This is a genomic window from Nocardia puris (assembly GCF_036051655.1).
Lineage (GTDB): Bacteria > Actinomycetota > Actinomycetes > Mycobacteriales > Mycobacteriaceae > Nocardia > Nocardia puris.
The window spans coordinates 5,441,429-5,671,000 of the sequence record NZ_CP107943.1 but is presented as its reverse complement, the minus strand read 5'-3'; the positions used below and the strand labels follow the sequence as shown (position 1 = coordinate 5,671,000).

General features: G+C 70.2%; 207 protein-coding genes, 3 rRNA genes, 5 pseudogenes and 1 CRISPR repeat array (1 of these 216 running past the window's edge). Of the genes and pseudogenes, 77 read left to right on the top strand and 138 right to left on the bottom strand.

Translation table 11 applies throughout. The annotated features are described in order from the left end of the window. Positions 1–321 carry the beginning of an acyl-[acyl-carrier-protein] thioesterase gene (locus OHB21_RS26120; protein ID WP_067511494.1) on the bottom strand. It extends 438 nt beyond the left edge of the window, so only the first 321 of its 759 coding nucleotides appear in the window; the start codon lies at positions 319–321; its stop codon lies beyond the left edge, outside the window. Positions 322–349: 28 nt separating this feature from the next. Then, positions 350–901, bottom strand: a complete 552-nt coding sequence (locus OHB21_RS26115; protein WP_195126306.1) for a carboxymuconolactone decarboxylase family protein — start codon at positions 899–901, stop codon at positions 350–352. Between the two features lie 363 nt (positions 902–1,264). Between OHB21_RS26115 and OHB21_RS26110 the strand changes: the two genes are divergently transcribed. Both OHB21_RS26110 and OHB21_RS26105 read left to right on the top strand, forming a co-directional pair. Next, the gene (locus OHB21_RS26110; protein WP_198161814.1) at positions 1,265–1,510 is read left to right on the top strand and encodes a hypothetical protein; all 246 of its coding nucleotides are present in this window, start codon (positions 1,265–1,267) and stop codon (positions 1,508–1,510) included. Then, positions 1,489–1,848 (top strand): hypothetical protein, encoded by a 360-nt coding sequence (locus OHB21_RS26105; protein WP_198161815.1) that lies wholly within the window; start codon positions 1,489–1,491, stop codon positions 1,846–1,848. Before OHB21_RS26110 ends, OHB21_RS26105 begins: the two co-directional genes overlap by 22 nt. 197 nt (positions 1,849–2,045) lie before the next feature. Here OHB21_RS26105 and der read toward each other — a convergent pair whose 3' ends face one another. From der to OHB21_RS26055, 10 genes are all read right to left on the bottom strand, one after another. After that, a complete protein-coding gene (gene der, locus OHB21_RS26100; protein ID WP_067511479.1) occupies positions 2,046–3,461 on the bottom strand; it encodes a ribosome biogenesis GTPase Der in 1,416 nt (471 codons plus the stop codon). Continuing rightward, positions 3,458–4,129 (bottom strand): (d)CMP kinase, encoded by a 672-nt coding sequence (gene cmk, locus OHB21_RS26095; RefSeq protein ID WP_195126314.1) that lies wholly within the window; start codon positions 4,127–4,129, stop codon positions 3,458–3,460. The genes der and cmk overlap by 4 nt, the downstream gene beginning before the upstream one ends. Positions 4,130–4,194: 65 nt before the next feature. Beyond that, positions 4,195–5,328 (bottom strand): pseudouridine synthase, encoded by a 1,134-nt coding sequence (locus tag OHB21_RS26090; protein WP_195126307.1) that lies wholly within the window; start codon positions 5,326–5,328, stop codon positions 4,195–4,197. A 9-nt stretch (positions 5,329–5,337) separates the two neighbouring features. After that, positions 5,338–6,006 (bottom strand): SMC-Scp complex subunit ScpB, encoded by a 669-nt coding sequence (scpB, locus tag OHB21_RS26085; RefSeq protein ID WP_067511498.1) that lies wholly within the window; start codon positions 6,004–6,006, stop codon positions 5,338–5,340. 269 nt (positions 6,007–6,275) lie between these two features. After that, positions 6,276–7,199, bottom strand: coding sequence for a segregation and condensation protein A (locus tag OHB21_RS26080; protein WP_324192277.1), 924 nt, complete (start codon positions 7,197–7,199; stop codon positions 6,276–6,278). Continuing rightward, on the bottom strand, positions 7,196–8,140 hold the full coding sequence (locus OHB21_RS26075) for a ParA family protein (protein WP_067511482.1): 945 nt from the start codon (positions 8,138–8,140) through the stop codon (positions 7,196–7,198). The genes OHB21_RS26080 and OHB21_RS26075 overlap by 4 nt, the downstream gene beginning before the upstream one ends. 468 nt (positions 8,141–8,608) lie before the next feature. Then, positions 8,609–9,559, bottom strand: a complete 951-nt coding sequence (gene xerD / locus OHB21_RS26070) for a site-specific tyrosine recombinase XerD (RefSeq protein WP_195126308.1) — start codon at positions 9,557–9,559, stop codon at positions 8,609–8,611. A gap of 13 nt (positions 9,560–9,572) precedes the next feature. Then, a complete protein-coding gene (locus OHB21_RS26065) occupies positions 9,573–10,220 on the bottom strand; it encodes an NUDIX domain-containing protein (protein ID WP_113975381.1) in 648 nt (215 codons plus the stop codon). Continuing rightward, complete coding sequence (locus OHB21_RS26060; RefSeq protein ID WP_067511500.1) at positions 10,221–11,942, bottom strand: CTP synthase; 1,722 nt, start codon at positions 11,940–11,942, stop codon at positions 10,221–10,223. Positions 11,943–12,224: 282 nt separating this feature from the next. Continuing rightward, the gene (locus OHB21_RS26055) at positions 12,225–12,647 is read right to left on the bottom strand and encodes a MarR family winged helix-turn-helix transcriptional regulator (protein WP_170160839.1); all 423 of its coding nucleotides are present in this window, start codon (positions 12,645–12,647) and stop codon (positions 12,225–12,227) included. A 76-nt stretch (positions 12,648–12,723) separates the two neighbouring features. Here OHB21_RS26055 and OHB21_RS26050 point away from each other — a divergent pair, with 76 nt between their 5' ends. Further along, on the top strand, positions 12,724–13,569 hold the full coding sequence (locus tag OHB21_RS26050) for an alpha/beta fold hydrolase (protein WP_067511502.1): 846 nt from the start codon (positions 12,724–12,726) through the stop codon (positions 13,567–13,569). A gap of 151 nt (positions 13,570–13,720) precedes the next feature. On the opposite strand, the gene OHB21_RS26045 is transcribed toward OHB21_RS26050, so the two are convergent. After that, positions 13,721–14,665, bottom strand: coding sequence for a copper transporter (locus OHB21_RS26045; protein WP_067511503.1), 945 nt, complete (start codon positions 14,663–14,665; stop codon positions 13,721–13,723). A gap of 9 nt (positions 14,666–14,674) precedes the next feature. Next, positions 14,675–15,889 carry a putative cytokinetic ring protein SteA gene (gene steA, locus OHB21_RS26040; RefSeq protein ID WP_067511504.1) on the bottom strand — a complete coding sequence of 405 codons (1,215 nt, stop codon included), beginning with the start codon at positions 15,887–15,889 and terminating at the stop codon, positions 14,675–14,677. Between the two features lie 146 nt (positions 15,890–16,035). Here steA and OHB21_RS26035 point away from each other — a divergent pair, with 146 nt between their 5' ends. From OHB21_RS26035 to OHB21_RS26020, 4 genes are all read left to right on the top strand, one after another. Then, entirely contained in the window at positions 16,036–16,704 is a 669-nt protein-coding gene (locus OHB21_RS26035) for a TetR/AcrR family transcriptional regulator (protein ID WP_084537933.1), read from the top strand. 66 nt (positions 16,705–16,770) lie between these two features. After that, entirely contained in the window at positions 16,771–17,166 is a 396-nt protein-coding gene (locus OHB21_RS26030; protein ID WP_195126309.1) for a nuclear transport factor 2 family protein, read from the top strand. Positions 17,167–17,313: 147 nt separating this feature from the next. Next, positions 17,314–17,538, top strand: coding sequence for a lipopolysaccharide assembly protein LapA domain-containing protein (locus OHB21_RS26025; protein ID WP_067511506.1), 225 nt, complete (start codon positions 17,314–17,316; stop codon positions 17,536–17,538). Positions 17,539–17,632: 94 nt separating this feature from the next. Then, a complete protein-coding gene (locus OHB21_RS26020) occupies positions 17,633–18,058 on the top strand; it encodes an SRPBCC family protein (RefSeq protein WP_067511507.1) in 426 nt (141 codons plus the stop codon). Positions 18,059–18,102: 44 nt separating this feature from the next. Here the strand turns inward: OHB21_RS26020 and recN are convergent, their stop codons facing one another. From recN to OHB21_RS25960, 11 genes and pseudogenes are all read right to left on the bottom strand, one after another. Further along, entirely contained in the window at positions 18,103–19,878 is a 1,776-nt protein-coding gene (gene recN, locus OHB21_RS26015) for a DNA repair protein RecN (protein WP_195126310.1), read from the bottom strand. Then, a complete protein-coding gene (locus OHB21_RS26010) occupies positions 19,856–20,833 on the bottom strand; it encodes an NAD kinase (protein ID WP_067511509.1) in 978 nt (325 codons plus the stop codon). The genes recN and OHB21_RS26010 overlap by 23 nt, the downstream gene beginning before the upstream one ends. Continuing rightward, on the bottom strand, positions 20,830–21,651 hold the full coding sequence (locus tag OHB21_RS26005; protein WP_067511510.1) for a TlyA family RNA methyltransferase: 822 nt from the start codon (positions 21,649–21,651) through the stop codon (positions 20,830–20,832). Before OHB21_RS26005 ends, OHB21_RS26010 begins: the two co-directional genes overlap by 4 nt. Position 21,652: 1 nt before the next feature. Next, positions 21,653–21,955: a hypothetical protein gene (locus OHB21_RS26000; RefSeq protein ID WP_195126311.1), complete on the bottom strand. Its 303-nt coding sequence runs from the start codon at positions 21,953–21,955 to the stop codon at positions 21,653–21,655. Positions 21,956–21,968: 13 nt separating this feature from the next. Next, positions 21,969–22,850: an HAD-IIA family hydrolase gene (locus tag OHB21_RS25995; protein ID WP_195126316.1), complete on the bottom strand. Its 882-nt coding sequence runs from the start codon at positions 22,848–22,850 to the stop codon at positions 21,969–21,971. A 717-nt stretch (positions 22,851–23,567) separates the two neighbouring features. Beyond that, a pseudogene (locus tag OHB21_RS25990) lies at positions 23,568–24,545 on the bottom strand (tetratricopeptide repeat protein); the annotation flags it as partial. Positions 24,546–25,414: 869 nt separating this feature from the next. Continuing rightward, positions 25,415–25,531, bottom strand: a 5S ribosomal RNA gene (gene rrf, locus OHB21_RS25980). Between the two features lie 101 nt (positions 25,532–25,632). Continuing rightward, a 23S ribosomal RNA gene (locus tag OHB21_RS25975) occupies positions 25,633–28,744 on the bottom strand. Positions 28,745–29,079: 335 nt separating this feature from the next. After that, a 16S ribosomal RNA gene (locus tag OHB21_RS25970) occupies positions 29,080–30,598 on the bottom strand. Together the 16S, 23S and 5S rRNA genes form the textbook arrangement of a ribosomal RNA operon. A gap of 529 nt (positions 30,599–31,127) precedes the next feature. Further along, positions 31,128–32,420 (bottom strand): tyrosine--tRNA ligase, encoded by a 1,293-nt coding sequence (gene tyrS / locus OHB21_RS25965; RefSeq protein WP_067506462.1) that lies wholly within the window; start codon positions 32,418–32,420, stop codon positions 31,128–31,130. A 398-nt stretch (positions 32,421–32,818) separates the two neighbouring features. Next, positions 32,819–33,445 carry a DNA-3-methyladenine glycosylase gene (locus OHB21_RS25960; RefSeq protein WP_084537445.1) on the bottom strand — a complete coding sequence of 209 codons (627 nt, stop codon included), beginning with the start codon at positions 33,443–33,445 and terminating at the stop codon, positions 32,819–32,821. A 105-nt stretch (positions 33,446–33,550) separates the two neighbouring features. On the opposite strand from OHB21_RS25960, the gene OHB21_RS25955 reads away from it, so the two are divergent. From OHB21_RS25955 to OHB21_RS25945, 3 genes are all read left to right on the top strand, one after another. Beyond that, positions 33,551–34,282 carry an ABC transporter ATP-binding protein gene (locus OHB21_RS25955; RefSeq protein WP_067506465.1) on the top strand — a complete coding sequence of 244 codons (732 nt, stop codon included), beginning with the start codon at positions 33,551–33,553 and terminating at the stop codon, positions 34,280–34,282. Further along, positions 34,279–35,040, top strand: a complete 762-nt coding sequence (locus OHB21_RS25950; protein WP_195125894.1) for an ABC transporter permease — start codon at positions 34,279–34,281, stop codon at positions 35,038–35,040. Before OHB21_RS25955 ends, OHB21_RS25950 begins: the two co-directional genes overlap by 4 nt. Positions 35,041–35,440: 400 nt before the next feature. After that, complete coding sequence (locus OHB21_RS25945; protein WP_067506472.1) at positions 35,441–36,118, top strand: TetR/AcrR family transcriptional regulator; 678 nt, start codon at positions 35,441–35,443, stop codon at positions 36,116–36,118. Here OHB21_RS25945 and OHB21_RS25940 read toward each other — a convergent pair. The 3 genes from OHB21_RS25940 to OHB21_RS25930 form a co-directional block, all read right to left on the bottom strand. Then, on the bottom strand, positions 36,093–36,326 hold the full coding sequence (locus tag OHB21_RS25940) for a Trm112 family protein (protein ID WP_067506478.1): 234 nt from the start codon (positions 36,324–36,326) through the stop codon (positions 36,093–36,095). The two genes, OHB21_RS25945 and OHB21_RS25940, sit on opposite strands and share 26 nt — an antisense overlap. A gap of 10 nt (positions 36,327–36,336) precedes the next feature. Further along, a complete protein-coding gene (locus tag OHB21_RS25935) occupies positions 36,337–36,936 on the bottom strand; it encodes a GtrA family protein (protein WP_195125893.1) in 600 nt (199 codons plus the stop codon). A 79-nt stretch (positions 36,937–37,015) separates the two neighbouring features. Continuing rightward, a complete protein-coding gene (locus OHB21_RS25930; RefSeq protein WP_324192151.1) occupies positions 37,016–39,271 on the bottom strand; it encodes a glycosyltransferase family protein in 2,256 nt (751 codons plus the stop codon). Between the two features lie 247 nt (positions 39,272–39,518). On the opposite strand from OHB21_RS25930, the gene OHB21_RS25925 reads away from it, so the two are divergent. Continuing rightward, the gene (locus OHB21_RS25925; protein WP_228791455.1) at positions 39,519–40,544 is read left to right on the top strand and encodes a glycosyltransferase; all 1,026 of its coding nucleotides are present in this window, start codon (positions 39,519–39,521) and stop codon (positions 40,542–40,544) included. Next, the gene (gene rffA / locus OHB21_RS25920) at positions 40,534–41,673 is read left to right on the top strand and encodes a dTDP-4-amino-4,6-dideoxygalactose transaminase (RefSeq protein ID WP_195125891.1); all 1,140 of its coding nucleotides are present in this window, start codon (positions 40,534–40,536) and stop codon (positions 41,671–41,673) included. The genes OHB21_RS25925 and rffA overlap by 11 nt, the downstream gene beginning before the upstream one ends. 3 nt (positions 41,674–41,676) lie before the next feature. Here the strand turns inward: rffA and OHB21_RS25915 are convergent, their stop codons facing one another. Together OHB21_RS25915 and OHB21_RS25910 are read right to left on the bottom strand one after the other, a co-directional pair. Continuing rightward, a complete protein-coding gene (locus tag OHB21_RS25915; protein WP_195125890.1) occupies positions 41,677–42,276 on the bottom strand; it encodes a methyltransferase domain-containing protein in 600 nt (199 codons plus the stop codon). A 123-nt stretch (positions 42,277–42,399) separates the two neighbouring features. Next, positions 42,400–45,387: an acyl-CoA synthetase gene (locus OHB21_RS25910; protein WP_067506494.1), complete on the bottom strand. Its 2,988-nt coding sequence runs from the start codon at positions 45,385–45,387 to the stop codon at positions 42,400–42,402. 268 nt (positions 45,388–45,655) lie between these two features. On the opposite strand from OHB21_RS25910, the gene idi reads away from it, so the two are divergent. Beyond that, positions 45,656–46,219, top strand: a complete 564-nt coding sequence (idi, locus tag OHB21_RS25905; RefSeq protein ID WP_067506498.1) for an isopentenyl-diphosphate Delta-isomerase — start codon at positions 45,656–45,658, stop codon at positions 46,217–46,219. Between the two features lie 319 nt (positions 46,220–46,538). After that, a complete protein-coding gene (locus OHB21_RS25900) occupies positions 46,539–46,889 on the top strand; it encodes a hypothetical protein (RefSeq protein WP_067506501.1) in 351 nt (116 codons plus the stop codon). Positions 46,890–47,363: 474 nt separating this feature from the next. Here OHB21_RS25900 and crcB read toward each other — a convergent pair whose 3' ends face one another. The 5 genes from crcB to OHB21_RS25875 all read right to left on the bottom strand — a co-directional run bounded on the left by crcB (position 47,364) and on the right by OHB21_RS25875 (position 51,437). Further along, positions 47,364–47,726, bottom strand: a complete 363-nt coding sequence (crcB, locus tag OHB21_RS25895) for a fluoride efflux transporter CrcB (RefSeq protein ID WP_067506504.1) — start codon at positions 47,724–47,726, stop codon at positions 47,364–47,366. Beyond that, positions 47,723–48,199: a fluoride efflux transporter FluC gene (locus OHB21_RS25890; RefSeq protein WP_067506508.1), complete on the bottom strand. Its 477-nt coding sequence runs from the start codon at positions 48,197–48,199 to the stop codon at positions 47,723–47,725. The genes crcB and OHB21_RS25890 overlap by 4 nt, the downstream gene beginning before the upstream one ends. A 215-nt stretch (positions 48,200–48,414) precedes the next feature. After that, positions 48,415–49,146, bottom strand: coding sequence for an aspartate/glutamate racemase family protein (locus OHB21_RS25885; protein WP_067506513.1), 732 nt, complete (start codon positions 49,144–49,146; stop codon positions 48,415–48,417). Continuing rightward, entirely contained in the window at positions 49,146–50,630 is a 1,485-nt protein-coding gene (locus OHB21_RS25880; protein ID WP_195125889.1) for an NCS1 family nucleobase:cation symporter-1, read from the bottom strand. The genes OHB21_RS25885 and OHB21_RS25880 overlap by 1 nt, the downstream gene beginning before the upstream one ends. A gap of 84 nt (positions 50,631–50,714) precedes the next feature. Further along, a complete protein-coding gene (locus OHB21_RS25875) occupies positions 50,715–51,437 on the bottom strand; it encodes a GntR family transcriptional regulator (protein WP_067506785.1) in 723 nt (240 codons plus the stop codon). A 144-nt stretch (positions 51,438–51,581) separates the two neighbouring features. Here OHB21_RS25875 and OHB21_RS25870 point away from each other — a divergent pair, with 144 nt between their 5' ends. Beyond that, a complete protein-coding gene (locus OHB21_RS25870; RefSeq protein WP_195125888.1) occupies positions 51,582–52,754 on the top strand; it encodes a serine hydrolase domain-containing protein in 1,173 nt (390 codons plus the stop codon). 30 nt (positions 52,755–52,784) lie between these two features. On the opposite strand, the gene OHB21_RS25865 is transcribed toward OHB21_RS25870, so the two are convergent. From OHB21_RS25865 to OHB21_RS25855, 3 genes are read right to left on the bottom strand one after another with little or no spacing between them, the layout of a single operon-like run. Then, a complete protein-coding gene (locus OHB21_RS25865) occupies positions 52,785–53,612 on the bottom strand; it encodes an ABC transporter ATP-binding protein (RefSeq protein ID WP_195125887.1) in 828 nt (275 codons plus the stop codon). Then, complete coding sequence (locus OHB21_RS25860) at positions 53,605–54,663, bottom strand: FecCD family ABC transporter permease (protein ID WP_067506523.1); 1,059 nt, start codon at positions 54,661–54,663, stop codon at positions 53,605–53,607. The genes OHB21_RS25865 and OHB21_RS25860 overlap by 8 nt, the downstream gene beginning before the upstream one ends. Further along, the gene (locus OHB21_RS25855) at positions 54,660–55,724 is read right to left on the bottom strand and encodes a FecCD family ABC transporter permease (protein ID WP_324192148.1); all 1,065 of its coding nucleotides are present in this window, start codon (positions 55,722–55,724) and stop codon (positions 54,660–54,662) included. Before OHB21_RS25855 ends, OHB21_RS25860 begins: the two co-directional genes overlap by 4 nt. 67 nt (positions 55,725–55,791) lie before the next feature. Between OHB21_RS25855 and OHB21_RS25850 the strand changes: the two genes are divergently transcribed. The 3 genes from OHB21_RS25850 (at position 55,792) to OHB21_RS25840 (ending at position 59,036) form a co-directional block, all read left to right on the top strand. Beyond that, a complete protein-coding gene (locus OHB21_RS25850; protein ID WP_324192146.1) occupies positions 55,792–56,724 on the top strand; it encodes an ABC transporter substrate-binding protein in 933 nt (310 codons plus the stop codon). A gap of 119 nt (positions 56,725–56,843) precedes the next feature. After that, entirely contained in the window at positions 56,844–58,064 is a 1,221-nt protein-coding gene (gene ilvA, locus OHB21_RS25845; protein WP_067506527.1) for a threonine ammonia-lyase, read from the top strand. 354 nt (positions 58,065–58,418) lie between these two features. Then, positions 58,419–59,036 (top strand): Uma2 family endonuclease, encoded by a 618-nt coding sequence (locus OHB21_RS25840; RefSeq protein ID WP_228791453.1) that lies wholly within the window; start codon positions 58,419–58,421, stop codon positions 59,034–59,036. A gap of 52 nt (positions 59,037–59,088) precedes the next feature. Here the strand turns inward: OHB21_RS25840 and OHB21_RS25835 are convergent, their stop codons facing one another. Further along, a complete protein-coding gene (locus OHB21_RS25835; RefSeq protein WP_067506530.1) occupies positions 59,089–59,412 on the bottom strand; it encodes a DMT family transporter in 324 nt (107 codons plus the stop codon). A gap of 60 nt (positions 59,413–59,472) precedes the next feature. Between OHB21_RS25835 and OHB21_RS25830 the strand changes: the two genes are divergently transcribed. Together OHB21_RS25830 and OHB21_RS25825 are read left to right on the top strand one after the other, a co-directional pair. Further along, entirely contained in the window at positions 59,473–60,144 is a 672-nt protein-coding gene (locus OHB21_RS25830; RefSeq protein ID WP_067506533.1) for a hypothetical protein, read from the top strand. 25 nt (positions 60,145–60,169) lie between these two features. Beyond that, positions 60,170–60,916, top strand: coding sequence for a 2-phosphosulfolactate phosphatase (locus OHB21_RS25825; RefSeq protein ID WP_195125886.1), 747 nt, complete (start codon positions 60,170–60,172; stop codon positions 60,914–60,916). 146 nt (positions 60,917–61,062) lie between these two features. Here the strand turns inward: OHB21_RS25825 and argH are convergent, their stop codons facing one another. Both argH and OHB21_RS25815 read right to left on the bottom strand, forming a co-directional pair. Beyond that, positions 61,063–62,484 carry an argininosuccinate lyase gene (gene argH / locus OHB21_RS25820; protein ID WP_067506540.1) on the bottom strand — a complete coding sequence of 474 codons (1,422 nt, stop codon included), beginning with the start codon at positions 62,482–62,484 and terminating at the stop codon, positions 61,063–61,065. A 151-nt stretch (positions 62,485–62,635) separates the two neighbouring features. Further along, a complete protein-coding gene (locus OHB21_RS25815) occupies positions 62,636–63,838 on the bottom strand; it encodes an argininosuccinate synthase (protein WP_067506543.1) in 1,203 nt (400 codons plus the stop codon). 257 nt (positions 63,839–64,095) lie between these two features. On the opposite strand from OHB21_RS25815, the gene OHB21_RS25810 reads away from it, so the two are divergent. The 4 genes from OHB21_RS25810 to OHB21_RS25795 all read left to right on the top strand — a co-directional run bounded on the left by OHB21_RS25810 (position 64,096) and on the right by OHB21_RS25795 (position 66,878). Then, positions 64,096–65,877 (top strand): hypothetical protein, encoded by a 1,782-nt coding sequence (locus OHB21_RS25810; protein WP_195125885.1) that lies wholly within the window; start codon positions 64,096–64,098, stop codon positions 65,875–65,877. 36 nt (positions 65,878–65,913) lie between these two features. Next, positions 65,914–66,303: a hypothetical protein gene (locus tag OHB21_RS25805; RefSeq protein ID WP_195125884.1), complete on the top strand. Its 390-nt coding sequence runs from the start codon at positions 65,914–65,916 to the stop codon at positions 66,301–66,303. Positions 66,304–66,340: 37 nt separating this feature from the next. Further along, on the top strand, positions 66,341–66,643 hold the full coding sequence (locus OHB21_RS25800; RefSeq protein ID WP_195125883.1) for a hypothetical protein: 303 nt from the start codon (positions 66,341–66,343) through the stop codon (positions 66,641–66,643). 79 nt (positions 66,644–66,722) lie between these two features. Further along, entirely contained in the window at positions 66,723–66,878 is a 156-nt protein-coding gene (locus OHB21_RS25795) for a hypothetical protein (protein WP_157115811.1), read from the top strand. A 12-nt stretch (positions 66,879–66,890) separates the two neighbouring features. Here the strand turns inward: OHB21_RS25795 and OHB21_RS25790 are convergent, their stop codons facing one another. Together OHB21_RS25790 and OHB21_RS25785 are read right to left on the bottom strand one after the other, a co-directional pair. After that, positions 66,891–68,078 carry a TerD family protein gene (locus tag OHB21_RS25790; RefSeq protein ID WP_228791451.1) on the bottom strand — a complete coding sequence of 396 codons (1,188 nt, stop codon included), beginning with the start codon at positions 68,076–68,078 and terminating at the stop codon, positions 66,891–66,893. A 294-nt stretch (positions 68,079–68,372) separates the two neighbouring features. Beyond that, the gene (locus OHB21_RS25785) at positions 68,373–69,227 is read right to left on the bottom strand and encodes a sigma-70 family RNA polymerase sigma factor (RefSeq protein ID WP_067506560.1); all 855 of its coding nucleotides are present in this window, start codon (positions 69,225–69,227) and stop codon (positions 68,373–68,375) included. 272 nt (positions 69,228–69,499) lie between these two features. On the opposite strand from OHB21_RS25785, the gene OHB21_RS25780 reads away from it, so the two are divergent. Continuing rightward, positions 69,500–69,859 carry a DoxX family protein gene (locus OHB21_RS25780; protein WP_067506797.1) on the top strand — a complete coding sequence of 120 codons (360 nt, stop codon included), beginning with the start codon at positions 69,500–69,502 and terminating at the stop codon, positions 69,857–69,859. Positions 69,860–69,908: 49 nt separating this feature from the next. On the opposite strand, the gene OHB21_RS25775 is transcribed toward OHB21_RS25780, so the two are convergent. Then, the gene (locus OHB21_RS25775) at positions 69,909–70,379 is read right to left on the bottom strand and encodes an oxidoreductase family protein (protein WP_267465228.1); all 471 of its coding nucleotides are present in this window, start codon (positions 70,377–70,379) and stop codon (positions 69,909–69,911) included. Positions 70,380–71,073: 694 nt separating this feature from the next. Here OHB21_RS25775 and OHB21_RS25770 point away from each other — a divergent pair. After that, a complete protein-coding gene (locus tag OHB21_RS25770) occupies positions 71,074–71,766 on the top strand; it encodes a YwaF family protein (protein WP_195125882.1) in 693 nt (230 codons plus the stop codon). 357 nt (positions 71,767–72,123) lie between these two features. Here the strand turns inward: OHB21_RS25770 and OHB21_RS25765 are convergent, their stop codons facing one another. The 6 genes from OHB21_RS25765 to argC form a co-directional block, all read right to left on the bottom strand. Continuing rightward, positions 72,124–72,633, bottom strand: coding sequence for an arginine repressor (locus OHB21_RS25765; RefSeq protein ID WP_067506572.1), 510 nt, complete (start codon positions 72,631–72,633; stop codon positions 72,124–72,126). Between the two features lie 150 nt (positions 72,634–72,783). After that, a complete protein-coding gene (gene argF, locus OHB21_RS25760) occupies positions 72,784–73,725 on the bottom strand; it encodes an ornithine carbamoyltransferase (protein ID WP_067506576.1) in 942 nt (313 codons plus the stop codon). Further along, complete coding sequence (locus OHB21_RS25755) at positions 73,722–74,924, bottom strand: acetylornithine transaminase (protein WP_195125881.1); 1,203 nt, start codon at positions 74,922–74,924, stop codon at positions 73,722–73,724. Before OHB21_RS25755 ends, argF begins: the two co-directional genes overlap by 4 nt. Next, complete coding sequence (gene argB / locus OHB21_RS25750) at positions 74,921–75,847, bottom strand: acetylglutamate kinase (protein WP_067506582.1); 927 nt, start codon at positions 75,845–75,847, stop codon at positions 74,921–74,923. The genes OHB21_RS25755 and argB overlap by 4 nt, the downstream gene beginning before the upstream one ends. Beyond that, positions 75,844–77,064 (bottom strand): bifunctional glutamate N-acetyltransferase/amino-acid acetyltransferase ArgJ, encoded by a 1,221-nt coding sequence (gene argJ / locus OHB21_RS25745; protein WP_067506585.1) that lies wholly within the window; start codon positions 77,062–77,064, stop codon positions 75,844–75,846. Before argJ ends, argB begins: the two co-directional genes overlap by 4 nt. Next, positions 77,061–78,116 carry an N-acetyl-gamma-glutamyl-phosphate reductase gene (gene argC / locus OHB21_RS25740; protein ID WP_067506589.1) on the bottom strand — a complete coding sequence of 352 codons (1,056 nt, stop codon included), beginning with the start codon at positions 78,114–78,116 and terminating at the stop codon, positions 77,061–77,063. Before argC ends, argJ begins: the two co-directional genes overlap by 4 nt. 149 nt (positions 78,117–78,265) lie before the next feature. On the opposite strand from argC, the gene OHB21_RS25735 reads away from it, so the two are divergent. From OHB21_RS25735 to OHB21_RS25725, 3 genes and pseudogenes are all read left to right on the top strand, one after another. Beyond that, positions 78,266–78,607, top strand: coding sequence for a YciI family protein (locus OHB21_RS25735; protein ID WP_067506593.1), 342 nt, complete (start codon positions 78,266–78,268; stop codon positions 78,605–78,607). A 12-nt stretch (positions 78,608–78,619) separates the two neighbouring features. Then, entirely contained in the window at positions 78,620–79,837 is a 1,218-nt protein-coding gene (locus tag OHB21_RS25730) for an RNA polymerase sigma factor (RefSeq protein WP_067506596.1), read from the top strand. A gap of 535 nt (positions 79,838–80,372) precedes the next feature. Then, positions 80,373–80,702: pseudogene (locus OHB21_RS25725) on the top strand (transglycosylase family protein); the annotation flags it as partial. A 91-nt stretch (positions 80,703–80,793) separates the two neighbouring features. Here OHB21_RS25725 and OHB21_RS25720 read toward each other — a convergent pair. Continuing rightward, a complete protein-coding gene (locus tag OHB21_RS25720; RefSeq protein WP_067506603.1) occupies positions 80,794–81,285 on the bottom strand; it encodes a pyridoxamine 5'-phosphate oxidase family protein in 492 nt (163 codons plus the stop codon). A 62-nt stretch (positions 81,286–81,347) separates the two neighbouring features. Between OHB21_RS25720 and OHB21_RS25715 the strand changes: the two genes are divergently transcribed. After that, complete coding sequence (locus OHB21_RS25715) at positions 81,348–82,313, top strand: helix-turn-helix transcriptional regulator (RefSeq protein WP_195125880.1); 966 nt, start codon at positions 81,348–81,350, stop codon at positions 82,311–82,313. A 338-nt stretch (positions 82,314–82,651) separates the two neighbouring features. Here the strand turns inward: OHB21_RS25715 and OHB21_RS25710 are convergent, their stop codons facing one another. The 3 genes from OHB21_RS25710 to OHB21_RS25700 all read right to left on the bottom strand — a co-directional run bounded on the left by OHB21_RS25710 (position 82,652) and on the right by OHB21_RS25700 (position 85,810). Beyond that, positions 82,652–83,899: an epoxide hydrolase family protein gene (locus tag OHB21_RS25710; protein ID WP_067506609.1), complete on the bottom strand. Its 1,248-nt coding sequence runs from the start codon at positions 83,897–83,899 to the stop codon at positions 82,652–82,654. A 97-nt stretch (positions 83,900–83,996) separates the two neighbouring features. Continuing rightward, positions 83,997–84,929 carry a serine hydrolase gene (locus tag OHB21_RS25705; RefSeq protein WP_324192142.1) on the bottom strand — a complete coding sequence of 311 codons (933 nt, stop codon included), beginning with the start codon at positions 84,927–84,929 and terminating at the stop codon, positions 83,997–83,999. Further along, a complete protein-coding gene (locus OHB21_RS25700; protein ID WP_195125878.1) occupies positions 84,926–85,810 on the bottom strand; it encodes a LysR family transcriptional regulator in 885 nt (294 codons plus the stop codon). Before OHB21_RS25700 ends, OHB21_RS25705 begins: the two co-directional genes overlap by 4 nt. A gap of 158 nt (positions 85,811–85,968) precedes the next feature. On the opposite strand from OHB21_RS25700, the gene bla reads away from it, so the two are divergent. Next, positions 85,969–86,907 (top strand): class A beta-lactamase, encoded by a 939-nt coding sequence (gene bla / locus OHB21_RS25695; RefSeq protein WP_067506613.1) that lies wholly within the window; start codon positions 85,969–85,971, stop codon positions 86,905–86,907. A gap of 52 nt (positions 86,908–86,959) precedes the next feature. Then, on the top strand, positions 86,960–87,925 hold the full coding sequence (locus OHB21_RS25690) for a helix-turn-helix transcriptional regulator (protein WP_067506616.1): 966 nt from the start codon (positions 86,960–86,962) through the stop codon (positions 87,923–87,925). A gap of 53 nt (positions 87,926–87,978) precedes the next feature. On the opposite strand, the gene OHB21_RS25685 is transcribed toward OHB21_RS25690, so the two are convergent. Then, entirely contained in the window at positions 87,979–88,335 is a 357-nt protein-coding gene (locus OHB21_RS25685) for an FAD-dependent monooxygenase (RefSeq protein WP_067506620.1), read from the bottom strand. A 74-nt stretch (positions 88,336–88,409) separates the two neighbouring features. Here OHB21_RS25685 and OHB21_RS25680 point away from each other — a divergent pair, with 74 nt between their 5' ends. Further along, positions 88,410–88,547, top strand: a complete 138-nt coding sequence (locus OHB21_RS25680) for a hypothetical protein (protein ID WP_157115812.1) — start codon at positions 88,410–88,412, stop codon at positions 88,545–88,547. Between the two features lie 193 nt (positions 88,548–88,740). Here the strand turns inward: OHB21_RS25680 and OHB21_RS25675 are convergent, their stop codons facing one another. From OHB21_RS25675 to OHB21_RS25660, 4 genes are read right to left on the bottom strand one after another with little or no spacing between them, the layout of a single operon-like run. Further along, entirely contained in the window at positions 88,741–90,192 is a 1,452-nt protein-coding gene (locus OHB21_RS25675) for a GntP family permease (RefSeq protein WP_195125877.1), read from the bottom strand. A 10-nt stretch (positions 90,193–90,202) separates the two neighbouring features. Then, positions 90,203–90,823 (bottom strand): bifunctional 4-hydroxy-2-oxoglutarate aldolase/2-dehydro-3-deoxy-phosphogluconate aldolase, encoded by a 621-nt coding sequence (locus OHB21_RS25670; RefSeq protein ID WP_195125876.1) that lies wholly within the window; start codon positions 90,821–90,823, stop codon positions 90,203–90,205. Positions 90,824–90,843: 20 nt separating this feature from the next. Then, positions 90,844–92,487 (bottom strand): N-acyl-D-amino-acid deacylase family protein, encoded by a 1,644-nt coding sequence (locus OHB21_RS25665; RefSeq protein WP_195125875.1) that lies wholly within the window; start codon positions 92,485–92,487, stop codon positions 90,844–90,846. Between the two features lie 13 nt (positions 92,488–92,500). Then, positions 92,501–93,793 carry a type III PLP-dependent enzyme domain-containing protein gene (locus OHB21_RS25660; protein ID WP_067506807.1) on the bottom strand — a complete coding sequence of 431 codons (1,293 nt, stop codon included), beginning with the start codon at positions 93,791–93,793 and terminating at the stop codon, positions 92,501–92,503. 391 nt (positions 93,794–94,184) lie between these two features. On the opposite strand from OHB21_RS25660, the gene OHB21_RS25655 reads away from it, so the two are divergent. The 7 genes from OHB21_RS25655 to OHB21_RS25625 all read left to right on the top strand — a co-directional run bounded on the left by OHB21_RS25655 (position 94,185) and on the right by OHB21_RS25625 (position 99,390). After that, positions 94,185–95,225, top strand: coding sequence for a sugar kinase (locus OHB21_RS25655; protein WP_232331694.1), 1,041 nt, complete (start codon positions 94,185–94,187; stop codon positions 95,223–95,225). Beyond that, complete coding sequence (locus OHB21_RS25650) at positions 95,222–95,986, top strand: IclR family transcriptional regulator (protein ID WP_067506634.1); 765 nt, start codon at positions 95,222–95,224, stop codon at positions 95,984–95,986. Before OHB21_RS25655 ends, OHB21_RS25650 begins: the two co-directional genes overlap by 4 nt. 2 nt (positions 95,987–95,988) lie before the next feature. Continuing rightward, entirely contained in the window at positions 95,989–96,396 is a 408-nt protein-coding gene (locus tag OHB21_RS25645) for a RidA family protein (protein WP_067506637.1), read from the top strand. 173 nt (positions 96,397–96,569) lie between these two features. Continuing rightward, positions 96,570–97,202 (top strand): dihydrofolate reductase family protein, encoded by a 633-nt coding sequence (locus OHB21_RS25640; RefSeq protein WP_067506640.1) that lies wholly within the window; start codon positions 96,570–96,572, stop codon positions 97,200–97,202. Between the two features lie 72 nt (positions 97,203–97,274). Further along, a complete protein-coding gene (locus OHB21_RS25635) occupies positions 97,275–97,610 on the top strand; it encodes a YciI family protein (RefSeq protein WP_067506813.1) in 336 nt (111 codons plus the stop codon). Beyond that, positions 97,607–98,833, top strand: coding sequence for an RNA polymerase sigma factor (locus tag OHB21_RS25630; protein WP_067506643.1), 1,227 nt, complete (start codon positions 97,607–97,609; stop codon positions 98,831–98,833). The genes OHB21_RS25635 and OHB21_RS25630 overlap by 4 nt, the downstream gene beginning before the upstream one ends. Positions 98,834–98,949: 116 nt before the next feature. After that, positions 98,950–99,390 carry an ATP-binding cassette domain-containing protein gene (locus OHB21_RS25625; RefSeq protein ID WP_195125873.1) on the top strand — a complete coding sequence of 147 codons (441 nt, stop codon included), beginning with the start codon at positions 98,950–98,952 and terminating at the stop codon, positions 99,388–99,390. 1 nt (position 99,391) lies between these two features. Here the strand turns inward: OHB21_RS25625 and OHB21_RS25620 are convergent, their stop codons facing one another. Further along, positions 99,392–99,889, bottom strand: coding sequence for a chloramphenicol phosphotransferase CPT family protein (locus tag OHB21_RS25620; protein ID WP_267898912.1), 498 nt, complete (start codon positions 99,887–99,889; stop codon positions 99,392–99,394). A 77-nt stretch (positions 99,890–99,966) separates the two neighbouring features. On the opposite strand from OHB21_RS25620, the gene OHB21_RS25615 reads away from it, so the two are divergent. Beyond that, positions 99,967–100,761, top strand: a complete 795-nt coding sequence (locus OHB21_RS25615; protein WP_195125872.1) for an SDR family NAD(P)-dependent oxidoreductase — start codon at positions 99,967–99,969, stop codon at positions 100,759–100,761. Positions 100,762–100,815: 54 nt separating this feature from the next. Here the strand turns inward: OHB21_RS25615 and OHB21_RS25610 are convergent, their stop codons facing one another. From OHB21_RS25610 to OHB21_RS25600, 3 genes and pseudogenes are all read right to left on the bottom strand, one after another. After that, positions 100,816–101,823 carry a MerR family transcriptional regulator gene (locus OHB21_RS25610; RefSeq protein ID WP_195125871.1) on the bottom strand — a complete coding sequence of 336 codons (1,008 nt, stop codon included), beginning with the start codon at positions 101,821–101,823 and terminating at the stop codon, positions 100,816–100,818. 14 nt (positions 101,824–101,837) lie between these two features. Beyond that, on the bottom strand, positions 101,838–102,518 hold the full coding sequence (locus OHB21_RS25605; protein ID WP_195125870.1) for a HEAT repeat domain-containing protein: 681 nt from the start codon (positions 102,516–102,518) through the stop codon (positions 101,838–101,840). Between the two features lie 51 nt (positions 102,519–102,569). Next, positions 102,570–103,784: pseudogene (locus OHB21_RS25600) on the bottom strand (transcription termination factor Rho, short form); the annotation flags it as partial. Positions 103,785–104,028: 244 nt separating this feature from the next. Here OHB21_RS25600 and OHB21_RS25595 point away from each other — a divergent pair. Further along, a complete protein-coding gene (locus tag OHB21_RS25595; RefSeq protein ID WP_195125869.1) occupies positions 104,029–104,340 on the top strand; it encodes a hypothetical protein in 312 nt (103 codons plus the stop codon). Here the strand turns inward: OHB21_RS25595 and OHB21_RS25590 are convergent. Next, entirely contained in the window at positions 104,301–105,071 is a 771-nt protein-coding gene (locus tag OHB21_RS25590; protein ID WP_195125868.1) for a helix-turn-helix domain-containing protein, read from the bottom strand. The two genes, OHB21_RS25595 and OHB21_RS25590, sit on opposite strands and share 40 nt — an antisense overlap. Before the next feature lie 213 nt (positions 105,072–105,284). On the opposite strand from OHB21_RS25590, the gene cynS reads away from it, so the two are divergent. The 5 genes and pseudogenes from cynS to OHB21_RS25565 all read left to right on the top strand — a co-directional run. Then, a complete protein-coding gene (cynS, locus tag OHB21_RS25585; RefSeq protein ID WP_067506668.1) occupies positions 105,285–105,737 on the top strand; it encodes a cyanase in 453 nt (150 codons plus the stop codon). A 127-nt stretch (positions 105,738–105,864) separates the two neighbouring features. Further along, on the top strand, positions 105,865–107,115 hold the full coding sequence (locus OHB21_RS25580) for an ABC transporter substrate-binding protein (protein ID WP_195125867.1): 1,251 nt from the start codon (positions 105,865–105,867) through the stop codon (positions 107,113–107,115). Next, positions 107,112–108,002: an ABC transporter permease gene (locus OHB21_RS25575; RefSeq protein ID WP_195125866.1), complete on the top strand. Its 891-nt coding sequence runs from the start codon at positions 107,112–107,114 to the stop codon at positions 108,000–108,002. Before OHB21_RS25580 ends, OHB21_RS25575 begins: the two co-directional genes overlap by 4 nt. Positions 108,003–108,029: 27 nt before the next feature. Continuing rightward, the gene (locus OHB21_RS25570; protein ID WP_067506819.1) at positions 108,030–108,848 is read left to right on the top strand and encodes an ABC transporter ATP-binding protein; all 819 of its coding nucleotides are present in this window, start codon (positions 108,030–108,032) and stop codon (positions 108,846–108,848) included. A gap of 162 nt (positions 108,849–109,010) precedes the next feature. Continuing rightward, positions 109,011–109,232: pseudogene (locus tag OHB21_RS25565) on the top strand (dihydrofolate reductase family protein); the annotation flags it as partial. Between the two features lie 54 nt (positions 109,233–109,286). Here OHB21_RS25565 and ppc read toward each other — a convergent pair. The 17 genes from ppc to infC form a co-directional block, all read right to left on the bottom strand. Then, entirely contained in the window at positions 109,287–112,061 is a 2,775-nt protein-coding gene (ppc, locus tag OHB21_RS25560) for a phosphoenolpyruvate carboxylase (RefSeq protein ID WP_067506679.1), read from the bottom strand. A gap of 79 nt (positions 112,062–112,140) precedes the next feature. After that, the gene (locus OHB21_RS25555) at positions 112,141–113,271 is read right to left on the bottom strand and encodes an AAA family ATPase (protein ID WP_195125864.1); all 1,131 of its coding nucleotides are present in this window, start codon (positions 113,269–113,271) and stop codon (positions 112,141–112,143) included. A gap of 22 nt (positions 113,272–113,293) precedes the next feature. Continuing rightward, positions 113,294–113,830, bottom strand: a complete 537-nt coding sequence (locus tag OHB21_RS25550) for a sugar O-acetyltransferase (RefSeq protein ID WP_228791517.1) — start codon at positions 113,828–113,830, stop codon at positions 113,294–113,296. A 44-nt stretch (positions 113,831–113,874) separates the two neighbouring features. Further along, complete coding sequence (locus tag OHB21_RS25545; protein WP_324192153.1) at positions 113,875–114,477, bottom strand: GTP-binding protein; 603 nt, start codon at positions 114,475–114,477, stop codon at positions 113,875–113,877. After that, complete coding sequence (locus OHB21_RS25540) at positions 114,458–114,898, bottom strand: DUF742 domain-containing protein (protein WP_195125861.1); 441 nt, start codon at positions 114,896–114,898, stop codon at positions 114,458–114,460. The genes OHB21_RS25545 and OHB21_RS25540 overlap by 20 nt, the downstream gene beginning before the upstream one ends. Next, positions 114,895–115,278, bottom strand: coding sequence for a roadblock/LC7 domain-containing protein (locus OHB21_RS25535; RefSeq protein WP_113975209.1), 384 nt, complete (start codon positions 115,276–115,278; stop codon positions 114,895–114,897). The genes OHB21_RS25540 and OHB21_RS25535 overlap by 4 nt, the downstream gene beginning before the upstream one ends. Continuing rightward, positions 115,238–116,980, bottom strand: coding sequence for a sensor histidine kinase (locus OHB21_RS25530; RefSeq protein ID WP_195125899.1), 1,743 nt, complete (start codon positions 116,978–116,980; stop codon positions 115,238–115,240). The genes OHB21_RS25535 and OHB21_RS25530 overlap by 41 nt, the downstream gene beginning before the upstream one ends. A 269-nt stretch (positions 116,981–117,249) precedes the next feature. Further along, positions 117,250–118,281, bottom strand: a complete 1,032-nt coding sequence (locus OHB21_RS25525; protein ID WP_195125860.1) for a hypothetical protein — start codon at positions 118,279–118,281, stop codon at positions 117,250–117,252. Positions 118,282–118,328: 47 nt separating this feature from the next. Continuing rightward, the gene (locus OHB21_RS25520; protein WP_195125859.1) at positions 118,329–118,820 is read right to left on the bottom strand and encodes a hypothetical protein; all 492 of its coding nucleotides are present in this window, start codon (positions 118,818–118,820) and stop codon (positions 118,329–118,331) included. 57 nt (positions 118,821–118,877) lie between these two features. Beyond that, complete coding sequence (locus OHB21_RS25515) at positions 118,878–119,660, bottom strand: alpha/beta hydrolase (RefSeq protein WP_067506699.1); 783 nt, start codon at positions 119,658–119,660, stop codon at positions 118,878–118,880. Positions 119,661–119,718: 58 nt separating this feature from the next. Then, positions 119,719–120,516, bottom strand: a complete 798-nt coding sequence (locus OHB21_RS25510; RefSeq protein ID WP_067506702.1) for a crotonase/enoyl-CoA hydratase family protein — start codon at positions 120,514–120,516, stop codon at positions 119,719–119,721. A 142-nt stretch (positions 120,517–120,658) separates the two neighbouring features. Beyond that, a complete protein-coding gene (pheT, locus tag OHB21_RS25505; protein ID WP_067506705.1) occupies positions 120,659–123,175 on the bottom strand; it encodes a phenylalanine--tRNA ligase subunit beta in 2,517 nt (838 codons plus the stop codon). A 33-nt stretch (positions 123,176–123,208) separates the two neighbouring features. Next, a complete protein-coding gene (pheS, locus tag OHB21_RS25500; RefSeq protein WP_195125858.1) occupies positions 123,209–124,273 on the bottom strand; it encodes a phenylalanine--tRNA ligase subunit alpha in 1,065 nt (354 codons plus the stop codon). Positions 124,274–124,380: 107 nt separating this feature from the next. Next, complete coding sequence (locus tag OHB21_RS25495) at positions 124,381–125,208, bottom strand: TrmH family RNA methyltransferase (RefSeq protein ID WP_195125857.1); 828 nt, start codon at positions 125,206–125,208, stop codon at positions 124,381–124,383. 2 nt (positions 125,209–125,210) lie between these two features. After that, positions 125,211–125,591 carry a 50S ribosomal protein L20 gene (gene rplT / locus OHB21_RS25490; RefSeq protein WP_067506715.1) on the bottom strand — a complete coding sequence of 127 codons (381 nt, stop codon included), beginning with the start codon at positions 125,589–125,591 and terminating at the stop codon, positions 125,211–125,213. Between the two features lie 83 nt (positions 125,592–125,674). Beyond that, positions 125,675–125,869: a 50S ribosomal protein L35 gene (rpmI, locus tag OHB21_RS25485; RefSeq protein WP_067506831.1), complete on the bottom strand. Its 195-nt coding sequence runs from the start codon at positions 125,867–125,869 to the stop codon at positions 125,675–125,677. Between the two features lie 74 nt (positions 125,870–125,943). After that, the gene (gene infC, locus OHB21_RS25480; RefSeq protein ID WP_084537460.1) at positions 125,944–126,597 is read right to left on the bottom strand and encodes a translation initiation factor IF-3; all 654 of its coding nucleotides are present in this window, start codon (positions 126,595–126,597) and stop codon (positions 125,944–125,946) included. Between the two features lie 349 nt (positions 126,598–126,946). Here infC and OHB21_RS25475 point away from each other — a divergent pair, with 349 nt between their 5' ends. The 3 genes from OHB21_RS25475 (at position 126,947) to OHB21_RS25465 (ending at position 128,936) form a co-directional block, all read left to right on the top strand. Further along, positions 126,947–127,465 (top strand): DinB family protein, encoded by a 519-nt coding sequence (locus OHB21_RS25475; RefSeq protein ID WP_067506724.1) that lies wholly within the window; start codon positions 126,947–126,949, stop codon positions 127,463–127,465. Positions 127,466–127,469: 4 nt separating this feature from the next. Beyond that, the gene (locus OHB21_RS25470) at positions 127,470–127,811 is read left to right on the top strand and encodes a DUF1844 domain-containing protein (protein WP_067506726.1); all 342 of its coding nucleotides are present in this window, start codon (positions 127,470–127,472) and stop codon (positions 127,809–127,811) included. A 417-nt stretch (positions 127,812–128,228) separates the two neighbouring features. Then, positions 128,229–128,936, top strand: a complete 708-nt coding sequence (locus OHB21_RS25465; protein ID WP_067506731.1) for an alpha/beta fold hydrolase — start codon at positions 128,229–128,231, stop codon at positions 128,934–128,936. A 530-nt stretch (positions 128,937–129,466) separates the two neighbouring features. On the opposite strand, the gene uvrA is transcribed toward OHB21_RS25465, so the two are convergent. Then, complete coding sequence (uvrA, locus tag OHB21_RS25460) at positions 129,467–132,475, bottom strand: excinuclease ABC subunit UvrA (RefSeq protein WP_067506733.1); 3,009 nt, start codon at positions 132,473–132,475, stop codon at positions 129,467–129,469. Positions 132,476–132,593: 118 nt separating this feature from the next. Further along, positions 132,594–134,630: an amylo-alpha-1,6-glucosidase gene (locus OHB21_RS25455; protein ID WP_067506736.1), complete on the bottom strand. Its 2,037-nt coding sequence runs from the start codon at positions 134,628–134,630 to the stop codon at positions 132,594–132,596. A 222-nt stretch (positions 134,631–134,852) separates the two neighbouring features. Here OHB21_RS25455 and OHB21_RS25450 point away from each other — a divergent pair, with 222 nt between their 5' ends. Then, positions 134,853–135,485 (top strand): response regulator, encoded by a 633-nt coding sequence (locus tag OHB21_RS25450; RefSeq protein WP_067506740.1) that lies wholly within the window; start codon positions 134,853–134,855, stop codon positions 135,483–135,485. Between the two features lie 13 nt (positions 135,486–135,498). Here OHB21_RS25450 and OHB21_RS25445 read toward each other — a convergent pair whose 3' ends face one another. After that, complete coding sequence (locus OHB21_RS25445) at positions 135,499–136,293, bottom strand: sigma 54 modulation/S30EA ribosomal C-terminal domain-containing protein (RefSeq protein ID WP_084537456.1); 795 nt, start codon at positions 136,291–136,293, stop codon at positions 135,499–135,501. A gap of 150 nt (positions 136,294–136,443) precedes the next feature. On the opposite strand from OHB21_RS25445, the gene OHB21_RS25440 reads away from it, so the two are divergent. Further along, positions 136,444–138,171, top strand: coding sequence for a sensor histidine kinase (locus OHB21_RS25440; RefSeq protein ID WP_067506743.1), 1,728 nt, complete (start codon positions 136,444–136,446; stop codon positions 138,169–138,171). A gap of 180 nt (positions 138,172–138,351) precedes the next feature. Here OHB21_RS25440 and OHB21_RS25435 read toward each other — a convergent pair whose 3' ends face one another. After that, complete coding sequence (locus OHB21_RS25435) at positions 138,352–139,512, bottom strand: beta-ketoacyl synthase N-terminal-like domain-containing protein (RefSeq protein WP_067506746.1); 1,161 nt, start codon at positions 139,510–139,512, stop codon at positions 138,352–138,354. A gap of 247 nt (positions 139,513–139,759) precedes the next feature. Here OHB21_RS25435 and OHB21_RS25430 point away from each other — a divergent pair, with 247 nt between their 5' ends. The 3 genes from OHB21_RS25430 to OHB21_RS25420 all read left to right on the top strand — a co-directional run bounded on the left by OHB21_RS25430 (position 139,760) and on the right by OHB21_RS25420 (position 143,808). After that, entirely contained in the window at positions 139,760–141,094 is a 1,335-nt protein-coding gene (locus tag OHB21_RS25430; RefSeq protein WP_067506750.1) for a diguanylate cyclase domain-containing protein, read from the top strand. Then, positions 141,091–141,435 (top strand): antibiotic biosynthesis monooxygenase family protein, encoded by a 345-nt coding sequence (locus OHB21_RS25425; protein WP_067506753.1) that lies wholly within the window; start codon positions 141,091–141,093, stop codon positions 141,433–141,435. Before OHB21_RS25430 ends, OHB21_RS25425 begins: the two co-directional genes overlap by 4 nt. Before the next feature lie 75 nt (positions 141,436–141,510). Continuing rightward, complete coding sequence (locus OHB21_RS25420) at positions 141,511–143,808, top strand: HelD family protein (RefSeq protein WP_067506756.1); 2,298 nt, start codon at positions 141,511–141,513, stop codon at positions 143,806–143,808. Between the two features lie 60 nt (positions 143,809–143,868). On the opposite strand, the gene OHB21_RS25415 is transcribed toward OHB21_RS25420, so the two are convergent. Continuing rightward, positions 143,869–144,321, bottom strand: coding sequence for a universal stress protein (locus OHB21_RS25415; RefSeq protein WP_067506759.1), 453 nt, complete (start codon positions 144,319–144,321; stop codon positions 143,869–143,871). A 393-nt stretch (positions 144,322–144,714) separates the two neighbouring features. Beyond that, positions 144,715–145,581 carry an AraC family transcriptional regulator gene (locus OHB21_RS25410; RefSeq protein WP_067506761.1) on the bottom strand — a complete coding sequence of 289 codons (867 nt, stop codon included), beginning with the start codon at positions 145,579–145,581 and terminating at the stop codon, positions 144,715–144,717. A gap of 65 nt (positions 145,582–145,646) precedes the next feature. Between OHB21_RS25410 and OHB21_RS25405 the strand changes: the two genes are divergently transcribed. Then, positions 145,647–146,117, top strand: coding sequence for a VOC family protein (locus tag OHB21_RS25405; RefSeq protein ID WP_067506763.1), 471 nt, complete (start codon positions 145,647–145,649; stop codon positions 146,115–146,117). A 23-nt stretch (positions 146,118–146,140) separates the two neighbouring features. Here the strand turns inward: OHB21_RS25405 and uvrB are convergent, their stop codons facing one another. After that, the gene (gene uvrB, locus OHB21_RS25400; RefSeq protein WP_067506837.1) at positions 146,141–148,312 is read right to left on the bottom strand and encodes an excinuclease ABC subunit UvrB; all 2,172 of its coding nucleotides are present in this window, start codon (positions 148,310–148,312) and stop codon (positions 146,141–146,143) included. A gap of 271 nt (positions 148,313–148,583) precedes the next feature. Between uvrB and OHB21_RS25395 the strand changes: the two genes are divergently transcribed. Next, a complete protein-coding gene (locus OHB21_RS25395; protein ID WP_067506765.1) occupies positions 148,584–149,108 on the top strand; it encodes a DUF402 domain-containing protein in 525 nt (174 codons plus the stop codon). A 75-nt stretch (positions 149,109–149,183) separates the two neighbouring features. On the opposite strand, the gene OHB21_RS25390 is transcribed toward OHB21_RS25395, so the two are convergent. Further along, positions 149,184–149,618, bottom strand: coding sequence for a hypothetical protein (locus tag OHB21_RS25390; RefSeq protein ID WP_228791446.1), 435 nt, complete (start codon positions 149,616–149,618; stop codon positions 149,184–149,186). Between the two features lie 616 nt (positions 149,619–150,234). After that, the gene (coaE, locus tag OHB21_RS25385) at positions 150,235–151,425 is read right to left on the bottom strand and encodes a dephospho-CoA kinase (RefSeq protein ID WP_067506769.1); all 1,191 of its coding nucleotides are present in this window, start codon (positions 151,423–151,425) and stop codon (positions 150,235–150,237) included. Positions 151,426–151,788: 363 nt separating this feature from the next. Between coaE and OHB21_RS25380 the strand changes: the two genes are divergently transcribed. Next, complete coding sequence (locus OHB21_RS25380) at positions 151,789–152,001, top strand: hypothetical protein (RefSeq protein WP_147265856.1); 213 nt, start codon at positions 151,789–151,791, stop codon at positions 151,999–152,001. A gap of 57 nt (positions 152,002–152,058) precedes the next feature. Here OHB21_RS25380 and OHB21_RS25375 read toward each other — a convergent pair whose 3' ends face one another. Then, positions 152,059–152,502: a MarR family winged helix-turn-helix transcriptional regulator gene (locus tag OHB21_RS25375; protein ID WP_067506772.1), complete on the bottom strand. Its 444-nt coding sequence runs from the start codon at positions 152,500–152,502 to the stop codon at positions 152,059–152,061. A gap of 77 nt (positions 152,503–152,579) precedes the next feature. Then, positions 152,580–153,974 (bottom strand): SPFH domain-containing protein, encoded by a 1,395-nt coding sequence (locus tag OHB21_RS25370; protein ID WP_195125856.1) that lies wholly within the window; start codon positions 153,972–153,974, stop codon positions 152,580–152,582. A gap of 496 nt (positions 153,975–154,470) precedes the next feature. On the opposite strand from OHB21_RS25370, the gene OHB21_RS25365 reads away from it, so the two are divergent. Continuing rightward, complete coding sequence (locus OHB21_RS25365) at positions 154,471–156,687, top strand: MMPL family transporter (RefSeq protein WP_195125855.1); 2,217 nt, start codon at positions 154,471–154,473, stop codon at positions 156,685–156,687. Here OHB21_RS25365 and OHB21_RS25360 read toward each other — a convergent pair. From OHB21_RS25360 to rpsA, 4 genes are all read right to left on the bottom strand, one after another. Then, entirely contained in the window at positions 156,677–157,309 is a 633-nt protein-coding gene (locus OHB21_RS25360) for a TetR/AcrR family transcriptional regulator (RefSeq protein WP_195125854.1), read from the bottom strand. The two genes, OHB21_RS25365 and OHB21_RS25360, sit on opposite strands and share 11 nt — an antisense overlap. Beyond that, positions 157,306–158,004 (bottom strand): TetR/AcrR family transcriptional regulator, encoded by a 699-nt coding sequence (locus OHB21_RS25355; protein ID WP_067506847.1) that lies wholly within the window; start codon positions 158,002–158,004, stop codon positions 157,306–157,308. The genes OHB21_RS25360 and OHB21_RS25355 overlap by 4 nt, the downstream gene beginning before the upstream one ends. 162 nt (positions 158,005–158,166) lie before the next feature. Beyond that, a complete protein-coding gene (locus tag OHB21_RS25350; protein ID WP_147265855.1) occupies positions 158,167–158,400 on the bottom strand; it encodes a hypothetical protein in 234 nt (77 codons plus the stop codon). A 102-nt stretch (positions 158,401–158,502) separates the two neighbouring features. Then, a complete protein-coding gene (rpsA, locus tag OHB21_RS25345) occupies positions 158,503–159,972 on the bottom strand; it encodes a 30S ribosomal protein S1 (protein WP_067506850.1) in 1,470 nt (489 codons plus the stop codon). A 332-nt stretch (positions 159,973–160,304) separates the two neighbouring features. Between rpsA and OHB21_RS25340 the strand changes: the two genes are divergently transcribed. Next, positions 160,305–161,159, top strand: a complete 855-nt coding sequence (locus OHB21_RS25340; RefSeq protein ID WP_067506852.1) for a class I SAM-dependent methyltransferase — start codon at positions 160,305–160,307, stop codon at positions 161,157–161,159. On the opposite strand, the gene OHB21_RS25335 is transcribed toward OHB21_RS25340, so the two are convergent. Further along, positions 161,156–161,749 carry a TetR/AcrR family transcriptional regulator gene (locus OHB21_RS25335; RefSeq protein ID WP_067506856.1) on the bottom strand — a complete coding sequence of 198 codons (594 nt, stop codon included), beginning with the start codon at positions 161,747–161,749 and terminating at the stop codon, positions 161,156–161,158. The two genes, OHB21_RS25340 and OHB21_RS25335, sit on opposite strands and share 4 nt — an antisense overlap. Positions 161,750–161,792: 43 nt before the next feature. Between OHB21_RS25335 and OHB21_RS25330 the strand changes: the two genes are divergently transcribed. Then, positions 161,793–162,689 carry an SDR family NAD(P)-dependent oxidoreductase gene (locus OHB21_RS25330; protein ID WP_067506859.1) on the top strand — a complete coding sequence of 299 codons (897 nt, stop codon included), beginning with the start codon at positions 161,793–161,795 and terminating at the stop codon, positions 162,687–162,689. Positions 162,690–162,746: 57 nt separating this feature from the next. On the opposite strand, the gene OHB21_RS25325 is transcribed toward OHB21_RS25330, so the two are convergent. The 3 genes from OHB21_RS25325 to OHB21_RS25315 are packed head-to-tail and all read right to left on the bottom strand — an operon-like array spanning position 162,747 to position 165,205. Then, a complete protein-coding gene (locus OHB21_RS25325) occupies positions 162,747–162,905 on the bottom strand; it encodes a toxin-antitoxin system HicB family antitoxin (RefSeq protein ID WP_113975194.1) in 159 nt (52 codons plus the stop codon). Positions 162,906–162,915: 10 nt separating this feature from the next. Beyond that, positions 162,916–163,800, bottom strand: coding sequence for an SPFH domain-containing protein (locus OHB21_RS25320; RefSeq protein ID WP_067506862.1), 885 nt, complete (start codon positions 163,798–163,800; stop codon positions 162,916–162,918). Positions 163,801–163,834: 34 nt separating this feature from the next. Then, the gene (locus tag OHB21_RS25315) at positions 163,835–165,205 is read right to left on the bottom strand and encodes an FAD-binding oxidoreductase (protein WP_067506864.1); all 1,371 of its coding nucleotides are present in this window, start codon (positions 165,203–165,205) and stop codon (positions 163,835–163,837) included. A gap of 71 nt (positions 165,206–165,276) precedes the next feature. On the opposite strand from OHB21_RS25315, the gene OHB21_RS25310 reads away from it, so the two are divergent. Both OHB21_RS25310 and OHB21_RS25305 read left to right on the top strand, forming a co-directional pair. After that, positions 165,277–166,191, top strand: coding sequence for a LysR family transcriptional regulator (locus tag OHB21_RS25310; RefSeq protein WP_067506866.1), 915 nt, complete (start codon positions 165,277–165,279; stop codon positions 166,189–166,191). A gap of 224 nt (positions 166,192–166,415) precedes the next feature. After that, a complete protein-coding gene (locus OHB21_RS25305) occupies positions 166,416–167,045 on the top strand; it encodes a hypothetical protein (protein WP_324192140.1) in 630 nt (209 codons plus the stop codon). A 93-nt stretch (positions 167,046–167,138) separates the two neighbouring features. Here the strand turns inward: OHB21_RS25305 and OHB21_RS25300 are convergent, their stop codons facing one another. The 3 genes from OHB21_RS25300 to OHB21_RS25290 are packed head-to-tail and all read right to left on the bottom strand — an operon-like array spanning position 167,139 to position 169,738. Further along, positions 167,139–167,891: an amino acid ABC transporter ATP-binding protein gene (locus tag OHB21_RS25300; RefSeq protein ID WP_170160778.1), complete on the bottom strand. Its 753-nt coding sequence runs from the start codon at positions 167,889–167,891 to the stop codon at positions 167,139–167,141. A gap of 29 nt (positions 167,892–167,920) precedes the next feature. Next, complete coding sequence (locus OHB21_RS25295) at positions 167,921–168,874, bottom strand: amino acid ABC transporter permease (protein WP_067506874.1); 954 nt, start codon at positions 168,872–168,874, stop codon at positions 167,921–167,923. 3 nt (positions 168,875–168,877) lie between these two features. Then, entirely contained in the window at positions 168,878–169,738 is an 861-nt protein-coding gene (locus OHB21_RS25290; protein WP_228791500.1) for an ABC transporter substrate-binding protein, read from the bottom strand. A 792-nt stretch (positions 169,739–170,530) separates the two neighbouring features. On the opposite strand from OHB21_RS25290, the gene OHB21_RS25285 reads away from it, so the two are divergent. Together OHB21_RS25285 and OHB21_RS25280 are read left to right on the top strand one after the other, a co-directional pair. Continuing rightward, positions 170,531–170,866, top strand: a complete 336-nt coding sequence (locus OHB21_RS25285; protein ID WP_067506881.1) for a YciI family protein — start codon at positions 170,531–170,533, stop codon at positions 170,864–170,866. A 54-nt stretch (positions 170,867–170,920) separates the two neighbouring features. Further along, on the top strand, positions 170,921–172,093 hold the full coding sequence (locus OHB21_RS25280) for an MFS transporter (protein ID WP_084537463.1): 1,173 nt from the start codon (positions 170,921–170,923) through the stop codon (positions 172,091–172,093). 202 nt (positions 172,094–172,295) lie between these two features. Here the strand turns inward: OHB21_RS25280 and OHB21_RS25275 are convergent, their stop codons facing one another. From OHB21_RS25275 to OHB21_RS25245, 7 genes are all read right to left on the bottom strand, one after another. Next, positions 172,296–172,667 (bottom strand): ArsR/SmtB family transcription factor, encoded by a 372-nt coding sequence (locus OHB21_RS25275; protein ID WP_067506883.1) that lies wholly within the window; start codon positions 172,665–172,667, stop codon positions 172,296–172,298. A 13-nt stretch (positions 172,668–172,680) separates the two neighbouring features. Further along, a complete protein-coding gene (locus tag OHB21_RS25270; protein ID WP_067506885.1) occupies positions 172,681–173,916 on the bottom strand; it encodes an MFS transporter in 1,236 nt (411 codons plus the stop codon). 97 nt (positions 173,917–174,013) lie between these two features. Next, positions 174,014–176,506 carry an ABC transporter permease gene (locus OHB21_RS25265; RefSeq protein ID WP_067506887.1) on the bottom strand — a complete coding sequence of 831 codons (2,493 nt, stop codon included), beginning with the start codon at positions 176,504–176,506 and terminating at the stop codon, positions 174,014–174,016. Continuing rightward, entirely contained in the window at positions 176,503–177,327 is an 825-nt protein-coding gene (locus OHB21_RS25260; RefSeq protein ID WP_084537464.1) for an ABC transporter ATP-binding protein, read from the bottom strand. The genes OHB21_RS25265 and OHB21_RS25260 overlap by 4 nt, the downstream gene beginning before the upstream one ends. After that, entirely contained in the window at positions 177,324–178,721 is a 1,398-nt protein-coding gene (locus OHB21_RS25255) for a condensation domain-containing protein (RefSeq protein ID WP_067506889.1), read from the bottom strand. The genes OHB21_RS25260 and OHB21_RS25255 overlap by 4 nt, the downstream gene beginning before the upstream one ends. A 49-nt stretch (positions 178,722–178,770) precedes the next feature. Beyond that, positions 178,771–180,180 (bottom strand): MFS transporter, encoded by a 1,410-nt coding sequence (locus tag OHB21_RS25250; RefSeq protein WP_067506892.1) that lies wholly within the window; start codon positions 180,178–180,180, stop codon positions 178,771–178,773. A 3-nt stretch (positions 180,181–180,183) separates the two neighbouring features. Continuing rightward, on the bottom strand, positions 180,184–186,576 hold the full coding sequence (locus OHB21_RS25245) for a type I polyketide synthase (protein ID WP_067506895.1): 6,393 nt from the start codon (positions 186,574–186,576) through the stop codon (positions 180,184–180,186). Between the two features lie 534 nt (positions 186,577–187,110). Between OHB21_RS25245 and OHB21_RS25240 the strand changes: the two genes are divergently transcribed. The 4 genes from OHB21_RS25240 (at position 187,111) to OHB21_RS25225 (ending at position 190,428) form a co-directional block, all read left to right on the top strand. Continuing rightward, positions 187,111–187,236: a hypothetical protein gene (locus OHB21_RS25240; RefSeq protein WP_267465216.1), complete on the top strand. Its 126-nt coding sequence runs from the start codon at positions 187,111–187,113 to the stop codon at positions 187,234–187,236. After that, on the top strand, positions 187,214–188,503 hold the full coding sequence (locus tag OHB21_RS25235) for an MFS transporter (protein ID WP_195125853.1): 1,290 nt from the start codon (positions 187,214–187,216) through the stop codon (positions 188,501–188,503). The genes OHB21_RS25240 and OHB21_RS25235 overlap by 23 nt, the downstream gene beginning before the upstream one ends. Positions 188,504–188,676: 173 nt before the next feature. Next, positions 188,677–189,591 carry a LysR family transcriptional regulator gene (locus tag OHB21_RS25230; RefSeq protein WP_195125852.1) on the top strand — a complete coding sequence of 305 codons (915 nt, stop codon included), beginning with the start codon at positions 188,677–188,679 and terminating at the stop codon, positions 189,589–189,591. Between the two features lie 84 nt (positions 189,592–189,675). After that, positions 189,676–190,428 carry an SDR family oxidoreductase gene (locus OHB21_RS25225; RefSeq protein WP_067506914.1) on the top strand — a complete coding sequence of 251 codons (753 nt, stop codon included), beginning with the start codon at positions 189,676–189,678 and terminating at the stop codon, positions 190,426–190,428. Between the two features lie 286 nt (positions 190,429–190,714). Next, positions 190,715–191,291: direct repeats of the CRISPR family, unit length 28 nt; unit sequence GGACCATCCCCACGTGCGTGGGGAGCAC. A 196-nt stretch (positions 191,292–191,487) separates the two neighbouring features. Here the strand turns inward: OHB21_RS25225 and OHB21_RS25220 are convergent. From OHB21_RS25220 to OHB21_RS25200, 5 genes are read right to left on the bottom strand one after another with little or no spacing between them, the layout of a single operon-like run. Continuing rightward, the gene (locus OHB21_RS25220; RefSeq protein ID WP_195125851.1) at positions 191,488–192,114 is read right to left on the bottom strand and encodes an ABC transporter ATP-binding protein; all 627 of its coding nucleotides are present in this window, start codon (positions 192,112–192,114) and stop codon (positions 191,488–191,490) included. Further along, entirely contained in the window at positions 192,108–193,034 is a 927-nt protein-coding gene (locus OHB21_RS25215) for an ATP-binding cassette domain-containing protein (RefSeq protein WP_067506927.1), read from the bottom strand. Before OHB21_RS25215 ends, OHB21_RS25220 begins: the two co-directional genes overlap by 7 nt. Continuing rightward, on the bottom strand, positions 193,031–193,855 hold the full coding sequence (locus OHB21_RS25210) for an ABC transporter permease (RefSeq protein ID WP_067506930.1): 825 nt from the start codon (positions 193,853–193,855) through the stop codon (positions 193,031–193,033). Before OHB21_RS25210 ends, OHB21_RS25215 begins: the two co-directional genes overlap by 4 nt. Then, positions 193,848–194,885 carry an ABC transporter permease gene (locus OHB21_RS25205; RefSeq protein WP_407675018.1) on the bottom strand — a complete coding sequence of 346 codons (1,038 nt, stop codon included), beginning with the start codon at positions 194,883–194,885 and terminating at the stop codon, positions 193,848–193,850. Before OHB21_RS25205 ends, OHB21_RS25210 begins: the two co-directional genes overlap by 8 nt. Further along, positions 194,882–196,495 (bottom strand): ABC transporter substrate-binding protein, encoded by a 1,614-nt coding sequence (locus OHB21_RS25200; RefSeq protein WP_407675259.1) that lies wholly within the window; start codon positions 196,493–196,495, stop codon positions 194,882–194,884. Before OHB21_RS25200 ends, OHB21_RS25205 begins: the two co-directional genes overlap by 4 nt. 74 nt (positions 196,496–196,569) lie before the next feature. Between OHB21_RS25200 and OHB21_RS25195 the strand changes: the two genes are divergently transcribed. Further along, the gene (locus OHB21_RS25195) at positions 196,570–196,905 is read left to right on the top strand and encodes an ArsR/SmtB family transcription factor (protein ID WP_067506936.1); all 336 of its coding nucleotides are present in this window, start codon (positions 196,570–196,572) and stop codon (positions 196,903–196,905) included. An 84-nt stretch (positions 196,906–196,989) separates the two neighbouring features. Here the strand turns inward: OHB21_RS25195 and OHB21_RS25190 are convergent, their stop codons facing one another. The 16 genes and pseudogenes from OHB21_RS25190 to OHB21_RS25120 all read right to left on the bottom strand — a co-directional run bounded on the left by OHB21_RS25190 (position 196,990) and on the right by OHB21_RS25120 (position 211,904). Then, complete coding sequence (locus OHB21_RS25190) at positions 196,990–197,748, bottom strand: DUF6390 family protein (RefSeq protein WP_267898911.1); 759 nt, start codon at positions 197,746–197,748, stop codon at positions 196,990–196,992. 32 nt (positions 197,749–197,780) lie between these two features. Further along, on the bottom strand, positions 197,781–198,854 hold the full coding sequence (gene hypE, locus OHB21_RS25185) for a hydrogenase expression/formation protein HypE (protein WP_067506939.1): 1,074 nt from the start codon (positions 198,852–198,854) through the stop codon (positions 197,781–197,783). After that, a complete protein-coding gene (gene hypD / locus OHB21_RS25180) occupies positions 198,847–199,959 on the bottom strand; it encodes a hydrogenase formation protein HypD (protein ID WP_067506942.1) in 1,113 nt (370 codons plus the stop codon). Before hypD ends, hypE begins: the two co-directional genes overlap by 8 nt. Before the next feature lie 98 nt (positions 199,960–200,057). Beyond that, positions 200,058–200,342, bottom strand: a pseudogene (locus OHB21_RS25175) (HypC/HybG/HupF family hydrogenase formation chaperone); the annotation flags it as partial. A 16-nt stretch (positions 200,343–200,358) separates the two neighbouring features. Further along, positions 200,359–202,635 carry a carbamoyltransferase HypF gene (gene hypF / locus OHB21_RS25170; RefSeq protein WP_067506953.1) on the bottom strand — a complete coding sequence of 759 codons (2,277 nt, stop codon included), beginning with the start codon at positions 202,633–202,635 and terminating at the stop codon, positions 200,359–200,361. After that, positions 202,632–202,874, bottom strand: coding sequence for a HypC/HybG/HupF family hydrogenase formation chaperone (locus tag OHB21_RS25165; protein ID WP_067506956.1), 243 nt, complete (start codon positions 202,872–202,874; stop codon positions 202,632–202,634). The genes hypF and OHB21_RS25165 overlap by 4 nt, the downstream gene beginning before the upstream one ends. Further along, a complete protein-coding gene (locus tag OHB21_RS25160; RefSeq protein ID WP_067506960.1) occupies positions 202,874–203,344 on the bottom strand; it encodes a hydrogenase maturation protease in 471 nt (156 codons plus the stop codon). The genes OHB21_RS25165 and OHB21_RS25160 overlap by 1 nt, the downstream gene beginning before the upstream one ends. A gap of 1 nt (position 203,345) precedes the next feature. After that, positions 203,346–203,465, bottom strand: coding sequence for a DUF6893 family small protein (locus OHB21_RS37615; RefSeq protein WP_407675017.1), 120 nt, complete (start codon positions 203,463–203,465; stop codon positions 203,346–203,348). 12 nt (positions 203,466–203,477) lie between these two features. Then, positions 203,478–204,974, bottom strand: coding sequence for a hypothetical protein (locus tag OHB21_RS25155; RefSeq protein WP_228791444.1), 1,497 nt, complete (start codon positions 204,972–204,974; stop codon positions 203,478–203,480). Further along, positions 204,971–205,612 carry a DUF6084 family protein gene (locus tag OHB21_RS25150; protein ID WP_067506975.1) on the bottom strand — a complete coding sequence of 214 codons (642 nt, stop codon included), beginning with the start codon at positions 205,610–205,612 and terminating at the stop codon, positions 204,971–204,973. Before OHB21_RS25150 ends, OHB21_RS25155 begins: the two co-directional genes overlap by 4 nt. Continuing rightward, on the bottom strand, positions 205,612–206,241 hold the full coding sequence (locus OHB21_RS25145; RefSeq protein ID WP_067506978.1) for a DUF5947 family protein: 630 nt from the start codon (positions 206,239–206,241) through the stop codon (positions 205,612–205,614). The genes OHB21_RS25150 and OHB21_RS25145 overlap by 1 nt, the downstream gene beginning before the upstream one ends. After that, entirely contained in the window at positions 206,238–207,146 is a 909-nt protein-coding gene (locus OHB21_RS25140) for a NifU family protein (RefSeq protein WP_195125850.1), read from the bottom strand. Before OHB21_RS25140 ends, OHB21_RS25145 begins: the two co-directional genes overlap by 4 nt. Positions 207,147–207,163: 17 nt before the next feature. Continuing rightward, complete coding sequence (locus OHB21_RS25135) at positions 207,164–208,960, bottom strand: nickel-dependent hydrogenase large subunit (RefSeq protein ID WP_067506988.1); 1,797 nt, start codon at positions 208,958–208,960, stop codon at positions 207,164–207,166. Positions 208,961–208,972: 12 nt separating this feature from the next. Further along, complete coding sequence (locus OHB21_RS25130; protein ID WP_067506991.1) at positions 208,973–210,028, bottom strand: NADH-quinone oxidoreductase subunit B family protein; 1,056 nt, start codon at positions 210,026–210,028, stop codon at positions 208,973–208,975. Between the two features lie 104 nt (positions 210,029–210,132). Beyond that, a complete protein-coding gene (hypB, locus tag OHB21_RS25125; protein WP_407675258.1) occupies positions 210,133–211,059 on the bottom strand; it encodes a hydrogenase nickel incorporation protein HypB in 927 nt (308 codons plus the stop codon). 470 nt (positions 211,060–211,529) lie between these two features. Further along, the gene (locus OHB21_RS25120) at positions 211,530–211,904 is read right to left on the bottom strand and encodes a hydrogenase maturation nickel metallochaperone HypA/HybF (RefSeq protein ID WP_195125848.1); all 375 of its coding nucleotides are present in this window, start codon (positions 211,902–211,904) and stop codon (positions 211,530–211,532) included. Between the two features lie 290 nt (positions 211,905–212,194). Between OHB21_RS25120 and OHB21_RS25115 the strand changes: the two genes are divergently transcribed. The 5 genes from OHB21_RS25115 (at position 212,195) to OHB21_RS25095 (ending at position 220,869) form a co-directional block, all read left to right on the top strand. Further along, entirely contained in the window at positions 212,195–212,824 is a 630-nt protein-coding gene (locus tag OHB21_RS25115) for a hypothetical protein (protein WP_067506998.1), read from the top strand. Continuing rightward, on the top strand, positions 212,825–214,729 hold the full coding sequence (locus tag OHB21_RS25110; RefSeq protein WP_198161710.1) for a flotillin family protein: 1,905 nt from the start codon (positions 212,825–212,827) through the stop codon (positions 214,727–214,729). Further along, positions 214,726–219,726 (top strand): DNA repair ATPase, encoded by a 5,001-nt coding sequence (locus OHB21_RS25105; RefSeq protein WP_195125847.1) that lies wholly within the window; start codon positions 214,726–214,728, stop codon positions 219,724–219,726. The genes OHB21_RS25110 and OHB21_RS25105 overlap by 4 nt, the downstream gene beginning before the upstream one ends. A gap of 94 nt (positions 219,727–219,820) precedes the next feature. Continuing rightward, a complete protein-coding gene (locus OHB21_RS25100; protein WP_067507009.1) occupies positions 219,821–220,477 on the top strand; it encodes an SRPBCC family protein in 657 nt (218 codons plus the stop codon). Continuing rightward, the gene (locus OHB21_RS25095) at positions 220,477–220,869 is read left to right on the top strand and encodes an ArsR/SmtB family transcription factor (protein ID WP_067507011.1); all 393 of its coding nucleotides are present in this window, start codon (positions 220,477–220,479) and stop codon (positions 220,867–220,869) included. The genes OHB21_RS25100 and OHB21_RS25095 overlap by 1 nt, the downstream gene beginning before the upstream one ends. 81 nt (positions 220,870–220,950) lie before the next feature. Here OHB21_RS25095 and OHB21_RS25090 read toward each other — a convergent pair whose 3' ends face one another. Next, positions 220,951–221,691 carry an SCO6745 family protein gene (locus tag OHB21_RS25090; protein ID WP_084537467.1) on the bottom strand — a complete coding sequence of 247 codons (741 nt, stop codon included), beginning with the start codon at positions 221,689–221,691 and terminating at the stop codon, positions 220,951–220,953. A gap of 303 nt (positions 221,692–221,994) precedes the next feature. On the opposite strand from OHB21_RS25090, the gene OHB21_RS25085 reads away from it, so the two are divergent. Both OHB21_RS25085 and OHB21_RS25080 read left to right on the top strand, forming a co-directional pair. Next, positions 221,995–223,329 carry a lipase family protein gene (locus OHB21_RS25085; protein WP_067507014.1) on the top strand — a complete coding sequence of 445 codons (1,335 nt, stop codon included), beginning with the start codon at positions 221,995–221,997 and terminating at the stop codon, positions 223,327–223,329. 80 nt (positions 223,330–223,409) lie between these two features. Beyond that, positions 223,410–223,745, top strand: a complete 336-nt coding sequence (locus OHB21_RS25080; protein WP_067507017.1) for a hypothetical protein — start codon at positions 223,410–223,412, stop codon at positions 223,743–223,745. Positions 223,746–223,813: 68 nt separating this feature from the next. Here the strand turns inward: OHB21_RS25080 and OHB21_RS25075 are convergent, their stop codons facing one another. From OHB21_RS25075 to OHB21_RS25050, 6 genes are read right to left on the bottom strand one after another with little or no spacing between them, the layout of a single operon-like run. Beyond that, the gene (locus tag OHB21_RS25075) at positions 223,814–224,557 is read right to left on the bottom strand and encodes a GntR family transcriptional regulator (protein WP_067507019.1); all 744 of its coding nucleotides are present in this window, start codon (positions 224,555–224,557) and stop codon (positions 223,814–223,816) included. Between the two features lie 20 nt (positions 224,558–224,577). Then, the gene (locus OHB21_RS25070) at positions 224,578–225,786 is read right to left on the bottom strand and encodes a M20 family metallopeptidase (RefSeq protein WP_067507021.1); all 1,209 of its coding nucleotides are present in this window, start codon (positions 225,784–225,786) and stop codon (positions 224,578–224,580) included. Then, on the bottom strand, positions 225,783–226,754 hold the full coding sequence (locus tag OHB21_RS25065; protein ID WP_195125846.1) for an asparaginase: 972 nt from the start codon (positions 226,752–226,754) through the stop codon (positions 225,783–225,785). Before OHB21_RS25065 ends, OHB21_RS25070 begins: the two co-directional genes overlap by 4 nt. Further along, a complete protein-coding gene (locus OHB21_RS25060) occupies positions 226,751–227,716 on the bottom strand; it encodes an ABC transporter substrate-binding protein (RefSeq protein WP_067507026.1) in 966 nt (321 codons plus the stop codon). The genes OHB21_RS25065 and OHB21_RS25060 overlap by 4 nt, the downstream gene beginning before the upstream one ends. A 34-nt stretch (positions 227,717–227,750) precedes the next feature. Then, on the bottom strand, positions 227,751–228,512 hold the full coding sequence (locus OHB21_RS25055; RefSeq protein WP_195125845.1) for an ABC transporter ATP-binding protein: 762 nt from the start codon (positions 228,510–228,512) through the stop codon (positions 227,751–227,753). After that, positions 228,509–229,360 (bottom strand): ABC transporter permease, encoded by an 852-nt coding sequence (locus tag OHB21_RS25050; protein WP_324192138.1) that lies wholly within the window; start codon positions 229,358–229,360, stop codon positions 228,509–228,511. Before OHB21_RS25050 ends, OHB21_RS25055 begins: the two co-directional genes overlap by 4 nt. Positions 229,361–229,572: the final 212 nt, after the last annotated feature.

Sequence of the window (229,572 nt, the reverse complement as noted above, 5' to 3'; positions counted from 1 at the left end):
GCCGGCGCTGCCGCTGATCCGCACGCGCATGTTGCACCAGCGCGAGGAGAGCGCCGAGCACCAGCGCTCCAGTTCGACGCGTTCGCCCCACACCACCGGCTTGAGCACGTCGATCACGGTGCGGCGCACCACCCAGCCGCGGTGGTTCTCGCCGTCGGGCACAGCGTCGAGATGGTCGAAGCCGATGTCCTGGAGGTAGCGGGCCACCGCGTCGAGGCGCAGCCGACGCTCCCGGTCGGTGTCGGCCATCCGCACCGGCCATCCGGTGCGGAACGGGGTGCCTTCGAGCGGGCCTTCCGGCAAGGCGCTGGGAATCACCATGACGGCGATCATGCCAGCCCGCGGCCGATCAGGCCGGACGCGGCTCCGGGAGCGCGCACGCCAGGCCGTCGGCGATGCCGGTGGGGCGCACGCCGAGCGCCTGGTTGAGCCGGGCGCGCTGGTTCTCCCACGCGATCGTGGCGGCCAGTTCGGCGACCTGGGTCTTGGTCAGATATTTCAGCAGCTCTTCGCGTCGCTCGGCGAGATCCTCGCCGACCGCGGGGGTGGCGGTGGCGGCCTCCGCGAACGCGAGCACGGCCTTCTCGACCTCGCTGTAGGCGTCGCTGGTGCGGTAGCGGGGCAGATCGGCGAGCTGATGCTCGGTGAGCCCGCCGTAGAGGGCCAGCGCCGAGCCGATATCGAGGCAGAATTCGCAGCTCACCATGCCCGCGACCTTGAGTTCGGCCAGTTCCTTGAGATTCGGCTCGAGCCGGTTGGAGAACAGCAGCGCGGTCTCGTGCGTCACGGTGCTCGCGAGCACCAGCGGCCTGCGCCCCAGCCACCCGAACAAGTCCGATCGATTCTTCCGCGCCCGCCGCAGCGCCTTGCCGTAGGTCCGAATCCGCTTCACAGCCCGCATGATCACCCTCCCTGACGTCGTCGTCGGCTTTATGCTACGCCTCACAACGACCCCCTGTAGTAGAGAAACGTCACAGCGGCGAGGACACCACGGACACACACCGCTACAGCAACTCGCTCGCGAGGGTGGTCGGCGACACCGCCCCCGGTCGGGGTGTTGGAGACGCTGACCGGTTCGTCGTTCGGCGCGCAGATCGAAAGCGCAGCCGTCCTTCGATCCGGTCGGCTGACTTCCGGAGATCGGCACACCGCGGTCGCCTCGCTCGGGCGGCGTCGCGCGCACCGAAGGCGGCACCGCCGAGGACGCGCTGGCGCGATTGCGGGATGCCACCGCGCACGGCCCCGCGCTGTGGGCCCGGTCGACATGAGCCTGCTGACCTACCGGCCCGGTCGCCCCGCACCGATCGGCGCGGACCACTACGTCGTGGTGCTCGAAGCCGGGCCGCGCACGGTCCTGCTCCACGACCCGCAGGGGCACCCGTTCGCCACGATCCCGGCCGAGGATTTCCTGACGGCGTGGCGCGCCGACGACATCGCCTACTCCCCGCCCCTTTCGTCCTGCGCACCGCGTTCGAGCGCGTCCGCGACGTGCCGATCGACGCCGCGCTGACCGACACGCTGCCGCGCGCGGTGGACCACCTGGCCACGTCGGCGGATTCGGCGGACCACATCGCCGAGCTGGTCGAATCCGGCTTGTCCGAGGACGCCCGAGACCTCTTGGGGGCGTTCGGCATTCGTGTCGGCGCGCGCCGCCTCGCGGACGCGTCGACCAGCCTGGCCCGCCTCGGACTCGAGCGCGCCGCCGCTGTCGCGCTGGCTCAGGCCCGCATCGTGGGCGGTCTCCAGCATCCCCTGGCGCGAGGCGACGACGCGACCCTGGCGCGCGAAATCCGCCGCCTGGGCCCCGGTTACGCGCGACTGCGCGAAGCGCTGGTCCGCGACCTCTGAACGGGCCCGGCGCAACCGGCTGGGTGCGGCATCAACACCGCTCGACGCCCCGGGACGCACCCCGCAGGTCGTTGCGCGACCCCGGACCGCCCCGGCGATCGACCTCTCCGATCGGGCCGCCGACCGCGACGCCTTGCTTCGATGAACGAGAACGGGCCGGATCGGTCTACTCCGATCCGGCCCGCACCGATCCCGTTCTACTTCTTGCGATCCCGCTTCTCGCGCACGCGCACGGAGATGCGCACCGGCGATCCGTCGAAGCCGAACTCCTCGCGGAGGCGGCGTTCGAGGAAGCGGCGGTAGCCCGCCTCGAGGAAGCCCGTCGTGAAAAGGACGAACGTCGGGGGGCGGGTGGAGGCCTGAGTGGCGAACAGGACCCGGGGCAGGCGGCCGCCGCGCATCGGGGGCGGGGTGGCGGCGATGACCTCCTTGAGCCAGTTGTTCAGCCGGCCCGTGGGGATGCGCTTGTCCCACGACTCGAGCGCGGTCTCCATGGCGGGCACCAGCTTCTGCACGGCGCGCCCGGTGTGGGCGGAGATGTTCACCCGCTGCGCCCACGGCACCCGCACCAGATCCCGGTCGACCTCCTTCTCCAACTGGTACCGGCGATCCTCGTCGACCAGGTCCCATTTGTTGAACGCCAGCACCAGCGCGCGACCGGAATCGGCCACCAGGCTGATGACGCGCAGATCCTGTTCGGTGATCGGCTGGGAGGCGTCGATCAGCATGATCGCCACCTCCGACGCCTCCAGCGCCGATTTCGTGCGCAGCGAGGCATAGAACTCGGTGCCGCTGGCGTTGGACACCTTGCGGCGCAGGCCCGCGGTGTCCACGAACTTCCACACCTTGCCGCCGAGCTCCACGAGCGAGTCCACCGGATCCACTGTGGTGCCCGCGACATCGTGCACGACCGACCGCTCGTCGCCCGAAAGCTTGTTGAGCAGACTGGATTTGCCGACGTTCGGCTTGCCGACCAGCGCGACGCGGCGCGGTCCGGCGCCGCCGGTGTCCATGCGCGGGGTCTCCGGCAGCGCCGCGAGCACGTCGTCGAGCAGATCACCGGTGCCGCGGCCGTGCGCGGCGCTCACCATGCGCGGCTCGCCCAGGCCCAGCGACCACAGCGTCGCCGCCTCGGACTCCACGCGCGGATCGTCGACCTTGTTGGCGACCAGGATCACCGGAATCTTGGAGCGGCGCAACAACTTCACCGCCGCCTCGTCGGTCGCGGTGGCGCCGACCGTCGCGTCCACCACCAGCAGGATCGCGTCGGCGGTGCGCATGGCCAGCTCGGCCTGGCGCGCGACGTGCTGCTGCAATCCCTTGGCGTCGGGCTCCCAGCCGCCGGTGTCCTGCACCAGGAATCGGCGTCCGGACCAGTTCGCCTCGTAGGAGACCCGGTCGCGGGTGACGCCGGGGATGTCCTCCACCACGGCTTCCCGACGGCCCAGGATGCGGTTCACCAGCGTGGACTTGCCCACGTTCGGGCGGCCGACCACGGCGAGCGTCGGCATGGCGAGCACTTCCTCACCCTCGTGCTCACCCTCGAAATCGACGATCTCCCAGTCGGATTCGTCGCTCCACACGCCGTCGCCGGCGAGTACGTCCTCGCTCACTTGACCCTTCCCGTCGTCGAGATCTGCTGCGCGACAACGCGGTACAGCTCGTCGATGACCTCGTCCATGCCCAGCTCGCTGGTGTCGACCAGCACCGCGTCCGCGGCGGGACGCAGCGGCGAGACCGCGCGGGTGGAATCGAGGGTGTCGCGGCGCTGGACGTCGGCGAGCACGGCCGCGTAGTCGTCACCGCGGCCTTCGGAGATGTTCTGCTGATTGCGCCGCTGGGCGCGCGCCTGCGCCGAGGCGGTCAGGTAGATCTTGGCGTCGGCGGTCGGCAGCACCACGGTGCCGATGTCGCGGCCCTCCACCACGATCCGGCCGGCCGAGGCGGTCAGCTCCCGCTGGCGCGCCACGAGCAGTTCGCGGACCTCGGCGACCGCCGACACGGCCGACACGGCCTTGGTGACGGCGTCGCCGCGGATCTCGGCGGACACGTCCTCCCCGTCGAGTTCGATGACCTCGCGCCCGGGATCGGTGCCGATGGTCAGCGGCAGCTCACGCACGGCGGCCGAGATCGCCTCGGGATCGGTCAGGTCCACGCCCGCGCGCAGCACGCGCAGGGTCGCGACCCGGTACATGGCGCCGGTGTCGAGGTAGCGCGCGCCCAGGCGCGTCGCCAGGTGGCGCGAGACACTGGACTTGCCGGTGCCCGACGGCCCGTCCATGGCGACGACCAGCGGCCCGTCGCCCGACAGCGCCGCGGGCACCTCGACCGGAATCTCCACACCGTTCACAACGACACCGCCTCGTAGAGTTTGCCGATTTCGTCGCGGCCGAGCACGCGCAGCGTGCCGGGCCGCTGATCGCCCAGGGCCACCGGGCCGATATGGGTGCGCACCAGCCGGATCACCGGGTGGCCGACCTCGGCCAGCAGCCTGCGCACGATGTGCTTGCGGCCCTCGTGCAGCACGATCTTCACCAGCGAGCGGCCCTCGCCCAGGTCGAGCACCTGGAAGCGGTCCACCTTCGCCGGACCGTCGTCGAGCTCCACGCCGTCGCGCAGCTGCTTGCCGATGAACTTGTTGTTGACCTCGCCGTTGACGGTGGCGAGGTAGGTCTTGGACACCTCGAAGGAGGGGTGCATGAGCCGGTGCGCGAGGTCGCCGTCGTTGGTGAGCAGCAGCAGGCCCTCGGTGTCGGCGTCCAGACGCCCCACGTGGAACAGGCGCTGACCGGCGGCGATCCGCTCGGCGACGATATCGCCGACGCAGGGGCGGCCCAGATCGTCGGACATGGTGGACTGCCAGCCCTTCGGCTTGTTCAGCGCCACGTGCACCAGTTCCTCGCGCACCACGACGCGGGTGCCGTCCACGCGCACCACGGCGGTCGCGGGGTCGATGCGCAGGCCCTGTTCGCGCACGATCGACCCGTCGACCTCCACGCGGCCCTGCGCGATCAGTTCCTCGGCGGCGCGGCGCGAGGCCACACCGGCCTTGGCCAGCACCTTCTGCAACCGCTCGCCCTCGCCCCAGGGGAGCTTCTTGGGGCCGTCGGTCGTGACCGGCTCCACGTGCTGGCGGCGCGCCGGTTTGGCGTTGCTCAGTACGGGCGTGACGGGCGTCTGGCGCTGCGGACGGGGGTTCTTCGCCTTGCGGGCGGTGGGCACCGGGGTCGTGCCGCGCGACGGCTGGACCCGGGCGGGCCTGCCGCGTTCGGGCTGGTCACCGCGGCGGGGCTGGTCACGGCGGGTGGCGCCACCCTGGCCGCGCCGGGGTTCGTCCTCCCAGGCGCCGCGGGCTTGGCCGCCACGCTGGGCGCCGCGGCCGCCGCGGACTCCCGCGGTGCGGTGGGCGACGCCCCTGGTGTGGGGTGCGCCGTGTTTCCTACGATCCGGTGTGCCATCTCGGCGAGCGGGCGTATTCATATGTCCTTGTCAATCCTCGGAGCCGAGGTCCAGGTCGGACTCGGCGGGTTTCCTCAGCCTGGTGTACCGGGGATCGGTCTCCAGGCTCTCGTTGATCTCATCGATCAGGTCGACGCCCGGGAGCAGGGGCGCCAGCGGTGGCAGATCGGACAGTGACGCGAGCCCGATCCGTTCCAGGAACAGTTCGGTCGTGCGGTACAACGTGCCGTTCGTCTCCGGGTCGACCCCGGCCTCGGCGATCAGGCCGCGGGCGAGCAGTGTGCGCATCACACCGTCGACGTTCACGCCGCGGACGGCGCTCACCCTGGTCCTGGTCACCGGTTGGCGGTAGGCCACCACCGCCAATGTCTCCAACGCCGCCCTGGTCAGTTTCGTCCTGGCGCCGTCGAGCAGCACACGCTCCACATAGGGCGCGTACTCGGTCCGAGTATAGAAGCGCCACCCGTCGCCGACGAAACGCAGGTCGATGCCGCTGCGGCGCGCGGTGAGCTCGGCCGACAGCGTGCGCAGCACCTCCGCCACCCGCTCGGTGGTGTCGTCCAGCGCCGCCGCCAGTTGCTCTACCGGGGCGGGAGCGTCCACCACGAGCAACATCGCCTCGAGCGCGGAGCGGAACTCGTCGTCGTCGAGGGTGGCGGGCGGCTCGGTCGCGGCGGTGCCGGATGTGTCCACCGACACGCCGGGGGGCGGGGGTGTCTCGTTCGCGGTGTCCGGATCTGCCCCGGGGTCCGCCGGCGCGGGATCGTCCGTGTCGCCCGGTGTCGCGGTCTCCTCGGCGGGTGTCGGGTTCGCGGGCCGGTCGCCCGACTCCGCGCGCGTTTCCGGCGAGTCGCCGGTGTCCTCGGGCGAGTCGGCGGACACGTGGCCGAGCTCGGCGGACGCTCCGCCCGGGTCTGCACCGGACTCCCGGGTGTCGTCGCTGTCGTCGGTGGGGTTCGGTGGTTCCGTCACCCGTAGTCCTCCTCGATGGTCACCGGCTGGGCGGCGGTCCCGTCCCCGGGGTCGCCGATCCAGCTGATGGCGAGCGGCCCGAGCGGGTCGGGCTGGTCGAATTCGATGGTCTTGCCGCGGTAGAGCTCGAGCAGCGCCAAGAAGCGCGCGACGATCTGCACCGGCACCTCGCAGTCGGCGACCACCTCCGCGAACGTGGTCCAGCCGCCGGGCCCCTTGGCCTTGAGCAGCTCCAGCACCAGCGCCGCTTGTTCGGCGACGGAGATGGCGTGCGCGTGCAGGTGGTCCAGCCCGACGGTCGGGGTGGGCCGCGGGCGGAACGCGGCGGCGGCGATCTCGGCGAACGCGGCCGCGTCGACGCCGAGCGTCACCTCCGGCAGCAGACCCGCGAAACGCTCCTCGAGACCCACCGCGCGCGGGTAGCGCCGCAGCGCGACGGCTTCGAGCTCACCGAGCAGCTCGGCGACCTGCTTGAACGCCCGGTACTGCAACAGCCGCGCGAACAGCAGGTCGCGTGCCTCCAGCAGTTCCAGATCGTCGGGGTCGGTGACCTCACCGGAGGGCAGCAGCCGCGCGGCCTTCAGGTCGAGCAAGGTGGCGGCCACGACGAGGAATTCGGTGGTCTGGTCCAGGATCTTGTCCGCGCGCAACCCGCTCTGTTCGTTCATGCTCGCGGTGAGCGCCTTGGTGTAGGCGATGAACTCGTCGGTGACCTGATGCAGCGCGACCTCGGTGACGTCGAGTTTGCGCGAGCTGATCAGGGTGAGCAGCAGATCGAACGGACCCTCGAAATTGCTGAGCTTGAGCCGGAATCCGGCCTCCGACTGTTCCCGCGTGGCGGAATCCCCGGGCGCCGTGGCGGAATCCGGGCCGTCGGGCGTGAGCGTGGTCTCTGGCGCGGGGTGGTCGGTCCCGCTCACCGGCCGGACCGGTGGATGACTTCCCGTGCCATCGCCCGATACGCTTCCGCGCCACCGGATTTCGGCGCCCAAGTGGTGATCGGTTCACCGGCGACGCTGGCGTCGGGGAACCGGACGGTCCGCGCGATGGCGGTGTCGTACACCAGGTCGCCGAATACTTCGACGACGCGCGCCATCACCTGGCGCGAATGCAGGAGCCGGGCATCGAACATGGTGACCACGATGCCGTACAGGCTCAGCCGCGGGTTCAGCCGGTCGCGCACCTTCTCCACGGTGTCGTTGAGCAGGGCCAGGCCGCGCAGCGAGAAGTACTCGCATTCCATCGGGATGATCACGCCGTCGGAGCAGGCCAGCGCGTTGACGGTGAGCAGGCCCAGCGAGGGCTGGCAGTCGATGAGGATGTAGTCGTAGCGGTCGCGCACCGGTTCCAGCGCGCGCCCGAGGGTCTGTTCGCGCCCGACCTCGTTGACGAGCTGGATCTCCGCCGCCGACAGGTCGATATTGCTGGGCAGCAGGTCCATGTTCTCGACCTTGGTGCGCATCAGCACGTCGTCGATCGAGGTGCGCCCGCCGACCAGCAGGTTGTGCACGGTCTGGTCGAGGTCGTGGTGGGCCACGCCGAGGCCGGCCGACAGCGCGCCCTGCGGGTCCAGATCGACCAGCAGCACCCGCCTGCCGTATTCGGCGAGCGCGGCGCCCAGGTTGATGGTGGACGTGGTCTTGCCGACGCCGCCCTTCTGGTTGCACATGGCGACGATCAGCGCGTCACCGTGTTCGGCGACCGGCGGCGGGTCGGGGACCAGGCGCAACGGCCGTCCGGTCGGTCCCAGTTCGGTGTTGTCGGGTAGGGGTTCGCCGCCCTCGCCCCACAGCGTCTCCGCCGCGGCGTCCGAGAACGGTCCCTGTCCGGGGCCCGAAAGCGGCTGCGCCCCAGCACCCATCGGCGGCTCCGCCGCTCCGGCTGTCGTCACGATCCGCTGCTCCTTATACGTGTGCGCCCGTTGCCTCGCCGAGCCTAGGCGAGGCCGATCAGGCCCGACCTCGCTTTCGTACGGTCCAGCACTCGATTAGACGCTACCGCCTCGCGGCACGAGACCGGTGTTCGGACACGCGACGGCGAGTTCGCGCCCCGTTCCGGCGTCGGACCGCGTCCCTCGCCGGCACCGGACGCCGACTCGGCCGTGGAGCCCTTCCGCCCCGTCCCATCTCGCCTCGCGGCGCGATCCGCCCGAGTCGCCGGAAGTACTCGAACCGGCCACAATGCCCGGTGCGCGCGGTGCGGAACTCCTCGCGCGCGGCGGTGGATACCTCGGGGTTGGCCGTCGCGAGCGGTGTTTCGGGGTCGTCGACCGAGCGATCGCCGGCTGCTGCGCGCGGATGGGCGTCGATCCCGGCGAGCGACGAACTCGCTAGTGCGCGCGCGGATGGGCCGTCGCCCACACCTCGCGCAGCGTGTTCACCGTGACCAGCGTGTAGATCTGCGTGGTAGTCACCGACGCGTGCCCCAGCAGTTCCTGCACCACACGCACGTCCGCGCCCCCGTCCAGCAGGTGGGTGGCGAACGAGTGCCGCAGCGTGTGCGGCGACACGGTCGCGGTGATGCCCGCGCGTTCGGCCGCGTCCTGCAACACCTGCCACGCGCTCTGGCGCGACAGCCTGCCGCCGCGATTGTTGAGGAACAGCGCGCCACCGGTGGCCTTCCCGCTCGCGGCCAGCACCGGCCTGCCACGCACGAGGTAGGCGTCCACGGCGGCCATGGCCGGGCGTCCGATGGGGACCATGCGCTGTTTACCGCCCTTGCCGCGCAACACGACCGCGCGGTCCTCGGCGTCGATGTCGTCCACGTCGAGCCCGACCACCTCGGAGATGCGCGCGCCCGTCGAGTACAGCAGTTCCAGCAGCGCGCGGTCCCGCAAGCCGCGCGGTCCCCCGTCGGTCGCCGCCGTGGCGTCGTCTGCGACCGGTCCACCGCCCGCGGCTTCCAGCACCCGCAACACCTGGTCGTAGGGCAGCGCCTTGGGCAATCGGCGACCGGGCGCGGGCGGTTTCACGGCGTGCGCGACGTCGGTGGCGGTGATGCCCTCGGCGGCGGCGAAGCGGTGCAGGCCGCGCACCGCGATCAGCGCTCGCGCGACCGAACTCGCCGCCAGCGGCGGATGGTCGGGACCGCCCGCGCGCAGCGCGACCATGAACTCGGCGACGTCGGTCTCGCGGACGCCGTCGAGCCCCGCCACCCCGCGACCGGTCAGGAAATCCCGATACCGGTGCAGGTCGCGGCGGTAGGCGCCGAGGGTGTTGCGCGCCGCGCCGCGCTCGACCGCGAGATGGTCGAGGTAGGCGTCGATCTCGCGCGCCAGCACCCGCGGCCCGCCGTCAGTCCCCGGACCGCTGCCGCGCCTGGCGTTCCAGCAGCGCGGTGGGCTGGCCCGGCCAGGGCGCGTCGGCCGGGCGCAGCGGCTGGTCACCGGCCCGCGCGGCGGCCAGCGCCAGCACTCCGGCCACCGCCGTCGCGTTGACGATGCGGCCTTCCAGCGCCGCCCGCACCGCCTCGGCGACGGGCATCCGGACCAGCCGGATATCGGCTTCCTCGTGTTCGGGTTCGGGTCGCTCGGTCTGGCTCAACCCGCTCGCGAGGTAGACGCGCAGCGCCTCGTCGGTGAATCCCGGCGAGAGCGCCACGTCCACCAGCACCGACCACTCCCGCGCGGCCAGTCCCGTCTCCTCGGCCAGTTCCCGCTTGGCCGCCTCGAGCGGGTCCTCGCCCTGCACGTCCAGCAGGCCCGCGGGCAGTTCCAGCAGCCGCGTGCCCAGCGGATGCCGGTACTGGTCGATGAGCACCACCTCGCCCGCCTCGTCGAGCGCGACGATCGCGACCGCGCCGTGGTGCTCGATCACCTCGCGTTCGGCGATCCGCCCACCGGGCATCGCCACCTTGTCCAGCCGCAGCGCGAGGATGGCCCCGCTGTACACGACGCGGCTGCCGACCGTCTCGAACTCGTGCCGTCCCCCGTCGGTGCTCATCTACGCGTCCTGCTCCGCGCCCGCCAGTTCCTCGCCGGGAATGTCGACCGGAAGTCGTTCGGCCAGCTTGTATTTCAGCGCCGCCGAGATCAGCGCCGCGAACAGCGGGTGCGGGCGGGTGGGCCGGGACTTGAGTTCCGGATGGGCCTGCGTGGCGACGAAGAACGGGTGCACGTCGGCGGGCAGCTCCACGAACTCGACCAGGTGGCCGTCCGGGGAGACGCCGCTGAACCGCAGACCGCTGCCCGCGATCTTGTCGCGGTAGGCGTTATTGACCTCGTAGCGGTGCCGGTGCCGCTCGGACACCTGCTCCTCGCCGTAGGCCTGCGCGACGACCGAGCCCTTGGTGAGCACAGCCGGGTACGCGCCCAGGCGCATGGTGCCGCCGAGGTCGGCCTCACCGGCCACGGCCTGTTCCTGGTCGGCCATGGTCGAGATGACCGGGTGCGGGGTGTCGGGCTCGAACTCGGCCGAATTGGCCTCGGTGAGGCCGACCGAGCGCGCCGCCTCGATCACCACGCACTGCAATCCGAGGCACAGCCCGAGCAGCGGGATCTTGCGGGTCCGCGCGTACCGGATGGCGCCGACCTTGCCTTCGATGCCGCGGATGCCGAAGCCGCCGGGGATGAGCACCGCGTCCACGTCGCGCAGCGCGGCCGCCGCGCCCGCCTCGGTCTCGCACTCGTCCGAGGGCACCCAGCGGATCTGCACCTTCGCCCGCGAGGCGAACCCGCCCGCGCGCAGCGCCTCGGTGACCGACAGGTACGCGTCGGGCAGGTCGACGTACTTGCCGACGAGCGCGACCTCGACCACCTCGCGCGGCGAGTGCACGCGGTCGAGCAGATCGCCCCACACGGTCCAGTCCACGTCGCGGAACGGCAGGCCGAGGCGGCGCACCACATAGGCGTCGAGCCCTTCGCGGTGCAGCACCTTCGGGATGTCGTAGATGGAGGGCGCGTCGGGGGTGGAGATGCAGGCGTCCACCTCGACGTCGCACATGAGCGCGATCTTGCTCTTGAGGCCCTGGGGCACCTCGCGGTCGCAGCGCAGGATCAGCGCGTCGGGCTGGATGCCGATATTGCGCAGCGCGGCCACCGAGTGCTGGGTGGGCTTGGTCTTGAGCTCGCCCGAGGGCGCCAGGTACGGCACCAGCGAGACGTGCAGGAAGAAGACGTTGTCGCGGCCCACGTCGTGGCGGATCTGGCGGGCCGCCTCGAGGAACGGCTGCGATTCGATGTCGCCGACAGTGCCGCCGATCTCGGTGATCACCACGTCGGGTTCCTGGCCCTGCAGGTCGGGGCCGCGCATGGCGAGGATGCGGTTCTTGATCTCGTCGGTGATGTGCGGGATCACCTGGACGGTGTCGCCCAGGTACTCGCCGCGCCGTTCCTTGGCGATGACCGACGAATAGATTTGCCCCGTGGTCACATTCGCGTCCCGGGAGAGGTCGCGGTCGAGGAACCGCTCGTAGTGGCCGACGTCGAGATCGGTCTCGGCGCCGTCCTCGGTCACGAACACCTCACCGTGCTGGAACGGGTTCATGGTGCCCGGATCGACATTCAAGTACGGGTCGAGCTTCTGCATGGTGACGCGCAGACCCCGCGCCGTCAGCAGCTGACCGAGGCTGGAAGCGGTCAGTCCCTTGCCCAATGAGGAGGCGACACCACCGCTCACGAAGATATGTTTCGTATCGGTTCGCGCCTGAATCCGTGTTTGACCCACGGGTCTTCACGGTAACACGAACCCACCCCCGCGAACGAACGCCACGCACGTTTGCCACCCGATCGCTGAACACCGATCAGAGCACGCGCCGGGCCGATGTGAACGGGGCCGCTACCGGGCCGCGACGAACGGGACCCCTCGCCGCCGCGCATCCGATGGACATCCACATCCGGAACCAGGTCCACGAAGGCATTCGGCGACAGCCAGCAGTACGACGCGCCGGCCCTGCCCGGCTGCGGAATCGCGCGCCTGGTGCGCTGATCCGTGGCCGTCGCCGCGCGTTCACTCCAGCCGGGAGCCCAGTGCGATCAGAGTCGCCAGGTCCTCGTGTGCGAGGCGGTCGCCGAAGTGGCGGGTGACGGCGGTGGCGTGGACGGGTTCGGCGGCGTCGTAGGCGGAGCGGCCCTCGGGGCCTAGGACGACGTCGTCGCCGCGGCCGTCGCGCTCGCACGGCACCCGGTCGATGAGTCCGCGGGTCTCCATCCGGCCGAGTTGCCGGGAGAGCCTGCTGTGCGACCAGCCCAGGTGCCCGGCCAGCGCGGCGACTCGCAGGCACGGCTCGTCCAGCTCGACCACGGCGGCGAGCACTTCGAAGTCGGGCATCGACAGCGCGGTGCTCCGCTCCAGGTCACGCGCCACTTCCGCGTCGACGACGAGACGCAGGCGGCGGTAGGCCGTCCACGCTCGGCTCACATCGAGGTCCACGAATGCGAGCATACCGTTGACATGTAACCAACTTCCGGGCTAGCTTTTTCGTTACATGTAACGAAAGGTGGTTCCCATGACCGAGCGCCTGCTGCCGATCAACGGTGTCGAGCTCTGTGTCCGGACCGAGGGCGACCCCGCCCTGCCCGCGCTGCTCCTCCTGCACGCGGCGGGCCACTCGCTGATCTCCTGGCCGGACGAGCTGTGCGCCGCGCTCGCCGACACCTTCCACGTCATCCGCTACGACAGCCGCGACGCGGGCCGCTCCACCGCCTCCCCCGCCGGCGCCCCGCCGCACACCCTGCGCGATCTTGTCGCCGATGCCGCCGCCCTGCTCGACGGCAGGCGGGCGCACATTCTCGGCATGTCCGGGGGCGCCGCCGTCGCCCAGCTCCTCGCACTCGACCACCCGGTCGCCTCGCTGACGCTCTTCGCGTCCACGCCCGGCGGCCCCGGTCATGACACCCCCGACCTGCCCGACCCGCTCCCGCTGGCCGAGCCCGCGCCCCCGGACTGGAACGACCCCGAATCCGCCATCGACTACATCGTCGAGGCCGAACGCCCGTACTCGGCCGACTTCGACGAGGCCGCCATGCGCGACATCGCCACCCGGGTCCTCGCGCGCTCCGGGAACCCCGAGGCCCAGTTCACCAACCCGTTCCTGATCGACCCGGGCACGCCCTGGCGCGACCGCCTCCCCGAAATCACCGCTCCCACAGTGGTTTTCCACGGCGAACAGGACCCGTTCCTCCCGCTGCCCCACGGCCGGGCCCTGGCCACCGAACTCGACGCCCGCTTCATCCCGCTACCGAACACCGGCCACGAAGTCTTCCCCCGCCACACCTGGCCGACAGTGCTCCCCGCCCTACGTGCGTTGGCCCGACCCCCGCGGGCGTTCGAGCTCGGCGCAACGACCCGATGACGATCGCCCACTGACCCCGACCGCGAGCCGCACGATCCGGCTCCAGCTCACCGTCGACCGGGCCCACGGCCGAGATCGAGTGGAGCGACTGGTCGGCGGCTCTCGGGGCGGCCGCGAACCGGACGATCCGGATCGACAGCGGCGACTACCCTCAGCTGGGCAGCGCGGCCAGCGTCAACGAGGTGGCCTTGTCCCCGGTCCCGTACCGCCCTGCTCCACCGTTGAGCTGCTCGGTCAGCCCGAGGACCGCGGTGACGCGCCCGATCGCGCGGTCCAGGTTGTCCACCGTGGTGACCGTGGTCGCCAGCTGCGCGTCCGACCGCAGCTCGGCGATCGGCCCCGACCCCTCCGACGCACCTGTTCGTCCGGCGAGCACGATGCCCGCACCGCGCCCGCGCAGCGCACCGGCGAAGTGCGCGAGGTTCGCGCCCTGACCGTCCTCGGCCGCCTTCGCCCCGTTGCCGGTGACGATGACGCCGAGCTGGGCGGGCTGCACCGGCGTGTCCCCGTAGGCGAGGAAACCGCCGCCGCGCAGGGTCTCCAACACCAGCGCGCGCTCCTGATCGGTGCCGCGCGGTTGCGCGTTCGCGGGATCGAGCAGCAACACCATGCCGAGCAGATCCCCCGCGATACTCCCCTGATCCACGCCGCCCGTGCGCAATTGGGCGCCCGCCGGGATCACGTTGGTGATCGCCGTGCGCAGCCGGTCGCCCTCGGTGGCGTCGGTGAACGCGTCGGTCAGTGCGATGCGACCGGTCACCGTCGCGCCGGAGGTCGCCAACCCCTGGCTCACGGCCTCGACGTCGGCGGGGTCGGCGTCGGGGGTGGTGAACACCACGACCGAACGCTGCGCCAGCGCACCACCGAGGATCCGCCCGCCCGCGCCCTCGATGAAGCGGTCGGCGGCGTTCAATTCGTCGGTGAGACGGCGATTCTGGTCGCCGAGGGTGTCCACCTGCTGACGCAGATCGGTCTTGTCCGCACGCAATCCCGAGAGCAGATCGGCCGCGAGCGTCTGCGAGCCGAGCACCACTCCGATCGCGAGCGCGAGGAAGATCGCCACGATCGAGATCGCGTGCTGACGTAGTGAGATCATCGAGTCCCCTCAGTTGGTGCGCGCGTCGACCTGGGCCTGCACCCAGTGCGTCCCGCGATTCCAGGTGTCGACCGCCCAATCCATCACGTCCCCACCGGAATTGGAGGCGAGCAGCACCACGATCACGGCGATCAGCGCGGCCAGCACCACCATCGCCACCGCCACGCCCGACACCCGGTTGCGGTAGAGGGTGGCCACGGCCTTGGCGTCCATCAGTTTGGTGCCGAGCTTGAGCCGGGTGAGGAAGGTGGCCGGGTTGGAGTCGCGGCGGCCGCGGTCGAAGAAGTCGTCCAGCGAGGCGGCCGCGCCCGCGGTGACGATCAGGGCGGCGCCGTGGTGGTGGGCGAGCAGCAACGCCAGGTCGGCGGGCGAACCCGAGGACGGGAAGGTGGTGGCGCCGATGCCCAGATCCTGAATGCGCTCCAGGCCTTTCGCGTGCCCGTCGGTGTCGGCGGGCAGGATGACCTCGGCGCCGCACTTCATCGTCGAGGTGGTGATCTCCTCGGGATCGCCGACGATCACGTCGGGCCGGTAGCCGCGCTTCATGAGCGTGTCCGCGCCGCGCCCGACGCCGATCATGATCGGCGCGTATTCCTTGATGAACGGCTTGAGCCGGTCCAGATCCTCGGCGTGATCGGGCCCGTCGGCCACCACCACCACGTGCCGGTTCTTCATCTCGAGTTCCAGCTCGGGCACGCCGATCCCGTCGATGAGCAGCGCGCTCTCGGTGCGCACGAACTCGATGGTGTTGCCCGCGAACGCCTCCAGATGATCGGCCAGCCCGTTGCGCGCCTCGATCATCCGGTCCGCGACGGCCGACTCGGTGAGCTCGATGCCCTCGACCAGCGCCTCGGGTTCCTTCTTGGTGAGCCGGTCGGCGTAGACGACGCCCTGGCTGATCCGGATCTTGCTGCCGTCCTTGATCTTGCTGAACGCGTCGGAGCTGACGGTGTCGAGCAGCAGGATGTCGTTGGCCACCAGCACTTCCGGCCCCAGGTTGGGGTAGCGGCCGGAGATGGACGGCGAGGTGTTGATCACCCCCACCACGCCCGCCTCGATCAGCCGGTCGGCGGTCATGCGGTCCAGGTCCATCTCGTCGAGCACGACGATATCGCCGGGACCCACCCGCTTGAGCAGACGCCGGGTGTTGCGATCCACCCGGGCTATCCCGGTCAGACCAGGCAGCGTTTCGGTGTTCTTCGACAACAACGCCAGCATCTTCATGGGCCGATGATGAGCCCAAACTCTCAACCAATGGTGGAGGCGCGCCGAACCACGGGCCACATTCGTCACTGTGATACCAGCATTCCCAGGACCGAACCGACCGGACGGCACCGGGACGCCGATCGCGCTCGAGGCATGATTTCGGGGTGAGCATCGAGAAGAAGGCGGCGGGCGTGTGGCACATCTCGCCCGCCACCGGCCGCCCGCGCCGGCGCAACACCCCGCGCCTGCCGCCCGCGCAGCGGCGCGAACAACTGCTCGACGCGGCACTGCGCGTGATCGGTCGCGACGGGCTGGGCCAGCTCACCATGCAGGAGGTCGCCAAACAGGCCGGCGTCGCCAAACCCGTGCTCTACGCGATGTATCCGACGGCGCCGGAGCTGGTCGGCGCGCTGCTGCACCGCGAGCACGCGCGCGGGATGGCGCAGGTCTTCGCCGCGATGCCCGAGATCACGCCCGACACCGATCCCGACGAGCAGTTCGTCGCCGCCGTCATGGCCTTCCTCGACGCGGTCGCCGCCACCCCGGAGCGCTGGCGGCTCATCCTCTGGCCGACCGAAGGCGCCTCCGGCGAACACCGCGAAGTCCTCACCACCGCCCGCGACGACCTGCTCGCCCGCTATATCGACATGCTGCGCACCGGTTTCCGCGTGCGCGGCGGCCCCGCAAACGCCGATGTCGAACTCATCGGCCACGTCATGATCGGCTTCACCGAATCCCTCGGCCGCCTCGTCCTCTCCGACCCCGACCGCTTCCCACCCGCCCGCCTCCGCCCCACCGTCCGCTCCCTCCTCCGCACCCTCCCCCGCCACTGACCGAACGCGGCCGTGCGGTTCCATTTCTCCAAGCGCGGTCGTGCGCGTCCGGCCTAGCGTCGGGGTATGACGACGACGAGTGATGTGCGGGACGAGGCGGTGGAGCGCGAGCTGATCCAGGTCTATGACGAATGGCTGGTCGCGCTGCGGGACAACGATGCCGAGCGGATCGGGGCGTTCGCGGCGCCCGACTGGGTGTTCGTGGGGCAGAACGGGATCGACGAGGGCACCCGGTTCCTCGACAATGTCCGGTCCGGTGTGCTGAGCCATTCGATGATGGACCGGGTCGGCGAGCCGAGGGTGCGCGTGTACGGCGACATGGCGGTGCTCAGCGTGCGGGTGCGCAACACCGCGCACTGGCAGGACCAGCGGTTCGACCTCGACGAGTGGACCACGGATGTCTTCGTCCGCCGCGCGGGCCGCTGGCTGTGCGTGCTCACGCACCTGACGAACACCGCCTGAGCATTGCGTTCGGATCTCGGCGCGGGCGATCCGCCCGTGCCGCCGTGCGCGGTCGGCTAGATTCGCAAGAACTCCGCGACGGCCCTGTCGCCGGGATCAGCCCGACGACGGTGTGTCGTCACGGCAGCCGGCAGAGAGGACGCACCGATGAGCACCACCGAATCCCGCTCGTTCCTGTCGCGCATCTCCCCCACCCAGTGGGCCGCCCTGGCCATCACCGTGCTGGCCATCGTGTTCGTCATCGAGAACCGCACCAAGGTCACCATTGAGTTCCTGCTGATCAGCGTGCAGTCACCGATGTGGCTGATCCTGCTCGCGATGTTCGCCGTCGGCTGGCTCGCGGGCGTGCTCACCATGCGCAAGCGCCGCTGACCGGCGGCGCGGTGACCGAGGCGACGTAGCGCGCGTCGGTGGAACCCGATACCTATACACTTCCTGTCACAGACAGCTGAACAGGAGACCACGCATGGCCACCAGCACCGTCGACGTCGTCATCGCCGCACCGCGCGAGGCCGTCTACAAGTTCTTCATCGAACGCGACGGGATCAATCCGTACCTGCCCGTCGTCAACTTCACGCTGAAGAAGCCGGGCGCCACCGCTCCGACGGGCGTCGGCGCCCAGTACCTGGTCGGTGTGAAGGGCGTCGGTTTCGTGGAGGAGACCACCGAGCTGGTGCCCGGCGAGAAGCTGGAGTACCAGATCATCAAGGGCGCGCCGGTCAAGCGCCACGTCGGCACCGTCACCTTCCGCGACACCGAGGGCGGCACGCACGTCTCCTACACGATGGAGTCGGAGCCCAGCCTGCCGGTGCCGGGCAAGGCGCTCGAGATCGGCCTGCGCACCCTGATCAACCAGTTCCTCAAGGGCGCGCAGAAGGCGCTCACCAACTGAGCCGAATGCCCGAAAGCCCCCGCGCGACGGGGGCTTTCGCGTGTTCAGGCTCGGACGGCGGCGCGTTCGGAGCGCGCCGTCTCCAGCAGTTCCTCGGCGTGCGCGCGGCCGGTCTCGGTGTCGTCCAACCCCGCCAGCATGCGCGCCAGCTCCACCACCCGCTCCTCGTCGGTGAGGGCCCGCACGCCGCTGTTGACCTTGCCCTTGCCGTCGTCGGACTTGTTCACCACCAAGTGCGTGTCCGCGAACGCCGCCACCTGCGGCAGGTGGGTCACCACGATCACCTGGTGGGTGCGCGCCAGCCGGGCCAGCCTGCGCCCGATCTCCACCGCCGCGCGGCCGCCGACGCCGGCGTCGACCTCGTCGAACACCATGGTCGCGCCGTGGTCGGAACTGGCCAGCACCACTTCCAGCGCCAGCATCACCCGGGAGAGTTCACCGCCGGACGCGCTCTTGCTCAACGGCAGCGACTGCGCGCCGGAATGCGCCGACAGCCGGAACTCGACCTCGTCGACTCCCGAGGACCCGGCGTGCAGTTCGACACCGTCGACGGTGAGCGGCGCGCTGTCCTGCGCGCCGGCGGGCACCGGCCGCACCTGAACCTCCAAGCGCGCCTTGCCCATCGCGAGACCGCCCAGTTCGGCGCTGACCGCCGCCGCCAGCTTCCCGGCCGCCTTGGTGCGGGCCGCGGTGAGCTTGCGGGCCGCGCCGCGCACACGTTCGGCGGCGACCTCGACCTCGGCCGCGAGCTTGGTGAGCGCCTCCTCGGACACGTCGAGCGAGTCCAGCCGGGAGCGCGCCTCCTCGGCCCAGGCGATCACGCCGTCGATATCGGGCGCGTACTTGCGGGTGAGGCTCTTGAGTTCGGCCTGCCGGGTGAGTAGCGAATCCAGCGCACCGGGATCGGACGGCAGGTCCGACAGGTAGCCGCTGAGCTCGGTGGTGAGGTCCACGACCACGGCGATCGCCTCGCCGAGCCGGGGCGCCAGCGCGGCCAGCGCCGGATCCTCCGCCGAATCCAGGCGCGCCCGCGCCGCGCCGAGCATTTCCAGCGCACCCGCACCGTCCTCCGGGGTGTCGGCCGGACCGGACAGCGCGTCGTGGGCGGTGGCGGCGGCCTCGCGCAACGAGTCCAGATCGCTGAGCCTGCGCACCTCGGCGACGATCCGCGCGTCTTCGCCGGGTTCCGGTGCGATGGCGTCGATTTCGAGGAGCGAATGCTTGAGCCGGTCGGCTTCGAGGGCCAGTTCGCGGCTGCGCGCGGTGCGCTCCAGCAGTTCGTTGCGTGCGTCGAGCCAGGCGTGGCGCTGCACCTGGTACTTGCGCAGCAGCGGGCCGACGGTGTCGGCCGCGAACTGGTCGAGCGCGTTCAACTGTTGTTCGGGGCGTTGCAGGCGCAGCTGATCGTTCTGGCCGTGCACGGTGAGCAGCGGCGCGGTGAACTCCGCCAGCACCGACGCGGGCACACCCCGCCCGCCCAGGTGCGCGCGGGAACGCCCGTCGCCGCCGACGGTGCGGATCGCGATGACGCTGCCGTCGTCGTCGGCTTCGGCCGCCGACGATTCCAGCACCCGCGCCACCTCGCCGCGCGCCGCCTCGTTCAGTTCGTCGACGGTGAACCGCCCCTCCACCACCGCGCGCGACGCACCGAGCCGCACCCGGCCCGCGTCGGCGCGCGCACCGCTGAGCAGGTGCAGGCTCGTCACGACCATCGTCTTGCCCGCGCCGGTCTCCCCGGTGAGGACGGTCAGTCCCTCGTGGAACTGCGCGGTGGCCGCGGATATGACACCGAGACTGTCAATCCTGATCTCTGTCAGCACGTGTGCTCTCCGTTCGCCGTCGGCCTCGCCAGCCGGTCACGGGCAGCTGGAACTTGCGCACCATCCGGTCCGCGAACGGCGCGGAATCCAGCCGCACCCAGCGCACCGGCTCGGCGCCGCGCACGGCCTCCACGCGGCCGCCGCTGGGCAGCGCCATGGTGCGCCTGCCGTCCAGGAAAACTATCGCATCGTGGCCCGTGGCCACCGATTCCACCGCGATCCGGGATTCGGGGCTGGTCACCAGCGGCCGCGCGAACAGCGCGTGCGCGTTGCTCGGAATCACCAGCAGCGCCTCGAGTTCCGGCCATACCACCGGCCCGCCCGCCGAGAACGCGTACGCCGTCGACCCGGTCGGGGTGGCGATGAGGATGCCGTCGCAGCCGAACGCCGACACCGGCCGCCCGTCCACCTCGAGCACCACCTCCAGAACGCCCATGCGCGAAGCGTTCTCGATGCTGGCCTCGTTCAACGCCCAGCCGGTCTCCACCACCTCGTCGTCCACCCGGACCGACAGGTCGATCGTCATGCGGGTTTCGAGGCTGTAGTCGCCGCGCACCACCTGGCCCAGCGCCTCGTCCAGGTGCTCGGCCTCGGCCTCGGTGAGAAAACCGATGCGCCCCAAGTTGATTCCGAGCACCGGCACCGACGCGGGCCGCGCCAATTCGGCGGCGCGCAGGAAGGTGCCGTCGCCGCCGAGGACCAGCACCATCTCGCAGCCGACCGCCGCGCGGTCGTCGTGGGCCACCACCCGCACCGGGTAGCCGCCCTGTTCGGACACGTCGGCGTCCTGTTCGGGATCGAACCGCGTGCTGCCCGCCTCGTCGGCGAGCACGCGCAACCCGATACCGGCCTCCGCGAAGATCTTCGCCACCCGGTGGGCGGTCTCGATGATCTCGGCCCGGCCCGGGTGCGAGACGAGCAGGATCTCCCTGCCACCGGAAACCGGCGCGTTCACCGTGGACCCTCCTCAACCGCCCGGTCGACGAGGGCCGCGACCTGCTCGTCGTCGTATTCGCTCTGCCCGGTCTTGCGCAGCCACAAGAAGTATTCGACATTGCCCGAGGGCCCCGGCAGCGGGCTGGCGACCGCGCCCAGCGCGCGCAGGCCGTGCTCGGCCGCGACCCGGGCCACGGTGCGCACCGCCTCGGCGCGCAGCGCCGGATCACGCACCACGCCACCGGAACCCACGCGCTCCTTGCCGACCTCGAACTGCGGTTTCACCATCGGCAGCAGATCGGCGCCGTCGGCGGCGCAGGCCGCGAGCGCGGGCAGCACCAGGGTGAGGGAGATGAACGACAGATCGCCGACCACGAGATCGACGGTGCCGCCGATGAGTTCGGGCGTGAGAGTGCGGACGTTGGTGCGGTCGAATACGCGCACCCGCTCGTCGCTCTGCAACCGCCACACCAGCTGGCCGTAGCCGACGTCGACCGCCACCACCTCGCGCGCGCCCTCGCTGAGCAGCACGTCGGTGAACCCGCCGGTCGAGGCGCCCGCGTCCAGGCAGCGTTTCCCGTCGGCCGAGACGCCCTCCGGCCCGAACTTCGCCAGCGCGCCCAGCAGCTTGTGGGCGCCGCGCGAGGCCCAGCGGACCTCGTCGGGCTCGGTGCGCACCACCAACGGCGTGCCCGCCTCGACGGCGGTCGCGGGTTTGGTGGCGACGGTTCCAGATATCAGGACCCGACCCGCGCCGATCAGCTCGACCGCGTGTTCGCGCGATCGCGCCAACCCGCGGCGTACGAGTTCGGCGTCCACTCGCGCGCGCCTGGCCACCTCAGATCTTGTCCACCGTGGCGAGGGCGCGGACCAGCACGTCGTGCGCCTGCTCCAGGATGTGAGCGCGGCGCGTGATGTCGGTGCCCGCTTCGGCGCTCTCCGGCGATGCGCTCGTGCGGCCCGCGTTCAGCTCGGCCAGCAGCTCGTCGATCTCGGCGCGCACGCGGTCTGGGTCGGCGGGCTCCGGGCGGCCCTGCGCACCCGGCAGGTGCTGACCGGGCAGCGGTGCGCCCGGGCGGGGCGCGTGCGGGCCGGACCCGGGTGTTCCCGGGCCGTGCGGGCGGGGCGTCGGAGTAGTCATCGTGGTGTCAACGCTATCCGATGTCGGAACGGGACGCCCGCACCGTCACCGCCCGGCCGGGGTTGCGGCGCAAGCGGTCGGCGAGCGCGCCCTCGGCGTCGTCGGCGGGCGGGTGGTTGAGCGCGTCGAGGGATTCGGCGACGTAGGTGGGAATCCGCTCGTCGGGGGCGGTGGCGAGCTCCTCGAGGGTGCTCACGCCCGTGAGGACGAGCAGGGAGTCCAGGCCGACGCGCCAGGCCCCTTCGATATCGGTGTCGAGGCGGTCGCCCACCACCAGCGCCGCGCGGGTGCCGGCGCGGGTGAGCGCGTCCTCGAGCAGCGGCGCGTACGGCTTGCCCGCGACGAGGGGTTCCCGGTCGGAGGCGGCGCGCAGCGCGGCGACCATCGAACCGTTGCCGGGGGCGAGGCCGCGTTCGTTGGGCAGGGTGCGGTCGGTGTTGGCGGCGACCCACAGGGCGTCGGCGCGCAAGGCGTAGGCGGCTTCGGCCAGGTCGGGCCACGCCGTCTGCGGGGAGTGGCCCTGCACCACGGCGGCGGGGACGACGCCGTTGAAGCGCCGCACGGGCCGCAGGCCGACGGCGTCCACCTCGGCCACCAGGTCGTCGGTACCGACGACCAGAACGTCCGCGCCGGGCGCGAGCCGTTCGGCGAGCAGTCGGGCGGCGGCCTGCGCGCTGGTCACGACATCGTCGGTCGTGGCCGGGTAGCCCAGTTCCGCCAGGTGCGCGGCGACCGCGCCGGGACCGCGGCTGGCGTTATTGGTGACGTAGACGAGCCGCTGCCCGTCCCCGCCCGCCAGCGCCTCCGGCGCACCGTCGACCACCACCGGACCCCGGTACAGCGTGCCGTCCAGGTCCAGCAGCAGGGCTCCGTATCGATCCCGTAGCCGATCCACCACTCTCCCACCTCGCGTAGTCCCGCATCCGCCGGCCGCGACGCCCATGCGCCGCCCACCCGAACCGCGCGGATGCCACCCCGGCACACCGCCGAGGACTAGACCCTACGTCAGCGCACCGACACAACCCACCCCTGCGCGCGAAACCGCGTCTTCCGGTCCGCGAAAACCCTTCGCCACGTGAGCAATTCCATAGGGCGAGCAGACGAAGACCGCCTTTGCCGAGAGCGTCACGTCGCGCTCACGCTTCGACCACACGGGCGTAAGCGACGCACCGGGCGGGCAGGCCGATTCGCCAAGACGAGCGAACAGCGGCCCGCCGACGTCGAGAGCTTCAGCAGCCCGGCCGTCCGGTGCTCACGCTCGATCACTCGAGGCAGCGTGACGACTCGGACGATCAGGTGTCCGATTCGCCAGGCCAGCGGACAGCGACCCACCCACGCCGAGAGCCTCATGTCGTCCCGCTCACACCTCGACCACGCGGGCGAAAGGACGCAGCTGGCGGGCCGGCCGGTTCGCCAGGGCAACCACCGACGTCGAGAAGGTACCGCAGCCCAGACGCCGCGCACTCACTTCGCCCACGCGGCGAGCGCCTACGCGGGCGATCGGCGCCGATTCGCCCGGGCAGACACCGACCCGCCGACCTCGAGAGTACGGCGGACCGGACGCCGCGCACTCACGCCCCGACCACGCGGGAGCGAGTGACGGCGCAGGCGGTCAGGCGTCCGATTCGCCGGTGAGTTCGGCGGCGCGTTCTTCGGCGTCGGTCTCGCCGTCGAGGTCGGCGGAGGCCGCGTTGAGGAACCATTGCAGGCCCTCGTCGGTGCGGCCCGCGGCGACCAGGGCGTCGGCGTAGGCGTAGAAGAGGCGGGCGGCCGAGGAGCCGGTGCGCGCGGGGTCGAGATCGGAGGTCTGCAAGGTGACGACGGCCTGGTCGTACTGGCCGAGGTCCATGCGGGCGCCCGCGACCACGATGCGCAGTTCGGTGGCCTCGTCGCCCTTCAAGGCGCGGGCCTCGTCGCTACGGCCGAGTTCGATGGCGCGTTCGGGGCGGCCGAGGCCGCGTTCGCAGTCGGCCATCACGGCGAGCAGGCCGGAGCCGCCGGACATCCGGCGCGCGGTGCGCAGTTCGGACAGCGCTTCTGCCCACTCTCCCGCGTGGTACGCCACCACACCGGCGGTCTCACGGACCACGGCGATGCGTCCGGCGCGCTGCCGGGCGGCACGCGCGTGCGCCAGCGCGAGTCGCGGGTCGTCGTCGACCAGGTCCACCGCCATCACCAGGTGGCGAGCGACGGTCTCGGCGTTGCCCTTGTCCAGGCTCAGCAGGTCGCGGCGGACGGCCGGGTCCAGATCGGAGGCTTGCACGTCGTCCGGCAGATCCGGTTCCTCGGGGCGCGGCGGCTTGCGGTCCATCGACCGGCCACCACCCGCGCGGGCGCCTTCGCCGCCACGCCTGCGGTCCGGACCGGCGTGGTCGCGGCGCTCGCCGGACTCACCGCGCTGGAAGTCTCGTCCTTCACCGGAACGCGCGGGCCGGTCGCCGCCGCGACGGAAACCACCGCGATCACCCGAGTCGTCGCGGCCTTGGTAGCCGCGCCGCTCCCCGGAATCACCCCGGTCGTCTCCGCGCCGCTCACGGGAATCGCCGCCACGATCGAAGTCACGGCGCTCGCGCGAGTCGCCGCGATCGGAATCACGCCGGTCACGAGACTCACCGCGATCGGCGTCGCGTCGAGCGCCGGAGTCGCCGCCTCGGTCGAAGTCACGACGCTGTCCGCCGCGCTCGAAGTCGTCGCGGCGTTTGAATCCGCCACGCTCCCCCGAGCCCTCACGACGCTGGTAGCCGCCACCCGAGCCTTCACCGGCCCCGTATCCGCGTGAGCCGGAGTCGCCACCGCGACCCTTGAAACCACCACGGTCATCGGAGCCGCTACGGCCCTTGAAACCACCGGAATCACCGCGGCCCTTGAAACCACCACGATCATCCGATCCGCGGCCCTTGAAGCCGCGGTCACCGGAATCGCTGCGGCCCTTGAAGCTTCGATCGCCGGAGTCGTCGCGCCCGCGGTAGCCACGGTCGCCGGAATCACTCCGACCTTTGAATCCCCCGCGGTCGCCCGAGTCGCTGCGGCCGCGGTACCCACCGCGGTCACTCGAATCGTCTCGACCACGGAAACCACCACGATCACCGGATTCGCGGCCCTTGAAACCACCACGGTCGCCGGATTCGCTCCGGCCGCGGAATCCACCCCGGTCGTCGGAGTCACCGCGGCGCTGGAAGCCGCCGCGCGGGTTGTCACCGGTGCCGCGTGACGGTCGATCGGCTCCGGCGTCGCGCCGGCCGGGGGCGGAAGCGCTCCGCCGGAATGGCTTCCGGCCGTCGTTGTGTTCCGACACGGTGGTCCCTTTCTGAGTCCCCGCAGGGTGTTCGATGGTGTTCGACTTGCACAGATTGTGGCACGCGCGGGGTGGCGGAGCACGGACGCGGCCTGGTTCGGACACCGCAAGGTGCCCAAACGACGATAGGGGACCCATCTCTGGGTCCCCTATCGTGAACAATTGTCCGGCGGTGTCCTACTCTCCCACACCCTGTCGAGTGCAGTACCATCGGCGCTGGTGGCCTTAGCTTCCGGGTTCGGAATGGGTCCGGGCGTTTCCCCACCGCTATAACCGCCGTAACACTATGAAACTATCCACACCCACCACTCGAACCCTCACGGGTCGAGAACGGGGGTTGTGTGTTGTTTCAGATACCGCACAGTGGACGCGTAACACCTTCGTCAGTAAGCCCTCGGCCTATTAGTACCAGTCACCTACACACATTACTGCGCTTCCAGTTCTGGCCTATCAACCCCATGGTCTGTAGGGGGCCTTAACCCATCGAGTGGGTGAGAAACCTCATCTTGGAACAGGCTTCCCGCTTAGATGCTTTCAGCGGTTATCCCTTCCGAACGTAGCCAACCAGCAGTGCCCTTGGCAGGACAACTGGCACACCAGAGGTTCGTCCGTCCCGGTCCTCTCGTACTAGGGACAGCCTTCCACAAGTTTCTGACGCGCGCGGCGGATAGAGACCGAACTGTCTCACGACGTTCTAAACCCAGCTCGCGTGCCGCTTTAATGGGCGAACAGCCCAACCCTTGGGACCTACTCCAGCCCCAGGATGCGACGAGCCGACATCGAGGTGCCAAACCATCCCGTCGATATGGACTCTTGGGGAAGATCAGCCTGTTATCCCCGGGGTACCTTTTATCCGTTGAGCGACACCGCTTCCACATGCCGGTGCCGGATCACTAGTCCCGACTTTCGTCCCTGCTCGACCCGTCAGTCTCACAGTCAAGCTCCCTTGTGCACTTACACTCAACACCTGATTGCCAACCAGGCTGAGGGAACCTTTGGGCGCCTCCGTTACACTTTAGGAGGCAACCGCCCCAGTTAAACTACCCACCAGGCACTGTCCCTGAACCAGATCATGGCCCGAGGTTAGAAGTCCAATACGACCAGAGTGGTATTTCAACGACGACTCCACGAACACTGGCGTGCCCGCTTCACAGTCTCCCACCTATCCTACACAAACCGTACCGAACACCAATACCAAGCTATAGTGAAGGTCCCGGGGTCTTTTCGTCCTGCCGCGCGTAACGAGCATCTTTACTCGTAATGCAATTTCGCCGAGTCTGTGGTTGAGACAGCAGAGAAGTCGTTACGCCATTCGTGCAGGTCGGAACTTACCCGACAAGGAATTTCGCTACCTTAGGATGGTTATAGTTACCACCGCCGTTTACCGGGGCTTAAATTCTCAGCTTCGCACCCCGAAGGGCGCTAACCGGTCCTCTTAACCTTCCGGCACCGGGCAGGCGTCAGTCCGTATACATCGTCTTACGACTTCGCACGGACCTGTGTTTTTAGTAAACAGTCGCTTCTCTCTGGTCTCTGCGACCACCCCCAGCTCCGAGTGCAAGACTCATCACCAGGCGTGGTCCCCCTTCTCCCGAAGTTACGGGGGCATTTTGCCGAGTTCCTTAACCACAGTTCTCTCGATCGCCTCGGTATTCTCTACCTGACCACCTGTGTCGGTTTGGGGTACGGGCCGTGTACCAACTCACTAGAGGCTTTTCTCGGCAGCATAGGATCACTGAATTCACCTCAATCGGCTACGCATCACCTCTCAGGCACATGCTGTGCGGATTTGCCTACACAACGCCCTACAGGCTTACACCCGGTAATCCACCACCGGGCCCAGCTACCTTCCTGCGTCACCCCATCGCTTGACTACTACCACAGGGGTCCCGCGCAGCCCCCGCCAGCCACCCGAAGGTGGTCTATTGGGATTTGGGCGGTTAGCACCATGGATTCACCATTGGGCGCGGATACACGGGTACGGGAATATCAACCCGTTGTCCATCGACTACGCCTGTCGGCCTCGCCTTAGGTCCCGACTCACCCTGGGCGGATTAACCTGGCCCAGGAACCCTTGGTCATTCGGCGGACGAGTTTCTCACTCGTCTTTCGCTACTCATGCCTGCATTCTCACTCGCGCAGCCTCCACAACTAGGTCACCCCGTCGCTTCCCTGGCTACACGACGCTCCCCTACCCACCCAGACCACTGCCCCAAAAAGGGGAATGTACATGTCTGAGTGCCGCGGCTTCGGCGGTGTACTTGAGCCCCGCTACATTGTCGGCGCAGGATCACTTGACCAGTGAGCTATTACGCACTCTTTCAAGGGTGGCTGCTTCTAAGCCAACCTCCTGGTTGTCTTCGCGACCCCACATCCTTTTCCACTTAGTACACGCTTAGGGGCCTTAGCCGGCGATCTGGGCTGTTTCCCTCTCGACTACGAAGCTTATCCCCCGCAGTCTCACTGCCACGCTCTCACACACCGGCATTCGGAGTTTGGCTGACTTCGGTAAGCTTGTAGGCCCCCTAGGCCATCCAGTAGCTCTACCTCCGGCGTGAAACACGTGACGCTGCACCTAAATGCATTTCGGGGAGAACCAGCTATCACGGAGTTTGATTGGCCTTTCACCCCTACCCACAGCTCATCCCCTCAGTTTTCAACCTAAGTGGGTTCGGGCCTCCACGACGTCTTACCGTCGCTTCACCCTGGCCATGGGTAGATCACTCCGCTTCGGGTCCATGACATGCGACTCAAACGCCCTATTCGGACTCGCTTTCGCTACGGCTACCCCACACGGGTTAACCTCGCCACACACCAATGACTCGCAGGCTCATTCTTCAAAAGGCACGCCATCACCCCACAAAGAGGCTCTGACGGATTGTAAGCGCACGGTTTCAGGTACTATTTCACTCCCCTCCCGGGGTACTTTTCACCTTTCCCTCACGGTACTAGTCCGCTATCGGTCACCAGGTAGTATTCAGGCTTACCGGGTGGTCCCGGCAGATTCACAGCAGATTTCACGGGCCCGCTGCTACTCGGGTATTCACCACATGAGCCGTCGAGTTTTCGCTTACCGGACTCTCACCGTCTACGGTCGGCCGTCCCAGACCACTTCAGCTAACACAACGGTTTCTCACTCATGCTCCTCACGGCAGTGAGAAGAAGATGAACCCCACAACCCCACACGCGCAACGACTGCCGTCTATCACACACGCATGGTTTAGCCTCATCCGCTTTCGCTCGCCACTACTCACGGAATCACTATTGTTTTCTCTTCCTGTGGGTACTGAGATGTTTCACTTCCCCACGTTCCCTCCACACACCCTATATATTCAGATGCGGGTGACACGACATCACTCGTGCCGGGTTTCCCCATTCGGAAATCCTCGGATCTCAGCTCGGTTGACAGCTCCCCGAGGCTTATCGCAGCCTCCTACGTCCTTCATCGGCTCCTGGTGCCAAGGCATCCACCGAACGCTCTTAAACACTTACAAACAAAGATGCTCGCGTCCACTGTGCAGTTCTCAAACAACACACAAAACCAAACCCTGACCAGCACCAGCACCCCAACCCCCGAAAGAGTCGAAGCCGGTATGAACTGAAGATTCAGCCTCGTCGTTATCTTGCCTGGAAAGAACGCCTGTTCTTTCAGGACCCAACAGTGTGTCGACTACATCCCCGAACCCACAGCACACAGGCTGCCGGCCACACCGGGGCGCATGTCAGCGTTCCACCCATGAGCAACCACCGAGAAACATTCGCTCTCGAAATGGCCTCTGCCACAACCCTCTTCGACTCTTCGAAGAGACCATGGAGAAGTGCTCCTTAGAAAGGAGGTGATCCAGCCGCACCTTCCGGTACGGCTACCTTGTTACGACTTCGTCCCAATCGCCGATCCCACCTTCGACGGCTCCCTCCCACAAGGGGTTGGGCCACCGGCTTCGGGTGTTACCGACTTTCATGACGTGACGGGCGGTGTGTACAAGGCCCGGGAACGTATTCACCGCAGCGTTGCTGATCTGCGATTACTAGCGACTCCAACTTCACGGGGTCGAGTTGCAGACCCCGATCCGAACTGAGACCGGCTTTAAGGGATTCGCTCCACCTCACGGTATCGCAGCCCTCTGTACCGGCCATTGTAGCATGTGTGAAGCCCTGGACATAAGGGGCATGATGACTTGACGTCGTCCCCACCTTCCTCCGAGTTGACCCCGGCAGTCTCCTGCGAGTCCCCAACATCACTTGCTGGCAACACAGGACAAGGGTTGCGCTCGTTGCGGGACTTAACCCAACATCTCACGACACGAGCTGACGACAGCCATGCACCACCTGTACACCGACCACAAGGGGGCCTACATCTCTGCAGGTTTCCGGTGTATGTCAAACCCAGGTAAGGTTCTTCGCGTTGCATCGAATTAATCCACATGCTCCGCCGCTTGTGCGGGCCCCCGTCAATTCCTTTGAGTTTTAGCCTTGCGGCCGTACTCCCCAGGCGGGGCGCTTAATGCGTTAGCTACGGCACGGATCCCGTGGAAGGAAACCCACACCTAGCGCCCACCGTTTACGGCGTGGACTACCAGGGTATCTAATCCTGTTCGCTACCCACGCTTTCGCTTCTCAGCGTCAGTTACTGCCCAGAGACCCGCCTTCGCCACCGGTGTTCCTCCTGATATCTGCGCATTTCACCGCTACACCAGGAATTCCAGTCTCCCCTGCAGTACTCAAGCCTGCCCGTATCGACCGCAAGCTTGGGGTTGAGCCCCAAGTTTTCACGATCGACGCGACAAGCCGCCTACAAGCTCTTTACGCCCAGTAATTCCGGACAACGCTCGCACCCTACGTATTACCGCGGCTGCTGGCACGTAGTTGGCCGGTGCTTCTTCTACAGGTACCGTCACTTGCGCTTCGTCCCTGTCGAAAGAGGTTTACAACCCGAAGGCCGTCATCCCTCACGCGGCGTCGCTGCATCAGGCTTCCGCCCATTGTGCAATATTCCCCACTGCTGCCTCCCGTAGGAGTCTGGGCCGTGTCTCAGTCCCAGTGTGGCCGGTCGCCCTCTCAGGCCGGCTACCCGTCGTCGCCTTGGTAGGCCATTACCCCACCAACAAGCTGATAGGCCGCGGGCCCATCCTGCACCGATAAATCTTTCCACCCCCGGTCATGCAACCAGAGGTCATATCCGGTATTAGACCCAGTTTCCCAGGCTTATCCCAGAGTGCAGGGCAGATCACCCACGTGTTACTCACCCGTTCGCCGCTCGTGTACCCCGAAGGGCCTTACCGCTCGACTTGCATGTGTTAAGCACGCCGCCAGCGTTCGTCCTGAGCCAGGATCAAACTCTCCGTTGAAGACTCACAACCACACCCCAAAGGGTGCAATCAGATCTAAACTAGAGTCCGAAAACCTAGCAAAACAATCGCCAGCCGGAAAATAGCTGACTTCAAATGTCCGACCCACCCCACGGGGGTGGAAGCAGGCCGGCAACCAAAAAAATTTGGCACTGACATTCATCGACACACTATTGAGTTCTCAAAGAACACACGCACACCCATCCACACCAGAATCACCCGGTACTTCAGAGAGGCAACTTTTCCAGCCTAACCACAGCCCCTGGCGAAGTCAAGCCGCTCGATCGTGTGATCCCGCTGACGATCAGGCGCTCCCCGTCCTACCTCGTTTCCCGCTACCCCGCCCAGCCTCTCGGCTCGGCGTCTCGGCTCCGGGTCGGTGTCCGTGTCGCTCTGACGTTGAATAAGTTACGCGGCGGGGAACGCGACGTCAAATCCGCACTACACGCATGTGATTCCGCAGGTCAGAGGCTTGGGCCGGGGCCAGAAACGGGCTTGGGCCACACGAATGTGACCCAAGACACCAAGATCAACTTCTCCCGGACCGCAGCACGCCCGCGATATTGCGCTTGCCGCGCCGCACCACCAGCCACTGTCCGTGCAGGTAGTCGCCGTCGCCGGGGGTCCATTCGAGGTCGGAAACCTTCTGGTTGTTCACCGACGCCCCGCCCTCGTTCACCGTGCGGCGGGCCGCGCCGCGGCTCTCGCACAGGCCCGTCTCCACGAGCAGGTCCACGATCGTGGCCGGCGAGCCCGGCCCGACCTCGGCGACCTTGCCGTCCACGGCGGCTTCGCGCAGGGCCGCGCCGAGGGTGGCTTCGTCCAGGTCGCGGAGTTCGCCGCGCCCGAACAGCGCCTGGCTGGCGAGCTGCACCGCGTGGGTGTTCGCTTCGCCGTGGACCAAGGTGGTCATCTCGGCCGCGAGCTTGCGCTGCGCTTCCCGCGCGTGCGGGCGTTCGGCGGTGGCGCGCTCGAGTTCGTCGAGTTCCTCGCGGTCCAGGAAGGTGAACCACCGCAGGTAGCGCACCACGTCGGCGTCGGCGGTGTTCACGAAGTACTGGTACCAGGCGTAGGGACTGGTGAGCTCGGGATCGAGCCAGAGGCTGCCGCCGCCGGTGGACTTGCCGAACTTCTTGCCGTCGGCGGAGGTCACCAGCGGCACCGTGAGCGCGTGCACGGATTCACCGTCGACCCGCCGGTTCAGTTCGACGCCGGCGATGATGTTGCCCCACTGATCGGAGCCGCCGACCTGCAGCCGGCAGCCGTACTCGCGGCGCAGCTGCAGGTAGTCGTTGGCCTGCAACAGCATGTAGCTGAACTCGGTGTAGGAGATGCCGTCGCCGTCCAGCCGCCGCTTCACCGTGTCGCGGGCCAGCATCACGTTCACCGAGAAGTGCTTGCCGATGTCGCGCAGGAAGTCGACCACGCCGAGCGGACCCGTCCAGTCCATGTTGTTCACGATCACCGCGCCGGTGGGCGAATCGTCGATGTCGACGAAGCGCTCCAGCTGCGAACGGATGCGGCCCGCCCATTCGGCGACCGTGTCGGTGGAGTTCATGGTGCGTTCGCCCACGTCGCGGGGGTCACCGATGAGTCCGGTGGCGCCGCCCGCCAGGACGATGGGCCGGTGCCCCGCGCGCTGGAAGCGCTTGAGCGCGAGCAGCGGCACGAGGTGCCCGGCGTGCAGACTGGCCGCAGTGGGGTCGAAGCCCGCGTACAGGGTCAGCGGTCCCTCGGCCGCCGCCGCCCGCAGGGCGTCGAGGTCGGTGGACTGCGCGATGAGTCCGCGCCAGGTCAGTTCATCGATGATGTCGCCGCTCACGTCGGTCCATCTTTCCGCATCCCGCCAAACCCTTTTTCGCAGGCCACCCGCCGCGGGGTGATCGGCAGTCGGATACCGGCGAGTCGGCCCTCCCCCGCGGCCTGAGATTCACCACGGGCATGAAAGGTGGAACTCGAGGCCGGGGGATCACGCGGGTCACCAGACAGAACACCTGAATGACAGCCGGGTGAGCGGGCTGGACAGCGGCCGACCTACGACATGGTCGGGCAAGCGCGCGCACCGCGTGCGCTCGACCGAATGGGGCAGCGCGCAGCGGCCGAGCACACGGACTCGAACGCGACCGGCTAGGACCACAGGGCCGCGCTGGGCGCACATGAGCGCGGGCGATACCCCGAAAGGAACCGCTGAGCAGCGGCCGAGCGAGCGAACGCGACCGGCTACGACGCGGCCGCGCTCGGCGCGCGCGGGCTGCGACGGTAGGCCGACACCGCCGGCGAGGCCGGCAACCAGAATCGCCAGGGCCGGTCGGCCGCCGTGCTGACGCCGACCCGGGGGCCGCTCGCGACGAGCGCCGGGTCGAGGGCACCGTTGAGCTCCAGGCGGATGGGTGCGTGCGGATCGAACAGCGGGGTGCCGTAGTCGTCGAGTGTGATGCCCATGGCGGTGCCGAGATTGCCTGGTCCCCTTGCCAAGTCGGCGTCGGAGCGGGCAGCCGGACGGCGGGCGCGCACCACGTCGAGACCTTCCACCACCTCCCCCGCGCGCAGCAGCACCGCGCTCGCGGTGCCGTCGGGACCGCTGGTGACGTTCAGGCAGGTGTGCATTCCGTAGCTGAGATACACGTAGAGGAATCCGGCCGGGCCGAACATCACGGCGTTGCGTTTGGTGCGACCGCGCCCGGAGTGCGACGCCGGATCGGGCCACGGTCCCGCCGGATCACCGCCGTACGCCTCGACCTCCACGATCCGCAGCGCTACGGGTCCCGCGCGCAAGACCGACCCGAGCAGGCGGCGCGCGGCGGCGGGTGGTTCCACCACGAGTTCCTCGACCGACACGGTGGACATTCTTCCCGAGCGGGTTCCGGACACGGGCGGCGCCCTTGTCCCGCGCGGCCGCACGCGCTAAATTCATCACACAGTGAATTCAACACTCGATGAATTGAGGCGGCCATGTCGCTACCAGGGGATTCCCCGGCGGTCGAGGTCCGGAACCTGACGGTCCGGCGCGGGAGACGCGAAGTACTCACCGATATCTCGCTGACCATCCCGCGCGGTTCGATCACCGGACTGCTCGGGCCGTCCGGATGCGGGAAGACCACGTTCATGCGGGCCGTCGTGGGGACCCAGATCGTGGCGTCCGGCGAGGTCGTCGCGCTCGGTCTGCCCGCGGGCGCGGCCGCGCTGCGCAGGCGGATCGGCTACGTCACGCAGTCGCCGAGCATCTACTCCGACATCAGCGTGCGCGAGAACGTCGCCTACTACGCCGCGCTCTACGGGCGTGACCGGTCCGCCACCGACCGCGCCATCGACGCGGTCGGGCTCCGGGAGCACGCGGGCAATCGCGGCGACGCGCTGTCCGGCGGGCAGAAGACGCGGGTGTCGCTGGCGTGCGCGCTGGTCGCCGAGCCCGAGGTGCTCATTCTGGACGAGCCGACCGTCGGGCTGGACCCGGTGCTGCGGGTCGACCTGTGGAAGCAGTTCCGCGAGCTCGCCGCGGGCGGCACCACACTGCTGGTCTCGAGCCACGTCATGGACGAGGCCGAGCACTGCGACCGGCTGCTGCTGATGCGTGAGGGCCGCCTGCTCGCCCAGCTCAGCCCCGCCGAACTGCGGGCGCGCACCGGCGAGGACAACTTGGAACGCGCGTTCCTCACCTTGATCACGATGGGAGAGGCGGCATGACGACGCTGCGGCCCTACACGGCCACCACCGGACGCATCCTGCGCCAGCTGCGCAACGACCATCGCACCGTCGCCATGATTCTCGTGGTCCCGGCCCTGCTCATGGTGCTGTTGTATTTCATCTACTCGGAGGCGCCGGACTACCCGCACGCCCCGCTGAGCCTGTTCGACCGGGTGGGCATCAGCATGCTCGGCATCCTGCCGTTCATCGTCATGTTCCTCATCACGGCGATCGCCATGCAGCGCGAACGTACCTCGGGCACGTTGGAGCGGCTGCTCACCACCCCGCTGTCCAAGCTGGATCTGCTCGGCGGGTACGGCACGGCGTTCTCGCTGGCCGCGGCGGCGCAGGCGATCGTGGCCTGTCTGGTGTCGTTCGGACTGCTGGGGCTCGAGGCGGCGGGCAGCCCGGTGTGGGTGGTGCTCATCGCGGTGGTCGACGCCATCTGCGGTGTCGCGCTCGGCCTGCTGGCGAGCGCGTTCGCGCGCACCGAATTCCAGGCGGTGCAGTTCATGCCGCTGGTGGTCGCGCCGCAGATCTTCCTGTGCGGCTTGCTCGTTCCCCGCGACGAGCTGCCGGGCTGGTTGCAGCCGGTGAGCGATGTGATGCCGCTCAGCTACGCGGTCGACGCGCTGTACGAGGTGTCGGTGAACAGTGAGCCGACCGGGCGGATGTGGCGCGATATCGCGATCGTTGCGGCGTTCGCGGTGGTCGCGCTGGTGCTGGGAGCGGCAACTCTGCGTCGGAGAACCACATGAAAAGAGTTGGGCAAGTGCGAGTTTCGCCGGACCGCACCCCAGCCGCGCGCGAGCCGCACAGCAGGTGGAACTCGATGTGCGGCCCCCGCGCCGGTGCCCCGCTCGCCCGTACGGTGACGGGCAGAAACGCGGACACCTGCGCCCCTACGTGTCGCATGTCGGCGCTGCGCACCGTGCACCGCAACGGACCGTCGGTGAGATCGGCGTCCGATGGTGGCGGATGACGGCCATGAAGAGGCGGCGAGGAAATCACGTGCGTCGCGCGGGCCGGCGCCCGCCTCGATCAGCGGCGCGGGTGACATCCGCGATCGCGTCCGAGGGACGCGCCCCCGATCAGGACGGTCGGCTCGGGGCCGGCGCCGCGCGGGGCGAGGCCGGAAATCAGCGGTAGGGTCCGGGTGTGAGCGCGGCGGAGCGGAAAGGGCGGTCGGGGCGGCGGCCCGGCCGGTCCGACGCGCGCGAGTCGATTCTCGCGGCGGCGCGGGAACGGTTCTCGGAGACGGGTTTCGACAAGACCTCGATCCGCGCGATCGCCGCGGACGCGGGCGTGGACCCAGCGCTGGTGCACCACTATTTCGGCACCAAGCAGCAGCTGTTCACGGCGGTGGTGGAGCTGCCGTTCGATCCCGAGGCGACGCTGCGGATCATCGACGACGTGCCGATCGACCGGCTCGGCGATACGATCGTGAGTTCCATTGTCGGCGTGTGGGATTCTCCCCTGGGTCCCGGCGTGGTCGCGCTGGTGCGCAGCATCCTGACCGGTGACGAACTCGCGCTGGGGCGCACGTTCGTCCTGGAAGTGATCCTGGAACGGGTGCGCAAGCGGATCGCGACCCCCGACGACGACGGACGCGCCCGCGTCGCGCTGGCGGCCTCGCAGATGATGGGAATCCTGGTGGCGCGCAAGATCATGGGCATCGAGCCGGTGGCGTCGATGCCGTTACCCGAGCTGGCCGCGGCCGTCGGGCCGACGCTGCAGCGCTACCTGACCGGCGACATCACCGGCGAGGCGGCGGTCACTCCGAGCGGCAACCTCCCCGGCGACCCGCCGGTCACTCCCCCGGGTGCTGCGCCGTGAACGCGGTGTGCTCGGCGTCGGTGACGTCGCGCGCCTCGTCGGTGAGCAGCACCGGGATGCCGTTCTCGATCGGGTAGGCGCGGCGCAGGCGCGGGTTGTAGAGCAGCGCGGCGCCCGCGTCGTCGCGGACCAGCAGCAGCGGGCCCTTGTCCTGTGGGCAGGCCAGCAGGTCGAGCAGGGTCGCGTCCAGTGCGGTTTCCTCCGGCATGATCGAGAACCTACCGGAGGCCGGACCCGGCTTCGACGGCCGGGCGACGGCGGAACGAGATGTGCCGGTGCCCGAAGAAACTCGCCACCGCCACCACACCCATCACCACGACCGCCGAGGGGCGCGCGGGCAACCCGAACACCGAGACGGCCAGGTACAGCAGCCCGGTGTTCAGCACCAGCCCGCCGGAGTTGACGGCCACGAACCCGGCGAAATCGCGCAGCACGTGCCCGCGCACTCGGAACACCAGGGTGCGGTGCAGCACGAACGCGGTGGTCACCCCGATCGCGTAGGCCAGCGGCACGGCGACCAGCGGCGTCCAGGAGTGTTCGGGCAGCACCGTCAGCCACAGGATCGCCAGCGCCATCCCGAACACCGTGTTGAACGCGCCGACCAGCGCGAACGCCACCTCCTGGCGGCGGAACAGGCGTACGAGCGGGCCGGGCTGGGCGGACTCGGTGGCGGATTCTCCCGTCGCGGCGAATGTTTGTGCCGCAGCCGACGTCCCGGCCGCGCGAACATCGTCGCCGGTGCGGAGCCGGACGTCCGCACCACCGGCGGTTTCCACGCCGGACCTGCCTGGCTCGTCGTGGCCGGACGGACTGCTCATCACGCCGACGTCCGTGGCAGACGCGGCCCGCGCACGTATCCGTCCCGTGGGCCCGACGACGCGGCGGCGATCCTGTCCGTCATGCGTCCGCCTTCGCCAACTCGCGCTCCGGCGCGGGCGGCGTCTCGTCGTCGCGCCGACGCGTCCGGATGTACATCCACTGGAGCACGCCGAGCCCCGCGACGCCCGCGCCCATGGCGGCCAGGCCGATCTTCCAGCCGGGCGGGCGCCAGGTCAGGACGAGTTCGGCGTCGGTGCCGGGCGGGATGTCCACGGCCACGAACGTTTTGGCGACGGTCGTGATCGGCACGGGTGCGCCGTTCAACGTCGCGCGGTAGCCGGGCCAGCCGAGGCGGGAGAACACCACCTGGCCGCCGCGCTCGGAGGTGACCCGCACGCGGCTGGTGCTGTCGCTCTCCGACAGGGACGTGGCGGTGACATCGTCGGTGTGGGAGATGCGGCCGTTCGTCATCGACACCGGGCCCCCGACGCGTTCGAGCACCGCGATGAACCGCTCGTGGCCCGGGTAGTCCACCCACTTCCAGCCCTCGGGGGCGGGCTGTTCGCGGACGCCGGGGAACAACGCCGTGTGCAGGACGACGCGGTCGATGTTCATCAGATCGACCGGCGGCCTGCCGGTGGCGGGTTCGGGGGCGAACACGCGGCGGTAGGCGTCGGGGCAGACGCTGCTGTCCCAGCGCATGCACAGCATCTCGCCGAAGTAGTAGTAGCCCGTCGGTGTGTAGCCGTTGACGTAGTTCAGCTCGAGGCTCTCGGCGTAGTTGCCGAAGACCAGCGAGCCGTACGCGCCGTCGAGACTGCGGTCGTTCTGGATGAGCCCGCGCTCGGCGAGTTGCAGTGTGGTGCCCGGGAAGTCGGGGAACTTCGCCCTCGCCTCGGCCCGATTCGCGGGCAGCTCCCACGACATCGGCGTGGGCTGGGCGGCCCGTACCTGGAAAAACGCGATCGGAAACATCGCGGCGATGGTCAGCGCGCAGGCCGCCGCGACACCACGCTCGCGCCACAGCCACACCACGCCCGCCCCGAGCGCCGCGACGGCGACCGCCGACACCACGTGCCCGGCGCTGGCGTGCGGATCGGCCGACATCGACCGCACCAGCAACGCCAGGATCAACAGCCCGGCCGCGAGGCCGCGCCGCCGCGTGTCACCGAACGTGCCGAAACGCCCGAGCGACACGCACACCAGCACCAGCAGCGCGATCGCCAGCATCGGCAGCAACCGCACCGGCCAGCGCAGCGGACCGATCGTGCCGGGCCCGGCCGACCACATGAGGATGATCGCGGTGAACACCGCCGCCGAACTCAGCTCCCGCCACGCGGTGCGCGCCCGGCTCCAGTCCACGAACGCCAGCGCCGGGATCAGGAACCACGCGATATAGACCACCGGCATCGGCTGCACGTACCCCCACCAGGAGGTGAACGCGGGCATGGTGCTCGGCAGGCTCGCGTTGAGCGATTCCGACCAGGGCACGGTGAGGAACTGGTCGTTCACGATATCGGAGGTGCCGCGCCAGGTGACGTGCGCCGACAGGATGCTGGGCAGGAAGGTCAGCAGACCGGCCAGGCCCGCGCACACCGCCACCGCGGTCAGCCGCGCCACCGGCAACCACGCGCGACGGTAGATGATCTCGCCGATCGCGACCGCGACCAGCATCAGCGCCGCCTCCACGGCCGGGAAGATGTACTGCGTCGAGATCGTCAGATACAGGAACACGAAGACCGGGATCGGGCCGCCCGCCACGAAAAGCTTCCCGGTGCGCGCACCGCCCCGCACATAGGCCAGCGCCGAGGCCCACGCGTGCACGAACCAGGCGGTGCCGGTGAGCGCGGTCATCCAGCTGGCCTCGTCGAAGAACAGGAAGAACCCCGAGAGCGGGAACGCCACACCGGCGACCGCCGCCCAGGCCGGGCGGCCGCCGTAGGCCAGGCAGATCCGGTACACGCCGAGCGCGGCGATGATCGAGAAGACCAGCTTCACCAGCGTCGCGTAGAGCGCGAGGTTGTCCATCGACGGCGCGAGCAGGTCGATCAGCAGCTGCGGCGGGTTGAACAGGCCCGCGTCGTCCATGGTGTTGTTGCCCGACTGCCACCCCTCGGGCACCATCGCCGGGAACCGTCCCTCGCGCAGCGCGCGGCCGAGCCCCACCCACAGACCCGTGTACTGGGATTCGGTGTCGTCGGTGAAGTAGTGCCGCGGATTCGCCAAGAGCACGGCGAGATACCCGGCGACCACACCGAAAGCCGTGATGACACCCCACCGGTAGACGTCCCGCCGCGCGGGCGTGCGCGCGGCGAGCACTGCACTGTCGCTCACGAGAGCGAGACACTACCGCCCGCCGAGACGCTCGACTTCGACCCCTACGCGCGCATGCTGTGGGGATGCTGGCAGCGATAGCAGCCTGGACGGTTCGTGATACAGTTCACGCCTTCTCGGGTTCCGCCGTTCTCCGGACGGCACAGGCAAGCACCATCTTCGAAAGTCGATCCAGCTGATGCCGATTCACCCAGCACGTCCCCCGCGGTCGGAGTCCGTCGCGCGCACCGATCGGTCCGTCGCGGGGATGGACCGCCCGCACGGCATCTCCGTCGTGGTGCCGGTGTACCGGGGCGAGCACACGATCCGCGGCCTCGTCGCCGAACTGGTGCGGTTCACCGAACCCGCGCGGACGCCGGGCGGGGCGCTGTTCGTGGTCGAGGAGATCATCCTGGTCCACGACCACGGCCCGGATCGCTCCGATGTGGTGATGCAGGAGCTGGCGCGCGAGTACGACGTGGTCCGCCCGCTGTGGCTGAGCCGCAATTTCGGCCAGGACGCGGCAACGATCGCGGGCATGTCGGCGGCGCGCGCCGACTGGATCGTCACCATGGACGAGGACGGTCAGCACGATCCGCGGTTCCTCGCCGCCTTCCTCGACACCGCGCTCGCCGAACGCGCCGACCTGGTGTACTCGCGCCCGACCAACACCCGCCCGCACGGCTTCCTGCGCAACCTCACCTCGCGGGGCGCGAAGGTGGTGCTGGCCACCGTGTTCGCCTTCCCCGATTCGACCCGCTTCGAGTCCTACCGGTTGATCCGCGGCGATATCGGCCGTCAGCTCGCCGATGTGGCGTCGAACGGCGTGTACCTCGATGTCGCGCTGACCTGGGTGGTGGACTCGGTCGCGCAGGCGCCGGTGAAGTTGCGGGCCGAGGGCCGCGAGGAGTCGGGGTACAACTACCGCCGGTTGTTCTCGCTGTTCTGGAAGATGGTGCTGTGCACCGGCACTCGCGGACTGCGGCTGGTCAGCATGCTCGGCGTGACTCTCGCCGCGATCGGCGCGATCATCGCCGGTGTGGTCATCTACTCGGCACTCACCACCGACGATTGGGCGCCGGAGGGCTGGGCTTCGATCATCGTGGTGCTGTTGCTGTGCTCGGGCGCGATCCTTTTCTCGCTCGGACTCATCGCGGAATACCTGGGGGTGGCATTGCACATCCTCGTCGGCAAACCGTTGTACCTGACTGTGGATTCGCCGCGCCCACGCCCGGTGTCGCAGGAGGATCTGACCACTTCCGTCGCCGGGGGGACCGAGAACCGTGACAGATGACCGTGTGCTGTTCAGTCGTCCGTATCGCGCGCGCGACGAACTCGCCAACCTCGAGGCCGTGCTGGCGAGCGACCACAGCCACGGCGACGGCCGGTTCACGGCGGCGGCCACGGCGAAGCTCAAAGCGATCACCGAGGCGCCGCACGCGCTGCTCACCACCTCGTGCACGGCCGCGCTCGAGATGGCGGGGCTGCTGCTGGAGATCGGCCCCGACGACGAGGTGATCGTCCCGAGCTTCACGTTCACCTCCGCGGCCATCTCGATGGCGGTGCGCGGGGCGACGGTGGTGTTCGCGGACATCGACCTCGACACCGGCAATGTGGACTCGGAGTCGGTCGCGCAGGTGCTCACGGACAAGACCAAGGCCGTGGTGGTCATGCACTACGGCGGTGTCGCCGCCGATATGGACGCGCTGCTCGCGCTCGCGGCCCAGCACGGCTTCGCGATCATCGAGGACAACGCGCACGGACTCGGCGGCCGCTGGCGGGGACGGCCGCTCGGCACGCTCGGCACCATGGGCACGCTCAGCTTCCACGACACGAAGAATGTGCACTGCGGCGAGGGCGGCGCGCTGCTGCTCACCGACGAGATCCTGATGGCGCGCGCGGAGATCATCCGGGAGAAGGGCACCGACCGCGCCCGTTTCCTGCGCGGCGCGGTGGACAAATATTCCTGGCAGGACATCGGTTCGAGCTATCTGCCGAGCGAACTCAACGCCGCCGTCCTGGACGCGCAGCTCACCGAGTTCGCCGCCATCCAGTCCGGCAGGCACCGGGTGTGGGAGGCCTACGCGGCCGGACTGGCCGACTGGGCGGCCCGCAACGACGTGCGGCTCATGACGATCCTCGACGGCGCCGAGCACACCGCGCACCTGTTCTACCTGCGCACGCCCACCGAATCCCGCCGCGACGACCTCATCGCGCACCTGCGCGAGCGCGGGGTGTCGGCGCCGTTCCACTACGTGCCGCTGGACTCCAGCCCGGCCGGGTTGAAACTGGGCCGCACGCCGTATCCGTGCGTGCGCAGCGCTGAGTTCTCCGCCACCGTCGTGCGGCTCCCCCTGTGGCCGGCTCTGCGCGACGACCAGGTCGCCCGGGTGGTCGAGGCGGTCACCGCGTTCACGGTGTAGGGGTCAGGGCTCGAGCACGTACAGGCGCTCGCGCCCGCCCGCGATGGGTTCGTCACGCACGACGTGGCCGGCGTAGCCCGCGAAGAACTCGGCCAGGGTCGATTCGGTGAAGCGACGGGTCTGCGGGCCGTCGCCGGCGTCGGTGAAGCGACGGCCGAGGGCGGCGACGACGCGGTTGCGGCTGGTGGCCATGTTGCGGACCGGTTCGGCGACGATCACCCGGTCCCGCGCGGCGGCCAGCATCCGATCGACTACGGGCGCCGCGTCGGGCAGGAAGTGATACAGGCTCGCCTGCATGACCACGACATCGGCGGCGGGCAGCGGCCGATCCTCGTGCACGTTCCACAGCAGCCCGCGCCCGCCCGCACGGTTCACGTTCGCGACGAACCGCTCGTTGAGATCCAGCCCGGTGTAGTTCACCGACCGCGCGCGCAGATAGCGCGTGTACAAGGTTGCCGGGCCGGAACATACGTCGACCACCTCGGCGCCGCCCGGCACCAAAGCGGCGATCGCACCGTACCGGTCGGCGTAATGCCGGCCGTAGAGCCCGCGCATCAACAGCTCGTACACGGCGCGGTTGCGATAAACGAGGCTCGTGCTCACCCGTCTGACCCTTGGCTCGTCGGACACCGGGCGCGGAGGACGCCCGCGTCCAACCTAGGCCGCGTTCCGGCAGCGCGCGAATCCGCCGGACCGGCAACACGATCCGGCCCGGCGCGCGGCGCGTCAGGCGCCGAGCAGCGTGCGCGCGTGCTCGTCGGTCAGCACCTCGTAGGCGTCGGTCTCGCGGTTGTACCACCAGGTGTCCGGTCCGGGGCCGGGCCGCCCCGCCGCCTGCACCGCCCGCGTCGACGGCCGGTAGGTGGCGCTGCGCGGGATCTCGTCCACCACGTACACCAGGTCGGGGCGCTGGTCGGGGTCCAGCGCCCGCAGGCCTTCGGTCACGTCGTTGGGCTCCAGCCGGAATCCGTCGCGCACCGACACCGCCGCGACCGCGATCTGGTGATCGTTCACGGTGAGGCCGTAGGCGACCTCGAGATCGACGGCGGTGATGTCGTTGAGCGCGTCCACGATCGGCTGGGTGAACACCGCGCCGCGCGGCGTCACGATGACGGTGTCCTTGCGGCTCACCAGCCAGTAGTCGCCGTCGGAGTCGCGGCGGAACAGATTCTCCGTCGGCATCCACGCGTCATTGGGGGCGAACACCCCGCGCATGCCGCCCGCCGAGATGTCGACGCCCTCGGAGGCCTTGCCGATCAGCAAGCCCACCTCGTTGTCGGCGCAGCGGCGCGCGAACCCGGAGTCGTCGGTGCGGATGCGCCGCGCGATCGGGTCGTAGGAGACCAGCTCCACGCGCGCCGTCCCCGGCACCGGCCTGCCCTTGCTGCCCGCCTTCGTGCCGGGCACGTTCGCCAGCACCACATCGCCCTCGATCGAGGCGTAGAACTCGAGCACGCGCGCCGGTTCGAACTGGTCCATCGTGCGCCGCCACAGGCCGGCGGGCATGCCGGAGCCGATGAACAGCCGGATCGGGTGGCGGTGCCCGGCGGGGAACACCTCGGCGTCGAGGATGTCGCGCAGCATCGTCCAGGTGTAGGTCACCACGGTCACTCCATAGCGGTGCACCTCCTCGGCGAACCGCGCCGGGTCCAGCGAGCGCGCCAGCGCGATCCGGCTCCCGCCCGCGACCGCGCCGCCGAGGCTCACCAGCAGGCCCGACGAATGGTGCAGCGGCGCAAGGCAATACACGGTGTCGCGGCGGTCCAGATCGGCCGCCGAGGCGGTGCCGAACGCCGAGAGCGCCCACCGGTGGTTGGTGATGTACTTGGTCTCCAGGCGGTCTCCCGTGCCGGTGACCAGCACGAACGCCAGCTCCCGCGCCTTGCCCGGATTCGGGCGGTACCACGCGGGCAACCGCACCTGTGCGGGATCGATCTGCTCGAGGTCGATCACGTCGCCGCCGACCGGCATGTCCAGGCCCCGCGCGTCACCGCCGCCGAGCACCAGCACCCGCGCGCCGGTGGCCGCCGCGTGGCGCAGGTTCTCCGGATCGGTGATGACGGTCTCGGCGCCGGTGAGCTCGATCGCCTTGGTCAGCTCGCTGCCCGGCGCGAGCAGCACGCCCACGGCGCCCAGCCGCGAGAGCGCCGCCACCGTCACCAGCGCGCTCGGCCGGGTCTCCATGACGACGCCGACCCGCGTCGCGGGCCGGATTCCCACCGAGATGAGCCCGCGCACCACGTTGTCGATGCGCACGTTCACCGCCGCGTTGGTGTGCACGCGGTCGTCGAACAGGAAGCATTCGCGCAGCGGCGCCCGCTTGGACTGTTCGGCCAGCAGCTTGCCCAGCGAGATGCGGGTGTTCGGCTGGATCATGCCCAGGCGGGCCAACCGGGGCAGCGCCCGCGCCGCCTCACCCGCGAGTTCCACCGACCCCTTCACGGTGTTGCTGGCGATGCCTTCCAGCGCCTTGCCGACGCCCGCGCCCGCCTCGGCGAGCGTCGCTGCGGTGTGCACCACGCGGGTGGCGGCCGTGCGCGGGCGTTTGCCGGGCACATGCTCGCTCATCCGCACGATCTCCTCCGGCAGCGGCTTCTCGCCGACCATCCAGTCCACCCACTGCCGCACGATCGGCCAGGTGTGGTTCGTCGCCATGCTGCCCGCGACCAGCCCGAAGTGGCCCGCCACCAGGCTCGCCTCGTAGACCTCGGCGTTCGGCGCGGCGCGCACGATGCCGCGCACGGCGGCGGGCTGGCCGATGTCGTCGACCTCGCCGACGAACGCCAGGATCGGGCATTTCAATTCCGCCAGCGAGACCGGCTGGTCGCGAATCACGAAGCCGCCCAGCATCATCCGGTTGTGCGCCACGAACTGCTTGAGCAGATCGGCGGCCGCGGGGCCGGCGTAGGCGACCCAGCCGTCGCTGTTGAGGAAGCGGCGCTGCCGCTCCTTGGGCAGCAGCGCCTCGCGGTCGTGCAACTGGCGCAGGAAGTCGATGCGGGACTTCGCGGTCTTCACCGGGTCCAGCATCTGGAAGCCGACGCGGACCATCGAGTCGGTGATCGGCAGGCGGGTCACCACGTGGTCGGCGAGGAAGTCGGCGACATCGGACACCAGGCCGTAGGGCAGGCCGAACGGCATTCCCGCCACGATGTCGACGGGGCTGCCGAAGGTGACGATGCTGGCGACGCCCTTGCCGTAGCGATAGGCGGTGGTCTGGTAGGCGAACATGCCGCCCTGCGAGTAGCCCATCAGGTGCACGTCGGATCCGGTGGCCTCGATCACGGTGTCGAGCGCGCTGTTCACCGCGAGCACGTGGTCGGCGAGGTCGCGCTGCCAGCCGCCCTCCTCGCTGGCCGGGGAGCCGAAATCGACCACCCAGCAATCGATCCCGCCCGCGTGCAGGATGCCGACCGCGCCGCCGTCGGCGTTGACGTCCCAGATGTCGGCGTTCACCATCAGCGGTGGCACCAGCACCGCGACCGGACGGCCGGGCGTGGCGTCGTCGGGGAAGTAGTGGCGCAGCCGATACATGCGGCGCCGCTCCACCACCTCGTAGGGCGACGATTCGACGTCATGGGTCAGCCCGCCGAAACGGATCACTTCCAGGCCGTTCTGGGCGGTCGCCATCAACCGCTGTACCGACCCCACCAAGTCTTTGCCCAAATTCACGATCGCTCCTGGCCCTACCCTGCATTGTGACACGCACCACATTGCCCCGACGCGTTGCGATGAGCTTTCCACATCGCCTGTCAATTATGTGACGGCTGTGATGGGATGCATGCTGCGGTGTTGCCGATCACCGGGTGCATGACGTTCACATACCTGCTCTCGAAGGGTGCCGAACTCACACTCAGGGCGCCGCGGAGGGGCCGGTCCACAGCCGCGATCAGGAAGGTCGCCGCATCGTAGCCGCGCCGCACCGAGTGTGTTCTCCGCCGCGCCACCGTGCGCGGCACCCGGCCGCCGATATGGTGGGGAGGTGACCGAGACCCTCACCGCGCCGCTGACCGATCGCGAGGCTCTGCCCGTCGAGCTGGTCGACGCGGCGGGGCGCGCGGTCGGCGCGTGCCCGGTGGCCGAGGCGCACCGAGCTCCCGGCCTGCTGCATCGCGCGTTCTCGGTGTTGCTGTTCGACGACGAAGGCCGGGTGCTGCTCCAGCAGCGGGCGGCGGTGAAGACGCGATTTCCGTTGCTGTGGGCCAACACCTGCTGCGGGCATCCCGCGCCCGGTGAGCCGGTCGACGTGGCGGCCGGCGTGCGGCTCGACGAAGAGCTCGGACTGGCCACCGCCCTCACCGAGGTGGGCGTGTTCCGGTACCAGGCGACCGATCCCGCGACCGGGCGGGTGGAGCACGAGTGGGATCACGTGCTGGTCGGGATGCTGAACGGGGAACGGCCGAGGCTCGATCCCGCCGAGGTGGCGACGGTCGCCTGGGTTGCGCCGGATCAGCTGCGGGCGCGGATGGAGTCGGTTCCCGGGGACTACACGCCGTGGTTGGGCGACGTGTTGCGGATCGCGTTGGTCGGGCGGGCGGTTCAGTAGGCCGGTCGCGCCGAGGATCGGTCGGGCGACGACACCGAGCGATCATTCGAGCGTCGCCCTCCCCTGCGGGCCGATCACCTTTGGTCTCGTCGTCTTGCCGACGATTCGGCGTTTCCGCCGTCTGCGTTGTTTTGGAACGGAGCTGGTGTTGATCAGGTCGACCCCCAGAGCTGGCATATTACATGCGTTGATGCGTATATCTATGTATCAGAATCTCTCTCGATGCTTGGGGAAATCACAGGATCGGCACAGCCTCTCACCAGGGGCGCCACCGAAGCTGGAAGGCGTACGGAATCCGGGGGCGATTGCGAGGTGCGTCATGGTGGATATCGAAGTCACGGGAACGACGGTGACGGTCCGGGTGCGCGGTGGACACAAACTGCTGGCGCTGCGCGACGAACTCACCTTCGACCTGCGTGACATCACCGCCGTCGTCCCCGCCGAAGTGGATCTGCGCCCGCCGTGGGTTCGCGCTCCCGGCACCTTCTTCCCCGGCGTGATCGCCGCGGGCACCTTCCGCGGCAAGGGCCGAAAAGAGTTCTGGGACACCCGCTTCGACGGCTCCGGCATCCGCATCGAACTCTCCGGCACCGAATTCACCCGCCTGGTGGTGGATGTGCCCGAGCCCGACACCACCCTGCACCTCCTCCGCCGAGCGGTCGCCGCCTGACCGGAATCAGTTGGGGCGCGACAGTTCGCACCGGCCGATCCGGGCCGACTCTGTTGGCCAGGCACTCGACACGACACCGCCCACGGACTCACCTCTTCGAGTCCGTGGGCGTCGTCGTTGCGAGCACGCCACTCCCCTCCCCCGGGCTGCCATCCTGAGAAAACCCGTTTCGCCCACGTAACCCATCCAGCCGCAAAGGCACTGCCGCTCTCAGTCGGCGAACCTCGGTTGTCCCCGAACCCGATCCCGGAATCGCAGGCCGCATACCGCACAACCCTGGTCGGACCGCCACCGAACCCACAGGCACGGGCGATCCGGTACGACCCGCCGGACGGCACGACGACCTGTGAGGGAGTGCGGACGCTCGGCTGATCGGCGTGTCCGGATGACCGGTGTGCCCAGCCGAGCGGTGTGTCCCGCCGAGTGATGTGCCCGGCTGAGCAGCGTGCCCGGCCAATCAGCGCCTCGACGCGGTCACCCGGACAACACACCCGCCGCGTACGCTCCCAGCGCGACCGCACCCAATCCCGCCACCACCGACGCGCTCACGTTCAGCACGGCGTACCGGTACGCGCGCACCTCCATGAGGCGGATCGTCTCGTAGCCGAAGGTGCTGTAGGTGGTGAGTGCGCCGCAGAACCCGGTGCCCAGCACCGCCGTCCACGTGTGGGAGAGCGCGGCACCGGCGACGGCGCCCATCACGAAGCACCCGACCACGTTGACCACCATTGTCCCCCAAGGGAATAGGCCGCTGTGCCGCGCTTGTACGGCCCGGTCGGTGAGGTAGCGCAGGGGCGCGCCGACCATCGCGCCGAGCAACACCGCCAGGACGGTCATGCCACCCTCCTCCGGAGCAGGGCCCGCCGGTGGGCGAATCGCGTCAGCGCGACAGCGCTCGCTGTGGCGGGGAGCGCGCACAGCAAGGTCGCCGCCAGATACAGCATCCCCAGCGGAAGGTGGCCGGATTCGATCAGCACGCGAATGTCCGCGGCATAGGCCGAGAACGTGGTGAACCCGCCGAGCACGCCGACGCCGAGGAACGGCCGCACCAGCGGGTGTGCCATCCGGACTTCGGTGATGACGATCATCAGCACGCCGATGAGGAAGCAGCCCACCACATTCACGGTGAACGTGGACCACGGGAACCCGCCCACCCCGGTCGGCCACCAGGTCGCCAACCCGAACCGCGCCAGCGAGCCGAGCCCAGCGCCCACCGCCACCACGGCGAGCACCGCGCCGTGCGTGCGGAGGAGTTCCCGCCGTTGCGCGGGTTCGTGAAGGTCGACATCGGGATCGATCGGACCGGTCATACACGTCTCCTACTCCACATACCGCGAGGTCATGGTGTAGGGACCGTTGGCGGCGACGGCGCCGCGGTTGTTCCGGACCGGTGTCCGAAGCGGCGAGCCCCACCGCCGCATACGCGACACCATACCGGCCCGGCACGCGACACCGGCAGAACCCGTGTGCGGGATCACGGCGTGGAGGGCGGCCGGGCGCAACCTACCCGACCAGTCCGGCTCACCTATCCGGTGCCGAAATCCCGCAGCAACCCCACATACTCCTTCGGCGGCGGCGACGCGAACTCCCCGCGCCCGCTCTTGCGCAACCCCTGCGCCACCAAGGACTGCACGGTGAGCGTCGCCGCCGCGACCCCGTCGACCACCGGGACGCCGATCTCCTCGCGCAGGTGCGCGCACAGATCCGCCATGCCGGCGCAGCCGAGCACGACGGCGTCGGAGCCGTCGGTCTCGACGGCGGTGCGGCAGGCTTCGGTGATGATCTTGCGGGCGTCGGGGTCGGTGTGCAGCGACAGGACCGGCAGTTCGCAGGCGTGCACGCCGAGGCAGAACCGCCGCATCCCGTACCGGTCGGCCAGGTCGGCGGCGCGGCCCGCGGTACGTCCGAGGGTGGTGACGACGCTGAAGCCGCGCCCCAGATGGGCGGCGGTGCGCATGGCCGCTTCCGCGATCCCGACCACGGGACCGGCCGCCAATTCCCTGGCCGCGTCCAATCCCGGGTCGCCGAAACACGCCAGCACGTATCCGTCGACGCCGTCGGCCTCCCCGCGCCGGATGGCGTCGAGCACGCCGGGCACGCTCAGCGCCTCGTCGTAGTGGCTCTCGATGGAGGGCGGGCCCATCGTGGCGGTCACCGCGTCGAGCCGGGTGCCGGGGCCCGCGACGGCCCCGGCACACCGCTCGATCAGGTCGGTCATCGCCCGCGTGGTGTTCGGGTTGACGACCCGGATGCGCATCAGGCGACCGCCTCCTTCGCGGCCGTGCGGCGGGTGGCGATCAGGTAGTAGGCGACGAATCCGACGCCGCAGCCGATGAACCAGCTGTACTGCGCCGTGGTCGCCATGCCCGGCAGCTTGTTGGCCAGCACCGGGATCACCGCCAGCGCCGCGCCCAGCGCCGTCGCGGCGATCGCGGCCGGGTTGTATCCCTTGGTGTACCAGTAGGTTCCGGTCGGCGACATGGTGAACAGGTCGTCGACGTGCACGCGCTGCTTCTTGATCAGGTAGTAGTCGGCGATGAGCACACCGAACAGCGGGCCGATGAACGCGCCGAGTACCTCGAGGGTGTAGTGGATGACGTCGGGGTTGTTGTAGAGGTTCCACGGTGTGATGAGCACCGAGCCCACCGCCGCGATCATGCCGCCGGCGCGCCAGCTGATGCGCTGCGGGCTCACGTTGGAGAAGTCGAACGCCGGCGAGATGAAGTTGGCGACGATATTGATGCCGATGGTGGCGATGGCGAATGTCAACGCGCCCAACACGATCGCGAACGTGTTGTCGATGCGCGCCACCGTCTCCACCGGATCGGTGATCAGTTCGCCGTAGACCGGCAGTGTCAGCGAGGCGGTCACCACCACCAGCACCGAGAACAGCAGGAAGTTGATCGGCAGGCCGAGGAAGTTGCCGCGCTTCACCGCCGCGAAAGTCCGTCCGTAGCGGGAGAAGTCGCCGAAGTTCAGCATCGGACCGGAGAAGTACGACACCACCAGCGCGATCGCGCCGAGCATCACCGGCACCGAGGACCAGCCCGTGTGCTCCACCGCGCCGAGGCTGAGATCGATGGCGCCCCAACCGGCCTGGGAGATCAGGTATCCGCACAGGATGAACATCACGACATACACCGCGGGGCCGCAGAAGTCGATGAACTTGCGGATCGACTCCATCCCACGCCAGAACACGCACGCCTGGAGCACCCACAGGATCATGAAGCTGCCCCAGCCGAGCAGCGACAGCCCGAGGAATCCGTAGTCCTCGACCACGGCGTAGGGCGCGAGTCCCGGAAACAGTTTCACCAGAACCACATCCAGCGCGGCCGAGGCGAGGAATGTCTGAATTCCGTACCAGGCCACCGCGATCAATCCGCGGATGATCGCGGGAATGTTCGCGCCGAGCACACCGAACGCGCTGCGGCAGATCACCGGGTACGGCACACCCGTCACCTGACTCGGCTTGGCGACCAGATTGCAGAAGAAATAGACGATCGTGATGCCGATCAGCAGCGCGGCCAGCACCTGCCAGCTGGCCAGGCCGAGGGCGAACAGGCTGCCCGCCGTGACATAGCCGCCGACGCTGTGCACATCGGACATCCAGAACGCGAAGATGTTGTAGGAGCCCCATTTCTGGGTGCGCAGTGGCGCGAGATCCGCATTCGTCAGCCGCGGATCGTAGTCGGCCTCCGCCGTGGTCGCCGGTGCGGCGGGCGGGGTGATCGTGTCGGTCATGGTGTTTCCCATCCGAGGTGAAACGTGGAACGCATCGACGGTAGGAAGCACCCATTGCCCGGTAATTGCGCGATCGTTGCCCGGTTATTGCGCGACCGATATATCTTCCGGGGCCAGCAGCCCGGTGTCGGTGGGCAGGGTCGCGATGACGGATTCGAGCCTGCGGTGGTGCGCCTCGGCGACCAGCAGCAGGCGGTCGATATCGCCGGCCAGGAAGGCGTCGAGCATGAGCACGTGATCGGTGTGCAGGCGCTCCCGGTCGGCGCGCTCGACGTGCACCATACTCTGTACCGGTTCGGTGACGTTCCACGCGGATTCGAGCATGTGCAGCAGGCGGAACATCCGCGACGGCCTGGTCAGCGCCACGTGGAACTTCCGTGACATGCGCTGGTAGGCCACCGGATCGTCGTCGCGCAGCGCCTCTTCCAGCTTGGCGTTCACCGCGAGCAGTTCGGCGCGGTCGGCCTCGGTGGCCTGGCGCAGGGCGGCGGCGAGCGAGGCCGTCTCCAATGTCTCGCGCACGATATACATTTCGCGCAGTTCCGCGGCGGTGAGCTGGGCGACTTCGTATCCGCCGTTCGGTTCGTGGGTCACCAGCCCTTCTCCCAGCAGCGTTTTCAGCGCCTCGCGCACGGGAATGTGGCTGACGCCGAACAATTCGGCGACTTCGCGCAGCGGAATCGGCGTACGGGGTGGCACCGCGCCGTCGAGAATCACCCGGCGCAGCTCACCGAGAATGATCTGCGGCCTGCCCGGCTCGTCGACGACCAATCGAGCCAGCAAAGCCGAACGTCTGCGTGGCGGCATGGCGATCACGCTAGAGCAGCCGTGTTGCGATCGCGGGGCGCTGTGTGACGCTCACGAAAACGCACCGTCAACCGAAACCGACTGTGAGGTCCGCCACGCCGCCGTTTCTCGTACGCTGTCCAGTGGAACGGAGAAAGGACGACGATGACCACAACTCCGACGGCACAGCTGGTCGACCGCCGATTCGTGCGCCTGGTGGCCGAATTCGACCGCCTCTTCCGCAGGCCGGGCGACGGCGGCGGCGCGCTCACGGTCTACCTGCACGGCGAACCGGTGGTGGACGTGTGGGCCGGCTACGCGGCGCCGGGCGAACCGTGGCGCCAGGACACGGTCGCCGTGGCCTATTCGACCGGCAAGGGCGTGGCCGCCACCCTGCTGCACCGGCTGGCCGAACGCGGCCTCCTCGACTACGACAAGGCGGTCGCCGAGTACTGGCCCGAATTCGCCGCCGCGGGCAAGGACCGCATCACGGTGCGGGAACTGCTCAGCCATCGCGCCGGACTGCACCGCCTGCGCGGCCTGCTGCCCGGCCCGGTGGACGCCTTCTTCGACGACGCGGCGGTCACGGCCGCCCTCGCCGCCGCCGCGCCCGACCCCCGCCACACGGTCACCAGCGGCTACCACGGCATCAGCTTCGGGCACCTGGTCGCCGAGCTGGTGCGCCGGGTGGGCGGCGACTTCACCGAGCTGCTGCGCACCGAGATCGCCGAACCCCTTGGCGCGGAAGAACTCTGGTTCCGGGTGCCGGAGTCGCAGCGGTCCAGGATCGCGCCCAACTTCCCCGCGCTCACGGTGGCGGGGCTGAGCTGGGAGACCGGTGCGCGCCTGATGGGCCGCACCCGGCTGGCGGCGGCCGTCGACACCACCCCGCGCGGGTTCGCGGAGATGATGGCCGATCCGCGCCTGCACGATTCGGTGATGCCGGGCGTCAACGGCGTGTTCTCGGCCCGCGCGCTGGCCCGCCTCTACGGCGCGCTGGCCAACGGCGGCAGCCTCGGCGGCTACCAGCTGCTGCGGCCGGAGACGATCGAGGCGATGCGCACCCGGCAGGTGTTCACGCCCGACTACGTGCTGGCGTTCCGCATCCCGTGGGGACTCGGATTCCACGGTGTGCCGATGAAACCGTCCAAGGCCGAACCGATTTCGGCGTTCGGCCACTTCGGTCTCGGCGGTTCGGGCGCGTTCGCCGACCCGGCCACGGGCATGTCGCTGGGCTTCGTGACCAACCGGCTCGGCGGCAAGCTCACACCGCTCGGTGACGCGCGCCTGGCCAGATTGGGCGCGATCGCGCATCACCTGGCTCGCGACGCGGGGTAGCTCGCACCGGTTCGCCTGCCCGCGCCGGACCTACCGCGCCGCCCGGCGTCCCGGGACGATCATCGGGGCGCCGGTCAGCGGGTCGTCGATCACCACGCAGTCGAGGTCGAACACCTCACGGACCAGTTCGGGCGTGACGAGTTCGCGCGGACTGCCCCGGCCGACGACGCGCCCGTCGCGCATGGCGATGAGGTCGGTGGCGTAGCGGGCGGCCAGGTTGAGGTCGTGCAGCACCGCCACCACCGTGCGGCCGTGCTCGACGTACAGCCGCTCGCACAGGTCGAGCACGTCGATCTGGTGGCTGATGTCGAGATAGGTGGTCGGCTCGTCCAGCAGCACGATCGAGGTGGTCTGGGCGAGCACCATCGCGATCCACACGCGCTGGCGCTGCCCGCCGGACAGTTCGTCCACGCGACGATGCCGCAGCTCGGTCGTCCCGGTCGCCGCCAGCGCCTCGGCGACGGCGGCGGCGTCCTCGTCGGACCACTGGCGCAGCAGCCCTTGGTGCGGGTAGCGGCCGCGGGAGACGAGATCGCCGACCAGGATGCCGTCCGGCGCGCCGGGCGCCTGCGGCAACAGGCTGAGGCGGCGCGCGGTCTCCTTGGTCGAGTAGGAGTGAATCGCCTTGCCGTCCAGCACGACCGAACCCGAGCCGGGGCGCAGCAAGCGGCCCAGGGCGGCCAGCATCGTCGACTTCCCGCACGCGTTGGGCCCGATGATGACGGTGAACCGTCCGTCGGGGACGGCGATGTCCACGTCGTGCAGGACGGCGCGGTCGCCGTAGGAGACGCGCACCGCCTCGCCGCGCAGGCGTGCCGCGCCGCCCACGACCGGGGCGGTGGCGCTCGATTCAGACACGATGACGTAGACCTTCCCGTACCAGCAGCCAGAGCAGGAACACCCCGCCGATGCTCACCGTCACGACGCCGACGGGAACCGGTGCGGGGAAGGCGTGTTCGGCGACCAGGTCGCTCACGCCGAGCAGGAGCGCGCCGGTGCAGGCGGCGGCCACGATGCCCGCGCCGGGTGTGCGGGTGAGTCCGCGCGCGATATGCGGTGCGGCCAGTGCGATGAACGCGATCGGGCCCGCGGCGGCCACGGCCAGCCCGACCAGCACGGTCGCTGCGAGCATGAGGCCCATACGCGCCCGCCCGCCGCGCACGCCGAGCGTGGCCGCCACGGTGTCGCCCAGATCCAGGGCACGAAAAGCGCGCTCGAACACGATGAGCAGCGGCGTCACCAGCGCGATGCCCGCCGCGACGGTCGCGACGTGCCCCCAGCCGCGCCCGCTGAGCGAGCCGATCAGCCAGGTGTGGGCGACGGCGGCCGACGGCAGATACGTCTGGCTCAGCAGATACGACGTCGCCGAGGTGGCCAGCGCGCCGAGCGCGATGCCGACCAGGACCAGTCGCGCGCCGCGCAGTCGGCCGAGCACCGTGAGCACGCCGATGATCGCCAGCGTGGTGAGCGCGCCCACCGCCGCGCCGATCGCGCCCATGGTGAGACTGCCGCCGAGCGACAGCAGGACGAAGACCGCACCGAACGACGCGCCGCTGGTGAACCCGATGAGGTCGGGGCTGGCCAGCGGATTGTTGTGCAGCCGTTGGAAGATCGCGCCCGCGGCGGCCAGGCTGCCACCCACGCCCACCGCGACCAAGGCCCGTGGCAGCCGCCGGTCGAAGACGAAGAAGCGGTCGAGGCGGCGCGGCGGGTCGCCGGTGAGGGTGTCCCAGAGGGCGGCGGGCCCGATGGCGTACTCGCCCACCATGAGGGAGACCAGGACCAGCAGCACCACCAGAACCGCGAGGACGGCGGTGACCGCGGTCGCGCGGCGATCGAAGCGCACCGTGTAGGGGCCAGCGGTGACCGCGAGGTCGGTGGGCGTGATCCCGGTCGCCGTGACGGTCATGATCCGGCTCCCATCCGGGTGCTCCAGACGATGAGTGCGATGAGCGCGGGACAGCCGACGAACGCGGTCATCACGCCGACGGGCACCGGTCCCCCGTCGGCGATCACCCGTCCCAGCACATCCGCGCCCAGTAGCAGCGTGGGCGCGAGGAGCATCGACAGCGGGACCAGCAGGCGGTAGTCCGAACCCACCAGGTACTGCGCGATGTGGACCACGAGCAGGCCGACGAACGCGATCGGGCCCGCGAGCGCCGTCGCCGCGCCGCACAGCACGGTGACCACGACGAAGCCCAGGAACCGGATCAGGCCGAGATTCACCCCCAGCGCGGCGGCGGTCCGGTCGCCGAGGCTCAGGGCGTTGAACGCGCGGCACAGCGCCAGCGCCAGCAGGGCCGCTCCGAGCACGTACGGGATCAGCGGAAGCGTGTCGTCGAGATCGCGGGCGGCCAGCGAGCCGATCCGCCAGAACCGGTACGAGTCGAGCACGCTCTCGTCCACGAAGACCAGCAACTGCGTGACGCCCGACAGCACCGCGGCCAGCGCCACACCCGACAGCGCGAGCCGCAGGGGCGAGGCCGTCGACCGTCCGATCATCGACAGCAGATACACGAGCACCGCCGCCACACCCGCACCCGCGAACGCGAACCAGGTGTACCCGGTCACGCCCATCCCGCCGGACACGGTGAGACCCACGACCACGCCCAGCGCCGCGCCCGCGTTGACGCCGAGCAATCCCGGATCGGCGATGGGGTTGCGGGTGAGCGCCCCGATCACCACGCCGGCCGCGCCCAGCGCGACACCGCAGACCAATCCGACGACCGTGCGGCTCAGTCGCCAGTCGCCGATGATGACGCGCACGCTCTGCTCGCCCCGGCCGAACAGCGCGGCCACCACGTCGCCCATCGGGATCGACTTCGCGCCGAGGGCGAGGCTGGCGACGCAGACCGCGAACAGTACCGCCGCCGAGATCAGCAGCGCCGCACCGCCGCGCGCGAGACGCAGGGTGGCGTCCTCCGGCGGGGAGTCGTGTGGCGCGGACAGGGCGTCACGACTCGTAGGCACCGGCGGAATGTACCGGCCGGGGCACAGTAAGGGCAACCTTAGTGAGTCTGGGCTAAGGTCACCCCTCGTGAAGATCGGGAGCAGAAGCGGGAAGCGATGGGTCACGGGGGTCGGCGTGCTGCTGGCCACCGTGGGGTTGATGGTATCGGCGTGCGGGTCGTCCGGCACCGAGACCGACGAGGGTCGTCTCGTGCGGCACGCGATGGGTGAGACGACGGTGCCGGAGAAACCCGAGCGCATCGTCGTGCTCGATTCGCCGCACCTCGACGCGCTGGTGGCGCTGGGCGTGCGGCCGATCGCGATCACCGAGCGCGCGATGGGCTACGGCTCGCCGAAATACCTGAGCGGTGAGCTCGAGGGCGTCGGCACGGTGGGCACCATCCAGGAGCCGGATCTGGACGCCATCGCCAACCTCGAACCCGATCTCATCATCGGCACCAAGGTCCGCCACGAGGCGCTGTACACCCAGCTCGACGGGATCGCGCCGACGGTGTTCTCGGAGAGCTCGGGCACCAACTGGCACGAGCAGGCGCGGCTCACCGCCGAGGCCGTGGGCAAGTCGGCGGAGATGGAAGACCTGCTGGCGCAACTCGATTCGCGCGCGAAGACCGTGGGGCAGCAGATCGGCGCGGCCGGGCGGACGGTGTCGATGGTGCGGTTCACCGAGGACCGCTTCCGCCTCTACGGACCCGCGACGTTCTCCGGATCGATCCTCGCGCAGGTCGGCTTCACCCACCCCGACCGCGAGTGGAACCAGTACTCCATGGTCGAACTCGACCCCGAACAGTACGAGCAGATCAACGGCGATGTGGTGTTCCACGCCAACTACACCGGCACCACCGCCACCACCAAGGACCGCGTGGTCGCCCTCTGGGGCGCCCTGCCCGCCGTGCGCGAGGGACGCGCGTACGAGGTGGAGGACGACACGTGGATGCTCGGCATCGGCGTGGTCGGGGCGAACAAGATTATCGACGAGATCGAATTGCTGAGCGCGCGATAGGGTTTCGGCCACGCGGTCGCCCCTGATTCACGGGGATACCCCGATCCCGCGCTGCCCGTTCCATCTGCCGTCGGCCGCATTTCCCCGGCAGGGTGGGCGCGCGGTGGCAGCATGGGCGCATGGAGTTGATCGGGCTCGGGCGGATCGAGGCGGCGGCGGAGTTGCTGGCGCCGGTGATCCGGCGGACTCCCGTGGTGGCGTCGCGGGTGCTGTCGCAGCGGTGCGGGGCGCAGGTGTGGTTGAAATGCGAGAACCTCCAGCGCACCGGGTCGTTCAAACCGCGCGGCGCCTACAACCGCATCGCGCACCTGCCGCCCGAGGAGCGGGGGCGCGGGGTGGTCGCGGCCAGCGCGGGTAATCACGCGCAGGGCGTGGCGTGGGCGGCGGCGACGCTGGGCATCGACTCCACCGTCTTCATGCCGGTGGGCGCGTCGCTGCCGAAGCTGGCCGCCACCAAGGCCTACGGCGCGCAGGTGCGCCAGGTCGGCGCGACGATCGATGAAGCGCTCGACGCCGCACTGGATTTCGCCGCCCACACCGGCGCCACGCTGATCCACCCGTTCGACCACCCCGACATCGTGTCCGGGCAGGCGACCGTCGGACTGGAGATCCTCGAGCAATTGCCGGACGTCGGGACGGTGCTCGTGCCGACCGGCGGCGGCGGTCTGCTCGCCGGGGTCGCGCTAGCCTTGGCGGAACTGGCGCCGGACGTGCGGGTGATCGGGGTGCAGGCCGCCGAGGCCGCCGCCTGGCCGGTGTCGCTCACCGAGGGCAAGCCCGTTCGCGCGCAACGGTTGTCGACCATGGCCGACGGCATCGCGGTAGGTCTGCCCGGCGAGGTGCCGTTCGCGCACGTCACCGCCCACCGGCCCACCATCGTCACGGTGGACGAGGAGGCGCTGTCCACGGCGCTGCTGCTCTGCCTGGAGCGCGCGAAGCTGATCGTGGAGCCGGCGGGTGCCGCGGCCGTCGCCGCGCTGATGAGCCTGCCGCCCGGCGAACTGGACCTGCGCGAGCCGGTGTGCGCGATCCTGTCCGGCGGCAATATCGACCCGCTGCTGCTCACCCGCCTGATCGGGCACGGCCTCAGCGTCGCGGGCCGCTACCTCGCCCTGCGCGTGACCATCTCGGACCGCCCCGGCGCCCTCGGCGGCCTGCTCTCCGTCGTCGGCGCCACCGGCGCCAGCGTGGTCGACGTCGTCCACTCCCGCACCGGAACCTGGCTCGCGGTCGACGAAGTGGAGGTCGGCCTCACCCTCGAAACCCGCGGGCCCGACCACCGCGACACCGTCTCGGATGCGCTCGAGCGCGCGGGATACGCGGTGCGCGCACAGGATTGAAGGACCCTGCGCCGCTCAGCCTGCCGGTGTGATCCGACAGTGGTTCGTCGAGACATCGCGGCTCCGGTGCGCATCCGGCGACCGACCTACGGACATCACGGTCGACACGATGATTCGACCTGTGCCTGTGCCTGCGAAGAACGTGACGCGGGGGAATCAACCGTCACCGGCGGTGACCAGCCCTCGACTCGCCGGCGAATCTGCCGGGCTCCGACGCGGATGCTTCCGGGGAACCCGACGCGATCCGGCGAGTCGCGGGACGCGCCGCCACTCTCGCGTGTCGTGGAACCGAATGGCGAACCCGCACGTCGATCACGGTGAACAGCATCGTTTCGTGATCGAGGAGGAGACAGTATGGCGATCATCATCGGGCCCGAGTCCCGGTCGGATCACCCGCCGCCGGGCTACCCTGAGGGCATGGGCATCCAGGACACCGACGTGAGCCTCGCGGAGTTCGAGGTGCTGGAACGCGCGTCGACGGAAGAGGTATCACTCGAGCTGATCAACGGGAGGATCTACGTGGTACCCGTCCCCGACGGCGAGCACGACGAGTTCGCGGCGACTATTCGCAATCAGGTTCTGTCCGGCTCGGAGGCGGAGTTCTTCCACGGACGAGGACTGCGCATCCCCGCGTACCGCGAAGGCCGCTCCCGGGTCGACGGCGCGGTCGCGCGCCGCGGTTACTTCCGCGGCGAACCGTCCTGGGCCGATCCGTCCGGCGTGCAGATGATCGTGGAGATCACCTCGGGTCGCGACCGTGACGCCGAGGTGGACCGCGTCGAGAAGCGCGACGCCTACGCCCAGGCGGCGATTCCGGTGTATCTGCTGGTGGACCGGCATCGCGGCGAGGTCACCGTCTTCTGGGAACCGTCCAACGGCGCCTACGCGCAACTCGCCACCGCGAAGTTCGGCGCCCGGCTGGCACTGCCCGACCCGTTCGGCTTCGAGCTCGACACCGCCGAATTCCTCTGAGCCGCCCCTGATCCCGGGCCGCCGGGCCGTCTCGACGCCCGGCTGTCCGCCATCAGTGCGCGCCGCCGAGTTCCAGGGCGAGCACGCCCACGATCACCAACCCGATACCGCCGACCTGCACGAGGGTGAGGCGTTCCTCCAGGAACAGCACCCCGATGATCGCGATGGCCGCCACGCCGACGGCGGACCAGATGCCGTACGCCACACCCACCGGCATGCCACGCTTGAGCGCTTGCGCGAGGAAGAAGAAGGCCGTGCCGTAGCCGATCACGACCACGATCGAGGGGATCAGCTTGGTGAAGCCCTCCGACAGCTTGAGCGAGACGGTCGCGGTGACTTCGGAGGCGATCGCCACGGCGAGAAACAGCAAGGTCATGACCGAAGCGTAGTGAGTGCCCGACAATGGGAGCAGCGCCGCACGAGGAGGTGGTAGACCGTGGAAGAAGCGTTCCGGATCGGTTTTCCGGTGTTCGTGGCGGTGCTGGTAGTGGCTGGCCTCGCCGCGCTGGTGTCGCTGACGGCGCGAAATCGCCGCGTCGACACCTCGACTCCGCAGGAGTGGGGGCGGCGGCGCGGCTGGCGGATCGCACCCCACTCGCGCGCCGCGTGGATGGCGCGCCTGCCCGGCCACGCGGCCGAGGGCGTGCTGGGTCTCACACTCGACGGCGAGTTCGAGGGCCGCCGCGTCACGGTGGCCGAGCACGAATACCGGCTCCGCACCGGGTCCGGGTCGACGCTCACCACGGTGACGTATCACTGTGTGGCGGTGGTGGTCGCGATGCCGCACCCGTATCCACCTGTCGCGGTCACCGACCGCACCGAGTTCATGCGGTTGGGCACGGCCCCGTTCGGGGACGACCCGGTGCCCACCGGCCACGACAGTTTCGACGGCCGGTTCGTGGTCACGGCGGTCGATCCGCACTCCGCACGCCTGCTGCTGAGTCCGGAATTGATCGAAGCGCACCTGGCCGGGGAAGTACCCCGGTGGAGCGTCGCGGGCCGCGAACTCATCACCTACCGTCCGGGCCGGCTCGACACCGGCGGTGACATCCCCGATCTGGTCACCCCGATCCTGCGCGTCGCGAAGCTGCTCGGGCAACGCGCCTGACGATCCCTGTGCTACAAAAACTCCGGTGTCGGTAGACCCGTGGTTCGCGCAGGATTCGTATGGTGTCCGCTTCGAGTGGGGGCCGTCGGGCGCCCGTGCGCTGGCCGCGCGCAGTGCGTGTCTCGTCGTCGTGGACGTGCTGTCGTTCACCACGGCGGTCGGCGTCGCCGTGGCGAAGGGCACCCGCGTCTACCCGTTCCCCGTGCGGGACAACCGCGCCGCGGGCTTCGCCGCCGACCACGATGCGGTTCTCGCCGTCCGCCGCCGCGACATCACCGACGATCACCCGTGGTCGCTCTCCCCCGCCGCCCTGCGCCGCGCCCCGGCCGTGCCGCGCCTGGTTCTCCCCTCCCCCAACGGTTCTGCCATCGCCGCCGCCGTGCCCGGCACCCCGGTCCTGGCCTGCTCCCTCCGCAACGCCACCGCCGTCGCCCGCTGGATCCGCGAACAAGGCTGGGGCACACCGGATCACCCGGTCACGGTGATCGCCGCGGGTGAACGCTGGCCCGACGACACCCTCCGCCCCGCGATCGAAGACCTCCTCGGCGCGGGCGCCCTCCTCGCCGCCCTCACCGACCACCTCTCCCCTGAATCCACCCTGGCCGCAACCACTTTCACCCACACCCCCGACCTCACCACAACCCTCACCACCTGCGCCTCCGGCCGCGAACTGATCGAGGGCGGATTCGCCGACGACGTCGCGATCGCCGCGGAACTCGATTCGAGCACGGCGGTCCCGTTACTCACCGACGGAGCGTTCACCGCCGTCTGAGCTCTGGCGACCCGACCTACCGAATCGGCACCACCGCCGACCCGTGTCCCACACGGTTCGAACTAGCGGAAACGCACCAACACCCACACGGCAAGCGGTCCGCAGTAACGGTCCGCATGCTCCCGTCCGTGCTCCGGGCTGATCTGTCAGGAGAGCCAGGTGCGGGCCGCGGTGGCGGCGTCGCGGACCTCGGCCAGCTGGATCGCGACCTGGGCGCCTGCGGTGCCGCCGCGGGCGTTGCGGGAGGCGATGGAGCCCTGGACGGTGAGCACGTCGCGGACCTGGGGGGTGAGGGCCGGATCGAGTGCGGCGAACTCCTCGTCGGTGAGTTCGTCGAGGCCCACGCCGCGCGCTTCGGCCGCCCGCACGCACGCGCCCGCCGCCTCGTGCGCGACGCGGAACGGGACACCTTGGCGCACAAGCCATTCGGCGATGTCGGTGGCGAGGGTGAAACCGGCGGGCGCGAGTTCAGCCATGCGATCGGTGTGGAAGGTCAGGGTGGCGACCAGACCGGCGATGGCGGGCAGCAGGAGTTCGAGCTGCGCGACGGAATCGAAGAGGGGTTCCTTGTCCTCTTGCAGGTCACGGTTGTAGGCGAGCGGCTGCGCCTTCAGCGTCGCCAGCAGTCCGGTGAGGTTGCCGATGAGCCGGCCCGCCTTGCCGCGCGTCAGCTCCGACACGTCGGGGTTCTTCTTCTGCGGCATGATCGACGACCCGGTCGACCAGGCGTCGGCCAGCGTCACGTACCCGAATTCCGGTGTGCTCCAGATGATCACCTCTTCGGCCATCCGGCTCAGGTCCACGCCGATCATGGCGAGCACGAACGCGGCCTCCGCCGCGAAATCCCGCGACGAGGTCGCGTCGATCGAATTGCCCGCCGCCGCATCGAAATCCAGGTCCGCCGCGATCACCTCGGGGTCGAGCCCGAGCGAGGACCCGGCCAGCGCGCCCGACCCGTACGGCGAGACCGCCGCGCGGCGGTCGAAATCGCGCAGCCGGTCGATATCGCGCAGCAGGGGGTGGGCGTGCGCGAGCAGGTGGTGGGCGAGCAGCACGGGCTGGGCCGCCTGCAGGTGGGTCTTGCCGGGCATCACCGCGTCGGGGTGCGCGGCGGCCTGGGCGACGAGCGCGTCCACCACGTCCAGCACACCGGCCGCGACGCGGCGCACGCCGTCGCGCAACCACATCCGGAACAGCGTCGCCACCTGGTCGTTGCGGGACCGTCCGGCGCGCAGCCTGCCGCCCAGCTCGGCGCCGACCCGCTCGATGAGCCCGCGCTCGAGCGCGCCGTGCACGTCCTCGTCGGAGTCGGCGGGCCCGAACGCGCCCGAGGCCACGTCCTCGGCGAGCCGGTCCAGTCCCGCGAGCATCCCGGCCAGGTCGCTCTCCGACAGCAGACCGGCCTTGTGCAGCACGCGCGCGTGCGCCTTCGACGCGCGGATGTCGTAGGGCGCGAGCGCCCAGTCGAAGTGGGTCGACTTGCTCAGCGCGGCCATCGCCTCGGCCGGGCCGGACGCGAACCGCCCGCCCCAGAGGGCGCCGGTGTTCGTGCTGCCGCTCTGCGTCATCGTGTGCTGTCTCCTCGGATGTGTGGTGTCGGGCTCGCGTCGCACCTACCGTAGCCGGGGTCCGAGCGCGCACCGCAGCCTGGACACGCGCCGAACGGAGGGCCGATGCGCTCGCGCACCGGCCCTCCAGGAAGCGAGTGAACCCTCGGGCCTACTTCTGGTTCAGGTCCCGCTTGGCCGCGACCTTCGACGACAGGCCGTGGATCTGCACGAAGCCCTTGGCCAGCGACTGGTCGAAGGTGTCGCCCTCGTCGTAGGTGGCGAGGTTGAAGTCGTAGAGCGACTGCTCGGAGCGGCGGCCGTTGACGACGGCGCTGCCGCCGTGCAGCACCATCCGGATGTCGCCCGAGACGTGCTGCTGGGTGTCCTGCACGAAGGCGTCCAGCGCGCGCTTGAGCGGGGAGAACCACAGGCCGTCGTAGGCCAGCTCGCCCCAGCGCTGCTCGACCTGCCGCTTGTAGCGGCCCAGCTCGCGCTCGATGGTGACGTGCTCGAGCGCCTGGTGCGCGGCGATCAGGGTGATCGCGCCCGGCGCCTCGTAGATCTCGCGGCTCTTGATGCCGACCAGCCGGTCCTCGACCATGTCGAGGCGGCCGACGCCCTGACGGCCCGCGCGGTGATTGAGTTCCACGATGGCCTCGAGCACGCTCACCTGGCGGCCGTCGATGGCGACCGGCACGCCCTTGTCGAAGGTGATGATGAGCTCGTCGGGGGCCTCGAAGTTCACCGTCGGGTCGGCGGTGTAGTCGTAGACGTCCTTGGTCGGCGCGTTCCACAGGTCCTCGAGGAACCCGGTCTCGACGGCGCGGCCCCACACGTTCTGGTCGATGGAGAACGGCGACTTCTTGGTGACGTTGATGGGGAGGCTGTTCTCCTCCGCGAAGGCGATGGCCTTCTCGCGGGTCCAGGCGTAGTCGCGGACCGGCGCGATGACGTTCAGGTCGGGCGCCAGCGCGCCGATGCCGACCTCGAAACGCACCTGGTCGTTGCCCTTGCCGGTGCAGCCGTGCGCGACGGTGGTGGCGCCGTGGAACTTGGCGGCCTCCACCAGGTGCTTGACGATGAGCGGGCGGCTGATCGCGGAGACCAGCGGGTATTCGCCCATGTAGAGGGCGTTGGCCTGGATGGTGGGCAGGCAGTACTCGTCGGCGAACTCGTCGCGGGCGTCGACCACCACGGCCTCGACGGCGCCGCAGTCCAGGGCGCGCTGGCGCACCACGTTCATGTCCTCGCCGCCCTGGCCCAGGTCGATGGCGACCGCCACCACCTCGGCGCCGGTCTCCTTGCCGATCCAGCTGATGGCGACGGAGGTGTCCAGCCCACCGGAGTAGGCGAGTACGACGCGCTCGGACATATCTGCGATGCTCCTCGGTTTCGTGCGTGTGTGAAGGGTGCCCGGTCTGCGCGCCGGGGCGGCACGGGCCGGTCGGCATCCGCCGGCCGAACCCACAACCAATGCTGCAAATGATTATGCACGACGATGCAATCCCATTCACAACGGGGGGTGGTCCGGCGGGTCCCGGCCGGGCCGCGCAAACCCGCACGACACGCCCACTCCGGCTGGTAATCTCTGGGCTACAACGGAATTCGCTTCGCAGGGGATGGATCGAAGTGACCGCGAACCCCGACGACGCCCACGTCGCACCCGCGCTGATCGACCCCGGAGACGAGGCCACCCGCTACCTCGCGGCGGCGGCCCACCTGGACGCCGAACTGGCCGACGAACTGGTCGAGGAGTGTCTCGCCGAGCCCTGCCGGATGGTGCTGCACTCCCCCGGCGTGCGCGCGTCGGTGGTGCTGCGCGAGGCGGTCGCCGCCCAGGCCGCGCGCCGGATCGGGTCGGCCGCGCTGCTGGTCCTGCTGCTGATCACCTTCGTGCTCAGCCCGGGGCTGGTGCTGCTGTGGCTGGCCTCGGGACTGGCGTGGCGCACCGGCGGCTGGCTCGTCGCGCGGATCCGCCGCAACCGTCAGGCGAACCGGCCGCAGGCCCCACCGGACCGCGGCGCGACGTGGGGCCCGACGGCCGCGCTGTGGCTGCCGGTCTTCACCGTCTACTCGTTCCTGATCGTGATGCCCGTCGTGTACGTGGGCGCGGCGGTGCGGATCAATCTGGGGATCGAAACCCCGGTGGTCGACACCCCCATCGGCTACGTCTACATCGGCCGGCTCGGCTTCCCCGTGGTCGCCCTCGCGCTCGCCATGCTCTGCGTGCTGTTCGTCCTGCGCTATCTGCCGTGGGTGCTCGCCGACCGGCGCTTCCGTTTCGGGCGTTTCGATCCGGACGCCCCGCCACGGGAATTCGTCACGCTGGCCTGCAGGCCGTTCGAGGCGCGACTGCGGCGCATCGACGCCGAGGAGGAACGGAATCGGGAAGCGCTGCCCCGCAACCTGATCATCTATCGCGGGCACGACCCGTTCGTCGGTGCGGGCGCGCGGGTCCGGACCTGGTCGCAGGCGATCGAACTGCACCCGGCCGCGGCGACACCGGGCGCGCCGATGCCGGAGTTCACGGCGGGCGATCTGCACCGCGCGATCGCCGACGACGTGGACGCCCTGCGCAAGGCACCCGACCTCTCGCCCGGCGGCCGGTTCGCCGGGCTCGAGATCCGGGACACAGCGCTGCTCTCGGCCGGGCACATCCTGCACTATCCCGACGCGCGCTACTTCTTCCGCGAACTCGAGGCACGCCGCGATCCCACACTGGCGGAACGGTATTGGCACGGGCTCTACGACCGGTCCCCGGAATGGTTGCGGTTCTACCGGTGCTTCCGCGTGGAGTCGTGGGAGCGTGAGGTCGCGTGTTCGGGGTACCTGCACGTCGGATACGAGCGCCGCACGCTCTACCTGGAGTGGAACGGTTTCGTGCTCCCGCCGATCTGGTCGCGGTACCGCACGGTGGACACGCCGCCCACCCTGCCCGCCCTCTACGCGCTGTGGCGGGCGCTCGGCGATCTGGCGCTCGCCCCGGCCTCGATCCGGCGGCGGGTGGCCGATCTGTGGCGGTGGGGCCGCGATCTGCGGGGCGCCGGGCGCGGCCGGTTGGACACCCCGGAGCGGGTGGCGCATTCGCTCGGCGTCGCCGCCACGGTGCGCGAGATCGGCACGGGCATGGAGTTCCCGAACTTCTTCCAGGAGACCGATGCCGACCGGTACCTGAAGATCCTCGAACAACGGGTGCTCGACGCCATCCAGCGGTTCCTCACCGCGCAAGGCGTTGCCACCGACGCGTTCAGCTCCATGGTCACCCAGATCAATAACGCGACCGTCATGAACGGTTGCACGGTCATCGCGGGCAGCGTGGGCGGTAGCGGGAATCAGGGAGCGGTCACCACCGGCGCCGCGCCGACCACCGGCACCTCCGGGTTTTCCGCCAATTCCACTCCAGGCCAGTGAATTTCGTTCATGCGTACTCCGGAAAGGATTCGACAGATGCCAGAGGAACCGTCCGACAACACCGTCCGGATCGACGGCGGGCAGGTGGTCGCGGGAAACATCGGCGGCTCCGGCAACACCGGCACCATCCACGGCGGCGTGACGACCACCGGCGGCGACCAAGCGGCCCTGCGTGACGCGCTCACCGAGCTGCGCGCCGAACTCGCCGCGCTGCGTGGGCATCTCACCGAGACGGAGGGCGCCGACGCCGAGCCCGCCGATGTGGACGACGTGCTGGACGCGCTCGAGGATCCCGAACCCGATCTGGACCGCGCCCGCGGCCGCTGGGACCGCCTGCGCAGGCGGATTCCGGCCGCGCTGCTGAACCTCGACACGCTCACCAAGATCGCGGACCTGTTCGAGAGGGTGCGCGGGTTCACGCAGTGAGCATGCCTGCCGCGCAGACCAGTCCGAGGATTTCGCGGTGATCGAGATTTCGGAACCCTTCGCGCGCAAGGGGATCGAGGACGAGTCCCGGCGGGCGTGGATCGCCGCACTCAACGCGCTGCGCAGCACCCGCTTCACCGAGCTCATGCTCGGTCCCGACCCGAAACGGCGGGCCCGCCGCCTGCTCACCCTCTACAGCGACGCCGCCGGGCTGGACGTCGACCACGTCCGCCGCTGGATGCAGGCGGGCCTGGTCGGCGAATCCTTCTGGGGCCGCCGCCACGGCGACCCCGCCTGGCTCGTCGACGCCACCGACCGGCTCGCCGTGGCGCTCACCTGATGCCGATCCCGGCACGCCGTCGCCGACTTTGTGTCACGCTGGTAGATGTACCGACCTAGCGTACGAAGGGGTGGCCGACATGCTGCAAGGCTTGGCACAGGACTTCAGCGTCATCGGGCACGGGGTGCTCTCCGTGGGACAGGCCGTCATCGACCTGATCGCCGATATCCTCCGCGTCGCCGACCCGGGTCAGGGCGGGCGCGGCGGAGGCGGCGGGCAGTACCCGTTCGCCTGATCTCCGAGCGACTCACCGAGTCGACAGCACGAACCGCTTGCCCGGGTCGACCATCTTCCGGACGGTCGCGCCCTTCGAGTACTCCCCGAGCGCCGTCATGTTCCAGCCGTGCGGGCCGCGGGTGATCATGCACATGAACACGCCCGTGGTCGGCTCGCCCTTGGACAGTTCGAAACGCACGAGTTCGGCGCCGGTGTGGTCGTCCACGAGGCGGCAGTGGGCGCGGGCGACCTGGTCGAACTTGTGGCCCGCGAACGAGTTCACGGTGAACACCAGGGTGTAGACCTCGGGCGGCAGCGCCGGGAGGTCGACCGTGATCACCTCGTCGTCGCCGTCGCCGCGACCGGTGAGGTTGTCGCCGGAGTGTTTGATCACGCCCTCGAAGGCCTCGCGGCGCAGGAACCAGACGTTTATCAGCTTCTTGCCCTGGGCGTTGTAGGCGATGACGGAGGCGTCGAGGTCGACGCTGCGCCCGTGTGTGGCGGGGTCCCAGCCCAGGCCCATCCGCACGCGGGTGAGCGGTGGTTCGCCCTGTTTGGTGAGCGAAACCGTCTCGTTCTTGCGCAGGGTGACACGGCCTTTGGTGAGGTCGATGGTCGGTGCGCCGAAGCGTGGGGGTGCGGTGGGAGTCGGAGGTTCTTGCGGTGCAACGGGTTGCGGCGTGCCCTGCGCGGGAGCGGGCGGCTGCGGCGCGTCCAGCGTTTCCGGCTCGTCGTCCACGGTGATGCCGAAATCCGTGGCGATCCCGGCCAATCCCTGCGCGTACCCCTGCCCGACGGCGCGCACCTTCCAGGCGCCGTTGCGCCGATACAGCTCGCAGGCGATCAACGCCGTCTCCGCCCCCAACCCGGACGGCGCGAAACTCGCCAGCAGCGCGCCGCTCGCGGCGTCGGTCAGCGCGATCCGCAGCGGCCCCGCCTGCCCCCAGTTCGCGGGACCGGAACCGTCGAGACTCGCTGTCACCACGATCTTCTCGATATCGGCGGGCACCTCGCCCGGCACCACCCGGATCGCGTCGGGCGGGCGCACCTCCACACCGGGCGCCACCGGCTGGTTGTAGAACACGAAGTCGCTGTCGGAGCGCACCTTCCCGGCCCCGGTCAGCAGCAGCGCGGCGATATCCACCGGTGTGGTGGCGTCCACCGCCACCAGCACCTCCCCCGCGGCGATCGGCGCGTTCGCACCCTTGACCAACTCCATCGCAACCCCTTCTCTCGGCCGCGTCCACCATACGGCGCGCAACGGAGGCGACGACGGTGCGATGCCGTGACAACCGGACCGGGACCGATCGCGCGCGAGCACGCCAGCCGTGTCGGGTGGCAGGCCGGTGACTCCGGGGCACTACCGGACCGTTCATGTGCCGGACGTGTCGGCCGCCCCGCGCCTGAGCCGCCCCAGGCTTGACGACGGTGGTCGCTCGGCGCGAGCAAGTGACACCACCGAACCGTGTGGCCCCCTGCACATCTCGCGGGCGACCGTTCGCCGGAGAGCTGTTCACCAGCTGACCGACTCGGTCTTCGGTGCCAGTTCGATCGGAGTGCGCGCGGAGGCTCGAGCGATGTCGATCCGGCTGACCAGACCGCCGATGATCTCGATGTCGATGACGGCAAGCAGGTGCCCGCCCGGAGCGATGACGTGCACGCGACGACCATCGACGATCATCGGTGTGCTGGCGCGGATCCGGGCGGCGAACAACGTCGTCTCCTCGGCGACCGCGCGGGCGCCGGTGACCACGGGCCGGATCCCCGGCGGGACCAGGGTGGTGTCGGCGGTGCGCACGCAATCGCTGGTCATCAGAGCGACCATCCGGTCGATGTCGCCTCCCGCCGCCGCGGCGAGAAACGCGTCCACGACCGCGCTGTCGGGCGCGGCGGGGGCGGGTTCGGCGTGTTCGATTCGCCGGCGGGCGCGGCTGGCGTGCTTCTTCGCGTTGTCGGGGGTGGTGCCCAGCGTGTCGGCCACGTCCCGGAACGGGATGTCGAAGAGATCGTGGAGAACGTAGGCAACGCGCTGGGCGGGGGTCAGCCGGTCGAGGACCACCATCAGCGCCCGGGAGATGTTCTCGCGCCGCAGATAGTGCTCGTCTGCGGTGAGTTCCTCGGACGGCAGGTCGTCGGCGAGCAGCGGCTCCCGGCCTCCCCGTCGCCGCGTCCGCAGTTGGTCGAGGCACAGGCGGGTGAGGACGGTGGTGAGCCATGCCGCCGGATTGCGCAGATCACCGGTGGTGGTCGAGGCCTTGATCCACGTGCTCTGCACGACGTCCTCGGCGTCGTGCAGGGAGCCGAGAAACCGAAAGGCCAGCGCCGTCAGCTGCGGCCGGGCTGCTTCGAACTCCGCACTGGTTACCACGGGGTGTCACCTTTCCGAGGTGAGAAACGTCGGGGCAGATGAGACGACCGATCTCGCACCCGAAAGTTCACATCCCGAGGAAGGGACCTGCCGATGAGCCTACAAGCTGTCCGATTCCGATCCGGACACCCCGCTGCCGAACAGGTCGACGCGCCGAACACACGGATCGAGAACGACGGGCCGCACTCATCAGCACCAGCGTGCCGCGCAGCCGCGCGAGCGAGGGCCGGTCGACCAGCGAATCCGGTCACCGGTTCGAGGAGGTGCCGGGCATGACCCCGCTGCTGATTGCCACCGTGCTGTGTATCGCGGCCAACGTGTTCATCGCCGCCGCGGACTACGCGCGGGCGGGTTTCGTGTTGCGGAACTCCGCCGAGGTGCACGTTCCCGCCCGCTCCCTGCCGTACCTCGCGACTTTGAAACTGGCCGGAGCGGTCGGACTCGCGGCCGGGCTCGCCACCGCGCCCTGGCTCGGCGTCGCCGCCGGGATCGGCCTGGTCTTGTTCTTCGTCGGCGCTGTCGGCGCCCATGTCCGGGCGCGAGTGTTCTACAACATCGCGTTCCCCGGGGTGTATCTGGTTCTCGCGGCGGCATCGACGGCCTATATGGCCCACGCGGCCAACGGGTCATGACCAGGTCCGCGCGTCCTCGAGCCGGTGCGTAGCCGCATGGGGGCTCGAATCAGTCCAAGACAGCCAGTGCGTCCCAATCGCGTGCGGCGTCCAGGCAGCGGGTGAGGATCGGGAACTTCTCCGGCCACGGCCTGCCCTGCATCATGACGCGCCTGACGTGCAGGGACAACGGCATGGCGATATTCCACAGCAGGCCCGCCCGCAGCGCGGTGAGTTCGGCGTCCGGCTCGTCTTCCGGCGCGCCCAACGCCGCGCGGCGAAGGTGGTAGCGGCGCAACAGATCACGCTCCTCGGCGCGCCGAACCTCGGTGGTGAGGCTGGTGGCGAGGAAACGCGCCACGACGAGCACGGCGGCGCCGCGTTGGACGAACTGGAAATCGATCAGTCGCGCGGCGCCGGACTCGTCGAAAGAGATGTTCTGGCAATGGAAGTCACCGTGCACGACGGTTGCCGGTGCGCGGCCGAGAATGTCCGTCAGCGCATCCATGTGGTCGACCAGCAATCGCGCGACTTCGGCCAGCTCCGCCGGCCACTCGCCGCGCTAGGCGTGCAGCCGGCGCCGGCAGAACCGCGTCGGCGCCGACCCATCCGGTGCGCGTATCCATCCGGGCAGGTCGTCCGCGGCCTCCGTGCGTGCAGCACCGCGATCTCCTCGAGCGCCGCCCCGGCCTGCGCGACACCGCATCCGGTGAGTTGACGCACGAATCCCCGGTCGCCGAGGTCCTCCAACAAGAACCAACCGTCACGGTGCTCGGCCAGCAATCGCGGTGTGCGAATTCCCGACCGCTCCGCGAGACGCTCCCGATACCACTGTGCCTCGACCTCGCCGAACTCACCCGCAACACCCCCGGCCAACTTCACCACCACCGTTTCCGGCCCCGCCCGCCCCGCGTACCGGACCCCACCCTGCGCACCGCCCCCACCGACCCGAACCCGCCTACCTCGACGGGCTCGACCCCCACCACCTCGGTCCCCGCCCCGATCAACCCCGAAACACGCAGAGCCGCACCAACTTCCCCGGGTGCGACCCCGGGAAGACCAGAATCCTGCGAACGCGGCGCCATCCCCTCGAATCTACCGAGGGGATTCCCCCAACACTCGAACGCGCTCATGGCCCCCTCACCCCGCCGTGGGTACGGCGCTTGTCAACGCATCGTGCCACTCCGCGAACAGATGGCCTGCGTTCGCACCCGCGAACCCTAGAATCGGACACTATGAACACCCTCGCGGTGCAGCGGGAGTTCGCCGCCTACGGACTGTCGCACTGGGTTGCCCTGGTGGTGTTCGTCGTGGGGGCGGTTGTCGTGGTGTGGGTGGGGCGGACGCAGGGGAGCCCGGAGGCCGGGCGGCGGTTCAGCCGGGTGTTCGGGGCCGCGACGCTGCTGACCTACGCGGTGATCTATCTGGTGGCGATGGTGCCGTTCGCCGTCGAGCGGTCGGTGCCGTTGCGGCTGACCGACCTCGCCACGCTGGTGGCCGGGTACGCGCTGTGGTCGCATCGGCGGTGGGCGTACGCGGTGACGTACTACTGGTGTCTCACGCTGAGTACGCAGGCGCTCATCTCGCCGGCGCTGGAGGGCCCGGACTTCCCGAGCAAAGAGTTCCTCGGGTTCTGGGCGATCCATCTCGCCGTGGTTTGGGCGGCGATCTACCTGACCTGGGGCATCGGGATGGGCCCGGACTGGCGCAGCTACCGCTTCGCCGTGGGCGTCACCGTGGTGTGGGTGGCGGTGACGTACGTGTTCAACACCGCGGCCGGAACCAACTACGGGTTCGTCAACGGAAAGCCCTCGACGCCATCCCTTCTCGACGTGCTCGGCCCCTGGCCCTGGTACCTGGGCACGGTGGCGCTCGTGCTGATGACCGTGTGGGCCTTGATGACGTGGCCGTGGGTGCGTCACAAGTGAATTCATGCACCTGGCGGCCTCGACAACCTGCAACTACAGTCCGGGACCCACATCTGACGACCGCCGAACAGATCGAAGCACGCGGCCGCGACACAGGCCGGGCCGAGGGTCGAGCCGAGGCATTGATCGATCTGCTCACCGCCCGGTTCGGGCCCTTGCCCACCACGACCGCCAACACGATCCGCACCGCGCAGCCCGAACAGCTGCGCGCCTGGACCACCCGGGTTCTCACCGCCACCGATATCCAGGAAGTCTTCGCCCGACTCGGCACGGCGATCCGCCCACCACACGAAACTCAGTGGCCCGGACGATCGACAACGATCGTCGGTCAGCGGCGCGCCTGCGGGCGACCCAACCTCAGGCGAGTTCTTCGATCTTCGCGGCCAGTTCCGCGCCGCTGAGGGGTTCGCGGGCGATCACGGCGATGGTGTCGTCGCCCGCGATGGTGCCCACCACGTAGGGGAGGGCGGCGCGGTCGAGGGCGCTGGCCAGGTAGTGGGCCGCGCCGGGTGGCGTGCGCAGGACGGCGATATTGCCGCTGGCGTCGGTGGAGACGAGCAGGTCGCCCAGCAGTTTGGAGAGGCGGTCGGTGCCGCCGATGACGCCGCGGACGGGGCTGCCGTCCTCGGGGACGACGTAGACGCCCGCGCCGCCGTCGGCCGCGCGCAGTTTCACCGCGCCGAGTTCGTCGAGGTCACGCGACAGGGTGGCCTGGGTGGCGTCGATGCCCTCGGCGGCCAGCAGGGCTTGCAGTTCGGACTGGCTGCGGACCGCGTGGGCGGCGAGGAGCTCGATGATGCGGGACTGGCGGCCGGCGCGGGTCCGCGCGATGGCGGGACCCTTGCCGTCGGCGGGCGGGGCGTTCATCGGTGCGCCCCCGGCGTCCGGCGGTCCGATGTTCCCCGACCCGCTCGGGTCAAGGCGCGCCCGGCCGCAGACGACACGGCCGAACGCGCCGATCGTCGCCCGCTCACGCTCTCACCTCGCCGACCACACACCACCACGCGTTCGCCCCGCTCACGACGCACCCCCGCGTCTGGCCAGCAACCACACCAGCAACGCCTTCTGCGCGTGCAGCCGATTCTCCGCCTCGTCCCACACCGCACTGTGCGGCCCGTCGATCACCTCGTCGGTGATCTCCTCCCCACGGTGCGCCGGAAGGCAGTGCAGCACAACGGAATCCGCCGACGCGAGCGACAGCAGCTCGGCGTTCAACCGGAACGGCACGAAGGGCCCCACCCGGTCCTTGCCGTCGTTCTCCTGCCCCATCGACGTCCACGTGTCGGTCACCAACGCGTCCGCCCCCGTCGCGGCGGCGACCGGATCGGTGGTCACGGTGATCGACGCCCCGGTCTCGGCCGCCCGCTTGCGCGACGCCTCGAGAATCCAGGGCAGCGGCTCGAAACCCTCCGGCGCGGCGACGATCACGTTCATCCCGGCCGTCACGCCGCCGAGCAGCAGCGAGTGCGCCATGTTGTTCGCGCCGTCGCCGAAGTAGGCCAGTGTGCGGCCGGTGAGGTCGCCGAACCGCTCACGCAGGGTCAGCAGGTCCGCGAGCACCTGGCAGGGGTGGAACTCGTTGGACAGCGCGTTCACCATCGGAACCGTTGCGGCCGAGGCCATCTCGTCCAGCCGCGACTGCTCGAAGGTGCGCCACACGATGACGTCCACGTACCGGGAGAGCACCCGCCCGGTGTCGGCGAGGGTCTCCTCGCGCCCGAGCTGGGTGTCGCGTCCGTCCACCACCACCGCGTGCCCGCCGAGCTGGGCGATGCCCATCTCGAAGGAGAAGCGGGTGCGCGTCGAGTTCTTCTCGAAGATCACCCCGACCCCGCGCGGGCCTTCGAGCGGCCGGTGCGCGAACGGACTCTTCTTCAACTCCTCGGCGAGAGCGAGGATTTCGGCCTGTTCGGCGGGCGAGACGTCGTCGTCCCGCAGGAAGTGCCGCAGCTCGGTCACGGGTTCTCCCCCTTCGCGTCCTCGATCGCCCCGTCCAGGATGGCGGGCAGATCGGCGACGAAATTGTCGGACTGGGTCGCGGTGAGCACCAGCGGCGGCGCCAACCGGATGACGTTCGGCTTGGCGGGGTTCACCAGGTAGCCCGCCGCCCGCGCCCGGCTCTCCACCTGCGCCGAAAGATCTTGCGTCAGCACGACTCCCAGCAGCAACCCGGCGCCGCGCACGTGATCGATCAACGGGTGCTCGAGCAGTTCGATACCGTCGCTGAGCCGCTTGCCGACGGACTCGACGTGGGCGAGCAGGTCCTCCTGGTCCAGCGTGCGCAGCACGGCCAGCGCCGCCGCCGCGCAGACCGGATTCCCGCCGAACGTGGTACCGTGCAGGCCGGGGGTGAGCAGTTCGGCGGCTCGGCCGTTGGCGAGTACCGCACCGATGGGCAGTCCGCCGCCGAGTCCCTTCGCGAGGGTGATCACGTCGGGCACGATGCCGGCGGCCTGGTGCGCGTAGAACTTTCCGGTGCGGCCGATGCCGGTCTGCACCTCGTCCAGGATCAGCAGCGCGCCGTGCCGGGCGGTGATCTGACGCGCCTTGGCCAGGTAGTCGATCGGCGGCACCACGACGCCGCTCTCCCCCATCATCGGCTCCAGGAACACCGCGGCCGTCTCGTCGTCGACGGCGGCGGCCAGCGCCTCGGCGTCACCGTAGGGGACGTGCACCACGCCGGGCGGCATCGGCTCGAACGGCGCCCGCTTGGACGGCTGCCCGGTGAGCGCCAGCGCGCCCATGGTGCGGCCGTGGAACGCCTCCTCGCACGCGACGATCTTGGTGCGGCCGGTGAGCCGGGCGATCTTGAACGCCGCCTCGTTGGCCTCGGTGCCCGAGTTGCAGAAGAACGCGCGGCCCTCGCCGTCGCCGAAATACGCGAGCAGCTTCTCGGCCAGCTCGATGACCGGTTCGCTCGCATACAGATTCGAGACGTGCCCGAGGGTGCCGAGCTGCTGGGTGACCGCCTCCAGGATGGCCGGGTGGGCGTGCCCGAGGCTGTTCACCGCAATGCCGCCGAGGAAGTCGACGTAACGGTTGCCGTCCGCGTCGTAGACCACCGCGCCCGCGCCGCGCACCAGCGCGACCTTCGGAGTGCCGTAGTTGTTCATCATCGCGGCGGACCACCGCTGCTGCAATTCTTCGACAGTGCTCATGATTTCGTTCCGTCCGGCGCGCCCGGCCCGGCGGGGGCGGGGGTCACCATCGTTCCGATTCCTTCTCCGGTGAACAGTTCCAGCAGTACCGAATGCGGTACCCGTCCGTCGATGACGTGCGCCGTGGGCACCCCGCCGACGACGGCGCGCAGGCACGCCTCCATCTTGGGCACCATGCCCGCGTCCAGGCTCGGTAACAAGGCGGCGAGTTCGGCGGCGTCGATGCGACTGGTCAGCGACGACCGGTCGGGCCAGTTCGTATACAGCCCTTCGACATCGGTGAGGACCACCAGTTTCTCCGCGCCGATGCCCTCGGCCAGCGCGGCGGCCGCGGTGTCGGCGTTGATGTTGTGCACCACGCCGTCGGCGTCGGGCGCGATGGTGGACACCACCGGAATGCGCCCGGCGGCAATGAGATCCAGTACCGCGTCGGGGTTCACCGAGGTGACGTCGCCGACCAGGCCGATGTCGGTGGCCTCGCCGTCCACGTCGACGGTGCGGCGGGTCGCGGTGAACAGGTGCGCGTCCTCACCGGAGATGCCGACGGCGTAGGGGCCGTGCGCGTTGATCAGCCCGACGAGTTCGCGCCCGACCTGACCGAACAGCACCATCCGCACCACCTCCATCACCTCGGGTGTGGTCACACGGAAGCCGCCGCGGAATTCCCCCTGCAAGCCGAGCTTTTTCAGCATCGCGCTGATCTGCGGGCCGCCGCCGTGCACCACCACCGGGTGCACGCCGACCGTGCGCAGGAACGCCATGTCAGCGGCGAAGGCGCGCTTGAGTTCGTCGTCGATCATGGCGTTGCCGCCGTACTTGACCACGACGATCCTGTCGCGGAACTTCTGCAACCAGGGCAGCGCGTCGGCCAGCACGTGCGCCTTGTCCAGCGCGCTGAGTTCGTGGATCGCGGGCGTGGTCATGAGCTGTAGGCCGAGTTCTCTTCGACGTAGCCGTGCGACAGGTCGGTGGTGCGCACCGTCGCCTCGCCGGAGCCGACATTCAGCTCGACGCGCACCGCGATGTCCGCGCCCGACAGGTCGACCTCGCGCGCGCCCGGCACGCCGACGCTGTCGACGCACACCGGATTCCCGTTGAACGACACCGTGATCCGGTCGGGATCGAGGGTGATCGGGGCGATACCGACGGCGGCGAGCACCCGGCCCCAGTTGGGGTCGGAACCGAACAGTGCCGTCTTGACCAGGCTGTCGCGGGCGATGGCGCGCGCCGCGACGAGCGCCTCGTCTTCCGACGCCGCGCCGGCGACAGTGACGTGCACGCGCTTGGTGACGCCCTCGGCGTCGGCCATCAGCTGCTCGGCCAGGTCGTCGCAGACGGCGAGCACGGCCGCGTCCAGGTCCTCCTGGCTCGGGGTCACCTCGCTGGCGCCGTTGGCCAGCAGCAGCACGGTGTCGTTGGTGGAGCAGGAACCGTCGACGTCGAGGCGGTCGAAGGTGAGCCGGGTGGCCTTGCGCAGCGCGCTGTCGAGCTGCTCGGGCGTGGCGACGGCGTCGGTGGTGAGCACCACGAGCATGGTCGCCAGCGAGGGCGCGAGCATGCCCGCGCCCTTGGCCATCCCGCCCACATTCCACTTGTCGCGGTGGTGGAAGGCGGCTTCCTTGGGCACGGTGTCGGTGGTCATGATGGCGTGCGCGGCGTCCAGTCCACCGGAGAGGCCGCCGCCCATCTCGTGCACGATCTCGGTGACGGCGGGGATGAGCTTGTCCATCGGCAGCCGGTCGCCGATGAGACCGGTGGAGCAGACGGCGACCTCGCCCGCGCCGGTCTCGGTGCCCCAGTTGCTCAACGCTTTCGCCAGTTCCTCGGCGGTGCGGTGGGTGTCCTGGAAACCGCCCGGACCCGTACAGGCGTTGGCCCCACCGGAATTCAGGATCACAGCGCGCAGCCGGCCGCTCTTCAGCACCTGCTGCGACCACAGCACCGGCGCGGCCTTCACCTTGTTGCCGGTGAACACGCCCGCGGCCGAGTACTCCGGGCCCTCGCTGAAAACCAGTGCCAGATCCAGCTTTCCGCTGGCCTTGATGCCCGCGGCGATACCCGCGGCGCGGAAGCCCAGCGGGGCGGTGACGCCCTGGGTGCGGACCAGCTTGCCGCTCGCGGTGTCGGCGGAAGTCGTCACGGTGCCACTCCTACGGTGGAAAGTCCGTCGGTCTCGTCGAATCCGACGGCCAGGTTCATGGATTGCACCGCGGCGCCCGCGGTGCCCTTGGTCAGGTTGTCGATCGCGCCGATCACCACGAGCTGTCCCGCGTCGGCGTCCACCGCGACCTGGAGGGTGACGGCGTTGGAGCCGAGCACCGAACCGGTCTGCGGGAGCACGCCTTCGGGCAGCAGGTGCACGAAAGGTTCGTCGGCGTAGGCCTTCTCGTAGACGGCGCGGGCCTGCGCGGCGTCTACGGTGACCGGCGCGGTGCAGGTGGCCAGGATGCCGCGCGGCATCGGCGCCAGCACAGGCGTGAAGGACACCGAAACATCCGTTCCGCCCGCGGCTTTCAGGTTCTGCGCGATCTCTGGGGTGTGGCGGTGCGCGCCGGCGATGCCGTAGGCGCGGGCCGACCCCATCACCTCGGAGCCGAGCAGCGCGACGTCGAGTTTGCGGCCCGCGCCCGACGTGCCGCTCACCGCGACGACGTGCACCGAGGGCGCCACGATCCCGGCCGCGACGGCGGGGGCCAGCGCGAGGCTGGCCACCGTCGGGTAGCAGCCGGGGACCGCGATCCTGGTCGCGCCGCGCAGGGCGTCGCGACCGCCGGGCAGTTCGGGCAGACCGTAGGGCCAGGTGCCCGCGTGGTCGGTGCCGTAGTACTTCTGCCAGGCGCCGGCGTCACGGAGCCGGAAGTCGGCGCCGCAGTCGATGATGACGGTCGACTCGGGCAGCGCGTTCGCGATGACGGCGGACTGGCCGTGCGGCAGGCCGAGGAAGACCACGTCGTGCCCGGCCAGCTCCTCGGCGGTGGTGGGCGCGAGCACCCGGTCGGCCAGCGGAAGCAGATGCGGCTGATGCTCGCCCAGGGTCGAGCCGGCATTGGCGCCCGCGGTCAGCGCCCCGATCTCGAGGCGCCCGGATCGGTATCGCGGGTGCCCGAGCAGCAGGCGCAGCACTTCGCCGCCCGCGTACCCGCTCGCACCGGCAACAGCTACCCGCAACGGGGGCGCATCCGTATCAGCCATGAAATGATTATGCATGACCGTGCAATCCCATTCATGAACGGGGTGCGACGGCGGCGGAAAGAAGTTCGCGGGTTCTGTCGATCTCCGGGGAACCCGTTCGTACAGGAGGTGAGAGCCGGCGACGGGCCGGCGCGACCGAGGAGGACACCGTGACGCAGTACCTGTTGAGCATCTACCAGCCGGCCGACGAGGCGCCGCCGGAGAACCTCGACGAGATCATGCGCGATCTGGAAGCCGTGAACGACGAGATCCGCGCGGCGGGCGCCTGGGTGTTCGCGGCCGGGCTGCATCCGCCGAGCACGGCGACGGTAGTGCGGGTGCGCGGCGGCGAGCCGCTCACCACCGACGGGCCGTACCTGGAGAGCAAGGAGCAGATCGGCGGGTTCACCCTCATCGAGGCCGCGGATCTGGACGAGGCGCTGGCCTGGGCGGGCAAGGTCGCGGCGGTGCTCACCCCGCTGGCGATCGAGGTGCGGCCGGTGGCCGGATAGCGGGCGCGAGCGGTGCAGACGCGGGTGATCGAGGACGTGTTCCGCGCGCAGCACGGACGCGCGGTGGCGAGTCTGATTCGCGCGTTCGGCGATATCGACCTGGCGGAGGACGCGGTGCAGGACGCGTTCGTCGCGGCGGTGCGGCGCTGGCCCGACGACGGACTGCCGCCGAGTCCGCCCGCGTGGATCATCACCACCGCGCGCAACGCCGCCGTGGACCGGCTGCGCAAGGAGGCCGCGCGCGCCGACAAGTACGCGGCGGCCGCGCTGCTCCACGTCCCCGAATCACCCGCGACCGAGACGGGGCCGGTGCCCGACGACCGGCTCCGCCTCCTCTTCACCTGCTGCCACCCCGCGCTGGCGCCCGATGCCAGGGTGGCGTTGACCCTGCGGCTGCTCGGCGGGCTGAGCACCGCGGACATCGCCCGCGCCTTCCTGGTGCCGGAGGCGACGATGGCGCAGCGGCTGGTGCGCGCGAAGAACAAGATCAAGGCGGCGCGCATCCCGTATCGGGTGCCGAGCGCCGCCGAGTTGCCCGAGCGGCTGCCCGCCGTGCTGGCCGTGCTGTATCTGATCTGCACCGCGGGACACGACGCACCCTCGGGCGCGGAGCTGGTGCGCGCGGACCTCGGCGCGGAGTCGGTGCGCCTCGCCCGGGTGACGGCCGAGCTGATGCCGGACGAGCCCGAAGTCTGGGGACTGCTCGCCCTCACGCTGCTGACCGAGGCCCGCCGTCCGGCCCGCACCGGCCCGGACGGCGGGCTGATCCCGCTGCCGGATCAGGACCGCTCCCGGTGGGATCGCGACCTCCTCGCGGAGGGGCACGCGCTGGTGCGAAAGTGCTTGCGGCACAACAGACCCGGCCAGTACCAGATCCAGGCCGCCATCGCCGCCGTGCACACCGACGCGCCCTCGTCCGCGGCGACCGACTGGTGGCAGATCCTCGCGCTGTACGACCAGTTGTACGCGCTCACCCCGACGCCGGTGGTCGCGCTGAATCGCGCCGTGGCGCGGGCCGAAATCGACGGTCCCGCAGCGGGTCTGGCCGACCTCGCCGATATCGAATTGCCGAATTTCCATCTGTACCACGCGATTCGGGGTGATTTCCTGGCCCGGCTGGGCCGCACGGAAGAAGCGCGAACCGCGTTCGACGCGGCGATCGAGCGAGCCGGTAACGAATCGGAACGGCAATTCCTGACCGCCCGCCGCGACGCGCTTCGAGGCCCCTGATCCGGCGCGATACCGGCCGGGAAGCGTCCGGAATATTGACGCAGTACAAACCTGCAAACAATGGTGTGCCACGCCACAGAAAATCGACTCGAGAATCCCCGAAACCGCTCGATTGACGCTCAGTTACGCCCATCTAGCTGGGAAAATATCGCAATCAGGCATTGCGGTTCGCCAATCCTCCCGCGCGCGAATCCTCGCGAATCGCCCACGAACACCGTTCGTTACACCCGCATTTTCGTGATCTGAACCACATCTACGTTTGGTAATCACACGCCCGCAATTCCAGATTTCGCCGCGCTCAACTGCGCGAAGTCCGGAATTCTCGACCGCACTGGCACGCCATTGCCCCGTTATCGCGACGTGATTCGGCGAGATCTTTTCGTTATCGTCGGCAACCGGCCCGGTCGAACGACGGGCACGAGCTCGAGCCGCCGAACACCGGCAACCCTGTCCCGCGGTTCGAGACCCCCGACATCGCACTGGGGACAGGGACTCGGCCCGCGGGCCGGGCCGGCGGGCGCAGCAAGGAACCCTCATGACTCAGACCCGCAAGTTCAGCATCCGCGCCGCCGCCTTCACCGCCGTCGCCGGCGCCCTCGTGGCCGCGCCGTTCGGTCTGTCCACCGCCACCGCGTCCGCCGCGAGCGGCAACTGGGACGCCGTCGCGCAGTGCGAGAGCGGTGGCAACTGGGGCATCAACACCGGCAACGGCTACTACGGCGGTCTGCAGTTCTCGCACAGCACCTGGACCGCCAACGGTGGCACCGGCTACGCGCACAACGCCAGCCGCGAGGAGCAGATCCGCGTCGCGGAGAACGTGCTGCGCACCCAGGGCATCGGCGCCTGGCCGACCTGCGGCGCGTACTTCTGACGCACCCCGCTTCCGGTACACCGGAATCTCGGCGGCCCCCGCACCTCTCCTTCTCGGGTGACGGGGGCCGTCGGCGTTCGCGCGGTCAGCCCTTGTAGACGACCCGCTCCCCTTCGCCCGGCTTCCAGATGGTGATGGTCAGCCGGTCCTCGCCCGCCTCGATACACGACGCGCCGGTGAGCCGGCCCACGTAGAAGTGGTCGAACTCCTGCCCGCGCAGATCCATACCACTCAGGTCGAACAGATACTGCGCGAACCGCGCGTGCAGTTCGGTGTCGGTGTCGTCGACGACCGTGCCGAACAGCTTGGCGTCACCGTCGCCGACCGTGGTGTCGACGGTGGCGGTGTGGATGCAGAATCGTGGGTCCCTGGCCAGATCCTTGAACTTCGTGGTGTCCGGCATGCCGATGATGACCAGCCTGCCCTCGAAGATCATCGGCTCGACCGGGCTGATGCGGGGCGACCCGTCGGCGCGCAGGGTGCCCAGCATGCACAGGTTGCCGGTGGCCCGATGCCTGCGGAGGAACACCTCCGCGATCTTCGGCGCTTCCTCGGTGAACGTGCTCCATTCGGTCATGGCGGGGACGCTACGCCGCAAACTTGACACCTGACGTCAAGTTTCGCCGATAGGCTCGGCGGGTGCGCGCGAGTCGACTGGTCCAGCTGCTGTTGCTGCTCCAGACCCGCGGCCGGATCTCCGCGCCGGAGCTGGCCGAGGAGCTGGAGGTGTCGGTGCGGACGGTCTACCGGGACGTGGAGGCGCTGTCGGCGGCCGGCGTGCCGGTGTACAGCGAGCCGGGCCGGGGCGGCGGCGTCCGCCTGGTGGACGGGTACCGCACCCGGCTGACCGGGCTCACCTCCGAGGAGGCCGACGCGGTGCTGCTCGCCGGGCTGCCCACGGCCGCGGCCGACCTGGGGCTGGGCACGGTGCTGGCGACCGCGCAGCTCAAGGTGCTGGCCGCGCTGCCGCCCGAGTTGCGTGGCCGCGCCACCCGGATCGCCGAGCGCGTGCACCTGGACGCGCCCGGCTGGTTCCACCAGCCCGAGGAGACCCCCACCTTGGCCGTCGTCGCCGACGCGCTGTGGCACGACCGGCGGCTCGACCTCCGCTACGGCCGCGAGCGGGAGGTGCGCCGCCTCGTGGACCCGCTCGGGCTGGTGTCCAAGGCCGGCACCTGGTACCTCGTGGCCCGCGTCGACGGCGCGATCCGCTCGTACCGGGTGAGCCGGATCCGTTCGGCCGCGCCGACGGGCGAATCCTTCGTCCGGCCGGACGATTTCGATCTCGCGACGCACTGGGCCGCCGCACAGGAGGAGTTCGCGCGCTCCATGCTGCGGGTGCGCGCCCGCTGCCGCATCCACGCCGACCACGTCCGCTATCTGCGCCTGGGATTCGAGCCCGCGGCGGTCGCCGAGGCGAAAGAGTCCATGGGCGAACCGGATTCGGACGGCTGGGTGACGGTCACGCTGGCCTCGGAATCCTATGACGTGCTCGCCCACGGCATCCTGCCGCTCGGCCAGTACGCCGAAATCCTGGACCCACCCCCTCTGCGCGAGCGATTGGCGCGCACCGCGCGGGAGATGGCGGCGCGGTACGGCGGCTGAACCGGCGTGATCGAGCGCCGTACACTCCCTGGCGACATTCGCCGCGCGATCGGCCGGCTCGGCCGGACAGGTGATCGCAACCGGCGCCGGCCGGGCTCGGCGGCGGATCCGGTCCGCCGGTCGTCTCGATGCCCGACGTCATGTGACAGCGAGAACCTCTGCGGTGCGACAGCTTCGGCGCACTGTGCGGGATCTCGCGCACGTCGCCCGTGGGCAGGTCAGGCGACCGCATGGTCACCGCGGCCGTGCTCGGTCCAGCGAACGGTGGTTGCCGGTGGTGCCTCATCCGGGACGCGAGACGGTCCCGCACTCTCGTCCGGGACCGTCGGCGCGCCGGCTCAGCGCAGCGTTCGGAAGAACTCGCGCACATCGTCGGTGAACAGATCCGGCGCTTCGGTGGCGGCGAAATGACCGCCGCGGTCGTACTCGGTCCAACGCACCAGGTTGTGTTCCTTCTCCGCGATCGCGCGATCGGTGCTGTCGCCCGGGAACACCGCGGCGGCGGTCGGGACCCCGGAACTCGGGCGGCCCGCGCCCCATGATTCGCTCTCCCCGTAGATCCGGATGGACGACGCGAAACAGCGGGTGAACCAGTACAGGCTCACGTGGGTGAGCAGGATGTCGCGGCCGATCGCATCGTCGGGAGATTCGATCGCCGGATCACTGAAGCGCTGGAACATATCGGTGATCCACGACAGCAGCGCGACCGGAGAATCGTGCATGGCGATGGCCAGGGTCTGCGGCCGGCCCGCCTGCACCATGGCGTATCCGAGCGCCGTAGGATCGTAGCCGCCGGTTTCCGCCGACCATTCACCGCTACCCGATTCCGTTCCCGCCCAGGATGATTCGCCGGATGCTCCCTGCCACGCCGAGTCGCCGCCGACCGATTCCGCACCATCCCGACCGGCTTCGCCACCGGACGACTGATCGTTCCAGGAGTTCTCGTCCCACGACGGCATGGTGATCAGGCCGTTGGCGTGGATGCCGATCAGGTGCTCGGCGTCCACGCGCCCGAGTTCGGCATTGAGGAAGAACCCGGCGTCCCCGCCCTGTGCGCCGTAGCGGTCGTAGCCGAGCTCGGCCATCAACCGGGCCAGCGTCCGGGCGTACTCGTCGGTGGAACCCTTGCCGTCCGCGGGATCCACCCCGGAGAAGGTGAAACCGGGCAAGGACGGAATCACGAGGTGGAAGGCGTCGGCGGGGTCACCGCCGTGCGCGCGCGGATCACTGAGCGGACCGACGGCGTCGAGGAACTCCACGAACGAGGACGGCCAGCCGTGGCACAGCAGCAGTGGTACGGCGTCCGGCTCCGGCGAGCGGACGTGTACGAAGTGCAGCGGCTGACCGTCGATCTCGGTGACGAAGTGCGGCAGCTCGTTCAGCCGCTTCTCGATGGCGTGCCAGTCGAATTCGGTGCGCCAGTACTCGGCCAACTCCTTCAGATACGAGATCGGCGTGCCCTTGGTCCACCCCACCTCGGGCCGGTCGTCGGGCCAGAGAGCGTCGGCGAGCCGTGCGCGCAGCCCGTCGATCCTCTCCTGCGGGATCTCGATACGGAAAGGCCGGATGTTCGGTGTGGTCGTCATGAATACCACGCTAGTCGCCAGTTAGGACAATTGCGTTCCTAAGATTCAGAGTCTCGAGCAACCCGCGGGCCTGTCTGCCACCGCCCGCCCGAGAACGTCAGTCCCGAGCGCGGGGACAACGTAGTTCGGTGACGGCGATGCGCGCGGACTCGGCGATGGCGGCGTCGACGGCGGACAGTTGCGGGTCGGCGCGGGCGGCGCGGGTGAACACCGCGACCGCCACCGGATACTCGCCCGGGAATTCCACCACCGCCACCTCGTTGCGGATCACGCCGATGGTGCCGGTCTTTCCCGCCACGAGCACACCTCGATGCGGGAACGCCGCGGCGATGCGATGCGGCCACACCTGTTTGCGCATCACCGAACGCACGAAATCGGTCTGCTCGGCGGAGAGCACGCCGCCGCCCCAGACGAGATCCAGCAGGCGGGTCATCTCCTCCGGGGTGGTCGCGCTGGTGTAGGAGGGGTCGTACGCCGACACCGACCACGCCTCGTCGTTGTCGGCCAACGCCGCGAAGGCCTCGGCGGTGGTGTGGGTGTCGGTGTCGCGCACCAGACTCCGGTGGACATCGGCGGTGCCGCCCACGATCCGGGTCTCGGTGAGCCCGAGTTCGGTCAGCAGTTCCTCGATGGCGCCCAGGCCGATCTCGCCGAGCAGGATGTCGGCCGCCGCGTTGTCGGAGACCGTCATCATGGAGGTCGCCAGATCGCGGCGACTCACGGTCACCGAGTCGTGCAGGGCGGCGATTCCGGTCGGCCCCGGCGTGCAGTCGGCGGGATGCACGGTCAGCCGGGCCCGCGGATCGATCAGCCCGGCATCGACCCGCCGGCAGAACGCGAGGAGCAGCACCAGTTTGTACACCGACGCGGTGACCACCCGGTCCAGGCCGCCGACCGAGATGTCCGCCGCCGTCCCGCAGCGGCGGGCGTGCAACCAGCCCGTGCAGCCCGCGTCGGCGAACACGGCGCGAATCCGATCGACGGTCTCGCTTCCGGCCGCACCGCCCGCCGAGGCGCGCGACAGGCTCACCGCAACCGCTCCCGGTACAGCACCCGATCCAGTGCGGCCATATGCGACCGGGCCTCCGGCCGACCGGCCACGCGCACCCGCAAAGCGAGGGCCTGCGGGGCCATCTTCAGCCATGCCACCCCCGGCGTCGGCGACGGTGTCACGGCGGTGAGACCGAAGCTGGTCCCGGCGGCGACCGCGGCCAGAACCGCGCGATCGTCGCGCGCCGTGTGGACCCGCACATCGAGACCACGCTCGCGTAGCAGGTCGAGCACGGTGTCGTAGGCGGGTGGGTTGGCGGCGCGCGGCGGATGAGCGAACGTCAGATCCGCGAGCATGCGGAAGGTGGGGCGTTCGGCGGTGGCGCTGCGATGATCCGACGGCACGACCAGCCGACGCGGAATCTTGACCACCGGCCCGGCCTCGACGCCGTCCACGAGCGCCGGATGCTCGATCACCGCCACATCGCACAGGCCCGCACGCAGACTGCCGAGCAGGTCGACGGTCGATCCCACCGTCGTGGACACCGTGGCGCCCGCGCCCGCCGAGCTGCGCAGCGCGGTGACGCACGCCGTGACCAGCGGATCCGGCACCGGGCCCGCCGCACCCCAGTGCACATCACCGCGCGCCTGGGCGATGCGCTGTGATTCCGCGAGCAGCTGTCCGGCGTCGTCGACCAGCAGCCGTGAGCGCGGCAGCAGTTGCCTACCCGCCGAGGTGAGGACCGCGCCGTGGGGCGTGCGATGCACGAGTTCGACGCCGAGGAATCGTTCCAGCCGCCGCAGACCCTGCGACAGCGGCGGCTGGGTCATATCGAGCGCTGTCGCCGCCCGCCCGAAATGCCCCTCGTCCGCGACGGCGACGAAGAAGCGGAGGTGGCGGATCAGGTCCATGGCGGTCATTGAACCAGCCGGGCGCACCGCCGCGGTCGCACCGCCTGCGAGCACCCTGTCTCCGCGGCCGAACAAGCACTCCTACCTGCGACGATATCGAGGCCGACTCGCGAATGCCGGTGCCCGCTATTGGCCGGAGACGCCGCGGCGGTGATGTTGTTCCGGTCATGAAGATCTCTGTGCGCCACCACGTTCCCGCCGACCGAAGGCGGGCATTCGCCGCCGCTCTGCTGGTGTCGGCACTGGCATGGACCGCGGCCTGCGGTTCCGACTCCGGCGTCACCGCGACCTCGGGCACCACCGCCGCGACCACCTCGGCGGTCGCGGCACCCGAGTTCGCCGACCTGGAAGCGCGACACGACGCCCGGCTGGGCGTTTTCGCCGTGGACACCGGCTCGGGACGCTCGGTCGCCCACCGCGCCGACGAGCGATTCCCCATGGCCTCCACCTTCAAGGGACTCGCCTGCGGCACATTGTTGGTTCGGCATCCGCTCGCGACGGGCTACTTCGACCAGGTGGTCCGTTTCTCCGCCGACGAACTCGTCGAATACTCACCGGTGACCGAGACACGAGTCGACACGGGGATGACGGTCGCGGAGCTGTGTCACGCCGCCATCACCGTCTCCGACAACACGGCGGGCAACCAGTTGCTGAAACTGCTCGGCGGCCCCGAGGGCTTCACCGCGTCGTTGCGCGCCCTCGGCGACGACACCTCGCGCCTGGACCGCTGGGAGACCGAGCTGAACACCGCCATCCCCGGCGACGAGCGCGACACCACCACACCGGCCGCCCTCGTCGCCGGTTACCGCGCCCTCGTGGTGGACGACGCGCTCGCCGAACCCGAACGCGCCCAGCTGACCGCGTGGCTGGTCGCGAACACCACCGGCGACACCCGCATCCGCGCGGGGGTGCCCGACGACTGGAAGGTCGGCGACAAGACGGGCACGCCCGCCTACGGTTCGGCACTCGATGTAGCGGTCGCGTGGCCGCCCGGCCGCGCGCCGATCGTCATCGCGGTCCTGTCCACGAAATCCGAACAGGATGCGGAGGCCGACAGCGCACTCCTCGCCGAGGCGACCCGCGCCGCCGTCCACGCCCTGGGGTGACACGGCGCGATTAGGACAGTCTCATTCCTAAGTGCGTGGCATTCTCGACACCATGCTGGAAACCTCGGCGCGGCTGCTCAAACTGCTCGCACTGCTCCAGACCCATCGGGACTGGACCGGGAGCGAGCTGGCCGATCGGCTCGCGGTCACCACCCGCACGGTGCGGCGCGATGTGGATCGCCTGCGCGAACTCGGCTATCCCGTGCACGCCACGCAGGGCACGGCCGGCTACCGGCTGGGCGCGGGCGCGTCGCTGCCGCCCCTGCTCCTCGACGACGAGGAGGCGGTGGCGGTCGCGGTGGGTTTGCGCAACGCCTCCGACGGCACGGTCGCGGGCATCGAAGAACCGGCGCTGCGCGCGCTCACCAAACTCGAACAGGTGCTGCCGCCCCGCCTGCGCCACCGGGTGCGCACGTTGCGCGCGGCCACCGTGCGGGTGAGCGCGCCCGCCGCGACCGTGGAGCCGGACACGCTGATGGCCGTGGCCGACGCCTGCCAGCGGCGCGAAGGTTTGCGCTTCGATTACCGCTCGCATCACGGCTCATCCACGATCCGCAAGGTGGAGCCGCACAGCCTGGTGCATTTCAGCCGGTACTGGTACCTGATCGCCTGGGATGTGGAGCGCGCCGACTGGCGCACGTTCCGCGTGGACCGCCTCACCCCGCGCATTCCGACCGGCCCCCGCTTCACCCCGCGCGAGCTGCCCGGCGGCGACCCCGCGGCGTACCTGTCCATGCAGTTGTCCTCGCGCGCGTGGCCGTTCCGGGCGGCGGTGCTGGTGCACGCGCCGATCGAGGAGGCGCGGACGCGGTTGTGGCCGGGGATGGGCGTGGTCGAAGCCGTCGACGACCGCACCTGCCGGCTGCACGTCGGAGCGGACACCCCCGAGGCGCTGAGCTGGATGGTGACCTCGCTCGATCTGGATTTCACCGTGGAGAGTGGTCCGCCGGAGTTCACCACGGCGATCCGGGCCATCGGCGAGCGGTGCACGGCCGCGGTGCGGGGGCGGACCGCGTGAGGTTCGCGGTCGCGTCCCGCCAGGAACGGCGAGGCCGGATCAGGCGCGCGGGCTCACGGCGCCCAGTCGAGAACTGTCGCGAGGGATTTCAGCTGCACGGAGGACGGGCTCGAGCGGAGCAACGCGTCACGGGCGGCAGCGAGCGGGCGCGCGCGGAATTGCAGGACCGTGCCCAGTCGCGCGGAACGGTTGGTGATCATGCGCGTGCGCGGCCTGCGCACCCGGTCGTACTCGGCGAGATCGCGACCAGCCTCGGCCACCCGCGCCAGCACCACGGCGTCCTCGATCGCCTGGCACGCGCCCTGGCCGAGGGTCGGCGTCATCGCGTGCGCGGCGTCGCCGAGCAGCGCGATCCGGTCCGCCACGAAGGTCTGCAACGGCGGCAGTTCCTCGATGTCGTGGCGCAGCACCGCGGCGGGATCGGCGGCGGCCAGCAGGCCCGCCTGCCGCCGAACTCCTGCGCGAGCTGGACCCCGATCCCACCTTGCCGAAGATCCTCGTCGACCACCTCGACGGACTGATCCTGCACCAATTGATCAGTCCCGCCGAGGATTTCGATCCGGAACCGGCTCTGCGAAGGATGGTCCGCGCCCTGCTCGGGCACCCGCCCGCGCCGACGTGATGTCGTGGACAGGCCCGTGGGGCACTCGGCTACGACCGAGCGCCCCACGGTGAAACCTCGCGGGACATACTGCGACGAGGGAGGGGGTTGCGGAGCTGCTCCGGAGGGCTCCGCACCCACCCCTTTCGCCGCCGGGAGCGGGAACGGTCCGCCGCGAGCCGATCCCGCCGCCGCGGTGTGTGGCCGCGGACGCTCAGACCACGATCGCGAACAACGCCGCCGCGACCGCGAAACTCACCACGGAGAGCACGGTTTCGAGCACGGTCCAGGTTTGCAGGGTCTGCTTCACGGTCATGTTGAAGTACTTGGCGATGATCCAGAACCCGCCGTCGTTGACGTGACTGAGGATGATGGAGCCCGCCGCGATCGCCATCGCGATGAGCGCGATCGCCATCTGCGAATAGCCGTTGCCCGCGACGAGCGGGGCGACGATGCCACCGGTGGTGACGATGGCGACGGTGGCCGAACCCTGCGCGATGCGCAGACCGCAGCTGATCAGGTAGGCCAGCACGATCACCGGCAGTCCGGCCGCCGACATGGTGTCGGCCAGCGCCGCGCCGATTCCGGTGGCGGAGATGACCTTTCCGAAGAAGGCGCCCGCGCCGACGACGAGCAGCACCATGCCGACCGGTCGCAGCGATTCGGCGGTGATCGCGCCGAGTTCCTGCACGGTCGCCCCGCGCCGCACGCCGAGCACGTAGAACGCGACAAGCACGGCGATGAGCAGCGCCACGGCCGGTGTGCCGAGGAAGGTGAGCACGGCCAGCGCACTCGTGCCCTCGTCCAGGATCTGGCTGCCGAAGGTCGCGCCGAGGATCAGCACGAGCGGAATCGCGATGATCGCCGCGATCGTCCACGTCGAGGGCGGAGCGAGGGGCTCCGCCTCGGTCTCGCCGCCCTCCTGCAACGTGCCCGGTCCATCACCGGTGCCCGCGCCTACCTTGGGGCGCACCAGGAATTCGTCGGGCACCTCCACGTGCACGCGCTTGCCGATGTAGGTGCCCCACACCAGGCCCGCAGCGATGAAACCCGGTATGCCGCAGACGAATCCCATGACGATCAGCCAGCCGAGGCTCACGCCGAGCAGGCCGCCGAGTGCGACGGGCCCGGGGTGCGGCGGCAGGAACGCGTGCGTCATGGACAGGCCGGCCAGCATCGGCATGGCGTAGAGCACGAGGGACCGGCCGCCGCGCTTGGCCGCGACGTAGATCAGCGGTGCGAGCACGAAGATGCCGATATCGAAGAACACCGGGATGCCGAAGATCAGCCCCAGCACGCCCATGGCGATGGGCGCGCCCTTCTCCCCGAACGCGCCCAGCAGTTTCCCGGTGAGCACGTCGGCCCCACCCGAACGTTCCAGGATCGCGCCGAGCACCGTGCCGAGGCCGATGATCACCGCGATATGCCCGAGTATGCCGCCGAACCCGGTCTCCAGCAGGGATTCTCCCGCTTTGAGCGGGGTGCCGACGATCTCCTCGACGGGCAGTCCCGCGGCCAGGGCGAGGGCGAGTCCGGTGAGCAGCAGCGCGACGAACGGCTCCAGCTTCACCTTGATGATGGCGATCAGCAGCACGGCGATCGCGAGTCCGCAGAGCACCAGCAGCCCGGGGGTGGTGGTGCGCAGCCAGTCGACGGTGGCGCCCATGGGGGACCTCTCAGTTCACGGATCGAAGGAATGTCGCGGCGCGGGCGGCGATCTCGGACCACCGCCCGGCGGCGACGTCGGCGGGGGCGACGACATCGGTGCCCGCGGTGACCGCGACGGCACCGTGGGCGAGGAATTCGGCGGCGTTGCCCGCGTGCACACCGCCGGACGGGATGAGTTCGGCATCGGGGAACGGACCGTGCAGGTCCTTCAGATAGCCGGGGCCGAGTGCCTTGGCGGGGAAGATCTTCACCGCCACCGCGCCCAGATCGCGCACGGCCATCACCTCGGTCGGGGTGAACGCCCCCATGATCACCGGGATATCTTGGCGGGCAGCGACTTCGGCGACATCGGCGCGCACACCCGGCGTCACCAGGAAGCGCGCGCCGTGATCTATGGCGGCGCGGGCCTGTTCGCCGGTGGTGACGGTGCCGACGCCGACCACCGCGCCCTCGACGGTGGCGGCGACCCGCAGATGCTCGAGCACGCCGGGCGTGGTGAAGGTGAGTTCGACCGTGCGGATTCCGCTGTCGGCCAAGGTCTTCACCAGCGTGGCGGCGTCCGGGATCTCCGGTGCGCGCACGACGGTGAGGACGCGGTCGGCGCGGAGGACGTCCAAGGGGGTGGTCATCGGTTCTCTTTCTGTCGGGGTCATGGCCGCACCTCGAGGCGACCGACACCGGAAACCGGTGCGGTCCCGGTGTCTGCGCGTCGCAACGCCCGTCCCGCGAGCCGCCCGGTGGGAGCGCCGTCGCGAATCGCGAACTCCCCGTTGACGATCACGTGCTGGATGCCGCGCGCCTGCTGTTTCGGGTTCTCGAACGTGGCGGTGTCGAGGACGGTTTCGGGGTCGAACACCACCAGGTCGGCGGCGTACCCCGCGCGCACGAGTCCGCGGTCGCGCAGCCGGAGCCGCTGGGCGGGGCGGCCGGTGAGATGGTGCACGCACTCGGCCGGCTCGAGCACGCCGAGGTCGCGCGCGTACCGGCCGAGGTAGCGCGGGAACGTACCCCACGCCCGCGGGTGCGGACGCGCGCCCACGAGGAGCGCGTCGCTGCCGCCCATGTGCCCGGGGTGCGCCATGATCGCGCGCACGTTCTCCTCGTGCCCGACGTGCTGGAGGATGGTGGTGGCGAGCTGGTCGCGGCGCAGCAGGTCGAAGAACACCTCCACCGGCGCGACACCCGCCGCCGCGGCCAGATCGGCGACCGTGCTGCCCACGCGGTCGGCCAGGTCGGGATCGCCGACGCCGCTGATCTGGATGGTCTCCCATTCGACGGTCACGCCGTGGCAGCCGTCCGAGCCTGCCACATCCACGTCGTGGGCGATGCGGGCGCGTTCGGCCGGATCGTCCAGGCGGGCCAGCGCCGCGTCCGGGCCGCCCGACATCGCCCAGCTCGGCAGCAGCGCCGACAGCGTCGTGGAGCCGGGCAGGTACGGGTAGGTGTCGAGGGTGATGTCGCACCCGTCGGCGCGGGCCGCGTCGACCAGCGCGAGGAATTCGCCCGCGCGCCCGCGATTCACGCCGAAGTTCATCGTGGCGTGGGTGAGGTGCAGCGCGCAGCCGGTGCGGCGGGACAGCTCGATCATCTCGGCGTACGCTTCCAGCGCGCCCGCGCCGTAGGACCTGGTGTGCGGGGCGTAGAACCCGTCGAAGTCGGCGACCACCTCGCACAGCGCGGCCAATTCCGCAGTGTCGGCGTACATTCCGGGTGTGTAGGTGAGCCCGCTCGACATGCCCACCGCGCCCTCACGCAGGCCCTGCGCCAAAAGCTCACGCATCCGGTCGATTTCGGCGCGCGTCGCGTCCCGCTTCTCGCTGCCCACCACCATCAGCCGCAGGGTGCCCTGCGGGACCAGATACGCGGCGTTGGGCGTGATCCCCTGGTCCAGCCGGTCGAGGTATTCCGCGACGGTCCGCCAGGCGAAGTCGAGGTCGGTGGGATTGCCGTTCCACCCCGCGATCTGGCGGCGCAGCACGGCGAGCGTGGGTTCGTCGATCGGCGCGTAGGACAGTCCGTCCTGGCCGATCACCTCGGTGGTGACACCCTGGCTGACCTTGGGAAAGTGGCCGGGTTCGGTGAGCAGGTGCAGATCGGAGTGCGCGTGCATATCGATGAAACCCGGGGCGAGCACACTGCCGGGTGCGACGGCCACGGCGGGCACCTCCGTGCGCAGTGCGCCGGGCCCGGTCAGCTGGGCGATGCGCCCGTCCGAGACCAGGACGTCCGCGCGCACGCGGGGCGCGCCGGTGCCATCGAGGACGTCGATATCGCGAAACAGCAAGTCGGTCATGGGATCACGTCCGTCAGAAGAAGGTGTGCACGAGGTCGACCACGCGCGGGTCGGCGGCGTCGGCGCTGTCGATCACGGGGATGAGCCGCCATTTGTCGAAGGCGGTGCAGGGGTGGGAGAGGCCGAGACGCACCACGGTGCCGATCTGCAGGTCGCCCGCCGCCGCGCCGGGCAGGCGCAGGAAAGTGTGCTGATCATTGAGCGCGGTCACCTGGGCGGCCGGGTTCACGTCCGAGAATCGTTGTCCGCCCGCGTATTGCGGCACGGGCAGTCCCTCGTCGAACGGGAAGTCGCGCTTGCCCGCGTCGAGCAGGGCGAGTTCGGGTTCCGGACGGGAGATCACGCGCGCCCAGCCGTGCATGGCCGAACGGAGCGGACGGTCGGCGCGGCCGGCGGCCAAGGGCGAGATGCCCGCGTAGAAGCCGTCGTCGTGCACGACATACGCGCCGCTGCGCAGCACCACCGCCGTCGGCGCACCGGCGCTTCCGGTCTCGTCCGCGAGCGGGGCCAGGCGTTCGACCACGAGATCCTGGAACGCGCTGCCGCCCGCCGTCACCACGGCGAAGTCCTCGTAGAGGTCGGTGAGATCGCGGTGCAGGCGCGCCATTTCGTCCAGGTAACCGCGCACCGCCGCGACACCGTCCGCGCCGCGATCGTGCGCCAGCGCGCCTTCGTATCCGGCGACACCCCCCAGGATCAACCTCCGGGAGCTCCGCACAGCCTCGGCCAGCGCCCGAGCGTCTTCGACACGACGAACCCCCGTACGCCCGTGCGCGCCACCGAGTTCCACGAGCACGCGCACGCGCACACCACCCGGCGTATCGGCGAGCGCGGCGTCCATCAGCGCGACACTCGCGAGATCGTCCACCCAGCAGCAGAATTCGAACTCCGGATCGCGGGCCAGTTCGCCGGCGAGCCAGCGCAGCGCCACCGGGTCCACCAGCGAGTTGGCGAGCACGATCCGCGAGACGCCGAACGCCCGCGCCGCCTGCACCTGCCACGGCGTCGCGAGAGTGATGCCCCAGCAGCCCGCCGCGACCTGCTCCGCCCACAGTTGGGGAGCCATCGTCGTCTTGCCGTGCGGGGCGAGTCGCACCCCGGCCCGGCGCGCCCACTCCCCCATCACCGCGAGGTTGGCGTCCAGGGTGGCGCGGTCGAGCGTGAGCAGTGGGGTCTGGAAGTCGTCGAGGCAGGGGTTGGTCGCGAGGAATTCGCGCACCGTGGCGCCCCACGCCGCGGGCGGCAGACTCTTGTGCTCAGGGCCCAGGGTGCGGTGGGCGAAGTCCTCGACGGCGGCGCGGCCGATCCGAACCGGACGATCCGGCACACGCGCCGCAGCACCGCCGGTGCCGTTCCCCGCCTGCCCCGCGCTGTCGCCGGTGCGCCGATCCGGCGACACCACGCCGCGGTGCGAGGTGACCCCACCCCGTGGTGCGTCGACATCGTGCGGGTGTTCGATGCCGTCGACGTGCACCGGGCCGCCGCCTTCGCTCGCGGTCGCCTCACGCGTGGGCTTCTCGTCTGTGGGCACGGCATTCCTTCCGGTGCGGAGCCGCCTCATCGCGACCCCTATCGGCTAGTGCTCTCTTCACATCAGTCATGCATTGCACATTTTGCAACGCATGTTGCGTATTGTGTTCGGTCTGGTTATTGTGCACAGACGTGAGCTGTGCCGCAAGAGCCGAAGGGAGTTCGCTGTGACGCGTCCCACGACGAACCGTCCGCGCGCCGTCACCGTCGGCGAGGGGCTGGCCGTGCTCGTCGCGCGTCCCGGCCCCCTCGAGGACTCGCCCGTCTTCGACCGGACGGCGGGCGGCGCGGAGGCGAACGTCGCCGCGGTGCTCGCCCGGCTGGGCGTGGACGCGGCGTGGCTGTCGCGGGTCGGCGACGACGGGTTCGGCCGCTACCTCACCGCGCAGCTCGGCGCGCGCGGCGTGGACGTGTCGGCCGTGGTCGTCGACCCGTCGCGCCCCACCGGGCTCTACGTCAAGGAACGCGGCGCCGGGTCCGGCTCCCCCACCGACCTGGCGGCGGGCACGAGCCGAATGCTGTACTACCGCAACGGTTCCGCCGCCAGCGCCCTCTCCGCCGCCGACCTCGAGACTCCCGGCGCACGGGGCTTGCTGGACAGCGCCGCGCTCGTGCACTACACGGGAATCACGGCTGCCCTGTCGGAGTCGGCCACCGCGCTCACCGAGGCGCTGACTCGGTTGTCGCGAGCGGACCGCTTGATCAGCTTCGATCTGAATTACCGTCCCGCCCTGTGGAGTTCGCGTCCGGCGGCCGACGTGCTCGCGCGGCTGGTCCGCGGCGGCGATGTGGTGTTCCTCGGGGCCGACGAGGCGCAGGAGGTGTTCGGCGTCGGCGACCCCGACGCATTGCGCGCCCTGTTCCCGGAGCCCCGGCAGTTGATCGTGAAGAACGACGGCAACTCCGTCACCGGCTTCGACGGCGGCGAACGCGTCGAGGTTCCCGCGCTGCGCCTCACCGTGACCGAGCGCATCGGCGCGGGCGACGCCTTCGCCGGCGGCTATCTCGCGGCGCTGCTGCACGGCGCTCCGCTGGTGCGGCGCCTGCGTTTCGGGCACCTGTGCGCGGCGGCCGCGCTCACCGGCACGGGCGATATCGCGGAGCTGCCGCCGCCCCCGGTGCTCGCCCTCGCGGCGGAACTGGACGAGTCCGATTGGGCCCGAACGGAATACCCGTCGGTGGTCATGGCCGAGAATGGACCGTCATGAGTCAGAGTTTGTCGCGCGCCCTCACGATTCTCGTTCTGCTGGGCGAGGATTCGCACTCCTTGGACCAGCTGGCGGCCCATCTCGGCGTGCACAAGTCGACGGTGCTGCGGCTGTTGCAGACGATGGAGGCGCAGCGCTTCGTCACCCACGACAGCCACCACCGGTACGTGCTGGGTTCGCGGCTGTTCGAACTGGCCAACCACGCGCTCGAGCAGCGGGACGTGCGCACCCTGGCGCGCCCGCACCTGAGCGCTCTCAACGCCGCCACCGGGCAGACCGTGCACCTGGCGGTCTACGAATCCGGCGAGGCCCTCTACATCGACAAGATCGACGCCACCCAGAGCGTGCGCATGTACTCGCGGGTGGGGCGGCCCGCGCCGCTGCACTGCACGGCCGTCGGCAAGGTACTGGTGAGCGGGCTGCCGCGCGCCGAATGGCGTGCCGTCGCCGAACGCCTCGACTACCACCCGTTCACCGACCGCACCATCACCACTCCGGAGCGCTACCTCGAGGAGTTGGAAAAGGTTGCGGCGCAAGGGTATGCGGAGGATCACGAGGAGCATGAGAGCTTCGTGAACTGCGTGGGCGTGCCGGTGCGCGACGGCACCGGAGCCGTGGTGGCCGCGCTGTCGATGTCGGTCCCCGATCTACTGCTCGACCACGAGCAGGTGCTGGCCGAACTGCCGCGCGTGCGCGCGGCGGCCGAGGCCGTTTCCGCCGAGCTCGGCTGGCACCCCGGCCGATCCGCAACGAAAGGTTGACGATGAGCGAGAAGACCGCGATCCGCACCACCGGCGCGCCCGCGCCCGCCCACACGTTCTCCCAAGGCGTGCGCAAGGGCCCGATTCTGCAGGTGTCGGGTCAGGGCCCGGTCGACCCCGCCACCAACGAGTACCTGTACCCCGGCGATGTGGCGGCCCAGACCCGCCGCACGCTGGAGAACGTGAAGGCGATCGTCGAGGCGGGCGGCGCGACGTTCGACGACGTGGTGATGCTGCGCGTCTACCTCACCACCCGCGACGATTTCGCCACCATGAACGAGGCGTACGGGGAGTTCGTCACGGCGCACTCGCCCGGCGGCGTGCTGCCCAGCCGCACCACGGTGTTCACCGGGTTGCCGCGCGAGGAGATGCTGGTCGAGATCGACGCCCTCGCCGTCCTCGGGGACTGACGCCAGCCGCGACAGGGTCGCGGCTGCGGCGCGCAGGGCTCGACTCGGAAAAAATCTCGAGAAAGTTCGTCCGCCGGTGTCCGATCGGGGCGGTCCCGTTCGTGGAGTCGGTGAGAGGCCGCCCACGCAGGGCCGCCACCGAAGGGCCCACGGCCCGGTGAGGACGCACGATCATGAAACTGACCACCGTCACGAACATCTCCCTCGACGGCGTGATGCAGGGACTCGGCCGCTCCGACGAGGACACCAGGGGCGGGTTCACGCGCGGCGGCTGGGCGCTGCCGCTGTTCGACGGCGACGCCGAGGCGCGCCTCGGCGCGATCTACCAGCGCGCCGACGCGTTCCTGTTCGGCCGCCGGACCTACGAGATCTTCGCCGACTCCTGGGGCGTGCTGCCGGATCCCGGCGACAACCCGATCGCGGGCCCCTTGAACAGCCGCCCGAAGTACGTCGTGTCGACCACCCTCACCGATCCGCGGTGGGCGCACACGACCGTCCTCTCCGGCGACGTCGCGGAGGCGGTCCGCGCGCTGAAGGCCGAGCGGGACGGTGAGATCCAGGTGCACGGCGGCGGTGCGACGATCCGCTGGCTGCTGGCCAACGACCTCGTGGACGAGATCACCCTGCTCACCTACCCCGTGATCGTCGGGCAGGGCACGCGGCTGTTCCCCGCCGACGGGCCGGACGTGGCGCTCGACCTGGTCGAATCCGGGACCTTCGCCCGCGGTATCACGCTCCAGACCTACCGGCCGCACGGCCGCCCCCGGTACGCCACCCTCACCGACGAAACGAACCGCGTGTCCTGAGGGGCGCTGGAAGACTCGAGACCGTCGCCGTCCGGCGGTGTTCTGCCGGAGGCCCCGACCACAGGAGTGGACATGCAATATCTGGTTTCCGTGATCGACGACAAGACCGGCTCCGCTACCCCCGACGAGATGACCGACATCCGCGCCTACAACGACCGGCTCCGGGCGCAGGGCAACTGGGTCTTCGCGGGCGGTCTCGCCGCGCCCGCCACGGCCACCGTCGTGGACAACCGGGACGGCACGCCGCTGTTCACCGACGGCCCGTTCGTGGAGTCGAAGGAATACATGGCGGGTTTCTGGATCCTCGAGGCGCCCGATCTCGACGCCGCGCTCGCCCTCGCCGCCGAAGGATCGAAGGTCTGCCGGCGGCCGGTGGAGGTCCGGCCGTTCCTGAGCGACCCGGAGTGACCGACGCGCGGGAGGCGATCACCCGGGCGCACCACGCCGAGTGGGCCCGGGTGGTGGCCGCGCTCACCAAGCGTTTCGGGGATCTCGACATCGCCGAGGAGGCGGCGGCCGAGGCGTTCGCGACCGCCGTCGAACGCTGGCCGTCCGACGGCGTGCCGCCCAATCCCGGCGCCTGGCTCACCACCACCGCCACCCGCAAGGCCCTCGATCGGATCCGGCGCGAGCACAAGCGCGACGACAAACACCGGGAGGCCCGGATCGTGTCCGACGACGACCCGCCCGCATCGCCCGGCGCCATCGACGACGACCGGCTCCGGCTGATCTTCACGTGCTGTCATCCCGCACTCGCGCCGGAGGCACGCGTGGCGCTGACGCTGCGCATGGTCGGCGGGTTGACCGTGCCCGAGATCGCCCGCGCGTTCCTGGTGCGGGAGAGCGCGATGGCGCGGCGGATCACCCGCGCGAAGGACAAGATAGCGGCCGCGCGCATCCCGTATCGGGTGCCGTCGGCCGAGGATCTGCCCGCGCGGGTCTCGGGGGTGCTGGCCGTGCTGTATCTGGTCTTCAACGAGGGGTATCTGGCGACCGGCCCCGGGACCGATCCGGTCCGCCACGACCTGACCGCCGAGGCGATCCGGCTCACCCGCCTCGTCCGCACCCTGCTGCCCGACGACGGCGAGGTGGCCGGGCTGCTCGCGCTGATGCTGCTCACCGACGCTCGCCGTACCGCCCGGGTGTCGGCGAACGGCGAACTGGTGCCGATCCACGAACAGGACCGCGCGGCGTGGGATCCGGAACTGATCGCGGAGGGACATCGGCTGGTGCGCGAGCGGCTGGCTTCGGGCGTCGCGCCGGGCCGCTACCAGATCCTCGCCGCCGTCAACGCCGTCCACACCTCCGCCCGCGCGATGCGCGACACCGACTGGTCGCAGATCGTCGCCCTCTACGACCAACTCACCCACCTCGACCCGTCGCCCCTCATCGCCCTCAACCGCGCCATCGCGGTCTCCGAACTAGACGGGCCGGAGGTGGGTTTGGCCGCCCTCGACCGCCTCGCGGAACCGCTCAGCGCGTATCACGCTTACCACGCGACCCGCGCGGATCTGCTGCGCCGCGTGGGTCGCGGCGGGGAATCGCGCGCGGCCTACGACCGGGCCATCGAGTTGGCGGGGAATTCCGCCGAGATCGCCTACCTGCGACGGCGGCGCGACGAGTCGGGGTAATTCGCCTGCCCGAATCCGCTGAAACGACCGGCGAAGTCCTGCTCGACGGCACCCGTCGGCGACGTCCCCCAGACGGCATCGATGCGTTCACGCGGGACCGAACGGTCGGCGCGCAATTGCGCGACATAGAACGCCGACACGGATCATGGACCGTCGAACAAGCTTGCGCCGCAGCCTTTTACCCCGCCGAGGCGCGGAACCTGCTGCCGCGGCACAACTCCGCGGGCCAGATCCAACGCGCCGCCCTCGCCGCCGCCCTGCTCACCGCCCCCACCATCCTCGTCGCCGACAGCCCGACCGCCTCCCTGGACCAGGGCACCGCCTACGGCGTATGGAAATCCCTCCGCGAATACGCCGACTCCGGTGCCGCCGTCCTCACCCTCACCCACGACATCCCCCTCCTCACCACCATCGGCTACGCCGACCGCCTGGTGATCATGAGCAAGGGCGAATCGTCGCCGACGGAACCTTGGAGGAACTCTCGGCGTCCGAGGATCCGTTGGTGCAGATGTATTTTCGAAGTTCCTGAACGGGGGCGAGGAGATTCGCGGCGGTGAGTCAATGTCTCGCGGCCGCGCGGAGCCGGTCGAATGCGCGGGGAGATGGATCGCCCTCGACGTACGCCTTGATCCGGGCAGAGCAAGCTTCGATGCTGCCGGTGCCGGTGTCGACCTCGAGGTCGTACATCGCCTGTGCGTGCACCTGGCCGATTTGCCCGGCGGCGGTACCGAGCGGGCGATCGCCACGCTGTTGTTCACGACGTTGCAATTCTTCGAGGGAGCAGTGAACCCCGACGAAAACCACGTCGATGCCGGCCATGACGGTGAGGCAGTCGCGAAGCCGCCAGGGTTCGCTGAGCACGTGATCCACGATGACGTCGTTGCCTGCCGAGGCCATCGCGGCGACCGCTCGATGGAATCCCGCGCGAGTTCGCCGAAGGACTGCGGCGAGGGTGGTGTCATCGAGTTCGTGCGTGCGAGTTGGCGAACGCATCGCCCCGATCATGTCCGCGCTCATGTGGAAGAAGGGCCGGTCGAGGTCGGGAACGACGGGAATCGACAGCCGCGCGGATTCCTATCGCGGCGTGACCGAGAAGGGCGCGGCCCGGCTCTACGATGAGTGCGGAGCTCGCCATGGAGGTCAACGATGCGAAAGCGGTGGTGACGGGCGCTTCCGGTGGACTCGGTGGCGCGATCGCCCGCGCCCTGCACGGCCGGGGAGCCGAACTCGTCCTCACCGATCGGCGGGAGGGGGCGCTCGCGCCGCTGGCCGCGCAGTTGGGCGGGGCCGAAGTCGTGATCTGCGATCTCGCCGATCGCCGACAGGTCGACGAACTCCTGGACCGATCGGCCGGCGCCGATATCGTGGTCGCCAACGCGGCGCTGCCCGCCACAGGGAGACTCGAGGACTTCACGCAGGAAGAATTGGACCGGGCGCTCGACGTGAATCTGCGGGTGCCGATGCTGATGACGCTGCGATTGCTACCGGCAATGGTGGGCCGGGGGCGCGGCCATTTCGTGTATATCGCGTCGATCGCGGGCAAGATCCCCAGCGCCCGGCTGCCCGTGTACTCGGCGACGAAGTACGGGCTGCGCGGGTTCTGCGCGTCGCTGCGCCAGGATCTGCGCGGCACCGGTGTCAGCGCGTCGGTGGTGTTTCCCGAGTCGGTCGTGGACGCCGGAATGCTGGCCGACGCGCGGCTGGGCGCGTCACCGGGGGCGAAGGGAACGACGTCCGACGCCGTCGGACGCGCCGTGGTCACGGCCGTCGACAAGGACCGCGCGGAAATAGATGTCGCCGACCTGCCGGTCCGCATCGCGGCCAAATCCGCTGGTCTGGCACCGGGACTCATGGCCCGGCTGACGCAGCGGAGGGACGCGATCGCCTATGCCGAACAGTTGAGCGAGGGGTTGGGGCGTATTCGCTGAGGGCACCGACCGCGATCACCTGGAGCCCAACACCTTCCACTACGGACGTTTCGTTCAGCTCGTTGAGCTGTCCCGCGTCCGCAGGATCGCCTCCGCCGTGGCGGCAACCGTCCGATCCCCATCCCCGGACAACGCGACGAGCACCTCCCGCGCCTCCGCCCCCGGAATCTCCGCCAGCGCCTGGGTGATTCGCGAGCGGGCCGGTGCGTAGGTGGTCTTCCGAAGCTTGTCCCACATGGTCCGGACCAGGTCGGCGGCGGGGATCGATCCATCGGCCAGCGCACCGAGGGTTTCGGCGGCTTCGACGTCGGATCTTCCGTCGGTGACCATTTCGAGCAGAGCGGGCACCACGTCGACCACGCCGCGCACGCCCAGGGCCAACGCCGCGCGGTCGCGGACCGTCACCGCACCATCGTCGAAAGCCTTGCGCAGCAACGCCGTAGCCTCCGGGGTGCGCAGTTCGGCGATGGCGGCGACGGCGCGGCGGCGGACCCGGACCGTCGGCGAGTCCAGGCCGGCGGCCAGTTCCGCCAACCCCTCCCCCTCGGCCCGCGCCAGCGACCACCGCAGTGCCCCGGCCACGTTCGGGTCGTCTTCGGCGAGCGCCGCCTCGACCAGTGATTCGACCGGCAGCGACGCGCCGCCGTGCTGCGCGAGCACCGCTTGCTGGCGGCGGGCCCCGGATTCGGATTCGAGCGCGCGCAGCAACGTCACCACGCCGATCACGTCACCCCACTGCGCGGGCGCGGCCGCCTCCACGCGCTCGAGTTTCCTGAGCAGTTCCTCCTGCGCGGCGATGCGGGCCCGCGTGTGCCGGATGAGTTCGCCCACCAGGGCGCCGGGTGTGGCGCCCGGCTCGTCCAAGGCCCGGCCGACCTCGCTCGAGGAGAGTCCGAGGCTGCGCAGGCATTCGACGCGGAACAGGCGGCGGATGTCGTCGGCGGAGTACTCGCGATACCCGCCGGAGGTGCGCAGCGTGGGCTGCACCAACCCCAGCCGGTCGTAGTGGCGCAGCATCCTGGTGCTGACGCCCGACTGCCGCGACACCTCACCGATCAACATCCGAACGCCCTTCCCTAAGTGTCCGAACCGATTGTGTTCGAGCCGATTACGGCGACACGCTTGGCCGCCTCGACCGCGAGGGTGAACCCGCTCTCGGGGTCGAGCCGGAGTCGTTCGGTGGCTTCGGCGTGGGCGCGCACGCGCGGATCCGGGCTCGCCATGGCGGCGGCGAGCACGGGCGCGGCGGCCTCGTCGAGCGCCGCCAGCGCGCGACTCAGACTCAGGTGCATCTCCCGATCGCCCCGGCCGAGGGCGGCGGCCAAATCGGCGGCAAGCCCTTCCGCCGCGCCGTGCGGCACGAGCACCACCGCGGCCCGCCACGCGCTGAGCGCGACCTCGTCGTGCTCGTCGTGCAGCAGGCCCGACACCGCAGGCCAGGCGCCGCGGTCCCCGATCTTCGACAGGGTGTGCAGCGCTTGGCTGCGCGCCTGCGCCCGCTCCGACCGGAGTTCGGCCAGCAGCCTGGGCACGGTGATGTCCGCGGGCAGCCGGCACAACGCCCAGGTCAGCATGTCCCGGACGAAGAAGTCCGGCTCCACGGCGCAGCGCGCCACCAGGGTTTCGGCGAAGCGCGGATCGCCCAGCGTGCCCACCTCGAGCGCCGCCCGCAGCCGGGCCGACGCATCCGGGGCGGCCAGAGCGGTGGCGAGGCGGGCGTCCGGCCCGCCGCGATGGGTTGTGTTCACGACAACCACCTCCTTCGCCCACCACTCAAGACCTTGTCACAGTGTCAAGGTCAAGCGGAACTATCCGGCGCGGATGATCTGGGCGAGGAATTCGGCGTTCGTCTCGGTCTGACGCAGACCCGTGAGCAGCAGTTCGAGGGCCTGTTGCGGCTCGCGGCCGGAGAGAGTCTTGCGCAGGGAATGCGTGGCGGCGAGTTCGTCGACGGTGAGCAGCAGTTCCTCCTTGCGGGTGCTGGAACGGCTGAGGTCGATCGCCGGGAAGAGGCGGCGATCCGCGAGCTGGCGGTCGAGCTTCAGTTCGGCATTGCCGGTGCCCTTGTACTCCTCGAAGATCACGGTGTCGGCGAGGGAGCCGGTCTCCACCAGCGCGGTCGCGATGATGGTGAGCGAGCCGCCGTGCTCGATATTGCGGGCGGCGCCGAGGAACTTCTTCGGCGGGGCCAGCGCGCCGGCGTCGACGCCGCCGGAGAGGATGCGACCGGAGCCGGTGGCGGCCAGGTTGTAGGCGCGGGCCAGGCGGGTGAGCGAGTCCAGCAGCACCACCACGTCGCGGCCCATCTCGACCAGTCGCTTGGCGTGTTCGATGGCGAGTTCGGCCAGGGCGATGTGGTCCGGGGCGGGGAGGTCGAAGGTGGCGGCGGCGACGTCGGCGGGCACCGCGCGGGACAGGTCGGTGACCTCCTCCGGGCGTTCGCCGACGAGCACCAGCATCAGGTGGCATTCGGGGTGGTTCTTGGCGATGCCGTGCGCGATCGATTGCAGCACCGTGGTTTTGCCCGCCTTGGGCGGCGCGACGACAAGGGCGCGCTGCCCCTTGCCGATCGGCATGGCCAGATCTGTTGCCCGCGTGATCATCTCGTGCGATTCGGTTTCCAGCCGCAGGCGGTCGCGCGGGTAGATCGGCACCAGATCGCCGAAATGCGGCCGGTTGCGGGCCTTCTCGGGCGGCAGGCCGTTGACGCTGTCGACGCGGGCCAGCGGCGGGAGTTTCGCGTTGTCGCGCCGGGGCCCGAGGGTGCCGACGACGGTGTCGCCCCGGCGCAGCCCGTGCTCGCGGATCAACCGCGTCGGCACGTGCGCGTCGCCGGGTCCGGGCAGGTAGCCCTCCACACGCAGCGCGGGGGTGTTGCCCGTGATGTCGAGGATGCCGGTGACCGTTTCCCGGTCGTCGGCGTCCCGATTCTGAATAGTGTTGTCCTGCATGATTTCTCCTGAAGTGAGTGAGGTGCGGCGGATCGCCGCGAACACCGCCCGTCGAGAGGGGCGGCGACTGCCGAGCTACGCCGGCGATGTGCGGATACCGCGACGGATGAGACCGCCGGGGCGAACATGGATTCTCGTGGGAGGTATCACCTGCGACCACGAGCTGCAGACCGCATCAACGGTAGCGGCATTCGGCACAACGCGCAACAGTCCCGCTTTTGTTCCCCCGGTAGTGATGCCGCTCGCACATCGACCCCGGGCGGGTCCCGCCGGAATAGACTCCGACCAGGATCTTTCCGGCGACAAGGTGGTCACCATGAGCACGAGGGCAGGTGCGCGGCGCTCCTCCGTGCGGTGGCTCAAAGCCGCGAGTCACCTGCTGGCGGGGCTGGCCGCCGGGTTCGTGCTGTGGGTGCTGTGTGTCGTCGCGTGCTGGCCGTTCGCGTGGTTCGCGATCGCCCTGGGATCGGTTCTGACACTGGCGATCTGGACCCTCGCGAGTGCGATCTACGCGATCCGCACGAGGGGTCGGAGCCGCGCCCTCGATCACCTGCTGTTCTTGGCAGGTTCCGGGGTCGTGCCGATTCTCTACGGCAGCATCATGTCGTTCGGCTTGGCGACGCTCTGACGCCCGGCACCCGGCGTGGTGCCGAAGTGCCTGCGATACGCCCGACGGAACGTGGACGGGTCGGAGAATCCGGACTGTTCCACCACGTCCGACACGGTCAGCCCGGATTCGAGCAGGCTCGCCGCCCGGGTCAGTCGCGCCACGCGGATGCCGCGGGCGGGGGAACTGCCCGACTCGGCGAACGCGGCCTGGAGGTAGCGCAGGGAGACGTGCAATTCGCGGGCGAGCGTCACCGGGGTGAGGTCCGGGTCCCCCGCGCGGATGGCGATCAGATCGCGCGCCTTCTCGAACAGCGCGCGCCGCTCCAGCACCGAGGTGCGTTCGCGGGCGAGGCGGAGTTCGTCCTCGACCGCCAACCGGTCCAGCACGGTCAGCGTGATCAGCTGCATGCGCGCGGCGTCGAGGCGCAGCTCCGACGCCGACCACGACACCGGCAGCGCGACGCCGGTGCGCCGGATCATCCACTCGGTGCCGCCCCGCGACGGCAGCGTGCCCCCGGCGGCGCGCAGGATCGGGCAGGTCGAGCGGTCGTAGGGCGCGCCGTCGATGTGGTGATGATGGAAGGCGGCGTGACTACAGCAGCCCACCACGTCGTCGTCGCCGCGATAGCCGAGGACCGACAGCGCCGAGCGGTTGATCATCACGATCCGCCCGGTCTGGTCCACGACCCACGCGGCCTGATCCATCGAATGGACCACCTGCCGCGCCACGGCGATTGCGGCTGTACTCATCGTTGTTCGCGCTTCCGTACCGAAAAGGCCAGTGTAGGTCCGCGATTGTTACGTCTCCGGCGCATTCCGTTACGCCGCCGTTAATCGATTCCGCCATCCGGAACCGTGCGCGAATTGCCCATTCCCGTGCGCCCTTTTCGCTTCTGCGCGACCCGCGCGAAATGGTCGACTGAACGCAGCGCACCGACGGTGGTGCGGGTGAGAGGAGTGCCGATGGACGCCATCATGGACAAAGCCGAAGCCACGAAACACGTCGTGTCGCAACGCATCAGGAAGAAGGTCACCTGGCGCGAGATCGCGGCGGAAATCGGCAGGCCCGCGGCGTGGACGATCGCCGCCCTGCACGGGCAGCATCCGATGCCCGAACCCGAGGCCCGCGCGGTGGGCGCGCTGCTCGATCTCGACGACGCCGTGGTCGAGGCGCTGCGCACCCAGCCCTACCGCGGCACGTTCGACAATCCGGTGCCCAGCGACCCGACGATCTATCGCTTCTACGAGGCGCTCAACGTCTACGGGCCCGCGATCAAGGAATTGATTCACGAGGAGTTCGGCGACGGCATCATGAGCGCCATCAATTTCACCCTCACGGTCGAACGCCGCCCCGATCCCGACGGCGATCGCGTGGTGGTGACCCTCGACGGGAAATTCCTCGACTACAAGTTCTGACCGCTCTCGCGATCCGAGAACACCCGTTCTCGCGACGCACACCGTATCGGAGATGAATGATGCCGACCGCCAGCCAACCATTCGCACGGGGCCGCAACACATCCCGCGCGCCGAGAGAGGCGTGAGGATGCCGGGCCCGCTGCCCCGCAGGCGGTTCCTGGGTATCGGCGCCGCGGTCGCCGGCGCGTACGCCACCGCGGCGTGCGCGCCCATCGCGCCCCCGCCGCCCGCCGCCGCACCGGCGTCCGGCACCACCGTGCCCGGCGTCGCCCTCGAGCCGTTGCCGGGTATCGAAAAGCCGAAGATCACCGTCGGATTCATTCCGATCACCTGTTCCTCGCCGATCGTGAACGCCAAGGCGCTCGGGATATACGCCAAGCACGGCCTGGACGTGACGCTGAAGAAGTTCTCCGGCTGGGCCGAGGTGTGGGCGGCCTACGCCACGGGCGAGATCGACGCGACGCACATGCTCGCCCCGATGCCGCTGGCCATCGACCAGGGGCTGGCCTCCGGACGGATGCGCACCCGGTTGCCGCTGATCACCAACACCAACGGTCAGGCGATCACCTTGCACCGCAAGCACTTCGGACGGGTGCGCGGCCCGGAGGACTTCGCGGGGATGCGGCTGGGCGTGCCGTTCGACTACTCGGTGCACAACCTGCTGATCCGCGACTTCCTCAGCCGGGGCGGACTCGATCCCGACACCGATGTGGAGCTGCGGGTGCTGCGGCCGCCGGATATGGTCGCCAACCTCATGACCGGCGGCGTCGACGGCTATCTCGGGCCCGATCCGTTCAACCAGCGCGCCGTCGCGACCGGCGCCGGGTACCTGTTCACGCTCACGCGTGACCTGTGGGCGGGGCACCCGTGCTGCGGGTTCGGCGTGAACGACGAGTTCGCGCAAGCGAATCCGGTGACCTACCAGGCGCTCACCCGCGCCGTCCACGACGCCGCGCTGTGGAGCGACAAGGCCGAGAACCGCGCCGCCGCAGCACGTTCCATGGCACCGGAGCAGTTCCTGAACCAGCAACCGCAACTGCTCGAGGCCATCCTCACCGGCGAGTTCCAGGACGGCACCGGGATCGCCCGCCGGGTGCCCGACCGGGTCCGGTTCGAGCCGTATCCGCAGGAGGCGTTCGGGATCTGGATGCTGACGCAGTTCCAGCGGTGGGGGCTGGCCGGCGCCGGCCGCTGGACGACGGCGCAAGAGTATCGCGACACGGTTCGCTCGGTGTTCGACGCCGACGCCTCGCGCGCCGCGTTCACCGCGCTGGGCGTCCCGCCGCCCGCCCCGGCGACCGAATTGCTCATCAACGGCCGCCGATTCGACCCCGACCATCCCTCGCACTGGACCGTGAAGCAGGTATCGACGACATGACCCGAGACCTCACCCTGGACAAGACCATCGCTTCGCCCGCCGAAAAGGCGAGCCCCCCACCGGACACCGCGCCGAGCGTGCTCGCGAAGATCGCCGCCGACCGGGCGGCACTGCGCGCCCAGGTGGCCGGTGCGGTGCTGCTCTTCCTGGCGATCTCGGTGGTGGGCATCGGGATCTGGTCGGTGGCGACCGCCGACCAAGGCGCCGACGGTCTCGCGCCGACCCCGGGCGGCACCTGGGACCAAGTGGTGTCCATCCTGAAAGATCCGTTCTACGTGACCGGCCCGGCCAGTGTCGGCATCTTCTGGCACTTGGTCGCCAGCTTGCAGCGGGTGCTCACCGGCTTCCTCCTCGCCGCGGTGATCGCCATTCCGCTCGGATTCCTGCTCGGGAACTCGGCCCGGATCCGGTGGGCCACCGAACCTTTCGTGCAGGTGCTGCGCCCGGTCTCGCCGCTCGCCTGGCTGCCGCTGGGTTTGGCGCTGCTGCGGGATTCGGAGAACACGGCGATCTTCGTGATCGTGATGGCCTCGCTGTGGCCGATCCTGCTCAACACCATCGACGGCGTGCAGAAGGTGAACCCGCTCTACATGCAGTTGGCGCGCACGCTGGAAGCCTCACGCGCCCAGGTGATCCGGAGTATCCAGCTGCCCGCCGCACTGCCCTCGATTCTCACCGGGCTGCGCCTGTCGCTGTCGACGGGGTGGCTGGTGATCATCGCGGCGGAAATGCTCGTCGGCAGCCGCGGGATGGGCTATTTCGTCTGGAACCAATGGAATCGGCTGTCCGTCCCGGCCATCGTGGTCGCGATTCTGCTCATCGGCGCGGTCGGGTTCGTCCTCGACCGGCTCGTGGTGTGGGGCGCGAAACAGATCCCGCACGGCTGACCGTTCTTCGACCAGGAAGTGAATATCATGACCACCCACCAGGATTCGGACGATCCGCGCGCCGGTTCTCTCGCTCTGGAGAACGTCGAGAAGTGGTATCCGGCCAAACCTCACTGGAATCAGGTGCTCGCGCCCACCTCGCTCACCGTCGACGAAGGACAGTTCGTCACGCTGATCGGCCCCTCGGGGTGCGGGAAGTCGACGGTGCTGTCGATGATCGCGGGGCTCACCGAGCCCGACGGCGGTCTGCTCTGGCTCGACCGGCGCCCCATCACCGGCCCCGGCCACGACCGGGGCGTGGTATTCCAGCAACATGTGCTGCTGCCGTGGCTGACCGCGCGCGAGAACGTGCTGTTCGCGCTGAACTGCGCCCGCGCCGAGTTGCCGAAGCGGGAGCGCGCCGACCTCGCCGATCACTACCTCGATATGGTGAAACTGGCCGCGCACAAGGACAAGAAGCCGGCACAACTGTCGGGCGGCATGCAGCAGCGGGTGGGCATCGCGCGGGCGTTCGCGTTGCAGCCCGAGGTGTTGCTGCTCGATGAACCGTTCGGCGCGCTCGACGCCCTCACCCGCGTGGACCTCCAGGGCGAACTGCTGCGGCTGTGGGAGTCCGAGCGCCGCACCGTCGTCATGGTGACCCACGACGTCGACGAGGCCATCGTGCTGTCCGATCGCATCCTGGTGATGTCGCACGGGCCCGCCGCCACCATCACCCAGGACATCCGCGTGCCGTTCGCCCGCCCCCGCAACCAGTCCGACCTCAACCGCGACCAGACCTTCTACGAACTCCGCAGCACCCTGCTCGACTCCCTCACCGCGCCCCGGCCCGACGTGGCCGCCTGAGGGTGATTGTCTCGCGCGTACGGCTCGGTTAGCGTCCCCTGTCCGTACCTCGCGATCAGAAGGGTTATTCCGATGGCGCCGTTGGCCCGCGTTCAGAACTTCACCGTCTCCCGGGACGGGTACGGCTCCGGGGAGGGACAGAGCGCGGAGCGTCCCTTCGGGCATGCCGACGGCAAGGACGTGCGGATCGGCGGCGGTGTCGCCACCGTGCGCGAATTCCTCGACGCCGACCTGGTCGACACGCTGCACGTCGCGGTGGCGCCGATCGAACTCGGGCGCGGCGAACGCCTGTGGACCAGCCCCGACGATCTCACCGACCGGTTCCATCCGGAGCGGGTCCCTAGCCCGAGCGGCGTCGTCCACCACTTCTTCTGGCGCACGTGACGGTCGGGATCTCGCGGGCTCGCCCTGTCCCGAGTTGCCCTGTCCCGAGTTGCCCTATCCCGAGTTGCGCAGCGCGGTGGCCAAGCCGTTCATGGTGAGGAGGATGCCGCGTTTGACGAGTTCGGAGTCGTCGCCGGAGCGCAGGCGGCGCAGCAGCTCCACCTGCATCTGGTTGAGGGGCTCCAGGTAGGGGAAGCGGTTGTGGATGGACTCGGCGAGGGAGGGGTTGTCGGCCAGCAGTTCGGGGTTGCCGGTGATGGCGGCGTGCATGCGCAGGGTGCGGGCGTGCTCGTCGCGGATCATGCCGAAGATGTTGTCGCGCAACGCCTGATCGGTGACGAGGTCGGCGTAGCGGGCGGCGATGTCGAGGTCGCTCTTGGCGAGCACCTGCGCCATGTTCGACAGCACCGTCCGGAAGAACGGCCACCGGTGATACAGGTCGGTGAGGGTGGCGAGGCGGCCGGGATCGCCGCCCACCCACTCCTCGAGGGCGGTGCCGGTGCCGTACCAGCCGGGGAGCATGACGCGGGCCTGGCTCCACGACATCACCCACGGGATGGCGCGCAGGTCGGCGACCGAGTTGGTCGGTTTCCGCGAGGCGGGCCTGCTGCCGATATTGAGATCGCCCACCTCCGCGACCGGGGTGGACTGGCGGAAATACGCGACGAATCCGGGTGTTTCGTGCACGAGCCGCGCGTAGGCGGCGCGGGCGCGGGCCGCGAGATCGTCCATGAGTTCGTAGGAGGGCTCGGCGTCGGGGCCGAGACCTTCCACGTCCAGCAGCGTCGATTCCAGGGTGCCCGCGATCAAGGATTCCAGATTGCGGTGCGCCGCACGGGATTCGGCGTACTTCGCGGCGATCACCTCGCCCTGTTCGGTGAGGCGCAGCGACCCGCGCACCGCCCCGGCCGGTTGGGCGAGGATGGCGTCGTAGCTGCGGCCGCCGCCGCGGCCCACGGTGCCGCCGCGACCGTGGAAGAGCCGCAACCGGATTCCGGTCTTGCGCGCGACTTCGACCAGATCGAGTTCGGCCCGGTACAGCGCCCAGTTGGCGGCGAGGTAGCCGCCGTCCTTGTTGGAGTCGGAGTAGCCGAGCATGACCTCCTGGCGCATACCGTTGGCGGACACCAGATCCCGGTACACCGGCACCTCCAGCGCGGCCGACAGCGTGGCCGCACCCGCGCCGAGGTCTTCGATGGTCTCGAACAGCGGGACGATGTTCACCGGGCAGCGCGCCGCCCCCTCCGGCGCGCCGGGATCCAGCAGCCCGCCCTCCTTCAGCAGCAGCGCCGCCTCCAGCATGTCGCTCACCGACGTGCACATGCTGATGATGTAGTTCGGCACCGCCTCCTCGCCGAAGGTGTCCACGACTTCCTTCGCCGCGCGGACGATGCCGACCTCCTTGGCGGCGAGCTCGCTGAGCCGGGCGTTCGCGCCCAACAGCGGACGGCGGGTGCGCAATTCGGCGGCGAGCAGCTCCACCCGCTCGGCCTCGGACAGGTTCGCGTAGTCGGCGTGCACGCCCGCCCAGGCCAGCAGTTCGGCGACGACCTGTTCGTGCACCTCCGAGTTCTGCCGCATGTCGAGGCCTTGGAGGTGGAAGCCGAAGGTCTCGAGGGCGTGGCGCAGCGCGGCGAGGCGGTCGTCGGCGATCAAGCCGTCACCGGTGGCGCGCAGGGAGGCGTCGATCGCGTCGAGATCGTCGAGCACCGATTGCGGCGTCGGATAGGGCTCGGCCGCGATATCGGTGACACCGTCGGCGGGCGGGGCGCCCAGCGCCGCCGTGGCGGTCGCGGTGAGCCGGGCCCGGATGCGGTGCAGCGCACGGCGATACGGTTCGTCGGCGAAGGTGGCGGGGTCGGGATACCCGGCCTCGGCCAGTGCCGCGACCTCGGGCGTCACCGTCACCAGGCGCGCCGACTGCGCGAGCGACTTCTCCAGCTCCACCAGCTCGCGCAGGTAGCGGCCGAAGGCCACGGCGGCGGCCTGGCGCGCCGCGTGCCGCACGACATCGGCGGTGACGTAAGGGTTTCCGTCGCGGTCGCCGCCGATCCACGAGCCGGGCCGCAGGATCGGGCGCGGCAGCAGGCCGGCGTCGGGCCAGCGCGCGCGCAGCGCCGCCCGTACCTCGGCGTTGATCGCGGGGATCACGTCGAACAGGGTGAGTTCGTAGTAGCGCAGGCCGACGGCGATCTCGTCCTGAATCCGCAAGCGCGCCAACCGGATCAGCGCCGTCCGCCACAGCGACAGCACCTGGCGGCGGATATCGAGGTCGATCGCGGCGCGCTCGGGTTCGGCGTCGGTGTAGCGCTGGCGGCGGCGCATCAGATCGGTGATGGCGGTCTGGCCGTCGAAGACGGTGCGCCGCCGGGTCTCGGTGGGGTGCGCGGTGATGACCGGCGAGACGAGCGCGTCGGTGAGCAGATCGGCCACGCGGTCGGCGTCGAGCGCGGCGGCGTCGAGTTTGCCGTAGGTGGCGGCCAGCGACGAATCCTGCGGCGGCTCCCCCGCGCCCACGTGCACGGCGCGGCGGCGGTCGCGCTGGATGTCCTCGGCGAGGTTGGCCAGCAGCACGAAATAGCTGAACGCCCGGATCAGCGGCAGCGCGACGGCGATGTCGACGTCTTCGAGCATCTCCGCGACCGCGCTGCGCTCCACCTCCTCGCGCCGCACCCGGAACGCCTCCACCCGCACCCGCTCGATGAGGTCGAACACCTCAGGGCCCTCGTGATCGCGAATCGTGTCGCCGAGCACGCCACCCAGGAACCGGATGTCGTCGCGCAGCGGCCGCGTCGCGTCCTGTGCCGTCTCGATCCGCGCCTCAGTCATGCGTCCGACCCTACTGCCGGCACCCCGTGCCGCGCGCCCGACACGATCGGGGTCACAACCGCGCGGTGGTTCGTCGGGCTCAACGTTCCGGCCAGTACCAGGCGGGTTCGTCCAGCAATCCCTGCCCGCGCAGGGTGGTCGCGCCGGATTCCTTGACCAGTTCGAGGGTGTGGGCGGCGGGGTCGTGCGCGGTGATGGCGTGGCGCAGGGCGTCGGCGTGGGTGACGACCACGACCTGGGTGGATTCGGCGGCGGTGGCGACGAGTTCGCCGAGCGGGGCGAGCAGGTCGGGGTGCAGGCTGGTCTCGGGCTCGTTGAGGACCAGCAGCTCCGGCGGCCGGGGCGTGAGCAGCGCGGCGACCAGCAGCAGGTAGCGCAGGGTGCCGTCGGACACCTCCGCCGCGCCGAGCGGGCGCAGCAGGCCCGGCTGGTGCAGCAGCAGTTCGAACCGCCCATCCCTGGCGACGATGTCGACCCGGCTACCGGGGAACGCGTGATCGACGGCCTCGCTCAACTTCTCGTCGTCGCCGATCTCGCGAATGGTCTGCCACGCGGCGGCCAGATCCGCGCCGTCGTGGGCCAGCGCCATGGTCCTGGTGCCCAGGCGCGGGGTGCGGGCGGGTGCGTCGGCGTCGGTGCGCAGGTGGTCGTAGAAGCGCCAGGAGCGGATGCGTTCGCGCAGCACCAGCAGGTCGGGCGCGCGCTGCGGGTCGGCGAGTTCGGTGAGCATGGTCTCGTAGGGCCGCAGGGTGTGCGGCACCAGCGACCAGTCGCCGTCGTCGGCGCGCAGCCGCACCACCGGACCACCGCGTTCGGCGAGCGTGGTGACCGGGCGCAGCACCGGCCCCGCCCACACCGCCTCCGCCTTGATCTCCGGATCGCGGCCGAACAGCGTTCCCGCGCCGCCGGGAATCGGAATGCCCAGGTCGGCGGCGTAACCGAAATCCTCGCCCGCGAAACCCAGTCGCAGCGCCAGCGATTCGTCGCGCGCCGTGCGCCCCGGACCGGCCCACAGCGTCGAGTCGAGCCCGCCCTCGGCCGCGAGCGCCGCCACCGCGCCCTCGCGCGCGAACCCCGCCAGCAACCGCAGCACCCGGTACAGGCTGGACTTGCCGCTGCCGTTCGCGCCCGTGATCACGGTCAGCCGGCCCAGCGGCAACACCAGCCTGCGCAGCGAGCGGTAGTTCTCGACGGCGAGGGTGGTCAGCATGGCCCCAGGCTAGCCAGGCGGCTCAGAGCGCGCGGATCACCCGGGCCGGGTTGCCCGCGGCGAACACGCGCTCGGGCAGGTCGCGGGTCACCACGCTGCCCGCGCCGACCACCGTGTTCGACCCCACCGTCACGCCCGGACACACGATGACGCCGCCGCCGAACCAGACGTTATCGCCGATCGCGATCGGCGCGGCCGACTCCCAGCGCTGCCGCCGGGCCTCGTGGTCCGCCATCGGATGCAGCGCGGTGAGCAGCTGGCAGCGTGGGCCGATCGACACGTCGTCACCGATCGTGATCGGCGCGCAGTCCAGCAGGATGGCGTCGTAGTTGAGGAAGCTGTTCGCGCCGATCTCGATGAGATGGCCGTAGTCGCACTGGAATCGCGGCATGATCCACGACCCCTCGCCCAGTTTGCCGAGCAACTGCCGCAGCAGGACCTCGCGGCGGCCGGTCTCGTCCGGTCCCGTCCGATTGAATTCGTCGCACAGCGCCTGCGCCCGCCGTCGTTCGGCCACCAGTTCCGGGTCGCTGTCCTTGTAGAGCTCCCCGCTCAGCATTCGCCGCTTCTGTTCTCCCACCGGGCCAACAGTAGCTGTGGGCGTCAGCCCGCCCGGTGCGCGGCGGGTGGGGCGACGCGGTGCGCCAGCACCTGTTCGAGCAGCGCGACCAGCACCTCCTTCACCGAATCACGCTGGCGCGCATCGCATTCGAGCAGCGGGATCCACTCGTCGAGATCGAGGGCTTCGCGGACTTCGTCGAGGGCGAAGTGCGCACCGCCTTCGAAGCGGTTCACCACCACCACGAACGGGATGGCGCGCTCCTCGAAGTAGTCGAGCACCGGGTAGCAGTCCTCCACCCGGTCGGTGTCGACCACGATCACCGCGCCGAGCGCGCCATCGGACAGATCGTCCCAGAGGAAGACGAACCGATCCTGGCCCGGTGTGCCGAACAGATAGAGCAGCAGCGAGCTGTCCAGCGTGATCCGGCCGAAATCCAGCGCGACGGTGGTCTGAGTCTTGTCGGCGCGGTGGCCCGCGTCGTCCACCCCCACCGAGAACTCGGTCATGGCGGCCTCGGTGACGAGCGGTTCGATCTCGGAGATGGCGCCGATGAACGTGGTCTTGCCGACGCCGAATCCGCCGCTCACGACGATCTTCACCGACGACTGGGGCGATGCTGGGGTGTCAGAGTGCGCGGACAAGATCCCTGATCCTCTCGATGGCGGCGGTGGAGAGCTCCTCGGCGGCGCGCACCGTCACGTGTCCTGCGGCGGCCAGATCGCTCACCACGACCCTCGCGACGCCCACCGGGACGCGCAGCGCCGCGCCGATCTCGGCGATGGAATGCGGCCGCTGACACAGCAGGACGACCGTGCGTTCCTCGAAGCGCAACGGCGCCGACAGCGCGGCGGGCGTGGCGTGCACGAGTGTTTCGATGCGCAGATCGTCGCGCAGCGGCAGGGTGCGGCCCGCCGTCACGACGAACGGCCGGACCACGGAATCCGCACCGTCGGTGGGCTTTTCGGCAGTGTCGTGGCTCGGATTCGCCGGGTCGAACCACCCGCCGGGACGGGTCACCGGGATCATGCGCGGGTCCGGCAGTCGCGGCAGGTCCGGATCGCTCATCTGCGCAACGACTCTCGCAGCCGGGAGATGAGCGCCGGGTCGAGCAGCGCGCCCGCGCGGTCGGCGAGCACCGCCATCTCGTAGCCGACCAGGCCCACATCGCAGCCGCCGTCGGCGATCACGCCCAGGCAGCTGCCGTCGCCGAGCGCCGACACCAGCAGAAACCCGCGGCGCATCTCGATCATGATGAGCTTCAGCCCGTCGAAGGCGTAGCTGCGCGAGGCGCTCCTGGCCAGGCCGGACAGTCCGGACACGATGGCGGCCAACCGGTCGGCACCGGCCCGGTCCAGCCCGTCGGACATGGCGATGAGCAGGCCGTCGGAGGACACCGCGACGGTGTCACGCACCCCGTCGGTGTCGCGGACGAAATTGGCCAGCATCCAGTTGAAGGTGTGCGGGTCGGCGGTCGGTCGCAGATCGGTCCGGCGGGGAGAACGCGAGCCCGTTCTCGATGAGTTCGGCGAGGATGTGCGCCAGTTCGCTCACCGCCGCGCCCGCGATGGCGACCTCGTCCACCCGGCGCAGCACCACGCGACGGTAGTCGTCCACTTCGGACAGGCCCGCGCGGATCACATCGGTGAGGGCGATCGGTGCGGCCCAGCTCCGGGGGCTGCCCTCGCCGACGAGCACGAGCAGGCTCTCGGCGTTGCGGCGCATGCGGGTGGCGAGGTGATCCAGCTCGAACAGGTTCGACAATGCCTTCGGGTCGAGTTCCTCGCGCTCGAACTCGCTGATCAGGCCGAGCTGCCTGCGCACGAGATTCTGGTTGCGGCGGGCCAGGTTCGCCATCGACTCGGTCGAATTGCGCCGCAGCAGCGCCTGTTCCGAGGCCAGCGCGTACGCGGTGTCCTGGACGCGGTCCAAAGCGCCTGCCACGGCCTCGATCTCGACCGACGCGCCGGGCGGGGTGCGGACCGGCGCCGGTCGATCCGGCGTCGTCTCGGGGTCGGCGTGCCAGGCGGCGATCACCTCGGGCAGGCGGCGGCTCGCCACGTCGTCGGCCACGTCGGCCAGCTCGGCCAAGGGACGCACGATCGCGCGCATGCTCGCCACCACCAGCGCGACCTCCGCCGCGACGGCGGCCAGCGCGGCGAGCGCGAAGATCAGCAGCACCAGGGCGGCGCGGTCACGCAGGTCGTCGGCGCGGTCGCGCACGGCGTCGCCGACCGCCTGCTGCACGACGCGCTGCTCGTCGATCACCGCCGTCATCCGGGCCCACCAGTCGCCGGGATCGACCGGGCGCACCAGCGGCCCCGCCGCCGAGTCCACCGCGACCCGCTCGGATTCCGCCGCGCGCGTGGCGTTCTCGCCGGCCAGCGCGGCGGCGAGCAGGTCCCGGTGCGCGGGGGTGGCATCGCGGGTGAAGGCGGCGAGCGCGATCGTCTTCGCGGCGCGGATGTCGAGGAACTGCACGTACTCGCCGGGCCCGAATCCGCCCGCCGCGAAGACGCCGTTGAGGAACCCGCGTTCCCGGGCGGTCTGTTCCTTCGCCTCACCCAGCGTGGACAGGGCGAGCAGCCCGCGGCGCACGGCGGCGTCGTCGGCGTGGTCCAGGCCGAGGCGCAGGTGGTTCAGGGTGTCGATGGCGTCGGTGTAGAACTGGAACGCGGCCTGCCTGCCGAGGCGGCGCTCGTCGATCTGGGCGCGCACCGCGGGCAACGCGGCCAAACGCCCGACGGCCGCCCGCACCTGATCCGAACCCGGTGCGCCGGAGGATGATTCGCCGTCCAGCGCGCGCAGGGCTCGATCCGTGGCGCTCCGCTGGTCGGCCACCGCGCCCGCCAGCCCGGCGTCCCCGCCGAGCATGCCGTTGCTCAAACCGCGTTCGCGCTGCGCCTCGTGCAGGACGTCCTGGACCGCCAGGGCGAGCGACACCGACTCGGCGGCCGCGCCGGCGCGCTGGTACGCCCGCACCTGCGCGGCGGCGGTGACCGCCAGCAGCGCGAAAACCACCGCGAGCGACACGGCGAGAATCCGGGCGAGCCGCCCGCGAATGGTGCGCGGACGCACGAGACCGCCGACAAAGCCGGCGCGCCCGGACGGACCGGTCGCCACGCCGGACGGCCGGGGTCCGGACCGCATTCGCACCACGGAAGCTCCTCGCGCGTTCGCCGCGACGGCCCGAACCGGCCCCCACGGGATTCACGAGCAAACTGCCACAGGGCCTCGGGAGCGTCAACGCGAAAAAGCGACAATCCGGACATCTCGCGGGTTGTCAACACGCTGGTAATCAACAATTTTCGAGATTTCGTTCCGCTCACCGCGCGGCGCGGGACGCGGTGCACCGCGCGACCGGCGCGGCGCACTCCCCCGAGGCGAGACCGGCCTTCGGTTCGGCCGGGCCGATCCGCCTACCCCTTCGCCGCCTCGCCCAGGATCGACAGCACCGGCTCGGACAGGTAGAACGGCTCCAGGCGCTCGCGAATCAGCTTGGCCAGCACGCCGTTTCGCTTGGCGCCCTCGACCACGGCCGGGCCGTAGCGCAGGATCTCGGCGGCGATGTCCTCGCCCGTGAGCCCGAGTTCGGGGAGCATCGCGGCCAGCGTGTAGTCGCCGTACTTGGCGTAGAACACCTCGACGCACTCCTCGACCAGCAGGCCGAGGTACTCCTTCTCGCGGGTGGTGACCGCGATCTCGTAGCAGAGCACCACGAGTTCGTTCAGGTCGGCTTTGGTGAGGTAGTCGCGCAGACCGCTGACGGGCTCGTCGGCGTGCAGGTCCCAGAACTCCATGGCGGCCGAGTGGACCGGGGCGTCGCGCAGCATCTCGCGGATCGCGTTATTGGTGCGCTTGAGCGCGAACAGCGCGCCCTTGCCCGCCAGATCCCCGACGAAGGTACCGTCGGCGGCCTTCTTCGCCCGGTTCGCCGCGGACTGGCCCAGCGACATCAGCGAGGAGACGCCCGGGATCTTCTCGGCGCGCTCCAGATTGGCCTGCATGAAGTCGCCGACCAGCTTGTCGACGAACCGCGAGGCGACGGTCGCCACCAGTGGGCTCTCGGTGAGCCGGTCCAGGATGCGTTCCTGGGCCTGGTGCATGCCGAGGATCTTCTCCAGCAGCGCCTCCACCGGCTCGCGGTCCACCACCTGGCCGAGGGTGTAGCTCTCGTTCTCGGCGATGTGGTCGTAGATGGTGTCGGAGAAGACGCCGACGGTGTCGGCCAGCACCGGACTGCCGCCGATCAGGTCGACGACGGTGGCGACGGTCTGTTTGGCCTGATCCAGCTCGACCACGTCGCGGAAGATCAACGTGTCGGCGACGCCGAGCACGGTGTCGACGTCGCGGGCGACCACTTCGGCGAAGCGGTCGCCGGTCACCTCCGCGAGCAGGAATTCGACCTGCGCGTCGAGTAGCCGTTCGGCGATCTCACGCGGCTCGCTCATACCACTGCACCCCATCCACTGGCTCCGGCACGCCGGACCGGGGTACGTCAGTCGGTGTCGCGCAACGATTTCCGTATCCGGTCCAGGCGTTCCCGCGCGGCCTTCTCACGCGCGGCGAACTGTTCCTCGACGCCGCGGCCCGCCGGGGTCTGCCGGTCCAGCTCACCCATGCCCTGCGCGACGCCGAAGCGCTGCTCGACCTTATCGCGAACCGAATCGAAAGTCGGCACCCCCGAGGGCGAATATCCGGGGTCGGCGGCGGGCGTCGGGATACCGGTCGGCGGTACCGGTACCGCCGGTACCGGAAAAATGCCCCCGACCTGCCCGGATGCGGGATCCGCCTGCGCGGCCTCCGAACCGGACGTGTCGGGACTCACATTCTTCTCGGAGTCGGCATGACCGACACCGGCCAGTTCGTCGAGCGCGGTGCGCACCGCCCAGAGCGCGGCACGCCCCTCGACCGCGCCCCGCAGCACCGCCACCAGCTCCTGGTCCGTCAGCGCCCGCAACCGCGCCTCGATCTCGGCAGCCTCACTCATCTCCGCGCCTCCCTGACTGTGGGCCGACCCGCACCGAACCGGCCTCCGGAATCCAGGCTACGCACCGCGGCGGTCCGGCAGGATCTCCTCGGTCCAGGTGCGTAGGAGGGTGGTCCAGTCCGCGCCGAGCAGGGGGATGACGTCGTTGTGGCCGGCGCCGGGGACGATGTGGAGGCGTTTGGGGTGGTGGGCGGCGGCGTGCAGGCGTTGGGCGTGGCGGAGCGGAAGGAGTTCGTCCTGGTCGCCGTGGACGATGAGGACCGGGGTGGTCAGGGTGGGGATGCGGCGCAGGGTGGGGTAGGCGTCGGGGACGAGGGGCCGGGGCAGGAAGGGGTAGATCGAGGTGGCGGCGTCGCGCAGGCCGGTGAAGGTGGACATGAGGATCAGCCCGGCCGGCGGGTGGACGGTGGCCAGTTCGGTGAGCACTCCCCCGCCGAGCGATTTGCCCAGGTAGAGAACGCGCTCCGGGTCGACGCCGGGTTGCGCGAGGAGAGCCTTGCGGGCGGCGCGGGCGTCGAGGTAGGTGCCGAGTTCGGTGGGACGGCCGGTGCTGCGGCCGTAGCCGCGGTAGTCGAAGGCGAGCACATCGAAGCCCGCCTCGGCGAGCAGCGCGAAGATCGCGACCCGGTCGCCGATATTGCCCGCGTTGCCGTGCGCGAACAGCACGTGCCCGATCGGCTCGCGCGCCCGCACCCACCAGCCGTGCAGCGTTTCCCCGTCCTCGGTGCGCGGTGTGACCTCGGTGAAGTCCAGCCCCAGCACGGCGGGTGTCTGAAGGAGTTCCCGGTGCTGCGGCAGGTAGGTCAACGCGTGCAGGATCGGGGTGGCCGGGTGTCGCATAGTCCCTTCTTACCCCGGTGTGAGAGGTCTGTCGGTGGCCGCTCCCCTGTCGGCGCGCTCAGCCGCGTGGTTCGATGATCGAGTGTTCCGTGAACGAACCGTGCCGCCCCGCGCCTTCCGCGAAACGGGTTGCGCCCGTGAGGGTATCGGCCGCGATCGACGAAAGGCCGTGCTGGAACTCGTTGGCCAGCGCGTCCCCTTCGCCGAGCCCTTCCTGTTCGAGCAGCGACAGCCGGTCGTGGCGCAGACAGGTCTGCGGGAAGGCGGCCAGTTCGTGCGCGAGTTGCCGCGCGGCGCTGAGACTTTCGCCGGTGGGGACGGTCCGGTTGACGAGCCCGATGCGCAGCGCCTCGTCGGCGGGCACCGCGCGGCCGGTGAGCACGAGGTCCATGGCGTGGCTCGCGCCGATGAGCCGGGGCAGGCGCACGGTGCCGCCGTCGATGAGGGGCACGCCCCAGCGGCGGCAGAAGACCCCGAGCACGGCGTCGTCCTCGGCCACCCGCAGATCGGCCCACAGCGCGAGTTCGAGCCCGCCCGCGACGGCGTGGCCTGCGATCGCCGCGATCACCGGTTTGGACAGCCGCATCCGGGAGACGCCCATGGGCGCGTCGCCCTCGGGGTCCAGGCGGTTCGGCTCACCCGACGCGACGGCCTTGAGGTCGGCGCCGGCGCAGAACGTGCCGCCGACGCCGTAGAGGACGGCCACCGAGGCGGTGTCGTCGGCGTCGAAGGCGCGGAACGCGTCGGCCAGCGCCTCGGCGGTGGCCCGGTTCACCGCGTTGCGCACCTCGGGCCGGTTGATGCCGATGGTCGTCACGGGCCCGTCCCGCTCGACGAGCACCAGAGTGTCCGACATATCCGCTCCTGCCTGGATCGCGACCGCCGTGGGCGCGAGGGTTCGTCTCGCCGACGATAACAGGATCCTCCGCGCCCGGGCCGGACGGCAACGAGTCCGGGCGGCGCGATCGCCACCCGGACCCGTTGGAGCGCAGGAACTCTCAGCTACGCAGCACCGCGCCGACGGCGTCGGCAGCCGAGGCGACGGCCGCGTCGCGCGCCGCGCTGGCCTCGTCCTCGGTGAGCGTGCGGTCGGTCGCGCGGAAGCGCAGGGCGTAGGTGAGCGACTTGCGCCCCTCCCCCGCCTGCGCGCCCTCGTACACGTCGAACAGGGCGACGTCCTCGAGCAGCTCGCCGCCGCCCGAGCGCAGCGCGGTCTCGACGGCGGCGGCGGGTACGCCCTTCTCGACGCTCACCGACACGTCCTGGAGGACGGCGGGGAACGGCGACACCACCGGCACCGGCCGGGATTCGCGCAGCGGCAGTGCGTCGAGGTCCAGCTCCAGCGCGCAGGTGCGCGGCGGCAGGCCCGCCCGCTCCAGCACGGCCGGGTGCAGTTCGCCCGCGTGACCCACGACCTCGCCCTCCACCACCAGTTCGGCGCAGCGGCCCGGATGCCAGGGCAGGTACGCGGCGGCACGGCGCTCGATCGTGACGCCGGCGGCGTCGGCGATCTCGTCGGCGAGCGCGAACGCGTCGGCGGCCTCGGCCTGGCGGCCCCCACCCCACGGACCGCGCGGCTCGCGGCGACCGGTCAGCACCGCGCCGATGTGCACCGGCTGCGCGGGCAGCGAGTCGAGGAGCTCGGCGATCTGCTCGTCGGTGGGACGGCGATCCACCGGCAGCGCCTCGACCGCCCTGGTGCCGGGGCCGGGCAGCACCACCTGCGCGATGCCGTACAGGGTGAGGTCGCGCGCGCCGCGAGAGATGTTGCGGGCGGCCACTTCCAGCAGACCGGGCAGCAGCGTGGTGGCCAGCTCGGCGCGTTCCACGTCCAGCGGGTTGAGCACGCGGGTGGTGACGCGTCGCGGATCGTCGGCGTCCAGACCCCACACATCGAATACGCCGGCGGGCAGGAACACCGGCGGCGGCACTTCCACGCCGCCGGCGAAGGCCAGCGCGCGGCTCACCGCGCGACGGCGCCGCTGGGTGGCGGTGAGCCCGCGCCCGGCCGGGGCGGTCGGCACGACCGACGGGATCTGCTCCAGGCCCTCCAGCCGCAGCACCTCCTCCACCAGGTCGGCGGGCTGCGTGAGGTCCGGCCGCCAGCTCGGCGGGGTGACCACGAGCTGGCCGTGCCCGGTCGCCTCGTCCACCGACACCTCGACGGTGCACCCGATCTGGGCGAGCCGCCGCGCGCTGGTGCCGGTCGGGTAGGTCACGCCCGCGACGCGATCGGCCAGGTCGATGTCGATGCGGATCGGTTCGGTCGGCGGCAGCGGCACGCGCACGTCGGTGAGCACTGGTTCGACGGTGCCGCCGGCGATCTCGGCGAGCAGGGTGGCGGCGCGGTCCAGCGCGACGATATTGATCTCGGGATCGACCACGCGCTCGTAGCGCTTACCGGCCTCCGACACCAGCTTGTGCCTGCGCGCCGTGCGGTAGACCAGCAGCGGATTCCAGACGGCCGCCTCCAGCACCACGTCGGTGGTCTCGGGACCCACCTCGGTGCTGGCGCCGCCCATCACGCCGGCCAGCGAGATCACGCCGGAATCGTCGGCGATCACCACATCCTCGGCGTCGAGCACCCGCTCGGTCTCGTCCAGGGTGCGCAGGGTCTCGCCCTTGTTGGCGGTGCGCACCACCAGGCCGCCGGTCAGCTTCGCCTCGTCGAAGGCGTGCAGCGGCTGGCCCAGCTCCAGCATGACGTAGTTGGTGACGTCGACCGCGGGCGAGATCGGGCGCACACCCGCGAGCAGCAGCCTGCGCTGCAACCACCACGGGCTCACCGCGTCCGGGTCGATGCCGGTGACGCGGCGCACGCCGAAACGGGTGCACAGCGAGGACGGCTCCACCTTCACCGGCCAGGCGTCGGGCTCGTCGTCGGGCAGCGAGCGCACCGCCGGATCGGCGTACTCGAGATCGAAACCGCAGGCCAGCTCGCGCGCGAGGCCGCGCACCGAGAAGCAGTAGCCGCGGTCGGGCGTGATGTTCAGCTCGATGATCGTGTCATCGAGACCGAGCACCTCGTTGGCGTCGGTGCCCGGTTCGGCGGTGCCCGGCTCCAGCACCAGGATGCCGGAGTGGTCCTTGCCGATGCCGAGTTCGGCCACCGAGCAGATCATGCCGTGCGACACGTGCCCGTAGGTCTTGCGCGAGGAGATCGCGAACCCGCCCGGCAGCACACCGCCGGGCAGCACCACGACGACCAGATCGCCGACGGCGAAATTCGTGGCGCCGCAGACGATCTCCTGCGGGTCGGGGTTGCCGACGTCGACCTTGCAGAAGCGGATCGGCTTCTTGAACTCGGTGAGTTCGGTGATCTCGAGGACGCGGCCGACGACCAGCGGCTTGTCCACCTCCGCCCCGGGCGCGACGGTCACCCGCTCCAGCCGGTCGACCTCCTCGACCTCGAGGCCGACGCGGACGAAACCGGCGTCCAGCTCCTCCGGCGTCACCGACCACTCGGGCGTGGTCCGCCGGATGATCTCGGTCAGCCAGGACTGCGCTACTCGCACTTGACGTTTCGCTCTCTCGATCGAAGGGTGAGGTCAGGACCGGACGCCGAAGGGCAGCGTGAAACGCACGTCGCCCTCGACGATGTCGCGCATATCGGGAATGCCGTTGCGGAACTGCAGCGTCCGCTCGAGCCCCATGCCGAACGCGAAGCCGCTGTACACCTCGGGGTCGATGCCGCTGGCGATCAGCACCTTCGGGTTGACCATGCCGCAGCCGCCCCACTCGACCCAGCCCGCGCCGCCCTTCTTGTCCGGGAACCACACGTCCACCTCGGCGGACGGCTCGGTGAAGGGGAAGTAGTTGGGCCGCATGCGGGTGCGGGTGTCGGGGCCGAACAGCGCCCGCGCGAACGCGTCCAGCGTGCCGCGCAGATGCGCCATGGTGAGGCCCTTGTCGACGGCCAGACCTTCGACCTGCGAGAACACCGGCGTGTGCGTGGCATCCAGCTCGTCGGTGCGGAACGTGCGGCCGGGGCACACCACGTAGATCGGCAGCTCGCGCTCCAGCATCGACCGCACCTGCACGGGCGAGGTGTGGGTGCGCAGCACCTGGCGCGACCCCTCCGGCGCGATGTGGAAGGTGTCCTGCATGGTGCGGGCCGGGTGGTCGGGCAGGAAGTTGAGCGCGTCGAAGTTGAAGTGCTCGGTCTCCACCTCGGGACCCTCGGCGACCTCCCAGCCCATCGCGACGAACACGTCGGCGACCTGCTCGGAGATCACGGTGATCGGGTGCCGGGCGCCCACCGCCGTGCGCCGCGCGGGCAGCGTGACGTCGATGGCCTCGGCGACCAGCACGGCGGCGTCGCGTTCGGCGAGCAGCACGGCGCGGCGGGCCTCGAACACCTCCGACACCCGGGTGCGGGCCACATTCACGCGCTTGCCCGCGTCGGCCTTCTCCGACTTGGGCAGGCCGCCCAGGGCGCGCTGGGCGAGCGCGATCGGGGATTTGCCGCCGATGTGCTCGGTCTTGGCCGCCGCGAGGGCGTCCAGATCGGCGGCCGCGGCGAACGCCTTCTCGGCCTCGGCCGCGGCGGCGGCCAGCGCCTCCTCGGTCAGCGCCGTGTCTTGCTGCTCGACTCCCGTACTGTCGTCGGCCACGATCGTTCGTCTCTCCCCTGGGGATCGGTGCGCGGGTCCGGCTCATGGCCTACCCACATTGCTGCTGGTGGAATCCTATGGGATCGCCTTCGCCCGTTTCACGCGGATTACCCCGCGTGCCGGACCCTGGCCCCCGCGTACAGGCAGATCGCGGCCGCCGCGGCCAGGTTGAGGCTCTCGGCGCGGCCGTGGATGGGGATGCGGACGCGGTGGTCGGCGCGGGCGGCGACGGCCGGGTCCAGCCCGTGCGCCTCGTTGCCGAACAGCCAGGCCACGGGGCCCGCGAACACCTCGTCGGCGTCGTCGAGATCCAGTTCGCCGGTGGCGGTGGTGGCCAGCAGGGTGACCCCGGCCGCGGCGAGCGCGTCGAGGGCGGCGGTGACGTCGCGCTCGCGGGCGATCGGGACGTGGAACAGGCTGCCCGCGCTGGCGCGGACGCATTTGCCGTTGTGCGGGTCGACGGTGTCGCCCGCGAGCAGCACGCCGTCGGCGCCGACCGCGTCGGCGACCCGGATGAGGGTGCCCGCGTTGCCGGGTTCGGCGATCTCGACGGGCACCGCGAGCATGCGCGGACCGGTGCCCAGGATGTCGGCGAGCGGCACGTCGACCACGTCGCAGACCGCGACCAGGCCCGGCGCGGTGACGGTCTCGCCGAGATGCTCGGCGGCGCGGTCGCTCACCAGCGTGGTGCGCACGCCCGACGCCGCCGCGCTCGCGACCAATTCGTGCTCGCGCGCGGCGGCGGCCGCGGAGTAGAACAGCTCGCGCACCCGCCCGGTCTCCAGCGCGGCGGTGACGGCGTTCGCGCCCTCGGCCAGGAACTGTCCGGTCTTGCGGCGCTGCGCGGCGCGATGCAGCTTGACAGCCGAAACGACCCGCGGATTGCGCTCGGAGAGCGCGTCCGCGGGTCGTTCCGGGAGATGCCTCGTGGTCAAGCTCAGGCGGCGGGCGCGTTGACGTCGGCGGGCAGCGCGGCCTTGGCCACGGCGACCAGGCCGGCGAACGCCTCGGCGTCGGAGACGGCCAGCTCGGCCAGGATCTTGCGGTCCACCTCGACACCCGCGGCCTTCAGGCCCTGGATGAAGCGGTTGTAGGTGATGTCGTTGAGGCGCGCCGCGGCGTTGATGCGGGCGATCCACAGCTTGCGGAAGTCACCCTTGCGCGCCCGGCGGTCCCGGTAGGCGTAGGTGAGCGAGTGCAGCTGCTGTTCCTTGGCCTTGCGGTACAGGCGCGAGCGCTGGCCCCGGTAGCCCTTGGAGGCCTCGAGGATGGAACGGCGCTTCTTCTGAGCGTTGACGGCCCTTTTGACGCGTGCCACTGGTCAGTCCTTGATCGAATAGGGGGCGCGTGCGGCGCCCGGGTGGGTCGGGGAGGCGGACCGGAGATCCGGTCGCGGCACCGTCAGATGCCGAGCAGCTTCTTCACGCGGCGGACGTCGGCGGCCGCGACGACCTCCGTGCCGTCCAGGCGGCGCGTCCGGCGGGAGGGCTTGTGCTCGAACAGGTGGCGACGGTTCGCCTGCTGACGCAGCAGCTTGCCCCGGCCCGAAACCTTGAAACGCTTCGAGGCGCCGCTGTGGCTCTTCTGCTTCGGCATGGATTCCTCAGTTCTGTCGTACCGGCCGCCGGGATCGGCGGCCGGTGTCTTCGTCATGGCTACGCGAGCGCGACCTATTCGGCCGGGCCCGCGGCCGGGGTCTCACCGGCCGGTGCGGCGTTCGCGGGCGCCGGGCGGCCCGACTCCTGCTGCGCCTTCACGCGGGTCTTCGCGCCCTTGTGGGGGGCGAGGACCATGGTCATGTTGCGGCCGTCCTGCTTGGCCGAGGTCTCCACGAAACCCAGATCCGCGACGTCGGAGGCCAGGCGCTGCAGCAACCGGAAACCCAGTTCGGGTCTGGACTGCTCGCGGCCGCGGAACATGATCGTCACCTTGACCTTGGACCCGGCCTCGAGGAAGCGAACGACGTTGCGCTTCTTGGTCTCGTAGTCGTGGTCGTCGATCTTGGGACGGAGCTTCTGCTCCTTGATCACGGTCTGCTGCTGGTTCTTCCGGGACTCGCGCGCCTTCTGCGCCGTCTCGTATTTGAACTTGCCGTAGTCCATGATCTTGCAGACCGGCGGACGGGCATCGGGGGCCACCTCGACCAAGTCGAGATCGGCCTCGAGGGCGACGCGTAACGCATCTTCAACACGCACGATCCCAACCTGCTCACCGCCAGGTCCGATGAGTCGGACCTCGGGAACGCGGATGCGATCGTTGATGCGGGTCTCAGTGCTGATGGGGCCTCCTAGGTCAAGCGGTGTCGTCGTGACGACCCCCGCAATAACTGCAACCCCTTGTTCAACACAGAAGCCCCGCCACGGTATTTCGCCGTGACGGGGCCCGAGTCGACCGATCACCGATGCGCCGCATCGGTTCGCCCGCGCGAGATGCGTCCCGCGGGGGAAATCCGGCCCCGGAGGGCGGATGACCGGACCGTTGTCCCTGTGCGATCGCTCGCCGGGTAACGGTGGGAGTCGGGCTCCACTTATCGGCCCCGTGGTCGTTCGATGTCAAGTTCCATCAGACGCCCCGGGGCGGTCGTCGGCGAAAAGTTTAGCATTGCCGACCGCTATAGCCGAATCGGGTCGAAATCCCGTTGCCCACGGTCGGCTGCGGTGCCAGGATCGCCCGGTGCCCACTCCCCCGCGCGACCTGTTGACCTGGCAATTCGAGCTGACCTGGGCGCTGGCGCGCTATCACCTCGACGTATTGACCGAGGACGACGTCCTATGGGAACCGGCCGGTCTCGTCTGGACGGTACACCGTGGCGCGGACGGCCGCTGGCGGCCGGATTGGGCCGAGGTGGAGCCCGACCCGATCCCCGTGCCCACGATCGCCTGGCTCACCTGGCACATCGACTGGTGGTGGAGCACGGCGCTCGCGCACCTGCGCGGCGAGACGCCACCCGAGCGCGAAGACGTGTACTGGGCCGGGAGCGGCGCGGCGGCTGTCGCCCGGCTCGACGCGTTGCGCGACGCGTGGGTCGCCGCGCTGGCGGAGGCGGATCCGGACCGGCCGTCCGCCTACCCGTGGCCGGCCGACGCCGGGCTTACCGGCACCCACCTCGCCGGATGGGTGAACGCCGAACTGATGAAGAACGTCGCCGAGATCGGGCAGCTCCGGCTGCTGCGAACGGCCTCGCTAGCCTGAGGGCATGACTGACGAGCCCGACACCTCCGTGCGCGAACTGGCCGACATCCCCTCCGTCGAGGTGATCAGCCGCGCGGCCGTGATGCTGATGAGTTCCGCGGCGGAGAAGCTGGGGCTCGGCGACGCCGATCCCGACAACAGCCCCTACCGCGACCTGGACGAGGCGCGCCGCGTCATCACCGCGCTCGCCGGGCTGGTCACCGCGTCCGTGGAGTACCTGGGGCCGCACGCCGGTCCGATCCGGGAAGGGTTGCAGTCGTTGCAGCGCGCGTTCCGGGAGGCGTCGGCGCATCCGGACGCGCCGGGGCAGGGACCGGGTGAGAAGTACACCGGGCCGGTGTACTGAGGGACTGTCGGGCCATTCCGCGATTTGGTGGGCCGACACCGCGGCCACTGCGACTTCGGACGTTGTGGTCGGCGGCACCCCAAGGGATGCCGGCTCGGTGAGACCGGCTCGAGGTCGGGACAGCCCCGAATCCCCTGGCGCACCGCGCCGTCCGAGACGACGGCACCGCGCTGACGGTCGGCCCAGGATCGCGCCGCCGAGACCCACGGCGGATGCGCATTCGAGCGGCGAGGGCAGCGGCGGAGCGTCTGCGCGCCGGAGGTGTCCGCGACCGCACTGTGCGGGCGGCCCGCTGCGGCCGCCCCTTCGGTCCGTCGGCCCACACTCGGCTCGCGACGACGGCGGGAACTGAGCCCGTCACCTCGAGGGCCGTGTCCTCGGTCGCCCGGGCGGTAGATCCTCCGGCATGCTGTAGGGATGGCGCGGATCGTTCTGGTACCCGGATTCTGGCTCGGCGCGTGGGCGTGGGACGAGGTCGCGGCCGACCTGCGCGGGCGCGGGCACGACGTGGTCGCGCTGACCCCGCCCGGCCGGGACCCGGCCGACCCCGATCGCTTCACGGCGACCTTCGAGCAGCAGGCCCGCGCGATCCTGGACGCCGCCGGCGACGCGGAAGACGTTGTGGTGGTGGCGCATTCGGGTGGAGCATCCGCCGCCTACCTCGCCACCGACTACGCGCCGGACCGGTTCCGCCGCGCGGTGTACGTGGACGCCGCGCCGGTGCGTGACGGGTTCGTCATCAAGGGCGACCTCGGCGACGCCACGGAATACCCGCTGCCGGACTGGGAGCTGTTCGAGTCCGAGGGCACCAGCCTCGACGGCTTGGACGAGGCCGCGCTGGCGCGGTTCCGCGAGCGGGCCGTGTCGGAGCCGGCGAGCATCGCGGGAGCCCCACTGCGCCTGAGTGATTCACCCGCCCGCCTCCGGGTGCCGACGACCGTCGTGTGCACCAGCATCACGGCCGAGTTGGTCCGCCAGCTCAGCGCGAGCGGCGAAGCGCCTGCCTTCGAGGAGATCGACCGCCTCGCCGACGTCACCCTCCTCGACCTCCCCACCGGCCACTGGCCGATGTGGTCGGAGGCGAAGAAGCTGGCCGACCTCATCGACGCCGCCACGGTGGAGTGAGCCGACGACAAGGGCGGGGTGGGCCGTTCGGCCGCACCCCGCCCCCGGGTCGGTGACCCGCTCAGAGTCCCGGGGTGACCGAGATCGATGAGCCGGTGGCGATGGCTTGGGCCAGCGCCTGGAAAAGGCTGGTCAGGCCGGAGCTACCGGTGTCCATGGTGGTGGTTCCTTTCGCTGGGCGCTCAGGCGCCGGGGGTGTAGTTGAGGGACGAGCCGCCGCTCAGAAATGCCAAGATCTGCGCGACCAGCGCGGCGATATCCACGCCTTCCATGGGGGTGTTCCTTTCCTTCCCAACGGCTTTCGGGCATGACGACAACCCGGGCCGTGTTCACTTACCGCAACTGTCCGGGACGCAACCCGACACGGTGAGCCGATCTTACACACGCTTGTTTCACTTCTGTCCAGCTTTTCGGCAACCCGGTCCGGCCGCCCCGTCCAGCACCACCCCGCCACCCAACCGCGCGCCACGAAAAGCACTGTGCCGCACCGGTGATCCGATGCGGCACAGTCACAGTCGACGCGGCGAACCTCAGCGCAAGGCGGCGGCCTTCCGCGCGAGCTTCTTCGCCACCGCCGTCTCGGCGGGCGCCTTGGCCACCGCCTTCTTGGCCGGGGCCTTCTTCGCCGCCGTCTTCTTGGCGGGCGCCTTCTTCGCCGGCGCCTTCGCGGGGACGGCGCGGGCGCCCTCGGCGAGCGCTTCCTTCAGGAACTGCCCCGTGTAGCTGTCCGCGACGGCGGCGACGTCTTCCGGTGTGCCCTCGGCGACGACGGTGCCACCGCCCGAACCGCCCTCGGGCCCCATGTCCACCACCCAGTCGGCGGTCTTGATGACGTCGAGGTTGTGCTCGATGACGATCACCGTGTTGCCCTTGTCGACCAGGCCGTTGATCACGCCCAGCAGCTTGCGGATGTCCTCGAAGTGCAGGCCGGTGGTGGGCTCGTCCAGGATGTAGACGGTGCGGCCGGTGGAGCGCTTCTGCAACTCCGCCGCCAGCTTCACGCGCTGCGCCTCGCCGCCGGACAGGGTGGGCGCGCTCTGGCCGAGGCGCACGTACCCGAGACCGACGTCGACCAGGGTCTTGAGGTAGCGGTGGATCGAGGTGACCGGCTCGAAGAACTCGGCCGCCACCTCGATGGGCATGTCCAGCACCTCGGCGATGGTCTTGCCCTTGTAGTGCACCTCGAGGGTTTCCCGGTTGTAGCGCGCGCCCTGGCACACCTCGCACGGGACGTACACGTCGGGCAGGAAGTTCATCTCGATCTTGAGGGTGCCGTCGCCGGAGCACGCCTCGCAGCGCCCGCCCTTGACGTTGAACGAGAACCGGCCCGGCTGGTAGCCGCGCACCTTCGCCTCGGTGGTGGCCGCGAACAGGGTGCGGATCTTGTCGAACACGCCGGTGTAGGTGGCCGGGTTGGAGCGCGGCGTGCGCCCGATGGGCGACTGGTCGACCTGCACCAGCTTGTCCAGGTGGTCGAGCCCGTTGACGCGGGTGTGGCGGCCGGGCACCTGGCGCGCGCCGTTGAGCTTGTTGGCCAGCACGGTGGCGAGGATGTCGTTGACGAGCGTGGACTTGCCCGATCCGGAGACGCCGGTGACGGCGGTGAGCACGCCCAGCGGGAAGGACACGTCGATGCCCTTCAGGTTGTGCTCGGTGGCGCCGACGACGGTGAGCTTGCGCTTCTTGTCGACCGGGCGGCGCACCATCGGCACCTCGATGCGCTCGCGGCCCGCGAGGTAGGCGCCGGTGAGCGAGTCCGGGTCGGTGAGCAGTTCCTGGTACGGACCGCTGTGCACCACCCGGCCGCCGTGTTCGCCGGCGAGCGGGCCGATGTCGACCACCCAGTCCGAGGCGCGGATGGTGTCCTCGTCGTGTTCGACCACGATCAGGGTGTTGCCGAGATTCTTCAGGCGCGTGAGGGTTTCGATGAGGCGGCGGTTGTCGCGCTGGTGCAGGCCGATGGAGGGCTCGTCCAGCACGTAGAGCACGCCGACCAGACCGGACCCGATCTGGGTGGCCAAGCGGATGCGCTGCGCCTCACCGCCGGACAGCGTGGCCGCCGCCCGCGACAGGGTGAGGTACTCGAGGCCGACGTCGAGCAGGAAGCCGAGCCGCGCCTGCACCTCCTTGAGCACCTGGCCCGCGATCGCGGCCTCCCGCTCCCCCAGTGTGAGCGCGTTCAGGAACGCCGAGCAGTCGCCGATGGAGAGATCGCTCACGTCGGCGATGGACTTGCGCTCCCCGCCCGAGGCGATGGTGACGGCCAGGATCTCCGGGCGCAGCCGCGCGCCGTTGCAGACGGGGCACGGGATATCGCGCATGTACCCGTCGTAGTGCTCCTTCATCTGCTCGGACTCGGTGTTCTCCATGCGCCGCTGCAGGAACGGCATCACGCCTTCGAAATCGGCGTAGTACGACCGCTTGCGGCCGTAGCGGTTGGTGTAGGAGACGTGCACCTGGTCGGCGCTGCCCTCGAGCACGGCCTTGCGCGCCTTGAGCGGCAGGTCCCGCCACGGGGTGTCCATGGAGAACCCGACCGCCTCCGCCAGGCCGGCGAGCAGGCGGTTGAAGTACTCGGCGGTCTGCCCGCGCGACCACGGCGCGATGGCGCCCTCGGCCAGGCTCAGGTCGGGGTCGGGGACCACCAGGTCGGGGTCGACCTCCTTGCGGATGCCGAGTCCGGTGCAGTCGGGGCAGGCGCCGTAGGGCGAGTTGAAGGAGAACGAGCGCGGTTCGAGATCCTCGATGTCGAGGGGGTGGCCGTTGGGGCAGGCCAGCTTCTCGGAGAAGCGGCGCTCCCGGTCGTGGGCGTGCTCGTCGCGGTCCACGAAGTCCAGCACGACGATGCCGTCGGCCAGGCGCAGCGCCGTCTCGATCGAGTCGGTGAGGCGCTGTTTGGAGGTGGGCTTGACGGTGAGGCGGTCCACGACCACCTCGACGTCGTGCTTCTCCTGCTTCTTCAGCTTCGGCGGATCGGTGAGGGGGTAGACCACGCCGTCGACCCGCACGCGCGAGTAGCCCTGGGTGTTGAGCTGGTCGAACAGGTCCACGAACTCGCCCTTGCGGGTGCGCACCACCGGCGCGAGCACCTGGAATTTGGTGCCCTCGGGCATGGCCAGCACCTGGTCGACGATCTGCTGCGGGGTCTGCTTGGCGATGAGCTCGCCGCAGACCGGGCAGTGCGGGGTGCCCGCGCGCGCGTAGAGCAGGCGCAGGTAGTCGTACACCTCGGTGATGGTGCCGACGGTGGACCGCGGGTTGCGGTTGGTGGACTTCTGGTCGATGGACACCGCGGGCGAGAGCCCCTCGATGAAGTCGACGTCGGGTTTGTCCATCTGGCCGAGGAACTGGCGGGCGTAGGCCGACAGCGATTCGACGTAGCGGCGCTGGCCCTCGGCGAAGATGGTGTCGAAGGCGAGGCTGGATTTGCCGGAGCCGGAGAGTCCGGTGAACACGATCAGGCTGTCGCGGGGCAGATCGAGGTCGACCCCCTTGAGGTTGTGCTCCCGAGCTCCGCGCACAGTGAGGCGTTCCGCCACCTGGTCAGTCCCTTCTCGATCGTGTGTCGAACGTGCAGATACACCCCCGCTGGCCATGCTAGGCCCGACCACCGACAAGTTTCGCGGCGCGAGGCGAAGCGCACGATCCGGCGCCGGTTCACCCGGCCCGGCGGACCCCGTCGGCGGTGCCGCGCACCCGGGTGCCGCGCTCGTCCACGGTGACGTGCACCGTGCCCGCCCCCACCCGCACGCCGCGGATGCGCAGCGGCAGGTACCGGTCGGGCACGGCCGGAGCGACGCGCACCCCGTCGGCCTCGGGTTCCAGCCGCAGCAGCGCGCGCAGGAACAGCAGGGGCGCGGCGGCCGCCCACGCCTGCGGCGAACAGGAGGTGGGATACGGCACGGGTGCGTCGAATTCCGAACGATCGAAACCGCAGAACAGTTCCGGCAACCGGTGGTCGAAGTGGGCGGCCGCGTCGAGAACGGCCTCGGCGACGCGGGCCGCGTGCGCGGTGAATCCGTAGCGGGCCAGCCCGGCGGCGCACAGGGCGTTGTCGTGCGGCCACACCGATCCGTTGTGGTAGCTGACGGGGTTGTAGGCGCCCATCTCCGCGGACAGGGTGCGGATGCCCCAGCCGCTGAACATGTCCGGGGCGAGCAGCCGGTCGGCGACGAGCGCGGCCTTGTCCTCGTCGGCGATGCCGGTCCACAGGCAGTGGCCGATATTCGAGGTGAGAGCGTCGATGGGACGCTTGTCGCGATCCAGGCCCAGGGCGTACCAGCCGCGGTCGGGCAGCCAGAACGCCGCGTCGAACGCCTCCTTCAGGCGCGCGGCGGCGGCGCGCAGGCGGGTGGCGGTCGCGGTGTCGCCGGTGTCGTCGGCGAGCGCGGCCCTGGCGAGGTAGGCGGCGTAGGCGTAGCCCTGCACCTCGGCGAGCGCGATGGGCGCCTCGGGCAGGGAGCCGTCGGCGAAGGTGACGCCGTCCCACGAGTCCTTCCAGCCCTGGTTGCCGAGCCCGGTGTCGCCGGTGCGGCGATATTCGACGAAGCCGTCGCCGTCCGCGTCGCCGTAGCGTTCGATCCAATCGATCGCGCGGTCGGCGTGCGGGAGCAGCGCGTCGCGGTCGGCCGGGTCCAGGCCCCAGCGGTTCAGTTCGCCGAGGAGCATCACGAACAGCGGCGTGGCGTCGGCGGTGCCGTAGTAGACCGGCGCGCCCCCGGGCAGCCGGGCCGCGGCGCGCCCGACGCGCACCTCGTGCGGGATGCGTCCGGGCTGTTCCTCGGTGACGGGGTCCGCGCGGGTGCCCTGGAGATCGGCGAGGGTGCGCAGGGTGCCGAGCGCGGGCGCGGTGTCCAGGGGCAGTGACATCCACGAGGTGAGCAGCGAGTCGCGGCCGAACAGCGCCATGTACCAGGGCGCGCCGGCCGCGACGGCGGTGCGGTCGCCGTCGGCGAGGCGCAGCGCGCCGAGATCGGCGAGGGTGCGGTGCAGCACGGCCGACAGCGTGTGGTCGGCGGTGCCGACGACCGGGGCGGATGCGTACCAGTCGCGCAACCGGCGCGCCGGCGCGCTGTCGGCCACGGCGACGCCGCACGGGTGGCCGGGGGTGATCTCCTCGTCACCGAGGTGCGGCAGGTACTGGACGCAGCCGGTCCAGGTGCCGCGCGGCGGGAGCCGCAACCGCCAGCGCAGCGCGCGGCCCACGGCGGTGGCGCCGGCCGCGCGGACGGTGACGGCGAGCCCCGGTGCGGCCGCGATGTCGAGTGCGCCTTCGCCGCAACGGATCTCGGTGGCGCAGGCGGCGTCGCGCCCGTCCTTGACAGCGAAGAGGTCGGCGAAGTCGGCGTCCACTTCTAGGGCGAGGACGCAGTCGAACGCGGTGCCCGCGAGGTTGCGGACGGTGAGGTCCTCGCGCATGCCGTCGCCGACGTGTCGCGCGACGGTGACCAGGGCGGCGCTGTCGGCCCGGCCCTCGGGCGGCGGGGTGCGCAGCAGCAGGGTGGCGCTGAACGGTTCGGCGGGGCGCACGCCGAGCGGTTGCGGGGCGTGGCCGTTCACCGTGAGCCGCCAGCCCGACAGCACGCGGGTGTCACGGACGAACAGTCCCTCGGCACGGTCGGCGGCGATCGTGCCACCGCCGCGGCTGAGGCAGAATGTGGACCCCTCGACCAGCATCACCGACGGCGCGCTCATGCCGGTACCTCATGTGATCGCGCCCCGCGCACGCCACCCGACCCCGTGGAACCCCCTGCCGCCGAGTGGACCATCGGCTACAACTTCCGTGCGTGCGATACCGGATGTCCAGCATACTCGGAAAGATCAACAAGCCCACCGGCTTTCGCGCGGCCGTTCACGGGACGCGGTGCGCGCGCACGCGCTAGGTTGGCTCGGGGGATGACGGCGAGGAGGGCCGGGGTGCTCAGGGTATTCCTGGTGGACGACCACGAGATCGTGCGACGCGGCCTGATCGATCTACTCGAGAGCGATCCCGAACTCACCGTCATCGGCGAGGCGGGCGATGTGGCACAGGCGATGTCGGGCATCCGGTCGCTGCGCCCCGACGTGGCGGTGCTCGATGTGCGCCTGCCCGACGGTAACGGCATCGAGCTGTGCCGGGACCTGCTCGCCGAGATCGACGGCCTGCGCTGCCTGATCCTCACCTCCTACACCGACGAGCACGCCATGCTGGACGCGATCCTGGCCGGTGCGGGCGGCTACGTGGTGAAGAACATCAAGGGCATGGAGCTGGCCGAGGCGATCAAGGCGGTGGGCGCGGGCCGCTCGCTGCTGGACACCCGCGCCGCGACCGCGCTCAAGGCGCGCCTGCGCGGCGGCGTCACCGAGGACGGGCCGCTGGCCGGTCTCACCGAACAGGAGCGCAGGCTGCTCGCGCTGCTCGGCGAGGGGCTGACCAATCGGCAGATCGCGGCGCGCATGTTCCTGGCGGAGAAGACCGTCAAGAACTACGTGTCCCGGCTGCTGGCGAAGCTGGGGATGGAGCGGCGCACGCAGGCGGCGGTGCTCGCGTCGAAGCTGCGCGAGCGCTGAGACCGCCTGCCGCTCAGGCGTTCTCGGCGGGCGTGACGAGCGTGAGATCGCCGTCGTAACGGCGGTAGAGCAGGTTTCCGCGCTGGGTGGCGCGTTCGGTGAAGAACAGGAACGGCAATCCGTTGCGGCACAGGCGCAGCGCGGCCTCGTCCTCGGTGAGCTGCGGCGCGGGCGCCGAATCCACGGTCAGCGGAAGGGAACTCACGGTGAGCGGCCGGTCGGCGGCCGCCAGCGGGTGCACCGCACTGCGCTGGCGCACCAGGTGCACGCCGAGCGGTTCGGACCAGTGCACGACGGCGTCCTCGCCGGTCTGCGCGTCGGTGAACAGGTAGGCATCGTAGTCCATCGCGTCCATCACCGACGTGGCCTCCGACGGGGTGCCGGTGAGCAGCTCGCACTCCTTGCGCCGGATGATCGGGCGCTCCTCGGTGACCTCGGCCAGCGGCGGGCGCGCCGGATCGGGCCAGTCCCGGCTCTGCCTGGCCAGTAGGCGAGTGAGCTGGCGGTCCAGCCGCTCCACCGCGAAGGTCACCGCGAAACCGCGCGGCCCGGTGACCTGCACGCGCGCCGGGGTGTCGTGCAGGCGCACGTTGGCCTGCACCACGGTGGGCGCGTCCGGCTCGGGCGGCGCGGTCACCCGGACGCGGGCGGGCACGTCGAGGTGGTGGCGGCGCAGGACGCGGCCGATCGCGCGCACCGCCCTCGTCACATCGGCGGGCGGCACCGCACCGCGGGTGGTCACCGCCAGATCGGGGTCGGCGGCGCTGGACCAGTGTTCCGAGGAGTACAGCGAGCGCGATGAATACATAGGACACCTCTACTCTCAAATCACCCAGTGCGCATATCCCACCTCCGTGACGCCGTCGCGAACAGGGCCGAAAGTCCTCTGATCGGGAACAGACTCGCGAATTAGACTGGTGGGCGCGCCGATCACGCGCCCACGGACAGGACACACCGGATGACCGAAGACAGCGGTAACGGGCTGTACTCGGTGCGTGACACGCTCTCGCAACTGCGCCTGCGCGAGTTGCTGAGCGAGGTCAAGGAGCGGGTCGAGCTGATCATCGACTCCCGCGACCGGATGGACGGCCTGGTCGAGGCCATGCTCACCGTCACCTCCGGACTGGACCTGGACGACACGCTGCGCGCCATCGTGCGCACCGCGACCAGCCTGGTCGACGCCCGCTACGGCGCGCTGGCGGTGCGCGGCCACGACGGACAGGTCGTGCAGTTCCTCGACGAGGGCATGGACGAGATCACCCGGGAGCGCATCGGGAAGCTGCCCGCCGGGCACGGCGTGCTCGGCGCGGTGTTCAGCCGCGCGAAACCCCTTCGCCTGGACGATCTCACGCGTCATCCGGAGTCGGTCGGCTTCCCCGAGGGGCATCCGCCGATGCACACGTTCCTCGGCGTGCCGGTGCGCATCCGCGACGAGGTGTTCGGCAGCCTGTACCTCACCGAGAAGGCGGGCGGGCACCCGTTCACCGAGGACGACGACGTGCTGGTGCAGGCGCTGGCCGCCGCCGCGGGCATCGCGGTGGACAACGCGCGCCTCTACGAGTCGGCGCGCACCAGGCAGGCGTGGATCGAGGCCACCCGCGATATCGCCACCGAGTTCCTGGCGGGCACCGCCTCCGACCGGGTGCTCACCCACGTGGTGGACCACGCCCGCGCGCTGACCGGCTCGCACCGCTGCTTCCTGGCCGGCTGCGACGCCGACGAGGACACCGACGAACTGGTGCTCACGCACTGGTCGGGGCCCGGTTCCGGACACGAGGGCTGGTTGATCGCCACCGAGGCCACCGCGCTCGGCGAGGCGTTCACCCGCCGCACGCCGCTGCGGTTCGACGACGCGGCGCGCATCGACCTCGGCGTCCCGCTCGCCGACGTGGGTCCGGTGCTGATCCTGCCGCTGTGCACGCCCGACGCCACGCTGGGCGTGCTCGTCGCGGTGCGCCCGGCCGACTCGGCGCCCTATCCGGACGAACTGGTGGAGCTGACGGCCGCGTTCACCGATCAGGCCGCGCTGGCCATGCAGCTCGCCGACACCCAGCGCCGGATGCGGGAGCTGGACCTGTTCGCCGATCGCGACCGCATCGCCCGCGACCTGCACGACCACGTCATCCAGCGGTTGTTCGCCATCGGCCTGACCTTGCAGGGCGCGCTGCCCAAGGCGATGGTTCCCGAAGTGCGCCAGCGCCTTTCGGGTTCGATCAACGAGTTGCAGGAGGTGGTGGAGGAGATCCGCAGCTCCATCTTCGACCTGCACAGCGGCGGCGACGGGCCGACCTTGCAGCAGCGCATCGAACATGCCGTGCGTCAGCAGACCGCCGACACCTCGCTGCGCGCGACCGTGCAGGTGAGCGGCCCGCTGTCGGTGGTGGAGGCCGAACTCGCCGACCACGCCGAGGCGGTGGTGCGCGAGGCGGTGAGCAACGCGGTGCGCCATTCCGGGGCCGATATCGTCGGGGTGGAGATCACCGTCGCCGACGACCTCACCATCGTGGTCACCGACAACGGCTGGGGCGTGCCGCACCACGTGGTTCGCAGCGGGCTGCGCAATCTGGAACAGCGCGCGCAGAAGGCCGGCGGGCAGTTCACCCTCACGGCCGCCGACCGTCCCGCCGAGGGCACCGGGCTGCCCGGGACACGGCTGTGCTGGACGGTGCCGCTGCCCGCGGACTGAGCGCGGGGGTCGAGCGAGAGTCGGGGGTCCGAGGCGCCGTCGCCCGCGCCGACAGCCCGACAGACCGAGCACCGTCAACCGCGCGAGTAGCCCAACAGACCGAAGCACGGTCAGCCGCGCCGGTAGCCGAACGGACCAAGCGCCATCAGCCGCCCGACTGGCCGAACGGACCGAGCACCATCAGCCCCGCGAGTAGCCGGACGGCCCGAGCACCAGCATCGAGTTGTGCCCGCCCATACCAAGCGAGGACTTCAGCGTCAAGCCCCCCTCGAGCGGCGTCGGCCCATCCAGGAGCAGCGGGTGGTGCACCGGGGAGACGATCGGCGGGGCCGGTAGTACGCCCCGTTCGTAGGCCATCGCCGCGACCGCGACCTCGACGGCGGCGGCCGCGCCCTGGCTGTGGCCGGTGAGCGGCTTGAGCGCGTACGGGCGCGCGCGGTCGCCGAGCACCCCGGTGAGCAGGGCTCGTTCGGCCGCTTCGCATTGCGCGGTACCGGTGCCGTGCGCGTTCAGATAGGCGATGTCGTCGGCGGTGACGCCGGCCGCGGCCAGCGCCCGCGCGGCGCAGTCGAGGATGTGCGTGTGGCCGGGGTCCACCGAGACCACGTGATAAGCGTCGTTGGTCATGCCGCCGCCGAGCACGGCGGCGTACGGTCTCTCGGCGCGCCGGGTGAGCACGAACGCCACCGACGCCTCCGCGAAGCCGAACCCGCGGCTGCCCTCTTGGAAGGGACGGCACGCCTCCAGCGGATCGCTGTCGGTGACGGCCGCGCCGAGGCGCACGAAGTGCTCGACCATGTCGGGGGTGGCCGACATATCGGTGGCCACGCAGATCACGTCGTCGGCGATGCCGCTGTCCAGCCACAGTTTCGCGGTGATGAGCGCGACGTTGGCCGAGCTGCACGCCGCCGACACGTTCATCGACGGTCCGTGGAATCCGTACTCCTGCATCACCACCGAGATCGGCGTGGACGGCAGCAGCCGCATGTAATCGCGGGAGCGGCGGTGCCCCTCGTCGATCAGGTAGAAATCGCGCCAATTCACCACGTCGCCCAGCACGATGGCGTGCAGCAGGCCGACGGTGCGGCCCGGCCGCCAGCCGCGGTCGTGGGCGTCGGCGATCGCCTCGCGCGCGGCCTCGTGCACGGCGCGCCCGTACCGGCTGGTGCTGATCGCGGGATCGCCGCCGTCGGAGACCAGGGCGACCCACGCTTGTTCGTCGCGTCCCGGCCCGTAACCGGGTTCCAATTGCGCCGCGGCCTTCCCGCTCAGCAAACCATCCCACAGGGACTCGCGCCCCCACCCGTACCCGGTGACCACGCCGACACCGGCGATCGACATAGAATCCTGCTGCGGCGGATGAGCGCCCGGCATATCATCGCTCCTTCGGCGGCTCCCGGGCCGGACCCCCTCGGTCCGACCTGCTCCCCGGGGAACCCGGTCTGTAATGATCACCGGACCGGACCCGATGAAGTGCCCGAACCGTGATCCGAGCAAACGCGTCGACGATGTGATTTCTCGCGCGTCGACACAACAATAGACCCGTGTTGAGATAGCAGTAGGACTGTCGACGATCGGGGGTTGACGAGTGGGTGAGAGGACCGACGGCATCGCGGACGCCGAGCAACTCGCTCAGCGCTACCGCTCCCTGGTCGAACACACCCCCGACGGGATCTGCGTGCACGAGCACGGCATCGTCGTCTACGTCAACCAGGCCACCGTCCGCCTGCTCGCCGCCGAGCGCGCGGAGCAGATCGTCGGCAAACCCCTCACCCGGTTCGTGCACCCCGACTCGGTGCCCGCCATGCTCGACCGCATCGCCAAACTCACCACCTCGGGCGCGGCCTCGGCGCCCACCGAGATGCGGCTGCTGCGCCTGGACGGCGAATCGGTGCCGGTGGAGACGGTGTCGGTGCTCACCCCGTGGCACGACCACCACGCCTACCAGGTCGTCATCCACGATCTGACCGCGCAGCGCGCCGCCGAGGACGCCCAGCGCCGCGCCGAACAGCACTTCACCACCGTGGTGTCGCAGCTGGAGGAGGGCGTGGTCGTGATCGACCGGTCCGGGCGCATCGAGTCGGCCAACCCGGCGGCGCGCCGGATCTTCGGCGGCGAGCACGAGCGCGACGACGTCATCGTCGGGCGTTCCATCGAGGATCTGCCGCTCACCCTGCTCGACGCCAACGCCCAGCCGCTGCCGCCGGCCCGCCACCCGATGGCGCGCACGCTGGCTACCGGCGAGACCGTCTCGGGATACATTTTCGGCATAGATCGCCTGGACGGGCAGCGGCGCTGGCTCTCGGGCAGCAGCCGCCTGCTCAACCCGGGCGATCCGCACTCCCCCGCGGTGTCGTCGTTCGCCGACATCACCGAATTCCGCGCCAGCAGGCGGCAACTCGAATACCAGGCCACCCACGATTCGCTCACCGGGCTGGCGAACCGGTCGCTGGTGCTGTCGCGGCTGGCGGCGACCCTGGCCACCGATTCGGACCTGCCCTACTCGACGGTGCTGTTCATCGACCTGGACGGATTCAAGGCGATCAACGACACCCTCGGCCACGCCATCGGCGACACCGTCCTGCAGATCGTGGCGCAGCGGCTCCAGCGCGCGCTGCGCGGCGACGACCTGGTCGGCAGGCTGGGCGGCGACGAGTTCCTGGTGCTGCTGGCCGGGCGCGGGCGACGCGTCGACGTGGACACCCTGGTCACGCGTCTGCGCACCACCATGTCCGAGCCGATCGTGGCGCGCGGCCATCGCATCGCCGTGGACGCCTCCATCGGCGTGACCGAACTCACCCCCGGCGACCGCCGCACGCCCGAGGCCGTCCTGCACGACGCCGATCAGGCCATGTACCAGGCCAAACCGCCCGGCCACCGGGAGAGCGGCGTGGCCAAAGCGCGCACCGGCTCGACCGGATGATCATCGAACAGGCGCTGCTGCCGGTCCGGCCGGAGCTCGCCGACGCCTTCGAAACCGCGTTCGCCGAGGCGCGCCCGATCATCGCGGGCATGCCCGGATTCCGGTCGCTCTCGCTGTCGCGGTGCGTGGAGGAACCCGGCCACTACCTGCTGCTCGTCGAATGGGACACGCTCGCCGATCACGTGGTCGGCTTCCGCGGCTCCCCGCAGTACCGGCGCTGGAAGGAACTGCTGCACCACTTCTACGATCCGTTCCCCGACGTCCGCCACTACGCCCCGGTGCGTCTCGCCGACGCACCCACCGGACCTGCGACGACGGCGCACCCGCCCGCGGCGCAGTAGACTCGACAGTTCTGTTTTCGCGCGTGCGCAAGGATCGGCGCACGCCCGGCTCATCGCGGTGACAAGGAGTTCAGTTTGCCCGACCGCTTCACCAGGGACCGTGCCGCGACCGAGGGCACCGCCGAGCGGAACCGCGAGATCGACGCCGAGCAGGACTACCTGACGGTGCTCTACGACCGCCTCGACGGGATGCGCAGCTACGCCGAGAACCGGCTGCGCACCGTGCTGCTGGAGAACGGTGGCACCCCGCAGGCCCGCAGCGAACGCGAATCGTTCACCCAGCTCTACACCGAGGACCTGGCCAAATACGACGCCGCCGAACACGGCCTGTGTTTCGGCCGCATCGACCTCGACGGCGACGACGAACCCCGCTACATCGGCAGGCTCGGCATTCTCGACGAGCAGGACGACTACGCCACCCTGCTGCTGGACTGGCGCGCGCCGCTGGCCCGCCCGTTCTACCTGGCCACCACCGCCGCGCCCGACGGCGTCACCCGGCGCCGTCACCTGCGCACCCGCAACCGCAAGGTCACCGCCGTCAACGACGAGTACCTGGACCTGGACGCGGCGCGCCGGGCCGGGATCGCCGACGGCGCGGCCGGCGTCGGCAGCGAGAGCGCGCTGCTCACGGCGCTCAACGCGGCGCGCACCGGTCACATGAACGACATCGTGGAGACCATCCAGAGCGAGCAGGACGCCATCATCCGCTCCGAGCACAAGAGCGTGCTCGTCGTGCAGGGCGGGCCAGGCACCGGCAAGACCGCCGTCGCGCTGCACCGCGCCGCCTACCTGCTCTACACGTTCCGCCAGCAGCTGGCCAAGAGCGGCGTGCTGATCATCGGCCCCAACGCCACCTTCCTCGACTACATCGGCCAGGTGCTGCCCTCGCTCGGCGAGACCGGTGTACTGCTGTCCACCATCGGTGATCTGTATCCGGGGGTGAAGGCGACCCGCGAGGATTCGCTGCGGGCCGGCGAGATCAAGGGCTCACTGGCCATCGTGGACGTGCTCAAACAGGCGGTGCGCGACCGTCAGGAAGTGCCCGCCCAGCCGATCCGGCTCAGTTTCGACGGCTACCCGGTGACGCTGGACAAGAAGATCGCCACCAAGGCGCGCGGCCGGGCCCGCTCCTCGCGCCGCCCGCACAACCTGGCCCGCCCGATCTTCGCGAGTTCGGTGATCGACGCGCTCACCGACCAGCTCGCCCAGACCATGGGCGCCGACCTCTCCGGCGGCCCGAGTTTGCTCAGCCGCACCGATCTGGCCGAGATCCGCGACGAGATGAAGTCCGATCCCGAGGTGCAGGCCGCGATCGGGCGGCTCTGGCCGATCCTGTCGCCCCAGCAGGTGCTCAGCGACCTGTTCGCCGATCCCGAGCGCCTGACCCGGGTCGCCGGGTCGATGCCGGAGCAGGACCGCGCGGAACTCGTGCGCCCCGCCAGCGGCGAGTTCAGCGCCGCCGACGCGCCGCTGCTGGACGAACTGGCCGAACTGCTCGGCGTGGACGACACCGAGGAGCGCGAGCGCGCCCGCCGCCGCTGGCGCGCGCAGCTGGCCGAGGCGCAGGACGCCCTGGACATCCTCACCGGTTCCGCACCGCAGGATCTCGAGGACGAACTCGACCCCGAGATCCTGATGGCCTACGACCTCATCGACGCGAGCCAGCTCGCCGAGCGCCAGGACGTGCGCGCCCGCCAGACCACCGCCGAACGCGCCGCGGGCGACCGCACCTGGACCTACGGGCACGTCATCGTGGACGAGGCGCAGGAGCTGTCGGAGATGGCGTGGCGCATGGTGATGCGCCGCATCCCGAACCGGTGGATCACCGTGGTGGGCGATGTCGCGCAGACGGGCGATCCGGCGGGCGCGTCGTCGTGGCAGCGGATGCTGGAACCCTATGTGGCGCAACGCTGGAAGCTCACCGAACTCACGGTGAACTACCGCACGCCCGCCGAGATCATGGCGGTCGCGGCCGACGTGCTCGCCGCGATCGACCCCGGCGCGTCGGCACCGCGGTCGGTGCGCGAGACCGGCAATCCGCCGCGCGCGCACCGGGTCCCGGCCGAGCGGGTGCGCGAGACGGTCACGCGCCTGGTCGCGCAGGAGCGCGGGCCGGGCACCACGGCGGTCATCGCGCCGCACCCGCTGGTGGCCGAACTGGGCGACGTGGCGGGCGAATCGGTGCGCGTGCTCACCGTGCACGACGTCAAGGGCCTGGAGTTCGACGCGGTGTACCTGGTGGAGCCGGGGCAGATCCTGGCGGAGTCGCCGCGCGGGCTCAACGACCTGTACGTCGCGCTGACCCGCGCCACCCAGCGGCTCGCGGTGGTGCACTCCGAGGAGTTGCCGGAGGTGCTGGCCGCGCTGCGGTGAGAACGCACGAAGGCCCCGCGTCGCACTCGGCGTGCGGCGCGGGGCCTTCGGCGGTGACGGTTAGCGGACCGTGTGAACGATCAGCACGTCCGAGCGCGACTTGCGCGCCACGTCGGACGGGACCGAGCCGAGCAGGCGGCCGGCCAGGGTGTTCAGGCCGCGGTTACCGACGACCAGGAGGTCGGCCTCGGTTTCCTTGACCAGGTTCAGCAGCGATTCGACCGGCTCGCCGACGATGGAGCGCTCCACGATGTTCTTCGCGCCCACGGCGGTGGCCTTGTCGCGCGCGGTGCGCAGGATCTCGTTGGTGGGCGCGGAGCCGCGCACCTGGTACGCCTCGTCCTTGAGCACGTCGGCCGCGGCGGCGACGTCACGGTCGTCGGTCGGGTAGTAGGCGCAGGCCACGATCAGGGTGGCGTCCGCGTCGGCTGCCAGCGCCCCGGCCTTCTCGACGGCTACGTACGACGAATCCGAGCCATCGGTGCCGACGACAATCGTCCGGTAGGCGGTCATCTCTCCTCCAACTGTGCGGGTCGGGTGCCTGCGTCCGGCGTCGAGCGAAGTCGGGCACCGGCGCGGCGACTGGTCCGACCATAGCGGCAAACGGACCGGAAACAGCAGAAATCGCAACACATCACACTCCGCGATGTCGGGCATTCGCCGCGCCCGGGGTGGGCCGCATTGGCGCGTGGCCACGACTACCTGCGCCGATTCCAATTCCGGCGCCGATTCCTGTGATATTTCACAAGCGAGGCGAACGTTCTTGCGCCCCTGGGATATTCATCACACGAAGGGTCGCAGGGCCTTGACGAACGGGGCTCCTGGGCCCTTGACCAGTCGCGTTGCCGCGGGCTTTACCGAGTCGGCGCGGGGAACGGAATTCGCCCGGCCCCTTTATCGCGGGATTCAGGACACCGCCTCGGCGCGCACCGGCAAATCCCGCGCGGCCGCCAGGGAATGCCGCGCGTACTCCAGCGGCGGCATTCCGATCTCCGCGGTGAACTCGCGCGAGAAATGGGCCTGATCGAAATAGCCGAGCTCCACGGCGAGCGCGGCGAGATCGGCGACCCGGCCGCGCGCGAGCAGCTGCGCCCCGTCCTGCAATCGGTAGCGGCGCAGCACCCACTTGGGCCCCGCGCCCACGTAGCGGCGGAACATGCGCTGCACCGTGCGCACCGGGACGCCGAACCGCTCGGTGACCTGGTCGACGCGGGTGAGGGCGCGATCGTGCTCCATCGCGTACACGATGCGCCGCACCAGGCGATAGGTGTCGTCCTCGGCGCGCCCGATGCGCCCGCCCAGGTACGCCTCCACCAGCGCGCGTTTACGCTCGTCGGACTCCGCGCACAGCACCTCTCCGACCAGGTCACCCGCGTCGGGGAACACCTCGCCCAGCGGCACCGCCCGGTCGCGCAGCGACCCCACGTCCACGCCGGTGAACGCCCCGAACCCGCCCGCGCGGAACCGCACGCCGAACGTGGTGCCCAGTCCGGTCAGCTCCCGCGTGAACTTGGTGGTGTAGACGCCGTTCACGAAGCCGCCGGTGCGCTGCTCGGAACTCTCGAAACTCACGTTGACGCACGGGAACGGCAGTACCTCGGCCCTATAGAGCGGTTGCCCGCGCAGATCCCAGCGCACCACCCAGTACCACTCGACGAACTCGCCCACGACCGGGCCGGGCGCCAGCCGGTGCAGGCTGCGGTGCCGGGCCTGCTCGCCCGGATGCAGGATGCCCTTGTCGCTCTCGCGCGCGGTGCGGTCGTCGGCCGTCACGGGCGCCGCCCCGGTTGTCGCGTTCTTACAAGATCGGCGGCGGGCATCCTGCGAGAGTCGATCCCATGACAGCAAGTGTGAATCCGATCCCCGAGGGCTACCACTCGATCACGTGTTTCCTGGCGGTCGCCGAGGCCGCGAAGGCGATCGAGTTCTACGCCGAGGTGTTCGGCGCGGAGGTGATCAGCCGCTTCGACCTGCCCGACGGCCAGCCCGCCCACGCCGAGCTGAAGCTCGGCGACTCGACGCTCCAGCTCGGAGTGCCGATGCCCGACAACGGTGTTCGCGCGCCGCAGGACGGCTGGGTGCACACCTCGATCGTGCACTACTGCCCCGACGTGGACGCCGCGGTGCAGCGCGCCGTGGAACGCGGGGCGCGACTGGCCGAAGAGGTGCAGACCTTCGTGACCGGTGACCGCTACGGCGTGATCATCGACCCGTTCGGCCACCGCTGGGCCGTGATGACCCGCGTCGAGGACGTCTCCCGCGAGGAGGCCGACCGGCGGGTCACCGAGTGGATGGCCGGCCAGGGCTGAGCACCCGGCCGGTCCCCCGGCGCTCATTTCAGTCCGGCGGCGTCCATGCCGCGCAGTTCCTTCTTCAGGTCGGCGATCTCGTCGCGCAGGCGCCCCGCGAGCTCGAACTGGAGTTCGCGGGCCGCGTTCATCATCTGCGCGGTGAGTTCGGTGACCAGGTCGGCGAGTTCGGCGCGCGGCATCGACTTGATGTCGCGGCCCTCGTACACGCCCGCGCTCACCGCGCGGCCCGGCTCGCCCTGGGCGCGCCTGCCGCGGCTGGCGTTGCGGCCCGAGCCGCCGACCTCCACCTCGGTCTCCTCGGCCTCCCGGTACACCTGGTCGAGGATGTCTGCGATCTTCTTGCGCAACGGCTTCGGGTCGATGCCGCGCTCCTCGTTGTAGGCGATCTGCTTGGCGCGGCGGCGCTCGGTCTCCTCGATGGCGTGACGCATGGAGTCGGTGACGGTGTCGGCGTACATGTGCACCTCACCCGACACGTTGCGCGCCGCGCGGCCGATCGTCTGGATGAGGCTGGTGCTGCTGCGCAGGAAGCCCTCCTTGTCGGCGTCCAGGATCGCGACCAGCGAGACCTCCGGCAGGTCGAGACCCTCACGCAGCAGGTTGATGCCGACCAGCACGTCGTACTCGCCCAGCCGCAGTTGGCGCAGCAGTTCGACGCGGCGCAGCGTGTCGATCTCGGAGTGCAGGTACCGCACCCGCACGCCCAGGCCGAGCAGGTAGTCGGTGAGGTCCTCGGCCATCTTCTTGGTGAGCGTGGTGACGAGTACGCGTTCGTCGCGCTCGGTGCGCTGCCGGATCTCGTGCAGCAGATCGTCGATCTGCCCCTTGGTCGGCTTGACCACCACCTGCGGGTCGACCAGGCCGGTCGGGCGGATGACCTGCTCGACCACCTCGCCGCCGGTCTGCCCCAGCTCGTACGGGCCGGGCGTGGCCGACAGGTACACCGTTTGCCCGATGCGGTCGGCGAACTCCTCCCAGGTGAGCGGGCGGTTGTCCACCGCCGAGGGCAGCCGGAACCCGTATTCGACCAGGTTGCGCTTGCGCGACATATCGCCCTCGTACATGCCGCCGATCTGCGGCACCGTGACGTGCGACTCGTCGATGACGAGCAGGAAGTCCTCGGGGAAATAGTCCAGCAGCGTCGCGGGCGCCGAGCCCGCCGGGCGGCCGTCGATGTGGCGCGAGTAGTTCTCGATGCCGGAGCAGAAGCCGACCTGGCGGATCATCTCCAGGTCGTACTGGGTGCGCATGCGCAACCGCTGCGCCTCGAGCAGTTTGCCCTGGCGCTCCAGTTCGGCCAGCCGCTCCTCGAGTTCGGCCTCGATATCGCCCACCGCGCGCGCCATGCGCTCCGGGCCCGCCACGTAGTGGGTGGCCGGGAAGATGCGCACCATGTCGACCTTGCGCACCACGTCGCCGGTCAGCGGGTGCAGGTAGTACAGCGCCTCGATCTCGTCGCCGAAGAACTCGATGCGGACCGCGAGCTCCTCGTAGGACGGGATGATCTCCACCGTGTCGCCGCGCACCCGGAACGAGCCGCGGGTGAACGCCATGTCGTTGCGGGTGTACTGCACGTCGACCAGCAGGCGCAGCAGGGCGTCGCGATCCACCTCGGTGCCGACCTCGAGCTGCACCGACCGGTCCAGGTAGGACTGCGGCGTGCCGAGGCCGTAGATGCACGACACCGACGCGACCACCACCACGTCGCGCCGCGACAGCAGGCTCGAGGTGGCCGAGTGGCGCAGGCGCTCGACGTCGTCGTTGATCGAGCTGTCCTTCTCGATGTAGGTGTCGGTCTGGGCGATGTAGGCCTCGGGCTGGTAGTAGTCGTAGTACGAGACGAAGTACTCGACGGCGTTGTGCGGCAACATCTCCCGCAGTTCGTTGGCCAGCTGCGCGGCCAGCGTCTTGTTCGGCGCCATCACCAGCGTGGGGCGCTGCAACCGTTCGATGAGCCAGGCGGTGGTGGCGGATTTGCCGGTGCCGGTGGCGCCGAGCAGCACCACGTCGCGCTCGCCCGCGGTGATCCGGCGCTCGAGTTCGGCAATGGCGGCGGGCTGGTCGCCGGCGGGCTCGTGTTCGCTGACCACGCGGAACTGCCCGTCGGCGCGCTCCACGTCGCCGACGGGGCGGAACTCGGAGTGCGCGAGCGGTGTCTGCCCACCAGCGGGCATCTCGGTAGCGAAAGCCATGTCGTCCAGGGTAGGCGCGGGCACCGACAGATTCCTCGTGACCACGGGACACACCCGGCGAGTGGGGCCGAACTCCCCTCCCGCCCGGCCCCACTCGCGGCGGAGCGGATACCGATGAGGAACACGCGTGCCTGGGCCGCGCACAGACTATCGACATCAGCTATCAATTGGCAAATCAAGAAATTGCAATTTTCAATTACCGGGCGCACGCGGCGGGGATCCGATCCGCGCACCGCTCGACGCGGCGGGCGCGACGGTAGATTCTGATGACATGACACAGGCACCCGCACCGGACGTCCACCGGCCCAAAGTCGAATACTTCGATGTCGCAAGCCTGACCAACACCGACCCCAAGGGCTTCGTGCGGGAGGTCGAGCGCTATCACGTCGAGCCGTGGGGCCTGTACATGGCACGGACCGCCGATCATCCGCAGTTCCACTACATGGAGTCCTGGTTGCTGCCCGAACTCTCGCTGCGCGCCACGGTCTTCCACTACAACCCGATCCACCACCGTGATCAGGATTACTACCTCGACATCGGCGAGTTCACCGAGATCGAGCCGAAACGCTGGCGCTCGATCGACCATTACCTCGACATCGTGGTGCGCTCCGAACGCGAGACCGAACTGCTCGACGTGGACGAGTTGCTGGCCGCGCACGCCCAGGGCCTGCTCGGCGCTGCCGAGGCGCAGGCGGCGATCGAGCACGCCACCGCGGCCATCGACGGGATCGCCGCCCACGGCCACTCCTTCGACCGCTGGACCGAATCGCTGGGCCTGACGCTGACCTGGCGCTGACCTGGCGCTGACACGCCGATCGCCCGGCGGCAAGGGGTTCCGCCGGGCGATCGCCCTCGACTGCGCGCGGTGCCGCTACGACGACCCGGGGATCAGCCCGCCGAGCAGGCCACCGCAGCCGCCCGCGCTGCCGGAACTGGCGCCCTCGGCCACCTGGACGGTGATCGAGTCGCTGATCAGGATCTGCCTGGCCTCGAGCTTGTGGGCGCCCGGGGTCGACGGGGTCCACTTGATGCTCACCTTGTTGCTGAGCAGCGACGGGGCGACGGGGCTGCCGGGGATCTCCTTGCCGTTGTCGGTGAACTTCACCGTGGAGACCCGGTCCACCTCGACCGACGCGGTCAGCGTGTAGGTGCAACCCACGGTGTGATCCTTGCCGGACACCTCGAGGTTGCCGACCCACGCCGAGGCGTGCGGTGCGGTGAGGACCGCGACGGCGGTCATCGCGCCGAAGGCGGTGAGGCCGAAACCGGCGCGGCGCAACGGGCGGTGTGGTGCTGTCATGCTCATCGAACTTCCTGTGCTCCCTACCCACTTTCACCGTGGGTGGGCGCAACGGTACACAGTCGAACGCAACCGCACGGCAATTTCTGAAATATCCGCGTTTCACGGCGCTGATCAGGGGGTATGGGGAGCGCGGTGCGGCCGAGATCGCAGACCACGCGGTCTGGCGACACGGAGACGGGCGAGCGCGGCGCAACCCCCGGGCGGGCAGGCCACGACGCCGGCAGGGCTCCCGGGGCCGAGATGGCGACGAGCGCGCGGCCGTCCGCGGTGTCGCGCTCGCCTTCGGCCCGCTGTCCCCGGGCGGGATCACTCTGCAACCTCGGCAGCGGCGCGCGCGAGTGGCGGCCACAGCACGCAGGAGCCGAGACCCGGGCCGACGCACCGGCCGCGCCACTCCCCGTCCGCGCCGACGAATTCCACCCGCCGACAGATTCCGCGCCACTCACCGGACACCCGCGGAATTGATCATGCGTCCACGACCGCGATCGTGATCGGGACCACCCGCGCGCACCGAATCCATTCCACTGAAACAACTGTCGCCGGTGCGCATCCGGGAGCGGGCCGCCGCCAAGGAATTACGCGCAAGCCGCGCGCAATTCCCCGGCGCGCCACCGGATTCTCAGCCGAGCAAACGCCGGTATACCTCGTCGAACCACGGCTCCTTCACGGCGTAATACGCGTCGCCCGCGGCCTCGCCCGTGAGTCCGCTCGCCTTCGCCTCGGCGTCCCGCTTCACCGCCAGGTACTCCTCGCGCAGGTCGGCGTCGGCGCGCAAGCGGTCGCGGAAGGCCAGGGCGAAGCGCTGCCCCGGCGTGCCGTCGACGCGAATGTGCACGTTGGCGGGACGGCCCGGGTCGGCGTTGCCGTGCAGGCGCTTGGCCCACAGCGCGCGGTCGGTGCCGTCGGGGTCGTCCGCGGTCGGCTTCGGGTTGTCGTGGGTGACATCCGGTTTCAGCGGGAAGCCAGCGGCCCCGAGCGCGTCGCGCACCCCGTCGGCGGCGTCGAGATCGGCCACGGTGATCTGGATGTCGAGCATGTCCTTGGCGGGCAACCCGGGCACCGCGGTGGAACCGATGTGCTCGATGCCGCGCGCGGCGGGCCCGCACGCCACCCACAGCCGCGCGATCAGCCGGCGCGCCTGCGCCTCCCACTCCGGGTCGTGCGGCACCAGCCGGTACCCGCCGCTCGCCGCGACCGTCCCGGAGCGCAGGTTGCGTTCGAACGGCACCAGGCGCCGCTCCCACAGCTCCCGCACCGCCGCGTCCACCGCGCCGGGCTCGCCGCTGTTGTCGAGCAATACGTCGGCCACCTCGCGCCGCTGTTCGTCGGTGGCCTGCGCGGCAATTCGCGCGCGCGCATCGGCTTCGGCGACTCCGCGGAATTCCACGAGCCGCCGAATTCGCGTTTCCGCGGGCACGTCGACGATCACGGTGAGATTCATCAACGGCGCCAACCCGTTTTCCACCAGCAGCGGAATATCCTGCACCACCACGGCATCCGCGGGCGCCGCCGAAATCAATTCCGCCGTGCGTTTTCCGACGCGCGGATGGGTGATGGAATTCAGTGTGGCGCGGGCCTCGTCGTCGGCGAACGCCACGGCGGCCAGCGCGGGCCGGTCCAGGCTGCCGTCGGCGGCCAGGATGCCCCGGCCGAACGCCTCCACGAGCGCGGCGAGGCCGTCGGTGCCCGGCGCGACGACCTCCCTGGCGATCACATCCGAGTCGATGAGCACCGCACCGCATTCGGCGAGAACACGTGCCACCGTCGACTTGCCCGCTCCCATGCCTCCCGTGAGGCCGATCCGCAACATCGGCCCAGTCTCGCATCCATCGCCGCGCCCCCGCCGCGCACCCGTCGGCCGACGCTCGCCGGGCGGCCGGGCGCGCCCCCGACCGGGGCCACCGCGCCCGGCCGCCCGGCGCGAATTGCACCGCGACGGCTACAACCGGGCGGATTACCCAGTCGCACCGGCAAATTCACCTCCGCTGCCCCTGTTTGCCCGATCCGTGACGCGGCCGAGACCGATTCGCAACATTTCCGGCGCGGCACCCCTCGCGCACGGTAACTTTCCGACACGCCGAGGCAATTACTTCCGCAAAATACACGGCACAGCACTTTCGTTCGGCTAATCTTCGCCGTGGCGAGGCCAGAACCAGCAAGCAAAGGAACACCATTGGGCACCAGAATCAACCAGACGGGTCGCCACCGCCTGGGTATGGCGGGCGGTGTGCACTGCATCGAGATCCCCGCCGTCGCGGCCGCGCTCGCCGAGCACCGCCGCTCGTGGTTCACCGCGCTGATCAGTCCGGCCCGGCACAGCTTCGCGGCCATGCGCAAACGGTCCGCCGTGGCCGCGACCTCGTGGGTACCGGCAGCCGCCAACTGAGCTGTCCGCACGCAGTGGCCCAGCCGCCCCGGCTGGGCCATTCTCGTGCGTCCCGGCTCAGTGGCGGGCGCCGCCGACCGTGTCGGCCAGTCCGCGCAACCGCGCCCGCAGATCGGCCAGCTCGTCCCGCTCGAGGCCGGTGGCCTCGGCCAGCCGCCTCGGCACGTGCTGGGCCCGGTCGCGCAACGCCACACCGTCCTCGGTGAGCTGCACGATGACCGACCTCTCGTCCTCCGAGGACCGCACGCGGGTGATCAATCCGGTCGATTCGAGGCGCTTCAATAACGGGGAGAGCGTGCCGGAGTCGAGGTCCAGCGCCTCCCCCAGCCCCTTCACCGTCACCGTGTCCCGCTCCCAGAGCACGAGCATCACCAAGTACTGCGGATAGGTGAGGCCCAAGTCGTCCAGCAACGGACGATAGAGCCGCGTGAGGGCGCGCGAGGCGGCGTACAGCGCGAAGCACACCTGGTTGTCGAGCTGCAGTTCCTCGAGCCCCGACACGACACCACCTCCTACTCGACGGTAACCACCCATTCCATTGTGCGCAATCAACCTGGTGGCCGTCACCCCCGCCCCGCTCAGCCGGCGCGTTCTTCGCCCTTCCCGGGCTCCGACCACGATTCCAGCAGCGCCGTGAACTGCGCCAGCAGCGCGCCGAGGCCGGACAGGTCACCACCCAGCTGGTAGGTCTTCAGTTCCGCGGGCGCGGGCAGCTTGGACACGATCTCCGGCAGATTCGCCACCAGCGCCGCCCGCACATTGGCCTCGTTCTGCGCGTTGTCGTTGTCGACGCGGCGCCGGGCGCGGTCCAGCGCCAGCATCTTGCCCTCGTGCTCGGAACGCTGCCGCGCCTCGTCGAGCGCCAGTTCGGCGTCGAGTTCGAGCCTGCGCAGTTCCTCGCGCAACCGCAGGTTCTCGACCTGCTCGGCGTGCTTCTCGCGTTCCAGGCGCAGGGCGTGCAGCGCGGTCTGGTTGGCGAGTTCGGCGACGGCGCGTTCGTCGTCGTGTTCGCGGGTGGTGCGTCGCATCCGTTCGGCGGTCTCGCGGTCGAAGCGCGCGGACTCGTGCCGGGCACGCAGCTCGGCCAGTTCCCGTTCGTTCTCGATGCGGCGTTCCTCGGCGGCCCGGTGCGCCTGCGTCTCGCGCGCCGAAATGACTTCCTGCGCTTGCAGTTCCGCGAGCCGGGCGAGCTGGTTCTGTTCGGTGCGGTAGGGCTTCTGGAGGTTCTCCCACAGTGTGCCGGAGCTGACCACGGCCTCCTTGATCTGCACGGTGACGATGCGCAGCCCGAGCCCGCGGTCGCCCTCCGCGCTGCCCTCGGCGACCTCGCGCAGCCGCGCCGTGAGCTCCTCGATGATGGGCTGTTTGTCGCTGAGCACATCGCGCACGCCCATCGTGGACACCTTGTCCTTGATGGCGGCCTCGGCCTGTTCGCGCAGCTGGATATTGACCAGCCGCATGGGCTCCTCGGCGTCGGAGAAGTCGAGTTTGCGGTAGGCGGTGGCGAAATCCTCGATGATCCACTGCACGTAGCCCTGGACCAGCACGCCTTGCAGTTCGCGGCAGATGCAGTAGGCGTTGATCAGGATGGTCTGCATCGCACCCGGCACCACCAGGTACGCGTCGGTGGACGGGTTGTAGCGGAACGAGACGCCGAGCCCGATGTGCAGCGGCTCCTTGCGGCCGCGCCGGGTGTGCACCACGAAAGCGTTGGGCGGCACCAGGACCGTGCGCCGGCGCCAGTATCCCGTCACCCGTACCTCGACGGGCCCCGCCCCGATCCGCTCGGCGCGCTTGCCCAGCGCGCCCCGCGGTCGCGGCGGCGGCGCACCGGCGGGCGTGGGAGCCGCCGCCGGCGCCGCGACCGCCACCGACGTGCCGCTCGGCGACCGACGCGCCCGCAAGTCGTCCTCCAACGCCGACTGCTGCGCGACGACCTGGTCGAGATAGGTGTTCTTACCCGGATTCCCCATGAGCGCACACTACCGGCAAACCTACGCGCTCCCAACAGATTTCACGGCCGGGCAACCCGTGGTCCATACGGTTTCGCTACCACGCTCCACCCGCGCGCGGACCGTGCCCGACCCCCGGTCGCGATCCCGACCGTCACCCCACGCTCCCTCCGCGCGCGGACCGTGCGCGAGCCGACAGGCCGCGATCCCGACGACCGGTTCGGCTCTGCGCACCCGAGCGCCCTCCGGCACTGACCATGCATGCCCGGCGAACATCCGGCGCTCGCCGACTCCGAACCCACCCGATCCGATGGACCGGCAGGCGGTCATCTCGACTTCCTCACCACCGAGGACCCCCGCCCGCCTCGCGCCACGGACCCCACGTGCGGTGATGCCCCACCTGGCATCAAGTGCTGCCCGTCACAACGCCCACGCTCTTGCCTGTTGTTACTCGACACACATACTCTGACCAATGACCTGATAGTCACTATCAGAAATGCCTTACCGGAGGGGAATCATGTCGCAGCCGACCTTGATCGAAGAACCGACGCGGTCGGAGCCGCACCCTCTCGGCGCCCTCGGTCGGTGGGGCCAGATGATGGCGCGGCACCGGCGGATCGTCGTCGCGGTGTGGTTGCTGCTGGTGGTGCTCGGCGGCGCGGCCTATCCCCTGCTGCACGACCGGCTCGGCGCACCCGATTACGCGGTGCCCGGATCGGTCTCCGACCAAGCCGATCAGCTTGTGGCGCAACACTTCTCGCAGTACGGCGTCGAGCAGGACGTGATCGTGGTCCACTCCCCGACCCACACCGCCGACGCGCCGGAGTTCCGCGCGGCGGTGGACCGCGCCCTCGACGCCGCCCGCGCGACCCCGGGCGTGGTCGCCACCCTCGGCCCGTTCCAGGGCGACGCCGCCCGCCAGATCTCCGAGGACCGGCACACCGCGCTCGCCCTGCTCGGCCTCGAGGGCGATATCGCCGCGCGGGTCGCGACCGCGACCGAACTACAGTCCGCCGTCACCGCGCTCTCCGGCGGCGATATCACCCTGGCCGTCACCGGTTACGGCCCCATCCAGGCCGATCTGATGGCCACCGAGACCGCCGATATGAGCCGCGCCGAAGCCATCGGCCTGCCCGTCGCGGCCGTCGTGCTGGTGCTCGCGCTCGGCGCGGTCGCCGCGGCCACCCTGCCCATCACGGTCACCGCCGCCGGTATCGCGGCAGCGATCGGCGCGCTGTTCGGACTGTCGACGTTCCTGGCGTTCGACACGCTGACGCTCTCGGTCGCGGTCATGATCGCGACCGGCACGGCCATCGACTACGCCATGTTCATCGTCAGCCGGTTCGCCGAGGAGATGGCCGCGCTCGGCGTGCGGAACCGCGCCGACCGCGCGCAGATCGACCGCGCCGTGGGCCTGGCCCTCGACACCACCGGCCGCACCGTGCTCGCGTCGGGCCTGATCATCATGATCTCGCTGAGTTCACTGGCGGTGGTGGGCCTGACGATGCTCAACGGCATCGCGATCGGCGTGATCACCGCCGTCAGCGGGACGCTCGCCGCCGCCGTCACGCTGCTGCCCGCGCTGCTCGCGATGTTCGGCCCCGCCGTGCACAAGGGCGCGCTGCCCGCCCGCCTGCGCCCGGCCCTCACCCAGTCGGCGGCGGCCGCCAGTTCCTGGGCCCGCTGGACGCGCACCGTGATGGGCAAGCCGGTCCTGTTCGGCACGCTCGGCGTCGCGCTGCTCGCCGCGGCCGCGCTGCCGCTCACGGGGATCAAGTACGGCATCGATATGGGCATCGGGGCGCTGGCGGAGCGCCCCAGCGGCCAGGCGACCGAACTCGTACGCGAGGAATTCGGGCCCGGGTTGCTCGCCCCGATCACCGTCGTCGCGACGGGTCCCGGCGACACGGCCCTCACCGCCGAAGCCCAGCCGCACGTCCAGGCGTTCACCCGGGAACTGTCCGACCACCCGCGCGTCGAGACCGTCATCTCGCTGCCGTCGGCGGGCCGCTGGATGCTCACGGTCGTGCCCACCGAATCGTTCGACTCGCCGTCGGTCTCGCAGCTGGTCGACGACATCCGTTCGCGCGCCACCGAAGTCGAGGGCGCCGAGATCCTCCTGGGCGGCACGCCCGCGGTGTTCGCCGACGTGTCCGACCGCATCACCGAACGGTTCCCGCTGCTCATCGCGCTGGTGCTCGCGGTGTCGCTGGCCTTCCTGATCGTCGCGTTCCGCAGTATCGTGCTCGCGGTCAAGGCGATCGCGCTGAACCTGCTGGCCACCGGCGCGGCCCTGGGCATCACGGTCGCGGTGTTCCAGAACGGCATCGGCGAATCCGTCCTCGGGTTCCAGAGCACGGGTTTCGTGCAGGTATTCCTCCCGATGCTGGTGTTCGCGGTGCTGTTCGGGCTGTCGATGGACTACGAGGTGTTCCTCATCCGCCGCATGAAGGAGGCGTGGGACCGCGAGCCCGACAACACCGCCGCCGTCGCCGAGGGCATGCAGCGCACCGCCCGCCCCATCACCGCGGCGGCCGCGATCATGGTGGCGGTGTTCGCCAGCTTCGTCACCGCGGATGTGCTGGAGCTCAAGCAGATCGGGTTCGCGCTGGCGGTGGCCATCACCATCGACGCGGTGGTGGTGCGCATGGTGCTGGTACCCGCGTTCATGCGACTGTTCGGCCGCTGGAACTGGTGGCTGCCCACCCTGCGCACACCCGCCGTCAGCCGATGACGGCTTCGATCGCCCGGATGATCGAAGCCACCGCCTCGGCGTAGACATCGCTGAGCCGGCCGTCGAAATCCTTTGCGGCCCAATGCTCCAGCGCCGAGACGCCGCCCCACACGACGATCGAGGCGATCATCCGGACCTGGAGATCGTTGGCCTCGCGCCCGCTGCGTTCGGCGAACAGCGCGCGGAACTGCTCTTCGAGTTCGCGCATCTGCTTGGCCTGCCCGTCCTTCACCTCCGGGAAGGCGCGCATCAGCCGCAGGCGGCGCGCGATGCGACGCTCGGCGTCGGGGGTGAGCAGCGCGGCCAGCATCGGGGCCACGAGAGGCTTGGCGAGCGCGATCATCTCGTCGACGGGAAGGACTTCGCCGTCACCGGTGGTGCGCAGCACCTCGAGCACCCGAGGATCGGATTCGTCGTAGAGGACGAGCATTTCCTTGGTGCCGAAGTAGCGGTAGATCGAGCTGGGCGACACCTCCGCGGCGGCGGCCACCCGCTCCACCGTGACCTCGCGATAGCCGTGCTCCTCGAACAAGTCCAGCGCCACCCGCTGGATGCGGCTCATCGCCTCGATCTTGCGGCGCTCCCACAGCGTCGCCGGCATCTGACGGTGCACGGTCGTCACAGTCCCATCCCCCGGACCAGGTCGAGCATCTCCGCGCGGAAAAGCTTCGCCGGATCCTGCGATTGCGGCGTCAAGTGTCCGTACACCTCCAGTGCGACCAGTCCGTGCATCCGTCCCCACATGCGCAACGCCAGCGCCAGCCCGGCCGGGGGCAGGCCGGGAAAGGCCTCGCGCACGTGCTCGGCCAAGCTCTCGTCGAAATCGGTCCACCGCGGGTCGCCGAGGGTCTGCGTGGCGGCGGCCGTGGGCCACGCGGCGGCCGCGAGTCCCACCAGACCTTCGCACGCGCGCAGTTCGGCCTCGCGCGCGGGCCCGCCCGGCGGCGGATGGTAGCCCGGCACCGGATCGCCATAGATCAACCGGAACTCGGCCGGGTGCGCGACCGCCCACACCCGCACCTGTTCACCCCACGCCACGATGCGCCCGGCGGGATCTGCTTCGGGCACCGCGTCGCGTGCGGCCTCCAGCCGGTCCACCAGGCCGGCGTAGACGTCGGCGATGAGGGTGGTGATCAGGTCGTCGCGGGTGGCGAAGTAGCCGTAGAGCGCCCCGGCCGTCATGCCCATCTCGCGGGCGATGGCGCGCAGTGTGATGGCGTCCGGCCCGCCCTCGGCCAGCAGGCGCAGGCCGATGTCCTTGATCTCGCGCGTCGCCTCGGCGCGCAACCGCTCCCTGCGGTTCTTCACTTCGACCACCCTTGACACTCTACAGTGTGCGACTACTACCACCGGTGCAGTTACTGAACGGCGTGTAGTTTATGCACTGGGTTCAGAGATGAACTCGGAGTGGTCGGCGTCGTCGGCAGGCTCATCGCTGCGGACCGAGCTTCACGGGCCGGGCGCGCGGATCGTGACGGATCAGCCGCGTCCGAATGGCGCGGCCAGCACCGCGGCGACCACGCCCACCCCGGCGAGCAGCACCAACACCAGCGGAATCACGATGAGCGCCAATGTCTTTCCCGTCGACCCCCGCCGCGGCGGATACGGTGCACCGCCCGGCATCCGTGGCGCGCCCGGATAACCCGGCTGCTGTGGATACGCCCCCGGCGGGTATCCCGGTTGCGCTCCCCACTGCGGACCCGCGTAGTTCACGACGACCCTCCCCTTCACTCGATCCCCGGAGCACCCTACCCGAGAAAGCCCGAAGGCCCCGGTCCGCGTGGGACCGGGGCCTTCGGTGATGCTTTGCCCGAATCAGGCGTTGCCGGAGAGCTTCTCCCGCAGGGCGGCCAGCTGGGCGTCGCTCGCGAGCGACCCGCCGGCGGGCTCGGCCTGGGAGGAGGAGCTGGTCTGCGCGCCGCTCTCGGAGGAGTAGTTCGACGCGCCGCCGCCGTTCGCGGCCTCGGCCGCGGCGTCGGCCGCCATCTTCTCCATCTGCGCGGTGTGCATCTTGTGGCGACGCTCCGCCTCGGCGTAGCGGTTCTCCCACTCCTCGCGCTGCTTGTCGTAGCCCTCGAGCCATTCGTTGGTCTCGGGGTCGAAGCCCTCGGGGAAGATGTAGTTGCCCTGCTCGTCGTAGCTGTCGGCCATGCCGTACTTCGACGGGTCGAACTCGGCGTGGTAGTCCTCGTTGGCCTGCTTCAGCGACAGCGAGATCCGGCGACGCTCCAGGTCGATGTCGATGACCTTGACCATCGCGTCGTCGCCGACGGCCACGACCTGGTCCGGCACCTCGACGTGGCGCTCGGCCAGCTCGGAGATGTGCACCAGGCCCTCGATGCCCTCCTCGACGCGGACGAACGCGCCGAACGGAACGAGCTTGGTGACCTTGCCCGGCACGATCTGGCCGATCGCGTGGGTGCGGGCGAACTGGCGCCACGGGTCTTCCTGGGTGGCCTTGAGCGACAGCGACACGCGCTCGCGGTCCAGGTCGACGTCGAGGACCTCGACGGTGACCTCGTTGCCCACCTCGACGACCTCGGACGGGTGGTCGATGTGCTTCCAGGACAGCTCGGAGACGTGCACCAGGCCGTCGACACCGCCGAGATCGACGAATGCGCCGAAGTTGACGATGGAGGAGACCACACCCTTGCGGACCTGGCCCTTCTGCAGCTGGTGCAGGAACTCGCTGCGGACCTCGGACTGGGTCTGCTCGAGCCAGGCGCGGCGGGACAGGACCACGTTATTGCGGTTCTTGTCCAGCTCGATGATCTTGGCCTCGATCTCCTTGCCCACGTAGGGCTGGAGATCGCGGACGCGGCGCATCTCGACGAGCGAGGCGGGCAGGAAGCCGCGCAGGCCGATGTCGAGGATCAGGCCGCCCTTGACGACCTCGATGACGGTGCCCTTGACGGCCTCGTCCTTCTCCTTGAGCTCCTCGATGGTGCCCCACGCACGCTCGTACTGCGCCCGCTTCTTCGACAGGATCAGGCGGCCTTCCTTGTCCTCCTTGGTGAGAACGAGGGCCTCGACCTCATCACCCACGGAAACGACCTCGTTCGGGTCGACATCGTGTTTGATGGAGAGTTCGCGAGAGGGGATGACGCCTTCGGTCTTGTAACCGATGTCGAGCAGGACCTCGTCGCGGTCGACCTTGACGATGGTTCCTTCGACGATGTCGCCGTCGTTGAAGTACTTGATCGTGGCGTCGATGGCGGCGAGGAAGTCCTCGGCGGAGCCGATGTCGTTGACGGCTACCTGCGGCGAGGTGACGGTGGTGGGCATGTGTCGGTTTGCTCCGGACGGATTGTGGTCGGTTGCGGACATTGGAACTTTCGGTACGCTGCGAGATCACCGCGACGATGCGACGACGGACACATAGGAACGTACCGCACTCGCCTGCCGGTGAAACCCAGCACGGGCGCCTTGTTGTTTCAGTACGCTGAACGTCGGTAGATCGATACTTCGGCACGGCGTGACGTGGCACAGCAGACACTCGCGCGTTCAGCGTACGCGACCTTGGTCCGCGCGGGCAAACCGGTCCGCACGCCACGCCGGGGGATTCGCGCGCCACGCCGGAGGACCCGCGCACCCGCGCCGCCGATAAGCTCTCGGCCGTGTCCGAAGATCGTCACGCGCAGGCATATGAAGTGCTGGGCGCCTCCCGTCCGGCCCGCGTACGGGTGGATTCGGCGGCCAGCGAGTCGGCCAGCCGTCGCTGGTGGGACGCCGACGCGGACCAGTACCACCAGACCCACGCCGACTTCCTCGGCGTCGACTCCCCCGAGGGCGAGTTCATCTGGTGCCCGGAGGGACTGCACGAGGGCGATATGCGTCTGCTCGGCGAGGACCTGGCGGGCAAGCGGATTCTCGAGGTGGGTTGCGGATCGGCGCCGTGCGCGCGCTGGCTCGCCGGGCAGGGCGCGCACCCGGTCGGGCTGGATCTGTCGCGGGCCATGCTCGAGCGCGGTCGCGCCGCGATGGCGGCGGGCGGGCCGCGGGTGCCGCTGGTGCAGGCGGGCGCGGAGTCGCTGCCCTTCGCCGACGCCTCGTTCGACCTGGCCTGCTCGGCGTTCGGCGGGGTGCCGTTCGTCGCGGATTCGGCGCTGGTCATGCGGGAGGTGGCGCGCGTGCTGCGGCCGGGCGGGCGCTGGGTCTTCTCGGTCAATCACCCGATGCGCTGGATCTTCCTCGACGACCCGGGCCCCGAAGGGTTGGTCGCGACCAACTCCTACTTCGACCGTTCCCCTTATGTAGAGGTGGACGCCGACGGCGTGCCGACCTACGTCGAGCACCATCGCACGATCGGCGACCGGGTCCGCGAGATCGTCGCGGCCGGCCTCACGCTGCTCGACATCGTCGAACCCGACTGGCCGGAATGGCTCGACCGCGAGTGGGGCCAGTGGAGCCCGCTGCGCGGCGAGATCTTCCCCGGCACCGCCATCTTCGTCACGGAGAAGCCGGCCGGTTAACCCGCCGCCAACCCGTCCAGCAACGCCGTGCGGGCCTCGAGCACCCGCGCGGCGAGGTCCCCGCCTCGCTCCAGCCAGGTCTCATAGCCCGCGAAGAACACGGCCAGGCCGACCTTCGCCCACAGCCGCGCGCCCACATCGCGCCGGTCCCCGCCGGTCCGGCTCGCGAGGTGCGCGGCCAGCAGTTCCTCGATCGCGGCGCGCTTGGCCAGGTCGCGGGCCCGCAGCGCGGGATGGGCGGCGATGATCGCGTCGCGCACGCGCAGGGCGTCGAGGTGGTCGGCGAACCGGGCGGTCAGCGGGCCGACGACCGCGCCGAGCGTGGCCTCCACGGTCTCGTCGCGCGGGCGCGCGGCCAGCAACTCGGCGAGTTCGGCGCGCAGCTCGTCGTCCTCGGCGAAGAGCAGTTCCTCTTTGGCGCTGTAGTACCGGTGCAGCGTGCGGGTGCCGACCTCGGCCGCGGCGGCGACGTCGGCGACGGTCACCGCGTCGTAGCCGCGCTCGGCGAACAACCGCAGCGCCGCGTCCGCGATCGCCCGGCGCGTGCGCTGCTTCTTGCGGTCCCGCAGGGACAGGGGTGCCGTCGACATGCCAGCATTGTCACGCATGGCATAAAATGGCAGACTATGCCATATGACACCTGATGCCAGAACTGTCGTGATCGTCGGCGGCACAAGCGGTCTCGGCCGCGCCTGCGCCACCGCCTTGGCCGCCGACCCCGGATGGACGGTCGTGATCACCGGCCGCGATCCGGAGCACGTCGCACGGGAGGCGACCGCGATCGGCGTGCGCGGACTGCCACTCGACCTGGGTTCACTCGCCTCGATCGCGGAGTTCGCCACCGCCCTGCGCACAGCGGACCTCCCACCGCTGCGCGCGCTCGTGTGCAACGCGGGCGTGCAGTTCACGCGCCGCGTCCACACGGCCGACGGCGTGGAGGCCACGTTCGGAGTGAATCACCTCGGGCACTTCGCGCTCGTCCAGGCGTTGCTGCCCGACCTGGTGGCGCCGGCCCGCGTCGTATTCGTCACCTCGGGAACGCACGATCCCGGCCGGTTCACCGGAATGCCGCACCCGCTGCCGGTGTCGGCCCGCGACCTGGCCCGGCCGCCCGCCCCGACCGAGCCCGCGCACGTCGACGGCCGCCGCCGCTACAGCACCTCGAAACTGGCCAACCTGCTGACCACCTACGAACTGGCGCGCCGCCTGGCCGACGAGGGCGTGACGGTCAACGCGTTCGACCCCGGCCTGATGCCCGGCACCGGCTTGGCCAGGGACGCGAGCCCGATCACGCGCGCCCTGTGGCGCACCGTCGCCCGCGCGCTGGTCGCACTCCCCGGCGTCCGCACTCCCGCGCGCTCGGGCGCGGACCTCGCCCGGCTGGTGACCGATCCGGCCCTTGCCGGCACCACCGGCCGCCACTTCGTCGGCCGCGCCGAGCGCCCTTCCTCGACGGCGTCCTACGACCGCGACACCCAGCGCGCGCTCTACGAGGACAGCGTCGCGCTGGTCGCCGAACTCGCGCGCTGAGGACATCGAAAGGGCCGCACCACTCGAAAGTGATGCGGCCCAGGGGTTTCGACGCGGTCAGTCCTTCGTCGGCTTTCGGCCCGCCTGTTCGAGCGCCTGGCGGAGGGCGTACTCGATCTGCGCGTTGATGCTGCGCAGATCGTCGGCGGCCCACCGCGCCATGGCCTCGTGCACGGCCGGGTCGAGGCGCAGCAGCAGCTTCTTGCGTTCGACCATGATCAGCGGCTCAGTGGTAGAGCGTGCCGGTGTTCACGACGGGCTGGGTGGCTCGGTCGCTGCACAACACCACCAGCAGGTTCGACACCATCGCGGCCCGGCGTTCCTCGTCGAGTTCCACCATGCCCTGTTCGGCGAGCCGGTCCAGCGCGTGCCCGACCATGCCGATCGCGCCGTCCACGATCTGCTCGCGCGCGGCCACCACCTGCGCCGCCTGCTGGCGCACCAGCATGGCCTGGGCGATCTCCGGCGAGTAGGCGAGGTGGGTGATCCTGGCCTCGATCACCTCGATACCCGCCGTCTCCGTGCGGTCACGCAGCTCGACGGTGAGTTCCTCGGCCACTTCGGCGCCGTCGCGCAGGCTGGTGCGGCCTTTGTCGTGCGCGTCGTAGGGGTGCGTGGTGGCCAGGTGCCGGACCGCGGCCTCGGACTGGGTCTCCACGTACTCCTCGTAGTCGTCCACGGCGAAGGCGGCCTTGAAGCTGTCGACCACCCGGTAGACGACGACGGCGGCGATCTCCACCGGGTTGCCGTCGGCGTCGTTGACCTTGAGCTTCTGCGTTTCGAAGTTGCGCACCCGCAGCGAGATGCTCTTGCGGTCGGTGAGCGGCACGACCGAGAAGAATCCCGGTTCGCTCACCGAGCCGATGTAGCGGCCGAAGAACTGGATGACCTTGGCCTCGTTGGGATTCACGATGATCAGGCCCGTCGCCAGCAGGGCAAGCACGACGACGATCACCGTCGCCGCGATCGCCGCGATCAGCGCGGAGACGTTGCCGTCCCTGGCCATGGCGACGAATCCGAGCGCGGCGACCGCGCCGAAGAACAGGGTGAGCACCAGCCAGGCCAACAGGACGAGAAAGCCGTTGACGTGACGAGCGGGCCTGAGTTGCATGACATCCTCCCGGTATCAGAGTGATATCACTACGCTAGCACACGCTCCGGGCCCCGGCCAGGGGCGCGACATTGCGATTGCAGCGGAAGACATTGCGCGGGTCGCATTCCGCCTTCAGCGCCGCCAACCGGGCGTAAGTCGCGGCGCGGTATCCGGCTCGGGTCTGCGCCTCGCCGGCCGACGCGCCCGCGCCGTAGAGGAACGCGAGACTGTGCCCGATCGTCCACGGCGCCAACGCTTCCCGGATCAGGGCGTGCCCCTCGGGTGCGGTGTCGTCACCGGGTGCGGCCATGGTGATCGCGCGCACCACATACGCCGCGTCGCGATGGTCCACGGCACTGCCCGCCGACCCGGGCGCACCGAGCGCACCGCCGAGATGCCGGATGTCGAGCACGGCGGGCACCGCGCCCTCGGGTCCGGCCACCCGCCACAGCGCCGCGATCGCGTCCTCGCTCAGGTCGTCGAGCAGCGCGTTGGTGGCCGAGTAGGCGTGCGGGTCGGGCGGGTCGGCGTGGATCGTGTGCGTCTCGGTGTAAGGCATCTCGCGTAGGTCGTCGCGCACGCCGTCCCCCACCGCGCGCAGGGGTGCGACGAGCCGGTCGCCCTCCTGCGCCGACCCGAGGAACGCGACGCGGATCGACAGTGCGAAGCGGCCGCGCAGCGCGGGCGGGAGTTGCGGGATGTCGGGGTAGGTCAGCATCGCGACGGTGGAGGTCACCTCGTCGGGCACCGTCCGGGTCCAGTGCCGCCACGCTTCCAGCGCGGCCGCGGCCCGGGACGCGTCGAATACGAGTTGCCCTCCATAGACCGCGCGGACCGGGACGAGTCCGGTCGTCAACGCGGTCACCACGCCGAAGTTGCCGCCGCCGCCGAGCGCCGCGCCGAACAGCACGTCACCGGGGCGCAGCGTGCGCACCCGGCCATCCGCTGTGACCATCTCGAGTTCCCGCACATGGTCGGCGGCGTATCCGAATTTCCTTGCGAGCAAGCCGATTCCGCCGCCCAGCGTGTAACCGACGAAGCCCACCGAGGGGGAGGAACCGTTCAGCGGAGCCAATCCGTACTCGGCGGCCGCGGCCACCAACGCGCCCGCCCGCACGCCCGCACCGATTCGCGCGGTGCGCGCGTCGGGGTCGATGGCGATGGCGTCCATCCGCGCGGTGCTGATGAGCACGCCGCCGTCGGCCGCCACCGACAGTCCGTGCCCCGTCGCCTGCACGGCCACCGGAAGCCCTCGACGCGCGGCGTATTCCACGGCGGCGCGCACGTCCTCGGTGCGCCGCGCGCCGACCACGACGTCGGGGCGGTGGGTGTAAGCGGTCTGGAATCCGGCGATCTCGTCGTCGTAGCCGGGGTCGCCCGGACGGAACACCGGGCCGTCGAATGCGGGAAGTTCGTTCGTCATGGCTTCGACGATTCCCGCGCCGAAGCCAGAAGTACAACAGATAGTTTTTCTCGGATCTAGAATCATTGGTTATGGAACTGCGGCAGCTGCGCTACTTCGTCACCGTCGCGGAGGAGGGGAACTTCACCCGCGCCGCCGCCCGCCTGCACCTGGCCCAGCCGGGGTTGAGCGCCCAGATCCGGCAGCTCGAACGCGAACTCGGCCAGCCGCTGCTCGATCGCGGCGGCCGGACGGTGACGCTCACCGAGGTCGGCGCGGCGGTGCTGCCGCACGCGTGGGCGGCGCTGGCCGCCACCGACCGCGTCGCGGGCGTGGTCGCCGAGTTCACCGGACTGCTGCGCGGCCACGTGCGCGTCGGCCTGATCTCCGGTGCGGCCGGCGAGGAGTTCGACGTGGCCGCCGTGCTCGCCGCCTTCCACACCGACCATCCCGCCGTCGCGATCAGCCTCGTCGAGGACACGTCCGAACGGATGCTGGCCGCGCTCGATCGCGGCGAGCTCGACATCGCGGTCGTCGGCCTGACCGGCGCGGAGTCCGGCGCCGGGCTGGGCGCGCAGATCGTCCTGGACACGCCGGTCGTCGCCGCCGTCGCCGCGGGCGACCCCGAGCTCGGTGATTCCGTCGCGCTCGCCGAGTTGCGCGATCGCCCGCTGATCTGCCTGCCGCGCGGCTCCGGGGTGCGCGGCGTGCTCGAACTCGCCTGTGCCGCCGCCGGTTTCGAGCCTCAGGTGGCGTTCGAGGCGGCCGCGCCCCCGCTGCTGCTGCGGCTGGCCGCCCACGGCCTCGGCGTCGCCGTGGTGCCCGGCCTCACCGGTTCGGAGGCGGCCGCGCACGGCGTGCGGGTGGTGCCCATCGAGCGGCCGGCGCTGCGCGGCAGGCTCGCGCTGGTGTGGCGCACCGACCGCACACCGGCGCCCGCCACGAAGGTCCTTCTCGGGCAATTGCGGCTCGCCCTCGGAAACGGATCGAGCGACTCGGAACAATAGATCAAAAGACCAGAACAACCCCTCTCCGAATATACTGCGGAGTAACGAACTCCACTTACCGGAAATGTCGCGCCCGGCGGAAACAACCGGTATCGTTTTCACGAAATATGCGGCCCGATTCACCAGCAAAGACACTGTTCAGTACACTTGTCAGCGCACTCTCCATCCCCTGGTTGGGGGCTTCAACCAACCTCCGGTCGGTATTGCAGAATTCCCTCCCATCGGTGTGGACATCCACCATTCCCGAGGAGCATCATAATTCTTATCCGGTGCCGTTCGTCGGGGGAACGTCATGGAATTCGGCAAGGATTGGAAGTGCAATGTTCATCAGGAAATTGGTAGCGGCCGCCTTCATAGCGGTAGCCGCCACCGGCATCGCCGCGGCCACCGGCCACGGCCAAGGGACGCTCGCGGGCTTCAGCGGCCAGGACGGCCCCGTCGCCTACACCACCAGCTTCGCGGCGGACCACTCGAGCATGGAAGTGACGCTCGCCTCCGGCAAGTTCGTGCCCGCACCCGACGCGGTCGCGGTCGTCGCCGAAGACGGCACCTTCATCGGCGCCATCCCGCTGCGCATCGACGCACACGCGGTAGCGCCCAGGATCGACGCCTCCGGCACCGTCCTGACCCTCACCCCGGTCGGTGGGCCCAGCCCCGCGGCCGTGATGTCGCAGGATATGCCCGGCGTGCACGAGGCGGGCGGACCCGTCACCATCGGTGTGGCCGCCGGTATCGGCTGCGTCATCGGCGCCGCGATCGGCATTTGGTTCTTCATCGTCGGCGCGTTCGTCGGCTGCGCTGTCGGTGCGGCCATCGGTGCGACGGTCGGTTTCTTCTTCATCCCCGGCCCGTGATCGACGGCGACAGTTCCGGTGACGGCGCGACCGTCACCCACCCCAGAACGAAGGCCGGGCACCCCTCGGGTCGCCCGGCCTTCGCCTGCGCGCTCAGAGCAGTCGCGACAGGAACGCTTTCGTGCGTTCGTGTTTCGGGTCCGCCAGCACCTCGCGCGGGACACCCGCCTCCACGACGACGCCGCCGTCCATGAACACCAGCTGGTCGGCCACCTCGCGCGCGAAACCCATCTCGTGGGTCACCACGACCATCGTCATGCCGGTGCCCGCCAGCTCCCGCATGACCGCCAGCACCTCGCCGACGAGTTCGGGGTCCAGCGCCGAGGTGGGCTCGTCGAACAGCATCAGCTTGGGGTCCATGGCCAGCGCCCGCGCGATCGCCACCCGCTGCTGCTGCCCGCCGGACAGCTGCGCCGGATAGGCGTTCGCCTTGTCGCCCATGCCTACCCGGTCGAGCAGTTCCTTGGCGCGCGCGACCGCGTCGGCCTTGCGCACCTTCTTCACCTGGGTGGGCGCCTCGATGATGTTCTCCAGCGCCGTGCGGTGCGGGAACAGGTTGAAGTGCTGGAACACCATGCCGATGTCGCGGCGCTGTTTGGCCGCGTCGCGCGGGTGCAGCTCGTAGAGCTTGTCGCCCTTCTGGCGGTAGCCGACCAGGTCGCCGTCCACGTAGAGCCGGCCCGCGTTGACCTGCTCGAGGTGGTTGATGCAGCGCAGGAATGTCGACTTGCCCGACCCGGACGGGCCGATCAGGCACAGCACCTCCCCGCGCGCCACCTCCAGCGAGATGCCCTTGAGCACTTGCAGCGCACCGAAGTTCTTGCATACCCGGTCCGCGACGATCATCGGCGGCGCGGCTTCGTCCTTCGCCACGGTCATTTCGCCTTCACCACACTCTGCGCGTCGGCCAGCTCCTGCAACTGTTTCGCGGTGAGCTGGCGGGAGACGCCGCGCGAGTAGTGCCGCTCCAGGTAGTACTGGCCCACCATGAGCACGCTGGTGATGGCCAGGTACCAGGTGGCGGTGACCAGCAGCAGCGGGATCGGCTGGAAGTTCACGCCGTAGATGTCGCGGGCGCGGCCGTAGAGGTCGGTGCTCAGCGGGATCGCCGTCACCAGCGACGTGGTCTTCAGCATGCCGATCAGCTCGTTGCCGGTGGGCGGGATGATCACCCGCATGGCCTGCGGCAGCACGGTGCGGCGCATGGTCTGCGACCAGGACATGCCCAGCGCGACCGACGCCTCCCGCTGCCCCTCACCCACGGAATTGATGCCGGCGCGCACGATTTCGGCCATGTACGCGGCCTCGTTGAGGCCCAGGCCGATCACGGCGAACGTGAACGCCGCCTGCAAACCCTGCACGTCGAGTTCGAAGAACTGGGGTCCGAACGGCACGCCCAGCTGGATCTGCCGGTAGATCGACGGGAACAGTCCCCAGAACACCAACTGCACGAACACCGGTGTGCCGCGGAAGATCCACAGATACACCCACGCGGTGGCGCGCAGCACCGGGTTCGGCGACAGGCGCATCACCGCCAGCACCGTGCCCAGCGCGATGGCGATCGCCATGGCGAGCACGGTCAGCTCGAGGGTGACCACCGCGCCGGACAGGATGCGGCTGTCGAACAGGTAGCGGGCGTAGGTGTCCCACTGGTAGGCCGGGTTGGTGGCGGCGCCGTAGATGAACAGGCCCAGCAGGACGAGGATGGCGGCCGCCGCGATCCAGCGGCCCGGTTTGCGCAGCGGGACCGCCTTGATGGGTTCCGGCTCGCTCGGCGCGGCGCCGCGCCCGGGATCACCGGGCGCGGCGGACTTCTCCAGATCGGGCATGTGTCAGCTCACGGCTCCGTTGATGACGGATTCGGTGATGCCACCTTCCTGCACGCCCCACGCCTCGGTGATCTCGCGGTACTGGCCGTTCTGGATGAGGTGGTTCACCGCGGCCTGCAGGGCGGCGGACAGCGGGCTGCCCTTGGCGACGGCCCAGCCGTAGGGGGCGGAATCGAAGACCGGGCCTGCGGGCTCGATCTTGCCGTCGCTCTGCTTGATGGCGTAGGCGGTCACCGGGGAGTCGGCGGACATGGCGTCCACCTGGCCGAGCACCAGCGCGTTGGTGGCGGCGGACTGCTCCTCGAACGCCTTGATGTCGATCGGCGGCTTGCCCTGCGCGACGCATTCGGCGCTCTTGGCGGGCACCTCGTCGGTGTGCTCGATGGTGGTGGCCTGGACGGCGACCTTCTTGCCGCAGGCGTCGTTCGGGTCGATCGGCTTGCCGACCGGCTGCGCCCACTGGATACCGGCGCTGAAGTAGGTGGTGAAGTCGACCTGCTCCTCGCGCTCCTTGGTGTCGGTGATCGACGACATGCCCACGTCGTAGGTCCCGGCCTGCACGGCGGGGATGATCTTCTCGAACGCCGACTCGACGTACTCGGCCTCGATACCGAGGACATCGGCCACGGCGTCCATCAGGTCCACGTCGAACCCGACGATCTTGCCGCTCGCATCCTTGTACTCGTTCGGCTGGTAGGGCACATTCACGCCGACCACCAGCTTGCCGGCCTGCGCGATCTTGTCCGGCAACTGCGCGGCGATGGTGTCGACCTTGTCGACCTGAACCTTCTCCGCTTCCGTCCCGGTTTCCTCGGTATTGGTACACCCCGTCAGGACGAGTGCGCCACCGGCGAGCGCACACATCGCCTGCAGGGCACGCCTGCCAAGCACGGATCGAACAGACACAGCAGCCCTCCACATTTCGGATAAGGGAAACCCGGGTGTCACCACCCGTTTGGCAATCTAAGCGACCACGCCACCCGGCGCTGGACAGTAACCGAAGATTAATCCGATCCGTAATCCCGCCACCGCGCACAGCAACCCGACCACCGGCGCGACACCCTAGCACACGGGGGGTGGGTATATTCGCTGGTCACGTTGGGTGTGGGGTGGGTGGAGGCGGTGCGGGGCACGTGGGGCGCAGCAGGTCGGAGACGGTCGGCGCGACGACTCCCCCACTGCCGCAGCAACATTCCAGCACGGGCGCGTTCGGACAGTGGCGTCCGCGTGGACGGGAGGTCGGGCGTGGCCGAGTGGACTGCGATGACAGCGCCGTCCCCGAGTTGTTTGTCGTCGGCTCGGAAGTCCCGGGTACGGCATGCCCTCGCGGACATGGCGATCCAGGGCTCACCGAACTGTCCTGCCAAACGGTAATCACACGCCGACGTAGTCGGCGACGGAACCATCCCCGCATGCGCGGGGAGCACGGCAGGGCCTTGTAGGCGGAGACCAAGTCCACGGGCTCATCCCCGCGAGAGCGGGGAGCCCCTGATCTACCTGTGGTTTCGAGCCGGACCACCACTCTACCTGCACTTTCGACGATCACCTCACCTCCGCTCGGGTGCCGAAAGGCAACGGACCCAGCTGATGACTCGCTGTACCCCTTCATGTTCACAACGCCCTCATCCCTCCCCCCGTCAGGCGCATAGTGGGTCCATGAAATATGTCTTGCTGATCTGTGACGACGAGACCGCGTCGCCGAGTATGGAGGAGATCACGGCGGACCCGGCGTTCAAGGCGTACGACGACGAGGTGGATCGCCGGGGGACCAGTCTGGCGGGCGCACGGTTGCGTCCGGTGGCGGAGGCCAGGACGGTCCGGGTCCGGGACGGGGAAACGCTGGTGTCCGACGGGCCGTTCGCGGAGACCAAGGATTTCGTCGGCGGCGTCGACATCATCGAGTGCGCGAATCTGGACGAGGCGCTCGCCATCGCGGCCCGCCATCCCTACGCGCAACGCGGGTGCGTCGAGGTCCGTCCCGTGTGGGAGTGAGACCGAACGCCGGAACCTGACCGAGGCTGTCGGCCGAAGATTCTTCTCGGATCGATGTCGATCCGGTGCGACTTCGTTCGTAGGTGGGGCAGAACCGCCCGCGCACTTCAGGGCCTGGGTGGCGCGCTCACGGCACCGGCCGCGCTGTCACTGCTGGCCGTGACCTTCCCCGAAGGCAAGCACCGCATCCGCGCACTCGGCATCTTCGGAGCCGTGGGCGGCGTGGCGGGCACGGTCGGCGTGGTCGCCGGCGGTCTGATCGCCGACGGTCCCGGCTGGCGCTGGGCGTTCCTCATCAATATCCCCGTGGGCCTGTTGCTCATCACGCTCGCCGCGATCCACGTGGTCGCCGATCGGCCCCGCGAAGGTCCAGCGCGTCTCGATGTCGCGGGCGCGACGACTGTCACCGGTGGACTCCTGATGTCCGTCTACGCGCTGCACCACGCCGCCACCCACGGCTGGCTCGCCGTCTCCACGCTGGGGTGGTTCCTCACGGCCGCCGGCCTGCTGGTGGCGTTCGTGCGGATCGAAGCGCGCTCACCGGCACCGCTCGTCCCCCTCGCGACCGTGCGACACCGCCCCCTGGTCACGGCGAACCTGACGAACTTCCTGGCGTTCGGCGCGTTCTTTGCCTTCATCTTCCTCGGGTCGTTGCTCATGCAGCAGCAGCTCGGCTACACACCGAGCCAGGCCGGACTGGCCTGGTTGGCCACTACCACAACAGAATTCGCGGCCGCCGCCACTGCGGGCCGCCTCGCCACCCGCCTGGGCATCCGCCCCCTGCTGATCACCGGCCTGTCTCTTCTGGCGACCGGCATGCTCTGGCTGACCCAACTCCCCGCCGACGCCTCCTACACCACCCATCTCCTGCCGGCGTTCCTTCTCGCGGGCCTCGGCTTCGGATTGTGCGTCCCCTCCCTGCAAATCGTCGCCCTCTCCGGCGTCTCCGCCTCGGAGTCGGGACTGGCCTCGGGCCTTGTCGAAACCGTGCGCGAGATCGGCGCGGCAGCCGGCGTCGCCGCCGTATCCACCGTGCTCGTGTCCGGAACCGGCCTCCCCGGGTTCCACACCGCCTTCACCGCCATCGCCGTGCTCGCTATCGCCGGAATGATCACCACCGCAATGGGATTCCGGCGCGCGGAGTTGGAGCAGTTGGTATCCGCCGACTCCGCCGACAACCCACCGACCGTTGCCGACTCGACGTTGTCCAGGACGCCCACGGCATGAGGGCTTCTCGCGACACGGTCTGGAAGAGCGCCGACTGCGCAGGCCAGATGAAGTCAGCCGGTGAGGTGGAGTCAGACTTGGGCACTTGCGGGGATGCTCATCCCCGCGTGCGCGGGGAGCACCACTGATTGACCTGGGTGTTTCCGGGCCGAAGCGGCGAATTTCCTTCACTTTTCGTCGAAACGATCACCCCCGATCCGGTTCACTCGTGGGGTGGTTCGCCGGTGACAATGTGGTCGGCGTGGCTCAGTCCTTCGCGGACCAGGCGGGTTACGTGGCCGCCGCGGAGGCGGTAGATCACGTGGCGGCCCTCTTTGCGGGCGTCGACCAGGCCGGTGAAGCGGAGTTTGGCCAGATGTTGGCTGACGGCGGTGCGGGAGGCGCCGCAGGCTTCGGTGAGAGCGGTGACGTCGGATTCGCCGTGGGTGAGCAGCCAGAGGAGGTGGAGGCGGGTGGGGTCGGAGAGCATCTGGAAGATGCTGGTGGCGACGGCCAGGCGGGCGTCGTCGGGGGTGTGGACGTGGGCGAGGCTCGCGGGGGCGCCTGCGGGGTCGGAGGCTGCGCGCTCGGGCATCGCCCGTCACCTCTCATCCGGTCGTCGCGGCCTGGGTGGCGGGTAGGCGCGCCGGCCACAGGCGGGTGGCTGTGATCCATGCCAGTGTAGCCAGGAGGGTGAGCGCGACCGCCGCCGCGACGTGCCCGAGTCGCGCGCCCGCCCATCCCGCGAGGGGGTAGGTGAGCAGGTAGCAGGCGTGCGACAGGGAGAACTGGGTGGTGAACACCGAAGAGCGCTCCGATTCGTCGGTCCGGTAGCGCAGCAATCGCGCCGTCGGCGTGTTGACCAGGGATGTCCCGGCCCCCAGCACCAACCACGTCACGCCGAGCACCAGCCAACCGTTGCCGCGCCCGGGATCGGCGAACAACAGCACACTCAACGCCGCCAGTCCGAGGGAGGCGACCGCGCAGCCGCCGAGCATCAGCACGCGATCGGGGACCTGGGTGAGCAGGCGCGGGAGGGTCAGTGCCACCGCCATCGAACCCGCGCCGAAGCAGCCGAGGGCTATGGCGACGCCGATATCGTTGCTCCCCAACAGGTCTCGCACATACACCACGGTGTTGACGACCACCGCGCCGGTCGCCGCCGCGACTGCGAGATTCATTGCGAGCAAAGAACGCAGCACCGGCCGCTCCCACATCACCTTGGCGCCCTGCATAACTCGCGTGAGGAACGGTCGCGACCGATCCGGTGGTGGCAGCGCGGGCAGCGAGGTGCCCAGCACCAGCAGTGCCGACCCGACGAATCCGGCGACGGTGCCCGCGAACAACGCCGAGTAGCTGACGAACAGCAGCGCCACCGCCGCCAGCAGGGGCGAGAGCACCGCCTCCAGGTCGTAGGCGAGGCGCGAGAGTGACAGGCCGCGCGTGTACTGGTGCTCGTCGGTCAGCACCGACGGGATCAACGACTGGAAAGCGGGCGTGAAGGTGGCCGAGGCCGACTGCAGGATCAACACCAGCACGTAGATCTGCCAAACCTCCGAGACCCACGGGAGCAGGAGCGCCACGGTCGCTCGCGCCACATCGGCCCCCACCAGCACCGCCCGCTTCGGCAGACCGGCGACCACGACCGCGATCACCGGGGCGAGCCCCACGTACGCCCCCATCTTGATCGCGAGCGCGGTTCCCAGGACCGCCCCGGCCGAGCCCCCGGCCAGGTCGTAGGCCAGCAAGCCCAGTGCGACGGCTAGCAGCCCGGTGCCGACCAGCGCGACGACCTGGGCGGCGAACAACTTCCGGAACGTCCGATTCCGCAGTACATCCAGCACGACCGCATCCCTCCCTTATTCGACAGGGCGCCACCACTATACGACTTTACGTGCGCACGTGCGCACATATCAGGGCCGATCCTTCTCGTTATCCGGCTCAGTCCAGGGCGATGGCCTCCACGACCGGCAGGCGAGCGGCGTGCAGGGCGGGCGGCACCGACCCCGCCAGGGCCAGGAGCAGGGCCGCGAGGGCGTAGCCGAGTTGGATCGGGCTCGGCTCGTAGGCCACGTCCAGGGTCATGGCCTGGCCCATGGCGGTGGTGGCCAGATGCTGGATGACCGCGCCCGTCACGAGCCCCACAGCGGCCCCGGACACCGCGATCCCCGCCGATTCGGCGAGCACGGTGCGCAGCAGGAACCCGCGCGCGGCCCCCATCGCGCGCAGGACGCCGAGTTCGCGCCGGCGCTCCAGCATGGACAGCATCGCGGTGTTGAGCAGGGCGGCGGTCGCGACCAGGACCACGATCCAGAGGATCGCGCCGGAGAGCGCGGTGCCCTGCCGCACCCCGTCGGTGACGGCGCGCACCGCGCCCGCGCCGGTCTCGACCTGGAGACCGGGCGGCACCGTGCGGCGGATCTCCTCCAGTACGACGGCCGGGTCGGCGTCCGGGGCGAACGCGAGGCCGAGGATCGTCTCCCCCGGCCGCTGGAACCAGTCGCGCAGGATGTCGAGGTCGAGCAGCACGATGCCCGACACCGCGGAGAAGTAGGGGACGATGGCGAGGACGCGCACGCGGTGCACGCCGGTCGGCGTCGGCAGGTCGATCAGCGTGCCGATGTCGGCGGACAGCCGATCGGCGACGTCGCGGGAGAGCACCACGCCTTCGCCGGAGGCCATTCGCCGCACCACCCACGGCGCGAGTTCGCCCACGCCCACCGCGGGCAGCCCGGCCTCGAACGCCTGCAGCAGAACGCGGTCGCGGCCGAGCGTGGCGAAGGCCATCTGCGCCGAAGTGACCTCGCGCACACCGGGAACCGCCCGCAGCCGGTCTTTCAGACCGGCGGGAAGCACCGGGCCCGTGGGAAATTCGGCGAGCGTGGCCGGGCTGACATAGGCGTCGCGCCCGCCGAGCGCCCCGAACGAATCCGCCGCGGAGTCGACCAGGTTGCGCGACGCGCCCCCCACGGCGACGGTGGCGGTGACCGCGATCATCACCGTCATGGCGGTGGCCCACACCCGCCGCGGCGCGCGGTGCACGGTGGTCGCGCCCAGCGCACCGGCCGATCCGCACAATCCCGTGGTCGCCGCCGCCAGCCGGACCATCGGTCGCATCCCCGCGAAGCACAGGCAGATGGCTCCGGCGATGGACAGTGCGATCGTCGCGACCGAAAGTTGGCCCACCCCCGCGTAAGTCAGATACACCGCACCAGCGAGCATCACCACACCGCCCGCCAGTGCGAAGCCCTTCGCGACCGGACCGACCGGGGGTACGCGCGAACCCGCCACCGGCGCGAGCGCTTCCACCGGTTCCACGCGATAGACCTGGCGCGCGGCCAGCACCGTCGCGGCGACACTCGCCAGCACGCAGGACACGATCCCCGCCGGAATCGCATGCGGCGGAACCATATAGCGCGGGCGCACCTCGGCCGCCGCGATCATCGCCGTCGGAATGCCGTCGATGGCGAAGCGGCCGAGGAAGACGCCGAGCAGCGCGCCGAGCACGCCGCCGAGCATGCCGATCAGGACGGCTTCGGCGATGAGGTCGCGCACCAAGGCGTTTCGGCGTCCACCGACCGCCCGCAACAGCGACAGCACCGGCCTGCGTTGCGCCACAGCCATGCTCATCACGTTGTAGACGAGGAAGCTCGACACCACCAGGGCCGCGGCGGCGGCCATGATGGTCGAGTACTCGACCACCCGGATCGATCCGCTCGCCTGGAGCGCGCGCAGGCTCGGGTCGGCGACGACCGCGCGGCCGTCGACTACGGCGGTGAGGTCCGCGCGCACGCGCGCCGCGTCCGCGCCGGGGTCGGTGACGATCTGGATCGAGTCGAGAGAGCCCGCGCGCCCGGCGATCTTCTGCGCCACGGGGAGCAGCGCGAGGACGATGTAGCCGCTGTTGAGGTCCTTCGACGCCGCGTCGTCGAGCACCCCCGCGACCGTTACGGTGGTGTGCCCCAGAGGAAACCGCTCGCCTGGTCGCCTGCCCAGTGCCGCGCCGACCACCACGCCGTCGGGCACGGTCAGCAGGTTCGCGCCCGTGCCGCCGAGCGCGCCGTCGAGGTCGCCGCCGAGCGCCGCCACCCGCGCGTCCGCGCCGACCAGCAGCGCGCGCTGGTCGGACGGGCCGATCCGGGTGCGCAGCATCGGCACCGCGGCCCGGACGCCGGGCACGTCCGAGACCTCGCGCAGGAGGTCCTGATCGAATCCGCTCTCGGTGACGCCGGTGACCTCCAGCGACGCGTCACCCCCGATCGCGTCGGTCAGGGCCGCGACCGACCCGGTGACCGAGCCCGCCATGCTGAGCACGGCGACGAGCAGCGCGCAGGAGAGCGCCAGCACCGCCGTCGAGAGGGCCGAGCGCGCGGGGTGGGCGATCAGTTCACCGAACGTGAACAGCCGCCACCTGTCCCAACCCGCTCGGATCACGGGGAGACGACCTGTTCGGACGACCTGTCGCGCAGGGTGCGGGTCGAATCTCCCGGGTCTTCCCGCGCGGCGTGTTCGGCGGCTCGCCCGGCACGCGCCTCGGGCTCCGGCCGGATCGAGTGCTCGCCGCCGGGACTCTCCTCCGTTCGCGCCGCGATTCTCCCGTCCCGCAATGTGATCACCCGGTCGCATCCTCTCGCCGCGTCGCCGTCGTGGGTCACCATCACCACGGCCGCGCCGTCGTCGGCGAGTCCGCGGAGCAGGTCGAGAATCGCGGCGCCCGAGGCGGAGTCGAGGTTTCCGGTGGGTTCGTCGGCGAGGATCACCGCCGGATCCATCATCAGGGCGCGCGCGATCGCGACGCGCTGCATCTGCCCGCCCGACAGTTCGGCGGGGCGGTGGCGCGCGCGGTCGGCGAGGCCGACGCGGTCGAGCAGGTGCCGCGCACGGGGTTTCGCCCGGCGCAGCGGCGTGCCGCCCAGCAGCGCGGGGACGGCGACGTTCTCCCACGCCGAGAGCGACGGCACCAGATTGAAGAACTGGAAGACGAAACCCACGCGCGTCCTGCGGAATTCGGAGAGCCACCGCTCGTCGCGCCCGTCGATCCGCTCCCCCGCCACCGTGACCGTTCCCGCGCCGGGCGAGTCCAGGGCGCCCAGCAGGTGCAGCAGCGTGCTCTTCCCGGACCCCGACGGTCCGGTGATCGCGGCGAAGCACCCCGCCTCGATGCGCAACGTCACGCCGTCGAGCGCGCGCACGACGCCCGCGCCGATGCGATATTCCTTGACGACATCGGCCAGTTCGATCGCGGGCCGTGTCACGGGGCGGTCGCTCCGCGCACGGCGTCCACCATGATCGACCGCAGCGTCGTGACGTAGGTGCGCACGGATTCGTGCGCGACGGGGGTGTCGGGGTGGATGACGCTCAGCGACGTGCCGCCCGGCAGCCGGTTCACCCAGATCAGCACCTCCTCCGAGGCCGCCCGGTTGCCGTAGATGCCGCCGTTCACCATGTCGAAGTATTCGTTGCCCGCGAAATCGCGCGCGTCGACGTAGGAGATCATCGGCGTCGACCAACCGGGCTCCACGTCGATTCCCACATCGGGCGGCACCAGCTCGAGCACCCGATGGAACGACACCCCCGTCAACCGCATTCCGCTGTCGTACGCGCGCTGCGCGCTGCGCACGAGCCGCCCGAAATCCGCTGTCGCGCCTACGGGGAACGCCACCGGCACCAGCGTCGCGTACCAGCCCACAGAGATCAGTTCCGCCACCGAGGATCGCGCGCTGATGGGCGTCATGCAGAAGTAGTAGTCGCGCCGGGCCACCGCCCGCTCCACCATCGCCGCCGCCGCGAACACGCCGCCCACGAACGCCGCGCCGCGCTCGGTGCACAGCTGCTCGAATCGCTCGGACTCCTCGGCGTCGAGCAGCGGCACGGTGAGGTGCGCGCCCCTGGTGTAGCCGTCGCTGCGCTTGCCCAGATCCAGCGGAAACGAAGGCAGCACACCGTCGTTGCCGCGGACCAGCTCCAGCCACCGCCGCACGCCCGGGGACGCGAGGGACAGCCGCGCCGACTGCTCGCGTTCGCGCGCACAGTACTCGAGATGGCTCGCGGGTTCGGGCATGGGCCCCGGTTCCGCGCCCACCTCGTGGGCGTAGAGGTGGGCCAGCTCGTAGCACGAGATGTATTGCGCCACACCGTCGGTGTGCAGGTGGTCGACCGCGAGGTACACCGTGGACGACTCCTCGTGCTCGAGGACGCCGAACGTGAAGCAGTCCCATTGGAACGGCCCCGGCGTCTGCTTCTGCACGTGCTGGCGCACCGCCTCCGCGTTGTCCACCTCGCCGTGATCGGTCGGGACGAAGTCGAGCACCTCCGGCTCGACGACGTGCCGCACCACCCGGCCGTCCTCGATCGCGAACCAGCTGCGGAAGGTGTCGTGGCGCAACAGGAATCGGCGCACCGCGCGCGTCATGGCGTCCCGGTCGAGCGCGGCGGGCACTTCGGCGGTCACCACGCACAATCCGGAGAATCGGAAGTCTGCGGCCGCATTGCGGTGCGCCGCTTGCAGATACACCTCCTGCTGGTGCGAGGGCGGCACGGGGTGGGCGGGCGCGTGCGCGGCGCGCCGCAGGGATTCGGGCGAGGCCGCCCAGCTCACCAATCGGCCGGGCGCCGGATTCCACTCATCGATCAGTCCGTAGTCGACCACTGGTAGTTCCTTCGTTCGCGGGGTGCCGGGCGCCGGTGCCCGGCGGAAGTCACGGACGGTGCGACGGCTCGGGCAGCGTGAGCGTCGCGACGGCCAGACACAACGCCACGGCCGCGACGGCGGCCAGCATCACCACCGCCCCGTCCAGGGTGTGCGCGCGGAAGAACACGGCGGTGAGCGCGGCCAGCCCGACCGCGTTGCCGATCTGCTCGACGGTGGGCAGCACGCCCGACGCCTCCCCCATCCGGTCCAGATCCAGGCCCGACAGCATGATCGGCTGCAACTGCACGCCGAACAGCCCGACGCCGAATCCGGACGCCACCACCGGACCGATCGCGACGAGCGGGTTCACCACGCCCGAGGTCAGCCACAGATACACCGCGCCCGACCCGATACAGCCGGAGAACAGCGCCATGCCGAACGCGAGCGCGCGAATCCCGAAGCGCGGCACCAGGAACGGTGACGCCAGCGCACCCGCGCCCGCACCCAGCGCGAACGGCGTCATGGACAGGCCCGTGCGCAGCGGCGACCAGTCCAGGATGTCCTGCATGGTGATCGACACCGCGAACACGAACGCGGTGAACAAGCCGAAGAACACCGCCACCAGGACCGAACCGATGCGGAACCCCTTGTCGGCGAACAGATCCAGCCGCACCAGCGCACTGCCGTCGCGCTGGAACAGGCGGCGCTGAGAGACCAGGAACCCCGCCCCGATCGCCACCGCTACCGCCATCATCGCGACGAGGTCGAGCCGCCAACCCCGGTTGTGCACCTCGGCCAGCGCGAACAGCAACAGGAACAATCCCATCGCCGAGAGCACCGCGCCGCGCACATCGAATCGTCCACGCACATCGGGCTTCCCGATGCGCAGATACCGCCATGCCAGGGCGAAGGCGGCCACCCCGAGCGGGACGTTCATCAGGAAGATGACGTGCCATCCGAGACCGAACAAGTCGGCGCTGATCAGCAAACCGCCGAGCAGGGGGCCGAGCATGCCCGCGAACCCCGCGCACGCGCCGTACAGCGCGAACACCAAGGGGTGCCGTTCCCGGGGGAAACTCGCGGTGAGGATGGCGATGGTCTGCGCCGCCATCCCCGCGCCCGCCACCCCCTGCACGACGCGCGCCACCACCAGTTCCGTTGCCCCGTCCGCGATTCCGCACCACACGGACGCGGCGGTGAACGCGAGCACCGACGCCAGGAACATCACCCGGCGGCCCGTCAGCGCGCCGAGCCGCGCCGCCGGGAGCAGGGTGCACGCGAACGCCAGCGAGTACCCCGAGATGACCAGCAGTTGCTGGGCGCGCGACGCCCCGAGCTCGGCGGTGATGTCCGGCAGCGCGACATTGACGATCGTCACGTCGATCATCTGCATGAACACGCCGATGAGGCAGCCGGCGAAGGCCAGCCAGGCCCCCAGTTCGCCGGTGCTCCGGGCGGGCGCGCCGACCTGAGCCACCGCCTACACCCCGACCGGTTCCGGCGCGGCCTGCGGTTCCGGTTCCGCCGCTTGCGGTTGCGGCACGATGCCGCTGCGGGAGGTCGCGATCGCGCCGGGACGGTCCTCGGTGGCGAGGATCAGCTCGGCCACCTTGGGGCCCGCCTGTTCCAGGCTGAACGAGCGCCCCATCTGCAAGGACATGAGGTCGACGCCGAGCGACTTCGTCACGCGCGCACCGAGTTCCACCGCCATCAGTGAGTCCAGGCCGAGTTCGGGCACGGGGATGGTGAGGTCGATCGAGTCCGGGGTGACGCCCATGACCACGGCCAGCTCCTCGGCCATCATCCTGGCCACGGCCTGCCCGCGTTTGCCCTCGTCCAGCGCCGCCAGCTCGGCCTTCATCTTCGCCAGTGCCGAGTTGTCCGCCACCGACGCCGCCACCAGCGCGGTGAGCCGTCCGGTGCGCGCCAGTTGCGGGAAGGCGGCGGTGAGCGCGGACCAGTCGGTCGGGATGATCGCGGCGCGGGTGACGCCCAGGCGCAGCGTCTGCTCCAGATACGCGGTGCCCTCGGCCATGTCGATCGGCGCGAAGCCCGCGACCTGGAGATACTTGGCCACCTTCTCGTCGGCCGCCATACCGCCCGTGGCGCCGGACATGTGTCCCCAGCCTATGCACACGGTGCGCAGGCCCTCGCGCGACCACCGCTCGGCCAGTGCCTCCACCGCCACGTTCGCGGCGCTGTAGTTGTACTGGCCGAAGATGCCGAACATCGAGCCGCCGGAGGAGTACAGCACGAACAGGTCCAGATCGATGCCCGCCTCGGCCACGGCCCGGCGCAGGGCGAGCGCGCCGTGCACCTTCGGCCGGTACACCTTGGTCAGCTGGTCGAGGTCCATCTCGGCGATCCGGTTGTCGGCCACCGCGCCCGCCGCGTGGAAGATGCCGCGCAGCGGCCGGTCGGGGCGGTGCGCGCGGTCGACGAGGGCGGCCACGGCGACGCTATCGGCCACGTCGGCGCGCTCCTCGACCACTTCGACGCCCAGGGTCCGCCACGCCTCGAGCTGGCGCCGCGTCGCCTCGTCGGCCGCGCCACCGCGACCCACCAGCACCAGCCGCCGCGCCCCCTTCGCGATCAGCCAACGCCCGGTGGCCATTCCGAACCCGCCGAATCCGCCGGTGATGAGATAGGTTCCGGCCGCGTCGATCTCGACCTCCGGCAGTTCCGGACGCACCGGCGTGGAGGGCGATCCCATGTCGATGGCGATGCGCCCGATCCTGGTGGAGCGGATCACCTCGTCGAAGGCCTTGGCCACCTCGTGGGTTTCGAACAGCTCGTAGGGCAACGGCGTGTAGACGCCGTCGCCGAACTTGCCGTAGACGCGGCCCAGCAGCTCGGCCAGCTGCGCCGGCCGCACCGCGCACATGCGGTCCAGATCGACGGAGAAGTAGGCGAGGTTCTTGTCGAAGTTGGCCAGTTCCAGCAGCCCGCCGGTGTAGACGTCGGCCTTGCCGACCTCCACGATGCGGCCGAATTCGGTGACGGCCTTGAAGTTCTGGCGCAGGATCTCCCCCGGCGCGGTGCTGATCACCACGTCGACGCCCTTGCCCTCGGTGAGGGCGAGCACGTCGTCGGCGAAGTTCAGCGACCGCGAGTTCAGGGCGTGGTGGGCGCCGAGTTCGAGGATGTGCGCGCGCCGTTCGGGCGTGCTGGCGGTGCCGATGATGCGGGCGCCCGCCACGGTCGCGACCTGGATGGCCGCCGAACCGACACCGCCGGCCGCGCCGTGGATCAGCACCGTCTCGTCAGGCCGCACCCGCGCCAGGTCCAGCAGGGCGTACTCGGCGGTGCCGAAAGCCGTTGTGCTGGTGCAGAGTGCGGGGTCGACGCCCTTCGGCAGCGGGATCAGCCGACTGCGGTCGACCACGCGATAGCGGCCCATCATGCCGCGGGCGGCCACGGCCACCAGATCGCCCGGTTCGACATCGGTCACGTCCGCGCCGAACCGCACCACCTCGCCGACCCCCTCCATGCCCGGCGAGGTGCCGAAGAACGTCTCCGCGAGTTCGCGCTCCCCGAGCAGGCCCATGACTTTCAGCGGGTCCTTGTAGTTCAGCCCGATCACCCGCATCCGCACCTCGACCTCGCCCGGCCCGGGGTCGCGGCGCGCGCACCGCCGCCACGCCAGCCCCGACAGCAGCCTGGTGCGCGGCACCTCCAGCTCGAAGTTCACCTCCGGGTCGGTCAGCGATTCGACGGCGTCGAGCTGTTCGATGCGCTCGGCCAGCGGCGCCGTGACGAGGGGCACCCAGCGCTCGCCGCCGCGCAGCAGCACCTCGTCGGCGTTGTCGTGGGAGAACGCGCCGGGCACCGACAGTTCGGTCGCCAGCTCGGCGAGCGAGGTGGCGGCGTCCACGTCGATGAGCCGCCAGCGCAGGCGGGTCTGCTCGTTGAGCAGCACACGGCGCGCACCGGCCAGCGCCGCCTGCGCGGCCGCGGGTGCGACAGGGCTGTCCGGCAGGGTGAACGCGCCCTCGGTCACCAGCGTGACGTGGCACAGTCCCTCACCGAGAGCCACTGGCGCGTCGGCGTTTTCGACGGTGACGGCCTCCTCGAACTCATCGACCGCGACCGCGATCCGCTTGAGCGTCCAGAGGTCCGCGAGGTCGTCCTCGACGGTGCCCGCGACCACACAGACGTGGATGCGTCCCGGGGCCGTGGCCGCGGCGGCGCGCAGCACCGGCGTCAGGTCGGCCGCCACGTCCGCGCCGCGCACCACCACCGAGTTCGCGACGACAGCCGAGAGCCGGTCGGCGCGTTCACCGCCGCGCTCGTTGAGCGCGACGAACACCGTCGCGGCGGGCGGCACGTCGGCGAGGGCGGCGGGGTCGATGGCCTCGGCGCGCTCCATGGTGTCGGCGTAGTAGAAGTCGGCCATGCGGTGCAGCGGGCTCTGGCCCGGATTCAGCGCGCCGAGTTGCACACCCAGCAGCTGCATGACGAGATTGCCGTCGTCGTCGAGCAATTCGACCTCGGCGGTGAGCCGGACCGACTCGTCGCGGCGCGCGATCACCGTGATCCGCTCCGGCAGCGCGGCCAGCAGGCGCACCGAGGCGACGGCCACCGGGACGACGGGGCCTTCGGCGACGCCGTCGGCGGCGAAGAGCATCGCCACCGTCTGCATCGCGGCGTCCACCACGGCCGGGTGGGCGAGGTGGCCCGACTCGGCGGCGATGGTCCCGTCCACCGTCGCGACCACGAGGTCCGCACCGGCCCGGACCGACGTGACCCGCTGGAAGGACGGGCCGTACTGGAGGCCGCGCGAGGCGAGCGCGCCGTAGAACAGGGCGGGCTCGAACTCGATGGGCGAATCCAGCTCGGGCACCGCCACTTTCGAGGATTCGTAGGCACCGGCGAGCAGCCGCCCGGTGGCGTGGACGGTCCACACCGTCCCGGTCGCCGACCGCGACCGCAGTAGGAACCGGCCGCTGGACTCCTCTACGGAGAACGCCAGGACGGGCACGTCCGGACCGCTCATGACCAGTGGCGCCACGAACCGGACCTGTTCCAGCGCGACGCTCTTGGCCGCCATCCGGCTCGCGGCCGCGCTCAGCGCCGCGTCCAGATACGCCGCGCCCGGCATGATCCGCGCCCCGGCCACCACGTGGTCGGCCAGCCAGGGCAGCAGTTCGGTGCCGACCTGGAGCACCCACTCCGGCCTGCCCTCCACGTCGGGATCACCGAGCATCGCGAAACCACCCGGCGTGCCCAGGCGCGCCTGCTCGAACAGCGGCTGGGTCGACCGCAGCGCGGTGCGCTGCCAGGGGTAGCGCGGCAGCGGCACGTGCGGCGGGGTGGGCGCGCCCGCGGGGAACAGCGTGCCGGTGTCGAGGACGCCCGCCGCGTAGAGGCCGATGACGGTCTTGCGCAGGCTCAGCGTGTCGTCCTGCTTGCGGTCGAGGGTCGCGACCGTGGTGCCGTGCACGTCGGCGCCGAGCAGCATCTCGCGGATATTGCCCGACAGCACGGGGTGCGGGCCGACCTCCAGGAAGACCCGGCTGCCCGCGGCGATCAGATCGGTGACGGCGTCGGCGAAACGCACCGGCTGACGCACGTTCGAGCACCAGTACTCGGCGTCCCAGCCGGTGGCGACATGCCCGCCGGTGACCGTCGACCACAGCGGCAGCGTGGGGGTTTGTGGCGCGAGATCCGCCAGGGCCGTGCGCAATTCGCCGAGAATGGGGTCCATGAGGTTGCTGTGATACGGCACCTCGACGCGCAGTCGGCGGGCGAAAACGCCGTCCTCGGTGAGCTTTTCGGCGATGTCGTCCAGTCGGTTCCCGTCACCGGCGAGGGTGAGGGAGGTGGGGCTGTTGACGGCGGCGATGTCGACCGACGGGTCGTCGCCGATCAGTTCGCGAGCCTGCGCGACCGAGATGCCCGCGGCCAGCATGCCGCCGGACCCCGCCGTGGTGGCCTGCAACCGGGACCGGTGGTAGGCCACCCGCACCGCGTCCTCGAGCGAGAGCATGCCGGTGACGTAGGCCGCCGACACCTCCCCGACGCTGTGCCCGACGACCGCCGCGGGGACGATGCCGAGCTCGGCGAGTTCGCTGGTCAGCGCGACCTGGACGAGGAAGTTCGCCGGCTGAGCGACCTCGGTCGCGGCCACCCGCGATTCCTCCTCGGGGCGCAGCAGTTCCGCGATGATCGACCACCCCGCCACGCGCTGGAACTCCGCGTCGACACGCCGCGCTGTCGCCGCGAACGTTCCGTCGGCCGTGAGCAATTCGCGTGCCATGCCCCACCACTGCGGGCCCATACCGGAGAACACGAACACCGGCTCCTTGCCACGAGCGGCGACCGTGCGCACCGCCTCGCGCCCCTCGCCGCCCGCGTAGCGGCGCAGCTCGGCCACCAGGTCGTCGCCGAGCGGGACGCCGGTGCGGAACGGGTGGTGGGCGGCGCGCACCCACATCGCTTCGGCGAGACGGTCCGGGTCGGCGCCGCCCTCGATCAGGTCGGCCAGCTCGCCGGCCATCGCGCGGACGGCGGGCGCGGCGCGTCCGGAGACCGGGAGGATGCCGAGGTGGATGCTTTTCCGCTCCGCCGCAACAGGTTCCGAGCGGTACTCCTGGAGGATCGCGTGCGCGTTCGTGCCGCCGTAGCCGAAACCGTTGACGGCGACGGTCATCGGGGCGGCCTCGGCCGGGAGCTGTTCGGGGTCCAGCTGGACGTGCAATCCCAGCTCGGCGAAGGGGATGTCGGGGTTCGGTTCGCAGAACCAGCCCTGCGGCGGAATCGTGCGGTGGTGAATCGCCAAGGCGGACTTGATGACTCCGGCGACGCCCGCCGCCGCCTCGGTGTGCCCGAGCGTGGCCTTCAGCGAGCCGACACCGAGGGAGGCGGTCCGTCCGCTCGCGGCGCCGTAGACGCGGCCGAGCGCACGCAGTTCGATCGGGTCGCCCACCAGGGTGCCGGTGCCGTGCGCCTCGACGTAGGTGATCGCGTCCGCCCGGATGCCCGCGCGCTCACACACGCTGCGCGCCAAGGATTCCTGCGAATCGCCGTTCGGGACGGTGATGGCGGTGGTGCGGCCGTCCTGGTTGGTGCCGGTCGCCTTGATCACCGCGTAGACGCGGTCGCCGTCGCGTTCGGCGTCGGCCAGGCGTTTGAGCACCACCATGCCCGCGCCCTCACCGCGGCCGTACCCGTCGCCGGTGGCGTCGAACGACTTGCACCGGCCGTCGGCGGCGAGGAACCCGCCCTTGCACATCATCACGAACGTCTCCGGCTGGAGCATGACGTTCACACCGCCCGCCAGCGCGGTCTCACAGTCGCCGCGATCCAGCGCCTGACAGGCCAGATCCAGCGCCACCAGAGACGACGAGCAGGCCGTGTCGACGGTCAGGGCGGGCCCGGTGAGGTTGAGCGCGAACGCGATCCGGTTCGACAGCATCGTGTAGCTGGCGCTCGCCGCGGTGTGCATATCGGCGTGCGCCAGCGCCGGGCCGATGACCCCGACCACCGCCTGGTCCACGATGAAACCGCCCACGTAGACGCCGACCCGCGCGCCCGCCGCCCGGTTCGCCGCGCCCGCGTCGTCGAGCGCCTCCCACGCCACCTCGAGCAGCAGCCGCTGCTGGGGGTCGAGCTGGGTGGCCTCGCGCGGGGACATGCCGAAGAAGTCGGGGTCGAACTCCCACGGATCGACCGTGAGGAACGCGCCGCGTTTGGTGTAGGCGCGGCCGGGGGTGCGCTTGTCGGGGTCGTAGTAGCGGCGGTAGTCCCAGCGCTCGGCCGGAATGTCCACCACGGCATCCCGCTTGTCGACCACGAATCGCCAGAACGACTCCGGCGATTCGATCCCGCCGGCGAAGCGACATCCGATCCCGACAATCGCGATGTCCGACATGAATTCCTCCGAACTTCGATGGGCCGCCACGGGCCTTCTTTCTGTGCGCGACAGCGGCCCGACAGGTGAGACCCGAACGCGGGGCGCTCGCCGGGGCCGACACCGCCCCAGCCCCCTTGACGACACTGTCTCGCACAGGCTGGCGGCGATCGTATCCACAGAGATCGGGCTCGAGAGGGCACCCGGAAGGAAGACTCCGTCAGTGCACAGAGGGGGTGGAAGGAATCTGTGTGCGACTACAAAAGGTGGTGGTGAGAGGGGATTTCGAGGTAGGAGAGGGGATCACAAAGGGGCGGCGGACAGGCTGGCACCCGTCACGAGAAGCGCTGTTCGAGAGGTATGGCGCCCCGGCGCCTGGCACCCTGCGCCCCGGTGCCGACCACCCGGGCGAACGCTGCGGGAACGATCGCGCGCCTGAACGAACGGGCATGAATCCACGATGGATGGGCATTGTTCCGCCCGTGCGTCGGCGCCAGAGTGGACGTATCGCCGACCGTGCTGTGTGCTGTCGGGAATATCCAGGAAGGACCCGAGATGGGCAGTGCGTTCTCCAGCGTCACCTCCTCCGACGGCTCCGTCGCCGATGTGGGCGGCGCCGAGGCGCACCCGTTCGAAGGACACGACATCCACATCCGCCATGGCGTCACCGACTCCCGATAGGGCGGTCGGCGCGCACGACTCGGCGCCGCCGCTGCGCAACCGCCGTTTCCTCACCGTCATGGGGGGCGAAGGGCTTTCGCAGATCGGGGACGCGGCGTTCGCGATCTCGCTGGCCTGGTTGGTCGTGCAGGAGACCGGGTCGGTGGCGGCGCTGACCGGAATCCTTGTGGCGCAGGCGGTTCCGCGCGGCGCGCTGCTTCTGCTCGGCGGTTCGGTCACCGATCGGCGCTCGCCCCGGTTCGTCCTGCTCGTCTGCAACGTTGCGCGGGCCGTCGCGATGGCCGCCGTCGCGGTGCCGGTGCTGACCGGCAGCTGGAGTCTGTGGCACCTCTACGTGCTGTCGGTGCTGATGGGCGTGGCGGGAGCGTTCGCCACCCCGGCGACCGAGTCGGTGCTGCCGCAGTTGCTGAAGCCCGCGGACTTCGCGCGCGGCAACGCGATCCAGAGCATGGTGGAGCAGGTGTCGTTCCTGGTGGGGCCGCTCATCGGCGGGGTGCTCACCACGGTGTACGGGGCGGGCACGGCCATGCTGGTCAACTCGGTGACGTTCGGGATCGCGGCGGCGACCTGCCTGGTCATCCCGCGCCGCGCGGCCCTCGTCGCGGTGCATGCCGGTGTCGCGGGCCATCTCCTCGAAGGGTTGAAACACGCGTGGGACAGCCACAGCGTGCGCATGGTGTTGCTGGTCGTCTCCGCGGCGACGCTGAGTTACTCCGGCCTGTTCGCGGTGGGCCTGCCGACGCTCGCGCTGTCCTTGGGATCCTCGGCGCTGGGGCTGTCGATTCTCGTATCATCCTGGGGCGCAGGCCAACTCATCGGCGCGATGGCCGCCGCCATCACCGGACTGCCGCAGCGCTGGGGGCTGCTCATCATCGGCATGACACTCGCCGAGGGCGTGGTCTTCATCCTGCTGGGCCAGGTGGACGGCGTCTGGTGGGCGTCCGCGCTGCTGATTCCGCTCGGCGTGGGCGTCGCCTACAGCTCGGACGTCGCGCTGCCCACCTTCATCCAGACCACCAGCCCACCCCACCTCCTGGCCCGCGTCAGTTCACTGCTGGCCCTACCGCGCGCCGTGTTCGAGCCGGTGTCGATCGCACTCCTCGGACTGGTGTTGCAGTGGTCCGTGGCCTGGGGTTTCGCCGTCGCGGCGCTGCCCATACTCGTCGCCGGCGTCATCCTGGCCTGCGATCGGCGCACGCGCGAACTGTCGGCGACCAGTGTTGGTTCGGATACGCGGGACCGTTCCGGAGTCGGGCCGGGCGACTGAGGTTCCGATTCGCGAGCACCGTCCCGAGTGGAAGTGATCGCGCCGGAGATCCAGAATCGGGGGCCGGTCTCGCCCGGGGGCGTTGCGGAGACAGGTGGCGGGGTTGCCGAACGCGTTGAAAGCGCGGCCCGGCATCCCCCGGGATCGGGTGTGGGCGCGGCTACCATGCGCGCATGGTGGAGGATGCGGAGTTCCGGTGGGAGGAGCCGCTGGACCTGCGGCGACTGCGGCAGTTCCTGTGCGTGGCGGAGTGCGGGGGTTTCAGCCGGGCGGCGCAACGGTTGCACGTGAGCCAGCAGGCGCTGAGCAGCTCGGTGGCGAAGCTGGAGAGCGAGCTCGGGGTGACGCTGCTCGACCGGAGCGGGCGGCAGGTCTCGGTGACCGCCGCCGGGGAGGCGTTGTGGGAGGGGGCCACGGCGCTGCTGGCGGCGAGCCGTGTGCTGACGGGGCAGGTCAGGGACGCGGCGGCGGCGCAGCAGCGGCCGTTCGTCGTCGCGCACACACCGGCGGTGACGAGCGAGGAAGTGCACGAGCTGCTGGGGCCGGTGCGGGCCGCACTGCCGGAGCTGTCGATTCTGGCGAAGCAGATGTTCCCCGGCGATCTCGCGCCCGCGTTGCGGGAGGGCTCGGTGGACGTCGCGTTGCGGCGCGGGATCGCGGCGTCGCGGACACTGGCGAGTGCGACCATCGCCTACCACCGACTGCGCGTCGCCGTCGCCCGGGACCATCGCCTCGCCGGGCGGAGCACGGTCGGGATCGGCGAGTTGCGTGCCGAGCGGATCGTGGTGTGGGCGCCGCCCGGGTCGTCGTTCTACACCGACTTCATCCTGAGCGCCTGTCGCCGTGCGGGTTTCGAACCGGAGCTGGTGGTGGACCGGGTGCAGGGGACGGCGCCGGTGACCGCCGTCGTCGACTATCCCGACGCGGTGGCGTTCGTGACCGCACCCGCGGGTCCGGCGCTCGGCGGGGCGGTCGTCGTCCTCGATCTCGACGACCCGTTGCTCACACCGATCCAGGCGCTGTGGTTACCGCACACCCGGTCGGCGGTGCGGGACCTCCTCACGATTTCCGACAACCAGAACTTGTAGATAGACCGCAATTTTCTGTTTCACATTTGTGACTGCCGTCCCTAGCGTCGAAGGTGCACTCGAAACCAGCAGACGGAGGAATTCATGACGAAGGCACTGGCAGGCCAGTCCGCGATCGTGGCGGCGGGCGCGAAGAACCTCGGCGGGTTGGTCAGCGTGGGGCTCGCCCAGCGCGGCGCGAACGTCCTGGTCCACTACAACAGCGCGAGCACCGAACCCGACGCCGACAAGACCGTCGCGGCGGTCGAGGACGCGGGCGTGCGCGCAGTGAAATTCCAGGCCGACCTGACCGTCCCCGCGAACGTGGAGCGGATGTTCGACACCGCACTCACCGCCTTCGGCTCGGTCGATGTCGCGGTGAACACGGTGGGCAAGGTATTGCGCAAGCCCATCACGGAAACCACCGAGGCCGAATATGATTCGATGTTCGACATCAACGCGAAGGCCGCGTACTTCTTCCTCAAGGAGGCGGGCAGGCGGCTCGCCGACAACGGCCGCGTCGTCACCGTGCTCACCGCGCTGCTCGCCGCGTTCACCGACGGGTACTCCACCTACGCCGGCGCCAAGAGCCCGGTCGAGCACTTCACCCGCGCCGCCGCCAAGGAATTCGCATCCCGAGGCATCTCGGTGAACAACGTCGCGCCCGGACCGATGGACACCCCGTTCTTCTACGGGCAGGAGACTCCGGAGCGCGTGGAGTTCCACAAGTCCCAGGCCCTCGGCGGGCGTCTCACCGACATCACCGACATCGCCCCGCTGATCGAGTTCCTCGTCACCGACGGGAAATGGATCACGGGACAGACGATCTTCGCCAATGGTGGGTATACGACGCGGTGAGAGTTGTTGGGGTGCTGGGTATTTGATCGGCGGTCTACGAAACAACAGTATTCTCAGCGACTTACGTGCGCGAACCGTCGAATGTCGGGCCCGGTCTCCGCACGTGGCGCTGAGGTTGTCGATCGCGCGGATGCAGGGCAGACCACTCAGGATCGTCGGCGTGACCCGAATACTCCCGCAGGCGTGGGGAGCACTCCGCTGTCGCGCCTTCCGCATACGCGGGAACCGGCCCATCCCCACGTATGTGGGAGCACCGCGCGCCCTCCGTCTTCAGCCACTGCCCTCGGGACCATCCCCACGTGCGTGGGGAGCACGGACACTTCTCGCACTAGAGCCATTCGAAGACAGGACCATCCCCACGTGCGTGGGGAGCACGCGGGCTGGGCGAACGAGGCGGTCGGTGTCGTCGGACCATCCCCACGTGCGTGGGGAGCACCGCAGCACGCCGTGGGCGGCCTCGTTGCCGTACGGACCATCCCCACGTGCGTGGGGAGCACGCCGACATCCATACCGCCGCGAAGACCTACGCCGGACCATCCCCACGTGCGTGGGGAGCACCGGAGCAGTCGCTCGGGCCGCGTCCAGATGTCGGGACCATCCCCACGTGCGTGGGGAGCACGGACCGGGGAGGCGCTGCGGGCGTCGAGGTCGAGGACCATCCCCACGTGCGTGGGGAGCACGCCACGACCATCGGTGTCAACGATGCGCAAGGCGGACCATCCCCACGTGCGTGGGGAGCACCTGCGGTCGGTCCGCTCGAAGCGGGAGTGGGACGGACCATCCCCACGTGCGTGGGGAGCACCAATTCATGGCCTGCCAGCTCAAAACGGTTCCGGGACCATCCCCACGTGCGTGGGGAGCACACTTCCTGACCTGGGCTTCTACCGGCCGGTAACCAAGTTTTCGACCACTGTCGGGAAGGTGGTTGGTGAAGGTGACACGCCTGACCGTCGGCGTTACGTATCCGAGACACCGATGGATCAGTTGCTCAGCACCGGCGGAAAGGCGTGTCGGGTTCAGGGTACCCGGGGGTGGGGTGGGGGCGGTGCGGCGGATCGTTCACGTGGTGAGGGTGCCCGCGGTGAGGGTGTGGACGTGGGCGTGGCAGGCGTCGAGGAGCGGGCGGTCGTGGCTCACCAGGAGAAGGCCGAGGTCACCGGCGGTGGCGCGGGTGGTCAGGAGGCGGGCGATGGCGGCGGTGGTGGCGGCGTCGAGCATGGCGGTGGGTTCGTCGCAGAGGAGGAAGCGGGGGCGCTGGGCGAGGGCGCGCGCGACGCAGGCGCGCTGGAGTTGGCCGTCGCTCACCTCGTGGGGACGGCGGGCGAGGAGGTCGGGGGTGAGGCCGACCTCGCGGGCGAGTGCGGTGAGGTCGGCGCGTTCGCGGCGAATGCGGAGGGGTTCGGCGATGATGCTCGCGAGGGTGAGGCGGGGGTTGGTGGCGGGGCGGGGTGATTGGAAGACGACGGCGATGTCGGCACGGCGGAGATCCACGGCGCGGCCATCGAGCGTGACGGCACCCGCGCGCGGCGCGATGAGCCCGGCCAGCGCGCGGACGAGAGTCGTTTTTCCCGAACCTGATTCGCCGGTCAGACCCACGATATCGCCGGGTGCGAGAGTCAGGTCGACGCCCTCGACGACGGACTCCCCCGGCCCATAGCCGAGGCACAGCCGGGTCGCCGTCAGCATGATTCCCCCTCCGTCCACGCCCCGCCGCGCACCGCGCGATTGCCGACAATCCGCAGTTCGGAGGGGCCGCGGGTGTAGGGGCAGTCGTGTTCGGTGAGGTCGGTCAGTTCCGGGGAGAGGTGCGGGAGGGGGTGGAGGCCGCGTTCGGGGAGCGCGGCGAGCAGGTCGCGGGTGTAGGGGTGCCAGGGGTCGGTGAGGACTTCGGTGGCGGGACCCAGTTCCAGGAGGCGGGACGCGTACATCACGGCGAGGGTGTCGGCGATCCCGGTGCGCAGCAGGGCGGCGAGGTCGTGGGTGATGAGCAGGACGGCGGCGCCGTCGTCGGCGCAGGTGCGCAGGAGGTTCAGCACGTCATCGGTGCGGGCGCTGTCCAGGCCGGAGGTCGGTTCGTCGGCGACGAGGACCTCCGGGTCCCCGGCGAGCGCGGCGGCCACGGCGGCGCGCTGCGCCATCCCCCCGGACAGTTCGTGCGGATACAGTTCCAGAGCACTGGCCGCGAGGCCCGCCCGCGCGACGAGTTCCGCTGCCGTCCAACCGGTTCCGAGCGCGACCAACGCCTCGTCCAGCTGCGACCGAATGGTCCGGACCGGTGTGAAATGGGTGACCGGCGACTGCGGCACGAACCCCACGTGCCTGCCCCGGAAACGCAGGCCGGTGGTGAGCGTGTCGAGATCACCGTCCGCCACTCGCAACACCACCGTCCCGCTCGCCACCGCGCCGGGTGGTAGCAGACCCGTCACGGCCGACGCCACAATCGACTTCCCACAACCGGACTCGCCGACCAGCGCCATCACCCGCCCGGCCGCCACGGTGAGACACACGTCGGTCGCCGCGTGCACCACCGTCCCGTTCCGGGGAATCCGCACGGTCAGCCGCTCGATCTCGAGGCCACGCACAGCCACCCGCGAATGCCCGTTCATCGCAACGCCTTCGACGGTTTCGGCGGCAGCACGATCGCCCGCAGCGACGCCGCGCCCACGGCCACCGCCAGCGTCGTCACCACCAGCACCCCCGCCGGGAACACCAGCGTCCACCACCCGCCGAGCAGCAGCGAGGACCGCGCTTCCTCGAGCAGCGTGCCGAGACTCGGCTCGTGCGGCGGCAGCCCGAATCCCAGGAAGGACAAGGTGGATTCGTGCCAGACGGCGTGCGGCAGCAGCAGGACGACGGCGATCAGCGCCTGCGGCGCGACGGCGGGCAGCAGATGCGTGCGCAGCAGATGCGCTCGGCCCGCGCCCGCGAGCCGAGCCGCCGCGACGTACTCGCGTTCGCGCAGGCTCAGCGATTCCGAGCGGACGATGCGCGCGACCTGCACCCAGTGCGTGAGGCCGATGGACAGCACCACCGCGAGCATGTTGCCGCGGAACATCGCGACGATCACAATGCCGAGCAGCAGGTGCGGCAGCGCGTTCGCGGTGTCGGCCACCCGCATGACTATCCGGTCCACACGCCCGCCGACCAGGGCAGACACGGTGCCGACGGTCACGCCGAGCACGGTGGCCAGGCCCGCCGCCGCGGCGGCCACGATCAGCGACGTGCGGATGGCGGCGGCGACCCGGACGAACAGGTCCCGACCAGCCGAGTCGGTTCCGAACCAGTGCTCGGCCGAGGGTCGCCGCCTGGCCGCGGCGAAATCGGTGAGCCGGTCGTCCACCCCGCTCAACCACGGCACCAGCACCGCGTACGCCGCGACGACGGCGAGCACCGCGCCGACCACCCACAACCGCCGTCGCTCATTCATCGGCCCGCACCCTGGGATCCAGTGCCACACAGGCGATATCGGCGAGCAGTGAGCCGAGCAACACCGCGCACGTGGTGCCGACGGTCAGCAGCGCCAGCAGCGACATGTCCAGATCCCGTGCCGCCCCGACGAACGCACCCGCTATGCCCGGCCAGGAGAACACCTCCTCGACCAGCACCGCGCCGACCACGATCTCGGGCAGGCGCACACCGAGGATGGTGACGAACGGAGCCAGCGACATGGGCACGATGTGACGACGCGTCACCGTCGCGGGGTCCACACCCCGCGCCACCGCGCCCGCCACGAAATCCTCACCGCGCGCGGACGACACCGACTCCCGCACCGCGAGCAGCAGCCACGGCAGCTGCGAGATCGCCAGCACGCTCACCGGCAGCACCAGGTGCCGCGCCACCTGCCCGACATCGGGATCCGCGCCGGCGTCGGTGAGCCCGGCGGGCGGCAACCAGCCGAGCCCGACGGCGAACACGCCGATCGCCGCGAGGCCGAGCACGAACGGCGGAAGCCCTTGCACCACAACGCAGATCGCCGCGACCGCGCGGTCCACATACCCGTCGCGATGCATGCCCGCCCACACGCCGACCGCGAGCGCGACGATCACCGCGAGCGACAGCGCCAGCACCACCAGCAGCACCGTCCACGGAATGCGTTCGGCCAGAACGTCACTCACGGGCTGCCCGTAGCGGCGGGACATGCCGAGGTCACCGGTGAACAGCGCGCTCAACCATCGCCAGTACAACTCGTACCAGAGGGCCTCCAAGCCCAGCTCGCCGGTGATCGCCGCCTTGTCGGCCTCGCCGACCGACTCGTAACGGTCGCCGAGATAGCCGACCAGCGGATCGAACGGCGACACCGCGGCCGCCGCGAACAACCCCGCCGACACCGCCGCGAACACCGGCACCAGCGCGAACACCCGCCGCCCGATCATCCTCGGCACCCCGCGCCCGCGGAACCGGCTCCGCCGCGGCGGCGCGGGTTCGACCTGGAGCGCGCGGGTCGCGGTGGTGGTCATGACCGCCTCGTCCACGTGTGCAGGGACCACCACGGTCCCCATCCGACGCCGTGGCTGTGCGGTTCGAGCACCGGGCCCGACATGGTCCACCCGCTGTCCTTCGCGACGTACACGTGGTCGAGGAACACCAGGAACACCAGCGAGGGATCGGCGAGGTATTCGGCCTGCACCCGCCGGTACGCGGCGGCCCGCTCGTCCGGGTCGAGGCTGCGCCGCGCCCGTTCCAGGTGCGCGTCGATCTCGGGATCGGAGTGGCGGCTCGCGTTGTCGTAGACGCTGCCCGCGCCCGGATCCGCCGACGGCGAGTGCAGCGTCGCATACGCCTGGGTGTCGGGATCGTACGGTTCGCTGCCGCCGCCGAGCAGGATCGCGTCCGACGTCACCCGCGGTTCGATCCGGTCCCACGACAGCGCCTCGAGGTCGACTTCGACGCCGACCCGGCGCGCGTCGGAGGCGAACGCCTGCGCCAGATCCCGGCGCAACGTGTCGGACGCGTTGTACATCACCGTGAATTCGGCTCGGACGCCGCCTCTTTCGCGCACACCGTCGGCGGCGGCGCGCCAACCCGCTTCGTCCAGAATGCGTTCGGCGAGCGCGCGATCGAAGGGGAACACCGCGCCGGGGTCGTAGGCCGCGCCGTAGAACGACGCGAACGGAGTGTGCGCGGGGCGGCCGTGCCCGCCGAGCACGGCGTCGATGAAGGCCTGCCGGTCGACGGCGTGGTTGAGCGCCCGCCGGATCGCGGGGTCGCCCGCCACCGGATCGGCCGCCGGCATCGAGACCGCGCGCCAGTCCGCGGACTCGTGCGCCACCACCGCCGTGCCGGAGCGGTCGGCGAAGGTCGCGGCGAGCAGCGGCGGCAGGGTGGTGCCGTCGAGTTCGCCCGCGGCCATGCGCTGGGCCCGGGTGTTGTCGTCGGGGACGTGCAGCAGCGTCAGCCGCCGCACCTGCGGCGTTGCGCCCCAATAGTTCTCGTTGACCTCGAAGATCGCGCGGTCGGGCGTGAGCTGGGTCAACCGGTAGGGTCCGGTCCCGACTGGTTCGGTGTTGAGCGGGGATTCGGCGGCCGGACCGGGTGTCGCGACGGATTCGGCGGGCACGATGCCGATCAGTAGTTTGGTGGGGAACGCGGCGTAGGGGTAACGCAGCGTGAACCGCACCGTCGCGGGGTCCACCGCGTCGACGCGCTCGATCATCTCGAACGAGGAACGCAGTTCCGAGGCGGACGCCGGGTCGAGCAGCGCGCGGTAGGTGGCCACCACGTCGTCGGGGCCGAAATCCGTTCCGTCCGTGAAGCGCACGCCCGCGCGCAGCGGCACGGTCCACACCGTGGCGTCGGTGTTCGGCTCGGGTGCGGCCGTGGCGAGCAGCGGCTCAAAGCTCGGCAGCCCTTCGCCGCCCGAGAGTTTCAGCAGCCCCTCGTAGAGCCGTCCCTCACCGGCCGGACCGTATCCGGCGATCGGGTTGTAGCCGCCGAGCTCGTAGGGGTCGGCGAGCACCAGGGCGTCGGCCTCTGTGGACGGGCCGGGCCCGCAGGATGTCACCGCGGCGACGACCGCGCAGACCACGCTGAACAGGACCGCAGCCCTCGACGAGTGCCGCATCGGCATCACCCACTTATTCATCTGTTCAGATAGACAGATGATAGTGCTCCAGATCACATCCGGCTAGGCTCGAAAGCACCATGGGAGAGCCGCGATCGTTGACGGGATCACCGGTCGACAGCGCACAGCATGCACTGCGCGATGTCGACGTGCGGGGCTGGGCGCGCCGCTTCGGCCTGCTGGCCGATCCGAACCGCCTCGAGATCCTGCTGTGCCTGCACCGCTGGCCCGGCATCAGCGTCGGCGAGCTGGCCACCGCCACCGGCCGCTCCGAGAACGCGATCTCCCAGGCCCTGCGCCTACTGCGGCACGAGGGCTGCGTCGAGGCGACGCGCGTCGGTCGCTCGGTCACCTACCGGCTGACCGATCCGGTCATCCACGAGGCGTTGCACGCCATCGGCGCCCGGCATCCGTGAGCCGCGTCGAAGCTCATCACTGAATACCCTACGACTACATTGCTTTTCGGATATTGATTCTGATGAAGGAGGCGGCGCGAGTAGTCACGCCCGAGCGCGCCCCACCGCCAATCGCGTACTCGTCACCCGCAACCGATCCTCCGTCTCACCGACGAGCCGATCCGCTTGCGCACGGGTCAGCCTGCCGCACAGGTGACCCCAGTGCAACGCCACCAGATCGCCGGGAGCCGTGTCCGGCAGGGCCGCGTAGCCGTCGATCGTCACCGGAACCTCGGCCGAAACCTCGTCCGCCAGCGTCAATTCCGCACCGTCCCACCGCAGCGGCCGGAAGGCGACGGTGAGCGTCGATCCCTCCCGCGCCACCACTTCGGCGGGCGTGATGCGGCAGTTGTCGAGAATCTCCCGCGGCTTCTCGGGTGCCCGGGTGGTCAGCAACCGGCTCCACGGATACACCGCGAACACGTGGAAGGCGTGATCGGCCGCCGCCTCCGCGACCAGCTCCGGGCCGAGGTGCGACCAGTAGCTCCCCGCGACGGGCCCGATGAGATCCAGTAGGGCCGTGAGGAATTCACCGCGATCCAGCTCCGCGCCCACTCCCCCGCCAAGCCAGTACGATTCGACCAGCCGCTTGTCCAGCGGATCGGCGATGCCCGTAAGCCGCGCCAGCACACACAGATACGGCCACGCGCCGGAGAAGCCGCGCGCGAGCACACGCACCCGCTCGGCGTCGCCATCGCGCAGCGCCGTCGTGTCCGCGGGCCCGCAGAAGCCGAGGTGGTTGGGGGCGTAGGCGTAACGCGCGAACATGTCCACGCCGTCGCGCGCCTCGATCTTGGTGTTCACCGCTCGCTCCCGATGCCGTGATCCCTTCGCCGTCAACAGATCCGGGGTAGCTGTTCGCCGGCGGGCAGGTCCACGACCCGGGTCCCGCCGAGCGCCGTCTTCGCCACCACCATGCCGGGATGCTCGGCCACGCAGGTGCCGATGATCTCCGACTTCGCGCCGAGCGGATGATCGCGCATCGCCGCGAGGACGCGCTCGGCGTCGCCGGCCGCCACGAACGCGACCAGCTTGCCCTCGTTGGCCACGTACAGCGGATCGAGCCCGAGCAGACCGCACGCGTCGCGCACCCCGTCGGGGACGGGCAGCGTGCGCTCGTCCAGCGACACGCCCACGCCCGAGGTGCCCGCGATCTCGTTGAGCGCGGCCGCGACACCGCCGCGCGTGGGGTCGCGCAAGGTGTGCACATCGGCTCCGGTGGCGAGCATAGCGGCGACCAAGCCGTGCAGCGGCGCGGTGTCGCTGAGGACGGTGGTGCCGAATTCGAGCCCTTCGCGGCAGCTCAGCACCGCCACGCCGTGCAGCCCGATCTCGCCGCTCACCAGCACCGCATCGCCCACCCGCGCCCGGCGCGGACCGATGTCCACCCCGTCGGGCACCAGGCCGATCCCGGCGGTGTTCACGTAGACGCCGTCGCCGTGGCCACTGTCCACCACTTTGGTGTCGCCGGTCACCAAGGTGACGCCCGCGGCGAGCGCGGCGGTGCCGATCGCCTCGGCCACCCGCGCGATCTCGGCGAGCGCCGTGCCCTCCTCCAGGATGAACGCGGTCGACAGCACCATCGGCCGGGCGCCCGACATGGCGAGGTCGTTCACCGTGCCGTTCACCGCGAGATCGCCGATGGACCCGCCCGGGAACACCATCGGTTTCACCACGAACGAGTCGGTGGAGAAGGCCAGCCGCGCCCCACCGAGCGTGAGCACGGCCGAATCGCCCATCCCGGCGTCGGCCGCCGCGCCGAACGCGGGCAGGAAGAGGTGCTCGATCAGCTCGCCCGACATGGCGCCGCCACCGCCGTGCCCCATGACGATGTTCGGCGCGTCGCGCAGCGGCATCGGGCACACCCAGCCGTCCATATCGATGGTGGGCGGCGTGCTCTCCTCACGCATGAGCGACCTCCGCGGGCAGATCCAGACGCCGGTACAGGTAGTAGGCGGCGCACGCGCCCTCCGAGGAGACCATAGTGGCGCCCAACGGGTTTCGCGGCGTGCAGAGCGTGCCGAACGCGGAGCACTCGTGCGGCTTGATGAGTCCTTGCAGCACCTCGCCCGAACGGCACACGCTCGATTCGGCGGTGTGCAGGTCGCCGACGCGGAACCGGTGCTCGGCGTCGTACTCGCGATACTCGTCCGACAGTCGCCAGCCGCTGCGCGGGATCACGCCGATGCCCCGCCACGCGCGGTCGGTGACCTCGAAGACGTCCTCCAGCATGGCTTTCGCGGCCGGGTTGCCTTCCGCCGCGACGGCGCGCGGGTAGGCGTTCTCCACCTCGTGGCGCCCCGCTTCGAGTTGTTCGACGGTGCGGCGGATGCCTTCGAGGATGTCGAGCGGCTCGAATCCGGTGACCACCATGGGAACTCGGTACTTCTCCGCCAGCGGCGGGTACTCACCGGTGCCCATCACGGTGCAGACGTGTCCGGCCGCGAGGAAGGCCTGCACGCGGCAGTCCGGCGACTCCATGATGGCCGCGATCGCGGGCGGCACCAGCACGTGCGAGACCAGCAGCGAGAAGTTCGGAATGCCCAGGCGCTTGGCCTGATACACGGTCATGGCGTTGGCGGGGGCCGTGGTCTCGAAGCCGATGCCGAAGAACACGACCTGCCGGTCGGGGTTGGCCTTGGCCACCTGCAGCGCGTCCAGCGGCGAGTAGACCACGCGCACGTCGCCGCCCTCGCTCTTGATGCGGAACAGGTCCTTGTGGCTGCCGGGCACCCGCAGCATGTCGCCGAACGAGCAGAAGATCACCCCGGGTTGGGCGGCGATCTCGAGTGCCTTGTCGATCACCTCGAGCGGTGTGACGCAGACCGGGCAGCCGGGGCCGTGGATCATCTCGATCCGGTCGGGCAGCAACTGGTCGATCCCGTGGCGGATGATCGAATGCGTCTGCCCGCCACAGACTTCCATGATGGCCCACCGTCTGCTGGTGGCCGAGCGGATGCGTTCCAGCAGGCGTCGCGCCAGCTCGGGGTTGCTGAATTCGTCGAGGTATTTCATGTCGTGGCCTCCCGGTCGGTGGCGCGGCCGGACGCCTGGGCTGTGGCGTCGCCGGGTCGCGGTGGGGCGGAGGGCTTCGCGTCCTCCGGCGGTGCGGCGGGATTCGCGACGCCCGCCTGGGCGGCGGCGAGGGCGAACCCGTCGCCGAATTCCTCGGCCAGCACGCCGAGGTGTTCGAACTCGGCCAGGGTCCGCAGCGCGGATTCCTCGTCGAGACGCTGGATGGCGAATCCGACGTGCACCACCACGTAGTCGCCGATGGCGACGTCCGGGATGTACTGCAGGCACACGTCCTTGTGGACGCCGCCGAAATCGACCACCGACATCAGCGTGCCGTCGCGTTCGTCGACGCTGAGCACTCTGCCGGGTACCGCAAGGCACATGGTCTTCTCCTTCCGTTCATCCCGCGCCGGCGACCAGGAGCTGACCGAACGCGAGTCCGCCGTCGTTCGGTGGCAGCCGGCGATGGGTGAGGACGCGGATACCGTCGCCGCGCAACCGCTCCCGCGTCATGGTGAGCAGCAGCGCGTTCTGGAAGACGCCGCCCGACAGGGCGACCGGCAGGTGCGGTGCCGCGTGCCTGCGCACCGTCTCGGCGACCAGATCGGCGACGGCGTGGTGGAATCGGGCGGCGATCACGCCGGGCGCGACGCCCGCCGTGACGTCGGCGACCACGGCCGCGATCACGGGTGCGGCGTCCACGGCCGCCGGATCGCCGTTATGCCAGGCGAATCGGTAACCGCCCGAACAGGTCTCGCGCCGGGCCAGGCCTTCCAACTCGATGGCGGCCTGGGCCTCGAAGTCGACGACGTGGCGCACGCCCGCCAGCGACGCCACGGCGTCGAACAGCCTGCCCATACTGGAGGTCGGCGCGCAGCCGAGCCCGGTCTCGAATTGGTGGGCCAGCACGGCGCTTTCGGATTCGGGGCAGACGGCGACGGAGGGAATCTCGGGAGTCCAGTCGATGCCCGCGGCGCGCAGGTGCGACAGCGCCATCCGATAGGGCCTGCGCACGCTCACGTCGCCACCCGCGAGGGGGACGTAGCGCAAGTGCGCGATCCGCCGGTATCCCTTGTATCCGGCGACGAGCATCTCCCCGCCCCACACCGCGCCGTCGGGGCCGTAACCCGTTCCGTCGAAGGCGAATCCGAGGACCGTGTCGTGCACCGCGAGCCCGTGCTCACCCATCACGGCCGCGATGTGGGCGTGATGGTGCTGCACGGTCTGCACGGGCCGGTCGCCCGCGTGGTCGCGGGCCCAGGCGGTGGAGCGGTAGCCGGGGTGCGCGTCGGCGACGAGACGGCGCGGGCGCACGCCGGTGAGTTCCTCGAGGTGGGTGTGGGCGGCGTCGAACGCGCGCAGGGTCGCCAGGTCGTCCATATCGCCGACGTGCTGGCTGAGCCAGGCGTAGCGGCCCTCGGCGACGGCGCAGGTGTTCTTCAGGTCGGCCCCGACGGCCAAGGTGGGCGGCACCGGGAACGACAGCGCGAGCGGCAGCGGTGCGTAGCCGCGGGAGCGGCGGACCGGCAGTTCCGCACCGTCGAGGACGCGCACCACGGAGTCATCGCAGGGGACCAGGATGCGCCGGTCGTGGGTGAGGAAGGCGTCGGCGAGCCCGGCCAGCCGGGTGCGGGCGTCGGCGTCCTCGTAGCAGAGGGGCTCGCCGCCGAGGTTGCCCGAGGTCATGACCAGGACGCGCGGGCCGGGCGGGTCGCCGGGCAGGCCGAACAGCAGCAGGTGCAGGGGCGTGTAGGCGATCATGACGCCGAGGTCGGGGTTGCCGGGGGCGACGGACGGTGCGACGGAACGGCTTCCGCGTGGCAGCAGGACGATCGGGCGCTGCGCGCCGGAGAGCAACGCGGCGGCGGTCGCGTCGACCCGCACGAGTTCGGCGGCCGTGTCGAGATCGGCGACCATGACGGCGAATGGCTTGTCCCCGCGCCGCTTTCGCGCTCGAAGAGTGCGTACGGCCTCGTCGTTGTCCGCATCGCAGGCCAAGTGGTAGCCGCCGATGCCCTTGACCGCGAGAATGCCTCCGCCGCTGAGGAATACGCGCGCCGCCGCGATCGGATCGGCAGTGTTGGCGGTCGACTCGGCAGCCTCGAAGAATCGCACCGTGGGCCCGCATTCCGGGCACGCCACCGGCTGCGCGTGGAACCGCCGGTCCGCAGGGTCGGCGTACTCCGCCGCGCACCGCGCGCACATCGCGAAATCCGCCATGGACGTGCGCTCCCGGTCGTACGGCAGCCCGGCGATGATGGTGAAGCGCGGCCCGCAGTTGGTGCAGTTGACGAACGGATGCCGATAGCGTCGGTCGGCCGGGTCGCGCAATTCGCGCGCGCAGTCCGCGCAGATCGCGACGTCCGGGGACACCAGCGTGCGGCCGGAACCCCCTGCGGTGTCGGCGATCCGGAACCCCGTACCGCCCCGCACCTCGATCGGTTGCGCTTCGACCGACGCCACCACGGCCAGCGGCGGCGGCTGTTCGGTTACCCGCCTGGCGAATTCGTCCACGGCGGCCGGTGCGCCCTCGACTTCGATGAGCACGCCGTCGGGATCGTTGGCCACGGTGCCGGTGAGCGCCAGTTCGGCCGCCGTCGTGTACACGAACGGCCGGAAACCCACGCCCTGCACCACGCCTCGCACACGGAGGCGGCGGCGCACCCGCGCACTCACGGAACCTCACCCCGCCCCAGCAGTTTCAACCCCGACAACGCCCGAGCCGCGCCCTCGGCGTCGGTCTTCTCCACCGCCAGGCCCATGTGGATGATGACCCAATCCCCGGGCCGGGCCGGATCGTCTTCCAGCAGGCCGATATTCACCTGCCTGCGCGCCCCTTCGACATCGACCACGGCGATCTGGCCGTGGTACCCGTCGGGGATCTCCACGACCTGTCCGGGGATGCCGAGGCACATCACGCCTCCTGGGGGACGGCGAGTTCGGCGGCCAGCGCGCGCACAGCGTCGGCCGCGGGGCCGACCGCCGCGGCCACCGTGTCGCTGAGACCGATGCCCTCGGCGAGGGTTTCGACCTGGCAGCCGACCACCACGGTGCGCGGCATCTGTCCGCCGAGCGCGCGCACGGCGGCGAAGACGGCCTCGGGGTTCATGGCGTGCGCGTCGAGTCCCGCCGCGCCGCCGCCGGATTCGGCCCGGATGACCTCGACGCGGCCGGGTTCGCCGGTGTCGGGCAGCGCGTCCACCAGGATCAGCGCGTCCCACGGCTCGAGCAGGTCGTAGGCCAGGTGCATCCCGCGGATGCCGTAGTCCACCACCCGCGCCGAGCCGCCGAGATCGGCGGGCAGCCGCCGCACCACCTCGGGTCCGAACCCGTCGTCGCCGAGGAAGATGTTGCCGATCCCGGCGATGAGCACGCGTGCGCTCATCTCACATGTGCCGGATCTTCAGGTAGCGCCGGAGATCGGGGATCGACCGCAGCCCGAGGTACGCCCCGGCGGCCACGGCGAGGCCGACGACAACCGTCGCCACCACACCCACTACTTCCATGACCCGCTCCTTTCACTTGTCGCCGTTGACGATCGGTTCGAGTTCATCGGGCGCGAAATACAGGTAGCGCCCGTACCACGCGTGCAGGTCGGCCGCCGGATCGTCCTCGATGACCACGCCCACGTGCGTCTCGCCGTCCACGTCGGCGTGCACGGACGCGACAGTCGCGACCCGGCCGTCGTAGAAAAGATCGTGCGCGTCCGCGCGGCGCGAGGGGTGCAGCCGCACCCGGCTGCCGCGCCGCACCGCGACACCGCCCACCGTGACGGCGTCCGATTCCGGGCGCACCGCGCCGTCGGCCTCCGGATCCCACCAATCCACGTCGGGCGGGACCTCCGGCACCAGGCGCACCGGCGCGGATTCCTCGGCACGAGAGGGCGTTTCACCCTCGACGAGTCCGGATTCGGGCGGCACCACGCCCTCGGAGTCGGGACCGAACGCCGCGATGTCGAAGTGCTCGCCCACGAAGTCCGGTGGATCACCGGGCGGCAGACCGTCGGTGGCCGCGCCACCCGGAGCTACCGGGACGGTCGCCGCCACGCGGCGCTCCGGATCGCGCAGCACGCCGTGCAAAGCGCGCATCTCCTCGGGCGTCATGCTGTCGCAGCGGTCGATGACGGCCGCGGCGAGCGGATCGGTGGCGCGGGCGCGGGCCTTCTCGTCCTCGGTGAGCGTCATGACGCGCAGGGTGAGGATCTCGTCGATCTCGGTGGAGTCGAACAGGGGTCCCTTGCTCTGCTCGGCGATCTCGGGGTGGTCGTAGAGGATGATCGGGGAGACCAGCACCACGCCGTGGTCACCGGGCGGTCCGGCGAGCACCGGGAAGCAGCGGTGCTGCGTGCAATGCGTAACGGCTTCGGCGGCAGCGGGTTCCGGGTCGAGCAGCGACATGAAGGCTCCGTCGTGGATTTCGGCGATCACGTGCGCGCCCAGCAACGACCGCGCGGCGGCGGTGGACTTGTCCGTGGGCTCGGGGAGAATGCCCGTGTTGCGCAACGACACAGCGACGCGCTGATACGAACCTTCGGAATGTACGGTCAACGTCAGCTCACCGGTCACCTCACTCCGCGTGCGCACGATCCGCGCGTCCCCCGGCAACTCCTCCACATCGCGGCCCGGTTCGGCGACCACTGGGAAAGCGGCGTCGGCGATCGGCACCGGTCCGAAAACCAGCTCCCGCTCGACGGTTTCGTCCCAGCTGATCCACGTGGTCTCCCCGATGACCAACTCCGGCACCGGTTCCCCGCCACGCTCCACCGCGCGGCGCTGGAGTTGCAGGAACCGCACCGTGAGCGTCAGCGTCGCGCCGGCCTGCGCGCGCGCCACGCACTGCCCCTCGAGCGAGGGCTCCTCCCCCACCCCGGCCTCGGCCGCACCCACCGGTCCGAGCACACCGAACTGCCAGCGCGAGCGGTTCTTCCGCGAATCCGCCCGATACGGGTAGAGCAGATAGCCCTCGTAGAGCACCGCGTCGGCGACGGCGCGGGCACGGGCGAGCGCGGCCGTCATCGCACCTCCTCCTGGGCGAGCAGGCGGTTCACGGCGTCGTCGAAACCGAGCAGGCCGTGCGAGGACTTGTAGGCGGCCAGCGCCTCCACCGTCTCCAGGTGCAGCCGCACCCAGCCGGCGTTCGGGTAGTGCGCGGCCATCAGGTCCCGCCACACCGAGACCGGCATGTCGAACTTGTCCTCCCGGTCCCACGGGACCTGCTGCACCGCGAAACCGCTGTGCCCCTTGATGAAAACGGTGCCGCTGAACAGGAACACCAGCGGCACCGTCCCTTCCCTCAGGGCGTGCAGGTATTTCGAGCCGCTCACTTCGAAGTCGTAGGTGCACGGCATCGGCAGCTCCACCTCGGCGCCGCCGGAGAAGCCGGGAACCATGGTGGCGCAGTGCATCCAGAGGAACGACTTCTGCGTCTCCTGCCAGCGCTCCCGCGGGCCGAACAGGTCGACCAGGCCCGCGCCCTCCTCGTCCGTGTAGGAGCGCCGGTACGGTTCGATGCGCACCTGCGCGCGTAAAGCGATGGCGTGCACCGGTTCCTCCCCCAGCGCGGCGATGCCGACCCGTGCGGAGAGCACCGGGCCGGCGGCGTAGGGTTCGGGCCGGATCTCCAACACGGCGAACGTCATCGAGTACGCGGGCATCACGCCACCTCCGGGCGGGCGCGCGCCGACATCGAGGCGAAGAAGTCCGCCAGGTAGGCCCTGGCCTCCGCGCCGCCGTCGAATCCGCGCCACAGCAGGCGCATCCGGCCGACGAACTCGTAACAGGCGTCGATCGGCAGCAGCAGGCAGGCGCCCTCGCCCCCGCGCTCCGGCATGCGGATCAGCAGCGCCTCCACATCGTCGGCGAGGATGTCCAGCTCGGGGTGCCGGGCCAGGATCGCGTGCCAACCATCCAGCGGCAGTTCGGATTCCGTCGCCCCGGCCGGTCCGGGATAGAACACGACCGTGCGGCCCAGCGCCGAGTTGGTGAAGAAGAACGCCAGGCCGACCGGAATCTGTAGCGCGTCCCACTCGTCCTGGGTGATCACGCAGTCCGGGAAGGACACGTACCGGTCCGGCACGGCCCGGTAGCGCAGTTCCGCGTTCTGGTCGGTGAACAGCAGATAGCACATCCGGCAGACGCACATCAGTTGTCTGCCTTCGAGATTCACGACGTGCGAATGCGCCGCGCCGATCGGATCGGCGCACATCTCGCAGCGCTCCTCGACCGCCAGGGGTGGCGGATCGCCGGTCGCGATGCGGCGCAGCGCGCCGAAACCCCGTGTCATCCGGCCACCTCCACCGGCACGGCCACCGACAGCGCACCCGAGCGCGTGAGCACCGGGAACGGCTCCAAGTGCTCGTCGCCGTCCAGCCGCGCCCCCGCGTGCACCACGTCGTAGTGCGCGCGGCAGCGCGGGCAGCGCAGTACGGCGTCGCCGACCGGATGTCCCGGCCTGCGGTGCAGCGCCGCGCCCGCCATCGACTCCCCGCAGGCGGCGCAGCGATCCCGGTAGGCGAACAGGTCGTCGCCGACCCGGCAGGCCAGCACCACCAGCGTCCCCACCGTGAACCCGCCGACCTCACCGGGCGCCAGGTCCGCCAGTTCGGGCACGGCGATCCAGCTGCCCGCGTGCGCCTCGGCCGGGTGCACACGCGCGAACAGCGATTCCGCCGGGATCACCCCGCCGGGCGAATCCGGTTCGGCGGCAACCACTTCGATGGTCTCGATCTCCGGCGCGGCGGCCCGGACGGCGTCCTCGACCGCCAACTCCAGCGTGACCGACGAGGACGGGCAGGTCCGGCAGCTGCCCGCCAGCTCCAGCCGGACCACCCCGTCGGCGACGTCGACCAGCGTGACGTCGCCGCCGTGCGACCCGAGATAGGGACGCACGCTGTCGAGCGCGCCCGCCACCCTGGTGCGCACGTCGTGCGGGTGCAGGCCGTGCACCAGCAGCAGGCTCGCGATCAGATCGTCGCGGGCCAGCTCGTCGACCACGCCGGGGTCCAGCCGGTCCAGCACGCGGGCCAGACCGGCGCCGTAGAGGCCGACGACCTCGCGCACGAGGCGCTCGGCGCGGTCGCGGGCGGCCGGGCCGCCCGCGGCGCACGCGTCGAGCAGGGTGTCGATGCGCTCACCCGCACCGCGCCACTGTTCGCCGCCCGCCTCCCGTTCACCCGGGCGATCCGGCACGACTCGACCTCCCGCCGTCACTGCGCGGTCAGCGTCTGCGTCGGCGAGTGCACGGTGTCGAGCACCACGCCGTCGCCGAGGTACATGTGCACCCCGCACGGCAGGCAGGGATCGAAACTGCGCACGGTGCGCATGATGTCGATGCCCTTGAAGTGCTCGCGGTCGTTCTCCTCGAAGATCGGCTGCCCCTGCACCGCGTCCTCGTACGGGCCCGGCGTGCCGAAGCTGTCGCGCGGGTTGGCATTCCACGGGGTGGGCGGATACGGGTGGTAGTTCGCGATCTTGCCGTCCCTGATCACCATGTGGTGCGACAGCACACCGCGCACGGCCTCGGTGAACCCGCAGCCGATGCCCTCGTCGGGCACCTCGAACGGCTCCCACGTATCGGTGCGCCCGGCCCGGATCTCCGCCAGCGCCTGCTCAGCGAAGTGCAGCGCGCACGCCGCCGCGTAGGCCTGGAAGTAGGTGCGGGCGCGGTTGCGCTCGATCGTGTTGCTGCCGTGCGCCGGGATCTTCCATTCCAGGGTGACCGGGCCCTTCAGCGCGGTCTTGGGCAGGTTGATCTCGACGCTGCGGCCCGTGGACTTCACGTACCCGATGTCGACCAACTTCGCCAGCGCCGTCGACCACAGCCGCGCGAGCGGCCCGCCGCCGGTGTCCAGCGCGAGATGATCGGTGCCGTCGAACCAGCGCGGGGACATGACCCAGCTGTACTTGTCGTCCATGTCGCGTTTCTGCGGCCGGGGATTCGTGTGCTGGTTCCAGGGGTGCCTGCGGTCCACCGGATTGCCCAGCGGATCGGTCTCGACGAACATCTCCTGATCGGTCCAGTCGTCGTAATACGAACTGCCGAGCAGGATCCGGATGCCGAGGTTGATGTCCACCAGCGACGTGGTGACCAGTTCACCGTCCACCACCACGCCGGGCGTGACGAACATCCGGCGACCCCAGTCCTCCATGTCCTTGTACGCGAAGTTGCACACCTCCGGGTCCTGGAACGAGCCCCAGCAGCCCAGCAGCGTGCGGCGCAGGCCGACCTGCTCGTAGCCGGGCAATGCCTCGTAGAAGAAGTCGAACAGGTCGTCGTGCATGGGCACGACCTTCTTCATGAACTCCACGTACCGCATCAGGCGCGACATGTAGTCGGTCATGAGCTGCACCGTCGCGACGGTGCCGACGCCGCCCGGATACAGCGTGGAGGGGTGCACGTGCCTGCCCTCCATGAGGCAGAACATCTCGCGCGTGTACCGGCTGACCTGCAACGCCTCCCGGTAGAACTCGCCGGAGAACGGGTTGAGCGCGCGCATGATGTCGGCGATGGTGCGATAGCCGTGCTCGCCGGCGTGCGGCGCCTCGGTGTTCTCGGCGCGCGCCAGCACGCCGGGATTGGTCTCGGAGACCATCTTCTCGCAGAAGTCCACGCCGACCAGGTTCTCCTGGAAGATGTTGTGGTCGAACATGTATTCCGCGGCTTCGCCGAGGTTGACGATCCACTCGCCCAGGTGCGGCGGCTTCACGCCGTAGGCCATGTTCTGGCAGTAACACGAGCAGGTCGCGTGATTGTCACCGCAGATGCCGCAGATGCGGCTGGTGATGAAATGGGCGTCGCGCGGGTCCTTGCCCTTCATGAAGATCGAGTAGCCGCGGAAGATGGACGAGGTGCTGTGACACTCGACCACCTGCCGGTTGGCGAAGTCGATCTTGGTGTAGATGCCGAGGCTGCCGACGATCCGGGTGATGGGGTCCCACGCCATCTCCACCAGGTGGTCCGGATCGATCGTGCGGTGCGACGGCTCGGGGATGATCGCGGTCATCGAATATCTCCCTTACCAGGTGCGTGTCGCGCCGGATTCCAGCTTCTGGCCCTTGTGCCGCCAGCGCGGCTCCTTGTCCACGGTGCGACCGGTGATGTGGCGCAGACTGCGTATCACCGAGCCGTACAGGCCCGAGGCGGTCGAGGACAGTTTGCCGCCGGGCGGTTCGTCCATGAACGGCATGAACTTGTCCGGGAAACCGGGCATGGTGCAGCCGATGCAGATGCCGCCCACGTTCGGGCAGCCACCCACGCCGTTGATCCAACCGCGTTTGGGCACATTGCATTTCACGACCGGACCCCAGCAGCCGAGCTTGACGATGCACTTCGGCGAACCGTAGTTCTCGGCGAAATCGCCCTGCTCGTAGTAGCCCGCGCGATCACACCCCTCGTGCACCGTCGCGCCGAACAGCCACTTGGGCCGCAGCGCGTCGTCCAGCGGGATCATGGGGGCCTGGCCGGTGGCCATGTAGAGCAGATACGTGAGCGTCTCGGACAGGTTGTCGGGATGGATCGGGCAGCCGGGCACGCAGACGATCGGGATGCCGGCCTTGCTCTTCCAGTCCCAGCCGAGGTAATCGGGCACACCCATCGCGCCGGTGGGGTTGCCCGCCATCGCGTGGATGCCGCCGTAGGTAGCGCAGGTGCCGACGGCGACCAGGGCGGTCGCTTTCGGCGCCAGCCGATCGAGCCATTCGCTCGTCGTCATCGGCTGACCGGTCGCAGGGTTGTTGCCGAAGCCGCACCAGTAGCCCTCGTCGTGCAGTTGCTCGTTGGGGATCGAGCCCTCCACGATGAGGACGAACGGGTCCAATTCGCCACGGTCGGCTTTGAAGAACCATGCCAGGAAGTCGTCGGCGCCACCGGTGGGTCCGCACTCGAAATCGATGAGCGGCCAGTGCACGGCGATCTTGGGCAAGCCGGGTAGCGATCCCAGCGCGATTTCCTCGACGCTGGGCTGGGTGGCGGCGGTGAGTGCTACCGAATCGCCGTCACAACTGAGTCCCGCGTTGATCCACAGGACGTGGATCAACGTTTCCTCGGCTTCGACTGCTTCTCGAGTGGGCATCGGATGCCACCTTCCGCAGCGGAGACGGGTCCGACCTGGGCTGAGTGATGATCGGGCCTCTTGTGATCTCGATCACATCAGTCTAGGTGTGCGGGGTCGGCACCTCAAGCCCGGACGACGCCGGGCGTTAGCTGACCGGTCAGCCAGCCGTACCACTCGGGCAGACCCTCGCCCGTCGTGGCCGATACCGGCATGATCCGCACGCCCGGGTGCACCGACCGGGCGTACTCGGCGCAGCGCGCCACGTCGAAATCGACGTAGGGCAGCAGGTCGATCTTGTTCACCAGCACCAGTTCGGCGGCGGCGAACATGTGCGGGTACTTCAGCGGTTTGTCGGTGCCCTCGGTGACCGAGATGACCACCACCTTGGCGCGCTCACCGAGGTCGAACAGGGCCGGGCAGACCAGGTTGCCGACGTTCTCGACGAACAGCAGCGTGCCCGGGGCGGGGTCGAGCGCGTCCAGCGCGCGGCGCATCATCTCGGCGTCCAAGTGGCACCCGGCGCCGGTGTTCACCTGCACCACGCCCACCCCGGTCGCCTCGATGCGCTCGGCGTCCAGCAGGGTGGCCTGATCCCCCTCGACCACGGCGATCGGGAGGTCGCCGAGATCGCGAATCGTGCGCTCGAGCAAGGTGGTCTTGCCCGCGCCGGGCGAGCTGGTGACGTTCAGGGCGAGGATGCCGCGCTCGCGCAGCCAGGCGCGATTCTCCTCGGCGAGCCGGTCGTTCTTGGCGAGCACTTTTTGTTCGAGGGTGAGGGTGGTCGTGTGGTCGTGGGAGTGGTCACTGGCCTGTGAGCGCTCGTGAGCGTGGGAATGCGGATGGTCGAGCGAGTGCTCGGGGGCATGGGAGTGCTCGTGGCCGTGCGAGTGCTCGGGGCCGTGCGAGTGCTCGGGGCCGTGCGAGTGCTCGGGGCCGTGCGAGTGCTCGGGGCCGTGCGAGTGCTCGGGGGCGCCGCCCTCGCCGTGCTCGTGCCCGTGATCGTGGGTGTGCGGGTGTTCGTGGGAGTACACGCGGCCCTCCGCGTCCACGTGCTCGTGCGGGTGCGAGTGGGCGTGCCCATCTCCGTGATCGTGCGCGTGGTCGTGGGTGTGCGGGTGTTCGTGGGAGTACACGCGGCCCTCGGCGTCCACATGTTCGTGGGGATGTGCGTGGGCGTGGACGTCACCGTGTGGAGCCGCCTGCGCGCCTTCGCTCGAAAACTCTTGTCCCGCAGCGTGATCGTGCGCGTGGCCGTGCGAGTGGGGATGGTCGTGCGAGTATACGTGCCCTTCCGCGTCGACGTGCTGATGCGGGTGCGAATGCTCGTGCTCGGCACCGTGGTCGTGTGCGTGATCATGCGAGTGTGGATGCTCGTGCGTGTACACGCGGCCCTCCGCATCGACGTGCTCGTGGGGATGCGAGTGCGCGTGCCCCTCCCCCGCGCCGGCCCGCGCATCGCCGAACTCGCCGGCACCGCCCGGCCGACCCGCGCGTGCACCGCGCGCGTTGGGCACGGTGATCAGCGCGGGTCCATCGCCTTCGCATCCGCAGGTGGCGCACATTGTTCGCTCACTTCCATCGACCGGATTCGGAGTTCCCGCCCCGCGGCGATCTCGACGTCGGCGCTGCCGCACGGGCACAGCAGGATAAAGCCCGCCACCTCGAATTCGCTGTCGCAGCAACGGCATCGGGCCCGCGCGGCGACGGTGTGGATGTCCAGCAGTGCCCCCTGCGCGACCGTGCCCTCGGTGGCCAACTCGAAGCAGAAGTCCATCGCGTCGGGAACCACGGCGCACAGCGCGCCGACCTCGAGCACGACGCGATACACGGTGCGGCCCGCCGCGTGTTCGCAGACCGCATCGACGACACTCTGCGTAATCGCCATCTCGTGCACAGTGCTCCCGGGCTGTCGAGAACCTACGCCGTCTTCGCAGCCTACTCCCCCGGGCGCCCCGGAACCGGCGACTCGCGAACTCCCCGCAAACGCGCCCCGCAGCGGGCTTATAGCACCGATATCAGTTGCGGTCCAGAAATCTTTACGGCATCCTTCAAGTGGGTCGGGGGATCCACGCGATCGACGTTCGGGACGGGCATGCGCGCCGATCGCGGGACGCGGAGCACAACGGGAGGGTGGTCTGGTCATGGCAAGCAACGGGCTCGTCCGCGCCGGAAGCGCGCGGGCCGATGGGTGAATTCGTCGCGGCCACGCTGTCGTTTCCCACCGTGCTGTTCACCTTCGCGCTGGTCGTGGTGATCGCGTACTGGTTGCTCGTGCTGGTCGGCGGCACGGAGATCGACATCCTCGACGGCGACGTGAGCGGCGAATCACCCTCCACCGCTTCAGGATTGGGCGCGCTGGGCCTGGGCGGCGTACCGGTGACGGTGGCGGTCAGCGGGCTGGTCACGCTGTCCTGGTTCGCGAGCCTCGTCGGCACGGTGGCCCTCGCCGCGACGGGCCTCGGCGGTGCGGTGGCCGTCGCCGCGGCGATCACCGTGGTGCCGCTGGCGCTGATCGCGGCCGTCGCGGGTACCCGCCTGGTGGTGATCCCGCTGCGCCGCTTCTTCCGCGAGCAGCCCGCGCCCTCGCACACCGATTTCGTCGGCCGGATCTGCGTCATCCGCACCGGCCGGGTCGACGAGGAGTTCGGGCAGGCCGAACTCGTCTCCGCCGACGGTTCGTCGGCCATCATCCAGGTGCGCCAGACCGAACGGCACGCCGCGACCGCTCCCCTGAAACACGGGGACTCCGCCGTCGTCTACGACTACGACCGGGCCTCCGAGACGTTCTGGGTGGCCCCGACAGAGGGGATCTGAATGTCCACGATCGCGATCGGACTCGGCGTGCTCATCGCCGTCGTCCTGCTGGTGGCGCTGGCCGGGTTGTTCCTGGTCAGCCGCCTGTTCAAGAAGGTGACGCAGGGGCGTGCGCTGATCATCTCCAAGATGCGCAAGGTGGACGTGACGTTCACCGGCGCCGTCGTGCTGCCCGTGCTGCACAAGGCCGAGTTCATGGACATCTCGGTCAAGACCATCGAGATCGCCCGCCTCGGCCGCGACGGGCTGATCTGCCGCGACAATATCCGCGCCGACATCCGGATCACCTTCTTCGTCCGGGTCAACAAGACCGTCGAGGACGTCATCAAGGTCGCCCAGGCCATCGGCACCCAGCGCGCCAGCGACCAGTCCACGCTCCAGGAGCTGTTCAGCGCCAAGTTCTCCGAGGGTCTCAAGACCGTCGGCAAACATCTGGACTTCGTCGACCTCTACACCCACCGCGACGAGTTCCGCGACCGCATCATTCAGGTCATCGGCACCGACCTCAACGGCTACAGCCTCGAGGACGCCGCCATCGACTACCTCGAGCAGACCCCGCTGATGCAGCTGGACGCGCAGAACATCCTCGACGCGCAGGGCATCCGCAAGATCACCGAGCTCACCGCGCTGGAACACGTGCGCACCAACGAGTTCCGCCGCAACGAGGAGAAGGAGATCACCCGCCAGAACGTGGAGGCGCGCGAGGCGGTGCTGGCGCTGGAGCGCCAGCAGGCCGACGCCGAGAACCGGCAGCGGCGCGAGGTGGAGACGCTGCGCGCCCGCGAGGAGGCCGAGATCCTGCGCGTGCAGGCCGAGGAGCATCTCAAGGCCAACACCGCGGCGCTGCGCACCGAGGAAGCGCTGGGCATCCAGGAGCAGAACAAGCAGCGCGAGATCGCGGTCGCGGAGAAGAACCGCGAGCGCGTGATCGCCATCGAGTCCGAGCGCATCGAGAAGGACCGCCAGCTCGAGGTGGCCGACCGGGACCGCGCCGTCGCGCTGGCGCGGATGGCCAACGAGCGCGAGGTGGAGACCGAGCGCCGCACCGTCGCCGAGGTGGTGCGCGAACGCGTCGCGGTGGACAAGACCGTGGCCGAGCAGGAGGAGCAGATCAACCGGCTGCGCGCCGTGGAGGCGGCCGAGCGCGAGCGCCAGGCGATCATCATCCGCGCCGAGGCCGACGCGCAGGAGCACCTGGTCAAGGACATCAAGGCGGCCGAGGCGGCCGACGCGGCGGCCAAGTTCCGCGCCAAGGAATCGCTGACGCTGGCCGAGGCCGAACAGCAGGCCGCGGAGTTGCAGGCGCGCGCCAAGATCCGGCTGGCCGAGGCCTCGCAGGCCGAGTCCGCCGCCTACGGGCTCGGACAGGCGCAGGTGCGCGAGCGCGAGGCCGACGCGATCGAGAAGGTCGGCCGCGCCGAGGCGTCCGCGCTGCGGGAGAAGACCGTCGCCGAGGCCCAGGGCCTGCGCGAGCGCAGCCTGGCCGAGGCCGAGGGCCTGCGCGAGAAGCTCAAGGGCGAGGCCGAGGGGCTCGAGGAGAAGGCCAGGGCCATGGCGGCGCTGGACGACGCCACCCGCGACCACGAGGAGTACCGCCTGCGGCTGGAGCTGGAGAAGGAGGTCGAGCTGGCCAAGGTCAGCGCGCACCGCGAGGTCGCCGAGGCGCAGGCCATGGTGCTGGCCGCCGGGCTGGAGAAGGCGAACATCGACATCGTCGGCGGCGAGTCGGTATTCCTGGACCGCCTGGTCGGCGCGATCGGGCTGGGCAAGGGGCTCGACAAGCTGCTCCAGTCCGAAACCGGCGCCGCGGCAACGGAACTGGTGGGCACCCTGCTCACCCGCAACGGTTCCGGCGGGCACGCGGCGGGTGATGCGGCCGCCGACGACGTCAGCCTGACCACATGAGCGAAGCGCCACCGCGGCGCGAGGAGACGGGCGGGGCGGTCGCCGCCCCGCCCGCCGACTCCGCCCTCGAAGGGTCGACCTACGACGTGTTGCGCACTCGCCTGCGCGCGCACGCCGCCGAACTCGCCCGCCGCTGCGAGGATCTCAACGACCGCCGGGTCGAGGAGTTCGGCGGCATCGAGCTGACGCTGCTGGGCACCGAACGCGTCCGCACCGCCAACAACTGCGTGCCGCGCGATATCGTCGCGCTGCCCGACGGGCGGATGATGTTCGGCTACAACGTCTTCATCGGCATGAAGCCGCAGACCGAGGTCGGCGACGTGTTCGCGCTGCGCCGGTTCCACGCCGAGGGCACCGAATTCGGTTTCGCCGAGGCGGATTCGGCCGATCTGCTCGACGATCCGCGGTTCCGCCGCGATTTCGACGAGCTCTACCGATATTACGCGCGAACGAAGCTGCTGCAGCTGCGGTGGGTGGACGCGCGGCTGCTCGCCGTCTTCCAGACCGGCCAGCGCACCGACGACATCAAAGTGCTGCGCTGGCAGGCCGAGCCCGACGGCACCGTGCGCTACCTGGACAACCGGGGCGAGCAGGATCACGTGTTCCCGCCCGCGCACGAGTTCGAATGGATCGAGACCACCCGCGACGACCAGGTGCCCGGTCGGCGTCCGCACCTGAACATCCTGGGCGAGGTGTTCGTCGAGACGCTGGGCGGCACGCTCACCATCAAGCTGGAGAACAACACCGAGACCGGCGAGGGAGTGTACTCCGAGCCGGTGGACGAGCCGTTGCAGAGCCTGGCCGACGCCGACATCCGGTACGCGCGGATCGGCCCGCTGATCTTGTTGCGCATCCTCCCCTACAACGAGACCCGGTGGCGGCACCTGGTTTTCAACACGCGCACCAAGAGCGTGGTGCGGCTGGACGGCATCGGCCGCGCCTGCCGCCTGCTGCCCGACGACCAGGGCATCCTCTTCCCCGGCGGCTACTATCTGAGCACCGGCGCGCACAAGACGTTCGACACCGATATCGACGATCTGGAGTACGAGCGGACCATCCACGCGGCGGGCGGCGAGGACGTGCTCTACGTCTTCCACGCCCGCGCCGAGGGCCGCACGCTGCTGCTGCCCTACCACGTGATACGCAAGCAGGTGGCCAATCCCCTGGTCTGCCATGGCTATTCACTGTTCGACGACGGCACGATGGTGGTGTTCCGCGCACTGTCGGAGGAGCCCACGCGGGTGCATCCGATGCAGGTGTGGCGCACGCCGTTCCGGTCCGACGAGTACGAGGCCGCGCGGCCCGCGGGCGCCGGGCCGCTGGCGCGGGTCGGGAATCGCGAACTGGTGCGCGGCATTTCGGACTGCCTGTCGCTGAACCGGATGGTCGAGGACATGGCGCCCGCCGCGCCGGTGTTCGAGGCGCTGATCGCCGCGTGCACCCGCGCCGCCGACCAGCACCACTGGCTCGGCGACGCCGAATTCGGCGCTCTCGCCGAACCGCTCACCGCGCTGCGCGACACGGCGGGGCAGGTACTGGACGAATTCGAGAAGGTCACCGCGCGCACCGCCGAGGCGGCCGCCGCGGTGGACGAGGCCGCCGAGGGGATCGGCACGCTGGTGCGCACCGGTCGCGCCGCCGCGCACACCGATGCCGACGGCTGGGTGCGCCTGCTCGCCGAACTCCATCGTGCGCAGGGCACGCTGTCGACACTGCGCGAGCTGCGCTACGCCGACACCGCGCGCATCGACGAACTCGAACGGACGGTGCGCGACGCGCTCACCGACACCGGTCGCCGCGCGATCGAATTCCTCAGCGGCCCAGATGCTTTCGAGAACTACGAGCGCGAGATCGGCGAAGCGACCACGCGCGCGGATCAGATCTCGGGCGTCGCCGAGAGCGAGCCGATCCAGCGGTGGCTGGCCGAGCAGACCGAGGGATTGCGGACCATCACCGAGGTGGTGGCCGCGCTCGACATCGCCGACGCCACCGTGCGCACCCGCATCCTAGAGCAGATCGGCGGCGTCTCGGCCGCTGTCAACCGGGCGCGGGCGACGCTCGAGACCCGCCGCACCGAACTGGCCGCCGCCGAGGGGCGCGCGGAGTTCGCCGCCGAATTCGCCCTGCTCGGGCAGGCTGTCACCGGCGCGATCGCCACGGCCACCACGCCCGACGACTGCGACGACCAGCTGGCCAAACTGCTGCTGACGCTCGAGAACCTGGACGCGCGCTTCGGCGAGTTCGACGACTTCTCCGCCCGCCTGGCCGGCGAGCGCGAGGAGGTGTACGAGGCGTTCGCGGCGCGCAAGCAGGCGCTGCTGGACGAGCGCTCGCGGCGGGCCGAACGGATCGCCGAGTCCGCGCGGCGGATGCTGTCGAGCATCGAACGCCGGTGCGCGAGCATGGGTTCGGCCGACGAGGTGGGCACCTACTTCGCCGCCGATCCGATGGTCACCCGGCTGCGCGCCGCGATCGGCGAACTGCGCGCGATCGGGGAATCGGTGCGCGCCGAGGAACTCGACGGGTTGCTGAAGGCCGCGCGGCAGGAGGCGGCGCGCTCGCTGCGGGACCGCCGGGATCTGTTCGACGACGGAGGCGCGACCATCCGGCTCGGCAGGCACCGGTTCGCGGTCACCACCGGGCCGATCGATCTCGCCCTTGTGCCACAAGGTGATTCGATCGCGTACACCATCACGGGGACCGACTATCGCGCGCCGCTTGCCGATGCGGAGTTCGCCGACACCGCGCCCTACTGGGCGCAGTTGGTGGTATCGGAGACGCCCGAGGTGTATCGGGCGGAGTACCTGGCGGCCTCGATGCTGGCCGAGGCCGAGGCGGACGGGTCGCTGGCGGCCCTGCACACTGCCGCACTCACCGAGGGCGAGCTGACCGCCCTGGTGACGGCCACCGCCGCGCAGCGCTACGACGAGGGTTACGAGCGCGGCGTGCACGATCACGACGCCGCCGCCGTTCTCGGGGCACTGTTGCGCCTGCACGCCGGTGCGGGACTGTTGCGGTACCCGCCGGCGGAAAGGGCGGCCGCGCAGCTGTGGTGGCGTTTCGGCGCTGGCGAGCCGGCCGCGCGGGAGCGCTGGGCCACGCGGATCGGCTCGCTCGCGCGGGCGCGGGCGCTGTTCGACACCACGGCGTCGGTCGTAGCGTTGCGCGACGAATTGGGCGCGGCTATCGGTGCATTCGCCGACGCGCTGGGACTCGGTGTCGACGGCGGACTCGCCGGTGAGTATCTGTTCGAGGAGATCGCCGACGGGGCGGACGGCTTCGTCACCGCGCGGGCGGCGCGCACCTTGCTCGACCGCTTCCACAACCACCTCGAAACCGCCTCGGGCCGTGACACTTACATGCGTGACCTGCGCTCCTTGGCCACCGATCTACCGCTGCGGCATCAGCTGGTCACCACCTGGCTCACGGCCTACGCCGAGCGGCACGCGGACCCGTCGCTGATTCCGCACTTGGCCGAGGCGATCGCGGTGGAGTTGTGCGGAGCGGACCTGCCGCGCCACGATTCCGCCGCCGAACTCGACGCCACCGTGCCGGGGTTGCTCGGCACTCACCCGCGAATCACCAAGCGCTCGTTGACCTTCCGGCTGGACGAGCTGCTGGCCCGCTGCCGGTGGTTCCGCGCCGAGCGGGTGCCGGGGTTCCGCGACTATCTGCGGCGGCGCACGGAATTGGTCACCCGCGAACGGGATCGCCTGCGGCTGGCCGAATACCGGGCGCAGGTACCCAACGGCTTCGTGCGCAACCGGCTGCTGGACGAGGTCTACCTGCCGTTGATCGGCGACAACCTCGCCAAACAACTCGGCGCGACCGGCGACGGCAAACGTGTCGACCAGTCCGGGTTGCTGCTGTTGATCTCCCCGCCCGGCTACGGCAAGACCACGCTCATGGAGTACGTGGCCGCGCGCCTGGGGCTGGTATTCGTCAAGGTGAACGGGCCCGCCCTCGGGCACGCCGTCCGTTCGGTCGACCCCGACGACGCCCCCAACGCGACGGCGCGCCAAGAGGTGGAGAAGATCGACTTCGCGCTCGAGATGGGCTCGAATGTGCTGCTGTACCTGGACGATATCCAGCACACCTCGCCGGAACTGTTGCAGAAGTTCATCTCCCTCTGCGACGGGCAGCGCCGGATGGAGGGCGTGTGGGAGGGCCGCACCCGCACCTACGATTTGCGCGGCAAGCGGTTCGCCGTGTGTATGGCGGGCAACCCCTACACCGAGCAGGGCAAGCGGTTCCGCATCCCGGACATGCTCGCCAACCGCGCCGACGTGTGGAATCTCGGCGACGTGCTCTCCGGACGCGACGACCTGTTCGCGCTCAGCTACCTCGAGAACGCGCTCACCGCGAATCCCGTTCTCGCGCCGCTCTCCTCGCGCGAGCGCGGCGATCTGGACGTGCTGCTGCGAATGGCGCACGGGGATGAGTCGGCGCGCGCCGATCAGCTCGCGCACCCGTACTCGGCGGCCGAACTGTCCGATGCGGTGTCGGTGCTGGGCAAGATGCTGCGGGTGCAAGAGGTGGTGCTGGCGGCCAACCGCGCCTACATCGCCTCCGCGGCCACCGCCGACGCGAGCCGCACCGAGCCGCCGTTCCGCCTCCAGGGCTCCTACCGCGATATGAACGCCCTGTCGGAGCGCATCGTCCCGGTGATGAACGACGCCGAGCTGGAGACGCTCATCGACGATCACTACACCGGCGAGGCGCAGACCCTCGCGGCCGGCGCCGAGGCGAACCTGCTCAAGCTCGCCGAGCTGCGCGGGCGCCTCACTGCCGAGCGCGCGCGGCGCTGGGCCGAGGTGAAGTCGGCGTACCTGCGCGAACAGGCGCTCGGCGGGGCCGAGGACGATCCCCTCGTCCGCGCCATCGGGGCGCTCGGTCTGCTCGCGTCCCGGATCGACAACATCGAATCGGCGATCCGGGGGTTGGGGCGGGAATCTCATGCGAACGACATCGTGCCGGAGACCCGATTCGCCGACTGAGGTCCTTCGCCGGCCGGGCGGCGCGCGGAGCTTTGGCGTGCCGTCCCGGCCCCTCCGCGCTAATATAAGTTCAAACTTATTAAAGGAGGTTGTGATGGCATGGGTGAACGATCCCGTGGCTGTGGCCGGGCTGGTCACGCGCGAGGTGCGGACCGGGAAGCGCGACGGGGAGGTGACCCGGATCGCGGTGGCGCGGCGGGTCTACCCGACCGATCAGGCGGATCTGTGGGACGCGCTGACGAACGCCGAACGGCTGCCGCGCTGGTTCCTGCCCGTCAGCGGGGAGCTGAAGGTCGGCGGGAAATACCAGCTCGAGGGCAACGCCGGCGGCACGGTCGAACGCTGCGAGGAGCCGGAGCGGTTCGCGGTGACCTGGGAGTTCGGCGGGCAGGTCTCGTGGCTGGAGGTCGGCCTGTCCCCCGCTGAGGGCGGCACGGCGCTGGAACTCGTGCACGAGGCGGGCGTCGATCCGGAGTTCTGGTCGCAGTACGGGCCCGGCGCGGTCGGCGTGGGCTGGGACCTGGCGCTGATGGGGCTGGGCGTGCACCTGGAGACCGGAGCGGCCGTCGACCCGGAAGAGGGCATGAACTTCCCAACCACCCCCGACGGCTTGCGGTTCACCCGGATCGCCGCGGAAGGCTGGGCCGACGCCGCCGTCGCCGACGGTGACGACCCCGAGGCCGCGCACACCGCCGCCGAGCAGACGATCGTCTTCTACACGACCGTCCCCGAGGACGATCAGCAGGGCTGATGTCGGCTTCTCCCGCACGGATCTTCGAAGCGCTGGGCGATCCGGTCCGCCGCCGCATCCTGGAGGTGGTGGCGACCGGTGAGCAGCCGGCGGGCGCGCTCGTGGACAGCGTGCGCGCGCACACCCCGATTTCCCAGCCCGCCGTCTCCCAGCACCTCAAGGTGCTGCGCGACGCGGGCCTGGTCACCGTCCGCGCCGAGGGCACCCGCCGCCTCTACGCCCTCGCCCCGTCCGGCCTGGACATCGCCCGAGCCTGGCTCACCCATCTCGCCGAACCCCTCGCCCCCTTCACCCAACCCCTCGACGCCCTCGCCACCGAGGTCGCCCGAGGCAAACGCGAACGCCGCGCGACCCCGCGGACCCACTCCGGCGAGGACGCCCGCCCGGCCTGAGTACGAGGGCACCGCAGCCACGACACCATGGTCCTCGCTACAGCCGGAAAGGATTGCCGCGCAGGCAATCTCGACCTGCCTTCAGCGGCTCAGGCCGATGGCATGGGCCTTGGGAAGAAGGTCGGTGAGCGTGGTGGCTTCAGAGGGGGTGAGGGCGGCGAAGGCCGGGGCGATGAGGGCGTCGGTGATGGCTTCGGCCTGTTCCCAGCGGGCGCGGTGGTCGGCGGTGACTTCCTCGTAGGGTTCGGGGTAGCCGTAGAAGCCGGCCTGCTGCGGGCCGGTCTTGATGGGGGAACCGGAGATGAGGACGGCCTGGAGCGGGGTGAGGCCCGCGGCGAGCACGCCGATCAGGTGCAGGCCGCCGCGCAGTTCGCGCAGCACGTGGGTGAGCTGACTCAGACGGGCAGGGCCGTCCTCGGGCAGCGGCAGCGCGCGCCAGCCGGCGAACAGCGGCACACCGGCCGGTTCGGCGGCCGCCGCCACCTTCTCCAGCAGATCCGCCAACTGCCGCGCATCGGCGAAATCGGCGAGCTTGCGACGGCCGAACTCGCGACACGCCTCCATATAGCCCACGGCCGCGTCGGCGGCCGGCATCGACACCGACTCCCACGCCGGGCGGATCGTGTCGCCGGGGAAGAACCCGAACGCGGCGGTCACCACGTCGGCGTCCACTTCCCCGAGCACGCCGCCGCGCCCGCGCACATACGGGCCGAGGAACGCGTCCGCCCCGCACGCCTGCCCGAACGCCTTCGCCTCCCGGGAGAACATGAACGCCCCGCCCAGTTGCTGGATCTGATCCTTGACCGCCGTCGCCACCGACACGTTCTCTCTCCTTTTCACCGACATTGGTGTCCGCCAACCACGTTATGCGTACCTCCGCCTTCGCTCCGGCCGTGCGCGGAGTTTCGGGTGGGCTTCGCCCAACAGCGTCCATTATGCGGGTTGTACACCGTACGGAACCCCTCGGCACCGGCGGCTTTCCGCCGCGCCGATTTGTGCACTCCGCCAAACCGCCCGCGCACTCTCTGGTCCCGTGGCGGTAGGAATCCGATGTCCCGGACAGTGGAATGGAGAGTCAGTCGCGGCCGCACCGGGCGCCGCGATCCGACACGAACAGGTGCTTCGATGAGGAAGACTCTGCGTCGGCGGATGGCCGTGCTCTGCACGTCGGTCTGCCTGACGGCATCGATCGCGGGCGCCGCGGGGGCGGATCCGGGGTTCCCACCCGCGTTCCCGCCGGACCAGAACCAGCTGCCGCGGCTGCCGTCCGAGCCGCAACTCTACGATCTGCTGCCGATCCTGCCGCCGGACAGGGACCCGTGGTACGACGATCCGGCCGATCTCGCCGCGTACGCGCCCGGCCAGATCGTGCGCACCCGCGAGGTGCAGACGCGACTGCTCGGGCTGCCGTTCCCGGTCTACACCAAGCAGATCCTGTACCGCACCAACGATCTTCGCGACAATCCGATCGTCACCGCGACCACCGTGATCATCCCCGGCATCCCCTGGCAGGGCAGCCCGCGCCCGGTGCTCTCGTTCCAGGAGGCGATCGACTCCAGCGACTCCTCGTGCAATCCGTCCTACACGTTGCAGGTCGGCACCATGAAAGAGTCCGCGCTGGCGGTGTATTGGCTGATGCAGGGCTTCGCCATCAACGTCCCCGACTTCGACGGCAAGTTCAACACGTTCAACACCTACGACGAGGGCAAGATGGTCCTCGACAGCCTGCGCGCCGTGAAAAACGATGCGACGCTGGGACTTACGGACTCGGGCATCGCCCTGTACGGCTACTCCGGCGGCGGGTCGGCCTCGCTCCGCGCCGCCGAGTTGCGCCGCACCTACGCCCCCGACGTGCACCTGCTCGGCACCACCGCCGGCGGCACGCCTGGCAACCTGGTGGATCTGGCGCGCTACGCCACCGAACCGCAACCGGGCGCCACCGGCCTCAGCAGTTTCACCATGTGGCTGGGCCTGGCCTCGTTCGCCAAGCAGTACCCCGACGTGTTCAAGCTGGACGAGTTGCTCACCCCCGAGGGCATCCAACTCGTGCACGACGTGCAGAACCGCTGCGTCTACACCGCCGCGCTCACCGGCTTCTACCGCCCGGTCAGCGAGTACTACCTCCCGGGCAAGTCGCTGGAGACCGAACCGGAGATCCTGCGGGTGCTCGACGAGAACAGCCTCGGCAAGCACATCCCCGACACGCCGGTGCTGTGGTGGCACGGCGTATGGGACGAGCTGATCCCGCCGTCGACGGTGCTGCCGACCGTCGAATCCTATTGGGCGCGTGGGGCGGATCTGCGCTTCTACACGGTGCCGGTCCCCGAGCACATCGTGAACGCCACGACCGGCTGGATTCCGGGCGTCGCCTGGACCAGCGCGCTGTTGCGCGGCCTGCCGCCCGGCCCGAAGTTCAAGGCGGACTTCAAGCCGCTGCCCCCGGGTTTCCCGGGCAGCTGAGGGGGTCCCGGCGCGGGCCGCTCACCCGCGCCGGGGCTCGGGGATGTCCGATTCGCGACGGTTCGGCCTAGACTGTCGGCGTGCGAGTACGACAGGCCATAGCCGCCGCCCTCATCGCCGCGTCCGCGTCGTTCGGCGCGGTGGCGTGCACCATCGAAGGTGCGGGCACCCGGAGCGAATGCGATGTGTCCGGCTGCCTGGTGACGTTCACGCGCGGCGTGGACGCGAAGGCCAGCATCCTCGGCGTGGACGCGGAACTCGTTGCGGTGCAGGGGAACCTGGTGACGCTGCGGGTCGCGGGCCAGGAGCTGAACATCCCCGCCGGGGAGACCAGGGAGGCCGAGGGCCTCGACGTGGCCGTACAAGAGGTGTCGGAGGAGAAGGTCGTCATCAAGTTCTCCACCGGGCTCAACTAACCGCGCTCGGGCTTCTCACTGCGCTCAGGCTTCCAATTGCGCTCAGTCCTCTAACTGCGCTCAGTCCTCTAACTGCGCTCAGGCGTCATCCGCACCGTGATGCGGTCGCCGCGCATCCGCACGAACTCCAGGTCGGCGGGCGTGCCGTCGGTGAACCGGGTGAGTCGTTGCAGCACCAGCAGCGGCGCGCCCGTCCGCACGCCCAGCAGCCGGGCCGACGGCGCGTCGGCGGTGACGGCGTCCACCGACACCTGGTCGGCGCGCAGTCGCTTGCCCGAAGTGCGCTCGATCAGCGTGAACAGGTCTTCGTCCTCGAGGTCGGCCGAGAGCAGCGGCAGGCCGACGGCGACCGGCAGATAGGTCAGGTCCAGCGCGATCGGCACGCCGTCGAGCCTGCGCAACCGCTCGATGCAGAGCACATCGCCCTCGGCCCGCAACGCAGCCGCCACGCTGCGCGGCGGCCGGACCCGTCCGGCGGTGCGCACCTCGTTGCGCAGCGCCCCGTGCTCGCGCAACGATTCCGACAGGCCGCGGATGGCGTCGACGGTGTGCGCGAACTTGGGCATCCGCACCACCGTGCCCACCCCGGGCAACCGCTCGACCAGCCCCTCGGAGCGCAGGATGTCGAGGGCTTCGCGCACGCTGTTGCGCGACACGCTGAACTCGCGTTGCAGCGCGGGCTCGTCGGGCAGGCGCGGCCCGAGCGCGCCCGCCGCGATCTGCCCGCGCAGCACGTCGGCGACCTGGCGCGCCAGGTCCGACCGCAGCCGGCGGCCCGGATGGGCGCGGCTGAGGTCGGGCGGTGGCGTCATGGCCGCCGAGCATACGCGCGTCATCGGCGCAGGAACCGCCGTATCGCCCCGGCCAGCACGCGGGCGGCGAACTCCATGCCCGCCACACTGATGCTCTCGTCGTAGACGGCCCACCCATCGTCGCCCGGCCCGAAGGTCACCGCGGGGATGCCCGCGTGCCGGAAGCGGATCGTGTCGCAGTAGGCGGGCTTCGCGTACAGGCGGGCGGGGCTCGGGTCGTGGTCGGTGTAGGAGTCGCGCAGCGCGGCGACGATCGGCTCGTCCGCGTCCAGGGCGACGGTGCCCGGCACGAACGTGGGGCCGGGCGCGAACCGCACGTCGACGGTCGCGGTGACGCCGGTGAGGTCGCGCGCGATGTCGGTGACACGCTGGAGCACAAGCGCTTTCGTCACGTCCGGCCCGAGGCCGACGATCGCGACCCGCGCGCTCGCGCGCAACGGCGTGAACTGCGCCATCCCCGGCTCCCCCGCGTCGAGACCGACCGTGCTCGCACCCCAGCCGTCGGGCAGGTCGCGCAGCGCGGAGAGCACTTCGAGCAGCAGGTGGGCCGCGTTCACGCCGGTGTCGGGACGCCAGATGTGGCTGGAGCGGCCGTGCACGGCGAGGTCGAGCAGCGCGTGGCCGGTGTGGCTGGTCGCGATCGCGACGCCGGTGGCCCCGCCCTCGGTCCACGCCGTCGGTTCGACGGTGATGGCGGCGTCGGCGGTGAGTCCGTGCTCCTCCAGCAGGTAGAGCGCGCCCTCGACGCCGTTGCGTTCCTCGTCCGCGGTGAGCGCGACGGTGAGGGTGCCGGATTCCGGTGGGTCCGCGCACACTTCGGCCACCGCGCGCAGCAGCGTCGCGAGATTGCCCCGGGTGTCGGATGTTCCGCGCGCGTACACCCGCCCGTCCTCGACCACGGGGGCGAACGGATCGGCGCATTTGGTCCAGCGGCTCGGCGGTCCTGCCGGGTAAGTGTCGAGATGGTCGTTGAGCAACAGGGTCGGGCCCGGACCGAACACCTTGGCAGCCACCAGGTTCGCGCGCGTCTCGGTGCGGCCGACGAGCCGGGTGTCGAAGCCGAGTTCGGCGAGGAAGGGCTCGATGAACCGGGCCGCTCGCGTCTCCTCCGGTGGACGAGCCGGGCCGTCGAGACTGTTCTCACACCACGGCTGCCCGGCGGGCACGAGCAGTGCGGTGAGTTCGGCGGCGGTGTGCGTGATCAGGCGGGGTGTTCCGACGGTGGTCATGACAGGGACTCCAGGTGGTCGAGAAGGGCGGTGCGCAGCGCCGCGCCGGACAGGCCGCGCGACACGGCGAGGGTGAGGAAGACGCGCACCTGGTGCGGACTCATGCGGTCGGCGAGCAGGATGCCGGACTCGACGAGCACTCCCCCACCGCCGCGATATCCGTACATCGGACTCGTGCGGCCGTCCGCGGCGCGGGTGGCAACCACCACCGGCGTGCCGGACGCGGCCACCTCGACCGCCGCATCCGCCAGGGCCGGTGGCAGATTGCCCGCGCCGTTGCCCGCCAGCACCAGAGCGTCGGCGTTCTCCGCGGCGTACTTCACGACGTCACCGTCCGCCCCGAGGGCGGCGACCAGGAGCGGGACGCGCGCCGGAGCATCCCCCGCCGGGCCGAGCGGGCGGGCCGGGGCGGGCGCCGGGGTGAACGACCGCACCACGCCGTTCAGCACGCCGCCGAGCGGTGTAAGTCCCGGTGTGGCAAAGGCTTCCACGCCGGTGCCCGAGACCTTCTGCACGCGGCTGCCGAGCCAGACCTTGCCCGCGAAGGCCACCACGGGCTCGGTCGTCACCGGGTTCGTGGCGACCGCGTGGGCGGCGGCGAGGTTCGCCGGTGCGTCCCCGCCGGGTTCGCCGCCCGGGAGCATCGATCCGGTGACCACCACCGGCACCGGCCACGGGCCGGTGTAGGTGAGCCATGCGCTGGTCTCCTCGATGGAATCCGTTCCGGTGGTGACGATTACACCCGCCGTGCCGCCCGCGAGCGCGGTGGCGATGGCCTCGGTCAGCGCGCGCAAGTGGGTGAAGTCGACCTCGGACCCACCGACCCGCGCCACGTCGACCGCCGCCACCCCGTGGTCCGGGCCGAGCAGATCGGCGATGGCGGCGGCATCGAGCGCGGGCACAGCGAGACCGCCCGACACCCGCATGCCGATGGTGCCGCCGAGCGCGAAAAGGGTGACCGCGCTCATGATTCCGCCAGCGCGGACGCGTCGAGCCGGGCGGCGTAGTCCACGGGCGGCACCCCGGGATCGAGGTAGTTCCTGGCGCGCGCCCAGTCGGCCAGTGTCGTCAGCTTCGCGGCCAGATCGGGCGGCAGCTGGAGGGTGAAGTCGAACTCGCGCAACACCTTTCCGACCAGATCGTGCGCGAGCGCGGTCGCCTCGGCCACCGCGGCGGTGGCGGCCTCCTCGTGCGCGGTCAACTGCGCGCCCGCTTCGGTGAGCGCGGCGAAGAACTTCCGGAACGCGTCGGCCTTGCGCTGGGCGGTGTCGGCGGCGGCGAGGTAGAGGCTGTGCTGCCGGTATCCGGTGGCGGGGACGTCGATCTCGACGCCCGTGCCGTCCAGCACGTCGATCACCTGCGCCTGGTAGGGCTGGAAGATCGAGACCGCGTCCACGTCGCCCTTGGCGATGGCGGTGGTCATGGCCGACGGGGCGACCTGCACGAGTTCGGCGGTCACGCCGGCGCTGTCGAGCGCGCTGGCCGCGAAGTAGGCGGCGCTCGTGCCCAGCGGAGTGCCGATCTTCTTGCCCGCCAACGCGTTCAGATCAGCGATACCGGGCCGGGCGACGATCCGCGACCCGGTCCACCGCGACCCGTCGCCCACCACGCGCAGCTCCGGCGACTTCGCCAGCGCACTGGCCGACGGCACGTCGGCGGCGGTGGCGATGTCGACCTGCCCGCCCTGCAAGGCTTGCAACGCCTGCACGCCGGTGGAGAAGTTGACCACCTCGACACGCACGCCGTGGCGTTCGAACGCGCCGCCGCGCTGGGCCACCGGGATCTGCGCCCACGACGGGTCGACCACGAAACCCACGGTGAGCGTGTCGGATTCGCTCCCGGCGGTGTCGCTCGCGCACGCGGACGCGGACAGCAGGGCGAGCGCGGCGGCGAGCGCCGCGGCGACACCCCTGACCTTCGATCTGGACATGGGACAACCTCCGTGTGATGGATGCCGGGGAAACTCAGGAGACGGCGACGCCGCCGATGTGGTGGTGCAGCGTGCGGCGCATTTCGCTGTACCCGGGGAGTTCGGCGAGGCGGTCGGCCGGGCGCGGGCGCAGCAGCGGGTTGCCGAGTTCGGCGCGCACACCGCCGTCGCCGAGGACGACGACGCGGTCGCCGAGCCGGATGGCCTCGTCCACGTCGTGGGTGACGAACACGACGGTGCGCGCCGAGGCCGCCCAGATCTCGAGCACCAGATCCTGCATGTGCAAACGGGTTTGGGCGTCCAGCGCGGCGAACGGCTCGTCCATGAGCATCACCTCGGGGGCGCAGGCCAGCATCCGGGCGACGCCGACGCGCTGGCGCATCCCGCCGGACAGTTCGTGCGGGTGGCGGCGGGCCACGTCGGCGGACAGGTGCACGGTGCGCAGCAGCTCGGCCACCCGCCCGGCGCGCTCGCGGCGCGGCACGCCGGCCGCCGCGAGGGCGAAGCCGAGATTGGCGCGCACGCTACACCAGGGGAACAGCACGTCGCGCTGGAAGACCACGCCGCGACGGCGATCCGGGCCGGTGATGGGCACGCCGTCCTCGGTGACCGCGCCGTCAGACGGTGTGAGCAGGCCGGCGAAGCAGTCGAGCAGCGTGGATTTGCCGCAGCCGGACGGCCCGGCCAGCACGGTGATCGACCCGGCCGGGACGCGCAGCGAGACATCGCGCAGCACCGGGTCGCGCCGTCCGGGGAAGCGCACGGTGAGGTGTTCGGCCCGCAGTTCGCCGGTCATCGCTGCACCTGCGCCCAACGGATCCACGGGGCCGCGACCGTCGCGACGATCTGGTCGCACAGCACGCCCACCAGGCCGAGGATCGCGAGGCAGAACAGCATCCGGTCGACCTGGGAGAACAACTGCGCCTGCGCGATCCGGTACCCCAATCCCGAGGTGGTCCCGGTCATTTCGGCGACGACGATGAGCACGAACGCGGTGGCGACGCCGACCCGCAGACCCGTGACGATATCGGGCAGCGCCTCGGGCAGCACGATGCGCGTCAGCGTGGCCGTGCGGGACGCGCCGGTGCAGCGCGCGACTTTCAAATAGTCTGCCGGTGTGGTGGACAACCCGGAATGGGTATTGATCCACACCGGGACGAATACGCCGAGCGCGATGACGAATTGTTTGCTCTGCTCGCCCAATCCGAACCACAGGATCGCCAGGGGCACCAGCGCGACCGTCGGGATCGGGGCGAACAACCGCAGGACCGGTTGCATCACCAGGCGGCCGAACGCGGTGGTGGCGGTGAGCGTGCCCACCGCCACGGCGGCCAGCGACCCGACCGCGAGACCGCGAACCACCCTGGTCAGGCTGGTGCCGATATCGGCGGCCAGCGTGCCGTCGCGCCACATGGCCAGACCGGCGCGGCCGACATCGGCGAGTCCGGGGAACAGCACCGGCGGGAAGACGCCCGCCGCCCGGATCGCGCTCCAGATCACCGCGACGAGCGCCACGCCCGCCACCGCGGAGACGATCTTCCCCGCGCCGCGCTGAATTCCTCGCTCGCGCAATCTTCTCCCGACCGCCTGCCGGACGGCCGGGCGTACGAGGAAGGCCGGTCCGTCGAGTGTCTCCGTGCTCACGCCATTCACCTTTCTGCGTCGCGAACTTTGTAAGCAGCGGCCATTACGCCCGGATTTCCCGAAGGCACGCGAAATTGCTACGCCACCGGGCGCGCGGGAAAACCGCCGCTGGCACCGGGCGCGCGCGGACAATCCGCCACCACGATCAGGGTGATCGGAAGGGTTCGCCGGGCGTCGTCACTCGGAACCAGTCCGGTGGTGAGCCGCGCGAC

What these genes read in the sequence shown, in the direction of transcription:
- OHB21_RS25535 (WP_113975209.1), bottom strand. Translation starts at nt 115,278, where the DNA reads ATGCTGGCCAATTTCGTCCGCGACACCGACGGGGTGCGTGACACCGTC.
- OHB21_RS25200 (WP_407675259.1), bottom strand. Translation starts at nt 196,495, where the DNA reads ATGCCGATGCGGCACTCGTCGAGGGCTGCGGTCCTGTTCAGCGTGGTC.
- OHB21_RS25795 (WP_157115811.1), top strand. Translation starts at nt 66,723, where the DNA reads ATGCTGCAAGGCTTGGCACAGGACTTCAGCGTCATCGGGCACGGGGTG.
- OHB21_RS25130 (WP_067506991.1), bottom strand. Translation starts at nt 210,028, where the DNA reads ATGCCCACTCGAGAAGCAGTCGAAGCCGAGGAAACGTTGATCCACGTC.
- OHB21_RS25205 (WP_407675018.1), bottom strand. Translation starts at nt 194,885, where the DNA reads ATGACCACCACCGCGACCCGCGCGCTCCAGGTCGAACCCGCGCCGCCG.
- OHB21_RS25875 (WP_067506785.1), bottom strand. Translation starts at nt 51,437, where the DNA reads ATGCCGCCACGCAGACGTTCGGCTTTGCTGGCTCGATTGGTCGTCGAC.
- OHB21_RS26020 (WP_067511507.1), top strand. Translation starts at nt 17,633, where the DNA reads ATGGCCACCAGCACCGTCGACGTCGTCATCGCCGCACCGCGCGAGGCC.
- OHB21_RS25055 (WP_195125845.1), bottom strand. Translation starts at nt 228,512, where the DNA reads ATGACCGGCGAACTGCGGGCCGAACACCTCACCGTGCGCTTCCCCGGA.
- hypD (WP_067506942.1), bottom strand. Translation starts at nt 199,959, where the DNA reads ATGAAATACCTCGACGAATTCAGCAACCCCGAGCTGGCGCGACGCCTG.
- OHB21_RS25320 (WP_067506862.1), bottom strand. Translation starts at nt 163,800, where the DNA reads ATGCAACTCAGGCCCGCTCGTCACGTCAACGGCTTTCTCGTCCTGTTG.
- OHB21_RS25550 (WP_228791517.1), bottom strand. Translation starts at nt 113,830, where the DNA reads ATGCTGAGCGGGGAGCTCTACAAGGACAGCGACCCGGAACTGGTGGCC.
- OHB21_RS25900 (WP_067506501.1), top strand. Translation starts at nt 46,539, where the DNA reads ATGGTGGATATCGAAGTCACGGGAACGACGGTGACGGTCCGGGTGCGC.
- OHB21_RS25960 (WP_084537445.1), bottom strand. Translation starts at nt 33,445, where the DNA reads ATGTCCACCGTGTCGGTCGAGGAACTCGTGGTGGAACCACCCGCCGCC.
- OHB21_RS25790 (WP_228791451.1), bottom strand. Translation starts at nt 68,078, where the DNA reads ATGGAGTTGGTCAAGGGTGCGAACGCGCCGATCGCCGCGGGGGAGGTG.
- OHB21_RS25910 (WP_067506494.1), bottom strand. Translation starts at nt 45,387, where the DNA reads ATGTGGTGCGTGTCACAATGCAGGGTAGGGCCAGGAGCGATCGTGAAT.
- OHB21_RS26065 (WP_113975381.1), bottom strand. Translation starts at nt 10,220, where the DNA reads ATGAGCACCGACGGGGGACGGCACGAGTTCGAGACGGTCGGCAGCCGC.
- OHB21_RS25275 (WP_067506883.1), bottom strand. Translation starts at nt 172,667, where the DNA reads ATGCCCGAGCGCGCAGCCTCCGACCCCGCAGGCGCCCCCGCGAGCCTC.
- OHB21_RS25065 (WP_195125846.1), bottom strand. Translation starts at nt 226,754, where the DNA reads ATGAGCGCGGTCACCCTTTTCGCGCTCGGCGGCACCATCGGCATGCGG.
- OHB21_RS25640 (WP_067506640.1), top strand. Translation starts at nt 96,570, where the DNA reads ATGAAACTGACCACCGTCACGAACATCTCCCTCGACGGCGTGATGCAG.
- OHB21_RS25365 (WP_195125855.1), top strand. Translation starts at nt 154,471, where the DNA reads ATGTCGCAGCCGACCTTGATCGAAGAACCGACGCGGTCGGAGCCGCAC.
- OHB21_RS25525 (WP_195125860.1), bottom strand. Translation starts at nt 118,281, where the DNA reads ATGAGCGAGCCGCGTGAGATCGCCGAACGGCTACTCGACGCGCAGGTC.
- OHB21_RS25405 (WP_067506763.1), top strand. Translation starts at nt 145,647, where the DNA reads ATGACAGCAAGTGTGAATCCGATCCCCGAGGGCTACCACTCGATCACG.
- OHB21_RS25290 (WP_228791500.1), bottom strand. Translation starts at nt 169,738, where the DNA reads ATGTGTGCGCTCGCCGGTGGCGCACTCGTCCTGACGGGGTGTACCAAT.
- OHB21_RS25160 (WP_067506960.1), bottom strand. Translation starts at nt 203,344, where the DNA reads ATGAGCGCACGCGTGCTCATCGCCGGGATCGGCAACATCTTCCTCGGC.
- OHB21_RS25095 (WP_067507011.1), top strand. Translation starts at nt 220,477, where the DNA reads ATGTCGGCTTCTCCCGCACGGATCTTCGAAGCGCTGGGCGATCCGGTC.
- OHB21_RS25650 (WP_067506634.1), top strand. Translation starts at nt 95,222, where the DNA reads ATGAGTCAGAGTTTGTCGCGCGCCCTCACGATTCTCGTTCTGCTGGGC.
- OHB21_RS25615 (WP_195125872.1), top strand. Translation starts at nt 99,967, where the DNA reads ATGGAGGTCAACGATGCGAAAGCGGTGGTGACGGGCGCTTCCGGTGGA.
- OHB21_RS25925 (WP_228791455.1), top strand. Translation starts at nt 39,519, where the DNA reads ATGGACCGCCCGCACGGCATCTCCGTCGTGGTGCCGGTGTACCGGGGC.
- OHB21_RS25315 (WP_067506864.1), bottom strand. Translation starts at nt 165,205, where the DNA reads ATGACGAACGAACTTCCCGCATTCGACGGCCCGGTGTTCCGTCCGGGC.
- OHB21_RS25455 (WP_067506736.1), bottom strand. Translation starts at nt 134,630, where the DNA reads ATGAGCGCGCCGTCGGTGATGCTGGTCGAGGGGTCCACATTCTGCCTC.
- OHB21_RS25210 (WP_067506930.1), bottom strand. Translation starts at nt 193,855, where the DNA reads ATGAATGAGCGACGGCGGTTGTGGGTGGTCGGCGCGGTGCTCGCCGTC.
- OHB21_RS25330 (WP_067506859.1), top strand. Translation starts at nt 161,793, where the DNA reads ATGACACCTGATGCCAGAACTGTCGTGATCGTCGGCGGCACAAGCGGT.
- OHB21_RS25285 (WP_067506881.1), top strand. Translation starts at nt 170,531, where the DNA reads ATGAAATATGTCTTGCTGATCTGTGACGACGAGACCGCGTCGCCGAGT.
- OHB21_RS25150 (WP_067506975.1), bottom strand. Translation starts at nt 205,612, where the DNA reads ATGCCCGCGTACTCGATGACGTTCGCCGTGTTGGAGATCCGGCCCGAA.
- OHB21_RS25235 (WP_195125853.1), top strand. Translation starts at nt 187,214, where the DNA reads ATGGCGTCACCGACTCCCGATAGGGCGGTCGGCGCGCACGACTCGGCG.
- OHB21_RS25890 (WP_067506508.1), bottom strand. Translation starts at nt 48,199, where the DNA reads ATGACCGGTCCGATCGATCCCGATGTCGACCTTCACGAACCCGCGCAA.
- OHB21_RS25440 (WP_067506743.1), top strand. Translation starts at nt 136,444, where the DNA reads ATGACCGAAGACAGCGGTAACGGGCTGTACTCGGTGCGTGACACGCTC.
- OHB21_RS25165 (WP_067506956.1), bottom strand. Translation starts at nt 202,874, where the DNA reads ATGTGCCTCGGCATCCCCGGACAGGTCGTGGAGATCCCCGACGGGTAC.
- OHB21_RS25780 (WP_067506797.1), top strand. Translation starts at nt 69,500, where the DNA reads ATGACCCCGCTGCTGATTGCCACCGTGCTGTGTATCGCGGCCAACGTG.
- steA (WP_067511504.1), bottom strand. Translation starts at nt 15,889, where the DNA reads ATGAAGATGCTGGCGTTGTTGTCGAAGAACACCGAAACGCTGCCTGGT.
- OHB21_RS25555 (WP_195125864.1), bottom strand. Translation starts at nt 113,271, where the DNA reads ATGCTGACCACCCTCGCCGTCGAGAACTACCGCTCGCTGCGCAGGCTG.
- OHB21_RS25310 (WP_067506866.1), top strand. Translation starts at nt 165,277, where the DNA reads ATGGAACTGCGGCAGCTGCGCTACTTCGTCACCGTCGCGGAGGAGGGG.
- OHB21_RS25335 (WP_067506856.1), bottom strand. Translation starts at nt 161,749, where the DNA reads ATGTCGACGGCACCCCTGTCCCTGCGGGACCGCAAGAAGCAGCGCACG.
- OHB21_RS25075 (WP_067507019.1), bottom strand. Translation starts at nt 224,557, where the DNA reads ATGACGCCACCGCCCGACCTCAGCCGCGCCCATCCGGGCCGCCGGCTG.
- OHB21_RS25280 (WP_084537463.1), top strand. Translation starts at nt 170,921, where the DNA reads ATGTCGATCCGGTGCGACTTCGTTCGTAGGTGGGGCAGAACCGCCCGC.
- OHB21_RS25940 (WP_067506478.1), bottom strand. Translation starts at nt 36,326, where the DNA reads ATGCCGGAGGAAACCGCACTGGACGCGACCCTGCTCGACCTGCTGGCC.
- OHB21_RS25415 (WP_067506759.1), bottom strand. Translation starts at nt 144,321, where the DNA reads ATGACCGCCTACCGGACGATTGTCGTCGGCACCGATGGCTCGGATTCG.
- OHB21_RS26115 (WP_195126306.1), bottom strand. Translation starts at nt 901, where the DNA reads ATGCGGGCTGTGAAGCGGATTCGGACCTACGGCAAGGCGCTGCGGCGG.
- OHB21_RS25425 (WP_067506753.1), top strand. Translation starts at nt 141,091, where the DNA reads ATGATCATCGAACAGGCGCTGCTGCCGGTCCGGCCGGAGCTCGCCGAC.
- OHB21_RS25530 (WP_195125899.1), bottom strand. Translation starts at nt 116,980, where the DNA reads ATGCGGTCCGGACCCCGGCCGTCCGGCGTGGCGACCGGTCCGTCCGGG.
- OHB21_RS25295 (WP_067506874.1), bottom strand. Translation starts at nt 168,874, where the DNA reads ATGCCCGATCTGGAGAAGTCCGCCGCGCCCGGTGATCCCGGGCGCGGC.
- OHB21_RS25110 (WP_198161710.1), top strand. Translation starts at nt 212,825, where the DNA reads ATGTCCACGATCGCGATCGGACTCGGCGTGCTCATCGCCGTCGTCCTG.
- rpsA (WP_067506850.1), bottom strand. Translation starts at nt 159,972, where the DNA reads ATGCCCACCACCGTCACCTCGCCGCAGGTAGCCGTCAACGACATCGGC.
- OHB21_RS25710 (WP_067506609.1), bottom strand. Translation starts at nt 83,899, where the DNA reads ATGACGACCACACCGAACATCCGGCCTTTCCGTATCGAGATCCCGCAG.
- OHB21_RS25195 (WP_067506936.1), top strand. Translation starts at nt 196,570, where the DNA reads ATGGGAGAGCCGCGATCGTTGACGGGATCACCGGTCGACAGCGCACAG.
- OHB21_RS26030 (WP_195126309.1), top strand. Translation starts at nt 16,771, where the DNA reads ATGACGACGACGAGTGATGTGCGGGACGAGGCGGTGGAGCGCGAGCTG.
- OHB21_RS26000 (WP_195126311.1), bottom strand. Translation starts at nt 21,955, where the DNA reads ATGACTACTCCGACGCCCCGCCCGCACGGCCCGGGAACACCCGGGTCC.
- OHB21_RS26045 (WP_067511503.1), bottom strand. Translation starts at nt 14,665, where the DNA reads ATGATCTCACTACGTCAGCACGCGATCTCGATCGTGGCGATCTTCCTC.
- OHB21_RS25240 (WP_267465216.1), top strand. Translation starts at nt 187,111, where the DNA reads ATGGGCAGTGCGTTCTCCAGCGTCACCTCCTCCGACGGCTCCGTCGCC.
- OHB21_RS25935 (WP_195125893.1), bottom strand. Translation starts at nt 36,936, where the DNA reads ATGAGCAGTCCGTCCGGCCACGACGAGCCAGGCAGGTCCGGCGTGGAA.
- OHB21_RS25465 (WP_067506731.1), top strand. Translation starts at nt 128,229, where the DNA reads ATGGCGCGGATCGTTCTGGTACCCGGATTCTGGCTCGGCGCGTGGGCG.
- OHB21_RS25515 (WP_067506699.1), bottom strand. Translation starts at nt 119,660, where the DNA reads ATGCGACACCCGGCCACCCCGATCCTGCACGCGTTGACCTACCTGCCG.
- OHB21_RS25115 (WP_067506998.1), top strand. Translation starts at nt 212,195, where the DNA reads ATGGGTGAATTCGTCGCGGCCACGCTGTCGTTTCCCACCGTGCTGTTC.
- OHB21_RS25580 (WP_195125867.1), top strand. Translation starts at nt 105,865, where the DNA reads ATGCCGGGCCCGCTGCCCCGCAGGCGGTTCCTGGGTATCGGCGCCGCG.
- OHB21_RS25225 (WP_067506914.1), top strand. Translation starts at nt 189,676, where the DNA reads ATGACGAAGGCACTGGCAGGCCAGTCCGCGATCGTGGCGGCGGGCGCG.
- OHB21_RS25670 (WP_195125876.1), bottom strand. Translation starts at nt 90,823, where the DNA reads ATGACCACCCCCTTGGACGTCCTCCGCGCCGACCGCGTCCTCACCGTC.
- OHB21_RS25325 (WP_113975194.1), bottom strand. Translation starts at nt 162,905, where the DNA reads ATGGTCGAACGCAAGAAGCTGCTGCTGCGCCTCGACCCGGCCGTGCAC.
- cmk (WP_195126314.1), bottom strand. Translation starts at nt 4,129, where the DNA reads ATGGACGGGCCGTCGGGCACCGGCAAGTCCAGTGTCTCGCGCCACCTG.
- OHB21_RS25510 (WP_067506702.1), bottom strand. Translation starts at nt 120,516, where the DNA reads ATGTCGGACACTCTGGTGCTCGTCGAGCGGGACGGGCCCGTGACGACC.
- OHB21_RS25230 (WP_195125852.1), top strand. Translation starts at nt 188,677, where the DNA reads ATGGTGGAGGATGCGGAGTTCCGGTGGGAGGAGCCGCTGGACCTGCGG.
- OHB21_RS25815 (WP_067506543.1), bottom strand. Translation starts at nt 63,838, where the DNA reads ATGTCCGAGCGCGTCGTACTCGCCTACTCCGGTGGGCTGGACACCTCC.
- OHB21_RS25595 (WP_195125869.1), top strand. Translation starts at nt 104,029, where the DNA reads ATGAGCACGAGGGCAGGTGCGCGGCGCTCCTCCGTGCGGTGGCTCAAA.
- OHB21_RS25085 (WP_067507014.1), top strand. Translation starts at nt 221,995, where the DNA reads ATGAGGAAGACTCTGCGTCGGCGGATGGCCGTGCTCTGCACGTCGGTC.
- OHB21_RS25700 (WP_195125878.1), bottom strand. Translation starts at nt 85,810, where the DNA reads ATGACCGCCATGGACCTGATCCGCCACCTCCGCTTCTTCGTCGCCGTC.
- OHB21_RS26090 (WP_195126307.1), bottom strand. Translation starts at nt 5,328, where the DNA reads ATGAATACGCCCGCTCGCCGAGATGGCACACCGGATCGTAGGAAACAC.
- OHB21_RS26025 (WP_067511506.1), top strand. Translation starts at nt 17,314, where the DNA reads ATGAGCACCACCGAATCCCGCTCGTTCCTGTCGCGCATCTCCCCCACC.
- OHB21_RS25575 (WP_195125866.1), top strand. Translation starts at nt 107,112, where the DNA reads ATGACCCGAGACCTCACCCTGGACAAGACCATCGCTTCGCCCGCCGAA.
- ilvA (WP_067506527.1), top strand. Translation starts at nt 56,844, where the DNA reads ATGGAGTTGATCGGGCTCGGGCGGATCGAGGCGGCGGCGGAGTTGCTG.
- OHB21_RS25645 (WP_067506637.1), top strand. Translation starts at nt 95,989, where the DNA reads ATGAGCGAGAAGACCGCGATCCGCACCACCGGCGCGCCCGCGCCCGCC.
- OHB21_RS25950 (WP_195125894.1), top strand. Translation starts at nt 34,279, where the DNA reads ATGACGACGCTGCGGCCCTACACGGCCACCACCGGACGCATCCTGCGC.
- bla (WP_067506613.1), top strand. Translation starts at nt 85,969, where the DNA reads ATGAAGATCTCTGTGCGCCACCACGTTCCCGCCGACCGAAGGCGGGCA.
- OHB21_RS25390 (WP_228791446.1), bottom strand. Translation starts at nt 149,618, where the DNA reads ATGAGCATGACAGCACCACACCGCCCGTTGCGCCGCGCCGGTTTCGGC.
- OHB21_RS25870 (WP_195125888.1), top strand. Translation starts at nt 51,582, where the DNA reads ATGACCACAACTCCGACGGCACAGCTGGTCGACCGCCGATTCGTGCGC.
- OHB21_RS25755 (WP_195125881.1), bottom strand. Translation starts at nt 74,924, where the DNA reads ATGAGCACTGTCGAAGAATTGCAGCAGCGGTGGTCCGCCGCGATGATG.
- OHB21_RS25835 (WP_067506530.1), bottom strand. Translation starts at nt 59,412, where the DNA reads ATGACCTTGCTGTTTCTCGCCGTGGCGATCGCCTCCGAAGTCACCGCG.
- OHB21_RS25675 (WP_195125877.1), bottom strand. Translation starts at nt 90,192, where the DNA reads ATGGGCGCCACCGTCGACTGGCTGCGCACCACCACCCCCGGGCTGCTG.
- coaE (WP_067506769.1), bottom strand. Translation starts at nt 151,425, where the DNA reads ATGTTGCGGATCGGCCTCACGGGAGGCATGGGAGCGGGCAAGTCGACG.
- OHB21_RS25805 (WP_195125884.1), top strand. Translation starts at nt 65,914, where the DNA reads ATGCCAGAGGAACCGTCCGACAACACCGTCCGGATCGACGGCGGGCAG.
- OHB21_RS25370 (WP_195125856.1), bottom strand. Translation starts at nt 153,974, where the DNA reads ATGGGGAATCCGGGTAAGAACACCTATCTCGACCAGGTCGTCGCGCAG.
- OHB21_RS25395 (WP_067506765.1), top strand. Translation starts at nt 148,584, where the DNA reads ATGACACAGGCACCCGCACCGGACGTCCACCGGCCCAAAGTCGAATAC.
- OHB21_RS25610 (WP_195125871.1), bottom strand. Translation starts at nt 101,823, where the DNA reads ATGTTGATCGGTGAGGTGTCGCGGCAGTCGGGCGTCAGCACCAGGATG.
- OHB21_RS25060 (WP_067507026.1), bottom strand. Translation starts at nt 227,716, where the DNA reads ATGTCCAGATCGAAGGTCAGGGGTGTCGCCGCGGCGCTCGCCGCCGCG.
- rpmI (WP_067506831.1), bottom strand. Translation starts at nt 125,869, where the DNA reads ATGCCGAAGCAGAAGAGCCACAGCGGCGCCTCGAAGCGTTTCAAGGTT.
- OHB21_RS25220 (WP_195125851.1), bottom strand. Translation starts at nt 192,114, where the DNA reads ATGCTGACGGCGACCCGGCTGTGCCTCGGCTATGGGCCGGGGGAGTCC.
- OHB21_RS25590 (WP_195125868.1), bottom strand. Translation starts at nt 105,071, where the DNA reads ATGAGTACAGCCGCAATCGCCGTGGCGCGGCAGGTGGTCCATTCGATG.
- OHB21_RS25955 (WP_067506465.1), top strand. Translation starts at nt 33,551, where the DNA reads ATGTCGCTACCAGGGGATTCCCCGGCGGTCGAGGTCCGGAACCTGACG.
- argC (WP_067506589.1), bottom strand. Translation starts at nt 78,116, where the DNA reads ATGGCTGATACGGATGCGCCCCCGTTGCGGGTAGCTGTTGCCGGTGCG.
- OHB21_RS25435 (WP_067506746.1), bottom strand. Translation starts at nt 139,512, where the DNA reads ATGTCGATCGCCGGTGTCGGCGTGGTCACCGGGTACGGGTGGGGGCGC.
- crcB (WP_067506504.1), bottom strand. Translation starts at nt 47,726, where the DNA reads ATGACCGTCCTGGCGGTGTTGCTCGGCGCGATGGTCGGCGCGCCCCTG.
- OHB21_RS25470 (WP_067506726.1), top strand. Translation starts at nt 127,470, where the DNA reads ATGACTGACGAGCCCGACACCTCCGTGCGCGAACTGGCCGACATCCCC.
- OHB21_RS25155 (WP_228791444.1), bottom strand. Translation starts at nt 204,974, where the DNA reads ATGACGGCCGCGCTCGCCCGTGCCCGCGCCGTCGCCGACGCGGTGCTC.
- OHB21_RS25445 (WP_084537456.1), bottom strand. Translation starts at nt 136,293, where the DNA reads ATGTATTCATCGCGCTCGCTGTACTCCTCGGAACACTGGTCCAGCGCC.
- OHB21_RS25690 (WP_067506616.1), top strand. Translation starts at nt 86,960, where the DNA reads ATGCTGGAAACCTCGGCGCGGCTGCTCAAACTGCTCGCACTGCTCCAG.
- OHB21_RS25770 (WP_195125882.1), top strand. Translation starts at nt 71,074, where the DNA reads ATGAACACCCTCGCGGTGCAGCGGGAGTTCGCCGCCTACGGACTGTCG.
- OHB21_RS26075 (WP_067511482.1), bottom strand. Translation starts at nt 8,140, where the DNA reads ATGGGTGCTGGGGCGCAGCCGCTTTCGGGCCCCGGACAGGGACCGTTC.
- uvrB (WP_067506837.1), bottom strand. Translation starts at nt 148,312, where the DNA reads ATGGCTTTCGCTACCGAGATGCCCGCTGGTGGGCAGACACCGCTCGCG.
- hypE (WP_067506939.1), bottom strand. Translation starts at nt 198,854, where the DNA reads ATGCGTGAGGAGAGCACGCCGCCCACCATCGATATGGACGGCTGGGTG.
- OHB21_RS25145 (WP_067506978.1), bottom strand. Translation starts at nt 206,241, where the DNA reads ATGACACGGGGTTTCGGCGCGCTGCGCCGCATCGCGACCGGCGATCCG.
- OHB21_RS25070 (WP_067507021.1), bottom strand. Translation starts at nt 225,786, where the DNA reads ATGACCACCGTCGGAACACCCCGCCTGATCACGCACACCGCCGCCGAA.
- OHB21_RS25300 (WP_170160778.1), bottom strand. Translation starts at nt 167,891, where the DNA reads ATGATCGTCGCGGACCGGGTATGCAAGAACTTCGGTGCGCTGCAAGTG.
- OHB21_RS25635 (WP_067506813.1), top strand. Translation starts at nt 97,275, where the DNA reads ATGCAATATCTGGTTTCCGTGATCGACGACAAGACCGGCTCCGCTACC.
- cynS (WP_067506668.1), top strand. Translation starts at nt 105,285, where the DNA reads ATGGACGCCATCATGGACAAAGCCGAAGCCACGAAACACGTCGTGTCG.
- OHB21_RS25100 (WP_067507009.1), top strand. Translation starts at nt 219,821, where the DNA reads ATGGCATGGGTGAACGATCCCGTGGCTGTGGCCGGGCTGGTCACGCGC.
- OHB21_RS25245 (WP_067506895.1), bottom strand. Translation starts at nt 186,576, where the DNA reads ATGTCGGACATCGCGATTGTCGGGATCGGATGTCGCTTCGCCGGCGGG.
- OHB21_RS26110 (WP_198161814.1), top strand. Translation starts at nt 1,265, where the DNA reads ATGAGCCTGCTGACCTACCGGCCCGGTCGCCCCGCACCGATCGGCGCG.
- OHB21_RS25540 (WP_195125861.1), bottom strand. Translation starts at nt 114,898, where the DNA reads ATGAGCGATCCGGACCTGCCGCGACTGCCGGACCCGCGCATGATCCCG.
- OHB21_RS25885 (WP_067506513.1), bottom strand. Translation starts at nt 49,146, where the DNA reads ATGCGCATCCGGGTCGTCAACCCGAACACCACGCGGGCGATGACCGAC.
- OHB21_RS37615 (WP_407675017.1), bottom strand. Translation starts at nt 203,465, where the DNA reads ATGGAAGTAGTGGGTGTGGTGGCGACGGTTGTCGTCGGCCTCGCCGTG.
- argH (WP_067506540.1), bottom strand. Translation starts at nt 62,484, where the DNA reads ATGACGCAGAGCGGCAGCACGAACACCGGCGCCCTCTGGGGCGGGCGG.
- OHB21_RS25765 (WP_067506572.1), bottom strand. Translation starts at nt 72,633, where the DNA reads ATGAACGCCCCGCCCGCCGACGGCAAGGGTCCCGCCATCGCGCGGACC.
- OHB21_RS25105 (WP_195125847.1), top strand. Translation starts at nt 214,726, where the DNA reads ATGAGCGAAGCGCCACCGCGGCGCGAGGAGACGGGCGGGGCGGTCGCC.
- OHB21_RS25840 (WP_228791453.1), top strand. Translation starts at nt 58,419, where the DNA reads ATGGCGATCATCATCGGGCCCGAGTCCCGGTCGGATCACCCGCCGCCG.
- OHB21_RS25135 (WP_067506988.1), bottom strand. Translation starts at nt 208,960, where the DNA reads ATGACCGCGATCATCCCCGAGCCGTCGCACCGCACGATCGATCCGGAC.
- argB (WP_067506582.1), bottom strand. Translation starts at nt 75,847, where the DNA reads ATGACCACGCCCGCGATCCACGAACTCAGCGCGCTGGACAAGGCGCAC.
- OHB21_RS25860 (WP_067506523.1), bottom strand. Translation starts at nt 54,663, where the DNA reads ATGACCGTCACGGCGACCGGGATCACGCCCACCGACCTCGCGGTCACC.
- OHB21_RS25520 (WP_195125859.1), bottom strand. Translation starts at nt 118,820, where the DNA reads ATGAGTGAGGCTGCCGAGATCGAGGCGCGGTTGCGGGCGCTGACGGAC.
- OHB21_RS25880 (WP_195125889.1), bottom strand. Translation starts at nt 50,630, where the DNA reads ATGACCGACACGATCACCCCGCCCGCCGCACCGGCGACCACGGCGGAG.
- OHB21_RS25720 (WP_067506603.1), bottom strand. Translation starts at nt 81,285, where the DNA reads ATGACCGAATGGAGCACGTTCACCGAGGAAGCGCCGAAGATCGCGGAG.
- ppc (WP_067506679.1), bottom strand. Translation starts at nt 112,061, where the DNA reads ATGACTGAGGCGCGGATCGAGACGGCACAGGACGCGACGCGGCCGCTG.
- OHB21_RS25570 (WP_067506819.1), top strand. Translation starts at nt 108,030, where the DNA reads ATGACCACCCACCAGGATTCGGACGATCCGCGCGCCGGTTCTCTCGCT.
- OHB21_RS25665 (WP_195125875.1), bottom strand. Translation starts at nt 92,487, where the DNA reads ATGACCGACTTGCTGTTTCGCGATATCGACGTCCTCGATGGCACCGGC.
- OHB21_RS25215 (WP_067506927.1), bottom strand. Translation starts at nt 193,034, where the DNA reads ATGAACGGGCATTCGCGGGTGGCTGTGCGTGGCCTCGAGATCGAGCGG.
- OHB21_RS26050 (WP_067511502.1), top strand. Translation starts at nt 12,724, where the DNA reads ATGACCGAGCGCCTGCTGCCGATCAACGGTGTCGAGCTCTGTGTCCGG.